158 protein-coding genes, 3 tRNA genes and 2 pseudogenes (2 of these 163 only partly in view) are annotated in these 230686 nt (G+C 42.6%); 72 read left to right on the top strand and 91 right to left on the bottom strand.

Going from position 1 to position 230686, the window contains the following annotated elements:
• From BacF7301_RS08220 to prmC, 18 genes are all read right to left on the bottom strand, one after another.
• Positions 1–715, bottom strand: partial view of a glycoside hydrolase family 18 gene (locus BacF7301_RS08220; RefSeq protein WP_167961857.1) — the 5' portion only. Its footprint begins 299 nt before the window's first position; 715 of the gene's 1014 nt are visible here — the first part of the coding sequence; its start codon is at positions 713–715; its stop codon lies off the left edge, out of view.
• A 42-nt stretch (positions 716–757) separates the two neighbouring features.
• Positions 758–2359, bottom strand: a complete 1602-nt coding sequence (locus tag BacF7301_RS08215; protein ID WP_167961855.1) for a SusD/RagB family nutrient-binding outer membrane lipoprotein — start codon at positions 2357–2359, stop codon at positions 758–760.
• Between the two features lie 12 nt (positions 2360–2371).
• Positions 2372–5734, bottom strand: a complete 3363-nt coding sequence (locus BacF7301_RS08210) for a SusC/RagA family TonB-linked outer membrane protein (RefSeq protein ID WP_167961853.1) — start codon at positions 5732–5734, stop codon at positions 2372–2374.
• A 184-nt stretch (positions 5735–5918) separates the two neighbouring features.
• A complete protein-coding gene (locus tag BacF7301_RS08205) occupies positions 5919–6890 on the bottom strand; it encodes a FecR family protein (protein WP_167961851.1) in 972 nt (323 codons plus the stop codon).
• A 149-nt stretch (positions 6891–7039) separates the two neighbouring features.
• Positions 7040–7582, bottom strand: a complete 543-nt coding sequence (locus tag BacF7301_RS08200) for an RNA polymerase sigma-70 factor (protein WP_167961849.1) — start codon at positions 7580–7582, stop codon at positions 7040–7042.
• A gap of 261 nt (positions 7583–7843) precedes the next feature.
• Positions 7844–8986, bottom strand: coding sequence for a DUF1735 and LamG domain-containing protein (locus tag BacF7301_RS08195; protein WP_245208464.1), 1143 nt, complete (start codon positions 8984–8986; stop codon positions 7844–7846).
• A 29-nt stretch (positions 8987–9015) separates the two neighbouring features.
• Complete coding sequence (locus BacF7301_RS08190; RefSeq protein ID WP_167961845.1) at positions 9016–10128, bottom strand: glycoside hydrolase family 18; 1113 nt, start codon at positions 10126–10128, stop codon at positions 9016–9018.
• A 34-nt stretch (positions 10129–10162) separates the two neighbouring features.
• Positions 10163–11803 (bottom strand): SusD/RagB family nutrient-binding outer membrane lipoprotein, encoded by a 1641-nt coding sequence (locus tag BacF7301_RS08185; RefSeq protein ID WP_167961843.1) that lies wholly within the window; start codon positions 11801–11803, stop codon positions 10163–10165.
• 15 nt (positions 11804–11818) lie between these two features.
• A complete protein-coding gene (locus BacF7301_RS08180) occupies positions 11819–15151 on the bottom strand; it encodes a TonB-dependent receptor (protein WP_167961841.1) in 3333 nt (1110 codons plus the stop codon).
• 162 nt (positions 15152–15313) lie between these two features.
• Positions 15314–16297 (bottom strand): FecR family protein, encoded by a 984-nt coding sequence (locus BacF7301_RS08175; RefSeq protein ID WP_167961839.1) that lies wholly within the window; start codon positions 16295–16297, stop codon positions 15314–15316.
• Between the two features lie 60 nt (positions 16298–16357).
• A complete protein-coding gene (locus BacF7301_RS08170) occupies positions 16358–16909 on the bottom strand; it encodes an RNA polymerase sigma-70 factor (protein ID WP_167961837.1) in 552 nt (183 codons plus the stop codon).
• Between the two features lie 277 nt (positions 16910–17186).
• A tRNA-Leu gene (locus BacF7301_RS08165) sits at positions 17187–17270 on the bottom strand.
• Positions 17271–17286: 16 nt separating this feature from the next.
• Positions 17287–17359 (bottom strand) — tRNA-Gly (locus tag BacF7301_RS08160).
• 93 nt (positions 17360–17452) lie between these two features.
• Positions 17453–18793 carry an argininosuccinate lyase gene (gene argH, locus BacF7301_RS08155; RefSeq protein WP_167961835.1) on the bottom strand — a complete coding sequence of 447 codons (1341 nt, stop codon included), beginning with the start codon at positions 18791–18793 and terminating at the stop codon, positions 17453–17455.
• Positions 18794–18897: 104 nt separating this feature from the next.
• Positions 18898–19308, bottom strand: coding sequence for an SRPBCC family protein (locus BacF7301_RS08150; protein WP_167961833.1), 411 nt, complete (start codon positions 19306–19308; stop codon positions 18898–18900).
• A 94-nt stretch (positions 19309–19402) separates the two neighbouring features.
• Positions 19403–20041 (bottom strand): orotate phosphoribosyltransferase, encoded by a 639-nt coding sequence (pyrE, locus tag BacF7301_RS08145; protein WP_004299787.1) that lies wholly within the window; start codon positions 20039–20041, stop codon positions 19403–19405.
• Between the two features lie 78 nt (positions 20042–20119).
• Complete coding sequence (locus BacF7301_RS08140; RefSeq protein ID WP_167961831.1) at positions 20120–20602, bottom strand: regulatory protein RecX; 483 nt, start codon at positions 20600–20602, stop codon at positions 20120–20122.
• On the bottom strand, positions 20599–21435 hold the full coding sequence (gene prmC, locus BacF7301_RS08135; RefSeq protein WP_167961829.1) for a peptide chain release factor N(5)-glutamine methyltransferase: 837 nt from the start codon (positions 21433–21435) through the stop codon (positions 20599–20601). Before prmC ends, BacF7301_RS08140 begins: the two co-directional genes overlap by 4 nt.
• Positions 21436–21489: 54 nt before the next feature.
• On the opposite strand from prmC, the gene ribD reads away from it, so the two are divergent.
• The 8 genes from ribD (at position 21490) to BacF7301_RS08095 (ending at position 29978) form a co-directional block, all read left to right on the top strand.
• Positions 21490–22527, top strand: a complete 1038-nt coding sequence (gene ribD, locus BacF7301_RS08130) for a bifunctional diaminohydroxyphosphoribosylaminopyrimidine deaminase/5-amino-6-(5-phosphoribosylamino)uracil reductase RibD (protein ID WP_167961827.1) — start codon at positions 21490–21492, stop codon at positions 22525–22527.
• Between the two features lie 142 nt (positions 22528–22669).
• The gene (gene bamI / locus BacF7301_RS08125; protein ID WP_167961825.1) at positions 22670–24163 is read left to right on the top strand and encodes a BamI family beta-barrel-assembly machinery protein; all 1494 of its coding nucleotides are present in this window, start codon (positions 22670–22672) and stop codon (positions 24161–24163) included.
• A 26-nt stretch (positions 24164–24189) separates the two neighbouring features.
• Positions 24190–24924 (top strand): isoprenyl transferase, encoded by a 735-nt coding sequence (locus BacF7301_RS08120; RefSeq protein WP_167961823.1) that lies wholly within the window; start codon positions 24190–24192, stop codon positions 24922–24924.
• A gap of 30 nt (positions 24925–24954) precedes the next feature.
• A complete protein-coding gene (locus tag BacF7301_RS08115; RefSeq protein WP_167961821.1) occupies positions 24955–27603 on the top strand; it encodes a BamA/OMP85 family outer membrane protein in 2649 nt (882 codons plus the stop codon).
• A 23-nt stretch (positions 27604–27626) separates the two neighbouring features.
• The gene (locus BacF7301_RS08110) at positions 27627–28142 is read left to right on the top strand and encodes an OmpH/Skp family outer membrane protein (protein ID WP_167961820.1); all 516 of its coding nucleotides are present in this window, start codon (positions 27627–27629) and stop codon (positions 28140–28142) included.
• A 58-nt stretch (positions 28143–28200) separates the two neighbouring features.
• Positions 28201–28716 carry an OmpH/Skp family outer membrane protein gene (locus BacF7301_RS08105; RefSeq protein ID WP_167961819.1) on the top strand — a complete coding sequence of 172 codons (516 nt, stop codon included), beginning with the start codon at positions 28201–28203 and terminating at the stop codon, positions 28714–28716.
• A gap of 109 nt (positions 28717–28825) precedes the next feature.
• Positions 28826–29668 (top strand): glutamate racemase, encoded by an 843-nt coding sequence (gene murI / locus BacF7301_RS08100; RefSeq protein ID WP_167961818.1) that lies wholly within the window; start codon positions 28826–28828, stop codon positions 29666–29668.
• 76 nt (positions 29669–29744) lie between these two features.
• Entirely contained in the window at positions 29745–29978 is a 234-nt protein-coding gene (locus tag BacF7301_RS08095; protein WP_167961817.1) for a DUF2007-related protein, read from the top strand.
• On the opposite strand, the pseudogene BacF7301_RS08090 reads toward BacF7301_RS08095, so the two are convergent.
• Positions 29947–30339, bottom strand: a pseudogene (locus BacF7301_RS08090) (aminotransferase class I/II-fold pyridoxal phosphate-dependent enzyme); the annotation flags it as partial. The gene BacF7301_RS08095 and the pseudogene BacF7301_RS08090 overlap by 32 nt on opposite strands.
• A 77-nt stretch (positions 30340–30416) precedes the next feature.
• Between BacF7301_RS08090 and proB the strand changes: the two are divergent.
• From proB to BacF7301_RS08065, 5 genes are all read left to right on the top strand, one after another.
• Entirely contained in the window at positions 30417–31499 is a 1083-nt protein-coding gene (gene proB / locus BacF7301_RS08085) for a glutamate 5-kinase (protein ID WP_167961816.1), read from the top strand.
• Between the two features lie 116 nt (positions 31500–31615).
• Positions 31616–32644 carry a hypothetical protein gene (locus BacF7301_RS08080; RefSeq protein WP_167961815.1) on the top strand — a complete coding sequence of 343 codons (1029 nt, stop codon included), beginning with the start codon at positions 31616–31618 and terminating at the stop codon, positions 32642–32644.
• A gap of 41 nt (positions 32645–32685) precedes the next feature.
• On the top strand, positions 32686–33744 hold the full coding sequence (locus BacF7301_RS08075; protein ID WP_167961814.1) for a hypothetical protein: 1059 nt from the start codon (positions 32686–32688) through the stop codon (positions 33742–33744).
• 1017 nt (positions 33745–34761) lie between these two features.
• Positions 34762–36018, top strand: coding sequence for a glutamate-5-semialdehyde dehydrogenase (locus tag BacF7301_RS08070; protein ID WP_167961813.1), 1257 nt, complete (start codon positions 34762–34764; stop codon positions 36016–36018).
• Positions 36019–36044: 26 nt separating this feature from the next.
• Positions 36045–37001 carry a Rossmann-fold NAD(P)-binding domain-containing protein gene (locus tag BacF7301_RS08065; RefSeq protein WP_167961812.1) on the top strand — a complete coding sequence of 319 codons (957 nt, stop codon included), beginning with the start codon at positions 36045–36047 and terminating at the stop codon, positions 36999–37001.
• 96 nt (positions 37002–37097) lie between these two features.
• Here BacF7301_RS08065 and BacF7301_RS08060 read toward each other — a convergent pair whose 3' ends face one another.
• The 7 genes from BacF7301_RS08060 to rpmH all read right to left on the bottom strand — a co-directional run bounded on the left by BacF7301_RS08060 (position 37098) and on the right by rpmH (position 42604).
• The gene (locus BacF7301_RS08060) at positions 37098–37490 is read right to left on the bottom strand and encodes a rhodanese-like domain-containing protein (protein ID WP_167961810.1); all 393 of its coding nucleotides are present in this window, start codon (positions 37488–37490) and stop codon (positions 37098–37100) included.
• 14 nt (positions 37491–37504) lie between these two features.
• Positions 37505–38200: a NigD1/NigD2 family lipoprotein gene (locus BacF7301_RS08055; RefSeq protein WP_167961808.1), complete on the bottom strand. Its 696-nt coding sequence runs from the start codon at positions 38198–38200 to the stop codon at positions 37505–37507.
• On the bottom strand, positions 38197–39345 hold the full coding sequence (locus BacF7301_RS08050; protein WP_167961806.1) for a 1-acyl-sn-glycerol-3-phosphate acyltransferase: 1149 nt from the start codon (positions 39343–39345) through the stop codon (positions 38197–38199). Before BacF7301_RS08050 ends, BacF7301_RS08055 begins: the two co-directional genes overlap by 4 nt.
• A 7-nt stretch (positions 39346–39352) precedes the next feature.
• Positions 39353–40327: a D-alanine--D-alanine ligase gene (locus tag BacF7301_RS08045; RefSeq protein WP_167961804.1), complete on the bottom strand. Its 975-nt coding sequence runs from the start codon at positions 40325–40327 to the stop codon at positions 39353–39355.
• A complete protein-coding gene (locus BacF7301_RS08040) occupies positions 40324–41397 on the bottom strand; it encodes an RluA family pseudouridine synthase (protein ID WP_209319514.1) in 1074 nt (357 codons plus the stop codon). Before BacF7301_RS08040 ends, BacF7301_RS08045 begins: the two co-directional genes overlap by 4 nt.
• A 27-nt stretch (positions 41398–41424) precedes the next feature.
• Positions 41425–42075, bottom strand: a complete 651-nt coding sequence (locus tag BacF7301_RS08035; protein WP_167961802.1) for a PASTA domain-containing protein — start codon at positions 42073–42075, stop codon at positions 41425–41427.
• 370 nt (positions 42076–42445) lie between these two features.
• Positions 42446–42604 carry a 50S ribosomal protein L34 gene (gene rpmH / locus BacF7301_RS08030; RefSeq protein ID WP_004299762.1) on the bottom strand — a complete coding sequence of 53 codons (159 nt, stop codon included), beginning with the start codon at positions 42602–42604 and terminating at the stop codon, positions 42446–42448.
• A 192-nt stretch (positions 42605–42796) separates the two neighbouring features.
• Between rpmH and efp the strand changes: the two genes are divergently transcribed.
• On the top strand, positions 42797–43363 hold the full coding sequence (gene efp / locus BacF7301_RS08025) for an elongation factor P (protein ID WP_167961800.1): 567 nt from the start codon (positions 42797–42799) through the stop codon (positions 43361–43363).
• A 79-nt stretch (positions 43364–43442) separates the two neighbouring features.
• On the opposite strand, the gene BacF7301_RS08020 is transcribed toward efp, so the two are convergent.
• Positions 43443–44843, bottom strand: coding sequence for an alkaline phosphatase (locus tag BacF7301_RS08020; RefSeq protein WP_167961798.1), 1401 nt, complete (start codon positions 44841–44843; stop codon positions 43443–43445).
• 167 nt (positions 44844–45010) lie between these two features.
• A complete protein-coding gene (gene susR, locus BacF7301_RS08015) occupies positions 45011–46606 on the bottom strand; it encodes a SusR family glycan utilization regulator (RefSeq protein WP_167961796.1) in 1596 nt (531 codons plus the stop codon).
• Positions 46607–46849: 243 nt separating this feature from the next.
• On the opposite strand from susR, the gene BacF7301_RS08010 reads away from it, so the two are divergent.
• The 7 genes from BacF7301_RS08010 to BacF7301_RS07980 all read left to right on the top strand — a co-directional run bounded on the left by BacF7301_RS08010 (position 46850) and on the right by BacF7301_RS07980 (position 60866).
• Positions 46850–48703: a glycoside hydrolase family 13 protein gene (locus BacF7301_RS08010; protein WP_167961794.1), complete on the top strand. Its 1854-nt coding sequence runs from the start codon at positions 46850–46852 to the stop codon at positions 48701–48703.
• A gap of 199 nt (positions 48704–48902) precedes the next feature.
• Positions 48903–51113, top strand: coding sequence for a glycoside hydrolase family 97 protein (locus BacF7301_RS08005; protein ID WP_128859430.1), 2211 nt, complete (start codon positions 48903–48905; stop codon positions 51111–51113).
• Positions 51114–51201: 88 nt separating this feature from the next.
• Positions 51202–54225: a SusC/RagA family TonB-linked outer membrane protein gene (locus tag BacF7301_RS08000; RefSeq protein WP_167961793.1), complete on the top strand. Its 3024-nt coding sequence runs from the start codon at positions 51202–51204 to the stop codon at positions 54223–54225.
• Between the two features lie 20 nt (positions 54226–54245).
• Positions 54246–55844, top strand: coding sequence for a RagB/SusD family nutrient uptake outer membrane protein (locus BacF7301_RS07995; protein WP_167961792.1), 1599 nt, complete (start codon positions 54246–54248; stop codon positions 55842–55844).
• Between the two features lie 38 nt (positions 55845–55882).
• Positions 55883–57031, top strand: coding sequence for a SusE domain-containing protein (locus tag BacF7301_RS07990; RefSeq protein WP_167961791.1), 1149 nt, complete (start codon positions 55883–55885; stop codon positions 57029–57031).
• Between the two features lie 23 nt (positions 57032–57054).
• Positions 57055–58422 (top strand): Outer membrane protein SusF domain-containing protein, encoded by a 1368-nt coding sequence (locus tag BacF7301_RS07985; protein WP_245208416.1) that lies wholly within the window; start codon positions 57055–57057, stop codon positions 58420–58422.
• 62 nt (positions 58423–58484) lie between these two features.
• A complete protein-coding gene (locus BacF7301_RS07980; RefSeq protein WP_167961789.1) occupies positions 58485–60866 on the top strand; it encodes an alpha-amylase family glycosyl hydrolase in 2382 nt (793 codons plus the stop codon).
• Between the two features lie 308 nt (positions 60867–61174).
• Here the strand turns inward: BacF7301_RS07980 and BacF7301_RS07975 are convergent, their stop codons facing one another.
• From BacF7301_RS07975 to BacF7301_RS07940, 8 genes are all read right to left on the bottom strand, one after another.
• Complete coding sequence (locus tag BacF7301_RS07975) at positions 61175–61939, bottom strand: UDP-2,3-diacylglucosamine diphosphatase (RefSeq protein WP_167961788.1); 765 nt, start codon at positions 61937–61939, stop codon at positions 61175–61177.
• Positions 61940–62007: 68 nt separating this feature from the next.
• Positions 62008–62319 (bottom strand): metal-sulfur cluster assembly factor, encoded by a 312-nt coding sequence (locus tag BacF7301_RS07970; RefSeq protein WP_022139307.1) that lies wholly within the window; start codon positions 62317–62319, stop codon positions 62008–62010.
• Positions 62320–62479: 160 nt separating this feature from the next.
• A complete protein-coding gene (locus BacF7301_RS07965) occupies positions 62480–65119 on the bottom strand; it encodes a glycoside hydrolase family 2 protein (protein ID WP_167961787.1) in 2640 nt (879 codons plus the stop codon).
• A gap of 205 nt (positions 65120–65324) precedes the next feature.
• Complete coding sequence (locus BacF7301_RS07960) at positions 65325–67391, bottom strand: fimbrillin family protein (protein WP_167961786.1); 2067 nt, start codon at positions 67389–67391, stop codon at positions 65325–65327.
• 28 nt (positions 67392–67419) lie between these two features.
• Positions 67420–69582, bottom strand: coding sequence for a peptidase M26 (locus tag BacF7301_RS07955; RefSeq protein WP_167961785.1), 2163 nt, complete (start codon positions 69580–69582; stop codon positions 67420–67422).
• A gap of 46 nt (positions 69583–69628) precedes the next feature.
• Positions 69629–71584 carry a DUF5006 domain-containing protein gene (locus BacF7301_RS07950; RefSeq protein WP_167961784.1) on the bottom strand — a complete coding sequence of 652 codons (1956 nt, stop codon included), beginning with the start codon at positions 71582–71584 and terminating at the stop codon, positions 69629–69631.
• Positions 71585–71613: 29 nt separating this feature from the next.
• Complete coding sequence (locus BacF7301_RS07945) at positions 71614–73401, bottom strand: RagB/SusD family nutrient uptake outer membrane protein (protein ID WP_167961782.1); 1788 nt, start codon at positions 73399–73401, stop codon at positions 71614–71616.
• Positions 73402–73414: 13 nt separating this feature from the next.
• Positions 73415–76741, bottom strand: coding sequence for a SusC/RagA family TonB-linked outer membrane protein (locus BacF7301_RS07940; protein ID WP_167961781.1), 3327 nt, complete (start codon positions 76739–76741; stop codon positions 73415–73417).
• Positions 76742–77083: 342 nt separating this feature from the next.
• On the opposite strand from BacF7301_RS07940, the gene BacF7301_RS07935 reads away from it, so the two are divergent.
• Positions 77084–81016: an ATP-binding protein gene (locus BacF7301_RS07935; RefSeq protein ID WP_167961780.1), complete on the top strand. Its 3933-nt coding sequence runs from the start codon at positions 77084–77086 to the stop codon at positions 81014–81016.
• Between the two features lie 30 nt (positions 81017–81046).
• Here the strand turns inward: BacF7301_RS07935 and radC are convergent, their stop codons facing one another.
• Both radC and BacF7301_RS07925 read right to left on the bottom strand, forming a co-directional pair.
• On the bottom strand, positions 81047–81742 hold the full coding sequence (gene radC / locus BacF7301_RS07930; RefSeq protein ID WP_167961779.1) for a RadC family protein: 696 nt from the start codon (positions 81740–81742) through the stop codon (positions 81047–81049).
• Positions 81743–81944: 202 nt separating this feature from the next.
• Positions 81945–82934 (bottom strand): glycosyltransferase family 2 protein, encoded by a 990-nt coding sequence (locus BacF7301_RS07925; RefSeq protein ID WP_167961778.1) that lies wholly within the window; start codon positions 82932–82934, stop codon positions 81945–81947.
• Positions 82935–83195: 261 nt separating this feature from the next.
• Here BacF7301_RS07925 and BacF7301_RS07920 point away from each other — a divergent pair, with 261 nt between their 5' ends.
• The 3 genes from BacF7301_RS07920 to BacF7301_RS07910 all read left to right on the top strand — a co-directional run bounded on the left by BacF7301_RS07920 (position 83196) and on the right by BacF7301_RS07910 (position 89982).
• Entirely contained in the window at positions 83196–84263 is a 1068-nt protein-coding gene (locus BacF7301_RS07920; RefSeq protein ID WP_167961777.1) for a toxin-antitoxin system YwqK family antitoxin, read from the top strand.
• A 588-nt stretch (positions 84264–84851) separates the two neighbouring features.
• Positions 84852–88079 carry a SusC/RagA family TonB-linked outer membrane protein gene (locus BacF7301_RS07915; RefSeq protein ID WP_256380258.1) on the top strand — a complete coding sequence of 1076 codons (3228 nt, stop codon included), beginning with the start codon at positions 84852–84854 and terminating at the stop codon, positions 88077–88079.
• A 13-nt stretch (positions 88080–88092) separates the two neighbouring features.
• Positions 88093–89982 carry a RagB/SusD family nutrient uptake outer membrane protein gene (locus BacF7301_RS07910; RefSeq protein ID WP_167961775.1) on the top strand — a complete coding sequence of 630 codons (1890 nt, stop codon included), beginning with the start codon at positions 88093–88095 and terminating at the stop codon, positions 89980–89982.
• Between the two features lie 175 nt (positions 89983–90157).
• On the opposite strand, the gene BacF7301_RS07905 is transcribed toward BacF7301_RS07910, so the two are convergent.
• Positions 90158–91357: an acetate kinase gene (locus tag BacF7301_RS07905; protein WP_167961774.1), complete on the bottom strand. Its 1200-nt coding sequence runs from the start codon at positions 91355–91357 to the stop codon at positions 90158–90160.
• 46 nt (positions 91358–91403) lie between these two features.
• A complete protein-coding gene (gene pta / locus BacF7301_RS07900; protein ID WP_167961773.1) occupies positions 91404–92423 on the bottom strand; it encodes a phosphate acetyltransferase in 1020 nt (339 codons plus the stop codon).
• A 198-nt stretch (positions 92424–92621) separates the two neighbouring features.
• Between pta and BacF7301_RS07895 the strand changes: the two are divergent.
• The 4 genes and pseudogenes from BacF7301_RS07895 to BacF7301_RS07880 all read left to right on the top strand — a co-directional run.
• A pseudogene (locus tag BacF7301_RS07895) lies at positions 92622–92957 on the top strand (CidA/LrgA family protein); the annotation flags it as partial.
• 103 nt (positions 92958–93060) lie between these two features.
• Positions 93061–93756, top strand: a complete 696-nt coding sequence (locus BacF7301_RS07890; RefSeq protein WP_167961770.1) for an LrgB family protein — start codon at positions 93061–93063, stop codon at positions 93754–93756.
• Positions 93757–93812: 56 nt separating this feature from the next.
• The gene (locus BacF7301_RS07885) at positions 93813–94730 is read left to right on the top strand and encodes a DUF2156 domain-containing protein (protein ID WP_167961769.1); all 918 of its coding nucleotides are present in this window, start codon (positions 93813–93815) and stop codon (positions 94728–94730) included.
• 17 nt (positions 94731–94747) lie between these two features.
• On the top strand, positions 94748–95764 hold the full coding sequence (locus BacF7301_RS07880; RefSeq protein WP_167961768.1) for a GNAT family N-acetyltransferase: 1017 nt from the start codon (positions 94748–94750) through the stop codon (positions 95762–95764).
• Between the two features lie 8 nt (positions 95765–95772).
• Here BacF7301_RS07880 and BacF7301_RS07875 read toward each other — a convergent pair whose 3' ends face one another.
• The 10 genes from BacF7301_RS07875 to folP form a co-directional block, all read right to left on the bottom strand.
• The gene (locus tag BacF7301_RS07875) at positions 95773–96906 is read right to left on the bottom strand and encodes a glycoside hydrolase family 88/105 protein (RefSeq protein WP_167961767.1); all 1134 of its coding nucleotides are present in this window, start codon (positions 96904–96906) and stop codon (positions 95773–95775) included.
• A gap of 4 nt (positions 96907–96910) precedes the next feature.
• Positions 96911–98206 carry an alpha-l-rhamnosidase gene (locus BacF7301_RS07870; RefSeq protein WP_167961766.1) on the bottom strand — a complete coding sequence of 432 codons (1296 nt, stop codon included), beginning with the start codon at positions 98204–98206 and terminating at the stop codon, positions 96911–96913.
• A gap of 14 nt (positions 98207–98220) precedes the next feature.
• Entirely contained in the window at positions 98221–99243 is a 1023-nt protein-coding gene (locus BacF7301_RS07865) for a glycoside hydrolase family 43 protein (RefSeq protein WP_167961765.1), read from the bottom strand.
• Between the two features lie 28 nt (positions 99244–99271).
• A complete protein-coding gene (locus BacF7301_RS07860; RefSeq protein WP_167961764.1) occupies positions 99272–100528 on the bottom strand; it encodes a DUF2264 domain-containing protein in 1257 nt (418 codons plus the stop codon).
• Positions 100529–101311: 783 nt separating this feature from the next.
• Positions 101312–103258, bottom strand: coding sequence for a glycoside hydrolase family 97 protein (locus BacF7301_RS07855; RefSeq protein WP_167961763.1), 1947 nt, complete (start codon positions 103256–103258; stop codon positions 101312–101314).
• Positions 103259–103262: 4 nt separating this feature from the next.
• Positions 103263–105722, bottom strand: a complete 2460-nt coding sequence (locus BacF7301_RS07850) for an alpha-L-arabinofuranosidase family protein (protein WP_167961762.1) — start codon at positions 105720–105722, stop codon at positions 103263–103265.
• Between the two features lie 192 nt (positions 105723–105914).
• Positions 105915–106886, bottom strand: a complete 972-nt coding sequence (locus BacF7301_RS07845) for a glycoside hydrolase family 43 protein (RefSeq protein ID WP_167961761.1) — start codon at positions 106884–106886, stop codon at positions 105915–105917.
• Between the two features lie 60 nt (positions 106887–106946).
• Positions 106947–109283, bottom strand: coding sequence for a beta-galactosidase (locus BacF7301_RS07840; RefSeq protein WP_167961759.1), 2337 nt, complete (start codon positions 109281–109283; stop codon positions 106947–106949).
• A gap of 199 nt (positions 109284–109482) precedes the next feature.
• Complete coding sequence (cdaA, locus tag BacF7301_RS07835; RefSeq protein WP_167961757.1) at positions 109483–110247, bottom strand: diadenylate cyclase CdaA; 765 nt, start codon at positions 110245–110247, stop codon at positions 109483–109485.
• Positions 110248–110258: 11 nt separating this feature from the next.
• On the bottom strand, positions 110259–111125 hold the full coding sequence (folP, locus tag BacF7301_RS07830; protein WP_209319513.1) for a dihydropteroate synthase: 867 nt from the start codon (positions 111123–111125) through the stop codon (positions 110259–110261).
• Between the two features lie 116 nt (positions 111126–111241).
• Here folP and BacF7301_RS07825 point away from each other — a divergent pair, with 116 nt between their 5' ends.
• Together BacF7301_RS07825 and BacF7301_RS07820 are read left to right on the top strand one after the other, a co-directional pair.
• Positions 111242–113257, top strand: coding sequence for a tetratricopeptide repeat-containing sensor histidine kinase (locus tag BacF7301_RS07825; protein WP_167961755.1), 2016 nt, complete (start codon positions 111242–111244; stop codon positions 113255–113257).
• A 77-nt stretch (positions 113258–113334) separates the two neighbouring features.
• Complete coding sequence (locus tag BacF7301_RS07820; protein WP_167961753.1) at positions 113335–114633, top strand: UDP-N-acetylmuramoyl-tripeptide--D-alanyl-D-alanine ligase; 1299 nt, start codon at positions 113335–113337, stop codon at positions 114631–114633.
• Positions 114634–114716: 83 nt separating this feature from the next.
• On the opposite strand, the gene BacF7301_RS07815 is transcribed toward BacF7301_RS07820, so the two are convergent.
• Complete coding sequence (locus tag BacF7301_RS07815) at positions 114717–115103, bottom strand: VanZ family protein (protein ID WP_167961751.1); 387 nt, start codon at positions 115101–115103, stop codon at positions 114717–114719.
• Positions 115104–115205: 102 nt separating this feature from the next.
• Here BacF7301_RS07815 and BacF7301_RS07810 point away from each other — a divergent pair, with 102 nt between their 5' ends.
• Positions 115206–116576: a sodium-dependent transporter gene (locus BacF7301_RS07810; protein WP_167961750.1), complete on the top strand. Its 1371-nt coding sequence runs from the start codon at positions 115206–115208 to the stop codon at positions 116574–116576.
• The gene (locus BacF7301_RS07805) at positions 116576–117502 is read left to right on the top strand and encodes a ComEA family DNA-binding protein (RefSeq protein ID WP_167961749.1); all 927 of its coding nucleotides are present in this window, start codon (positions 116576–116578) and stop codon (positions 117500–117502) included. The genes BacF7301_RS07810 and BacF7301_RS07805 overlap by 1 nt, the downstream gene beginning before the upstream one ends.
• A 178-nt stretch (positions 117503–117680) precedes the next feature.
• Here BacF7301_RS07805 and BacF7301_RS07800 read toward each other — a convergent pair whose 3' ends face one another.
• The 3 genes from BacF7301_RS07800 to BacF7301_RS07790 are packed head-to-tail and all read right to left on the bottom strand — an operon-like array spanning position 117681 to position 121198.
• On the bottom strand, positions 117681–118337 hold the full coding sequence (locus BacF7301_RS07800; protein WP_167961748.1) for an ABC transporter ATP-binding protein: 657 nt from the start codon (positions 118335–118337) through the stop codon (positions 117681–117683).
• A gap of 9 nt (positions 118338–118346) precedes the next feature.
• The gene (locus BacF7301_RS07795) at positions 118347–119081 is read right to left on the bottom strand and encodes a tRNA threonylcarbamoyladenosine dehydratase (RefSeq protein WP_167961747.1); all 735 of its coding nucleotides are present in this window, start codon (positions 119079–119081) and stop codon (positions 118347–118349) included.
• Complete coding sequence (locus BacF7301_RS07790) at positions 119063–121198, bottom strand: cation:proton antiporter domain-containing protein (protein WP_167961746.1); 2136 nt, start codon at positions 121196–121198, stop codon at positions 119063–119065. The genes BacF7301_RS07795 and BacF7301_RS07790 overlap by 19 nt, the downstream gene beginning before the upstream one ends.
• A gap of 503 nt (positions 121199–121701) precedes the next feature.
• On the opposite strand from BacF7301_RS07790, the gene BacF7301_RS07785 reads away from it, so the two are divergent.
• From BacF7301_RS07785 to BacF7301_RS07720, 14 genes are all read left to right on the top strand, one after another.
• On the top strand, positions 121702–122709 hold the full coding sequence (locus BacF7301_RS07785) for an aspartate-semialdehyde dehydrogenase (RefSeq protein ID WP_167961745.1): 1008 nt from the start codon (positions 121702–121704) through the stop codon (positions 122707–122709).
• A gap of 251 nt (positions 122710–122960) precedes the next feature.
• The gene (locus BacF7301_RS07780) at positions 122961–125804 is read left to right on the top strand and encodes a TonB-dependent receptor (protein ID WP_167961744.1); all 2844 of its coding nucleotides are present in this window, start codon (positions 122961–122963) and stop codon (positions 125802–125804) included.
• A 4-nt stretch (positions 125805–125808) separates the two neighbouring features.
• Positions 125809–127044, top strand: coding sequence for a DUF4876 domain-containing protein (locus tag BacF7301_RS07775; protein ID WP_167961743.1), 1236 nt, complete (start codon positions 125809–125811; stop codon positions 127042–127044).
• A complete protein-coding gene (locus BacF7301_RS07770) occupies positions 127037–128548 on the top strand; it encodes a DUF6850 family outer membrane beta-barrel protein (RefSeq protein WP_167961742.1) in 1512 nt (503 codons plus the stop codon). The genes BacF7301_RS07775 and BacF7301_RS07770 overlap by 8 nt, the downstream gene beginning before the upstream one ends.
• Before the next feature lie 34 nt (positions 128549–128582).
• Positions 128583–130193 (top strand): fimbrillin family protein, encoded by a 1611-nt coding sequence (locus BacF7301_RS07765; protein WP_167961741.1) that lies wholly within the window; start codon positions 128583–128585, stop codon positions 130191–130193.
• 217 nt (positions 130194–130410) lie between these two features.
• A complete protein-coding gene (locus BacF7301_RS07760; RefSeq protein ID WP_167961740.1) occupies positions 130411–130998 on the top strand; it encodes a hypothetical protein in 588 nt (195 codons plus the stop codon).
• Entirely contained in the window at positions 130985–131551 is a 567-nt protein-coding gene (locus BacF7301_RS07755) for a PepSY-associated TM helix domain-containing protein (RefSeq protein ID WP_167961739.1), read from the top strand. Before BacF7301_RS07760 ends, BacF7301_RS07755 begins: the two co-directional genes overlap by 14 nt.
• 22 nt (positions 131552–131573) lie before the next feature.
• Complete coding sequence (locus BacF7301_RS07750; RefSeq protein ID WP_167961738.1) at positions 131574–132461, top strand: ABC transporter ATP-binding protein; 888 nt, start codon at positions 131574–131576, stop codon at positions 132459–132461.
• Positions 132462–132474: 13 nt separating this feature from the next.
• A complete protein-coding gene (locus BacF7301_RS07745) occupies positions 132475–133143 on the top strand; it encodes a hypothetical protein (RefSeq protein WP_167961737.1) in 669 nt (222 codons plus the stop codon).
• A gap of 40 nt (positions 133144–133183) precedes the next feature.
• A complete protein-coding gene (locus BacF7301_RS07740; RefSeq protein WP_167961736.1) occupies positions 133184–134218 on the top strand; it encodes a DUF4857 domain-containing protein in 1035 nt (344 codons plus the stop codon).
• A 226-nt stretch (positions 134219–134444) separates the two neighbouring features.
• Positions 134445–135737, top strand: coding sequence for a lamin tail domain-containing protein (locus tag BacF7301_RS07735; protein ID WP_167961735.1), 1293 nt, complete (start codon positions 134445–134447; stop codon positions 135735–135737).
• A 149-nt stretch (positions 135738–135886) separates the two neighbouring features.
• The gene (locus BacF7301_RS07730; RefSeq protein ID WP_167967142.1) at positions 135887–137269 is read left to right on the top strand and encodes an alpha-L-fucosidase; all 1383 of its coding nucleotides are present in this window, start codon (positions 135887–135889) and stop codon (positions 137267–137269) included.
• A 61-nt stretch (positions 137270–137330) separates the two neighbouring features.
• Positions 137331–138899: a sulfatase gene (locus BacF7301_RS07725; RefSeq protein ID WP_167961734.1), complete on the top strand. Its 1569-nt coding sequence runs from the start codon at positions 137331–137333 to the stop codon at positions 138897–138899.
• Between the two features lie 281 nt (positions 138900–139180).
• On the top strand, positions 139181–139447 hold the full coding sequence (locus BacF7301_RS07720) for a hypothetical protein (protein ID WP_167961733.1): 267 nt from the start codon (positions 139181–139183) through the stop codon (positions 139445–139447).
• Between the two features lie 112 nt (positions 139448–139559).
• Here the strand turns inward: BacF7301_RS07720 and BacF7301_RS07715 are convergent, their stop codons facing one another.
• The 9 genes from BacF7301_RS07715 to BacF7301_RS07675 all read right to left on the bottom strand — a co-directional run bounded on the left by BacF7301_RS07715 (position 139560) and on the right by BacF7301_RS07675 (position 157219).
• Positions 139560–142619, bottom strand: a complete 3060-nt coding sequence (locus tag BacF7301_RS07715) for an alginate lyase family protein (RefSeq protein WP_167961732.1) — start codon at positions 142617–142619, stop codon at positions 139560–139562.
• A gap of 13 nt (positions 142620–142632) precedes the next feature.
• A complete protein-coding gene (locus tag BacF7301_RS07710) occupies positions 142633–144516 on the bottom strand; it encodes an FAD-dependent oxidoreductase (RefSeq protein ID WP_167961730.1) in 1884 nt (627 codons plus the stop codon).
• A complete protein-coding gene (locus tag BacF7301_RS07705; protein ID WP_167961728.1) occupies positions 144494–145894 on the bottom strand; it encodes an FAD-dependent oxidoreductase in 1401 nt (466 codons plus the stop codon). Before BacF7301_RS07705 ends, BacF7301_RS07710 begins: the two co-directional genes overlap by 23 nt.
• A gap of 10 nt (positions 145895–145904) precedes the next feature.
• Complete coding sequence (locus BacF7301_RS07700; RefSeq protein WP_167961726.1) at positions 145905–146480, bottom strand: fasciclin domain-containing protein; 576 nt, start codon at positions 146478–146480, stop codon at positions 145905–145907.
• Positions 146481–146514: 34 nt separating this feature from the next.
• The gene (locus BacF7301_RS07695) at positions 146515–147996 is read right to left on the bottom strand and encodes a RagB/SusD family nutrient uptake outer membrane protein (protein ID WP_245208414.1); all 1482 of its coding nucleotides are present in this window, start codon (positions 147994–147996) and stop codon (positions 146515–146517) included.
• Positions 147997–148000: 4 nt separating this feature from the next.
• Complete coding sequence (locus tag BacF7301_RS07690; RefSeq protein WP_167961724.1) at positions 148001–151057, bottom strand: SusC/RagA family TonB-linked outer membrane protein; 3057 nt, start codon at positions 151055–151057, stop codon at positions 148001–148003.
• 20 nt (positions 151058–151077) lie between these two features.
• Complete coding sequence (locus BacF7301_RS07685; protein WP_167961722.1) at positions 151078–151773, bottom strand: SGBP N-terminal domain-containing protein; 696 nt, start codon at positions 151771–151773, stop codon at positions 151078–151080.
• A 47-nt stretch (positions 151774–151820) separates the two neighbouring features.
• The gene (locus tag BacF7301_RS07680; protein WP_167961720.1) at positions 151821–152870 is read right to left on the bottom strand and encodes a glycoside hydrolase family 88/105 protein; all 1050 of its coding nucleotides are present in this window, start codon (positions 152868–152870) and stop codon (positions 151821–151823) included.
• Positions 152871–153145: 275 nt separating this feature from the next.
• Entirely contained in the window at positions 153146–157219 is a 4074-nt protein-coding gene (locus tag BacF7301_RS07675) for a hybrid sensor histidine kinase/response regulator transcription factor (RefSeq protein ID WP_167961718.1), read from the bottom strand.
• A 407-nt stretch (positions 157220–157626) separates the two neighbouring features.
• On the opposite strand from BacF7301_RS07675, the gene BacF7301_RS07670 reads away from it, so the two are divergent.
• The gene (locus tag BacF7301_RS07670; RefSeq protein WP_167961716.1) at positions 157627–159966 is read left to right on the top strand and encodes a beta-glucosidase; all 2340 of its coding nucleotides are present in this window, start codon (positions 157627–157629) and stop codon (positions 159964–159966) included.
• An 89-nt stretch (positions 159967–160055) separates the two neighbouring features.
• Here BacF7301_RS07670 and BacF7301_RS07665 read toward each other — a convergent pair whose 3' ends face one another.
• The 7 genes from BacF7301_RS07665 to BacF7301_RS07635 form a co-directional block, all read right to left on the bottom strand.
• The gene (locus BacF7301_RS07665; protein WP_167961714.1) at positions 160056–161609 is read right to left on the bottom strand and encodes a LamG domain-containing protein; all 1554 of its coding nucleotides are present in this window, start codon (positions 161607–161609) and stop codon (positions 160056–160058) included.
• 37 nt (positions 161610–161646) lie between these two features.
• On the bottom strand, positions 161647–163575 hold the full coding sequence (locus BacF7301_RS07660) for a RagB/SusD family nutrient uptake outer membrane protein (protein ID WP_167961712.1): 1929 nt from the start codon (positions 163573–163575) through the stop codon (positions 161647–161649).
• 15 nt (positions 163576–163590) lie between these two features.
• A complete protein-coding gene (locus tag BacF7301_RS07655; RefSeq protein WP_167961710.1) occupies positions 163591–166839 on the bottom strand; it encodes a SusC/RagA family TonB-linked outer membrane protein in 3249 nt (1082 codons plus the stop codon).
• Positions 166840–166875: 36 nt separating this feature from the next.
• A complete protein-coding gene (locus BacF7301_RS07650; protein WP_167961708.1) occupies positions 166876–168267 on the bottom strand; it encodes a glycoside hydrolase family 76 protein in 1392 nt (463 codons plus the stop codon).
• A 13-nt stretch (positions 168268–168280) separates the two neighbouring features.
• The gene (locus BacF7301_RS07645) at positions 168281–169528 is read right to left on the bottom strand and encodes a SusE domain-containing protein (protein WP_167961706.1); all 1248 of its coding nucleotides are present in this window, start codon (positions 169526–169528) and stop codon (positions 168281–168283) included.
• Between the two features lie 18 nt (positions 169529–169546).
• The gene (locus tag BacF7301_RS07640; protein WP_167961704.1) at positions 169547–171502 is read right to left on the bottom strand and encodes a LamG-like jellyroll fold domain-containing protein; all 1956 of its coding nucleotides are present in this window, start codon (positions 171500–171502) and stop codon (positions 169547–169549) included.
• Between the two features lie 262 nt (positions 171503–171764).
• Positions 171765–175802 carry a response regulator gene (locus BacF7301_RS07635; RefSeq protein WP_167961702.1) on the bottom strand — a complete coding sequence of 1346 codons (4038 nt, stop codon included), beginning with the start codon at positions 175800–175802 and terminating at the stop codon, positions 171765–171767.
• Between the two features lie 210 nt (positions 175803–176012).
• On the opposite strand from BacF7301_RS07635, the gene BacF7301_RS07630 reads away from it, so the two are divergent.
• From BacF7301_RS07630 to BacF7301_RS07610, 5 genes are all read left to right on the top strand, one after another.
• The gene (locus BacF7301_RS07630) at positions 176013–178295 is read left to right on the top strand and encodes a GH92 family glycosyl hydrolase (protein WP_167961700.1); all 2283 of its coding nucleotides are present in this window, start codon (positions 176013–176015) and stop codon (positions 178293–178295) included.
• Positions 178296–178347: 52 nt separating this feature from the next.
• Positions 178348–179298 (top strand): endonuclease/exonuclease/phosphatase family protein, encoded by a 951-nt coding sequence (locus BacF7301_RS07625; RefSeq protein ID WP_167961698.1) that lies wholly within the window; start codon positions 178348–178350, stop codon positions 179296–179298.
• A gap of 90 nt (positions 179299–179388) precedes the next feature.
• Entirely contained in the window at positions 179389–180549 is a 1161-nt protein-coding gene (locus BacF7301_RS07620; protein ID WP_167961696.1) for a glycoside hydrolase family 76 protein, read from the top strand.
• A 112-nt stretch (positions 180550–180661) separates the two neighbouring features.
• Positions 180662–182107 carry a glycoside hydrolase family 125 protein gene (locus tag BacF7301_RS07615; protein WP_167961694.1) on the top strand — a complete coding sequence of 482 codons (1446 nt, stop codon included), beginning with the start codon at positions 180662–180664 and terminating at the stop codon, positions 182105–182107.
• A 439-nt stretch (positions 182108–182546) separates the two neighbouring features.
• Positions 182547–183698 (top strand): beta-1,2-mannosidase, encoded by a 1152-nt coding sequence (locus tag BacF7301_RS07610; RefSeq protein WP_167961692.1) that lies wholly within the window; start codon positions 182547–182549, stop codon positions 183696–183698.
• Between the two features lie 15 nt (positions 183699–183713).
• Here BacF7301_RS07610 and BacF7301_RS07605 read toward each other — a convergent pair whose 3' ends face one another.
• The 7 genes from BacF7301_RS07605 to BacF7301_RS07575 form a co-directional block, all read right to left on the bottom strand.
• Positions 183714–184901: an ATP-binding protein gene (locus tag BacF7301_RS07605; RefSeq protein ID WP_167961690.1), complete on the bottom strand. Its 1188-nt coding sequence runs from the start codon at positions 184899–184901 to the stop codon at positions 183714–183716.
• 228 nt (positions 184902–185129) lie between these two features.
• Complete coding sequence (locus BacF7301_RS07600; RefSeq protein WP_167961688.1) at positions 185130–185441, bottom strand: helix-turn-helix domain-containing protein; 312 nt, start codon at positions 185439–185441, stop codon at positions 185130–185132.
• Positions 185438–185803, bottom strand: a complete 366-nt coding sequence (locus BacF7301_RS07595) for a type II toxin-antitoxin system RelE/ParE family toxin (protein ID WP_167961686.1) — start codon at positions 185801–185803, stop codon at positions 185438–185440. Before BacF7301_RS07595 ends, BacF7301_RS07600 begins: the two co-directional genes overlap by 4 nt.
• A gap of 203 nt (positions 185804–186006) precedes the next feature.
• Complete coding sequence (locus BacF7301_RS07590; protein WP_167961684.1) at positions 186007–188277, bottom strand: GH92 family glycosyl hydrolase; 2271 nt, start codon at positions 188275–188277, stop codon at positions 186007–186009.
• Between the two features lie 152 nt (positions 188278–188429).
• Positions 188430–189101: an RluA family pseudouridine synthase gene (locus BacF7301_RS07585; protein ID WP_167961682.1), complete on the bottom strand. Its 672-nt coding sequence runs from the start codon at positions 189099–189101 to the stop codon at positions 188430–188432.
• Positions 189102–189110: 9 nt separating this feature from the next.
• A complete protein-coding gene (gene fabG / locus BacF7301_RS07580) occupies positions 189111–189857 on the bottom strand; it encodes a 3-oxoacyl-[acyl-carrier-protein] reductase (protein ID WP_004299904.1) in 747 nt (248 codons plus the stop codon).
• Between the two features lie 16 nt (positions 189858–189873).
• On the bottom strand, positions 189874–190464 hold the full coding sequence (locus tag BacF7301_RS07575) for a TetR/AcrR family transcriptional regulator (protein ID WP_167961680.1): 591 nt from the start codon (positions 190462–190464) through the stop codon (positions 189874–189876).
• A gap of 237 nt (positions 190465–190701) precedes the next feature.
• On the opposite strand from BacF7301_RS07575, the gene BacF7301_RS07570 reads away from it, so the two are divergent.
• Positions 190702–190774 (top strand) — tRNA-Met (locus BacF7301_RS07570).
• A 181-nt stretch (positions 190775–190955) separates the two neighbouring features.
• On the opposite strand, the gene BacF7301_RS07565 is transcribed toward BacF7301_RS07570, so the two are convergent.
• The 14 genes from BacF7301_RS07565 to rhaB all read right to left on the bottom strand — a co-directional run bounded on the left by BacF7301_RS07565 (position 190956) and on the right by rhaB (position 212441).
• Positions 190956–192227 carry a glycoside hydrolase family 88 protein gene (locus tag BacF7301_RS07565; RefSeq protein WP_167961678.1) on the bottom strand — a complete coding sequence of 424 codons (1272 nt, stop codon included), beginning with the start codon at positions 192225–192227 and terminating at the stop codon, positions 190956–190958.
• Positions 192228–192239: 12 nt separating this feature from the next.
• The gene (locus BacF7301_RS07560; protein ID WP_245208461.1) at positions 192240–194657 is read right to left on the bottom strand and encodes an alginate lyase family protein; all 2418 of its coding nucleotides are present in this window, start codon (positions 194655–194657) and stop codon (positions 192240–192242) included.
• A 2-nt stretch (positions 194658–194659) separates the two neighbouring features.
• A complete protein-coding gene (locus tag BacF7301_RS07555) occupies positions 194660–195919 on the bottom strand; it encodes an alginate lyase family protein (RefSeq protein WP_167961674.1) in 1260 nt (419 codons plus the stop codon).
• A gap of 8 nt (positions 195920–195927) precedes the next feature.
• On the bottom strand, positions 195928–198399 hold the full coding sequence (locus BacF7301_RS07550; protein WP_167961672.1) for a hypothetical protein: 2472 nt from the start codon (positions 198397–198399) through the stop codon (positions 195928–195930).
• Positions 198400–198440: 41 nt separating this feature from the next.
• A complete protein-coding gene (locus BacF7301_RS07545; RefSeq protein WP_167961670.1) occupies positions 198441–200126 on the bottom strand; it encodes a RagB/SusD family nutrient uptake outer membrane protein in 1686 nt (561 codons plus the stop codon).
• A 13-nt stretch (positions 200127–200139) separates the two neighbouring features.
• Positions 200140–203445, bottom strand: coding sequence for a SusC/RagA family TonB-linked outer membrane protein (locus BacF7301_RS07540; protein WP_209319512.1), 3306 nt, complete (start codon positions 203443–203445; stop codon positions 200140–200142).
• Between the two features lie 225 nt (positions 203446–203670).
• Positions 203671–204648 carry a FecR family protein gene (locus BacF7301_RS07535; RefSeq protein WP_167961668.1) on the bottom strand — a complete coding sequence of 326 codons (978 nt, stop codon included), beginning with the start codon at positions 204646–204648 and terminating at the stop codon, positions 203671–203673.
• An 80-nt stretch (positions 204649–204728) separates the two neighbouring features.
• A complete protein-coding gene (locus BacF7301_RS07530; RefSeq protein ID WP_167961666.1) occupies positions 204729–205292 on the bottom strand; it encodes an RNA polymerase sigma-70 factor in 564 nt (187 codons plus the stop codon).
• Between the two features lie 160 nt (positions 205293–205452).
• Positions 205453–206352: an AraC family transcriptional regulator gene (locus tag BacF7301_RS07525; RefSeq protein ID WP_167961664.1), complete on the bottom strand. Its 900-nt coding sequence runs from the start codon at positions 206350–206352 to the stop codon at positions 205453–205455.
• A 141-nt stretch (positions 206353–206493) separates the two neighbouring features.
• Entirely contained in the window at positions 206494–207648 is a 1155-nt protein-coding gene (gene fucO / locus BacF7301_RS07520; protein ID WP_167961662.1) for a lactaldehyde reductase, read from the bottom strand.
• A 97-nt stretch (positions 207649–207745) separates the two neighbouring features.
• Positions 207746–208555, bottom strand: coding sequence for a rhamnulose-1-phosphate aldolase (gene rhaD / locus BacF7301_RS07515; protein ID WP_167961660.1), 810 nt, complete (start codon positions 208553–208555; stop codon positions 207746–207748).
• A 102-nt stretch (positions 208556–208657) separates the two neighbouring features.
• Positions 208658–209677 carry an L-rhamnose/proton symporter RhaT gene (gene rhaT / locus BacF7301_RS07510; RefSeq protein WP_167961658.1) on the bottom strand — a complete coding sequence of 340 codons (1020 nt, stop codon included), beginning with the start codon at positions 209675–209677 and terminating at the stop codon, positions 208658–208660.
• A 3-nt stretch (positions 209678–209680) separates the two neighbouring features.
• Positions 209681–210937, bottom strand: a complete 1257-nt coding sequence (locus BacF7301_RS07505; RefSeq protein WP_008018351.1) for an L-rhamnose isomerase — start codon at positions 210935–210937, stop codon at positions 209681–209683.
• Positions 210938–210983: 46 nt separating this feature from the next.
• Positions 210984–212441 carry a rhamnulokinase gene (rhaB, locus tag BacF7301_RS07500; protein WP_167961656.1) on the bottom strand — a complete coding sequence of 486 codons (1458 nt, stop codon included), beginning with the start codon at positions 212439–212441 and terminating at the stop codon, positions 210984–210986.
• Between the two features lie 579 nt (positions 212442–213020).
• Here rhaB and BacF7301_RS07495 point away from each other — a divergent pair.
• From BacF7301_RS07495 to BacF7301_RS07415, 18 genes are all read left to right on the top strand, one after another.
• Positions 213021–214931, top strand: coding sequence for a hypothetical protein (locus BacF7301_RS07495; RefSeq protein ID WP_167961654.1), 1911 nt, complete (start codon positions 213021–213023; stop codon positions 214929–214931).
• A 133-nt stretch (positions 214932–215064) separates the two neighbouring features.
• Positions 215065–215445: a DUF3244 domain-containing protein gene (locus BacF7301_RS07490; protein WP_167961652.1), complete on the top strand. Its 381-nt coding sequence runs from the start codon at positions 215065–215067 to the stop codon at positions 215443–215445.
• A 179-nt stretch (positions 215446–215624) separates the two neighbouring features.
• Positions 215625–217541 carry a transglutaminase-like domain-containing protein gene (locus BacF7301_RS07485; protein ID WP_167961650.1) on the top strand — a complete coding sequence of 639 codons (1917 nt, stop codon included), beginning with the start codon at positions 215625–215627 and terminating at the stop codon, positions 217539–217541.
• Positions 217542–217567: 26 nt separating this feature from the next.
• Positions 217568–218968, top strand: a complete 1401-nt coding sequence (locus BacF7301_RS07480) for a radical SAM/SPASM domain-containing protein (protein WP_167961648.1) — start codon at positions 217568–217570, stop codon at positions 218966–218968.
• Positions 218965–219180 (top strand): hypothetical protein, encoded by a 216-nt coding sequence (locus BacF7301_RS07475; protein ID WP_167961646.1) that lies wholly within the window; start codon positions 218965–218967, stop codon positions 219178–219180. Before BacF7301_RS07480 ends, BacF7301_RS07475 begins: the two co-directional genes overlap by 4 nt.
• A gap of 123 nt (positions 219181–219303) precedes the next feature.
• Positions 219304–221601 carry a TonB-dependent receptor gene (locus tag BacF7301_RS07470; RefSeq protein WP_167961644.1) on the top strand — a complete coding sequence of 766 codons (2298 nt, stop codon included), beginning with the start codon at positions 219304–219306 and terminating at the stop codon, positions 221599–221601.
• 3 nt (positions 221602–221604) lie between these two features.
• Positions 221605–222807 (top strand): M50 family metallopeptidase, encoded by a 1203-nt coding sequence (locus tag BacF7301_RS07465; RefSeq protein ID WP_167961642.1) that lies wholly within the window; start codon positions 221605–221607, stop codon positions 222805–222807.
• Entirely contained in the window at positions 222791–224788 is a 1998-nt protein-coding gene (locus tag BacF7301_RS07460) for an O-antigen ligase family protein (RefSeq protein WP_167961640.1), read from the top strand. Before BacF7301_RS07465 ends, BacF7301_RS07460 begins: the two co-directional genes overlap by 17 nt.
• 84 nt (positions 224789–224872) lie before the next feature.
• A complete protein-coding gene (locus BacF7301_RS25910; RefSeq protein WP_369805644.1) occupies positions 224873–225001 on the top strand; it encodes a hypothetical protein in 129 nt (42 codons plus the stop codon).
• Between the two features lie 390 nt (positions 225002–225391).
• Positions 225392–225739, top strand: a complete 348-nt coding sequence (locus BacF7301_RS07455; protein ID WP_167961638.1) for a hypothetical protein — start codon at positions 225392–225394, stop codon at positions 225737–225739.
• Positions 225740–225801: 62 nt separating this feature from the next.
• Positions 225802–226119 carry a hypothetical protein gene (locus BacF7301_RS07450; protein ID WP_167961636.1) on the top strand — a complete coding sequence of 106 codons (318 nt, stop codon included), beginning with the start codon at positions 225802–225804 and terminating at the stop codon, positions 226117–226119.
• A gap of 50 nt (positions 226120–226169) precedes the next feature.
• Entirely contained in the window at positions 226170–226841 is a 672-nt protein-coding gene (locus BacF7301_RS07445; protein ID WP_167961634.1) for a hypothetical protein, read from the top strand.
• A 29-nt stretch (positions 226842–226870) separates the two neighbouring features.
• Positions 226871–227245, top strand: coding sequence for a hypothetical protein (locus tag BacF7301_RS07440; RefSeq protein WP_167961633.1), 375 nt, complete (start codon positions 226871–226873; stop codon positions 227243–227245).
• A 162-nt stretch (positions 227246–227407) separates the two neighbouring features.
• Positions 227408–227881, top strand: coding sequence for an arginine repressor (locus tag BacF7301_RS07435; RefSeq protein WP_044654752.1), 474 nt, complete (start codon positions 227408–227410; stop codon positions 227879–227881).
• Between the two features lie 25 nt (positions 227882–227906).
• Positions 227907–228485 carry a GNAT family N-acetyltransferase gene (locus BacF7301_RS07430; RefSeq protein WP_167961631.1) on the top strand — a complete coding sequence of 193 codons (579 nt, stop codon included), beginning with the start codon at positions 227907–227909 and terminating at the stop codon, positions 228483–228485.
• 13 nt (positions 228486–228498) lie between these two features.
• A complete protein-coding gene (locus tag BacF7301_RS07425; RefSeq protein ID WP_167961629.1) occupies positions 228499–229707 on the top strand; it encodes an argininosuccinate synthase in 1209 nt (402 codons plus the stop codon).
• The gene (gene argC / locus BacF7301_RS07420; RefSeq protein ID WP_073346751.1) at positions 229704–230672 is read left to right on the top strand and encodes an N-acetyl-gamma-glutamyl-phosphate reductase; all 969 of its coding nucleotides are present in this window, start codon (positions 229704–229706) and stop codon (positions 230670–230672) included. The genes BacF7301_RS07425 and argC overlap by 4 nt, the downstream gene beginning before the upstream one ends.
• A 13-nt stretch (positions 230673–230685) precedes the next feature.
• On the top strand, position 230686 holds a 1-nt sliver of the coding sequence (locus BacF7301_RS07415; RefSeq protein WP_167961627.1) for an aspartate aminotransferase family protein. The gene runs 1121 nt beyond the window's last position; only 1 of the gene's 1122 nt is visible here; the start codon is cut by the window's right edge — 1 of its three bases falls inside, at position 230686; its stop codon lies off the right edge, out of view.

Here is a 230686-nt window from a genome sequence, read left to right as displayed (position 1 = left end):
TGGTACTGGTCTGGTCGATATTGAGCATTTTATCACAGATACCTTCCTGTGAAGCAATCTCCTTACCATAACGTTCTTCGATGAGCTGTAAACGTTCTTCTCTGGTAATGTCCGGATTCGGTCCCATGTATTTTGCCATGTGTTTGTAGAAATATTCAAAATTAGAGCCACTCAAGAAGTCACCTTCCGGCTCATAGTCCGCATCAAAACCATCAAGGTCGTTCAGAAATACCTGATCGAGAAAATATTCGGCATACATTTCAAAAGAACGATTGAGTGCGGCAGTACGTTCTTCGCCATTCGGCATTGCCTTCGCTTCATTGTAAGCCTGCTTGAAAGCATGGTCATCTGTTTCCGCATCGATACGGGTGATTGCCACACAAAGCATCTTGGTTCCTTTCACTTTCTGTACAAAGCGGATTTCTTCCCATATTTCTGTATTTTCTGTTGCCGGAATGCCACCCCACATAGAGCAAATATCGAGACTGTCGGGCAATCCCATAAAGCGTACAGCGGCAGAGTTCTGCGCTCCATACTGTGCAAACCATCCGAAAGCAATTTCGTGTTCGCTCGCTTTGTAGTCGCGTAAGTTCTGGTAGTACTGGTCGTCGTAAGTCAGCGGCCGCTGAATAGTCAACGACTCAATGTCTGTATTACATGAGGCCATCATACCGCCTACAGTCAGTGCGGCCAATATGTATTTCATTGTTTTCATATTCTGATTACTTAGTTAGATTGTTCTACATTATATATCTGATTACCTTTTCACATCCCACCAAAGACGTGTTCCGGCAATGTCCGTACCGTTCAACAGGGAAACAGCAGCTTGTGTGTTCTCACCATTGTCTGAATATTCCTTTGTAGGGAACTTCAAACGACTGATGAGTTCTCCAGTGGCAACTTCTCCACCGGAAGCGTTTGTACTGATAGTCACAATACCGGGATAGCCGGTACGCCGCATCTCACTCCATGCTTCCTGTCCGTCCGGGAAAAGGGCAATCCATTTCTGCACCATAATGCGCTCGAGTTTCTTATCATCAGAAACCGATTCATCCCACTTCACTGTCAAATTAGAAACCATACGACTCACATCGGTATTACGTCCGTTTGTCGGATCAATGAATGAAGTTGATGGTACATTTACATCATTATCAAGATAACTCTCCGCACCTAAAGCACCTTTGGAAGAAAAAGAGGTCTTCACACCTTCTTCGTAATATTCCTTCACAGTCTTATCCCCCAAGTTCAAACGCAGTTTTGCTTCAGCCAAAAGGAAATATGTTTCAGCTGCATCCATCCACAGGATAGAAGTAGCCTGTCCTACGTTCATGCTAGACGCCGCTTCAGATAAAGTGCCCTGACTACGGCTGGTTTGTCCGTTACGGACTCCGTGATATTCGCCATCTTTCTTAGCAACTTTGAAGTAAGAGGACAAACGTGGATCCTGTAAGCCTTTTAAATAGCAATCCATAGTAGCGCTCATTCGAAAATCATTGAAACTTTCATATGCTTCCCACCATTCATTGATGAAAGAGAACGATACAGACTGTTTCAAAACAGCATTATCACTAACGGAAGTCATCAACCCAATAGTATGGTCTATTGCTGCTTTAGCTTCCGTCTCGGCTTTGGTCTGATCCACATAAGAAATACGCATTGCCAGGCGAAGGCGGAGAGAATTGGCGAACTTAATCCAATTCCCCACATTACCATTATAAATATAGTCATAGTCTTCCAAGTAGGGTTCGGAAGTACGACTGTTGTAGCTGGTGAGCACCTCAATGGCATTTTCCAATTCTTCAAAGAAACGATAATACACATCTTTTTGGCTATCGTAGGCCACTTGAATACCGGTACCAAACTTTGAATAAGGGATAGGACCATACTTGTCCGTAATACGACTCATACCGAACACCTTGACAATAGTGGCCATAGCACGTGCGGGTGATGTCCCACTGGTACAGTCCACGACTTTCCGCCATGGCTGCATCACCTCTGTGTAAGCGGTGCTAAACGGAGAGTTATACCACTGCGGATAGAGCTTGTAACAATCGTTGTCTTGCTCTCCGGCATAGTTCCATGTCTTAATAGGAGCACAATAACTGGCAAAAATATCACCGGTCAGCATCTGGGTCTCCTCAAACAAACCACCCTTATCTTTACCTACTACGAACACCCCTCTTTCCATCTGCGTAAAGTAGGCTCCTGTCAGGAGATTATCACGTTCCATTTGCTCGGGAGTTACTTCATTCGGATTGATATTCCAACTTTCATAATGGTCGGTACAAGCGGTAAACAACAAGCCTCCGGCAAGCAACACACCATTGAACACTTTCATGCATTTTAATATATGTTTCATCTTATCGATTCTTTAGAAATTGAGTTTAACAGAGAAACCTAAATTGCGCAAGCTCGGCAACATAAAGTAGTCCATTCCGCTGAAATGCGTGCCTGTACTTGCCGTCAGTTCCGGGTCGAAAGGAGCTTTGCAATAGAACATAAGCAGGTTACGTCCCGTGAAGGCTACATTCATACCTTGTATCCAAGGAACCCACTTCTGAACAGGGATGTTGTAACCGAGAGACAACTCTGCAAGACGGACATTCGTAGCATTATAAACATACATGGAGCCGACACCGCTTCCCACAGTGCTATAATACTTTTGCACAGCGGGTACTTTATGACCATCAATCAACACATATCCCAAGTCGCGGGCTTCAGCGGTGGCTGTGGAAACGCCGTAAGCATCCATCATCGCTTGTGTCTGTGAAACAACGATGCCGCCAATACGTGCATTAATCAGACAGCTCAAAGTCAGTCCCTTCCATGAGAATGAGTTGCGCCATCCCATCATGTACTTGGCTTGCGAGTTACCAGCATAAATCCATCCGTCATTGCGTTCGCCAGCCTTGTTATCTATAGCTACTGTATTGTTCACATAATCTACGTCGATATATCCATGAGAGTCGGTACGAAGTGCGGTCACGTACAGGTCGCCAATAGAACCACCTTCAAAGAGACGTGAATTCACAATTTCCAATCCGCCCAAATCCATCATATCCTGGCTGACCACCTCACCACTCGATAAAGTAGTCGGTTTCAACAGTTTTTTAATCTTATTGCGGTTGATTGTATAAGTAAACGTAGAGTTCCACTGTACCGGTCCGAGCGGCTGGTTTAATGTCAGGCTTGCTTCGATACCTTTGTTATCCACTTGTCCGCCATTGATATAAATAGAAGAATAACCGGAAGAAGCTGAAATCGATGGGTTGAACAACTGGTTGTAGGTAGATGTCTTATAGAGAGAAACGTTCAGTTCCAACTTATTATTCCAAAGATGAGACTGCAGTCCGACTTCCCAAGCTTTGGTACGCTCCGGTTTGATATCCGTATTGGGATATGTGGTAGCTGTGACGGGAGAAGCCGACTCGTACGGATAAGTCTGATAAGCGATGTAGCGTGTAGGAGCATTACCCACCTCACTATAAGAAGCGCGTACCTTCAAGAAGGTAAGTATGTCGTTCTTGATGGGTAGCAACTCCGTCAAAATAGCCGATAGACCTACTGACGGATAAGCGACTGACTTCGTATCGGTCCATGCCAAAGCAGACGACCAGTCGACACGCCCCGTTACGTCCAAATAGAGTTTGCTCTTCCAACCCAGTTGTGCTGTAGCGAAGATAGATTGCGTTTGATCGTGATAACCATCCTGCTGGAATTTTACGGCAGACTGCATCAAATTGAGCATTGTAAATCCGTCGGCTACAGAATTCAAGCTACCTCCTACATCGTAATACTGGTAGTTGACATCCTGAATACTAGTACCCAGCGTAGCGGCCAGTGAGAAGTCGCCGAAATATTTGTCGATATTCAGCATCACATCACCATAAAGCTGACGAGTGGACGCATCACCTTTATAATATCCACCAAATTTCTGACAGAAAATATTATCGGTAGATGCAGCATATTTCTTTTCGTACAGAGCCGATGTATAATCCATCTTGGCACGTGCACCTAATGTAATGCCTTTCATAATTTCGAAACTCAAGCCCCCACTCATAAGGAAACGGTTCTTATGATTGATAAAATTGTCGCGATTGACAATCCAATAGGGGTTCTGCATGGCGATACCCTGATTGCCCCAAGGCCAGTATTGTGTTTTGAAGTTACGGGCTTCGTTGTACATTTCAAACTGTTGAAGCATTTCCAAACTATAGCTCGGTGACATCAGATAGACAGGAACAATTGGATTGAAATATTGTCCTTGAGATACCATATTCTGTTCACGCACATTCATATAACTTGCGCTTAGATCGAGACGCAAACGTTCATTGAGCATGCTAGTCGTATTGCGGATGGTAAAATTATAACGATCCAACGTGTTGTTCGGAACAATACCTGCCGCATTGGTAGCAGCCATAGAAAGGAATATCTGGTTCTTCTCATTGCCGTTGCTGATGGTCAGAGAGTTGGTTTCATTCCAGCCGGTCTGATAGAAATCCAATGGATCGTAACTGCTGGGCTGTCCCAATTTTTGTCCCCAGCTTCTTATTTCTCCTGTAGTCGCACCATAAGTGTTTTGAAATTCCGGAGTTACAAACGGATTGAAGAAGGAGGTATTATTGGCATAGTTGACGCGGAGTTTGTCTTTCGAGCCTTTCTTCGTGGTAATCATGATAACACCGTTTGCGGCATCACTACCATAGAGTGCTGAAGCGGCAGCGCCACTCAACACAGACATGGTTTCAATATCTTCGGGATTAATCATGGAAGCACCGTCACCGGATTGCCCCATACCGGTCATGAAATCGTCCGGTTGCGTTGTTTCCAGCGAAGGCATTGGAATACCATCGATTACATACAGGGCGTTATTATTTCCGGAAAGAGATTTCGCACCACGCATTACGACCTTAGCTCCACCACCGATGCCGGATGAGCTGGAATTGATGACAACACCTGCTATCTTACCGGACAAGCTATTTACGAAATTGGCATCCTTGACACCGACAATTTCACTGGCAGATACTTCTTGCACATTGTAAGAAAGTGCTTTCGCCTCTTTACGGATACCGAGAGCGGTAACCACCACTTCGTTCAACACTTGCGAATCGTCTTCCAAAGTGACATTCAATACAGGACCGGAGACAGGCAATTCCTTTTTCTGATAACCCACATACGAGAATAGCAATACCGGGCTTGCAGTCTGTGTGGTCAATGTATAGTTTCCGTCAAGATCGGTCACTGTACCGTTAGTGGTTCCTTTCTCCATAATGGAGACACCGATTAGCGGTTCGCCATGCCTATCTTTTACCGTACCTGCAACGGGTTTTGTTTTTTGTTGAGTGACTTTCAGTTCTTTAGCCGTCAGTACAATCTTATTATCCAATATTTTATATTCGACATTTGTACCTGCAAAGACCTGTTCCAACACCTGAAAAATATTCTTCTCGGAAGCTGAAACCGATACCCGGCGATTAAGGTTAAGATTCTTGCTATTTATAAAAAAGCTGAATCCGGATTCACGTTCAATCTTGTGCAGCACTTCTTCTATAGTACAATCAGTAACTCGTAAAGTAATAGAAGTTTTTTGTGCATATCCATCTGATGCATATGCTAGTCCGGCTGAACAAATTAGGAGTATAAATAGTAATTTCATAGCCAATGATATTTCCTTTAAGGTTCGTCTAAGAGACTTTAATCCTCCAAGAAATTGGACGATACAATAATTTTGCATAAATTTGTAACGAGTTTAATTAGAAAATTGGTAGTTATACTTGTCGGGAAACAAGTAGGTTCACAATTACTGAAGCTCATACGGGAGGATACGGCCAATATCATCCCGTATTTTTTTGGTTGCTAGGGATCTTTGTTTTTCATGGCAATAAGTTTTTGGGAATTAAGGTTTTTATCTTTTAGTACTAAATAAATATCTCTATCTTTATTTTCTCTTTACCGGCATCTGCGTTATTATTCAGATAACGCCAACGAACTTTCGAAGAAACACTGATAAAGTTAAGCACCTGTTCCAGATTCCGATTGGTAAATGTTCCGGAGAATGAGTCGTCATGCGGTACATTCTCCTGTATGACAAATTCGGCATTATACCTATCTGCCAATATATCCAGTGCATCCCGTAATGACGTTTGCCGGAAAATGATTTTACCATCTTTCCATGAAAGTTCTCTCTCACCGGAAGTTGTACAGAGTTGCGTCTTTCCGTTTTGAGAATAATAAACTAACTTTTGTCCGGGAGCCATTATAATATATTGCGACTGTTGCCCGGCATTGTTAAATTCAAAGTTGACTTTCCCCTCAACCAAAGTAGTTATCACTTCATCTGCTTCTTTATATGCCTTTACATTGAATTTGGTACCCAATACTTTTATAGCAGACTGATGGGCAGTGGAAACAATAAAATGTCTCTTTGGATCTTTCCAAACCTCAAAATAAGCTTCTCCGTCAAGCTCAACTTTGCGTGTATGGGAAGAAAAACGATTCGGAAAAGTCAATGTACTTTTTCCGTTCACCCATACCGTGGTTCCATCAGCAAGTGTTACTTGAGTACGCTGTCCAGCAGGCACGTAAACAGTCTGCATCTCTACATTTTCTTTTTGGAAGGCCTGTATCATTATATAGCTCAAGCCGAAAGCCACCGCAAACACAGCTGCAACCTGCCACACCCGCCGTGCAACGGGACGCAACGAAAAAGTCTTTTTCGTTTTCCGAGAGAGACTTTCCGTATCCTGCCATAGGAATGCATCGTAACTTTTACGAAGTGAAATGAACTCCTTGAGATTGGCAGCATCTGCATCAATCCAAGTGGCAACCTCTTCTTTCTCTTGTTGGGATGCCTTGCCTGAAATATATTTCAATAGTAATTCTTTATTCATAATAACGTATAGTTTATAAACAGGAATAAGCAAGGTTACTTGCCCCCTTCATTAAGAATACCACCCACCAAGCATATTCCCTAGTAAGAAATGCGATTTTTTTTGTTATTACCCCCAAAAAGTAGAAATAACAGCCCTATACTGTCGCTTTAAATGAAGAAAAATAAAAATGGTGCATAGTCTTTGAGATTGTCTCGTAGCATTTTAACCGCCCTAGTGATATGATATTCTACCCCTTTCACACTTATCCCTAATTCTTCGGCTATCTCTTTATGAGATTTACCATCCAACCGGTCGCGTACGAAAGCAATGCGGGTTTTCTCAGGCATACTAGCCAATAGCGTCTTTACTTTTGCCCGTAATTCTTCTGATAGTATTTCATTAGGATCGCAGGCTTCCAATGTAGATATGCGAATCTCCAGTTCGCGCTGTCCCTTATCAAGCAGAGTTTGATAAACATTTTCCTGTGCCTGTATATGTTTCAGATAATTTAGTGATTTACTGCGGATATAAGTGATCAATATAGCTTCAATACTCGGAATCTCCCGCTCTTTGCTCAATTCCCATAGATGAATGATTGCCTCCGAAACGATATCCTCTGCAACTTGGTCGTTGTGGACATACGACAAGGTAAACAGGAAAGCTTTCCTGTAATAAGCTGTATATATCGAATTGAAGTTGATTTGAGCCATTCAAGCAGTTCCATAAGTATTAAACAGCTGCAAAGAAATATATTTTATATGTGAAACAAAAACTTTTTAGAGAAAATTTAAATATGACTAAAATTCCTTTTGTTAAAAGATAAGAAAACCTGCGAACAAACATTTGCTTAATTCGCAGGTTTCCTTCTTTCTTTTATCTAAAAAACAGCCTAAGTTTATTCAATTTCATTTCTTTTATACGCCAATTAACTGATCTAAACTTATTGGTATTTTAAAAACATATGTTTGCCACTACTCAATAGCCACAGGAGTATCCAGTGTGGCAATTCTTATACCATTAGTTGTTCCGTTTATGCGGCCGGTAGCATCTTTAATGACTCCACCTTCTTCAACTTCCGTTCCGTTCAGCTTATAATAGAGTGCTAACCCTTCCGATTTCGGATCAACGCCCAGCACATTCTGTTTAAGCTGATTTTCCGTACGAGCTACGCTCCAAACACGAAGTTCACACATTTTACCATACAACGGACGTTCCCCCCATTGGAACCCCGGAATCTTGCCAATGTTGAAACCAACATCTGAATTCGGGTCAAAACCTGGAATACCCCAATCTGAGCCGGCCCATTTAGCTCCATTGACATAAATAGCCGTTTTTCCCAAAGGTTGGTCATAAGTCAAAGCGATATGATACCAACGTTTCGCCTGTAATGCCTCCTTAACTTTATATCCCTGTGTTCCTGCGACTTCCAGGATATCCCTAGGAGTTACCCCGCCTCCAGCGTCACCGATACGAAGAATCATTTTGCCTTCAGTCCCCATAATCGTATTGTTATCGCCAAATCTGTCGATATAAACCAATGCTTCATAAGTGAACGATGAGAAATAAGTTCCAACCGGGAATTTTACAGAAATGTAATTGCTATTGAATGTACCGACTTTGGTTATCTTTAGAGGTTTAGAGAGAATGAAATAAGCAATGCTTGTTCCGGGAAGAGTCGATATAGAAGTCGACTGTACACGCACTGGCAAGGCATATGTTTTTCCCTCTTCAAGCGTCTCCAGATTAGAGAGTTCCAGTTGCACGTTTTCCGCATACAACTTTCCACTTGGAATAGTAGAAGTCGCACTGCTTAATTTTACATTTGACGCATCAAACATCTCATAAGCTGTCCCATACTGCGTATTGTATTCGTCCAGCACACTTTTATCAGCGATGACATACGACACATCCACCTGCGAAGAAACCATGGAAGAAAGTCTTGAAGATAAATCAAAACTCTTTACCTCACTTTCATCTTCCAACGAGAATACATATTCCCTATTTTCAAAATAAAGTTTAGGTTCCAATAAGTCACTCTCGCTGTTATTGCAAGCGCTCATCAGCAAGGCCATACCTCCTAACACCAAATAATTGAATCTATGTTTATTCATAATTCTTTCGTTTTATTGATTTACCAACCTGTCTATTCTGACTTGTTCTCTTCTTTACTTTGATTTGCTTTCCATTCATTGAAAACCTTCTGATTTATTTGAATGGCTTGACGCATCCACTTGTAGTCGGGAGTATTGTCATAATCGTTATCGAAACGATAAGCCCCTATTCCACCTTTATAACTTTTTGACGGCATATGAGCAGCTTGTTTAAGCAACTGACCACCATTAACAGCATACTTTTCGAAATTTTCCGTACAAATTATTTTCTTGGGATCTACACCATATCCTTCTAGACTAGGTCTGGAAGAACCATAACTTTGTATAATCCAATAATCGACATACTCATCCAACTCTCTGGTAAGACCATAAATTTGACCATCAATACAAATCATCTTATGTCCTTTGCCTTCCGGGTCGCTTTTCGGACCAATATAGTTATTCATCTCCTTTATTAAATGAATTAAGTGCCTATTCTCACTTAACGTTCCATCCATGTCAAACACACCACTTCCGATTTCCCAGTCAACATCATAACCATCCCAGTCGTTTGCATCCAAAGAGTCACAAAGAGCTTTAGCGAACTTTGCCAAACATTCATAATGGTTTTCACTGTTGAATTCGCCTTCAAATCCCCAAAATTCCCAACGAGCTTTCTTCTTCGCATCTTCCAGCTTGGAATCACTCCAGCCTTCTTCCTCCGCCAATTTTTCCACAGGAGTATATACCGAATTTGGAGTTGCCCCTTTGCCAATATAAGAAAGCAGGCTCACCTGTAATAATTTTGTCCCTTTCACTTTTTGCACAAACTCTTTATCCGCTTTCTGTTCGGGAGTGATATCAAAACGTCCGGGAGCACCACTCCACATGGAAACAAAGTCCATACTGTCCGGCATAGAGGTCAGATATCCTTTTCTGTAAGCTCCGGCAGGAGACCAATTGGAGTACCATCCGAAAGCAACAGGGCGCCCATAGTTCCAAGCGGTTGCCTTGTAAGCACGCAGATTGGCATAATATTCACTATCGCCCATCGTATTATTACCTCCGATATGCTCCATTTCTATATTTTCCACTTCAGTGCAGGAAGTTGTTACCATTAAGCCTGTCAAAGAAAGGAGATATAATAAATTTCTTAATGTTTTCATATTCTTCATTTTGTATCAAAATAGTGATTATAGGTTATCGTTTACAGTCCCACCACAAGCGGGTTGATGATTTATCCTCGCCACCTTGACCGTTATTAAGTAACAGCAAAGCAGCATTGTAAATAGCCTGTCCATCCTCAGTTTGATAAAAACTTGTAGGATAAATCATACGTCGTACACCAGTCTCTTTAGTAGCACCTTGACTCGAACCATTATTTACCATTACAGGATTCAATTTCGGATATCCGGTTCTTCTCCACTCTGTCCAAGCCTCCTGACCATTAGGGAAAAGAGCAATCCATTTCTGAATCATGATCTTCTCCAACTTCTGTTCTGTGCTGCCATCAAATTTAGCAGTAGCAGTAGAAGGTGCTGGGAAGCTACAAGCATAGGAACCTGTGAATTCATGCTTCATCGGTGCTTTATTAGAATTCATATAAGCATCTACAGAAGTTGTTACACCATTTTCCTGAAACGACATTTCAATACCTTGTTTGTAAAGCGCTTCGGCACTGCCGAAGTCGGCAGGCCATACTAAAGCTGCTTCAGCCCGCAAGAAATAAACTTCGGAGGCACGCAACCAATAAGTCGGAGTATTACTTTCAATCTTCGGTTTAGAGAACAATTTATAAACATCATTCGGTGCAAAAGTATGTCCGGCAGGTACTGCTTGATATTTCTTACTGTCATAAGCCAGTTGCCCTACTGTACTTGCCGCGTCTACAGGCTTAAAATAAGCACCTAGACGAGGGTCAGCATATCCCATTAAATATGAGAACATAGATGATCCCATACGTGATTCCTCATACGTTTCAGATAACCATTCAATGTTATTACGGAAAGTAATACCAGCTCCCACACTCATTTGCGCTTCATCATCCCTTGCAGTCATTACGCCTATAGAATGTCCGACAGCCTGAATCGCATACTTCTTTGCCATTTCCTCATCAGCAAAGCGAACGCGAATCGCCAGACGAAGCATCAATGAGTTAGCGTATTTCACCCATTTCCTGGTATCACCTGCATAAACCGCATCATATTCTTCCATCACTTTAATACCGTTCACAGCTTTTTCAGTCAGTACGTCAATAGCATCAGTCAAGTCTTGAAACATAGCAGTATATACCGCCTTTTCCGAATCGAAAGGTATATTCATTGTCGGATCGGCAGCATGTGTATAGGGCATCGGTCCAAAACACTCCAACGTTTTGTGCCAAGCCGAAATTTTCAAAATTTGTGCCAATGCATAGATTTCAGGGGCATCATTCTTTTCTGAAAATACTTTTAATTTTTTCCAAGAATTAAATGCGTTGGTATACGAACGCGTATAAGTGCCCGCAATCCAACCGTCAATTAAAAAATAGGTTGTATTGTTACGACCCGAATTCCAACCGGTAGAGTTATTCTGCCCGAAGAAACCACTCCAACAATCGGCCGAAAGATGATAATCAGTCTGATATTGATTAATAATGTCTGTATCATCGGCTTGAGTACCCACCGGAAAAACCGTTTGCTCCATGGCCGTAACCAAACCGCCTACAGCAAAACCATCCATTAGCCCTTCTTCTTCAGTCATTTCAAACGGGTTGGTATTGATTCTTTCATAATCACATGCCGTCAAAAATGACAAGAGACATATACTTGCTAAAAGTTTATATTGATTTATCTTTTTCATAATAAAGTTGGTTTATTATAGTTTAAATTTAATGCCAAAACCAAAGCTACGTACACTTGGTTGCATAAAGTAATCGTTACCTTGTCCATAAGTACTTGTAGAAGGTGTAAGTTCAGGGTCAAACGGAGCTTCACAATATAACATCCAAGGATTATTTGCGATAAACGAAACCGTAACATCTCTCAGTATATTTCCAAACCATTTATTAGGCATAGTGTAGCTGAGTGACAACTCTTGTAAACGAATATTAGTAGCACTGTACACATAATAACCAGAGGTTTCATAGTTTCCTGTGCCAATCATTTGATAATAGGCCTTCGCGTCTACTCTACCTTGATTTTTTATCAAAGCACCTCCAGCATCCCGTGCCTCAGCCGAACGTTTGGAAACCCCAAAACGGTCAAGCAAAGCTTCTGTGGAAGAAGTTACTACGCCACCAAAGCGTCCGTTAACCAGAAAGTTTAGACCAAAACCTTTGTATGACAATGCATTGCTCCAACCGAGATTGAAATCCGGTGAGGTTTTGCCCAAGTAAACAGGTTCACCTCTTTCCATACCAAATTTACCATCACTCTCTACTGCCACAAATCCTTGACTGTCTTTCTTAAAAAATGTATTGGCATAAATATCATGGATACTGCCGCCCACTTTCAAAATCGTACGACCTTTGTCTTTCACTACTTCGGGAATATTAATCGGCGAAGTTCCCTCCAAACCTGTCACATAATTAGTTACCATTTCTTTGATTTCGTTGACGTTACGTGAAAAAATCAAAGTAGAAGAGAAAGATAATCCGTTTTTAAACTTATCGCTATATCCCAATGAAGCTTCCCAGCCACGGTTCTCGACATCACCTGCTTGCAAATAAATTTGTTTGTATCCAGTATACTCGGGAAGTTCACCCAAGAATGTTTGGTTCTCTGTATTGGAATGATAGTAAGTAACTTCTGCACTCAATTTATTCCACAAACGAAAAGTCAAACCAAATTCATAAGATTTGGTACGTTCTGCCTTAAAATCAGTGAAAGGATAGATATAGGTAGGATTCAAAAGGCCACCCACAAGCGGATCAGTCACCGTACCGGGAGTCAAACCTGCACGAGATACCGGAGCACCTACTCCAGTAACAGAACCACGTACTTTTAAGTAAGATATAAATTCAGGTAGTTTTACCATTTCAGATACAATGGCCGACAGACCAACAGAAGGATAAAAGAAAGATTCCTCATTGGTATTTACCAAACGAGAATTCCATTCGTTACGTCCGGTCAAAGTCAGATAGAGCATACTTTTCCACCCCAATTCCACGTTAGCAAAAATGGCATGATTACGCATACTGTCACCACCTCCTTTTTCGGAGATACGTCCATTTTTTGTATCGATGTTAGTAGTGGTAAATTTATTGGGAAGCTTGAGTAAAGCACCTTTATATCCCCTTTCCAAAGCCCAATAATTAGAATAACTCCAACCAAGGTTGGCAGCAAGACTGAAATCCTGAATGCGTTTATTGATATTCAGCATAAAGTCAGCATACTCCTGACGATCATTGTAATTACTGTATCCGTAATGCCCCTTAGTACCTTCTGCAAACTTCTGATCGGAAGAAGCGTAAATTTTACGTTCAAAACTCACATAGGTATCATCCATTCTGAAACGACCAGCAACATTCAGCCAATCGGTGATTTTATAGGTCAATCCCACATTGAACATGTAACGGCTCTTTTCATTGGTAGCTACATTACGATAAGCTGTCCAATAAGGATTTTGAGAAGCATAAGTAGACTCACCTACAGGCCAGTATTGCACAGGCAAATTACGGCTCTCATTGTAGCGTTCAAAATTCTTTATGTCCTCAAAATTCTCACCGCGTGGGAACAAATAAGCAGCCATCACCGGATTCCAATACTGACCCTGCGAAACCATATTTTTATCTTTTTGCTTCACATACGATGCTCCTAAGTCCAGTTGTAACTTATCATTAAGAAATGTAGAAGTGTTACGAATGGTGAAGTTTAAACGATCGTATGTGTTATTGGGCACGATACCTTTAGAATTAGTAGATGAGATAGAAGCAAAAGTCTGATTCTGCTTAGTTCCTGTGGTCAAAGTAAGTGAGTTTATGAAATTCGTACCAGTATTAAAGAAATCATGCTTAGGATCGTAACTTGACGGAGTTGGCAATTTCTCTCCCCAGCTTTCATACATATCTTTCTTGTTTCCATATGTATTTTGAAATTCTGGAGTCATGTACGCTTTGCTAAACTCAGTAGAAGATGAGAACTGAATAGCCAGTTTCCCTTCTTTACCTTTTTTGGTTGTTACCAAGATGACACCGTTTGCCGCACTACTACCATACAATGCAGCAGCTGAAGGACCGCTCAACACTGAGAGGCTCTCAATATCTTCAGGATTAAAGTCAGCAATACCTTCTGTTCCAGCCTTTCCTTCACCCATAATACCACTGTCTGTATTTCCCATATTGGTATTAAACAAAGGAATACCGTCTACCACATATAAGGCATTATTATCCCCTTCGATGGACTTTGCACCACGCATCACAACGCGAGTTGCACCACCGACACCAGCCGCACTCTTGTTTATGGTTACACCGGCTATCTTACCGTTTAATGAGTTCACAAAGTTTGGGTCTTTCACAGTAGTCAATTCATTACCTTTTATCTGCTGCACATTATAAGACAAAGCTTTCTCCGCACGTTTGATACCCAATGCTGTAACAACAACCTCATCCAGCACCTCCGTATCCTGTTTCATAGTAATCGGATAAAAATCTTTTTTAGAAACAGTCACCATTTGAGTGGCATATCCTATATAAGATACTTTCAATGTAGAGTTGTCTGAAGCCTTTATTGCAAAGTTTCCATCAAAATCGGTAATTGTACCGGTCGAATTGCCATCCACTGAAATGTTAACTCCAATTAGTGGTTCACCGCTCTCATCAACAACTTTTCCTTTGATATCCTTCACTGTTTGTGTTGCAACTACAGGTTTCTTTTCAGTAATTATAATATAATTACCTTGAATTTGATAAGCGAAACCTGTTTCTTTCAAAATTACATCAAGTGCCGCCGACACAGCGACATTTTGCAAATTAAGATTTGCTATTTCTTTTCCTTTTAATTCGGAATCACTATAGTTTATAGACATTTTCGACTGTTTTTCTACAGTTTTCAGAGCATCAACAACAGTGATATTCTTCTGCTGAATAGTAATTTTATTACCACTTTGAGCAAAAGCAAGGGTAGATGTTAGTAACAATAGACTTAAAAAAGTGAGAAAGCCTCGCTTTTGAGCTATTTGTTCTGCTATTTTTTCGTAAATTTGTAGCATCTTTAGTATTAGTTAATTGGTTATTATTCTAGGATCATTCAGAATAGCGTCAATACACGCTAATATTAAGGAGAACTTGATTTCACATCCGGAAGGAACGGGCATTCCTTCCGGATACTTTTTCACATAGTATTTTCAATTTAAATAGGTTCTACAACAGGTTTATTTCTTATTGGTTACATAGCATTTATTTCCTTTAATAACATAGTTTACATCTCCCACTACCTGTGATATAATGCCCATAATCTCTTCCAGATTTGCTTGTTTTTGGAAGCGGAAACTATAGGTATTCTTCTTCATACTATGAAGACTATAAACAAAGGCATAAGGGAATTTACGTTCCAGGCTTGTGAAAATGTCTTCCAGATGCATATTACTAAAGACCAGTTCTCCGCGCTGCCACGCTGTCACATCGTCTATTTCCGGCAATCGCAGGTTATGTTCTTTTGTATGCTTGTTATATATTAATTGCTCATTAGGCTTTAGAATAACATTAGATATCAGATTATTGAATTCTACTTTTACACTTCCTTCCAGCAAAGTGGCAATCAATTCATTACTTTCCGGATAAGCGTTCACATTGAATTCCGTACCTAAAGCGGTGACTTGATAATCATTCGCTTTCACAATAAAAGGATGCTCTTTATCCGGCTTCACTTTAAAATTAGCTTCACCTATCAAATATACACTCCGCGTCTTTCCGTTGAACTGCTCCGGATATAATAAGGTACTTTTTGAATTCAACATGACATGCGTGCCGTCAGGCAAGGTAAGTTCGTGGATCTCTGCTGTTGGTATATAACACTCCACCAAATCTTTTACAGGTCGGTCTTTTTCCAACATCAGATAAATAGAGACAGATGATACAGCCAGTAAGAGAATAGCCGCCGCTCTCCATACAAGTAGCTGATAATTTTTATGAGAAACAGGTCGTGTTCCTATATTCTGCTGCATTTGCCGTATTGATTGTTGCATTCCATTGGGAACTTCCCGTTCCCCTGCCTGTTTCCAAAGCATACGGAGTGCTTCATCCTTTTCGTCAACATGCTCTTCATCAGCCAGCCATCGTTGTACTTTCTTTCGTGTATCGGCTGAATAATCATTGTTTCCGAATAATTCTACGAGTTGTTGAATATAGTTTTTCATAAACCTTTTCTTTCTTTTTTGGGCTTTATATACTAAATACAACTACTCCGCACAGACTACTTAAAAATATTTGAGAAAAAAAATAAATAAGATAAGTATCTTCTTCAATTCTATTAATGCCAGATAAACCTGATGCTCTATTGTACGGATAGAAACATCGAGTTTATCAGCAATTTCTTTATGACTCAGCCCCCTGAAACGGCTAAGTTCGAATATCAGCCTCCGACGCTTCGGCATTTTCTCCAAGGTCAGCTGAATAATCATCAGCATTTCCTTATAATATACATTATTCAAAACCTCTTCTTTTTCTGTCAACTCATAAAGAAAAGTCTTTTCGATAACTTCATCTTGATATTCCTGTTCTATTTGCTGATGTTTGAAGATGTTCAAAACAATATTCCTGGTCATTATAAAAATGTAATTATCCAAATCTCTGTCAGTATCCAACCATATTTCAGGCTGCAACCAGAGTTTACAGAAAACATCCTGAGCCACATCTTCTGCCTCTGCTTCCGATTTTAGAAGCATCTGAGCAAAGTTTTTTACTTTAGGAAAGTTAGCAGTAAAAAACTTCTGAAATTTTAATTCGATCTGCCTGTCGTTATTTTCCATCTCTCTAGTATTTCCAGTGTTAACAATAAAATCAAATATCCTAATATATAAAGGAATAGCTCAGGTAATATTAAATTGCAATTATAATCTAAAAGCAAAATAAAAGATTAATAACACAATAAAAAAATAATGCCACTTAAATTTGATTTATTTATTTATTTTCCCAAGCAACCATAATGTAGATTCCCATAGAGGAATCAAATGTATATAGTACACCCATAAAAAATAAAAAAGGCTTCATGAATCAATGATTCATAAAGCCTCTAAAGAATACTCGTACTCGAAGCGGGACTTGAACCCGCACAGCCGCAATGGCCAAAGGATTTTAAGTCCTTCGTGTCTACCATTCCACCATTCGAGCATCCTTTCAAAGAAAGAGCGGAAAACGAGACTCGAACTCGCGACCCTAACCTTGGCAAGGTTATGCTCTACCAACTGAGCTATTTCCGCGTTTTTTCAACGGGTGCAAAGATAAGTAGTTTACTTGTTTCTGCCAAATCTTTTCGAAGGAAAGTTTAAAAAACTATCCTTCGAAAGTTCATTTTATCTTCCAAGTAGTGTTTTTTCCGCCTTCTCCATTTCACAGAAATTGAATCCGTCAACTACTTGTTGCATCAGGGCGGAAATCTCTGCATTGCAAAGGTTGCCGATACTTCCTTCATGGGTATGATGAACTTCCTTACTATGAGAGAATTCACCAGCTTCAATATCCAAACCCACTTTTTTATATGCATCACGGAAAGGCATACCTTCACGCGCCAAACGATTCACCTCTTCTACACTAAAAATAAGCAGATATTTATCATCATCGAGAATATGTTCATTTACTTTAATCTCATTCATGATATAGGTTGTCATCTGCAAACAATCTTTTAACTCTTGGAAAGCCGGTAGGAAAACTTCTTTGATAATCTGCAAATCACGGAAATAACCGGAAGGTAGATTATTGGCAATCATCATAATTTGTTGAGGAAGTGATTGCAGTTTGTTGCATTTTGCACGTGTGAGTTCAAATACATCCGGATTCTTCTTATGAGGCATGATACTAGACCCCGTAGTACAATCGTCCGGCAATTTCACGAAACCAAAGTTCTGGCTATTGAACATACAGGCATCGAAAGCCAGTTTGGAAATAGTTCCGGCAATCGTAGCCAATGCAAAGGCAACATTGCGTTCTAGCTTTCCGCGTCCCATTTGCGCATACACTACATTGTAGTTCATAGAATCGAAGCCGAGTAATTCTGTCGTCATCGTACGGTTCAACGGGAATGATGAACCATAGCCGGCAGCAGATCCCAACGGATTACGATTACACATTTTAAATGCAGCCTGCAGAAACAGCATATCATCTACTAGACTCTCGGCGTAGGCACCAAACCATAATCCAAAAGAAGAAGGCATAGCAATCTGCAAATGGGTATACCCCGGCATCAATACATTTTTATATCGCTCACTTTGGCGAGCCAACACATGGAAGAGCTGTTCAACAGCTTCAGCTATTTCCTTAATTTGTGTACGAGTAAAGAGTTTCAAGTCCAGTAATACCTGATCATTTCGTGAACGACCGCTATGTATTTTCTTTCCTATATCTCCCAAACGACGGGTCAACATCAATTCCACTTGAGAATGTACGTCTTCCACCCCGTCTTCTATCACAAATTCACCCTTTTCCGCCGAAGCATAAATATTCTTCAATTCAGCCAGCAACTGTTCCAGTTCTTCCTTTGTCAACAAGCCAATGCTTTCGAGCATGGTAATGTGAGCCATAGAACCAAGCACATCATGCTTAGCCAGATAAAGATCCATCTCGCGGTCACGACCAACCGTGAAACGTTCAATATCTTTATTCACCTGTACGGATTTCTCCCAAAGTTTCTGCGCCATAAAAAAATAAGTATTAGGTATTAAGTATTAGGCATTAAGTATGACAACAAGAGCCAATACGACTACGGTTAATACTTTATATCTAATATTTAATACTTGTTTTTTTAATAATTAATAACCGCCAACATTTCAACCATCTTTTCCAAACCTTCCTGAAGTGGCTTTTGAACCATCGCTTTCATGAACGGATTAATATCCATTCCGATGGTTACCTTCACTTTACATTCTTCTTCTCCCGTTGCGACCAACTGAATCCACATATTAAAAGGGACCGGAGAGTTAGTTGTTGCCAACTTTATACATTTAGATGGTTCACGTTCAACAATTTGCAGTGTCAGTTGCCCAATAGGTGAAACACTAAAGCTCAATGTATCCGAATCAAAGCTCAAATCCTGTACCTTATCTTGCGGCAGGCGATCTTTGATTGCTTCCAGATTACTCAAATCTGAAAGTTTATTGTATACGCGTTCCTGGCTATAAGGTATTACCTTAACACTGCTCTCAAAATTACTCATAATTTTCTTTTAGTATAAAACAAAAAAAGAACAACCCGGCCAATTCATGTCCGAATAGTTCTTTTTACAAATATGTCTGATTAAAACAAAGTCCTTATTTTCCAGCATCCCAATGAGCGGGGTCTTTACGCCATTCGTTCAAAGTTTGTATGTCTTCTTCTTCAATGTAACCTGTACGAAGAGCCACATCAAGCACAGCTTCGTAATTAGTCAATGTCACCAAAGTTACTTTGGCATTCTTGAATGCCTCTTCAGCAACCGGGAATCCATAAGTATAAGCCGCAACCATACCAATCACTTCGCAACCATCACGACGAATTGCCTCTACAGCCTTCAAGCTACTACCACCCGTAGAAATCAAATCTTCTACAACAACAACTTTCATACCCGGACGAAGCTCACCTTCAATCAGGTTTTCCAATCCATGGTCTTTCGGGGTAGAACGAACATACACGAACGGTAAATTCAATGCATCAGCTACCAAAGCTCCCTGCGGGATAGCACCAGTCGCCACACCTGCAATCGCATCCACCTGTCCGAATCGTTCCAATATCAGACGTGTAATTTCAATCTTCACAAAATTACGAAGAGAAGGATAGGACAGAGTTTTACGGTTATCACAGTAAAAGGGGGATTTCCATCCAGAAGCCCATGTGAAAGGGTTAGCGGGTTGAAGTTTAATAGCCTTAATCTTCAACAGTTTCTCCGCAAATAGTCTCTCTAAGTTTTTCATAACTAAACTAACTATTAATTATTTGCCGCAAAAGTACAGAATTTGAACGAGAATAAAAAGAAGAATCCGTTTATTTTTTCAGTCAATTTGTTCCTCTTCATCGGGAATGTCGATACAACGCTTGATATCTTTCAGTTCAAATCCGCGGCTCATGGCAAATCGCATCAGTTTTCCGTTTAGTTCATACTCATCCTGTGCATGAATACTTTTCCGCTTGGAAGCCAGAAGTTCACGCAGAATGGAGAGATATTCTTCATCATCAATCTCATTCAGATAACGCCATGCTACATCAGAAGGAATCCGCTTCATATAAAGCCCTTGAGCTATTTTCATCTTCCCCCACTTGGCAAAACGGAACTTATCTTTCACGAAAGCCCTGCAGAAACGTTCATCATCGATAAACTTTTCCGTTTCCAGTCGGTCAAGAATACGCGCAATGGTATCATAGGCAATTCCCCAACGTTGTAACTTCTCATTTATTTCTGCCCGGCAATGCTCGGCAGTGGAGCAGTAAGAGGCTACGCGATTTAAAGCCTCTTCATCTGTTAATTGTGCACTCATCGGTTAGCTGTAACTATTCTATCTTTTCCAAATATGTCTCTTATAACACGAACATCATGATATTGGTTCATTTCAAGTATGTGTGCTGTTTCCCGGCCATAAGCCTGGTTTATTTCAAAATAAAGTTTGCCACCCGGCAAAAGTAATTCACGTCCTAAATCAGCAATCCTGCGATAGAACCGCAACGGATCATCATCAGGAACAAATAAAGCAAGCTCCGGTTCCCAATCAAGTACGTTGGCATCCATTTCCTTTTTTTCCGCTTCGGTGACATAAGGCGGGTTACTGACGATTACATCAAAAGAAGGCGTTTTTCCCCAATCGTTGGATAAAACATTTCTTTGCAGAAACGTGACGTCTGCTGCCAATTCCTTATTATTCTCACGGGCAATTGCCAACGCATCTTCCGAAATATCCCAAGCTTCCACTTTTGCATCCGGTAATTTCTTATCCAAAGAAATTGCAATGCATCCGCTTCCCGTACCTATATCTAATAAGCGACAGGCATTCGCATTCTCCCGAGCCACCAAATCGACCAGTTCCATCGTTTCAGGACGTGGAATCAGTACACCGGGAGCTACTTTGAATCTTCTTCCATCAAACTCCGCAAAACCACGAATGTACTGTATCGGTTCATTTTTCTGTAAACGGAATATAATGTTTTCTAATTCACGCTCTTTGCATTCGGATAAAATCATATCTTTGCCGAGGTAAATATCAAGCGCATCCAAACATAACATGTCGCAACAGATCAACATAGTAAGAGCTTTGACCTCTTCCGGCGGATAAATATCCTGCAAGGACTGGCGGATGTAATTGGTGATACGATTCATATATTTACAATTTCGGAGTGCAAAAGTAAGAATAATATAGCGAAGAGCATCAAAATGGAAGAAGAAAAATACATGAGACGCTGCATTGAGCTCGCTGGGAACGGGTTATGCAATGTTGCTCCCAATCCGATGGTAGGGGCTGTTATCGTATGTGATGGGCGTATTATCGGTGAAGGTTACCACATTCGTTGTGGAGAGGCACATGCCGAAGTCAATGCCATTCGTTCCGTTAAAGATGAATCTTTATTGAAACGTTCCACGATCTATGTAAGCCTGGAGCCTTGCTCACATTATGGAAAAACTCCACCTTGTGCCGATTTGATTATTGAGAAACAGATTCCTCGGATTGTCATTGGCTGTCAGGACCCTTTTTCAAAGGTAGCCGGACGAGGTATTCAAAAGCTACGGGATGCCGGACGAGAAGTGATAATTGGCGTATTGGAAAAAGAATGCCAGCATTTGATTCGTCGCTTTATTATTTTCAATACACTCCATCGCCCTTTCATTACTTTGAAATGGGCAGAATCAGCCGATCATTTCATTGACATAGAACGTACTGACGGAAAACCAGTGATACTTTCCTCTCCTCTCTCGTCCATGTTAGTACATAAGAAAAGAGCAGAAGCCGATGCTATCATGGTAGGTCGGCGGACAGCCTTACTGGACAATCCATCACTAACAGTACGCAATTGGTATGGACATAATCCGATACGTATCGTTTTAGACCGTACCTTATCCCTTCCGAAGGATTTACAAATATTCGACGGAGATATTCCGACATTAATCTTTACAGAGAAGGAGTATCCTGCAGAAAGAAACATCACCTACATTACTATTGATTTCAGCCATAATCCACTGATGCAGATTATGGAAGAACTATATCAGCGAAAGATACAATCATTGTTGGTCGAAGGCGGGAGTCAGTTGCTGCAATCTTTCATTGATAACGACCTATGGGATGAAGTATTTATCGAGAAGTGCCCCAGCAAGTTATATTCCGGTGTTAAAGCACCTGAAATAAGCGATAATTTTAGTTACTCGATAAAAGAACACTTCGAAAGACAGATTTGGCATTACGTTCATCAAGATTAGCTAAAATAGTCCTGTTCAGGGAGTTTTACGTCGATAAAATCAGTGTTATTATCTATAATTTTATATAAAACTTGCCGGTATTGTTCTTTATCGGAAAAAATGTTTCTATTTTTGCAACTTGTAAATAAACACAATCTTTCAAATGAGAATAAAGTTTTTATCATTCATTGCGAGTTTTTTCATGGTGTCATTTGTTATAACGTCATGTCTTGATGACGATAATAACATCGAATATAGCCCGGATGCGACTATACATGCATTTGCACTTGACACAACAGGCCTTGGGAGCTATAAATTTACTATTGATCAACAACAAGGTCTTATTTATAATGAGGATTCTCTCCCCGTTCATGCTGATACCATTATTGATAAGATTCTAATCAAAACATTAACGACAGCATCAGGTGTTGTTACAATGAAGGATCAAAACGATCAAGATTCCATTATCAACTTGAGTGATTCTATAGATCTTCGTAATCCTTTAGAAGTTAAAGTATGGTCAACAGAAGCCTTAGCAGGTATATCCCCTGACCAAGTTAAGAAATATACTATTACTGTACGAGTACATAGGCATGATCCGGATTCGTTGAGATGGAATTATGTAGGAACTATGCAGAATGAAATCGTAAATGAACAAAAAACGATTGAATTTGACAGTAAATTCCTCACCTATTCAAAAGTAGGCGACCACTTGAAAGTATATCAAAACAGTGGCTTTTCCAATTGGACAGCGGCAGGAGTGAATACAGAAGGCGACCTGAATGTATTACCCAACTCCATACTGCCCTTAGATGAGGTTATATTGGCTACTGCTAATAATAAAGTATACGAATCAACAGATGGTATTAGCTGGGCAACTTCAACTAAGTTTTCAGGTGAAGTGAACACATTCGTCTCTAAATTAAAGGTAGAGAATGAAACAAAAATCACTTATATCAAAACAGAAGAGGGAAAACGATATTTCTATTCCATACTGGAATCACAATTATTAGACCAGCCGATAGAAACTCAAATCGAAGAGGTCAGCGAAAGATTCCCCATAGACAATATCTCTTATACAACCTTCAGCAAAGGTAAAAACAACCAGAATATCATCGTAGGAAAACATGAACCTGCAATAGAAATTGACATCAACAATAAAAAGGTTCCTGTTACCATTTCATGGGGATATGATGGCAAGACTTGGGTTGAATTGGGAGCAGCTACCGCGGTAGCTTATTGTCCGGCATTCGACAATCCGACTATTATTTACTATAATAACCTTTTCTACATTTTCGGAGATAAATTAGAATCTCTTTATGTATCGATTAATGAAGGAGTTGCCTGGAAAAAAGCGAGTAAAAAATTCTCTTTTCCAAACCATGATTGGAGCGAATCTAATATCACTGAATCAACCGAAGAAAAAACCGAATTCAGAGGTAGAGAGAAGTTTTCAGTAGTACAAGATACAGGAGAAGAATTCATCTATATCTTATTCAGTAAAGAGGAAAATCTTACTTTTACTGAAGAAGTAGAAAAAGAAGAAGATACTCGGGCTACAACGCCTAAAGATAGAGGTCCATACAAGCATGATTCTGAAGTATGGCGTGCCCGTCTGAATCAGCTATGGTTTGACTTAGCAAACTCCGGCAAATAACAAACGTATACGTTTAAAATAAGAAGATGTCCTATATAGAACAAATAGACAAAACTCGGATACCCCAACACGTAGCCATCATTATGGATGGCAACGGACGATGGGCAAAGCAACGAGGGGAAGAACGTACTTACGGTCACCGTGCAGGCGCAGAAACGGTACAGAAAATTATCGAAGACGCAGCCCGCTTGGGAGTGAAGTATCTGACTTTATACACCTTCTCTACCGAGAACTGGAGTCGGCCACAAGACGAAATAGCGGCTCTGATGAATCTATTGCTAGATTCTATTGAAGAAGAGACACTGATGAAAAATGATATTCGCTTCAAGATTATCGGTGATTTCAAGAAATTACCAGACGAAGTTCAGAAAAGTTTATCATCATGCATAGAACGTACGGCTGGGAATACAGGTATGTGCCTGGTATTGGCTCTTAGTTACTCTTCCCGTTGGGAAATAACTGAAGCCGTCCGCCAAATAGCGACACAGATTAAAAAGGGAGAATTATCTCCCGAACAAATAACAGATGAATGCATCGCATCTCATTTGGAAACAAAATTTATGCCCGACCCTGATTTATTAATCCGTACGGGAGGAGAAATCCGACTAAGTAACTACCTGCTATGGCAATGTGCTTATTCGGAGCTTTATTTTTGTGATACCTTTTGGCCGGACTTCGATAAAGAAGAATTCTACAAAGCCATTTACGAATATCAGCAACGGGAACGCCGTTTCGGCAAAACCAGTGAACAAATCAGCTAACATAACTCGAAACATCAAATTATAACATAAATGCATTATCGTATTTCCTATCTATTCATAACGTTTATCTGCCTGTGTTGCTTTGCGACAACAGGTATTGCGCAAAATGCCAATACTGATGAAGACTCGAAACCTGTCATCTTATACTCCGGAACACCCAAAAAGTATGAGATAGCGGACATTAAGGTCGAAGGCGTGAAGAATTACGAAGACTATGTATTGATTGGACTATCAGGACTATCGGTAGGACAAACAATCACTGTGCCGGGTGACGAAATCACCGGAGCAATCAAACGTTATTGGCGTCATGGTTTGTTCTCAAACGTACAAATCACAGCTGAGAAAGTGGAAGGTAACAAAATCTGGTTAAAGATCAGTCTGACGCAGCGTCCACGTATCTCTGACGTACGTTATCATGGTGTCAAGAAGTCCGAACGTACTGATTTGGAAGGCAAATTAGGTATGGTAAAAGGTATGCAGATTACCCCGAATACCGTAGACCGCGCGAAGACATTGATTAAACGTTACTTCGACGATAAAGGGTTTAAGAATGCAGAAGTTATCATCTCACAAAAAGATGATCCTTCCAGCGAAAATCAAGTAATTGTCGACATTGACATTGACAAGAAAGAAAAAATCAAAGTTCACGCCATCGAAATCGTAGGTAACACCGCTATCAAAACTTCCAAGCTGAAACGAGTGATGAAGAAAACCAATGAGAAAGGTAAACTTCTCAACCTCTTCCGCACAAAGAAATTCGTGCCGGAAAACTACGAAGCGGATAAACAACTTATCATCGACAAATATAATGAGCTGGGATACCGTGATGCTATGATTGCCAAAGATAGTATCTCACAGCATGATGAAAAGACAGTTAATGTATACTTGAACATAGATGAAGGTCAGAAATATTATCTCCGAAATGTAACTTGGGTGGGTAACACACTTTATCCTTCCGAACAGTTGAACTACCTGCTTCGTATGAAAAAAGGAGATGTATACAACCAGAAGTTATTGAACGAACGTATCTCCACAGATGATGACGCTATCGGCAACTTATATTATAACAACGGTTACTTGTTCTACAACCTCGATCCGGTGGAAGTAAACATTGTCGGCGACTCTATCGACCTCGAAATGAGAATTTATGAAGGCCGCCAAGCTACTATCAACAAAATTAACATCAGCGGTAATGACCGTTTGTATGAAAATGTAGTTCGTCGTGAACTTCGTATTCGTCCGGGACAGCTATTCAGCAAGGAAGACTTGATGCGTTCTTTGCGTGAAATCCAGCAGATGGGACACTTTGACCCGGAAAAACTGCAACCGGACATTCAACCGGATCCGATGAACGGAACTGTTGACATAGGTTTACCATTGACATCCAAAGCAAACGACCAGGTGGAATTCTCAGCCGGTTGGGGACAAACCGGTATTATCGGTAAGTTGAGCTTGAAGTTCACCAACTTCTCTGTAGCCAACTTGCTCCATCCGGGTGAAAACTACCGTGGTATCCTGCCGCAAGGTGACGGACAGACATTGACTATCAGTGGACAAACGAATGCTAAATACTACCAGTCATACAGTATTTCATTCTTCGACCCCTGGTTTGGCGGAAAGCGTCCGAACTCATTTTCCGTTTCGGCTTTCTTCTCTGTACAGACAGATATCAGTAGCCGTTACTATAACTCCAGCTACTTCAACAACTACTACAATAGCATGTATAGCGGTTATGGGGGGTATGGTATGTACAACTACGGTAACTACAATAACTACGAAAACTACTACGACCCTGACAAGTCTATCAAGATGTGGGGACTTTCCGTAGGCTGGGGTAAACGTTTGAGATGGCCGGATGACTATTTCACACTCTCTGCAGAGTTGGCTTATCAACGCTACAACTTGAGCGACTGGCAGTATTTCCCGGTAACCAACGGTAAATGCAATGACCTCAGCATCTCATTGACTTTGGCACGTAACTCAATTGACAATCCTATCTTCCCGCGTACGGGTTCCGATTTCTCATTGTCAGTTCAGTTCACTCCTCCATATTCGTTGATGGATGGCAAAGACTATAAAGGATATTACAAATCAGACGGTAGCATTACCCAGGATAAGATGAATAAGCTTCACAGATGGGTAGAATACCACAAATGGAAATTCAAAGGAAAAACATATACTCCGTTGATGGATCCGGTTGCTCATCCTAAGTGTCTTGTATTGATGACACGTACAGAGTTCGGTTTGCTGGGTCACTATAACGAATACAAGAAATCACCGTTCGGTACATTCGACGTAGGTGGTGATGGTATGACCGGTTATTCAACCTATGCTACAGAGAGTATCGCTCTGCGTGGTTACGAAAATAGCTCATTGACCCCATATGGTTCCGAAGGTTATGCTTACGCACGTCTCGGCATCGAATTAAGATATCCGTTGATGCTGGAAACAAGTACTAACATTTATGTGTTAGGTTTCCTTGAAGCAGGTAACGCATGGCATGATATCAAGAAATTCAATCCGTTTGAGTTGAAACGTTCTGCCGGTGTCGGTGTTCGTATCTTCTTGCCGATGATTGGTATGATGGGTATTGACTGGGGTTACGGTTTCGATAAAGTATTTGGTTCTAAACAATATGGCGGAAGTCAATTCCACTTTATCTTAGGACAAGAATTCTAATGTATCACAAAAAACTAAACGTCATGAGAAAGTCTGTTCTATTAATCATGTTGCTATTTGCTGTCGGTATGGCGGCAAACGCACAAAAATTTGCACTGATCGATACGGAATATATTATGAAAAATATTCCGGCTGCTCAAAGCGCTAATGAGCAAATGCAAGAAGCTACGAAGAAATATCAGGGTGAAGTAGAAGTTCTGGCAAAGGAAGCACAAAAGATGTTCCAGGATTACCAGACAAAATCTGCCACTCTATCTGCTGCCCAAAAGACAAAGAAAGAGGATGAAATCGTAGCCAAAGAAAGAGAAGCGGCCGAACTGAAACGCAATTATTTCGGCCCTGAAGGTGAATTAGCCAAGATGAGAGACAAGTTGATGTCGCCGATTCAGGATGATATCTATGAAGCAGTGAAAGCTGTATCACAACAGCATGGATATGACATGGTAGTCGACAGAGCCTCTGCTGCAGGTATAATTTTTGCAAATCCACGTATAGATATTAGTGATGAAATCCTAAGAAGATTAGGATATTCAAATTAATTTCATACATTTGCAACTGGAAATAACTAAAAAAAACATTCAAATAAATTATAGAACTATGCTAAAAAAAATTGCACTTGTAATGTTGCTTGCACTCCCAATGGGTGTATTTGCACAGAACCTGAAATTCGGTCATATCAATGCACAGGAGATTATCTCTGTGATGCCTGAATTTACTAAGGCACAAAACGACATCCAAACATTGGAAAAACAACTCACTGCCGAACTTCAAAGAACTCAGGAAGAATTCAATAAAAAATATCAGGAATTCCAGCAAGCTATCGCTAAGGATTCGCTTCCGGCCAACATCGCAGAAAGAAGACAGAAAGAGTTGCAGGACATGATGCAGAGACAAGAACAATTCCAACAGGATGCACAGCAGCAAATGGCGAAAGCTCAGAATGACGCAATGGCTCCTATCTATCAGAAATTGGACAATGCTATCAAAGCTGTAGGTGCTGCTGAAGGTGTTGTTTATATCTTCGACCTTGCAAGAACTCCGATTCCTTACGTTAACGAAGCACAAAGCATTAACCTGACCAATAAGGTTAAAGCAAATCTGGGTATCAAATAAGAATTCTCGCCAAGAGAAAGAAATACTAAAAGCGAAAGCGAAAGAAGTTTAAACTTCTTTCGCTTTCGCTTTTTTTGGTGTACATTTGCGTATATAAATCCTGTTCGTCATGAATCAACATTTATCAAATATACCCGGCCCTATCGGAGTGTTCGACTCCGGTTATGGTGGCCTGACTATCTTAGACAAGATAAGAGAAGCATTGCCTGAATATGACTATATCTACTTGGGGGACAATGCCCGTGCTCCTTACGGGACACGCTCTTTTGAAGTCGTGTACGAGTTCACCCGGCAAGCTGTCAACAAACTATTCGACATGGGCTGTCATTTGGTCATATTGGCCTGCAACACAGCTTCCGCCAAGGCTCTGCGCAGCATTCAGATGAATGATTTACCCCAAATTGACCCGGCACGCCGTGTGCTCGGCGTGATTCGTCCCACCGTAGAATGTATCGGAGATATTAGTAAGAACCAGCATATCGGTGTACTGGCAACAGCAGGTACTATCAAATCCGAATCTTACCCTTTGGAAATACATAAACTATTCCCGGATATTCAGGTTAGTGGAGTGGCCTGTCCGATGTGGGTGTCATTAGTAGAAAACAATGAATCGCAAAACGATGGAGCCGATTACTTCATCCGCAAATATATAGACCAACTACTTTCAAAAGATCCGCAAATAGACACCGTCATTCTGGGATGCACCCACTTCCCTCTCCTTCTTCCTAAAATCCGGCAATATATCGCCAATGACATTAGCGTAATCTCACAAGGAGAATATGTAGCGGAAAGCCTGAAAGATTATTTGAGAAGACACCCGGAAATGGACGCAAAGTGCACAAAGAACGGGAATTGCCAGTTTTACACCACAGAGGCGGAAGAGAAATTCTCCGAATCAGCGTCTACATTTCTAAACCAGCAAATTAGTGTAAAACACATCACACTTGAATAAATTTTAAGCGAAGAATAACCTTTTGTCTCTCTTTTTTGTTATATTTGTAGAAAACAACCCCTAATACCATACAGTCATGAAAGAAGAAGATTATAGCAAGTCAATAGAAGTATTCTCCGGTTCTCCATGGGAAGCCGAAATCATCAAAGGGTTATTAGAGAGTAATAATATCCGTTGCGTCATCAAAGATGGGATTATGGGAACACTAGCTCCCTACATCGCTCCTTCCGTTTCTGTCCTTGTCATTGAGGAAGAATACGAGGCAGCCACCGAGCTTATCAGAAACCGGGCCGAGAAAGATAGCGACTGATGCGATCCAAGCCTTCTTTGATGTTCTCCAATGAATTTGCATAGGAGAAGCGTACATATCCTTCATCTCCCGTACCAAAATCCACACCGGGAGTAATACTGACATGCGCATGTTCGAGTACATCGAACGCAAAGCGATAAGAGTCGGTCGCAAATTTATGTGCATTGGCAAAAACATAAAACGCTCCCTGCGGCTCTACCTTAATTTCGAATCCAATTTCCCGTAGACGAGTAATCATAAACTTCCGCCGTTCATCATAGTTTTGTCTCATACGTTCCACATCCGAATCTGCCTGTCGCAAAGCGGTAATGCCAGCCTGTTGGGCAACGCTAGGTGCACAGATAAATAAGTTATGTTGCAAAGATAATTCTTTTTAGCCTGTTTTGGTAACATATCGACAAAAAGCTCTATATTTGTGCTTTCAAATCGTTAGTAAAAATGAAACAGGAATTTACACGAATCGCAGTAAAAGTAGGAAGTAATGTATTGGCACGTCGTGACGGAACGCTGGACGTCACCCGTATGTCAGCACTTGTCGACCAAATAGCGGAATTACATAAATCCGGCGTAGAAATCATTATGGTTTCTTCGGGAGCCGTTGCTTCCGGACGCAGTGAGATACACCCGCAAAAGAAGCTCGACAGTGTAGATCAGCGCCAACTGTTTTCTGCCGTCGGCCAGGCAAAACTAATCAACCGCTACTACGAACTTTTCCGTGAACATGGCATCGCCGTAGGTCAGGTGCTGACTACCAAAGAGAATTTTGGTACTCGTCGCCATTATCTGAATCAGAAAAACTGTATGACGGTAATGCTCGAAAACAACGTTATTCCTATTGTCAATGAAAACGATACGATTTCAGTCAGCGAACTGATGTTCACAGACAACGATGAACTATCCGGGCTTATCGCTTCCATGATGGATGCACAAGCACTTATCATTTTAAGCAATATCGACGGCATTTATAATGGTTCTCCTGCCGACCCCAATTCTTCCGTTATTCAGGAAATCGGTCATGGCAAAGATTTATCCAACTATATCCAAGCAACCAAGTCCAGTTTCGGACGAGGCGGTATGTTGACAAAAACAAACATTGCCCGCAAGGTAGCCGACGAAGGAATCACAGTAATCATTGCCAATGGAAAACGTGATAATATTTTAGTCAACTTGCTGCAACATCCCGAAGATACACTTTGTACCCGTTTCATTCCTTCAAAAGAACCGGTATCCAGTGTCAAGAAATGGATTGCACATAGTGAAGGCTTCGCCAAAGGGGAAATTCATATCAATGAGTGTGCAACGGAAGTATTAAACTCTGAAAAGGCAGTCAGTATACTTCCGATTGGAATCACTCATATCGAAGGAGAATTCGAAAAGGACGACATTGTACGTATCATAGATTTCCGGGGAAACCAAGTGGGTGTAGGAAAAGCGAACTGTGATTCAAGCCAGGCACAGGAAGCTATTGGCAAACACGGTAAGAAGCCGGTGGTACATTATGATTATTTGTATATCGAATAAAAACAGTATCAACAGAACGGTATAAAATAAGCTGCCAATAGAAATACAAAACTCTTTATTTGCAATAAATTATTAATAGCAGTATATTTGTTCCCTAGAACAAACAATATAATTCCATGCTATTAAAACATTGGCATTTTGTACTTATAACCTTCATCGTCTTAACCACTTCCTGCGGAAGTGACAAGGATGAGCCAGCAGTAGACTCAACTCCGCTTTTTCCTGTCGGTAAAGAGTTTAATGTAAGTCTAAACATCGCCCCTTTTCTTGAAGTAGACGAGCAACCATTAGGACGTTCGGTTACTTCCAGTCTACCCGGCGGATTATACGCAGTCAACGTATTTTGGAGAGGAAAAAGCCTAACCTCTTTCCAACCTTATGCATCCGGTCTTTTCGACGATCCTTACAGAGTGGAAATAGGGTTAATCGAAGGATATACCTACCGGTTCGATTGTAGTTTCTTAGATTATAAAGACTCCCCATACGGCAAAGTGGAAAATGACATTTCCCTTTATGGTCTTCCTTTCTCATGTTCCCCCTCAAAAGGAATGGATGGACATATCACCAATGACTTATTGATTTCAATTAATCCTCTAAATATCAATCAGTCATTCTACCAACATATATACAAAGGTGAAATGCTAATGAAACAGGACAGTACAAGCATTCATCCCACCGTTAAGCGATTCTTCGGCAGCCAGCAGCTAGAGTTCTTGACTCCGGGCACAAACACTTCCGTTTCCATCTCATTAAAACGCGCCTATTATTCGTTACAATTCACCACAAACGAGTTAAATCCCGGTGATTCTATCAAAATTACAGCGACAGATATTTCACCGCTTTATCTATTATACTCTCCCGACGGAATATCAAAATCTGAAGAACGAATCATTTCAATGTACGACATATCAGATTATTATACAGCAAGGCTAAAGGAAGAAGAGACAATTGGCTTCACCATTACCTACCGACCGGCCGACGAAGAGGAATGGCATACCATATACGCCGACCAAAGTATTAAAATGAAAAGAAACAAAAAGAACATAGTCAAAATAACCAAGATAGACAAATATATAAATGATGCTACCATCTCTTTCGACGAAGATGCCGAGATGGAAGAAGTAGAACAGGAAATTGGGGAATAATCAATCATATCAAAGTTGAACAACTACTAAAAAACATTCATATGAAAATCAAACATCTTATGATTACAGGCTGCCTATTCACAGCTTTCACCTTACAGTCATGTATTGAAGAAAAAAATCTGTATCAGGAGCCGCCCACTACTTATTCGGATCTCAACTTAAAACTGGACGGAGATTACCTTTTCACCGAACTACCCATGGCACGTTCTACTAAGCCGACTGTAATAGATGAGAGCAAAACAATAGTAGGAATCGCCATATCCATGACACCTAAAGAAGGACCAAATCCGACTTCAAAGCCATATGCCTATGGAATATTTCAATTAGACAAAGCCAAGAACCCTGAGAATCTAAAAATAAGAGTCATCGACGGATATACATATCGCATATCCTGCTCTATGATAGCCAATGCAAAGGATTCTATACTAATGGAAGATGGCGGCTTTGCTGCTCCATTCGATTTAGAGCGCAACGGAAAAATCAAAGGGGAATGTTTGAATAAGTTCCTTACTGCCGAGCAAGTAGATGGAGTTAAATTCTTATATAATATTGAAAACCCTAAAATACAAACAAAGAGCGTAGGACAAGACAAGTGCGGTCGCCCATTTATCGAACGTTATCATGGACTAATAGACAAGTTGAACGTTACAGATGGAATGGAAAATCCGATTACACTCTATCGCCGTTTTTTCGGAGTCAAGTTCAAACAAACAGGTTTGGAAAGCGGGCAGCTCAGAATACAACTGGACGATGCACCAAGTATTTATCTGGATGCGAGTGGGGATATTCATAACACTGTTGAAACCGGATTGAAAATGGTCAGCATGAAAAATCTGACAGCAAATATACCTACTGGCGTCAACCAGCACTTGACCGAGAACATTAAAGTAACAGTCTATTGGAAAAAGAACCCGGGAGAGGATGAGAAACAAATAATCAACAGTACCATTACTTTTAAAAGGAACTATATACACAGTATTGCATTAACCAATATTGACCATATAGGAACACCAGGTAATGTAGGAATCGAAATAGAAGAAGGAGAAATGGGGGAAGATCCTGAACAAGATCTTCCATGGCAAGGGGATAATTTCCAGTAATAGCCTTGCCAAAACCCTCTTATTGAATTTTCACGCTATTATCCGGTTTCAGTCGTTTCAGTTTTGTCTGCAAACGCCTTGATAGAAGGAGATAGCGGCTGAAAGCAAATAAAAATACCCCTTGCAGGAATATGCTGTAAGCAAGGGGTAGCGCATTCAGCGCTTTCAGGCTTGCCGGTATGTCTATTATATGCAGCTTGGTGGGCATATATACTCACCATGCTGAATCTATATGCCCACCAAGCGGGGTATACAGATTCAGCACGTGGGCAAAAGTGACAGTCATATGGGCTCAGGGTTGCTCACCTGTGGACTGAAAGTCATCCGTACGTGGGGTGAGCAGAACAGAGCCTCTATCTTGGTGAAACAGAGGCTCTGTTTCACGGAAATGCAGGCTCCGTTTCACTAAAGCAGAGCTTGTATTTCAACTAGATATAGTATCAAAAAAGGAACTAAAATTATACACTTCTGCATTCAGGTTCGCTTTCAGCCAAAACCTTCGATGAAGAGGGGCTTTTTGGAAGAACTGAAAGCTGAAAGCAGTTTTTTACTTTTACTATTTAGTAGTAGAATTGACCGGAACAAGTACTACACTCAATGAAATGATGTAGGAAACTTGAATAAGTCCAGTACATGGTTCGGCTTACTTCAGTACTGGTTTCAACAAGTTCATCCACACATAGTTTTATTCCTTACTACACTAGAATAAATGAAACGGGCAGAAATGAAATATATTAAGGAAGCACCACTATCTAATAATAACATTTTTTTCAATCGGGGAGGGCATATAAATTATACATTGATGTATAATACATTGATGTATAATTTACATATTTGCAGCAATTATGCCACTTCGTCTGGTCGGGCACCGCTGATAAGGTCACAAACGAGACTATTGAAGTGAGAACACGCCAACTGATAGCTACCAACATTTATTTTGTTTTTCAACAGGTTTTATTCACATCATTCACTATATTTGCATAGTTTATCTTTCCATTTAATGCAAAAAAGGAGCAAATGACTACAGATTTAAACGAAACTTTTGCTGCCGTAAAGGCAGCAAGTCGGGAATTAGCCTTGCTGAGCGATGATACCATCAATCAGATTTTAAACGCAGTGGCTGACGCGACAGTTGCAGAAACGTCTTTCATTCTTGCTGAGAATGAAAAAGACCTCGCACGAATGGACAAAAATGATCCAAAGTACGATCGGTTGAAATTAACGGAAGAACGTTTGAAGGGTATTGCAGCGGATACATGTAATGTAGCTACCCTGCCTTCTCCTTTGGGTAAAGTACTGAAAGAAACGGTTCGTCCCAATGGGATGAGACTGACGAAGATCAGTGTTCCTTTTGGGGTGATAGGAATTATCTATGAAGCACGTCCTAATGTAAGTTTCGATGTATTCTCTCTGTGCTTGAAGAGCGGGAACGCTTGCATATTGAAAGGTGGAAGTGACGCAGACTGTTCCAACCGCGCTATTATCAGTGTGATTCACGAAGTTTTGAAAAGATTCAATGTCAATCCACATATTGTAGAGCTGCTTCCGGCTGACAGAGAAGCTACGACGGCATTACTAAATGCTGTAGGCTATGTCGATTTGATTATTCCCAGGGGAAGTAGCGGGCTTATCAATTTTGTACGCGAAAATGCCAGGATTCCCGTTATTGAGACGGGCGCTGGTATTTGCCATACTTACTTTGACGAGTTTGGAGATGTAAATAAGGGGGCAGATATTATCCATAATGCCAAAACTCGCAGAGTGAGTGTATGTAATGCGTTGGACTGTACTATCGTGCATGAGAAAAGACTGGCCGAACTACCCGTGCTTTGCCAGAAGTTGAAAGATAGTAATGTGATTATTTATGCTGACCTGCAAGCTTATCAGGCATTGGAAGGACATTATCCTGCCGAACTTCTACAACCTGCAACGGAAGAAAGTTTCGGTACGGAGTTCTTAGACTATAAAATGGCAGTCAAGACTGTGAAGAGCTTTGAAGATGCTTTGGGACATATTCAGGAAAACAGTTCGAAGCATAGTGAATGCATCGTCACGGAAAACAAGGAGCGTGCGACATTGTTTATAAAGATAGTAGATGCTGCTTGTGTATATACCAATGTATCTACCGCTTTCACCGACGGAGCACAATTCGGTTTGGGAGCCGAAATAGGCATCAGCACGCAAAAACTGCATGCACGGGGTCCGATGGGACTGGAAGAAATCACTTCTTACAAATGGATTATTGAAGGAGATGGGCAGACTAGAAGAAATTAAGAATTGAGAATTAACAAATAAAGGATATGAAGAAATTTACTTGTGTACAGGACATTGGCGATTTAAAATCAGCCATCGAAGAATCGTTCGTTATTAAAAAAGATCGTTTCAAATATGTAGAATTGGGTAGGAATAAGACATTGATGATGATCTTCTTCAACTCCAGTCTGCGTACCCGCCTCAGCACACAGAAAGCGGCGCTGAATCTGGGAATGAACGTTATGGTGTTGGATATCAACCAAGGAGCCTGGAAATTGGAAACTGAACGGGGCGTTATCATGGATGGTGATAAGCCGGAACATTTATTAGAAGCTATCCCTGTGATGGGATGCTATTGCGATATCATCGGAGTACGTTCTTTTGCCCGTTTTGAGAATCGTGATTTTGACTATCAGGAAACTATTCTGAATCAATTTATCCAATATTCCGGACGTCCGGTATTCTCCATGGAAGCGGCAACACGCCATCCGTTACAGAGTTTTGCTGACTTAATTACAATTGAAGAATATAAGAAAACGGCACGCCCCAAAGTGGTTATGACCTGGGCTCCGCATCCGCGTCCATTGCCGCAGGCTGTCCCCAATTCTTTTGCGGAGTGGATGAACGCCACCGATTATGATTTTGTCATCACTCACCCGGAAGGATACGAACTGGCTCCTGAATTTGTAGGAAATGCTAAAGTAGAGTATGACCAAATGAAGGCCTTTGAAGGAGCCGACTTTGTATATGCCAAAAACTGGGCTGCCTATGCAGGCGACAATTACGGACAGATATTGAGCAAAGACCGTGAATGGACAGTAAGCGACCGTCAAATGGCCGTAACCAACAATGCTTATTTCATGCACTGCCTTCCGGTTCGTAGAAATATGATCGTTACGGATGAGGTCATTGAAAGCCCGCAATCAATCGTCATCCCGGAAGCTGCAAACCGTGAAATCTCGGCTACAGTGGTTCTAAAAAGATTACTAGAAGGACTGGAATAACAGAACGGCAAACAGGAACAAGTTATAAAAAAATAAACGGTGAACACAGGATGCGTCTCGTATTCTGTGTTCACCGTCATCGTTTATGATTCTCTGTCACTTCTCTATCTCTTTACCTGCTTCCTGCCAGGAATTGAATCCCTTATCAAGATCAAAAACTTTATAGCCTTTCGCACTCAAGATGGCAGCAGCCTTCTTACTTCGTTTGCCACTACGGCAATATACAGCTACCGGTCTGTCTTTTTGCAATAACGAGTCTGCCATTGCAGCAAAAGAATCATCCATCACATTGATATTAATAGTTTTTGCTATATGCCCTTCCGAATATTCGGCCAATGTACGGACATCCAGGCGTTGTATATCCTCATTCTGAATAAGAGTATCGAAATCCTCTACATTCATTGACTGAAAATTCCCTTTCTGCTGACAGGAGAAAAGGGAAGAAAGAAATAAAAATATTCCCACGACTAGTTGATTCATTTTAAACATATATACTCAATTCTTCAATTCAGTTCCGGGATATAATCAAATCCGGGATCACAATACTTATCTGATACTTCACCAGTTCCGTCCTCACCGTATTTGTAATATTTAAATTTAATCTTTATTACTCGGTCAGGTTTCTCTGCATTTACATATTTCTCCAAAGGAACAGAGATATAAGCGCGTCGATTGTAATACTCCGCATCACTGTTCGCATCATGATATAATAACATATTTACAATGCCTTTTGTTTCCAGTTCAGACGTATCTTCCACAATACCGAAAACATGTCCCTTGCCCGTGCTGACCTTCAGATTCAGAATCATATTCAGATAATTTCGTCCTAGCCAGATACTGACCATCTCAACAGGATCAGTCTTTATACCGTCTTTATAAACCGGATCATCTTCCGGCTTGGGATCCGGCGTTATAAGCGACTGCAAAGAATAAATACGGACACCATCCGTCAACACTTCATAATTACTCATTACACGTCTGGAAGTATTCGGAGAAATAGCAGCCCCTGTACGGTCTTCCAATACAGGCAACGACGCCCCCTTATCAGGGATAAGCGTCTGTATGCTACCATCTTCGCCGGCTACTACTGTAACAAATTCCAGTTGCACCGAAGGATAATAATAGTCGTCATCTCCACAAGCAGTCATCAGGAAAAGTAATCCTAACAACCAGACTCTATGTAACTTTCTTTTTCTCATTGGCAAGCAGCTAAATGATTTACTAACGGATTGGAATACATCAATAACAACTTCTCACGCAAAAACTCCTCATCCTTATTCGGAATCTTTATCTTGCCTAATTGTTGCTCAATATAGTTTATAAACTGTTGTTTCTCTTCTTCGGTATAGTTAGACGCAAACTTCGTCGTACCGTTCAGCAAATCGTAAGCCACATAATTGCCCGGATAAATACGGTAGTTACGATGGATTCTACGGTCGAGATAAGAAGAAATACGGGCAAACAGTTCCGGTTTCGGTAATGAAGGATCCAAATGTTGCAACTCATCATTCAGACAGGGGGCAACCTGGAAATGAACTTTACCCTTATATCCGAACAGACCGGTCTGCATATTAATCAAATCGTCCTGCGTAGTCTTTTTATATCCTTCTACGTCTCTTTTCAATTGAAATTCCTGCGCTTTCAGAAAATCACAAGGGTCATATTCATATGAAATGGCAAGCGGAGCAATATTCATTTCCATCAGACGTTCTACCAAATCACCTTCACCACCCATTGCCAGCATCTTCAAGACGCTGTCTTGCGTACGGTCATTGGAGTCTTTCGCACGCCCTTCACGCTGCGCAACCCAGATAGACTGGTTTTTCTGCGAAATGGTGTAATGCATATAGCGTGACATTCGTGCCGAGGATTCAAGCATCTGGCGCATGGTCAATGCCCGCTGCACAATAAAGGATTTATTGACACGAACCAATTTCTTGATCCAGGGGTAAATCAACAGATTATCTCCAATCGCTATTTCTACGGTATCCATTCCCTGGTCGATCAGCAAAATGGAAAGGAATCCCGAATCAAGGATAATATCCCTATGATTCGATATATAAGTATAGGCTTTGCTTTTATCCGGTATAGCGGTATGGTCCAAGGTCAATCCGGCTGTATGGTCGGCCGCAATCTTCCACAAAATGCCATAGCAGAATGCTTCCTGGAAATCCAGTTTAGTCTTACAAGCACGCATTTTCTGCGCCAGAAGTTCGAATGGGACGTTCGGTATAGCTCCTGTGGCGGCTTTCTGAAAAGCCGGATCGGCAATCAGTTCCTCAAATATTTGAGGAAGCTCCTCATCATTATAAGGGCGAATATCATTAAACTCTGTCAGATCCATAACGCGATTAAAATTTGTTTTCAATAATATCGGTCATCACATCCTTTATCTCCAGTCCGGCAGCACGCACTTGCTGGGGAATAAAGCTGGTAGCAGTCATTCCCGGAGTTGTATTCACTTCGAGAAGGTTAAGCTTTTCACCGGCAGTCACTATATAATCCACGCGGATAATGCCGGAGCAACCTAATATATCATAGATAGCCGAAGTCAGCATCTGCACACGTCCGGTCATTTCGTCCGAGATACGTGCAGGCGTGATTTCATCTACCTGACCATTGTATTTTGCATCGTAATCAAAAAACTCATTGTGCGTCACCACTTCCGTAGGCGGGAATACCACCGATTTCTCTTTGGTCTTGTAGCAACCGCAAGTCAACTCTGTTCCTTCCATAAATGCTTCGACAAGCACTTCTTCCGCTTCTCCGAAAGCCTTAACAATGGCCGGTTGGATTTGTTCTTTCGTTTTTACTTTCGTAACGCCGAAACTCGAACCACCCAAACTGGGCTTAATGAAGCAGGGCAAACCTATTTTTTCAATCACGTCTTCGTCAGAAACCGATTGTCCCTGACGTAGCAGCAGTGATTCGGCAATGCGCACCCCAAAAGCTTTCAGATACTGGTTGCAGGTAAATTTGTCATAGGTAATGGCGGCAGCCAGTACCCCACAGCAGGAATACGGAATACGCATCATGTCAAAATAGCCTTGCAGGCGACCATCCTCACCCGGTGTGCCATGAATGGTGATGTAGGCAAAATCGAACACAACCTTTTCCGTTCCGTTCGTAAAACTAAAATCATTTCTGTCCACCGGGATTCGTTTTCCGTCCGGCAATTGTACTTCCCAGCGACGGCCTTCCATCTCCACAATGTACAAATTATACTTTTCCTTATCTATAAAGGAATAAATGCCCTGTGCACTACGCAGGGAAACTACGATTTCAGAGGTATCCCCCCCTGCTACGATAGCAATGTTGCGTTTCATTCTAATTCTCTATTACTGATATAGCCTCTCCACTTCTCGATAAGCCGGGTCATGTCATCCGGAAGTTCGGAAGTAAAATGCATCTCTTCACCTGTGACGGGATGCACGAATCCCAACGTCATAGCATGCAAAGCCTGCCGGGGACAAGTGTCAAAGCAATTATTTACAAACTGTTTATATTTACTAAAATGGGTTCCTTTCAGTATCTCATGGCCGCCATAGCGTTCATCATTGAACAGCACATGGCCGATATGTTTCATATGAACACGAATCTGATGTGTACGCCCTGTTTCCAGAATACATTCCACGAGAGTGACGTATCCCAACCGTTCCAATACGCGATAATGGGTTACGGCATGCTTACCCACCGCCGGGTCGGACATCACCGCCATTTGCATCCTGTCTCTCGGGTTGCGGGCAATATTGCCGATGATGGTTCCTTCATCCTGTTCTACAATTCCCCATACCAAGGCACGATACTTACGTTTGGTCGTTTTATTAAAGAATTGAAGTCCCAGGTTTGTTTTAGCGTCCGGCGTCTTGGCAATCACCAACAAGCCCGAAGTGTCTTTGTCAATCCGGTGAACAAGTCCTACATGCGGGTCGTTCGCGTCATAATCGGGATTATCCTTCATATGCCAGGCAAGCGCATTGACCAGTGTACCGTGATAATTTCCGTGTCCCGGATGTACCACCAGTCCTGCCGGCTTATTCACAACCATCAGGTACGGGTCTTCATAAACGATAGTAAGGGGAATATCTTCAGGGATAATTTCATTTTCGTAGCGCGGACGATCCATCATCACCGTGATGACGTCCAACGGCTTCACTTTATAGCTGCTTTTCACCGGTTTGTCGTTAGCCATAACGAATCCGCCTTCGGCAGCTTTCTGGATACGGTTGCGCGAAGCATTGACAATACGTTCGAACAGATATTTGTCGACTCTGACCATCGCCTGCCCTTTATCTACAACCACGCGGAAGTGTTCGTAAAGCTGGGATTCGTCACCGACAGGTTCTATATCCTCCAAATCATTTTCCAGTTCGTCCGGAAGTTCTTCCTCTATCATGTGAGTCTTGTTTCTGTTATTTATCAATTAAAACCAGCTATCATCTTGAGCAGGTGATGTTTCCGATGCCACAGGCTTTTCCGTATCGGTATCGATATCTATGGAGTCTTCTTCGGTCATATCGCCAGCTCCGTTTCCTACCATCAGCGTCAGGGAAGCACCCACAGGAACTTTTTCTCCTGTCGCCAACTGCCGTCCCTGGTACTTCACACCATATACCCAGTCTTTCTCACCATGTACCAACTGAATTTCAGTCAGCTTGAAACCGGCACTCTGCAACTTGGCCTCCGCCTGCCGGAGAGAACTATTATCAGCGACATCAGGAATGACGCGCAAAGGAATATCCAATGTATTGACCGTCAGATATACGGTACGGCCTTCTTTCACTTTATCTCCGGCGCCCGGTTTCAGGTCAAGAATAATACCTGCCGCCTTATCCTTTACATATTTGGTGTCGGAAATCACACATATCAGTCCATGATTACGGAACATTTTGGTAGCTTCTTCCACCGTCATCCCTTTCACATCGGGCACCATGACAGTTTCACCATGATGTGTATGTATGTCGAGCCATTTCAACACACCGAATACCATCACTACCACCACCACAATCATGGCGATAATATTCAACCAGAAAAATTTATTTGTTTTAAAAGAAAAGAATTCTTTAATAGTCATATGCATTGCTGTTAATATGCGCCAAAGATACTACAAAATAGTTGAAATTATGAAAAGTAGGCGATGAAAAATGTCCTCATTTACGATGCAAGGACACTTATCATCGCCAGAATTGCTGCAACTATAATCCCCACTCCTATAGATTTCAACAACCTTATTATGATTATACGGGTTTTCAAGTCCCGGATATATTCTTTCACCGTGTATGTTTGCTTATGGTTTTCTACATTCGGCTACAAAGAAAAGCAAAAATAATAAACAAAAGTCCATAGCAGGACTTTTTAACATTCTCTTTTTCAGAAAACAGGGAAACAAAAAAGGCAGAGATTAAATTCTCCGCCTTTTTTGTTTCCCTGATGACAGGTGATTATCACTTCTGTCCGTTGTACTCATCAGAAACAGTTAGTTTCTTTCTGCCTTTTGCACGGCGAGCTGCTAACACTCTACGACCGTTAGCCGATGCCATTCTCTCACGGAAACCGTGTTTGTTCTTTCTCTTTCTGTTAGAGGGTTGAAATGTTCTTTTCATTACTGTATCTTGTTTTTATGTTATTATTCTACGTAATCGGGCTGCAAAAATAGGCACTTTTTTTAAATTAACCAAGAGATAACTCATTTTTGCTCAAAAGTTTTTGTGTTTTTTACCGATTTAGATTACTTTTGCACTCGATTTCCAACGAAAACAATTAAATAACAAGATTATAAAAAGAAAAACAGCAGTATGATTAATGCTCAAGACATCAAAAACGGAACTTGTATCCGTATGGACGGAAAGCTCTATTTCTGTGTAGAATTCCTGCATGTAAAACCAGGTAAAGGTAACACTTTCATGCGTACTAAACTGAAAGATGTAGTTAGCGGATACGTTCTCGAACGTCGTTTCAACATCGGTGAAAAGCTGGAAGATGTACGTGTTGAACGTCGTCCCTATCAGTTCTTATATAAAGAAGGAGACGATTTTATCTTCATGAATCAGGAAACTTTTGACCAGCATCCTATCGCTCATGACCTGATCAACGGTGTTGACTTCCTGCTCGAAGGTGCGGTACTTGAGGTTGTTTCTGACGCTTCTACCGAAACGGTACTTTACGCTGACATGCCAATCAAGGTTCAGATGAAAGTGACTTATACAGAACCGGGTATGAAAGGTGATACAGCTACCAACACATTGAAACCTGCTACTGTGGAATCAGGCGCAACAGTTCGTGTTCCTTTGTTCATCAGTGAAGGTGAAACAATCGAAATCGACACTCGTGACGGTTCTTATGTAGGACGTGTGAAAGCATAATTTACATAGTACATTATATAAAGAAAGCCGGAAGCTCATTGAACTTCCGGCTTTCTTTATATGCTTTGTGCCGATATTATTATTTATATCCTCCCGCTTTGGCAATTCTCTTCGGGATTTCAGTATTATCAATCTTTTCACCGAATAGATGAGAGCCTGCTCCGATAGCGAATACTGGAACAAAACCTGCAGAGTGTCCGCCGCTTACCCAGCCGACCATAGCAATTTCATTCATTACGCGTTTTGCGCATGCAGCCATCGGTTCGCTCTTTGAGTACATGCTTTCAGCAAACACCACTTTGTTCTTCACAAATGATTTCTCAAATTCGTCATGCAATGCCCTTTCCTGCTCCCAAGAGATAGGCAGTTCTTTCCAGAAACCCATTTCTTTACCAAGGAATTCTTTCATATCTTCCCAGGTCACTTTGTTGCCTTTTGCTTTTCTCAATTCGCTGATACGTTGAGAAAGTCCGTCAGCAGAATGGTTCTGATATTGCAGTGCTTTCAGGTTCAATTCATATTTACCCGTACCAAGAACGATTCCACCGGTTTCGTGGTCTGCGGTAACGACGATTAATGTTTCTTTCGGATGTTTCTTGTAGAATTCATAAGCTACTTTTATAGCGTTGTCCATGTCTTTCACTTCATTGAATACAGTAGCAACATCGTTTGAATGGCAAGCCCAGTCGATCTTTCCACCTTCTACCATCAGGAAGAAGCCTTTGTTCTTACCTTTAGTCAGGAAGTCGATAGCGCTTTCAGTAATCTGTGCTAATGTCAGATCACCTTCTTTACGGTCAATTGCATAAGGCAGGCAAGACGGGTTAGCACCTTCTTCCTGGATAAGAATCATTTTGTCTGCTTTTCCGGCTTTAGCTTTATAGTCGTTGTAACCACGTGCAACTGTATATCCGGCTTCTTCAAAGATAGGAAAAATACTCGGAGCATCTTTCTTGTCAAAAGAGGTAGTCGGTTTCAGGAAGCCACCGCCTGCGTAAAAGTCAAAATTAGCTTTCGGTAAGTCTAGAGCTATTTCATAATACATATTACGATCCGGCTGGTGTGCATAAAATGCGGCAGGAGTAGCATGGTCTACACTGACAGAAGTAGTTACACCTACCTTTTTGCCGGCTTTCTTAGCTTGTTCCGCTACCGTCTGAATCGCATTTTTATCTTCTCCTACAGAGATAGCGTGATTATAAGTTTTCTTTCCCGTAGCCAGTGCGGTACCTGCGGCGGCAGAGTCGGTTACAGAATTAGTTGCAGAGAAAGTAGTGGCCATGGTAGCGACCGGAAATTGAGTGAATAACAAAGGCTCGACGCCGATACGTCCGTTTTGAAGTTCTGCCTGATACATTTCCGTACCATTTACCTGGTTCACTCCCATTCCATCCCCGATGAAATAGAATATGTACTTTGCCTGACCGTTTGCTGCAACGGAAATGAGGACAAAGAACAACGAATAGATTAACTTTTTCATTCTTTTAGCAAATTAATTATTAGATTAGTTGCCTACAAAGATAGAAAAAATTAGGGGATACGCAGTGGATATTCGCATACTAATAGTGGATATTACCTTCATTTATAGGCATTATTCACCTTAATATGTTACAAAGTTGTAATACAATAACTATCTTCCAAATCAGATTATAGATTCATCACATCCTGTTCGAACCGGTCTTTATCACCGGCAGCCTTGTTACGCATGCGGCTACGATAATTATAGATAGTCGCCAAAGAGTAGCCCAAGAAATGGGCTATCTTGTTACTATCTACCACTCCCAAGCGAATAAGGGCAAAAATGCGGAGTTCCGTTGTCAGCAGTTCGTCGGATTTCGGATATATGCGCCCCTCTTCTACCAGCAGTTCATTAAAGGCGGTAATAAAGTTCGGGAACAGTTTCAAGAAAGACTTATCAAACTCATTATAGAATTCATTCCGCTCGTCACGGATGAACTGCTCGGACTTGATGGCTTTGAACAGGTCCTCGATACGTGACGCCATAGCCAGCTTCGCCAGTGAACGACGGTAAGTTTCCAACTTATCCAGATAGTTGACACATCTATCAAGATAGCGGGCGATATACACTTCTTTAATTTTCCCCGTCTGTTCCAGTTCTTTGTTTACTACCTGCATCTGTTTGTTCGCCAAGCTTAAGTCACGCCGCATGGCAGACAGTTTCTTCATCCAACGATACAAATAGAAAACAGCAATAAGGAGAAAGAAAGACAGCAGACTGACGCTGACAAGCATTGCCTGTGAAACCGCACGTTCTTTTTCTTCCTTTAGTTTATAAGCCTTGTCGATAATAGGAAAGAATTCCGTCACCTCAATAAAACGCAGGCGGGCATTGCAAGCTACGGCGTCTTCCATCGAACAGCTCAGATATTTGTAAGCGCGGTCTATATCGCCCAGTTCATACATCAGATGTGCCAGTTTCTGCAATGAAGCATACTCCCTGACCGAAGATTCCAAATCGGCAATAGCTGTCAATATCAGATAATAAACTTCCTTTTCCGTATCGCCCTTCATGCCGTACGCTTCGGACATTGTATAGTAGATATAGACTTTCTGACGTTCGTCAACCGCGTCCTTCAACGCATCACTGAGCATCACCAAAGCCGTATCAGCCTTGCCCGTAACGATACATTTTTCAGCCAGCACAATCGTACGGTTTGTTTCGGGCGGCATTATACCAATGATAGAGTCCCGGTATAAATCGGTCTTTTTCAGATATTTCTTTTTTTCCTCTTTATTGGTGGTATAATCCGCAAGCCAGCCATAACAGGCACGATAAGTCTGATAATAGGATAGCAAGGTTTGTTTGTCGAGCTTCTCCGGATTTATTTTCTCCAGTTCTTCCATGGATTCAATATACATTCCCATCACTCCCAATGCGGTCGCACGGTCAATAATTATCTCATTTGCCAGCTCCGGGCGGTTCAGTTGGGGGAGAATCTGCTGTCTCCTATTTATATAATGGAGCGCAGAATCTGCCTGATAATGAAGATAGGCATCGAATAAAGAGCCATACAACTGATATTTATCAGCAGGAGCAACCGAATGAGCGAGCTGCATTTTCAGCGCATCAATAGCTTTCTCCTTCTGAACCAGAAAAGTCTCTTTCTTATTTATAATATCATCCAGTCTTTTAAGGACTGCCGCATTATCATCCGTCTGTGTCGCAAACAGTAAAGTCGGACAAACTAAAAGAAAAGCTAAGATATAGGCTACATTTCTCATAGGTTACTTTTTAAAGATGTCACAAATATAATGAATATAGTAATGATTATGAAACAGACGGTCAAAATTATTTTAATTCCTACTTGTATTTTCGCATAGTCCCCCAACAAGTAATACGCTCATTTTCAACAAAATGAGTATTACAAGTATTTATATTTATATTCTAGTCCCCAAATGCTTTCCCCTATCCCCCTACATTTGCAACATCGGTTCGCCGAGCAAACATTTAAAATCTATGTTACCATGAAAAAGAATTTTCTATTTGTAATCTTACTTGTACTACTATTTGGTTGCAGCCCGGTATATGCCGCAACTGTCATAAAAAAAGTAGCCCCTGCTTTTTGGTGGGCAGGCATGAAAAATCCGGAGTTGCAGATTTTGTTATATGGAGAACATATAGCGTCTGCTGAAGTCAGCATCTCTTCCGAAGACATCACCTTGCAAGAGGTTGTCAAGCAGGAAAATCCAAACTACCTGATTGTCTATCTGAATATCTCGGAAGCAGCCCCGCAGACATTCAACATGATTCTGAAACAGGGTAAAAAACAGACTGTAATCCCTTATGAGCTTAAAGAAAGAAAACCGGATTCTTCTCAGATAGAAGGATTCAACTCCAGCGATGTGCTTTATCTCATTATGCCGGACCGTTTCGCAAACGGTGATTCTTCTAATGACATAGTTCCCGGAATGTTAGAAGCCAGGGTAGACCGCAACGACTCTTTCGCCCGCCATGGCGGTGACTTCAAAGGGATAGAAAAACACTTGGACTATATTGCAGACTTAGGTGTGACGAGTATATGGCTGAACCCGATTCAGGAAAATGACATGAAGGAAGGCTCTTACCACGGCTATGCTATCACTGATTATTATCAGGCAGACCGCCGCTTCGGGAATAATGAAGAATTCCGGAATCTTGTAGACCAGGCACATGCCAAAGGGATGAAAGTAGTAATGGATATGATTTTCAACCACTGCGGTAGTGAGAACTATCTATATAAGGATATGCCTTCCAAAGACTGGTTCAACTTCAAAGGCAACTATGTGCAGACAAGTTTTAAAACCGCTACCCAGCTAGACCCGTATGCTTCCGATTATGAGAAGAAAATAGCAGTCGACGGCTGGTTCAGCCAGGTTATGCCGGATTTCAACCAACGGAACCGCCATGTAGCTACTTATCTGATTCAGAGTAGTATCTGGTGGATAGAGTATGCCGGTATTAACGGAATCCGCCAGGATACGCACCCTTATGCGAACTTTGACATGATGGCTCATTGGTGCAAGGCAGTAAACGAAGAGTATCCCAAATTCAATATTGTAGGCGAAACTTGGTTAGGCAGCAATGTACTTATCTCTTATTGGCAGAAAGACAGCAAACTGACCTATCCTAAAAACACCTACCTGCCCACTGTTATGGACTTCCCATTGATGGAACATATGAACAAAGCTTTCGATGAGGAAACAACCGACTGGAACGGCGGACTGTGCCGACTTTACGAATACCTGTCGCAAGATATCGTCTTTGCCGACCCGATGAATCTATTGACTTTCCTGGATAATCACGACACTTCCCGTTTTTATCGTTCGGAAGCGGATACTAAAAACCTGAACCGATACAAACAAGCATTAGTGTTCCTTCTGACAACACGCGGAATTCCACAAATATACTACGGAACAGAAATCCTGATGGCTGCCGATAAAACCAACGGTGACGGAGCACTTCGCTGTGACTTCCCGGGCGGCTGGCAAAATGATACTCATAATTACTTCGATGCGGCAAACCGCACTCCGCTACAAAATGAAGCTTTCTCTTATTTACAGAAGCTGCTCCAATGGAGAAAAGGAAACGAAGTCATAGCCAAAGGAAAACTGAAACACTTCGCACCGAGTAAAGGTATCTATGCGTATGAAAGAAAACAAGGTGATAAATCGGTCGTTGTTTTCCTGAATGGAACAGACCGGGAACAGACTATCAGCTTGGATACTTACCGGGAAATACTGCCTGATACTTCTGCATACAATGTATTGGAAGATAAAAAAGTAGAACTAGGAAAGGATTTAACACTTCCGGGTCGTGGAATATACCTTTTATCCTTTTAAAGAAGTTCACTACGACTTATATTTATCCGAAGTATCCAAGCAGTTATTTAGCTATAAATCAAAACAATAAAGTTTATACTAACTTGTATTTTTATTCTAATCGAAGAACTTTGTTCAGACGGTCGCTACATTTGCAATATCCGAAACAACAAGGAATAAAATTATCAGTTAGCTCACAATTTAATACCATAAGAATAAAATGAAAAAGAATCTTTTGCTCATCGCATTTCTCTGTATCTCGTTTATAGCGAATGCACAACAGAAACTGACTTCACCGGATGGAAATCTGGTAATGACCTTCCAAGTTAACAAAGAAGGTGCTCCAACGTACGACTTGATTTATAAAGGCAAAACAGTTATCAAACCAAGTACCCTGGGACTGGAATTAAAGAAAGAAGATAATACCCGCACAGATTTCGACTGGGTAGACCGCCGGGATCTGACAAAACTTGATTCAAAGACTAATCTTTATAACGGATTCGAAGTGAAAGACGTCAAGACTTCCACATTCAACGAAACCTGGCAACCGGTATGGGGAGAAGAAAAAGAAATCCACAATCATTATAACGAACTGGCAGCCACGCTGTATCAGCCCATGAACGACCGTTCTATCCTTATCCGTTTCCGGTTGTTCAACGATGGTTTAGGATTCCGCTACGAATTCCCGCAGCAGAAATCTTTGAACTACTTCATCATCAAAGAAGAACATTCCCAGTTTGCAATGGCAGGCGACCACATCGCTTACTGGATACCGGGCGACTATGACACTCAGGAATATGATTATACTATCTCCCGCCTGTCAGAAATCAGAGGTTTGATGAAAGAAGCCATTACTCCGAACTCTTCTCAGACTCCTTTCTCACAGACAGGCGTACAGACTGCACTGATGATGAAAACGGATGACGGTTTATATATCAATCTTCACGAAGCAGCTCTTATCGATTACTCTTGCATGCACCTGAACCTGGACGACAAGAATATGGTATTCGAATCCTGGCTGACTCCGGATGCTAAAGGAGACAAAGGTTATCTGCAAACTCCCTGCAATACTCCGTGGCGTACCGTTATCGTCAGCGATGATGCCCGCAATATTCTTGCATCCCGCATCACTCTGAACCTGAATGAGCCATGCAAAATCGCAGATGCCGCTTCATGGGTGAAGCCTGTGAAATATATCGGCGTATGGTGGGATATGATTACCGGAAAAGGTTCATGGGCTTATACCGACGAACTGACCAGCGTAAAACTGGGAGAAACGGATTACTCTAAAACCAAACCGAACGGCAAACATTCTGCCAACACTGCCAACGTGAAACGCTATATTGACTTCGCCGCAGCAAACGGATTCGACGCTGTACTGGTAGAAGGCTGGAATGAAGGTTGGGAAGACTGGTTCGGCAACAGTAAGGATTATGTATTCGACTTCGTCACTCCGTATCCGGATTTCGATGTAAAAGAAGTACATCGTTACGCAGCGAGCAAAGGTATCAAGATGATGATGCACCACGAAACTTCCGCATCTGTCCGCAACTACGAACGCCATATGGACAAGGCTTACCAGTTTATGGTAGACAACGGTTACAATTCTGTAAAGAGCGGTTATGTAGGCAATATCATTCCTCGCGGCGAACACCACTACGGACAATGGATGAACAACCACTACCTGTATGCAGTGACGAAAGCAGCCGACTACAAAATCATGGTAAATGCTCACGAAGCAACCCGCCCGACAGGTATCTGCCGCACGTATCCTAACTTAATCGGCAACGAATCCGCACGCGGAACCGAATACGAATCATTCGGTGGAAATAAAGTATATCACACGACTATACTTCCTTTCACCCGTCTGGTCGGCGGCCCGATGGATTACACTCCGGGTATCTTCGAAACTCATTGCAACAAGATGAATCCTGCAAACAATTCACAGGTACGTTCTACCATCGCCCGCCAGTTAGCCTTGTACGTGACCATGTACAGCCCGCTGCAAATGGCTGCCGATATTCCTGAAAACTACGAACGTTTCATGGATGCTTTCCAATTTATCAAAGACGTGGCAATCGACTGGGACGAGACAAACTATCTGGAAGCAGAACCGGGAGAATATATCACTATCGCCCGTAAGGCAAAAGGTACAGGCGACTGGTATGTAGGTTGTACAGCCGGTGAGAACGGTCATACTTCCAAACTGGTATTCGACTTCCTCACACCGGGAAAACAATACATTGCCACTGTTTATGCGGATGCTAAAGATGCTGACTGGAAAGAAAATCCGCAAGCTTATACCATCAAAAAAGGTATCCTGACAAACAAAAGCAAACTGAACTTGCGCGCTGCCAACGGTGGCGGTTATGCCATCAGTATCAAGGAAGTAAAGGATAAAGCGGAAGTAAAAGGACTAAAGAAATTTTAGGGAATAAGATTGAAGAGAATATAGTTTTCAGTAGGTATTTTTTAGAGAGATATATTTGATTTTGATAAAATAACTTTAAATTAGAGACATGAAAAAGAGCTTAAGACTAAAAGCCCTGCTCACATTATTGGTGGGACTCTTCCTTTCCATTGGAGCATTTGCTCAGCAAATAGCTGTCAAGGGGCATGTGAAAGACACAACGGGTGAGCCTGTCATCGGTGCTAACGTACTGGTGAAAGGTACAACCAATGGAACAATAACTGATTTCGATGGTAACTTTATGTTGAATGTACCGAAAGATGCTATTCTTTCCGTTTCATTCGTCGGCTATAAATCAGCAGAAGTGAAAGCGGCTTCTACTGTAATGGTTACATTGGAAGATGATTCTCAAGTACTGGACGCAGTAGTCGTTATCGGCTACGGCTCGGTGAAAAAGAACGATATGACCGGTTCGGTTACGGCCATCAAACCGGACAAACTAAATAAAGGTTTGATTACCAACGCACAGGACATGATGACCGGAAAGATTGCCGGTGTAAGCGTTATCAGCAAAGGCGGAGCTCCGGGCGAGGGAGCAACGATTCGTATTCGTGGCGGTTCTTCACTGACTGCGGAAAACGACCCGCTGATTGTAATCGACGGTCTGGCAATGGATAATAAGGGGGTGAAAGGTTTGGCCAATCCTCTGTCTATGGTCAATCCGAATGATATTGAAAGCTTTACCGTATTGAAAGATGCTTCGGCTACCGCCATCTACGGTTCGCGTGCTTCCAATGGCGTTATCATCATCACAACGAAGAAAGGTCAGGCAGGCGCACGTCCTACAATTTCTTATGACGGCAATGTATCTGTCAGCACTGTGAAATCTACCGTCGACGTAATGGACGGAGACCAGTTCCGTTCTTTCATCAAAGACATCTGGGGAGAAGACAGCGAAGCTTATAGCAAATTAGGAAATGCCAACACCGACTGGCAGAAAGAAATATTCCGCGCAGCCGTAAGTACAGACCATAACCTCACCATTTCCGGTGGATTAAAGAATATGCCTTACCGTGTATCGTTCGGTTATACCAACCAGAACGGTATTGTGAAAACATCCAAGTTCGAACGTTATACGGCTTCTGTCAGCTTGGCTCCTTCTTTCTTTGAAGACCATCTGAAAGTAAATGCCAACCTGAAAGGTATGATTGCCAAGAACCGCTACGCTGACGGTAACGCGGTAGGTTCCGCGGTCAGCTTTGACCCTACACAGTCCGTCCGCTCCGACGATCCTTACCATCAATATTATTTCGACGGATATTTCCAATGGAATACGGACGCTTCTTCTTTGAATGACGACACATGGAAACGTACTTTCAACGGCAATGCTCCGGGTAATCCGGTTGCCTTGTTGGAAGAAAAGGACGACCGCGCCATCTCCAAATCTTTAATCGGTAATCTGGAACTGGATTATAAGTTTCATTTCTTGCCGGACTTGCACGCACACGTGAACGGTGGCATGGACCTCTCTACGGGTAAGCAATATACGGACGTCTCTCCCTATTCTTCGACCAACAACTATTATGGCAGCTATGGCTGGGAACAGAAAGACAAGTACAACCTCTCTTTGAATGCTTACTTGCAATACAGCAAAGATTTTACTGACAAACATCGTTTCGATGTAATGGCAGGCTATGAATGGCAGCACTTCCATGATACGTCCGACCAGGAATATTGGGGACTCTATCCGCTGTCGAACAACGTGGTAGAGAACAGAGGTCAGCGTTACAACAATACCTCAAGTGGTTCGGCTACGGAAAGTTATCTGGTATCTTTCTTCGGTCGTGTCAATTACACACTGCTGGACCGTTACCTGTTTACGGCAACCGTACGCCAGGATGGTTCTTCCCGTTTCCACAAAAACAACCGTTGGGGATTGTTCCCGTCTTTTGCCTTGGGATGGAAGTTGAAAGAGGAAGCTTTCCTGAAAGACGTTGATGTACTTTCGGATTTAAAACTTCGTCTTGGCTATGGTATTACCGGTCAGCAGAATATCAATTCGGGCGACTATCCGTATCTGGCTGTTTATGAGACAAACAAAGACGGGGCTTACTATCCTATTCTGGGAGAGGGAATCACTTACCGCCCGAATGCATACAACCCGGACTTGAAATGGGAAAAGACGACCACTTATAATGTAGGTCTGGACTTCGGATTCCTGAACAACCGCATCAATGGTGCTGTGGATTATTACTATCGCAAGACCACCGATTTGCTGAACAGCGTATTCGTTTCTGCCGGAACGAACTTCAAAAACAAGGTATTGTCCAACGTCGGTTCATTAGAAAATTCAGGTATCGAATTCTCCATTAATTCAAAACCGGTTGTAACTACCGACTGGACATGGGATCTTGGCTTCAATATCACTTACAACAAAAACGAAATCACCAAATTAACTACCGGAGATAGCAAAAATTATTATGTTGCTGCCGGAGACAATATCGGTGGCGGACGTGATATGAAAGCAATGGCGCATGCCGTAGGACATCCGGCTTCTTCCTTCTATGTTTACCAGCAAGTGTATGACGAGAATGGAAAGCCTATAGAGAACGAATTTGTAGACCGCAACGGAGACGGAACGATTAACGGTGATGACCGCTACTTCTACAAAAAGCCGACAGCCGACGTACTTATGGGACTTACTTCCCGTCTTTCATACAAGTCATGGGATTTCAGTTTCTCACTGCGCGCCAGCCTGAACAACTATGTGTATAACTCTGTCGAAGCAGGTGGTTCCGACTGCAACCCGACCTCTGTCTATTCATTCGGCGCACTCAACAACCGCCCGTTGATGGGAGTGGCAAATAATATCCAGAACCTGAAAGACAACACCTTACTGTCCGATTACTTCGTACAGAATGCTTCCTTCATGAAATGTGACAACATCACTTTGGGATACTCGTTCAAAAAAATGTTCGGCGCTCCAATTGGCGGACGCGTATATGCAGCCGTACAGAACGTATTCACTATCACCAAATACAAAGGACTTGACCCTGAAGTAGAAAAGGGATTGGATAACAATATTTATCCGCGTCCTCTGACTACATTAATCGGTTTGAGCCTTAATTTCTAAACCTACTAAAAATACCAATTATGAAATTCAGATATATAAAATCAATCCTATCGGCTGCCTCACTATTACTGGCAGTCAGCGTGACTTCATGTATCGGTGACCTGGATGCGACTCCTATCGACCCGAATATAGTGATGACATTCGACCAGGCAAGCGTTTTTAACAAGATATATGGAACCCTCGGACTGACAGGTCAGAAAGGCCCCGACGGAAGCGGTGACTTGGACGACATCGACGAAGGTACTTCCTCTTTCTACCGTATGACTTGGTGTGCCAACCAATTGATGACAGATGAAGCGATTGTCAATTCATGGAACGATGCCGGTGTCGCTACTATTGCCGATTGCAGTTGGAGTTCTTCCAATGAAATCGTGACAGGACTCTATTACCGTCTGACATTCGACATCACTTTGTGCAACTACTTCCTGGAACAAACGGAAGGACTGACAGATGATGAAACGACACGCCAACGTGCAGAAGTACGTTTTATCCGTGCTTTGAATAACTATTACCTGATGGATATGTTCGGCAATCCGCCGTATTGCGACAAAGTATCGACAGAGAAGCCTCAGCAAATACAACGTGCGGATCTTTTCGCGAAGATTGAAGAAGAGTTGAAAGAAATCGGTGACGACGCTACCGCCACACTGGCACAGCCGCTTCAAACGACTTACGGCCGTGTAGACCGTGTTGCCGCCTGGTTATTGCTGGCACGTATGTATCTCAACGCAGAAGTCTATACCGGCACGCCGCAATGGGGAAAAGCCAAGGAATATGCCCAGAAGGTGATTGGCTCCGGCTATAAGCTGGCTCCTGTCTACAAACACCTGTTCATGGCAGATAATGATGGCAGCAATGTCAACAAAGCAAGACAGGAAGTGATACTTCCGATTTTGCAGGATGGTGTGAGAACCAAGAGTTGGGGTGGTTCGCTGTTCTTGATTGCAGGTACGCACAAAAGTGACACAGGCATGAATCCATGGGGAAGCAAGCAAGGATGGGGCGGCCCGCATTGTCGTCAGGCAATGGTAGCCAAATTCTTCCCGAACGTAAATGATGCTCCTTCCGTATTGGAAGACCAGATGGTAGTGGCAGCAAAAGATGACCGTGCCTTGATGTGCGGAGTACAGAGAAGTACATCGACAGGAGACAATATGAGCTTTACGGACGGATTCGCATGTGCCAAATTCTCGAACATCCGTGCAGACAACGGACTGACAAGCGATACGGACAATCCCGATATGGATATACCTCTTCTTCGTATGGCAGAAGCTTATCTGATTGTAGCAGAAGCCAGCATCCGTGCAAACAATGGTGTTTCTACTCAGGAGACAATAGACGCTATGCATGAAATCCGTAAGCGTGCGAACGCCGCCGAATCTGCTTCATATACATTGACGGACATCCGTGACGAATGGGCGCGTGAGTTCTGGTTTGAAGGTCGCCGCCGCATTGACTTGATTCGTTTTGGCGATTTCGGTGGAAAATCCGACTACAACTGGGATTGGAAAGGTGGAGAAAAACAAGGTACTGAAATAAAAGAGTTCCGCAACATTTATCCTATTCCTGCCAATGATATCAATGCGAATACGAATCTGAAGCAAAACCCTGAATATTAAACCAGACCGAAGTTATACTTTTATAAAAACAGAGTAATATGAAAAAAATAAATATACTGACGTCCATACTAGTAGCAACAGCCCTGCTGACTGCCTGCGAGGATGACAGGGACTCAAATCCTACCATACAGGAACCTACTACTTTTGTATTGAACACTCCTGCCAATGCAACGTCCAACGTCTATGACCTGAATCAATCCAAGAATATCGAGTTGACTTGTACGCAACCGGACTATGGCTATCCTGCCGTAGTGACTTACACCGTGCAAGCGGATTTAACAGACAAATGGACTGATGAAACGGAAACGGCAGATGCTTCTTATCTGACACTAGCTTCCATATCTACATCAGCCAAAGTGGATGCGAACACACAGGAATTGAATAAGGCAATCGTAAAACTTGCCGGCTGGACATCGGAGAATGATTATGACGGCGAACCGATGAGTGTATTTGTACGTTTGTACGCACATATCGGAGATAAAGGGTATCCTATACATTCCAATTCGATTGAATTGAAAGTTATACCTTATTATATGGATATATCTGATGCCGTTCCTGCCACTTATTATTTACTGGGCGATTTCATCGGTGAAGTTCCCTGGGGAAATCCGACAATGGCAGCAGGTACCGCTTATTTCCCGATGTCACTGGTAAAAGGATATGCGTATGATGCCAATACAGGTAAAGGAGAATTTACCTACACAGGATATATCCCGGCAGATAAAGGATTTAAGGTAGTAGCTGTTCCCGGTACATGGGATGACCAATGGGGAAATGCTGACAGCGAAGGATTCACCAATTTGGTAAATGACAAGAATTCTCAAAATATTAAAGTGAATGCAGCCGGTTGGTACACGCTTCATCTCAATACGATTGAGAATAAACTGACAATGAAAGCTACTACTTTTGAAACTCAACCGACAGAATATGATGCCGTCACATTGACTTATGGTTCGGAATCTGTAGACATGACCAAAGTTACCATGGAGCACTCACATGTATGGTATGCCGACATAACAATCGCGGCAAGCTGCAAAGCCAAATTCACTTCCGGCGACAAGACTTGGGGTGGAGAGGTATTCCCATTCGGCTCATTTGTTGATGGAGCTACCATCAGTTGCAAACCGGGTGATTATACCGTACTGTTCAACGAACTGGACGAGTGCTATTACTTCAAAGCAAAATAGATTAATCTTAAATGCAGATAGATATGAAAAAATTATCAATATATATAACCGTGTTACTGGCTGCCGCACTAACAGCCTGCAACGAAGATTTTAATGAAGGGGTAGCTTCCCCACAGTCTTACGGACAGGAAGAAGCTGCCGGCAAGATTACTTTTACAGCTACAGGTGTAGACCCGATTAATCTTGGAAATGTCGAGGAAGAATCCGTAGCGGTTGCTGTATTTACAGCTCCTGTCGTTGAAGAAGAAGCCACCTTATCCTATAAAATGAAGTTGGATAATAAAGTGACTTTAACTGTAGACGACAAAGGATACGTAGCAACGGAAGATTTGCAGAATGCAGTGGCGCAAATATATGGTATCCGTCCGGTAGAACGTACCATGAATGCAGTATTAACGGCATACGTGGCTGTCGGAAAGACAGTATATGCGGCACCGGCTGAAAGTTATGAGTTGAAAGTTACTCCGGAAGCACCGGTGATTGAGGGGGCCTATTATTTAACGGGTTCATTAACTTTCGACAAAGCGGTTGCCTTTAGTAATAAAAGCGGCGATGTATATGCTAATCCGATTTTTACAGTAACCGTACCTGCTTTAACTAATAGCGATGGAGTTGTTCAAGACTCCGAATTCACTATTCAATCTGTTTCAGGAAAGAAATATGGTACACTTCAGGCAGAAGCATTAGAGGGCAATTTGGTTCAAAAGGATGATGCCAATGCTATCCAAATACCTGCCGGAAATGACTATAAGAGCATTAAGATAACCATTGACATGATAAACGGAACATACGAAGTAGAGAAATTGCCGTATGCAAACTTCTTGTGGGTACCTGTGTCTTCCTCTTGGTCACCTTACAATTCTGCTACATTATCGGGAGTAGACGCGAAACTTCAATTTGGAATGGTATCCATCGAAAAAGAATTTAAGCTAACAGCCAGTTCGTCATGGAATGGTGGCGATTATGGATATTCATATTTTACCACAAGAAAGGGAGTATTGCCAGTTGAGGGAAACGATAATATGCAAGTATCCGAAGCAGGAATCTACTTCTTGAAGGTGAATTTATACGATGACAAGAAAGAAATCAGTGCCGTTAAAATAAACTCAATAGGCCTTATTGGAGATGCTACTGTTGGCGGATGGGATACAGATGCAGAAACAAATATGCCTTATGATGATACAGAGAAATGCTGGAGCACGACAACTACATTGTCTGCCAATCACTTCAAGGTTCGCATAAATAAGGATTGGAACACAGCTATCGGTGGAAGTCTGGATGCACTCAACGCCGATGGTGGTGCAGACAATATAAAATTAGATACTCCGGGAGAATATACTGTTAAGTTATACCTTAACGGACGTCTCATTCTGATAAAAAACAACAATTAGCCAATGGCAGAGAACCATCATCTTGCATGATGGTGGTTCTTGTCTTCTTAAATATAACAATTATGAAAAAAGATATAAGACATATATTCTGGATGCTGCTCTGTCTATTCACGATAGTAGCATGTTCCGACGAAAACCATGAGATGTTAATCACCGGTCCGGAAATTCCCGAACTGGATCACGAGCCGTCTATCGAAGAATTGGTAGAAGGAATCAATAATTATCCTACTAAATTCAAGGGCGACAAGCAAGGTAAAATCTGGTATAAAGCAGCCGCTGGTGACGACCTGTACGGATATGAAGGCGATGTATATGTTCACATCGGTATCAATGACTGGATGTATGTTCCTACGGAATGGGGGGTAAATGAAGATAAATACAAGGCAGAAAAAGTGGCGGATAATATTTGGTGCTTTACACTTGCCCCGACAGTACGTGAATGGTTTGGCGCGGAAAATGCAGCAAACATTCAAAATGTCTGCATCCTCTTCCGCAATGAGGAAGTACTGACTGACGAAAAGAAAACCAAAGACTTTTTTATCACAGTAACAGGAGACAAGACTTTCACACCAGCTCCGGTAGAGATAGCTGCCTGCCCGGTAGAAGAAGCGGGTATCCATCCATCGGCTGACGGAACGTCTGTGACTTTCGCACTATACGATTTGGATACGGATAACAATTATAAGGATTATGCTTGTCTCATTGGCGACTTCAATGACTGGGAACTTAGCACAGAATATCAGATGAAGCGTGATAACGACAAACACTTCTGGTGGTACACCGTTACGGGCATCGACCCCGCCAAAGAGTATGGCTTCCAATATTATATGGGCAGCGAAGAAGACGGCAACGTTCGTATTGGCGACCCCTATTGTGAAAAGGTACTGGATGGCTCGAACGATAAATATCTTGTAGAACTGGGAGTTTATCCATCTAGTGCCATACAATATCCGAACGGAAAGACGACAGGCATTGTCTCCGTATTCCAGACGAAACCGGCATCCTACAACTGGCAAGTATCCAATTTCAAGATTGATAATCCTGACAATATGGTAATTTATGAGTTACTGTTCCGTGACTTCACACAAGCAGGCACCGAACTTGCCACCGGTACCATCAAAGAAGCTACAAAGCATCTGGATTACATCAAAAGCTTGGGAGTGAATGCGATTGAACTTATGCCTATACAAGAATTCGACGGGAATAATAGCTGGGGATACAATCCATGTTATTATTTTGCAATGGACAAAGCATATGGAACGAAAGAAGAATATAAGCGATTCATTGATGAATGTCATCAACAAGGCATCGCAGTATTGCTGGATGTAGTCTACAACCATGCTACTGGCAGTCATCCATTTGCTAAACTTTATTGGAATTCGAAAGAAAGCAAGACAGCCAAGAATAATCCGTGGTTCAATGTCGATGCTCCGCATCCATTCAGTGTATTCCATGACTTCAATCACGAATCACCGCTTGTACGTGAATTTGTAAAACGTAACTTGAAGTTCTTGTTGGAAGAGTATAAGTTTGACGGTTTCCGTTTCGACTTAACCAAAGGATTTACTCAAAAGACTAGTGATTCCGGTTCATCCAGCAATTACGACCAGTCCCGTATTGATATTTTAACAGACTACCATGAAACTGTAAACACTACAAATCCGGATGCAGTAATGATTCTAGAACACTTCTGTGATATATCAGAAGAAAAAGTTCTAGCAGAAAAAGGAATGAAACTATGGCATAATATGAATGAAAGCTATTGCCAGTCCGGAATGGGAGAATCAAGTAAATCAGATTTCTCATACATGAGAAATAGCGAAATGCCTGCCGATGGATGGATTAATTTCATGGAAAGCCATGATGAAGAAAGAGTCGCATACAAGCAAACGGCTTTTGGTAATCTTAAAGACGCACCTCTTGCTACCCGTATGAAACAACTGGAGACAAATGCAGCCTTCTTCTTGACTGTCCCAGGACCGAAAATGATTTGGCAGTTTGGCGAACTGGGTTATGATTATTCCATAATGTATAAGTACGATGGAACAATGGGAACTGACAAGAATACGGATGCCAAGCCAGTGAAATGGGATTATCTTGATGACCAATATCGAAAAGGATTATACGACACTTATAGCACTTTGCTGAAATTACGCAATGATAATCCAGACTTATTCAGCGACAACGCATTCAAAGACTGGAAAGTAGGTGTTTCCGATTGGGATAAAGGTCGTTATCTAAGATTGGAATCCACTACAAAGAAACTGGTTGTAGTAGGCAATTTCAAGAATGAACAGATTAATGCAAGTGTGTACTTTGGTAACACGGGAGATTGGTATGAATTGAATGGTGAAACATTGAATGTGACTAACAGTTCTGAACAGCCTGTTGTTATACCTGCTAATAGCTTCAAGTTATACACCAACTTTCCAGTAAACAATTAATTGAACGGTTGTAATCAGAGTTATCATAGAAAACAACCCATAATAATGTAATAAATCCCTGTTCCACAATGTTGGAGCAGGGATTTATTGCTTTAATTATTTCTTATCGGTAGAGATTTTTCTCTTCAAGCATGAGTTCTTTTTCAGTCCTTTTAAGCAAGTTAGTTGTTTCATGCCTTGAAACTGTTTGTTTCTCACCGAGAAACGAAGTGTTTCACACCGAGAAACCATTAGTTTCACACCGGGAAACTTTTTGTTTCAAACCGGGTTGGAACATTTTGTTTCAAACGGGGATGAAACTTTCCGCCTCAGACCTGCGTCTCGCCTTCTATATATTCTTCAAGAAAAAGATTCTCGCCGTCGAATACGGCATAAGAAAAGAAATTAATCCAGTCTCCAAGTATCAGCACACGTGAAGTGGCACTTAGCATCAAATCAAGTTCAATGTGGCGATGTCCGTAAATAAAGAAGTTGATATTGGGATGACTTTTCAAATACTCTTTTGTATATAATACCAGATGCTCCTGATTTTCTCCCATATAGTCCGGCTCCTTTCCGTCAGCCCGTTTTTGCCTGCTGCGTTTCGCCCATGACAAGCCAAGTTCCACGCTCCAACGGGGATGAATAGCGGAAAACAACGTTTGTAATGTTTTACTGTGAAACATGGAACGAAGCAGTTTGAACTTCTTGTCCGGGTCGCCCAGTCCGTCACCATGAGCAAGATAGAACTCTTTTCCGTAGATTTCGGTAGTCAGCGGTTCACGGTGCATAATGACACCACATTCTTTGGTGAGATAATCCCCACACCATATATCATGGTTGCCAATAAAGAAATGCACTTCCACTCCCATATCCGTCAGTTCGGAGATTTTTCCCAAGAAACGGGTGTACCCTTTGGGGACGACCAGCCGGAATTCATACCAGAAATCAAACATATCTCCCAACAGATAAACAGCAGAAGCCTTGTGTTTTATACTATCAAGGAAGTTCACCAAGCGTCTTTCTTGAGTACGTCCGTGTTCAATGGCACGGGAACCAAGATGCGCGTCGGAAAGGAAATAAACGTTCTTCATGAGTTTTCTAGTTGTTAGTTATAAGTAGTGGGTTATGAGTTGTCAGTGTGTATTCTGTTCACTCATAATTAAAGGAAACCCAGTTCGAGTTTCGCTTCTTCACTCATCATATCCTTATCCCATTCCGGTTCAAACACCAGGTTAATGGTAGCCGAGTTCACTCCTTCCACTGATTCCACTTTCTGACGAATATCTTCCATGATAAAATCAGCAGCCGGACAATTCGGTGCTGTCAGAGTCATGTCAAGCACCACTTCCCCATTATCGGAGACATCAATCTTATAAATCAGTCCGAGGTCATATACGTTTACCGGAATCTCCGGGTCGTACACCGTCTTTAGCATGGCTACAATCTTCTCTTCTATTTCAAACTTTTCCATACGTTCTTATTTGTTATGTATCGCAAAGATAGAGATAAAATACGAAAGACAAAAAAATAGGCACGGAATGCGTATCCCGTGCCTAAAGAATATTATACGACTCTCTATCTCCGGTTAATTTAAAAACGTACCGGAACGGCAAATTGTTGCAAAAGGAGTATTAATTCCTCTTTTCACCAAAGTCTGTCTGTTGTCGTTCCACCTCTTTCAGTTTCAGTTCATTCAACTCACGGCGCAGACGTTCCAATTCCAATTCTGCGTCATTCTTTTTGTCTGCCGAAGAAGATTCCACCTGTTTGGTTAAACGCTCTTCCGCAGCATCAAACACCAACGGATACATGGGGGCAGAAGAGGTGAGTTCCAGTTCTCCGCTTACAGGCATTTGTGAACCTTCGAACAAAACACTGGCCATGACCTTAATCTTGCCCGACTTTGTGGTAGACTGAATCAGTACCGGAGCACTTCCCCATTTCACAGGAGCAGGATTCGCCATCACACCGGCATCCCCAAGAATACGCCCTTCACCTTCCACAAAGAACTTGATATAATAGTTGTTCAGATGTTTCACATTACTGTTCTTATCAGTAACTTCGGCTATAACAGTTACAAAGTCGGAACCGTCAGCGCGTAAGTTCATACCTTCGTTATCTACTCTCAAGCGAATTTGTTCGGCACGGCGAGCCGGAAGTACTTTGTGAGTAGCCACGACTTTACCGTCCATAAGCCCTTCCGCCAGCATATAAACATCTTCCTCATGCTTCTCACGGGTCAACTTCTTGTCTGTCATAAAATCGAATACACCCGGAAAAGTAATAACCGGCGAAGGCATTCCTTTCCGTGTCTTATCTTTCTTATGTGTATATACCTTTCCACCTTTATTAACCGTCAGGCGCACTTCGTCACAATTTGAATAGACTGTTACGTCTCTACTAGAGAACGGTGTCATCTCATGAGCAATATATACCATCGGCCCACTTTCCGCCAAGCCGTCGGAAGCCTCAACAGGACGTTGCGCCTTAAACATATAATAAGAATATTTCGGTTGGCGGAACACGTCCATCACTCCCCCATAGAAAGGATCGGGATGATAACCGCGCTGATGGTCGAACGAATGCCACAGACAACCGCCTACGTGCCACGGAGATTCCTTGTACAAGGCATCATAACAGGTATATTCATAAGATGGGGAAGCATAATGCGCAGCTTGTACCAGCATAGGTTGCTCGCCCCAGTTGCGGGCTGTACGGCTGGGAGAGTTGTGGGAACTCCAGTTATCCACATTATCGCCCCATTCACGTGTAAAGTAAGTGATTTTAGGGTCACGCTTCGACACTTCCATCGGATGACAAAACTGAACCGGGAAATATTGCGCCCCTTTGGCTTGCGTATCACAGCCCGAATAACAAGACGGATAAGGATACTCTTCATCAACAAGACCTTTCACATGCCCGGCAAAATCCTCCGGATACCATGTCTCGTTCAGAATAGGTTCCCATAGCCATACACAAGGATGATTACGGTCACGGCGAACCAAATTACGAATATCATTATAAACCCGTTTGGCAAAAATCGGTTCATCATTCCAGAACTGCCATCCCGGAGTATTCACTATAACAAACAAACCAAGTTCATCGCAAGCATCCATAAATGCCGGGTCTTGCGGACAATGTGCGTTACGAATCACTTCCAGTCCCAAATCTTTCAGCTTCTTCGCATCACGCCAGTGAACACTGTTAGCTACGGCATTTCCTACTACCGCGAAGTCCTGATGGCGATTAGCACCCATCAATGGCTTTCCATACGGTTTTCCGTTCAGCCAGAAACCGTCTTTTCCTTTGAATTCAATGCTGCGGATGCCGATACGACGGCGATAACCGTCTACGACCTTTCCATTCTTATCATAAATACGGATATACAGGTTATACAGATAGGGTGATGAAGGAGTCCACAAATGAGGTTGTTCCACTTTCATCTTTCCATTACGGCTTATCGCAGTACCTTTGCGAATACTTAGCTTCATATCTGATGATGCCACTTCCTTACCGTCACGGTCGACTAACGAACAGGTGATATTCCCGGCAAAATTCTGTGTATTATCATTGCGTACATGCGCTTTCAGAAGAATATCCGCCGATTGTTCCGAAACATTGTCAAAAGCGACAAATAATCCGCCGCCGGCTGTTTCATTCTCGTAATTCGGGTCGGTGATAAACACTGGATTGTGCGCAATCAGCCAGCAATCACGATAGATACCGCCAAAGTATGTGTAATCCAATACGTCCTGCGGTTTTCCCGGAGCATAAGTAGGGTCATCGCTATTGTCAGCCCATACGGCTATTACGTTGTCTTTCCCCCATTCCAACGCATCTGTCACATCAACCGATACAGGAAGGTAGCCGCCAAAATGCTCTGCAAGTAAATTGCCATTCACGTAAATTTTGCTTTTGCCCATGATGGCTTCGAAATGAAAAAACAACTTCTTCCCTTTTAAGGTGTCTGCCGGAGTAAAATGCTTCCGATACCAAACTTCCCCCTGGTAGTTGATACAACCGCTGGCTTCAGTCGGAAGATATTCGATGCCATTCGGTAAGGAGACTACCTGCCAAGTTTTGTCATTAAACTCTTTCGCTTCGGCACCGACAGTGCTTCCTTTATGAAAACGCCAGGCGGGATTCATCGAATATACATCACGTCCCGTATCCGGCAATCGGAAAAAGCCGGCAGTCGAGAATTCGGGTTCGTAGGCATAAGCCATGAGAACCAACAATAAAAACATTAAACTGACTGAGATTCGTTTCATAATATTATATCATCTATTTTATGTTTCAAAGATAAGGCATTTACTAAACTTATAGCTTCCAATAATCGCTAAAACATTTTCAATTATATCTACTTTTTATCAGATTCGTTACCTAAAGAAAAGAGTAAGTCTAAAAATCCCCCTATCTATCCTTTTGTTACATACATAATAAAGATAAATAGGGGGAGGGGAATTCAAAGATTAATTACTTCTTCTTTTGTACGAGTAAGGGGACAACATCTTTATTTGAGCCCCCATTTACTACAAATTCATAACCGGAAGCGGCAACTTGAGCATTTGAGTTCAATATTGAAAGTTTGTCTACCAATTCTGAATTAGCAGCCAATTTATCCACACCTGCCAACGCACTACCAGCCATAGGAGAAATGGCGGCATCAGTACTTACATAGAAACAATTTGTCGTATTTATACCTCCTGCACTTTTCCCGGCAATGCCACCAGTATTAGGATTACCTGTAAGATTATCGAATACAGGAATCGAATAGCAGCCATTAATCGTACCGCCTTGATTAACCAGCCCACCTCTTGCCGCATTAACACCAGTAGGAGCGGTAATACTACCCACTGCAAATGAGGCAATTACATTCGTCCAATTACATCCACCGGCTAACAAGCCTGAATTCACAGAACCGGTCAAAACAATATTTGCCAAAGAATAACATCCTACAATCTTCGCATTGCCACTGTTATTCCAACCGACTAATCCACCAATAGTTCCCGCTTTACATGTCAACGTTACATTATCCGCATAACTGCCTTCAAGAGTCCCCATATTTTTACCTATTATACCTCCTACATTAGTCCCTGTACTTTTACAAGTAAAGTTAGAAACATTCATAATATGGCAATCACTAACAGTTCCGTTGTTTTGTCCAACGAATCCGCCATACAAACAATTGGCAGGAACAATAAAAGATCCACCCTCAATGGCGCAACCTTCTATTTTACCAGTGTTCGTTCCGGCAAATGCTCCTACAGGTACATTGCTCCCGGAAGACATCGTTCCAGTCAAAGAGGCATCCTTAATTTTCAGATTCTTAATTGTACCGGAATTGGCAACAATAAATCCGGTAGTAGCATTCTCAATATTGATTTTCAAACCGGTAATTGTTTTGCCATTACCATCCAATGTTCCGGCAAATGTACCTATCGGCATCCAAGTTTCTTCCGCAGTCCAGTCCAAATCAGTATCCAATGTAATCACAGTTTCAGCATTAGACATAATTGTCGGATCACTAGCTAAGTTTATCAGTCCCATATTCTTTTTGACCAGATAATTATTAGGTGCCGTCACTTCATATCCCAACTCTGCAATCAAAGAGAATGATACGCCATATCGTTTTCCTGCAACATATTTATACCCATCTTTGGCAACAGCAGAAGCCTCATTGTAAAGTTCACCGATTGTCTTTATGTCTTTTACAATATCTTCCGTATCTGCTCCCCCCTCGTTCCGTACTGTGAGAGTAAAAGTCAATTTTGTATCTTTTGTCATATCCGGCATCGGGAAAAAACTTAGATAACCGTAAGAAGTCCCATTTTTATCCACATTCATGTCAGATAAATTTAAGGTCAAGCTATTAACCTTGTCACTATACGTTTTTTCTTCTCCCGAGACTGTCAGTATCTTAGGGAAAATAGCCTCATCACATGCTACAGAGACTTTGACTACCTTATAGCTATCCGGTCGCAGATTCTTTATATTGAACTGAAAGAGGGAGGTCAAATGCTCAAAGTTAAGATTGGTAACCGTATTTCCATTCACAGTACCTTTCGCAAGCATATGCATCGTATTCTGTAATTCCGGCTTATCCAAGTTCTGCGTCATATTGTCTCCTAATGTGAAAGTAAAAACATTCTCCATAGTAGGCGATTCCTTTTTAGGGTAAATCCCCCATACGGTTGCTCCATCTGTCAAAGAACCATTTCCCGAAAACTCTACATTCCAAGAGGGCTCATTATCATCATATCCCACAGTTGTGAAATCGTAACCGTTCGTTCCGTTCCAAACCGTAACCTTGTCATCCGTATTCCACATGAAAGAGCGACCGTTTTCCTGTACGTTGGCACGCGTAGAAGAGGATTCTTCCGTAGCCTCATATTTTTGAATAGAAGCAATTGTGGTATAAGCTTGTTCTTTTCCTTGCTGCAGCACCTGATTAGTTTCTTCTACAACAGCATCCTCTCCACAAGAGCTTAGGGTGGCTGCGCTCAGCAGCCCAATCCCTAATAAAGAATATATCTTATTCATGGTTTAATCTTTTTCCGTTATCCATTAATTAAATATCACCGCCCTCTCCGAAGTCTGAGCCTCCAAAACCCGGTACAGGCACGGCAGGTTGCAAGATTAGCGGTTGCTCCGTACTTGTTGCGGCATCTTCATTGACTTTGAAGTTGAATCCGAATCCGTTTTCCGTTTCTTCTATTGCCAGATTCATGTAACGTACTTTGCTTTTGAGCTTATCCGCCGTCACTTGAATGATTCCATTCGACGAATTATTACCGGTAGCATTATTTACTGTCGTATTCATAAAATAGGATTCTTTGGCATTACCATTGTTTGTACCGATGAAAGCACCGAACTTATTGGCAGCCGTAGTAGCCGCTGATAGCTGAGTAGTCACATAGCAAGCTGTAACTATCGTGTTACCACCATTATTAAAGCCTAACAAACCTCCCGTATTGTTCACAATCTTTCCACTTATAGAACCTGCTACATAAGAAGCCAAAACAGTACCGTTAGCATTCACACCTACAAGTCCTCCCGTCTGTGCAGAACAGTTTATCTCCAGGCTTGCCAAAGAATAACATCCTTTGATTTTTCCTACATTATTCCATCCGACCAAACCGCCGACATTTGAAGCATTCACTGAATTAGTAGGATGATTGATGGTAACCGCGCCTACATACGAATTAATAACGACTCCGGCTCCACCATAATTCTGTCCGACCAGACCACCCAGACTTGCGCTACCGGAATCTGTTCCATTCAAATTCAGATGAATCGTCCCACTTGCTACCCTACAATTCTCAACCTTTCCGGGCTGTGTATTCGTTCCTACCAAACCGCCAAAGTTTACAGGTTTCGTCACCGTAGCATTTATATTCCCTACAGCACAATTGACTATATTTCCGTTATTCTCCGCAACCAATGTTCCTGAGGAAGCTGTTACATCGGTAGCAAAACTAACATTCCCGAGAACTAAGTTCCGAATTGTACCATTATTCGTAGTCACAAACCCTTCTTTTCCGATAACCAGATTATCAATAACGACTCCATTGCCCTCTAATTCACCTTCAAAAGACTTTATGGATTCCCATACTTCACCTGTCAAATCTATCACTCCATCCGGCTTGATATATTCTTTTTCTAAAGTCACGACAGCCTTCCGATGCTCATTCATAATCTGTTTCCATCCCAACAGTCCCTTCTTGTTATAGATATGTATATCACCATCTTCATCAATCAAATAACCTTCTTCGGGTATCTGGAAACGATAATCGACATTGAAATTCATTTCATAATGCCTTCCGGCAGCAAACTGCCAAGCTGTAGCGTTCATATCAAGACCAACTTTTGTCTCCATATTCTGCACTTGAACTTCCTTCAATACAATAACATCCTGCTCCGTTTCGCCATTCCAAATATTCACTGTCACACTCAGCACTGTTTTGTCTTTCATCAGCCGAGTGTCATCATAAGTGGTAGGCAATATGTTTAGGTAGCCATTCAACGTTTCATTGACAGCAAGCACTTGTTCACCCAACTCCAGTGTAATCTTATTACGCATACCCGAAAGACTTTGCACCGTTCCGTTATCATCAATCTTCAACTCTGCCGGAAATACATTGTCATCACTCCCTACTGTGATGCGACGAATCTTCAGTTCGCGGTCTGAAGTATTCTTCAGGTTGAACTGGATAAGCGCCGTCAACGGTGAAAATGTCAACGCGGGAATTTTATTCTCTGCAACGTCACCGGTAGCTACCATAAAAGTAGTATTTGTCAACTCTGCTGTTTTGCCGGTCTGCACACAAACATCCGGCATGGAAAATGTAGACAGTTCATTAAACGTTTGCGCTTCTTTTTGGGGGAAGACAGCGACCAACTTGTGTCTATCCCCCATAGCAGCCTTTCCCGAGAATTCCGCATTATGACCGGTCACGATAGATGCGACAGTAAAATTATAGCCGGTTCCGAGATTCCGGTTCCATACGGTAACGGCATCTCCACTGTCCCATGTATATACATCGTTCTGCAAATTGGCACGAGCCAAAGGTTCGGCCTGTTTGATAGAGGCAGAAAACGTATAATCAGCCAAATTCTTGTCGGCATCGTTTTCCCCACCTGTATTTTCATTCACTATTTTATCCTCTTCACAAGAGGTCAGCGCTATTGTACCCAGCAGTGCAATGCCCAGCAAGTGATAAACCTTCTTCATACTATATAAAAGTTTATTCGGTTAAACATCTTTATTCCAACAACCGTTAATACATCGGTTTGTTACGAGAGGGAGTGCCGTTTCCATAATAACTGTAATTTGGCTTCTTATAGAAACGTATCCAGTCAATCTCCATACGCGGCGTGTCTTCACTCGTCTTACTCTCCTGATAAGATATATGCTTGAAGTCATTAGCCCAACTACCATCTTTCGCAGCCTGTTCCGCAACACTCTGTCCCAATGACCATTCATTACAACCCGCAAATGTAAGCAACAAATGCAAACCTTCCGGATTGTATTGGTCTGTAAACGGCCAGTGCGTAGAGCTGTTCCATGTATCGCCACCATTCAATGAACCTGTATATGTCCCATCTGTTTTGACACGCACATTCTCCTTGCCATTGACACCTAAAGCTATTTCACCGTTATCTCTCCATTCCATCCAATAAATATCAAACACATCCATATCGTTGATTACCATCTGACCGGAAGTGGGCTTGTATTTATCACCGGAGGTAGTAGATTTGTCATTCCAGTGGAAAGTCTGCCAGGCCCCATTCATAACTCCATTTTTATTAGACGGGTTCTCCAAAAGGTCGACCTCACCGTAAGTAGACCATTGTACGCCTCTTATGTTTCCCTGGAACCAAACAGCAGAATTAAAGGAATGCTTCTTTCCACGTACACGGATTCTTACTTCTACACGGGTTCCCGGCAGAATACGCACGTTATTGGCCTCCCAACCATCAGCCCCGCTCGGATTGCCGTCGAACTTACTGGCATAAATAGCGGAAACACCATAATCTTTTTTACCTGTCACTCCACCAGTACAATCCAGTCCCGGATCATATGCACACCACATTCTCAAATATCCGTCCTGTGTCATCGTCGAATATTTCTCGTTCACAACCGCCTGAACCTTTTGCGTATTGGCGACATTCTGTGCTGCCATATAACGTGGAGGACGATTTCCATACACATTAACGCCTGCCCCTTTCTCCGTCAAAGCGTCAATCGGATGAAACTCGAACGAATTCAGGAAAGTCCAACCCTGAGCAGCCAATGATTCATTCGGATGCGGATCTCCTTCTTTTATTTCCAATGCAGACGCTACCCTAACTTCATCCCACTTCTCAACAGCCTTTTTATTAGCGGCAGAAACAAATATCTGATCCGGATCAGTATAAACCCATTGCTCATTAGTCAATTCAGTTCCCGGCACCAAACCTGCATCTATATCCGTCACCTTAATCTCCATCTTATCCCCATACACCGGATGTTCTTCCGAACCTGTGGAAAATGACATGGAAACAGAAGTAAAATCATTCGGCCCAGTCTGACCTTTCACCCGTACCAAAGCTGATTCCGCTGTTTTATATCCTGCCCTGACAACCAACTCCGCGGGCAGATTCTCAAATTTGCCCGCATCCTCACCGGCATCTATACGAACGCTCACATCTTCCTTCGCCGGAGCTCCGACAGTAGCTACCAGAATAAACGAGCCGTACTCCTTCACCGTATTATCCGAATTATTCTTCAAGGACATTATCGTGTAATGTTTGTCGGACACAACAATCGGACGTTCGGCCGCATTGACCTTATACCCCCGGACATAAGCGGTTATCGTACCGGAAACAGGATAATTACGCAAATCCTCTTTTACCGTAAATTCTGCAAAACCTTGCTTTTCTCCTTTCTTCAGGGCAATATGTCCGCCGAAATCCTTGAAAACATCCGCCGCGGAAACATCTTTCTGATTCTTATCCTTTCCCGCGAAAGTCAACGCGACATCAATATCCTCTTCCAGAGACAAGCGGTTGTCCTGCTGGTCTATCTTAACCGAATATGTTATCTTATCTCCAATCGCCGCACTTTGAGTGCTTATCTCGGCTATCAGGTTCCGGGTTTCCCCGATGGAAATGATAGTTTCATTATCGTCACAGCCCGTCATTGACAAAACCAACAGGCAAGCGGGCAATAACCCGTAGAAAATCTTCTTCATAATGTATTCTATTATATCATTATTTGTATTTACCATTTCGGATTCTGAACTAAAGTCTTGTTCAGTTCCAGTTCAGAAGGCGGGACAGGCAATAAATAATCCCTATCGGCATGGAACTGATAACCGCCGGGCAATGTACCGGACAACGGATCCGCCCAACCATTATCGTCCAACGTCAGGCGTTCTCTAATTTTCACCTGATTCTCTGGCTTGAAAGACTGGAATAAAATAGAGTCGTCCCCCACATAAGCACCTTTTCCGCGCTGCCCTACAATCAACTTCTCTCCTTTCCAACGCATCAGGTCGTCAAGGCGGAACCCCTGCAAGGCAAGTTCAGAGCGACGTTCCCGACGGATTTCCTGCAAGACCGGAGTCAACTCATAGCCAAAATCCGGGAAGTTGGCATCCTTCGCAGGAGCCACATACGTCACTTCTACACGTCCGCGAAGTTCTTTCAACGTCTTTTCCGCAACTCCCTCATTCCATTGTCCTAGTTCTGCAGCCGCTTCAGCATAAGCCAGCAGTGCTTCCGCATAACGTATAACAGGCAAGGCTGTCTCACAATTACCGTTCACATAAGTAGTGTCAATGCCCAAACGGATATGGTAGCCAGTCAAAGACCGCGCACTGCCGTCCGCTTCCAGTTTCGGGGCACTGATTGTCTTGTCACGACTTTCGCTCCACACCTCCAGATGCATGGGGCGGGCGGTGGTGGCAGAAGCATATTTGGCACCTTCGTTCATCACTGTCTGGATCAAGCGGGGATCACGCCCTCTAAATGTCTCTTTAAAATCCTTGAACTTCTCATTCTTAGGATTGATAAAACTTCCATCCGCGTTCAGGTAATTGTCAACCAGGCTCTGCGTGATTCCGGCAGCCCCTTCCGTATCAACTATTCCACCTTTCAGATTAGCATTGACAGCATGGAAAGCTCCCTCGGCATTGGAGTATTTTCGCCACAACAAGACTTCATCCATAGCCGACAAGTCCTTACTATTAAATAAAGCGGCAAAGGCATCGCCCGGATATATCCCTGTTTTATATAAGCCAATACCACTTTTAAATAATTCATCTCCCCATTTAATGACTTCACCCAAGAAATAGCCGAACTCATTTACCGGTGCGGCAAATCCGTCCGACGCATGATATTTCTCCCAAGTACCTTCATACAAGGCGACATTCATAGCCAAGACCATAGCCGCCTCCTTGTTGACACGGATACCGGAATATTTGCTGCGGGAATGCAGCAGCAGTTTGGCCTCATTCAAGTCTTGCAGGATGAACTTTGCCACCTCATTGCGCGACCTTGCCGGAATTTGCAACCCCGCCACCGTAGCGTTCTCATCCCAAAAAGAATCCATCACCGGAATAGAGCCAAACTTCTTCAACAGGTTGAAATGCCAGTAAGCACGGAAAAAGTAAGCCTCTCCCTTCAACGAAAGCACATCTTCGTTTTCCAGATCTCGGGGGACATTATAATAGTGAAAGAAATAATTCACTTTACGCAAATTCTGATAACCGGTCTGCCAGTCGGAAGCGCCGCTGAACTGATTATATTGCCCATGCAGGCGCTGGTCATATTTCTCGGCTACGATATTATCACTGTTTTTCTCTTCACTGCGAACTCCCAGCCCGAATTTAGGGAAAGACGGCAATGTCATATAAAGCCCGTTAATATAGTTTTCGACCTGTATCGCGCCGGTCAGGAATGTGCCGGCCTCAGGCTTGGTTATAGGTTCCCTGTCCAGAAAATCAGAACAGGATGAAAACGGCAATACGGATGCGGCTGCAAGAGCCAATATATATATCTTTTTCATGATTTTCTATCGTTTAAAAAGTAAACTCAACGCCAAACACATAGTTCTTATTCAACGGATATACTTTTCCGTTACCATTCTGCTTCATCGGAGAAGTCAATCCCGGAGCAGTCTCGTTGCTACCCCCTGCCCACGTATTTACCTGATTCAATGTTTCCGGATCAAAGACATCCGGCAGATTGTCAATCGTGAACAAGTTATCACAAGTGAAATAAACTTTCAGATTCTCCAGACCTATCTTCCTGATAAGTTTCGGCTGGAAGTTGTAAGAAACCATCAAGTTCTTCAGACGCATATAGGCAGCGTTCAGCATATAGCGTGTCGTATTGTAACCGGCATTGGCATTATACTCCGGGCTGTCCGGCTTCGACAGGCGAGGCAGATAAGCTCCCGGGTTATAGACATTATAATAATCCAGATGTTCCTTAAAGAAATTAGAATCCCCACTGAACAGATAGGTACTTGCAGCCATCGGAAAGTCGCGTTTCATCACGCCTTGAAACAGGGCGGAAACTTCAAACCCTTTATATCCGGCATGCAGATTCACACCGAATGAGTAACGGGGAGTCGTATTGCCAATCACTTTCAGGTCACCATGATCTTTCAAAGTACCAGCACCCGGATTTATTTTACCGTCACCGTTGGAATCGATATATTTCAAATCACCCCGTTGCCAGTCCTGGTTGGGTTTGAAGAAAGACATATCTACCCCTTTCAAATAAGCGTCTACTTCCTGATTGGTCAGGAACAAGTCATTTGCCTCATACCCCCAGATTTCACCCAAGTCCATTCCTTCGTAGTAACCTTTATTACGGACCAACCCGGTATGATTGTTGTAAATCAGCCCTTCAGGGTTATTGTATTTGGTAACAACCGCCTTATAATCAAAGATATTAAATCCGACACCATAACTGAAACCATTCTTCAACTGATCTGCCCAGTTGATAGACAACTCCCATCCACGGTTGCGCAACGTTGCATTATTCACTTTTGCCCGCTGGTCAATGGCAATACCGCCAATATCAGGAATCGCTTCTGCCGGCCCGATCATATCTTTTGTCATGCGCTGGTAAATATCCGCGGTTATTGTCAGGCGATTATCAAACAAGCTCAAGTCAATACCCAAGTTGGCATTATCCACTTTTTCCCAAGTGATGTAAGGACTCACCATAGAAGGCGTCAAGGCAACCGTGCCACGAACAGGAGTGGCGGAAGTAATTCCCGAAAGCAACCAGGCATTCGGTTCATTGGGTTTCAGGGTCATAAAATTCAGATAGTCATAAAGTCCTGCTCCATTCTGATTGCCCAAGCGTCCATAAGAGAGACGCACTTTCAACTGTGAAACCGGCAAGTCCAACGCTTTGAAATAATCGGTGCGTGCAATATCATAGCCGGCGGAGAATGAAGGGAAAAATCCCCAACGATTGCCCGGAGCAAAACGTGAAGAACCGTCATAGCGTCCGCTGAACTCCAGAAAATAGATATTTTGGTAGTTCCAGTTCAAGCGCGCGAAAAATCCCATAGTAGCCCAATGGTCACGTGCCTCGGAATTATAGGACGTCCCGTTAGCATTATCGAAAGAAAAAGTCTCATCGCTCATCACTCCGTCTTTATAGGCATACATGCTCGAGTTGTTCTGCACTTCCATCTGAAAACCTGCCATCGCCTTAAAAAAATGGTCGCCCCACTGGTTGGTGTATGAAGAGGAAACACTGGGGGACAAATAATAATTGAATTTATTGCCGCGTGTCAATGAGCCCCACAGGGAATTGGAATATTGAATCCCGGGATAAGAATAACCTTGTTTGGGAGAAGTCACGTCTTCAATCGTACCGTCGGGACGCATCGTACGGGGTTGTTTCTGCATAAATTCATCATTCTCAACATCAAAGCGTACCTTCATCTCTCCAATTATATCCCAGCCCTTCAGAGGAGTGACTGTAGCCGAGAAAGTCATTGCATCCGAAATGCGGTTCTGCGAATAATTCACGTTATCCAAATATAAACCCTCATTCCATGACGGCAGATTATATTGACCAGACACCGGCACTTGCGTAACCCTATTGGGCTGTGCACGTGAAATCTCATGATATAATATCGACATACTGGGAAGCGGACGCGAAATCAGGTTCAACGTGATATTATTATTGAAATTGAACTTCAGCCAGTCGTTCGGCTTGATCTGGAATTTAGTATTCACATTGTACTTATCCAGGGAATCTTCCACCCGGTCGAGCAAACCACCTTGATAAGTATATCCCATACCTACGTAATAAGTCACCTTGTCGGAGCCGCCGGAAATGCTCAGGTTGTGCGAATGACGCAAAGAGCTGTTCTTGTAGAAGTAATCGAACCAGTCGGTATTAGCATACTGCGACTCGGCCCCTCCCCATCCTGTATTGTCGGAATTGGCCGTAATTCCGGGCAAGCCTTCACCATAAGGATTCTTCATAAACAGTTCCATCAGCCCCATCGTTTCCTGCGAAAAGAAGGGAGACTCACCGATAGCCGCCCGATATGAATTCTTATAATTGGCATACTCCAATGAGTTCATCATTTCTGGCATATTGATAGGGGAACTGACACCGACAGAACCACGATAAGTAACCCTCGCCTTGTCCTTCTTACCGCTCTTTGTGGTAACCAGAACCACACCATAAGCAGCACGCGCACCGTAAACGGCAGCTGCAGAGGCATCTTTCAGAACACTGATGCTTTCAATATCGGCGGGATTTACATTCTGCAAACTCTGTTCCACGCCGTCTACCAACACGTAAGGCTCGCCGCCATTGATCGAACCTATACCACGAATATTAAATTTGATTTCTCCGCCGACTTCACCGCCCGTTCCGCCTTCGGAAGCATCGGAAGCGAAGTTCAGACCGGCCACGTTACCCTGCAGAGCACTGGTAGCATCGGTTACCGGACGGTTGGCAATAGCGTCTGAACTGACCGTGGCAACGGCTGCCGTAATCGTATTACGTTTCTGCGTACCCATGCCGACTACCACCACTTCATCCAATGCCTTGGCATCTTCCTTCATCACATAACGGTTGCCGGACAACTTGGTCACCTTCACTTCCAGAGGAGAATAGCCTACATAAGTAATTGTAAGAGTACTACCCACCTTACCTTTTATCGTGAAGTTTCCGTCCAAATCGGTAATAGCACCATCGGTAGAACCTTTCACCATAACGGTTGCTCCGATAACAGACTCTCCACGTTCATCCACCACCTGACCGGTGACAGTCCCCTGTTGAGCAAAAGCTCCTAAAGGGAAGAACAGCAAAAGCATCGAAAAGAGACACACGAATTGCATCCTAATCTGCATTTTCTTCATAACATTATATTAAAGTTAATACTAAAAGTTTGTAAAGTTCTGAGGATAAACTGCAACTATTATGCCTCAAAACATGCTCCAAAAATAGACCTTTTATCAGACTGGCAGTTTCACGAAATCGCCAAAATGTTTCCAAAAAACATCTATTTTCCATTTTTGAACATACTTCGGGCTATTACGGGAAATTGGCACGGCACTAGAAGAAATCTTCACTAAAAGAGTGGCAAGAATTGCTAAGGTATAAAAAGAATCATTCAAATGTTATTTTTAGAAATATTCCTTTTGATTTAGCGGAAATAGTCATACTTTTGCTTCACTAACATACCTTAAAATTTCCGATTCATGAGAAAGACCAGTCAAACACAACGTTTCTGTTCCTTGCTAATTTTTCTGATAACAAGCATACTCCCGGCAATTGGCAATCATTACGACTTCAAACAGATTGGCGCTAAAAGAGGTATGCCTTCCATTATCAACTGCATCTACACCGAACAAAAAGGATTTATCTGGATAGGCACCCCGCAGGGACTTATAAGGTTTGACGGAGAAGAACTGAAAAAATACACCTCACAACCGGACAACTCCCAATCCCTACCCGGAGACAGTATTCTACGGATTATCGAAGACAACCAACAAAACACCTGGATATTAACGACAAAAGGTATCGCACGCTATTCGCTCACCCACGACAACTTCTTTATTCCGAAACTGGACAACCGACCGATCGTGGCATACTCAGTCTGCAAAACCAAAGACGGACTTCTATTCGGTGGGATTAACCATATATATAAGTACTCTTATGATACCGACGAAATCTCTTCCATACACAAATTTAAAACAGACATTCCGTTTATCATACGAGCCGTACAAGTATGGAAAGCAGGCATTGTCCTTTGTCTGAACTGGCAAAAAGGAATATTCAAAATGAACCCGGATACACGGGAAATAACTCCTTTTCCCATCAAGTTCGGAAATTGCAATGTGGATATGCTGGTCGACTCCCGACAAAGGATATGGCTGGCGACCTATAACAATGGCATCCAATGTTTCTCGGAAGAAGGTAAAGAGATTGCCAGCTACTCCACAAGTAATTCCAAGCTAAGCAGTGATATCGTACTATGCATGACAGAGCTGAACGGTAAAATCTGGCTAGGAACAGACGGCGGGGGCATCAATGTCCTCAATCCGGATAACGGGGAAATTACCATATTGGAACATATTTCGGGGGATATACATTCACTTCCTACAAACACGATACTCTGCCTGCACGGTGATTCTGCCAATAATATATGGGCGGGAAGCAAGCGTGAAGGACTTATCAATATCCGTGAAGTGTCTATGAAAACCTATACAAGCGTCGTATTGGGATATAACAAAGGACTGAGTCAGAACACCGTGTTGCAACTCTATCAAGAGCCCTCTTCCGAAGAACTTTGGATAGCAACGGACGGTGGAGGGATTAACAAGTTCATTCCCGATGAGGAGACTTTCGTACACTATCCGGACACATGGGGAGACAAAATTGTCTCTATCACCAGCCTCACTCCCGATGCATTGCTGGCATCCGCATTTTCAAAAGGCATCTTTATGTTTGACAAGCGCTCGGGGCGTAAACGTCCATTTCCTATCAATAATTCCGCTTTGGAGAAAAGCATACGTTATAGCGGACAACCGATCAATTTGTATCAGGACTACCCCAATTCTATCCTATTATTGAGCTCACTCCCATATCGATACAACATTGCTACCCGAAAACTGGAGCCAGTATCACGCTCAAAGGATATAAAAATAAAAGGAATGTTATGCGCCATTTCACATGACTCGACCACGACATACCTGAATGACCCTTATAACATATACAAATTGCACCATGCAACCAACAAACTGGAAATCCTCGCAACCGCTCCTCAGGGCATTTATCTCAACGCAGTATCGCAAGACAATGAAGGAGTGTTCTGGATTGCAAGCAACCGAGGACTTTATACCTATCATCCGGACAGGCGGAAATTTGAACAGATATCCACTTCCCTGTTTAACGAAGCAAATACCGTCCTCTGTGACAATAAAGGAAAAGTATGGATAGGAGCCGAACAAAAACTGTTTGTCTGGCTCACAGAAGCCAAACGTTTTGTCCTGTTCGGGGAAACAGACGGAATCACCCAAAATGAATATCTTGCCAAACCCCGCTTGATTTCACCTAAGGGGAATATCTATATGGGAGGCGTCAAAGGCTTACTATGTATCAACGCGGATATAAAAATAGCCAAAAGTGCCGAGGCGCCTGAAATACGCCTTTCCGAATTTACCATCAACGGAGAGAACAAAATGCATAAACTGCATCAGGATAAGATTTCCATCCCTTGGAACAGTAAGAATATCAAAATACGCGTGATGACCTATGGCGGAGACATACTCCGCCTGAAAGTCTATCATTACCAAATGGGAGATTTCGATGCGGAAAGCTACAACCCAGAACTGGCAATTCCTTCTCTTGTACCAGGAACTTACCCAATCCTAGTAAGTTGCAACACCCAGGAAGGCAACCAGACCGATCCTCAACTTCTGTTCACACTGACCGTATTGCCGCCCTGGTATAGAACGTGGTGGTTCATCTCTCTTTGCATTATCTGCTGTATAGCCATAGTAGTGCAAATTGTTTTCGTTCTGCTCCGCCGGAAAGAAAACAAAATGAAATGGATTGTCAAGGAACACGAACAGAAAGTATATGAAGAAAAAGTGCGTTTTCTTATCAACATCAGCCATGAATTGAGAACTCCACTGACGCTTATATATGCTCCGTTGAGCCGTATCCTGAAAACGTTAAACCCATCGGACAGTAACTATCCGTCGCTAAAGAATATCCACAAGCAGACACAGCGTATGAAAGACCTTATTAATATGGTGCTGGACGTGCGCAAAATGGAAGTTGGCGAAACCAAGCTCAAACTCCAGGCGCACCCGCTCAACGAGTGGATAAAAGAAGTGGGAGCCGATTTTACGGACGAGGGAACAGCCCATCAGGTACAGATTGCCTATCAACTTGATAATAGTATAGAAGAAGTTGTATTTGATAAAGACATGTGTACAATTGTAGCAACCAACTTGTTGACAAATGCCTTAAAACATAGTCCAGAACATACTACCGTCACAATTCGCACCCACAAAGAGGAACAATATGTCCGCATTTCAGTGACTGACGAAGGGGAAGGTTTAAAAGAATCGGACATGAATAAAGTATTTATCCGTTTTTACCAAGGTGACCGGGAAATTGGCGGAAGCGGTATCGGACTTTCGTATGCCAAGATGTTGGTAGAACTGCATAAAGGTAAAATTGGGGTGGTAAATAACGAAGTAAAAGGAGCCACTTTCTTCTTCGAACTGCCATTGATACAAGAATCCGGAGAGGTAACCTGTCTGCCGAAACCTTATATCAACGAATTAATCAGCCCGAGTGTAGCCAATGAAATATACACTCCTGAAGTGGGCGATTTTCCTACCTGCAACTATACATTATTATTGGTAGACGATAACCGCAACCTGACCGATTTCTTTCTAAAAGAGTTGAAAGAACTGTTCAAAACCATTTATATAGCTTATGACGGTGAAGAAGCTTTGCAGGTAGCTAGAAAACAAATTCCGGACATTATCGTAAGTGACGTTATGATGCCACGGATGAACGGTTATGATTTGTGCAAAGCCGTAAAAGAAGATATTAGCATCAGCCATATCCCCGTCATACTGCTTACAGCACGCACCGACGAACAAAGCCGTCAGTATGGTTACAAAATTGGCGCTGACTCCTATCTGGGAAAACCTTTTGAAATCGATACGCTAATCAAGATTATACAAAACCGTTTATACAACCGAAGGCAAATCAAAGAACATTATCAATCCGTAGGGGTCTTTCCTCAGCCACTGGAAAGTACCTTCAGCCAGGCAGACGAAGCTTTCCTACTAAAATTCAACAAACTTATCCAAGAGAATATCAGCAATCCCGCATTGGACATACCCTTTATTTGCAAAGAAATCGGAATGAGCAAAACTTCACTCTATAACAAGCTGAAAGCCATTACGGACATGGGGGCAAATGACTATATCAACAAATTCAGATTGGAGCAAGCTATCGTTCTGGTCAAGACAACCGAGCTCACATTTACTGAAATATCCGATCAGGTAGGTTTCACCACTTTACGTTATTTCAGCACTGCATTCAAGCAATATACCGGCATGACACCGACTCAATATAAGAACAAATGTAAAAAAGTGTCAGAATGAAGGATTGGCTTGAAAATACGCTACTGAAAATCAAAGCAACCCTTCATCAGCAAAACTATAAAACTCATTTTCACAGACTATGACATGGTCTATCAGGTGTATATTCATTGTATCCGCTGCTTTACGGATATGCTCTGTCAGTGTACGATCCGGCTGACTGGGATGATTGTTCCCAGAAGGATGATTATGAACCAAGGCGATTTGTGTAGCCCGTTGTAACAATGCTTCCCGGAGAATAGTGCGTACATCGGTATATGTCCCGTCTATACCACCGGTACTGATACGTACCTTATCAATCAGCTTCGTTGCCTGATTGAGCAAAAGAACCCAGAATTCTTCCTGCTCCAAATCACACATCAAAGGTTGAAAAATCTCGTAGATATCTTTTGAGCAGGTAATCCGGCACCTTTCCTTTATGCTTTGCAATTTCCGCCGCTTGCCAAGTTCCAACGCTGCCATCACTGTAATACTCTTTGCAGGTCCCATTCCTTTAAAACGGGAATAGTCGGTGACCTCCCACTTTGCCAAAGAATTAAGATTGTTATCACAAGACAAGAGCAAGCGTCTCATCAGTTCAACAGCACTTTCTTCCGTATTTCCGGAGCCGATTAATATAGCGAGTAGTTCGGCATCACTCAATGCGGCTGCTCCCTTCTCCATCATTTTCTCCCGTGGGCGGTCTTCCAGTGCCCACTGGTTGATGGATAACTTGTGTTTGTTTTCCATTATCTATATTTTGGGAGTGCAAAGTTAGGCTTATTTTATTTAATGATAGAGGTAATAAGAAAGATTTTAGCTATTAGCACATATTTCTTTTATGCAAGTATAAGTTGTCTGACACCCGGGTGTCAAGCATACCAGAACCCGGGTGTCATACAACTATTCTTTTAAGCAGAAAAATCAAAGTAACAAGCAAACGATTTAGAATCTATTTATAAAAATTCTTTTGGAAAGCTTCAAACTCATCCTTCCCTCTTACACAACGCTGCCACCATGCACGCCAAAAGCCTGTTCCATAGCCGATAAGTTGGATAAATGCGGCTGCAATGGAGTAAATGCCAATAGGTAAGCTCTTATTCTGAATAGTAGAATCAATGCATACCAATAGTGCATAGAGAATTATCGGTGTAAAACTGAAAAGGCAGAACGGAGTTCCTAACAATAGAAACACTACTCCCAACGTAAATACGGCAGGCAACAAATGAACCAGTTTCAGAGAATCCGGGTACTTCTTATAAAGATTGATACGGGCAATGCCGGAGTTGTGTACCTGCTTGAAGAACTTTTTCAAATCTGTCCGGCGCTTATGATACACCCAGGCATCCGGAAAAAGACGGCAGGTATAGCCGTTCTTAAAGATACGGATACTAAAATCAATATCCTCTCCAAAACGCATCTTGGAAAATCCTCCCAAAGCTTCGTACACTTTGCGACGCACTCCCATATTAAAGCTACGGGGATAGAATTTATCCATTTTCTTTTTCCCGCCACGGATACCTCCCGTTGTGAAGAAAGAAGTCATGGAATAGTTAATCGCTTTCTGAATATCCGTAAAGGAATCGTGTGCACGGTCGGGACCGCCAAAAGCATCGGCAGGAGAAGCGAGAAGTTCTGTCTCTACGGCATCGAAATATCCTTCGGGCAGAATCACATCAGAATCGAGTATAATAAGATATTCCCCCTCACTGCGTTCGGCTCCGTAATTACGGGTCTGTCCCGGTCCTGAATTGGGTTTAGCAAAGTATTTGATGTCCAGCCGGTTTGTATATCGGTCTGTTACTTCTTTACAGGGAATGGAAGAACCATCTTCCACTACAACGACTTCAAAATCTTTAAAGTGCTGCAGAGTGAGGCTTTGCAATAATTCGTCCACTTCGTCGGGACGATTGTAAACGGGGATTATGACGGAGTAACGCATACGGAAGTTCTTGATTTACGCATGCAAATTAAAAGAAAAAAAAGAAGAAAAGAGGAAAAGAAGAAAAGAAAAAGAGGGCGACTTATAAAAATCAAGGATATTCATAATATTCTGCCAGCAGGAAGACAACAAAGCATAGATATTTAGTTATAAGTCCGATATTTTTATAACTTTGTCCCGAAGTTATGCATAAAGTAAAGTATAGTCCGAAGGTCTATTTTATTAAAATGAGAACAACTAAATAATCAATATGACACTATTATGAGAAAAATAATTTTAGCGCTCCTATGCGGAATGATTGCCCTGAATGTGGTAGCCCAAGAGAAAGTATATCAAATAGAAGAGGTATCAGTCATCAACTATGGCGACGGACGGTTGCTGTTCCGCCAACAGAATGATGACAAGACTCCCCTGCAAGGAGAGCACCGCATCATCGATGGTTACCATTCGGAATATCTGATTGCCAACTTCAAAGATGGAATGTACGACGGACTATACCGCCATTTTAAACGGAATGTACTTGCCGAGGAGAGTACCTACAAGAATGGTAATCTGGATGGTTATCGCAAAGTGTATTTCGGCGACGGAAAAACGTTGCAACGGGAATCGACGTTCATAGAAGGAAAACTGAACGGCGTTATCAAATCTTACTCGCGAAACGGAAAGGTGGAGACGGAAGCTGTCTACAAGATGGGAGTACAGGATGGATACGACCGTCGCTACGACTATGAAAGCGGCGAACTTCTGCTCGATACCTATTACAAAGACGGCAAGAGGACCGGTAACTGGGTGGAACATATCACAAGTAATGTGGGGGATTATACACGTCGCAGCAGTTATAAAGACGGGGTGCAGACAGGAGAATATTCGGAAACATGGAAGAACGGAAATCTCCGCAAGAAGGGGACGTACAAAGATGGCAAAAAGGATGGTATATGGACAGAATACGGTACTGACGGAACACCGGCCATCTCGACTACTTACAAAGCCAATGAGAAAACAGGCGAAGAGATTCGTTATTTCACCAACGGTAAACCCGAAACATCTACCAACTTCCTGAACGGTAAGCGTGACGGTGTCCGCCGCGAATACTACTATAGCAATAACAAACTAAAATCTGAACGTACTTACAAAGCTAACAAAGAAGAAGGACCCTACAAACGCTTCTATGAAAACGGGAAACTCCGTGAAGAAGGCGAATGTAAAAACGATATGGAAGTTTACCGCAAGGAATATTACGACAACGGCAAACTGAAAGCTGTTGCCGAACGCCAAAACGGTTCGTGGAACACGCTTGAACGTTATGACTATAATGGAAACAAGCAATAATGCAGTAAGTCCGGAAGGATAAAATTAAGTTAAGCCTTTCCGTAATCATAACTTAAAAAGGGATAGATTCGAGTTTTAGTAACTCCTATCTATCCTACAACAAATAAAAGCAAAGTCCACAAGCAGAAATAGAAGATGAAGTTTGCAAAAAAAACAAAAAAATAGAGACTCCTGGTATACCATACACGAAAATATAACAAAAATTAATCAAGAATCATTTACCGAATAGTCTATTCAAGAAAAATATATAAGTCCCATAAGAACTTTCCGAAAAACATCGGAAGCTAGAATAGTACTGTTTCTCATAAGATTAAATTATTAAAAAGGTTTATTACGTATAAAATGTCGCTCTATAACTAAAAAATAATATTTTATTCTTCTACCCGAATAAATGTATTAAGGTTTGGAACAAAGGTAGAATTATTTTTCATTAAAACAACATATTATAACGAAAAACATAAAATAACTTATCGAAATACTTATCAAAAGGGACCTAAATACTCTTTTTTATACAGATTCCAAGAAAAACCTATTGTCTGCCTGAGAAGATTCTGCTAAAAAATGTATAAGGATATATACTTAGTTCTTATGGGACTTAGTTTATCAGCATGTCTGCTTCCTGCAACTGCAATTTATGCAAGTCGCACAGAAGTAACCCCAAAGCTGATAACAGAAGCCGTCCAGCAGGTGAAAAAAGTAAACGGTACAGTAATTGACCCAACGGGAATGCCTATAATAGGTGCCACAGTACTTGAAAAGAACAACCCTTCTAATGGAACCATCACAGACATTGATGGCAAATTTAACCTTTCAGTAAAGCCGGATGCTATTATCAGCATTTCTTACATTGGATATACCACGCAAGATATCCGTGTAGGCAACCAGACTTATTTCAAAATCATACTCAAAGAGGATAGCAAAACACTGGATGAAGTGGTCGTGATAGGCTTCGGGGCACAAAAGAAAGAAAGCCTCACAGGAGCCGTCTCACAAGTAAAGATGGATGATGTGCTGGGAAGCCGCCCTGTTGTGAACGCCATGACTGCCCTGCAAGGAACAATGCCGGGTCTGCAAATTACTCCCAACGGTGATGCATCCGGACCGGGACAAACCAAATCGTTCAATATTCGCGGCACAACTTCAATCAACGGTGGCGGCCCGCTTGTATTGATAGACAATGTTCCCGGAGACATCGACATGCTGAATCCCGAAGATATAGAGAGCGTTTCCGTACTGAAAGACGCTTCCTCTTCAGCTATCTACGGAGCACGTGCCGCTTTCGGAGTTATCCTCGTCACTACAAAGAAAGGAAAAAAAGGAGAGAAATTCCATTTGAACTATAACAATAATTTCGGTTTCCAGAAGTCTGTCAACCGTCCCGAACAAGCCGATGGATTACAATGGATGCAGGCTTACCTGGACGGAGAATTCAATGCCGGAAAATACTTCACCGGACAGGATATGCACAAATGGATGGAATATCTTACCGAATATAGGAAGAATCCGGACAGCTTCCAGACAACTGGTGACGGAATATATGTAGACCCGGAATCCGGACTAAATTACTACCTGAACGAAAAGAACATATACACGAACATATTCGATGACTTCGGATTCCTCCAGACACATAATGCCTCATTAAGCGGTGGAACAGAGCTACTGACTTACCGCATGTCGGTAGGATACAGTGATGAACAAGGCATTCTCGTCACCGACAAAGACCGCTACAAACGTCTGTCCGGAAGTGCATATATCTCTGCCGAAGTGACGCCTTGGCTGACGCAGTCGGTAGATATACGCTATGCCCAAAGCAATAAGAACATGCCTGTCACCTCCGATCATACCGGATTGTATGACATGAGGTTACCAGTTGTTTACCCCGAAGGAAACCTGACTCTACCGGACGGCACCGTATTGCCAACCAATACACCATACAACATTCTGCAACTGGCTACGGACAATAACACAATCACCGATAATGCCCGTATCCTGTCAAAGACAACCCTCAAGCCGCTGAAGGGACTTGAAATAAATTTCGAATATACGTTTGACAAGAAAATCAAGGACAATAACACCAATAAAGCGGTCATTCCTTATACTTCCGTAGAACTTGCCAAAATAAATACTGCCGACAACTCCTCACTGGGCACGACCAAAGAGAGCACAGACTATAATGCCATCAACCTTTACGGCTCTTATGAACATACCTGGCTGGACGCACACCATCTGACACTGACCGCAGGATTCAATCAGGAATCAAGCGATTACAAGAAACTGTATGCCTATTCCTATGACATGATTAACGATGATAAACCATCCCACAACACAGCCATCGGAGAAAGCAAAACCATCACGGAAGACCACCGGGTATTCACCGTCCGGGGAGCATTCTACCGAATCAACTATGACTATCAAGGAAAATACTTGTTCTCGACCAGCGGACGTTACGACGGCTCCTCCAAATTTCCGAAAAAGAACCGGTTCGGCTTCTTTCCCACCGTTTCCCTCGGATGGAACATAGCCCGCGAAGCATTCATGCAACCTGTCGCCAAAAACTGGTTGAGTGAATTTAAGCTGCGCGCCTCTTGGGGCCAAATCGGCAATCAGGCTATCGACCCTTATAAATATACCCCTTCCATGTCCACTTATGAAAAGAAAGATATTCCGTGGTTAGTGAACGGGCTCAAGCCGACGACTATCTGGGCACCGGGACTGGTTAGCGATAATTTCACTTGGGAAACCGTAGAAACTCTCGATTTCGGATTCGACCTGTCAGCTTTTAACGGACGCCTGCAAGGTACTTTTGACTGGTACAGGCGAGATACCAAAGATATGCTTGCCCCAGGGCTCGAACTTCCCAAATTGGTGGGAGCCAGCGCACCATTACAAAACACAGCCGACTTGCGGACAAAAGGCTGGGAAGTAAACGTCAGCTGGAGAGACAAAATCGGAGATTGGGGATATACGGTAGGATTCAACATCTACAACTCCAAAACCATAGTCAACAAATATAATAACGAGTCTAAAATCCTGTTCAAGAGTGACGGGAACAACAATTATTACGAAGGATATGAAATCGGTTCTATCTGGGGATACGTCACCGACGGATACTACAGCGTAGATGATTTCACAGATACCAATTCCTGGAAACTGAAAGACGGAGTCGTATCAGTAGACGGTATCAGCCCACGTCCCGGAGACATCAAGTTCAAGAACCTGCGCGACGATGAAAACAGCACCAACCGCATTGATGAAGGTGACGGTACGCTTGCCAACCCCGGCGACCGCAAAATTATCGGCAATAATGCGTTAAGATTACAATATGGCATCAATCTGGGAGCCAGTTACAAAGGTTTCAATCTGGATGTACTACTTCAAGGCATCGGTAAAAGAGACGTATGGATCAGTGACGCACGCCGCTGGCCATTTCACTCCGGACAATTCGGACAGATATTCAGTGACCAGCTAGACTACTGGAAACCGGTTGACGCAGCAAACGGAAATTGGACAGCCATGAACCCGGATGCCGAATTTTTCAGAATTTACGGACAACGGAACAATTCCGGCTACAATACACGCAAGCAGACAAAGTATCTGTTGAACGGTGCATACCTCCGCATCAAAAATGTCACTCTCAGTTATAGTTTTCCGCAAAAACTGATTTCTCCTATTTACCTAAGCGGTCTGAAAGCATTCGTCAGTTGCGAAAACTTGCATACATTCAGCCACCTTCCCAAAGGATACGACCCGGAACGCCTCTCATGGGGTTACCCCTTCTATCGCACCATATCGTTCGGCATTAATGTAACCCTTTAAAACAGCTATTGATATGAAAAAAATAATATTTACCTTCCTAGCACTCACTACGATAGCATTCTCTTCTTGCAACGACAATTTCATGGAACGCTATCCAACGACCTCACTGACCGAAACAACCGTTTTCGGCAGTTATAATACGTTTAAAACATACTCATGGGGACTCTATTCTGTCTTCACCAACGGGAACCTGCTCCGCCGCCCGGGAACGGGAGGAAGTTATGCCAGTGCACTCTCTTATCAAGGAGACATCAACGCAGGTTATCTGATGCGCAGAGAGGGAGGAGGAAATTCTTACGCCTTCCAGAACATATCGAGCGCTTCATCAGGCAATGGATGGAATTTTGACTATATCCGCAGCGTAAATGTAATGCTTAATAATATAGACAACTCCACAATGACAGACACGGAAAAAGAACATTGGCGGTCGGTCGGTTACTTCTTCCGGGGTTACTACTATGCAGAACTGATAGCCCGGTTTGGTGATGTGCCCTGGGTAAACAAAGTCATTGGCGACACAGATAAAGAAATAGCATATGGACCGCGTACCCCCCGTAAAACAGTGGCGGACAACGTACTAAACGACCTGATATACGCCGAAGAGCATATCAAGGAAAAAGGAGACGGCGAGAATACAATCAATGTACATGCCGTTCGCGCATTATTGTCGCGCTTCTGCCTGTTTGAAGGAAGTTGGAGAAAATATCATAACTTAGGTGATTATGATAATTATTTTGATGCCTGCATCACCTATTCTGAAAAGTTGATGAAGTCTTTCCCTACACTACACGGTGATTTCGGCGAAATGCTGACGTCAGACCTTAAAGGTGTGGAAGGAGTGATTCTCTATAAAGAATATGTAGCTAAAGAGATGACAAACTACGTGTTGACACATGTAGAAAGAACCTCTACACACAATGTTGAAATGCCGCAGCACATCGTCGACCTCTATCTATGCAAAGATGGGAAGCCGATCTCTACCAGTTCGCAATACGAATGGGGGAAAACGGACAAGACTATGAACTCCACTTTCCGCAACCGTGACTTCCGCCTGCTTGAAACAGTAGCGCCTCCCTACAAAGTAATTCCCAGCACAGACAATACTAGTTGGAAGTATACTGAAGACGAAGCAGACAAGGAGTTTATGGACATCATGGGCATTACACGCTACACCGGATACGGAGGAGGTGTTGGTGAAGCAGGAAAACACAAGGTATTCCCACTTATGAACTGGTCGGCAGCAATTCTGAAACAAGTGCCGCACTTCTTCACCAACAACGGTGGTCAAGGATTTATTGTGGCCAAAAGCGGAAATTATGTATATAGATACTATAATGTGTGGGATGACTCAAAGGAAAATCAAGGCACTTCCGATGTTCCTATTTTCAAGATGGATGAAATTCTGCTGAACGAAGCCGAAGCCAAATTCGAGAAGGGAGCATTCAATCAGGAAGTGGCGGATGCCACCATCAACAAGCTGCGCAAACGTGCCAAAATAGCAGATATGCAAGTAAGTGACATCAATGCTAATTTTGACCCGGAACGTCTGGACAAAGCTATTGATCCGGTGTTGTGGGAAATCCGCAGGGAACGCATCATCGAACTGATGGGTGAAGGTTTCGGTTTCTACGATGTACGCCGTTGGAAAAAAGCAGATTTGTTCGTAAACCATGTGCAATACGGGCAATGGGCTACTAAAACACAGATAGGAACAGGTACATTCGTCGACCTGCAAACCGGCTATGCGGATGCTACCGGAAAAACGGAAGGATATATCTATATGTACAACGACCCAGTAAAAGCCGGCAAGGGATGGCTTGACAAGTATTATCTTTATCAGGTTCCGACAAATGAAATCGCTTTAAATCCAAACCTGGCACCTAATAATCCGGGATGGGAATAGCCCCCACCATCCTGCCTTAATCAGGAAGAGGTTGTGTTCCCCTCTTTTTCACAACCTCTTTTTTACCTTTTCCGAGAGGAGATGTTAACTTCACAACACAGTTTTATAAAAAAGAGTAAACAGAAAGAGGATGTCCGAAAAGACACCCTCTTTCTATATTCAACTATGAACTTTATTACTTATTCAGAATATCCATCGTATCCGAAGCAATCAACAGCTCTTCGTCTGTCGGAATCACTACTACTTTCACTTTAGAAGCAGGAGTAGAAATGATAGCTTCTTCACCGCGAACCTTTGCATTCACATCGTTATCAAGCTCGATGCCCATGAATTCCATATCCTTACAAACTTCACGGCGGCATTCGAACTGGTTTTCACCAACACCACCTGTGAACAAAACGATATCTACACCACCCAACGCAGCAGCATAAGCACCGATGTATTTCTTGATACGGTAGTAGTACATCTTCTCAGCCAGGATAGCTTTTTCATTGCCGGCAGCACAAGCAGCCAGCAGTTCGCGCATATCGCTTGATACACCGGAGATACCGAGTACACCGCTCTTCTTGTTCAACAGGTTGGAAACACCAGTTGTATTCAAACCTTCTTTTTCCATGATGAATGTTACTGCACCGGCGTCGATGTCACCACTACGAGTACCCATCATCAAACCTTCCAGCGGAGTCAAACCCATAGTAGTATCCATGCACTTGCCATCTTTGATAGCAGCGATAGAACCACCATTACCGATGTGGCAGGTAATGATTTTCTTTCCTTCAGGATTTACACCCAAGAATTCACATACGCGTTTTGAAACGTAACGATGAGAAGTTCCGTGAAAGCCGTAACGGCGTACACCATATTTCTCGTACAATTCGTAAGGAATAGCATACATATATGCGTAATCCGGCATAGTCTGGTGGAAAGCCGTATCAAATACGCCTATCTGCGGAATGTTAGGAAGAATAGCAGAAACTGCATTCACACCTTTCAGATTGGCAGGGTTGTGAAGCGGAGCCAGGTCATTACAAGCTGCAAAAGCTTCCAAAACTTCCTTGTTCAACAATACAGACTCGCTGAAACGTTCGCCGCCGTGTACCATACGGTGACCTACCGCATTGATTTCATCCAAAGACTTGATAGCACCATATTCAGGGTTAATCAATGTATTCAGGATAAATTCCACACCTACCGTATGTTCAGGAATGTCTTTTTCCAGGATTTTCTTCTCGCCATTCGGCAAAGTCAATTTCAGGAATGAGCCTTTCAGACCGATTTTTTCGATACCACCTTGAGCAATAACCTCTTTAGTGGTCATATCGAACAATTTATATTTGATAGATGAACTTCCGCAGTTCAAAACTAAAATTTTCATATTGTTGTCGATTTTATACTTAATACTTTATATCTGATACTTGTACTTATTTGTTTGCTTTTGCAGCAATAGCCTGATTGGCTGTGATAGCAATCATGCGATATACATCTTCGATAGAGCAGCCGCGAGACAAGTCGTTGACCGGACAAGCGATACCTTGAAGAATCGGGCCGATAGCGTCAGCGTGTCCCAAGCGTTGAACTAATTTATAAGAGATGTTACCAACTTCCAGACTAGGAACAATCAGTACGTTTGCCTGTCCGGCTACGTCCGAACCCGGAGCTTTACTTGCACCCACTTCAGGAACAAGAGCGGCATCTGCCTGCATTTCACCATCCAAATCGAGAGTCGGAGCCATTTCCTTGGCAATCTTGGTTGCTTCTACCACTTTGTCTACTACTTCGTGCTTGGCAGAACCTTTCGTAGAGAAGCTCAACAAAGCTACTTTCGGATTTTCGATACCAGCAACAGCCTTTGCAGTCTGAGCAGTACAAACAGCAATCTGCGCTAACTGGTTAGCATCAGGAACCGGAGTTACAGCCACGTCACCCATCACCAGAATCCCATTCTTTCCATACTCAGGAGCGTGAGTGAGCAACAACATAGCACCTGACACACAAGTGATGCCCGGAGCTGTCTTGATAATCTGCAAAGCAGGACGCAATACATTACCCGTAGTATTGCGGGCACCAGCCAACTGACCGTCAGCATCGCCGTTCTTAATCATTAAACAACCATAGAACAAAGGGTCATTCGTCAAATTACGGGCTTCTTCGATAGTCATTCCTTTCTTCTTGCGAAGTTCACACAACAACTGTGCATACTCTTCGTGTTTCGGAGAAGTTTCAGGATCAATGATAGTAGCTTTACCGATGTTTCCCAATCCCCATTTTACAGCGAGTTCGATGATTTCAGCCGGTTTACCTAATAAAATAAGGTCGGCAACTTCGTCTGTCAAAATCTGATTGGCAGCTTTTAATGTGCGTTCTTCAGTTCCTTCGGGAAGAACAATACGTTGGCGGTTTGCTTTCGCGCGTTCAACGATTTGGTTGATTAAATTGAGCATAAGATATATTGAATAATATTATAAAACCTACTTACGATTTGTAATTTGCGGTGCAAAAGTACTCAATTTTGCAATATCCACATTACAATTTCGTCCATATTTTAGTTCCAAGTCTAAAATATTATAATATTTAACACTGTACTCCTATTTTTCATACCTTTGCAGCGTTTTCAAACAAAATCAATAGGTAATTAGTATATGATACGTCAGTGCGCCATTTTATTTGGCTGTTTGGCTTTGGGTGAATTGATAGTTTATCTTACGGGCATCAAGCTCCCCTCCAGCATCATCGGTATGCTGCTGCTCACCCTCTTTCTGAAATTAGGTTGGATTAAACTGCATTGGGTGCAGGGCTTGTCCGACTTTCTGGTAGCTAACTTAGGTTTCTTTTTCATCCCGCCCGGAGTGGCGCTTATGTTATACTTCGATGTTATTGCGGCAGAATTCTGGCCGATAGTGATAGCGACGATTGTTAGTACCGCCCTTGTGCTGGTTGTCACGGGATGGGTCCACCAGATTGTCCGCAAGTTCAGATTGGCGCATCAAATCAAGCTGGCACGCAAACTGCACTTGACAGATTTTCATCTGCCGGAAAAACTTCACCGTAAAGAAAAAACAACTTAACTGATAAAGACAAATGAGTTTCCTAGAAAATAACTTCTTCCTGTTGGCCATTACCTTCGGGGTTTTCTTCTTTGCCAAGTTGCTTCAGAAGAAAACGGGATTAGTATTGCTAAACCCGATATTGTTGACTATCGCCGTTCTTATTATCTTCCTTAAAATGACCGGTATCTCTTATGAGACTTATAATAAAGGGGGACATCTTATCGAATTCTGGCTGCGTCCGGCTGTGGTTGCTTTGGGCGTACCTTTATATCTTCAGTTGGAAATGATCAAGAAGCAGTTATTGCCGATTCTCCTGTCTCAATTGGCAGGATGCATCGTCGGAGTTATTTCGGTGGTGCTGATTGCGAAATTTATGGGAGCTTCACAAGAAGTAATCCTGTCTCTTGCTCCGAAATCGGTGACTACCCCGATTGCAATGGAAGTGACGAAAGCCATTGGTGGTATTCCATCGCTGACGGCGGCAGTTGTAGTAGCAGTCGGGTTATTAGGAGCTATCTGCGGCTTTAAGACGATGCAGATAATGCGTGTAGGAAGTCCGATTGCCCAAGGGCTTTCTATGGGAACAGCCGCCCATGCGGTCGGTACCTCGACTGCAATGGATGTCAGCAGCAAATACGGAGCATACGCCAGCCTGGGATTGACACTGAACGGAATATTCACAGCATTGCTGACACCTACCATTCTTCGATTATTAGGTATTCTGTAAAAACAAAATCGCCTGATTTTCCGTTATATAAAGAGTTAAACGCAAAACGCAATTTTATGATTCCATTTAAAGATATCACATTAGCAGATAAAGACACGATTACCTCATTTACAATGAAAAGTGAGAGACGTAACTGTGATCTGTCATTCTCCAATCTTTGTAGCTGGAGATTCTTATATGATACCCAATTTGCAGTAGTCGACAACTTTTTAGTATTCAAATTCTGGGCAGGAGAACGGCTGGCCTACATGATGCCTGTGGGAACCGGTGACCTGAAAGCCGTGTTGAAAGAGTTGATAGAAGATGCCGCTAAAGAGAACCAGCCATTCTGCATGCTGGGAGTATGCAGCTGTATGCGTGCCGAACTCGAAGCTATCCTTCCCGAACAATTTACTTTCACGGAAGATCGTGATTATGCGGATTACATTTACCTGAGAAGTGACCTTTCAACTTTAAAAGGAAAGAAATTCCAAGCAAAAAGAAATCATATCAACCGATTCCGCAATACATATCCGGATTATGAATATACTCCGATTACTCCCGACCGTATCCGGGAATGTCTGGATCTGGAAGCGGAATGGTGCAAAGTGAATAATTGTGACCAACAAGAAGGAACGGGTAATGAACGCCGTGCCTTGATTTATGCCCTTCATAACTTTGAAGCCCTCGGATTGACCGGTGGTATTCTCCATGTGAACGGAAAAATTGTTGCTTTCACCTTCGGCATGCCTATCAACCATGAGACATTCGGCGTACATGTAGAAAAGGCAGATACTTCCATCGACGGTGCTTATGCCATGATTAATTATGAATTTGCGAACCGGATTCCCGAACAGTATATTTATATCAACCGGGAAGAGGATTTAGGGATCGAGGGGTTACGGAAAGCCAAACTGTCTTATCAGCCAGTGACGATTCTTGAAAAGTATATGGCTTGTCTCAAGACTCATCCGATGGATATGGTTAAATGGTAAATTCCCGACGAACGAATATGATAATAAAGGAACAAGTAAAAGCATTATGGAAATTGTGCTTCAACGATAGCGAAGATTTTATTGAAATGTACTTCAGACTGCGCTATAAGAACGAAGTGAATGTCGCCATCCAAAGTGGTGACGAAGTTATTTCTGCGCTTCAGATGCTTCCTTATCCGATGACTTTCTGCGGAGAGACAGTACAGACTTCGTATATTTCAGGAGCCTGCACGCATCCTGATTTTCGAAGTAAGGGAGTGATGCGCGAACTCTTATCCCAGTCTTTTGCCCGGATGCTGCGGAATGGGTTACAGTTCAGCACACTGATACCGGCAGAGCCTTGGCTATTCGATTATTATAAACGTATGGGATATGCTTCTGTCTTTCAGTATTCGGTCAAGGAGATTACTTTACCAGAGTTTATCCCTTCCAAAGAGATTACTGTCGATGTAGTTTCCGAACCTCAGGATGAAGTCTATTCATATCTGAATAAGAAGTTATCTGAGCGTTCCTGTTGCATTCAACACACCGTAGAGGATTTTCAGGTTATTATGGCAGACTTACCTATCAGTGGGGGAAATTTATTTGTTGCAAGACAAGCTAATGAAATACGGGGAGTAGCCATTATATATAAAGGAGAAAAACGTATCATTATCAATGAACTTCTAGCAGAGGATAAAGATACGGAGTACAGTTTATTATTTGCCATTAAACAAGATACCGGCTGTAACCATATAATCCAATTGCTACCACCCGATAAAGAATTGCCTCAACATTCACTAGGAATGGCACGAATTATCAATGCTAAAGAAGTATTGCAGATTTATGCGTCCGCCTTTCCTGAAGATGAAATGCAACTGGAAGTATCAGACAAGCAGTTATCGGTGAATAATGGTTATTACTATCTGTCCAACGGAAAATGCAGATATAGCACCGAACGGCTGCCCGGTGCACATATACAAATGAATATAAGTGAATTAACAGAGAGAATACTCAAGAAGTTAAATCCCTATATGAGTTTGATGCTGAATTAAGGTACGGACTATTTATCCAGATAACGTACCCGCTCACAAGCTGCCAACAAGAAAGCCCCGACTCCAAAGTTTGAAGTAGAGTTTGCATCCACTACCTGACCCGGTATCGCTTTCTCACCAATCGGCTGCACATAGCCAATCTTTCCATCGGGTTGCAAAGCAACTGTTGACAGGTATTTCCATGCTTTTTCAACTACCGGCTGATATTCATCGGAATTAAGGAAGCCATTGTTTATCCCCCACTGCAAACCATAAGTAAAGAAAGCTGTTCCGCTGGTTTCCGGTCCCGGCGCATGTTCAGGGTCAAGCATGCTGCGTGTCCAATAACCTTCCGGTTGCTGGCAGGCAGCAATAGATTTGGCAAGTGTACGGAAACGGTCTATATATTCCTGACGGTATTTATCTGTTTCGGGCAAGTCTTTCAGTACTTTTGCCAGTCCTGCCAATACCCAGCCGTCTCCACGTGCCCAAAAATCTTTTTTACCGTTCATACTTTTATGCTTGGGGTATACGTATTTACCGTCCCGATAGTAAAGTCCGGCTTCTTCATCATACATGATACTGTCGGCATAAGCAAGATATTCGTGCAGTTTCTCCAGGTAAAGCGGATTCTTCGTGATGTTGTACATCTTTGTCATAACAGGCATTACCATATACAGACCATCCGCCCACCACCAATAATCATGGTTAGAAGTACTCATCTGATATTCCATCACTTCGCGGGCACGGGCTATCTTCTGTGTATCCGGTTCCAGATTGTATAAATCAGCATAGGTCTGGAAACAAATCTGATAATCCCCGAAAAGTACATAGTCGTCACTTTCTCCATAACTATACTTCCAACAAGTTTTATCATCCGATTTAGCACCTTTCCATTCGTTATGTTCAGCCCAACCTTTCGAAAACTCTAAATATTCCGGCTTCTTTGTCAGGAAATAGGCTTCCATATTTCCGGTATGATAAGCTGCGTTATCCCAAAAGGAACGGCCATGTTCCGGGTGGTTCGCCTGCCAATACCCATTCACCTTATGGATAATCTCTATCACCTCTTCCGAAGAATCGGTTTTCTTATCCGTACAACCAGCACAGACCATGCTTCCTAAAAAGAAAGCGGAGAAAAGAGTTACGTATAAATTCTTCATATCTTTATTTATTTGTATTCATGTTCATTTCCAACACATATACCATCTGAGGTTCAATCTCTGCGGTACGTTCACCGTCTCCCTGGCGGGTATGTTGTACAAAGAGATGCAATTTCCGTTGTTGCTTCCAAAGTTCCGTGTCGTGTGACGGTTCCCAGGCATCTACCGGAAAGTCGGTTAAATCCGTTATCGTCCATTTGCTGGTACCGGCATCGGCAGCATGAGCTATAGAAACACAGCTTCCCCGTTCTTCGTCGCGGAAGATATAAAATACTTCTCCATCCTCTACGACAATACGCGGACGAGCGATAGGAATCATCTTCGTGCCACCGCCTTTCAGGGTAAAAGGCATTTTACGTTCTGTCACCTGCCGGTGATGCCATACTTTCCCGTCATTCCACACTATGCGATATTGCGGTACGTCACTGTCGGGTTCTCTCCAGTAAGTAGCTATATAGGGATTTCCGTCTGCATCGGCACTCATGCTTGTCTGGTTTATCAATTCACAGTTTTGAGGCAGGCGACAAGCATATTCCGCGTTCGATAATTTAATCGGAAGTTTATATTGCTCGCCATTCGATTTATACCAGGTTACACCATTATCAAACGAACGGGCATAACAAATATCGTGGTTTGTCTCTACATGCCAGGTTTCACGCCACACCCATGAAAGATGGATAGTTCCCTGTTCATCAACGTATAACTGCCAATAGGCGTTTCGTTGATTCTCGCCGTCAATCAATACATCCTGCACACGAGTCCACTTGCGTTCTTTCAATGAGTAACGGTTCATCACCAGATTACCACGCCCGGAAGAACCGGAACGGTAGGCAAACAATAAATCTCCGCCCGATAAAGGATAAAATTCGGGATAAGTAACATTACCTTCATCTACTCCGGTCATTGGCATTTTATCTCCCAACTCCAAAGAACCGGGAGCAATGCTCCGGCAGTAATTCAATTTATGACCATGATGGTCAAAAGATACGTGCACATACCCCTCTCCGTCCACCATCATACTGATGATATTATGGGCGTCCTTCACATTTCCCTGATATTGGGTACGATGCAGCGTCCATTGTCTGGAGTTCAGTCTGCGTTTTCCCAGTGTCAGATAACCGTCAGCATCATAATAGCTGATGTACTGCTCATCTCCATGAGTAACCAGAGAATTATTACGGAACACCGCAGTGTTGACTGAAGTACAGCTATACCCCTTCCCCACTTCCACCAAATGTTGGGAGTAACATAACACAGGAACCAGCATAATTCCGCAAAGCAGTAGCAATATCCGTTTCATGCTTGTTTTCTTTTTTATTTATCAAAGAAGGAAAGATTCCATTTCGCCTGCCAGGGGATAGTAATTTTTCCGTCTTTTATCAATACAGGCAACCATACATAGCGGGAGTCTTCCAAATCTTTCTTTTTCCAACGGTCGAAAAGGGCGATATATGCATCCTTCTTTCCTACGACAGGTTGCACATAAGTACTCTGTGCATAAAATGTCTTATCCGCATCCGGCCCGGTACATGGGTCTCCGATAGTTTTCCATGTACCCATAATAGAATCAGCCACTGCCATCTCAGCCACATTCGGGTCCCAGCCCGTACAACCGGAACTGAGCATATAATACTTACCCTTATATTTGAATACAGCCGGAGCTTCACGGGATTCTTTCACGAAATTACGTGTAAAGCGTCCGCTCGGCTTCAGATAGTCGTCAGTCAGCAGGCTGATATACATGGTTTCATTGTTCTCGGAAGAATAGAATTGATAGGCACGACCGTCATCGTCCACAAAAACGGTCTGGTCACGACTCATTGCATTGTTAGGGCGGAAACTTCCCTGATAAATGAACGGCCCAACGGGAGAATCGGCAACGGCAACTCCGGCACAAGCCTTACTGTAATCGGCACTTTCCACATGCGCCCACATTACGAACTTGCCCGTTTTCTTATTATAAACCACTTTCGGACGTTCCAAGACTTTGGACGGATGCAAGTCGTGATTCGGGTCATCTTTTACGGCCGGAAGCACAATGCCTTCAAATTTCCAGTTCAGCAAGTCTTTGGAAGAGTAGCAACCTACTCCGGTCACATCCGTACGGTAACATTCCCAGGTAGCCCATTCGGGCAAAATGGTTTTTCCTTTTTTGTACTCACCATACCAATAATATGTGCCATCGTGATAAAGAAGTCCGCCGCCATGAGCGTTAATCGGATTTCCATCGGTATCTTTCCACACTTCTCCGGGAATAAAGTTCGTATTCTTCTGAGCCTGTACGGATATTGGAAGCAAGCCTACGCAAGCCACAAACAGTAATAATAGTCTAGTCATATATCAATATTTGTTGGTTAATTCATTATTAATGAAAAGCATGGTCTTTCGGGAAGTCATTCCCTTCCCAGGCTTTTTTACTTGTCCAGTCTTCAGCAGGAGATGTCCAGAAGGGATGGTCAGCCGGAAGTCCGAGCGGCAGGAAAGCAAGTGATGCCATATATAAGCTACCATTATTTGTGTACCAGTCGGATATATCCGGTTGCTTGCCATTGAATCCCAACGTCAGGAATCCTTTTTCATTGAAATTACGGTCATCGCCAAACATTCGCTTAATAACAGCCGTCATGGCTGCACGCACTTGTCCGTTCGGCAATTCCTTGGGTAACCATTCTCTCCATGCCAGCAATGCTAAAGGCTGCAAAGTTCCTGTACGATAGGTAATAGAACGACCGAAAACAGGGAGCGTCCCTTCGGGAGAGATGAACCGTTCCAAAATCATTCCGAAACGTTGCATCCGTTTTACCGCACGGTTGTAATCACAGTCCGGCATATTCCAGACTTTATTCTTTCCGCCGTTGGTCATTATTTCCAGCGGTTCTATATACATGGGATGCAATACAAAACTATTGTAATAGTCGAAAGCAAAATCCTTTCCATCCGAATACCAGCCGTCACCGACGTACCATTCTTCCACTTTGCGCAGCGCCGAAGCTATGCGGTAAGTATCACTTGGCGCACCCGCTTTCCGTAGAAAGGCTTCTACGGTAGCAGAGAACAATAACCAATTCGTATAAGGCGGGTCTACCCGGTGAAGCTGTGTAAACTCGGTAATATAACGTTGTTTCGTCACGCTGTCCAACGGAACCCATAAAACATCATATCCTCTTATGAAACTTTCCGCGATATAAGCGGCATCCACCAGGGTTTGACCTTCCTTTCTCCACAACAAATAATCGGGACTTTCCGGGGCGACAGCCTGCGCATAACTCTTGAGCGCCCATTCACGCAGTTGTTTGCGTTGACCACCTTCAACCGTGTCATCATCCGGCAATGAAATCCAGGGAGCCAGTCCTGCCATCAAACGTCCGAAACATTCCATATAAGTAACCTTTTTATTTCTTCCGTCCCATGTCGGGCTTAACTCTACCAACATATTTTCCTGTAGCTTGCCTTCACTCATATTACTAAGCACCGGTGCAGCCATACGATACATCACTCCCGCCCATAACTCACGGTCAGTCGGTTCTTTCACTTGTTTCTTCTTTTTTGCCGACAGGTCTTGTGACGGAATCATCAAGATTGCCATAAGCAATAGTAATACGCAATGTCTATTCAAGTTCATGATATTATTTAGGTTTTTCGTTTACAAAGATAGTTCATACTCATAATAATAACGTCTAAATTTGTGTCAAAAAAGGGATACAAAGAGACCATTTTTCATACATATGCACTTATTACATACGAAATCAGTAAGGTTTCCACCTATCAACCCACTTCTATAATTTGTAAGCAGAATGGGTGGATAACGGGTTCTTCAAAAATTAAGGCTTAACCACTGATTACAACAATGAAAAATCAACCCAAAGGACAGAATATGAAAAAATGAATATTTTATCAATTTGTAATTAGAAATATGCGGGGGCTTTAAGCCCTATGCTAAAAAAGAGAAGAATTTTGATTTAAACAGATTCTCCAATTTTCCAATAAGCATCATTTTCTATCAAAACGAGTACAAAAGACACTAGTATGAGATGAAATATAAAGAACATGTACTCATTTTATTCTCAGATTGACATATTTCAAGTTTCACAATTTCAGTGATAACTAGAGCAAAATAGCCGTCTAAAAGGCTGGTTACTCCCTTGCTTTATATGAAACGATGTGTTCCCCGGTGAGCGTCGTTCCGTTCCTCACCGAGGAACACATCGTTTCTCGGTGAGGAACAAACCTTAGAAAGCTTCATTACTACGCATATCCATGCATCTTTTCTTCAAAAAGGTAGAGTAATATACCATATTTATGCATTATTTTATGCACTATCATTTCTAATTGGTCGAATTTCTCCAACCGTATTCAATGTTAATTCTTAAAAATGGAACATTTTATCGGGTAAACTTTTTGTGTTTCAGTCGTTCATCAACACAGCACCCCCTTGAGAATAAACGTCCAATTGTACTTTACCATTCTCCTTCACCTTTAACGGCACAAGTTGCGGTTCTCCTTTTTTATCATCCTTATAAAGAGAAATCGTTTTTCCAACAAACATTTCCAAATCCAGTTTCAGTTTCAACGGTTCTTTTCCGGCATTCACGGCAGCAACATACCAAGTGTCACCGTGTCGGCGTGCCAAAACTACGTATTGCCCGGGATACCCGTCAATGAAACGTGTTTCATCCCAAGTGGTGGGAACTGCTTTCATAAAGTCCATGCAAACCGGAGAAACATCATTCAGATTATTCGGGGCAAGGGCAAAGTTCTGAACAGGGTTCTGGAACAATACGGTGGTAGCCAATTGGAATATATCAGTAGTGCGACGAGTCGTACCGCCGTCATTGTTACGGTTCAGACGTTTGTTCAGGAAGCAGCCGCCAAATTCCATACTGCCTACCGTATTGCGGATAAACGGATGCAGGCAAGTATTGAATGCTTCTTCATCGCAGAAGTGCTGGTTAAACACCATATTTTCGGATGCCAGTACGGCTTCGCTACCTACGTAGTTCGGATACATACGCTCCCAACCGCGAGGGATGGTACAGCCGTGGAAGATGACCATCAGCCCGTGGTCGTCGGCATCACTGAGGATGTCTTCATACAGACGCATTGTCTCCTGTTTGTCGCCACCAAAGAAATCGACTTTGATTCCTTTCACACCCAGACTTTGCAGCCATTTCATTTCACGCTTGCGGATGATGGCATTATCCATATGGTTGACAGGTCCTTGTTCTATATCATTCCAATAGCCGGAAGAACTATACCATAAAAACAGTTCCACACCTTTGTTGCGGGCATATTCCATCAAAGATTTCATCCGGTCGCGTCCGATGCGTGTATCCCACCAGTTATCAATTAGTGCATATTCATACCCCATAGCGGCGGCAAAATCTATATAGCGAATCTGGTCGTCATAATTGATGCTGTCATCCTGCCAAAGAATCCAGCTCCATGTGCCGCGTCCGAAACGATAATCATGTTTCGTTTCGTAGAGGGGAGTTACCACATCCCAGGCAACCGTAGTCTCGACTATCGGTTTCAGGTTCTCGCCAACGGTAATAGTACGCCAGGGAGTAGCGCCGGGAAGTGCGAATGCCGGGGAAACTGTTCCGTTCCCATTGTTTTCTTCCGCCATCGGGAACGAGACAGTATATAGATTGCCTTCACTGACATCGCTCAAACGGGAACCGCAATAGCGGCTGTCCACGCCTGTCTCACTAACCAATACCCAGCCGTCATCACCTATACGGAACAAACAAGGGAAGGTATATCCATGTCCGTACTGCGAGCGTTCGCTCATCGGCGCATCCGCTTTATATTCTTCTTCATAGCTCGGCTTCGTGCGTTTCCAGCCAATCATGGCGTCGCTTTGCGGACACAGGAAAGTAGTAGTCTGTTGCGGGAAACGGAAGCCGGTCTGTTCATTATTGACGGTAACACTCCCTTTCCCGTCTTGTCTCGGCAAAGTATAGCGGAAAGCAATATCATTATCACTCACACGAAAAACAATGCCTATCTTTTGACCTTGTGCATTCTCGAGATTACAAGTCAGTTCATTGGCGCGATAATGTATTTGGGACGTTTTAATGCACGTCTGTTGATATACCGTATCTATCACTTCAACAGCATGTCCGGTCAGTTTCAAGCCTTTTGTAAAATCTCCTATATTGGTATTGATACCTAAAGGGGATTTCTCCAGCATTGTTTTTCCGTTATAGGTAACAGAATAACAGGGCTTTTCTTCATTCTGTACAAATACTACTAATTGCAGTTTCTCATCCGGTCCCTTTACCACTACATCTTGTGCAGCAAGAGTGTTCAGACCTAGAAACGTTATTAAGATACATAGCAATTTCTTCATAATATTACTTTGTTTTTAGACGAATCACTGTAAATGAATAAGCAGGTAATTGTTGCTTGAAGTTTGTTCCTATTTCGATTGTATCGGTTATAGGAAGCGGAGTTGATTCCGGGGCACCTGCCAATACCGTTCTTGTAGCAGAAGACTGAATACCGTCAATTCCCGGTAATTGCACTTCTGTTTCCACACTGACTGGCAATAAGTTCACCAACTTCACAATTACATCTCCGGTCTTGCTGTCACGGACAATGGAAGAACCTACACGAAGTTTCACACGGTTGTCTTGATTATCCAGGCTTATCTGTGAAGGGATATAGTGGTCCCCTGCATTCTGTCCATATAGCTTCTGGACATAATATCCGGTGGTCGGTTTCACTTCACGGTTATTGAAGTAAATCAAATCCGGGCTCCATTGGGTATGCTTTTCTTTCGCCAGCAAAGGAGCATAAGAAGTCATACTTACAACATCACCATTGCGTTCCAAAGCTGTGAGGTAAAGGGCTTCGGTCAATGCAGTTTCCATATTGGCCTTTCGTCCGGGGATATGGGTGGCATATTCACCCAGATAAACTTTTGTTTTTTTACTGCGGTCGTATTTATCGTAGAAATCCTGGTTATGCAGGAACCAGCCCGGAGACTGATAATAATGTTCGTCTACCATAGGAATACCCAGTTTATCCGCCAGTTTCCAACCTTCGACGTAATCCGTGCCCTCATTGAAAGGACCGACAGTACCTACAACGGTTATTTCGGGATATTTCTCTTTTATCGCATTGAAAATCATAGTGAAACGTTCTTCAAAGATATCAGTGATAAGGTCTTCGTTACCAATACCGATATATTTCAGATTGAAAGGTTTCGGATGCCCGGCTTCGGCACGCACCTTTCCCCATTTTGTCTTTTTCGCGTCACCGTTCGCCCATTCTATCAAATCCAGAATGTCCTGAATATAAGCCGGCATTTCACTCATCGGAATCCCGCCTTGCTGTCCGCCTCTCAAATCACCGTGACAAGCGGAATTCTGACAAGGGACACCGGCAGCAAGTACCGGCAGCGGTTCGGCACCTATGTCTTCACAGAACTGGAAATATTCATAATACCCCAGTCCCATGCTCTGATGATATCCCCAGAGATTGCGGGCGGGTTTACGGGCTTCCAGCGAGCCAATCGTATTTTTCCATTGATAGATATTCTTCAGACCATCGCCATGAGCCACACAGCCACCGGGGAAACGGACAAAGCGGGGATGCATATCAGCAAGCGTCTGAGCCAAATCGGCACGCAGTCCGTTCTTTCTGCCTTTGAATGTATTCTGCGGGAATAAAGAAATCATATCCAGTTCGACTTCACCTATTGATTGCGGTTGGAGTTCCAAATGTGTATCTGCAGATGCTTTTGCGGTCAATACCGCTTTATATTTCTTCCATGAACGGGAAGAAACTGTAATTGAGGTTTCTCCCTGTACTGTGCCATTGGCATCTACCAGACGTATGAGTAGTTTATTGGACTTATACCCTGCCGGGATACGGCCAAACAAAGAGATATTATACTTTTCGGCAGCTTTAAGAGCTATACCGTCAAAACCTGTATTTATCAACACAGCTCCCGGCTGCTTTATATCCAATACAGCATAATGAGGGTTGTTCGGATGGATAGGGTTCGTTGTGTTTATTGTAAATGCCGCATTCTCCCCTTTCAAATTCCAGGAATGGGTACTATTCCAATTCTTATCCCCCTCACGGTCGGACGGGTCATATTCGAAATCCCTGTTTTGAACCAATTCTGCGTATAAGCCACCATCGGCAGAGTAGTTAATATCCTCAAAGAAGATACCCAACAGTAAATCACTGATTTCCTTTGTTTCTTCCGGTTGCGCCGTGATGGTAGCCTTTACAGGTTTCAGTCCGGCGAAACGTTCTTTGTCCTGTACGGGACGTTCCGCATGCAAAGCATTTCGATATTGGTTCCTTTCATAATTCTTCGTCAGTTCGTCCACTATTGCCCAAGACACACGGTTGATATTTCCTGTCTGTTCTTGTCCGGCAATAATTGCCTTAGTTCTTGTGCCTTCAAAATCAGAAGTTGTCCGGGGATACCTCTGGCTTTCCCAATAAACCAAGTCTTTTGATTTTGCCTGTCCGTATCCGTCATGGGCATTCAGTTTCCAAGTACAGAGCCATTCTCCACCGGGAAGCTGTTTCAAGAATGGGTCGAGCATCTTTTTCTGTGAACCCCAACGACTATAATCACAACGGAGATAGCCTGTTCCCTGACCTACTTCGAACCAGTGTTTCCCGTCCATGCTCCATGCAAAACGAAGTCCGCTCCGCCCGTCGTCGCTGCGGGTGGCGTAGGAGAAAAGAGATACAGAATCCGGTACGCTCGCCGTTTCTTTGATTGCAGCTAAAGTGACCTGTTGAAACGACAAAAACAAGACAACTGACAGCAGGAATAATTTTCTCATGGCATAAGTATCATTAAGATTATCAATCGCAAAGATAAGAGTTTCACTGTTACAGCGAATACCTTTTAAGTGTAAAATTACCAATTATTATTCAAAAGCATAGCAAGCAGCAAATTAACAAGAATAATTTGTACACCTTTCCAGTAGTATGTATGATTATCCAGTAGTAAAGCCGTGATTTACTTCGGCTTGTTATAGGCCTTCCGGTTTTCCATAGGCCTTGTACAGGCGGTTCAGTTCCTTTCCGGTGATAGGTATCACGGTGCCGTGACGGGGATGGAAATCCATGCTGACGGCATGGTCTATCACTTTAAAGTTTTCCAGGTCGGTACTTTCCGTAAACTGGTATTTGCCTTTCATATATACGTCGTACATCAAGATATATTTGTCCGAGCCTATCAGCGGGAAGATGCCTGCACCTTCCACAGCTTCTTTCGTCTGTTGTTTATAATCATCCGATTCCGTCCATTGTCCGGAAGTCAGAGAGGTGGTAGTCGCTTTTTTGATTCCATTGCCATCCCCTTCCGTCTTATAGAACAGGTGATAAAGCCCGTCTTTGTAGATAATGTCTCCGTCGATACATGATTTTCCGTTCTTCGGCAGAAACAAGGGTTTCGGTTCGCCTTCGAGGTCGGTAAAATCCTTATTGGCATACGCATAATAAATAATATCTGCGCCATTGCCATGTTTCATTGACCAATATACCATATATTTTCCGGCTTCCTTGTCATAGACGGTTTGGGGAGCCCATACACGTTTCAGATTTTCCTGATTGGGATATTTCTTCTGAATATTCACTATGTTGGAAGTCCAGTGCACCAGGTCTTTCGATTTCAACAGTACCATGGCACGATTGGAATCCCATCCGTTCCCGGATACCATGTCGGTAACCACCATATAGAATGTTTTGCCATCCTCACAACGCAGGATATGGGGGTCGCGTACTCCACCCGTAGAGCTTATCACACGGGAATCAAGTATCGGTTGGTTGTCATTCAGGGCTTTATAATTATATCCGTCAAGGCTGACAGCCATTCGAATGGCTTCTTCGCTCATCTTATTTCCGGTGAAGTAAACAAACAGGTAGGCGGATTGCTGGCAATAGCCGGTTAGCACTCCTGTAAAAAGGAGTGCCAAGAGGGTGGTATATTTCTTCATATTCATTTTACATTCAATGCTTGGTGTATGGTGATAATTGGTGTATGATTATTGATATACGATAATTTAATATTTGAAATCCGCAGGTTTCACATATACACGATATTCGCGAATCATGCCCGGATAATTCTTTTCGGCACGGGGAAGATAACGGAAGCCTGTCACCGTTTCCACTTTACTCAAGTCAATCACCAAGTGATGAGGATAAGCCACATTATCCACTGTCATCCAGAAAGTGGATTCCTGCAAGTCGAATATCTTATCGGCGGTACGGTTGCCGCTGCGGGTTTCTTCGCTGTCGGCGTAACGAATCTTCCAATGTTCGCGGGATACCGGTTTGCCGTCCGCACCTAATACTTCAAATTCTGCAATGGCGACAATGTTATCGTTTGCTTGCGGAGACAATGCTTCGAGACAGAAGAAACGTCCTTTCACCGGAGCGGTGAAGCGTACTTCCTGCCAGCCGTTGCCCGGGGTAAAGGCGCCTTCATATACGGCTTTCTCTGTTGACAAATTCAGTTTTTCGCCTTCTTTGCGATGTGTTTCCGGTGCTTTTTCACGAAGTACATCGAGGATAGGTTTCTTCAAGCCTTTGATGGTGGCTTTTGCCGGACCTTTCAAGTCCAGGACAAGGATTTCATTCTCTCCTTCTTTCAGCCAGCAGCCTGGCATGAAGAGGGTTTGCTGTGGACCGATTTCCCAAAAACGTCCCATTGCATGACCGTTCACCCAAACCATGCCTTTGCCCCATGTGCTCATGTCGAGGAAGGTATCTCCGACTTTATCCAGTTTAAAGCTGCTCTTGTAGTAGGCAGGCATGGTCGGCAGGATTTTGGTGTCGCTATACTTTTTGTTTTTGATGAAAGAGTAGTCTACCGGGAAGTTATATACTGTCCAGTTTTTCAGGTCTTTCGTCTGATTGCCGGAGATTAGTTCCACCTTTTCGGTGATACCTTTCCGGTCATGGATGGATTTGTCAAAGTTGACACGTCCCATCGCTTCAACAAGAATATCCAGTTGCGTACCTTTCTTCAGTGCGGGAAGCGTAGTTGTAAATTCACCCTTGCGACGGTCTAAACGAGCCAGGAGCTTGCCGTCGGCATATATCTGTGCCCAGTCGTGCACTTCTGTTATCTTCAAGGTTGTGCCTGCGGCAGTAGTTTCAGGCAGAGTTGTGCGATACAAGATTGTTCCCCACCCCTGGTTGAACTGTTCCATCGGTTGAATATCCACCGAGTGTTTCGCTTCCGGCAGGTTAGAGAAAAGCGGAGCTATTTTAGTGAAGTGAAATTCGGGAATCTCTATTACAGGCAATGCAGCGGGAGCTTCCGGCAATGTCTCGCCAGCCGGGAGATAGTTTTTCAACAAATCACGCAATAAGAAGTATTTCTCTGTCGTCCAACCGGGTTCACTGATTGGCGCATCATAATCATAAGAACTGCACATGGCAGAATAAGCCGGATTGTTAGCGCCGCCCCAATGACCGAAGGTTGTTCCACCGTGAGTCATATAGAGACTGAAAGAGATATTGCGGTCGAGCATATCCTTGATACCTTGCACCATATCTTTGGCAGGGCGTGTCTCATGCTTGCGTCCCCAATGGTCGAACCAGCCACTCCAAAATTCACTGCACATCAGCGGAGTTTCGGGGCGAAGCTCTTTCAGTTTCTTGAATTGCTGGTCGATATTGGCTCCTGTTCCGAAGTTTACCGTCCAAATCAGGTCGTCAAGCGCGTTGTTGGTAAAGTTACTGCTCCAGTCACATTGGAACAAAGGAACATCGGTGAAACCCGATTCACGGACTAAATCACGTACGGCAGATACATAAGGTTTGTCTGTCCCATAAGAACCATACTCGTTTTCCACCTGCACCATGATGATATTACCGCCTTTATTTACTTGCAGCGGAGCCAGTTGCTTGCCGACTTCTTTCATAAAGATGCCGACACGTTCCATATAATAAGGGTCGAGCGTGCGCAATGCCACGTCTTTTTTCTTCAGCAGCCACCAGGGAAGTCCACCCATCTCCCACTCCGCACATACATACGGGCCGGGACGGACAATGACATACATGCCATGTTTCTGTGCGGTACGGCAGAAAGCGGCAATATCATTCTGACCGGAGAAGTCGAACTTTCCTTCTTCCTGTTCATGGATATTCCAAAAGATATAAATACAAATCGTATTCATCCCCAACGCTTTGCACATTTCAATGCGATGGTCCCAATATGCCTGTGGAATGCGGGTGTAATGCAGTTCGGCCGCTTTCACCACAAATGGTTTACCGTCGAGCAAGAATGTATTCTTGCCAGCCTCAAATTTACGGGCAGTAGTTTGTGCCTGTGCACTACTAAAGATAATGACTGTAAAAAGTACCAGTAAAGCAATCAATCTGTTTTTCATGGTTTATTCAAAATAGAATTTTAATAGTATACGGCAAAGGTAGGCGATTCACCTAAATGAGAGGGCATAATTATCATTCAAAAAGGGTTGGAAATAAAGCAAAATTGCTTTTACAGGCAGAAAAACGACAATGGTCAAAAGATGATGGTCATAAAATGACCATCATCTTTTGACCATTACTACATTACTATAACTAAAATCAGTTTTCTTTTGTCAGCAGGCTTTCCAGTTCTTCCGCATTCAGACGGAGATAGAATTGTCCGCGATAAGCTACGGAAATAGCGCCCGTTTCTTCAGAGACAATGATGGCATGGGCGTCCGATTGCTGTGAGATTCCCATAGCTGCGCGGTGACGCAATCCTAATTCTTTGGGAATATTCAAGTCATGGGATACAGGAAGGATACATCCGGCCGCTTTGATACGTTTCTTACTGATTACCATTGCGCCGTCATGCAAAGGACTGTTCTTGAAAAAGATGTTTTCAATCAGGCGTTGGTTGATTGCCGCGTCGATTACTTCACCTGTACGAACGATTTCATCTAAGGGGACATTATGTTCAATGACAATCAACGCGCCGACTTTTTGTTTGCCCATACTCAAACAAGCCATAACTACCGGCATGATGTCGTCGTGCTTCAGAGCTTCTTTCTTCGAGCCGTTGAAAAGACGTGCTAATGCGCTGACATGGCGATGAGAACCCAAGGTTAATAAAAAACGGCGTATCTCATCCTGGAAAAGGACAATCAAGGCTATCACACCCACATTCATCAATGTGTCGAAAATAGAACCCAACAGTTTCATTTCCAGCACTTGCGTCACTACGAGCCAAATCAGGATAAAAACAAGGATGCCGGTGAAAACCTTGATGGAGCCGGACGCTTTCATCAGTTTGTAGGTATAGTACAACAGCAAAGCTACCAGCAGAATATCAATAAAATCTTTTATGCCAAATTCAAAAAACATGCTATCTTCTTTTATTTGCTATATGAACTTTCTTTTTTTATCTTTTCCGTGATTTGGACGGCTTCTACTGCTTCGCGTACATCATGCACCCGGAGAATATGCGCGCCTTTCATTAACGCAACAGTATCCAGGATAGTTGTCCCGTTCAGCGAATCTTGCGGAGTTCCGCCCAATAATTTATAAATCATTGATTTCCGGGATACTCCGACCAATACCGGAAGCTCGAAAATACTGAATTCTTCGAGGTGTGCCATCAGTTCATAATTATGCTCCAATGTCTTGCCGAAGCCGAAGCCCGGGTCGAGGATAATATCTTTTGCACCCAAATCACGGAGTTGCTGCACTTTACGGGCGAAATACAGGAAGACTTCTTTTATCAGATTATCGTAATGAGGTTCTTTCTGCATACTTTGCGGCGTTCCCTGCATATGCATCATGATATAGGGCACGCCCAGTTCGGCTACTGTATGGAACATCCGGTCGTCCATCTCACCGGCAGCTATGTCATTGATAATGGCTACTCCGTATTCCTTCACACATTGTTCCGCCACATCGGCGCGGAAAGTGTCTACGGAAACGATAGCGTCCGGGTGGTTACGGTTCAGGATTTCCAGTCCGGTGCGAAGCCTGCGCATTTCTTCTTCGGCAGAGATATGTTCGGCGTTGGGACGGGAAGAGTAAGCCCCTATATCAATAATGGAAGCACCTTCGTCAATGATTTGCCGGGCACGGGCGGCAATTTCCTCTTCGGTCTGCATCCGGCTGCCGGAATAAAAAGAATCGGGAGTTACATTCAAAATACCCATCACTTGCGGAGTAGCAAGGTCGAGCAACCGCCCTTTTACATTTATATAAATAGGAGATACAGGTTTCATCATTGATACTATTCCTTTTAGATTGCCTACAAATGTAGATAAAAAAAGCAAGTATTGCACTAAAAATAATAAATAAACGTATATTTGCAATCAATAGAAGAAACCGAAAAATTCATACCATGTGCCGATTACCCCTCATTCGCGTAGGATTTATTTTTTTCCTTTTGTTCTTAACAGCTTCTGCCAAAGCTCAAAAAGAGGCCGAAACATTTAACGTTGATTCTACTCTGTATGAATATTATCAGCGTTGCCAGGAATACTTGTTAGAACCTGTTGTGCTCGGCATGTCTGACACCTTGTTCAATATGGCTGCCGAACAGCATGACACACGCATGCAGGCAGTAGCCATTGCTACCCAACTGGACTATTATTATTTTCAGGGGACGCAGGAAGACAGTGTTATCTTCTACACCGACAAGGTGAAGAATTTCGCCCGGACTACCCGCCAACCCAAATATTATTATTTCGCGTGGGCCAACAGGCTCATCACCTACTACCTGAAAACAGGCAGACCCAACCTGGCATTCTACGAAGCACAAAAAATGCTGAAAGAAGCGCAGGAAGAGGATGACAAGACAGGGTTGTCCCGTTGCTATAACATCATGTCGCAAATCTACACCGTCAAAGGACTGGATGGCATGGCCTGCGAATGGCGTCTGAAAGAAATCGAACTGACCGAAAAATATAAGCTCGAGAACTATAATATTTCTCAGACTTATACTCAAATAGCCAATTACTATATCAATCAGAATAAGCCCAAAGAGGCATTGGAAGCGCTGGAAAAGTCCATCGAAACCGCCAACTCTCCTATTCAAAAGATTACCGCGAAACTGGAATATATCAACTATTACAGCAAATACGAAAATTTCCCGGCTGCCGAGAATATACTACAGGAATGTAAACAGGAGTTTGACCAGGACAAGAGACTGGAATCTATCAAGAAAAGGCTCTACAACATGGAATGCCTTTACTACAAACAGACCAAACAGTATCAGAAAGCTCTGGAAGCCTCCGACAGGCAGGAAATGGAAGAGCAACGCCTTAGCGAAAGTGCGCTTAACAGCAGCCACTACCGCACGAAAGGGGAAATATACAGCGACATGGGCAACATGAACCAGGCTGTCAAATACCTGCAAATGTATATCAAGACCGAAGACTCATTGAAAATAACCAATGAGCAGATGGCCAGCAGCGAGTTCGCCACTTTGCTCAATGTGGAAAAGCTTAATGCCGAAAAGAAGGAGCTTATGCTTCAGGCACAGGAAAAAGAGATACATAATAAAACAACGCTGATTATCTCATTGATTATTGTATTGGGTATTGTATTCATGTTCCTGTACAGGGAGAACTTCCTGAACAGGAAACTGAAAGTTTCGGAAGCGGAACTAAAGATAAGTAACGAAGAGTTAACGGTATCACGGGAAGAATTGCGCAAAGCCAGGGATATAGCGGAAGCCAACAGCCGGATGAAAACAACATTCATTCAAAGTATGACGCACGAAATCCGCACGCCGCTCAATTCTATCATAGGCTTCTCGCAGGTTTTGAGCGACCATTACAGCAACAGTCCGGAAACCCGGGAGTTTGTCAATATCATCAAGAGTAACAGCAATGACTTGCTTCGACTGGTCACTGATGTACTTACCTTATCCGAGTTAGACCAGTATGACGAGCTTCCTGTAAATACCGAAACGGATATAAATACTGTCTGTCAGCTTGCATACGAAGTAGCCAAGGATAACAGGCAGCAGGATGTAGAAGTGATACTCGAACCGGAAAGAGAGTATTTGTTTATCCTTAGTAATCCACAACGCGTTTCACAAGCCTTGAATAACCTGGCACATAATGCTGCCAAATTCACGACTAACGGCAGTATCCGTATTGCTTACTCTGTATTGGAAGCAGAAAAGAAGTTGGAAATCACTGTGACCGACACGGGAATCGGTATCCCGGAAGAACAGCAGGATGTGGTATTCTCCCGTTTCTACAAAGCGAACTCTTTCACACAGGGAACAGGGCTAGGACTTCCCATCAGCCGGGGGATTGTTGAGAAACTGGGTGGTAGTCTGCGAATAGACTCTTCGTATACAGGTGGATGCCGGATGGTACTGACTTTACCTTTGGTTTATGCCTAAGTAAAAAACAGTGCGAACTCCTGCCAAATCCGAAAGAATAGCCTATCTTTGCAACGTTTTAAATTAAAGTTCAGGTTATGAAACTTTCTGCCCTTTACCAAATTTTTCAGGAGTGCCAATCAGTCACTACTGATAGCCGGAACTGCCCGGACGGTTCTTTGTTTATCGCCTTGAAAGGCGAGTCGTTCAACGGTAATGCATTTGCCAAGTTAGCGTTGGATTCAGGATGTGCATACGCCATTGTCGATGAAGCTGAATATGCCGTAGAAGGCGACCGGCGATATATACTTGTAGACGACTGTCTGCAAACCATGCAACAACTTGCCAACTACCATCGCCGCCAACTCGGTACACGTGTGATTGGTATTACCGGAACAAACGGGAAAACGACTACCAAGGAATTAATTTCCTCGGTTCTTTGCAAAGCACATAACGTTCTTTATACATTAGGTAATCTCAACAATCACATCGGCGTGCCCACGACTTTGCTCCGGTTGAAACCGGAACATGACCTCGCCGTCATTGAAATGGGAGCCAACCACCAAGGAGAAATCAAGTTCCTTAGTGAAATAGCCGAACCTGATTATGGTATTATCACCAATGTAGGCAAAGCCCATCTGGAAGGATTCGGCTCTTTCGAGGGGGTTATCAAGACGAAAGGAGAACTCTATGACTTCCTTCGTCCCAAAAGTGATTCCACCGTTTTCATCCATCACGACAATTCCTATTTAATGAATATAGCCGGCGGACTGAACCTGGTTTCTTATGGCACGGAAGACGGATTGTATGTCAACGGACATATTACGGATAATTCCCCTTATCTTGCTTTCGAATGGAAGGCGGGAAAAGACGGAGAGATTCACCAAGTACGCACGCAGTTAATCGGAGAATATAATTTCCCGAATGCCCTGGCTGCCATTACTATCGGGCGTTTCTTCGGAGTAGAAGCACAAAAGATTGATGAAGCCCTGGCGGAATATACACCGCAGAACAACCGCTCCCAACTCAAGAAGACAGAAGACAATACGTTGATTATTGACGCATACAATGCAAACCCGACCAGCATGATGGCTGCCTTACAAAACTTCCGCAACATGACGGTTCCTCATAAGATGCTTATATTGGGAGACATGAGGGAGCTTGGCGCTGAAAGTGCCGTTGAGCATCAGAAGATTGTAGATTATATCAAAGAGAGCGATTTTGAGAAAGTATGGCTTGTAGGAGAACAGTTCGCAGCCGCACAACACTCTTTCAAGACTTATGCCAATGTGCAGAAAGTCATCAAAGAGTTGGAAGCAAACAAACCGAAAGGGTATACCATTCTCATCAAAGGTTCTAACGGTATCAAACTAAGTTCGACAGTAGAACACTTATAAATATGTTTCAGGCACGGATTACGCGGATTACGCGGTTTTGATTAATCAATCTCTTGAAACCGTGAACTCCGCGTAATCCGTGCCTATTTTTTAATCTTGAACTTAACAATAATCAGTGCAGTCAGGCTCGCCAAAATCGCTCCCGTAGAATTGGCAGCAAAGTCCATCCAATCCCCCCCACGATAACTCGTGCAGTATTCCTGCATCAGTTCTACACAACCACTGAAAAGTACAGGGCAAAGAAATGCACCCACCCAAGCGTGCCACATCGGGGCATTATCCCTGCGGTGAGCCCGCAAGAACTCGAGCCACAACACTCCCGACATACCGAAATACATACAAAAATGAACCAACTTGTCTATATTGGGAATTTCATTCAAATCCGTCTTGGGCGGCTTGAAGAACGACAGGTAAATCACAGTCAGTATGATAAAAAGCGAAACAGGATATTTCTTAATATAAGATAGCATATCTAAATAAAATTACAGATTCGGTGCAAATATACGTATCATTTTCTATATTTGCACTTTCATACGTGTATTTATAACGATTTGTAAGACAAAACAAGATTTATGGCGAAAAATGATAGAGCGAACTTCGGAAGTAAGTTAGGCGTAATACTTGCTTCCGCAGGTTCGGCAGTAGGATTGGGCAATATATGGAGATTCCCTTATGAGACAGGAAATCATGGGGGCGCGGCTTTTATATTGATTTATCTGGGTTGCGTGCTTATTTTAGGATTACCCATTCTGATTGCCGAGTTCCTGATAGGACGTCGTTCGAGAGCAAATACGGCAGGAGCCTATCAAAAGCTTGCTCCCGGAACACACTGGCGTTGGGTCGGTCGGATGGGAGTATTGGCGGCATTTCTGATTCTCAGCTACTATTCCGTAGTGGCAGGATGGACGCTTGAATATATTTATGAAGCTGTCACAAATGGCTTTGCCGGAAAGACTTCCGGAGAATTCATCTCTTCTTTTCAAGAATTCTCCAGCAATCCCTGGCGTCCGGTGCTATGGCTGGTAGCCTTCCTGCTGATTACCCATTTTATCATCGTAAAAGGAGTAGAAAAGGGGATCGAGAAATCTTCCAAGATTATGATGCCTACCTTATTTATTATTATACTTATATTGGTAGTCTGTTCAGTTACCCTGCCGGGAGCCGGTGCGGGTATCGAGTTTCTGCTGAAACCGGATTTCAGCAAAGTGGACGGGAATGTATTCCTTAGCGCGATGGGACAAGCCTTCTTCTCCCTTAGTCTGGGGATGGGTTGCCTTTGTACTTATGCTTCCTATTTCAGTAAAGAAACTAATCTGACAAAAACCGCATTCAGCGTAGGTATCATTGACACTTTTGTGGCAATACTGGCAGGCTTTATCATCTTTCCGGCAGCTTTCTCCGTAGGTATCCAGCCCGGTTCAGGCCCGAGCCTTATCTTTATCACACTGCCTAATGTATTCCAACAGGCATTTAGCGGAGTACCCGTATTAGCATACATATTCTCTGTGATGTTCTATACCTTGCTGGCAATGGCTGCATTGACTTCCACCATTTCCTTGCACGAAGTGGTGACGGCTTATTTGCACGAAGAGTTCAAATTCTCCCGGGGAAAAGCGGCAAGGCTGGTCACCGGAGGATGTATATTCCTAGGAATATTCTGTTCCTTGTCATTGGGAGTCACAAAAGGATTCACGGTCCTTGGACTGGGAACGTTCGACCTCTTCGACTTTGTTACGGCTAAAATCATGTTGCCGCTCGGCGGATTGTGTATCTCCCTCTTCACGGGATGGTATCTCGACAAGAAAGTAGTATGGTCGGAGATTACGAATGACGGTTCATTGAGAGTTCCTGTATACAAACTCATCATCTTTATATTAAAGTATATTGCACCAATCGCCATCACATTGATATTTATCAATGAACTGGGATTCATCAAACTATAATGTGGAAAGACTTCTTTTATTTCACTAAAACCGAACGACAAGGCATTATCGTCCTTGTCGTTCTTATTTTAGGGGTATTCTCCATTCCCCAACTATTCTCGCTTTTCAACCATCCCCAAAAAGTGGATGCCGCAGAACAAGAGAAGTTCGAAAAAGAATTAAATGAATTTATCTCTTCCCTTGAAGAGATAAAACCACATAGAAAACCGAACGACAGCTCCTTTCGGTCATCTTCCAAAAGAGAAATAAGGCTTACCGCCTTTGACCCGAATACGGCCGACTCCATGACTTTCCTGTCTCTTGGACTACCGTCATGGATGGCTAAGAACATCCTGCATTATCGTAGCAAGCAGGGACGATTCCACCACCCGGAAGACTTCCGGAAAATATACGGACTGACGGAAGAACAGTATCAAACGCTGCTTCCTTATATTCAGATTGCGAAAAGTTCCGAGCCAAGAGAACCAAGAGATACAGTACAGCTATTAACCGCACAAAACATACAACGGGATACGATATTCAAATACCAGCCCGGAACTATTATCAGCCTTAACTCTGCCGATACAACCGAACTAAAGAAGATTCCCGGAATCGGAAGCGCTATTGCCCGTAAGATTGTAAATTACCGTAAGCGACTGGGAGCTTTCTGCCGTATAGAGCAATTGAAGGAGATTCAGTTAAAAGCAGAGAAGCTCCGTCCCTGGTTTTCCATTGACGCCGGACAGATACACCGTATCAACTTGAATAAAGCAAGCCTGACACGAATGTCGCATCATCCGTATATCAACTTCCATCAAGCGAAAGTCATCGTAGAATACCGGAAAAAGAAAGGAAGCATAAAAAGCCTGAAACAGCTATCGCTCTATGAAGAGTTCACTCCGGCGGATTTGGAAAGGCTCGAGCCTTACGTTTGTTGTGATTTATAAAAAAAGATGCATTCCTATCACACCAGACAAGAATGCATCACACACAAACAAAACAAACACTCTACTATCATCTTCACAGACTTCCGTAGAGAAGCGACTATAAATATATAGCTAAAAGATAGAATTCCTGCAAAGTTCTACCTTTTTGGTATGCATTTTTAGAAATAAGGTTTCCTAATTAATCTTTTTTAATCATGCCATCGACCATATGTACCGTCCGGTCGGTGATTTTGGCCAGTCCCTCGTCATGGGTGACGATGACAAATGTCTGCCCCAACCTATCCCTCAAATCGAAGAATAGTTGATGTAAATCTTCTTTATTATGCGTATCCAGACTACCTGATGGTTCGTCCGCCAGAATAACAGCCGGGTCGTTGATTAAGGCACGCGCCACAGCTACCCGTTGTTTCTCTCCGCCCGACAGTTCGTTCGGCTTGTGGGAAGCACGGTCGGCAAGCCCCATAAACTCCAGAATCTTCACCGCACGGTCATTTGCCTCTTTCGAAGACACGCCTGCAATAAATGCAGGAATCATCACATTCTCCAATGCCGTAAACTCCGGCAGAAGTTGATGAAACTGGAACACGAAACCAATATTCTTATTACGGAAAGCAGACAATGCCTTCTCTTTCATCCGGCTGACCACGGTTCCGTCAATCTCGACCATACCTGCATCCGGCTCGTCCAAAGTACCCATAATCTGCAACAGCGTAGTCTTACCTGCCCCGCTCGGGCCTACAATACTGACAATCTCGCTCTTATTGATTTCCAAATCAATCCCTTTCAGCACTTGCAACGCACCGAAACTCTTCGTTATTCCTTCTAGTTTTATCATAACAGCCTTTTAGATTCGTTTAATGACATATTCCGCCAAGTAGCATCCGAACACTGCCGGCATATAACTGACCGTTCCACAGGTCGATTTTTTATTCTGTTCATCATCGGTCAGCAATACAGCTTTCGGGTCGGCCTGCTCGGTACTGAATACCACCGGGAGTTTCCGTTTCATTCCCATCTTCTGCAAGCGCTTCCGAACTGCTTTGCTCAGTCCGCAATGATAGGTATCCCAAAGGTCAGCAAAACGAACCTGTGTGATATCGCTTTTCGCTCCTGCCCCCATACTGGAAACAATCTTGATACGACGCTTCATCGCTTCAAAAATCAGATAGCATTTCGGGCTGATTGTGTCAATAGCATCCACTATAAAGTCATACCTATCAGCATCCAGCAACTCCGGTATATTTTCATCTTTCAGATAGACAGGAAGAACCCTCAGTTCAATATTCGGATTTATATCTTTATACCGGGCAGCCAGCACTTCTGCTTTTGTCTTTCCTAATGTGGAATGCATGGCAGGCAACTGGCGGTTTATATTGGTAGGTTGTACCGTGTCGGCATCTACAATCGTCATCCGACCGACTCCCGCACGACAAATCATCTCGGCTGCATAAGCCCCTACTCCACCCAAACCTACGACTAACACATGGGAATTACGGATGCGATTCATCTTTTCCTCTCCCAAAAGGAGTTCTGTCCTTTGCTGCCAGTTATTTTCTTCCATCAATTTTTCTTTAGCCATTTATAGAACCATTTACCAACCTTTTCATAATGCTGCGACTCATTATGTCCGCGAGGGTCAGAGAAAGAAACAATTTCCTGCGGCTCGCCGAACTGGTCGGGATACAAAATAATCAAACTATTATTAGAGAAATACTTTCCGAGTTGTGCCGGCAGACGATCGAAAGAAGGGTCGTAAGAGATAGAACCCCGACGGGCTGAAATAACAACCAGCAGATGGTCGAAATTCACTTGTCCTGTCAACAGAAGAAGGTCTTCCCATTCGTCCAACGTAGAAAACTCGGTCGGTGTCCCTGCATATTTCTTCTTTACAAGATGCTGAAGCCGCATCAAAGTCCGTTCGTTTGCGAAGAAATGTACACGGCATCCCAGGATACTTCCCATCCGGCAGAAGTGTTCCACCCATTTTGCAAAACCCGTTTCATATTCGGCTTTCGGCGGAACGGCTATATTGATTCGCCGCAAGGTATTCACCGGCATCAGGAATTTGGCAATCATTACTTCACGATGCGTACCTTTCAGCAAACTCTCGGCCAGATGCCCGAAGAAGGAATCCACGATATTGGCTTTCCGGTGCAAGCCGATGACAACGTCCGTAGCTTCATATTCCTTTATCGTATGAATAATGCCCGAAGCAATATTCAAATCATAACGGCTCACCATCGTGACAGGTACATCGGCAGCAGCGGCAATCATCGCCGCTTTCTCCAGATTACGTTTTCCCTGCAACTCTTTCTTTTCCGAACTATTATTATCATTAATAACATTCAATGCGATTAATGCATTCTTCTGTTTGGCATCCTTTATTACCAGTGCCAGGTTGATAAGGTCTTCAATCGTATCCGGGTTGGCAACCGGAATCAATATCTGCTCCTTGTTCTTCTTTGTTCCCTCTTCTTCCGACTGCACTGTTTCATCCAAGGCAAAACGACGGGCAGCGCGTTCCGTCACCAAAGAACTGATGACACAAGTAAAAAGAATCATCACGACCGTACCGTTCAGTACATCGTCATTCAATAACCGTTCGCCATTCTCCATGATAATTTCGTGTCCGATTAATACCGCTGCCAACGTAGCCGCTGCCTGCGCATTACTCAAACCGAATATCATGTTCCGTTCATTCGGTTTCATACCATAAATCTTTTGCGTAATCCATGCAGCCAGCCATTTACTAAAGGTAGCAACCACGGTCATCACAACCGCCACTTTCAATGCTTCCCCACCGGTAAACAAGCTTCTTACATCAATAATCATTCCGACACCAATCAGGAAATAAGGTATGAACAACGCATTTCCTACAAACTCCAACCGGTTCATCAAGGGAGATACATGTGGAATCAAGCGGTTCAGAACCAACCCGGCAAGGAAAGCTCCCAAGATTCCTTCCATTCCCACAAACTCCATCAATCCGCCGCCTAGGAAAACCATCGCCAGCACGAATACGAATTGCATCACACTGTCGTCATACTTCCGGAAAAACCAACGCCCGATACGGGGGAAAAAGAAAACAATCAGAAATCCGAGGAAAGCGACTTTTGCCACAAGGAATCCCCAGAACCAGCCATCGACAGTTCCTTTGAACATACCGCCTATGACAGCAAGGATTATCAAGGCAAGAGTCACGGTTACTGCCGTACCACCGATAGTTATATTAACACTACGCAGACGAGACAATCCATACCTACTTATAATAGGATAAGCAATCAAAGTATGGGAAGCGTACATACTCGCTAACAATACAGCCGTGAGAAAACCATATCCCAGCATACTCATGCTGCTCCATATTCCCAGTCCCATCGGAATAAGAAAAGTAAGCCAGCCGAACACAATACTTTTCGTCCGGTTCTTCTTGAAGTCTTCCATATCCATTTCGAGTCCGGCAAGAAACATGATATAGTACAGTCCCACTTTACCGAAAAGTTCGAAGCTACTGTCGCGGTCGAGCACGTGAAAGCCATGTTCGCCAATCACTACTCCTGCCAGAATCATGCCAATAATATGAGGTATATGCAGACGTCCGAGAATCATCGGGGCAAAAAGAATAATAATCAATACCAGGAAGAATACCCAAGTAGGGTCGGTTATCGGTAAGGTAAAATTAAAATCAAACAGGTTCATAGGCTGTGGCTTTAGGAATTCAATGCAAAGGAACAAAAAAGTTCGCAGAATCACAATGAATGTCCAAACTGTATTAATGTAAGCTACAGGCATTTCTTTTTCACCGCTTACCTATCAGGATATATTTCGTCAGGCACTTTTATTTCGTTACACTATAGTCTCCCTTGCGGATAACTATAGTGTAACGCAAGGAAGACTATAGTTATCCTTGCGGAACACTATAGTGTAACGAAGTAATAATAGGCAATAAAGAAAGTCTAATCAGGCAACAAAACCAATCCGATTAGTATCGTGACGGGAAATGGTTCACTTTTGGTGCGTTTATCCTGTCCGGCAACTACACCTGACTATACGTAAGGTTTAAGTAATCCACCGAAAAACTGAAATATTTCTCTCAAAAGCGATGTTTATATGCTAAATTGTTATAATTTTGCAGCCAAATCTCTTCTATTCGATAGCGGATGGAGAGAAATTCAATATTCACAATTTAACAAAAGAAAAAGATGAAAGTAGCTATTGTTGGCGTAAGCGGAGCCGTGGGACAGGAATTCCTGCGCGTGCTCGATGAGAGAAACTTCCCGATGAACGAGTTAGTTTTGTTCGGTTCTAAACGTAGTGCCGGAACAACCTATACTTTCCGCGGTAAACAGATCGAGGTGAAACTCTTACAACACAACGATGACTTTAAAGGGGTAGACATTGCTTTCACTTCTGCCGGAGCAGGAACATCCAAGGAGTTCGAGAAAACCATCACTAAATATGGTGCTGTGATGATTGACAACTCCAGCGCATTCCGTATGGATGCCGATGTTCCTTTGGTGGTGCCTGAAGTAAATGCCGAAGACGCATTGGAGCGTCCTCGCGGTGTCATTGCCAACCCTAACTGTACAACTATCCAGATGGTAGTTGCACTGAAAGCCATCGAAAAGCTTTCTCATATAAAAACCGTGCACGTGTCTACCTATCAGGCAGCAAGCGGTGCGGGTGCCGCTGCTATGGACGAATTGTACGAACAATATCGCCAGGTATTGGCTAACGAACCTGTGACTGTAGAGAAGTTTGCGTATCAGTTGGCTTTCAACCTGATTCCGCAGGTGGACGTATTCACAGAAAACGGTTACACGAAGGAAGAGATGAAGATGTTCAATGAGACACGTAAAATCATGCACTCTGACATCAAGGTTAGTGCTACTTGCGTACGTGTTCCTGCATTGCGTGCTCACTCTGAAAGTATTTGGCTGGAAACAGAACGCCCTATCTCTATTGAAGAAGCCCGTGAAGCATTCGCCAAGGGTGAAGGTCTGGTTCTTCAGGACAATCCTGCTGAGAAAGAATATCCGATGCCGTTGTTCCTGGCAGGTAAAGACCCGGTTTACGTAGGACGTATCCGCAAAGACCTGACGAACGAGAACGGACTGACTTTCTGGATTGTAGGTGACCAGATTAAGAAAGGTGCCGCACTGAACGCCGTTCAGATTGCCGAGTATCTGATTAAAGTAAAAAATGTATAATAGATTAGTCCGGAGATAAAATCCGGACATGTACAAAGATAAGCCTAGTTAATGAACCGGCTTGCAACGCGATAATATTCGCAATGCAAGCCGGTTTTCTTTTTTATATACCATAATTCTCCCCATCAACCCCCAAAAGGATATTTTCGCAAAATCCATCACTGATTATAGGTATTCCTTTTCTTAAAAATAACTATTTATAGCGATTGCCTCACCTCCCGTTTTTAACGAATTTTGCGCAAAACTTATCTATGAAGTATTGTCATTTTAATATAGCATTGTGGGGGCTATTATTTTGTAATCTATTTGAAGCTGCTGCTAATTCAAACATCTATACAATCTCCGGTCGCGTGACCGAAGCAAAAACGAATATCCCCTTGCCAGGTGCATCTATTGTTGTCAAAGGCACCTACTTATGGGCTGTATCCAATCAGAAAGGAGAGTTTACGATACCGGGAGTACAAAGCGGGAAATATAATGTAGAAGTGTCCTTTCTAGGTTATGTGCCGACAACTCTTCCCGTAGATGTACACAAAGACATCAAGAATCTGACTATCCAACTCAAAGAAAACACCCTCGCATTGGAAGGAGTGGTTGTCACCGCACAAGCCCCGAAAAACGAGTTGAATACTACGCTGACTATTGGCAGCAATGCCTTGGAGCATCTCCAAGTGTCCAATGTCAGTGATATTTCCGCCTTACTCCCCGGGGGAAAGACGAAAGTACCCGACCTTACCGCCAATAACATTTTCTCATTGCGCAACGGTGGCTCGACAGCGGGCAATATCGCTTTCGGAACAGCCGTAGAAGTAGACGGTGTACGTATCGGCAACAATGGCTCGTTCGGTGACATGAACGGTGCGGATACCCGGAGCATTGCCGTGGCAGATATTGAATCGGTGGAAGTTATCACGGGCGTACCGTCAGCCGAATATGGAGATTTAAACAGCGGTATGGTTAAAATCAACACCAGAAAAGGAAAGACGCCCTGGAACATATTACTATCCATCAATCCCCGCACGGAACAGGTTTCATTTTCAAAGGGACTTGATTTAGGGAACGACAAAGGCGTTATCAACATAAACGGGGAATGGACAAAGGCTACCCAAAAGCTGATTTCTCCTTATACCTCTTATACAAGAAGAAGTTTCTCCGCCGGATACAGCAATACTTTCCACAAAGTATTCCGGTTCGATATCGGTGTCACGGGTAATATCGGCGGGATGAATACCAAAGACGACCCAGACGCATATTCAGGCGAATATACCAAAGTGAGGGATAACGTATTCCGTGCCAATACTTCACTGGCGTGGTTGCTCAATAAACCGTGGATAACCAACCTCAAATTTGACGCATCGGTGTATTATAATGATAATAACTCGCACGCGCACACTTTCTATTCTTCCGCATCCGAGCAACCGGCGGTGCACGCCACTCAAGAAGGGTATTTCCTGGCAAGCAAACTGCCATACTCTTATTTTGCCGACCAGGTGGTCGATTCCAAAGAACTGGATTACGCTGCATCCTTGAAGTATGAATGGAACCGTCGGTTCGGGACTGTAAACAGTAATCTGAAAGCAGGTGTCCAATGGAAAGCAACGGGGAATGTGGGTGAAGGCGAATATTACAAAGACCCCGCATTGGCTCCGAACGGTTACCGCCCGCGTCCTTATAGCGCATATCCGTATATGCATAACGTTTCGTTTTATGCAGAGGAAAGCCTGTCGCTGCCTGTCGGGAATACAATGCTCAGGCTGATGGCAGGTGTACGCTGGGAAAATCTATTTATCAAAGGGACGGAATATAACAGTCTGAACAGTCTTTCGCCACGCTTCAATGCCCGGTGGCAGTTGAACGAACATATCGCTACTCGCGGTGGATGGGGAATTTCGGAGAAATTACCTTCTTTCTATATGCTGTATCCCAAGCAGGAATACCGGGACATACAGACTTTCGGATTCTCTTATAACAACAATGAGTCATCTTATGTGTATTATAGCCAGCCCTACACCCTGCTACACAATAAGAATCTCCGCTGGCAAAAGAACCAAAACTCAGAAATAGGTATCGACCTCAATGTTGCCCGTACCCGAATTTCACTAGTCGGATACTTCAACCGCACGAAACTGCCGTATAAATACACAAGTGCTTATACCCCGTTCGCATACGATATACTCCAATTACCCGATGGATTCACCATGCCGACTAACCCGCAAATCAATGTAGACAGCCAGACGGGAATGGTTTATATACGTGAAAACGAATCGGACTACTGGACTCCGATGGACGTAAAGGTGACCGACCGGACCTTTGTCAAATCAACCTCTCCCGACAATGGCATGGACGTAATACGCCGGGGAGCGGAATTGATTGTCGACTTCCCGGAGATAACCCCTATCCGTACACAATTCCGGATAGACGCCGCCTATACTTACACGAAATATATAGATAACTCATTATCCTATTATTATCAGAACGGATGGTCGCACACTGACACCAGCCTGCCCAACCGTTCCTACCAATATGTAGGTATCTATGCCAACGGCGACAATTCATCCATAACCGCCAACGGAAAGCGTACCCACTCGTTGGATGCCAATATCACCGCTATCACCCGTATCCCGAAAGCCCGGCTGATTATATCCTGCCGGCTGGAAGCCTCACTAGTGAAGCGTTCGCAGAACATCTCCGAATACAAGGGTAAGGAATACGCCTTCAAAGTCAGCGAAAGCAGTAATGCCCGAACCGAAGGAAGCATCTACGACGGAGATTCCTACACAGCCATCTGGCCCGTAGCCTATCTCGACCTGAATAACGAAATGCATCCTTTCACTTCCGCCGAAGCCGAAAATCCGGAGTTCTCTTATCTGATACGTAAATCGGGCAATGCTTATACGTTCGCAGCCGACGGGTACGACCCGTATTTCTCTGCCAACATCAACATAACTAAAGAGATTGGCGACCACATATCCCTGTCTCTCAACGCTATCAACTTTACCAATTCACGCCCTTATGTGAAATCCCGTGCAACCGGTGTAAGCGCGCTCTTCACCCCCGATTTCTATTACGGGCTCACTTGCCGCATTAAATTTTAAACTTATGAAGCAATCCATCTACATAGTATTACTGACAGCCGCCATCGGCATCGCAACAGGATGCACGGACATCGACAAAGAGAATCCGTACGGCGACCGGTTGCATACCCTGCAAGTCACTGCCGTCTACCCGGAAGGTTACACAGAATATCTCCGGGAAGGAATAACCGTGAAAATTGAAGACGTAGACCGTGGCAACTCCTACAAGGCAAAAACCGATAAGGACGGAACGGTACAGTTCTCACTGACACAAGGAATCTACCGTGTGCAAATCAGTGACAAGAGCGAGCAGGATATCTTCAACGGACTCGCCGACAATGTAAAACTGACGGACGGGGATATGGCTTTCAATCTGCCATTGCTCCACTCCAGAGCAGGAACTATCATCATCAAGGAAATCTACTGCGGCGGTTGTACCAAACTGCCGTTGGAAGGGAATTACCAGTCCGATAAATATATCATCCTGCATAATAACGATTCGGAAGTACAATACCTCGACAGTTTGTGCTTCGGCACGCTCGACCCTTACAATGCGCAAGCCACCAACGTATGGGTGAAGCAGGACTCGGAAACAGGAGCAACCATCTTCCCCGACTTCGCTCCCATCGCCCAATGCGTCTGGCAGTTTGGCGGCACAGGCAAGACGTTCCCGTTGCAACCGGGAGAAGACGCGGTGATTGCCCTCAACGGAGCCATCGACCATGCGGCACAATACCCGCAGTCCGTCAACTTGAACAAACCCGGATACTTTGTCTGCTACAACAATGTCTACTTCCCGAATACGCAATACCACCCGGCTCCGGGCGACCAAATCACGCCGGAGCATCACTTGAACGTTGTCGTGAAGACGGGACAGGCTAATGCCTATACCTACTCATTATCCTCTCCCGCCACAATCATTTTCAAGGCTGAGGGCATTACCATACAGGACTTCGTTGCCAAAGAAGGCAGCATCCTACAAAAACCCGGAAGCACAGTCGACCGGGTGATAGCCGTCCCGCTTGAGTGGGTTATCGACGGCACGGAGATATACTACGGCGGTTCCTCTAACAATAAGAAGCGTATCTCTCCTTCCATCGACGCCGGATACGTCACCCAAAGCGCCACTTACAACGGGCGCAGCCTGCACCGCCAGGTAGACGAAGTAGCCACGCAGGAAGCCGGTTATGAGATACTGGTAGATACCAACAACTCCTCTGCCGATTTTTACGAACGAGAAAAACCATCTTTGCATGAGTGATATGAGAAAAATAGATATAACCTGTCTTTTGCTATTATGCATGGTGTCCGCTGCTTCGGCACAGACCTATGACATTATAGAACGGCGTAACTCATGGAACGCCGGAGCCAATGTCACGGGCATCATGACAGATAGCATCACTACCTCTTACGCCGAACTGTACGGAAACAACCGCCACGGCGACTTCCGTAACTCGTACGAAGCGGCAAAGTCGTGGAGTGCCGGGGCGATAGCAAAGTCCATCACCCACTTGAAAGGCTACTCCCTGACCGGTTCATTCTCCTTCGACCATACTTCCGGCAAGAATATGAGCGGTTCGATGTTTATCCATCCGGGATTTTATCCGGTAGACATCCTCGAATTCACCCCCGGACGCAAAGACCTGCAAACCTATGCGTTCATGGGCGGTATAGCAACCGACATCGCCCCCAACTGGCGACTGGGCGGAAAGATAGATTTTTCCGCAGCCAATTACTCCAAACGGAAAGACTTGCGGCATACCAACTACAGGCTCGACCTGACGGTAGCCCCCAGTGTCATGTATCATTCCGGTGAACTGGCAATCGGCTTCTCTTATCTCTTCAACAAAAACAGCGAATCTGTCAAAGCGGAAGTTATCGGTACGGCAGAGACGTCCTACAACGCCTTTCTGGACAAAGGGCTGATGTACGGAGCCTACGAAGCATGGAACGGCAGCGGAATCCACTTGAGTGAATCGGGAATCAACGGTTTCCCAGTCAAAGAACTCTCTCACGGAGCAGCCTTGCAACTGCAATGGAAAGGCTTCTACGGAGATATTGAATATACACACTCTGCCGGCTCTGCCGGCGAACGGGAAGCTATCTGGTTCAAATTCCCGACGCACCGGATTACCTCTCATTTGAGTTACCGCTTCAAACAGGGAAATAAGGAACATTTTCTGCGGCTGAACCTGCAATGGTCGCACTTAACCAATAATGAAAACGTAATCAGCAAGGAAACAGTCAACGGAATAACAACCACTCATGTACACGGCTCCAACCGTATCTTCGAGCAAGACGCTTTCTTCGCCAATCCCGAATATGAACTTATAAGCCCGCGCGGTGAACTTCGCCTGGGAACGGAATTATCGACATTCAAACGTCTCACAACTCAGATGTACCCTTATGTCGCTTCGGAAAAGATGCTTTGCAGCCGGACGTATATCTCCGGGATACTCCACACCGGAAGATTCGACTTGAAAGCCGTCGCATCCTTTTCTACGGGAGACTTCACCGAGAAAAGCAGAACCGTCGAGACAGCAACGGAACCGGGCAATCCGCCTTATCGACTGACTGATTATTATAATCTGCAGAATGAGTATGCAACCGCCACGCACGCCACTCTACGTCTCGGATTACGTTATCATTTCAACCGGGGAATTTATGCGGAAGTACAGGGAAGCTATACGCACGGTTTCAACCTCAACTACATAGAGGGTTCGAGCCGGTGGAGCGAAACCATAAAGCTAGGATATACTTTTTAGAAACCAATATTAATACAAACTAAATTATTAAAGAATGAAGAAGATTTTGACGTTTATGTTTGCAGCAGCGCTTCTGGCATCCTGCCAGCAAGAAGAGAAGGAAGTGACGACTCCCGATAATAGCCGCATCACCCTCTCCCCCATCATCACACGTGCCACAGAAACAAGCTTTGAGAATACAGACCAAATCGGCGTAACAATTACCCAAAGCAATGATTTCGTATATGCAGCAAATAAGCTGATGACTTATAATAACGGAGTATTCACCAGTGACTTGACTTGGTATCCGGAAGGAAATGACGAATCGCAGATAGTAGCTTATTATCCTTACAATGCAGCCGGAGCCCCGACTACATTCACCGTAGAAAATGACCAGACAACCGGCTACACAGCATCCGACCTTATGGCCGCCAGCAAATCAGGCGTACGTCCTTCCACCGATGCTATCAGTATGACATTCAAGCATCTGCTTACCAAATTAATTATTAATGTAGAGAATGCTACCCAATCCGGCATATCGTCCGTGGTATTGAAAGGCTCTATTCCGACTGCGACTCTCGACTTGGCAGCCCTTTCGGTTACGGCAGACGAGAATGCAGCAGCAACAGACATTACAGCGCAAACTGTTACAGCCGATAAAACTTACCGTGCCATTGTAATTCCCCAAACGGTTGCTTTCACTCTTGAAGTAACAACTGCCGACGGCAATACTTTATCACAGAGACTCACATCTACCACCTTAGTTCAAGGCGGACAGTATAATGTAGATATCCGTGTATTGCCCGATGACATCATTGTTACACTCAGCCATGAAATTACAGACTGGACGAATGAAGGTTCAATCGGCGCAGACAATGAAGTTCCTTTCGAAGAACATCTTGACGAGAACTATTTCCTGTATGACGGAGTGAAATACAATACCGTAACCTTCGCGAACGGAGCAACATGGATGGCTGAACCGCTTATCTATCTCCCGAAAGGATTTACTCCTTCCACCGACCCGACCGCAGATTCACATATCTGGTATCCGTATGAAATTGTAGACGGTGCAACCGTAGCTACAACTGAAGAAAGTGCCATAAAAGAATTGGGCTATCTCTATGACCTGCAAGCTGCCTTGGGCGGTAAGGAAATCACCGATACTAACTTGAACAGCTTTGAAGGAGCACAAGGTATCTGTCCGAAAGGATGGCACATACCGACACGCCTGGAGTACTTTAACCTGGTAGGAAAATCAACGAACGACGTTGACGGTAAAGTCCCGGCCGACGGTGATAAAGCTCTTTTCTATGATGCAACTTATGACGGTGGCAAAATAACATCACTTAATAATGCAGGGTTCAATTACCGGTTCTCCGGTGTCCGTATGGCAACAAGCCTTACAGGCACAGGCAGTTATCAAAAGACTGCAATAGCCAGCGAAGACAACATTCAAGCCGCATGGCATGGGAAACCGGCAATGAATTACCATATGACTTCGACTGCCTACAAACCCATATACAACAGCACTTCCGGATTATTAACCAACATACAGTTCTTTGGATTGATGAGTACAATCAATACAAGCAAGTATCCGGAAGGCAGATTATCACTATCTTATGTCAGCGTCAAAGCCGGCATGCAACTCCGTTGCGTAAGGGACTAATCCGCCAGCCCAAGGGGCAATATTTGTTTCATGCCTTGAAACTTTTTGTTTCTCGGTGTGAAACGAATGGTTTCTCGGTGTGAAACAAAGTGTTTCTCGGTGTGAAACTAAAAGTTTCAAGTAGGGTTGAAACTAATCTCTTATAGGAGCAACTATCAGATGCTATAAGCAAAACAATAAACTATTTACAAACTATATAAAAAACGAAGCAGTAACAATGAAAACAAGAAAGCTAACTATCGTCCTTGCTTTAGCAGCAATGACTTTTATCGGAACTTCATGTGGCAACAAACAACAGAAAAGCGCAGCAGAAGCAACTACGGAACAAACCGCCTCTTCCGCTCTGGAAATCGACTCTCTACTGGCAAACGCTGAAAGCCTTGCCGGAAAAGAAGTGACCATCGAAGGCGTTTGTACGCACACCTGCAAACATGGAGCCAAGAAAATCTTCCTCATGGGCAGTGACGACACGCAAGTTATCCGCGTGGAAGCCGGAACGCTGGGCGCATTCGACCCTAAATGTGTGAACTCTATCGTCCGCGTCACCGGCACACTGAAAGAGCAACGCATCGACGAAGCCTATCTCCAGAACTGGGAAGCGCAACTCAAAGCGCAAGCTGCCGAGAAGCATGGTACAGGCGAAGCCGGATGCGACACCGAAAAGAAAGCGCGCGGCGAAACTGCCAACACACCCGAAGCCCGCATCGCCGACTTCCGTGCCAAGATAGCCGACCGCAAGGCTAACTCGGGAAAAGAGTATTTATCATTCTATTTTATGGAAGCTAATTCGTATGAAGTGGAGTAACAGCATCCGTAAATGGAGCCGGATTATACACCGCGACTTATCATTTTTCTTTGCCGGAATGGTCTTGATATATGCCATTTCCGGCATTGTGATGAATCATCGCGATACGATTAATCCGAACTTCTCCATCACGCGGAAAGAATATAAGATAGCCGAAAACCTGCCGGACAAGGCGGGAATGAATAAAGAAAAAGTACTTACCCTGCTGGAACCACTGGGAGAGACTGCCAACTATACCAAACATTACTTCCCTCAAGCGGACGTGATGAAAGTATTCCTGAAAGGCGGCTCCAACCTCTTGGTGAATGTAAAGACGGGAACAGCGGTTTACGAATCCGTCACCCGTCGTCCGCTTATCGGGGCGATGTCCCGTCTGCATTATAATCCGGGACAGTGGTGGACATGCTTTGCCGACATTTTCGCTGTCGGTCTTATCATAATCACCCTTTCCGGCATCATCATGCTGAAAGGGAATAAAGGTATTATCGGCAGAGGGGGAATAGAACTCATTGCAGGAATCTTGATTCCCATATTTTTCCTCTTTTTCTTTTGAACAGAATAACAGATAAAATCGAATGGAACAAATTATCGAATGTAACAATCTGACGCATTATTACGGCAAAAGGTTGATTTACGAAAACCTCAGTTTCACAGTACCCAAAGGACGTATCCTGGGACTGTTGGGCAAAAACGGTACGGGCAAGACCACTACTATAAATATCCTGAGCGGTTACCTCAAGCCGCGCTCGGGAGAATGCCGCATCTTCGGACAGGAGATACAAACCATGCCACCGTCCCTGCGCCGCAACATCGGACTGCTGATTGAGGGTCATGTGCAATACCAGTTTATGACTATCACCGAGATAGAGAAATTCTACGCAGCTTTTTATCCCGACCAGTGGAAAAAGGAAGCGTATTATGAACTGATGAATAAACTGAAAGTCGCTCAAGGACAACGCATCTCGCGCATGTCCTGCGGACAACGCTCGCAAGTAGCCCTCGGACTGATTCTCGCACAGAATCCTGAACTTCTGGTATTGGACGACTTCTCCCTCGGACTCGACCCGGGTTACCGCCGCCTGTTTGTTGATTATCTCCGCGACTATGCCCGTTCCGAAGGTAAAACCGTCTTTCTGACTTCACATATCATTCAGGATATGGAACGTCTTGTGGACGATTGCATTATCATGGATTACGGAAAGATACTGATTCAGAAGCCGATTTCCGAATTATTGGAAAAGGGACGCCGCTATACATTTACAGTTCCCGAAGGTTATGAATTTCCCGCATCCGGGGATTTCTATCATCCTTCCGTCATGCGGAATACGTTGGAGACATTCTCCTTCCTGCCGCCTGCGGCAGCAGAGGAAGAACTGAAATCAATGTCAGTTCCTTATGCAGACTTGCATAGTGAACAGGTGAACCTGGAAGACGCTTTCATCGGTCTGACGGGAAAATATTAAATACTCAACAACAATGTACGCTATATTTTATAAAGAATGGATAAAGACACGGTGGTATTTCCTGCTTGCCGTGCTCGCCACACTCGGTTTTACAGGCTACTGTATGCTCCGCATCAACCGGGTGGTAGATATGAAAGGGGCTGCGCATGTATGGGAAGTCATGCTACAACGGGATGTCATATTCATTGATATGTTGCAATACATTCCCCTGATTGCCGGAATACTGATGGCTATCGTGCAGTTCGTCCCCGAGATGCAGCGCAAATGCTTGAAACTGACGCTTCACCTGCCTTACCCGGAACTGAAGATGACAGGCAATATGCTGTTATCCGGTCTGGTACTGCTCCTTGCCTGCTTTGCCACCAACTTCCTGCTGATGGAGATATACTTGAACGGAGTACTTGCCCATGAGTTGAAAAACCATATACTGCTCACTGCCTTGACGTGGTATCTGGCGGGAATCTCCGGTTATCTGCTTGTCGCATGGATTTGTCTCGAACCGGCATGGAAACGCCGTATCCTGAATCTCGTCATCGCCGTGCTTTTACTGCGAATCTTCTTTTTGTCGCCCACACCGGAAGCCTACAACAAATTCCTGCCTTATCTGCTGGTCTATACGCTGCTGACGGCTTCTTTCTCGTGGCTTTCCATCGTACGGTTCAAAGCAGGTAAACAGGACTAAAAGAAATGAAGAATGAAAAATTAATAATGAAGAATTAAAGATGAGACGTTTCAGTACCATATTATTATATGTCACCATTGCTTTTCTGCTTCTATGGCAGTTGCCCTGGTGCTACAATTTCTTTGTCGTAAAGCCGGAGAAGTCCCCTTTTACATTATATAGTTTCGTGATTGGCGACTTCACCCTGATGGGACAAGAGGACGGAAAAGGAACCGTGCGCCGCGACCTTGCCGGCAATGTATACTCGGAAGCTGCTTTCGACAGTATTCTCCCGATGTTTTATTTCCGCCAGTTGATGTCCGACGAGCGTTTTCCGGATACTCTCAACGGAGTAGCCGTTACTCCCAAGATAGTGCAGACGGAGAACTTCAATTTCCGCAGTGTCCCTTCGGACATTAACGCACCCGTCATCGGGCTTTATCCCCTGTTGGAATCCATGTCCGGACGTGTAGACCTAAAGATGCCGGATGATGTGTTCCGCATTACTTCCAAAGGGATTGATTTTATCGACATGGCTACCAACAGTGTGAAAGCGGACAAAAGCCTTCTGTTCACGGAAGCTATGGCGAAAAAAGGATTCCGTTTCCCCGCTACGGAGATAGCAGGTAATCCGACTGTGAAGAAGGAATATGACGAAGGGTATCTTCTATTGGATGCCGACCGCCGTCTGTTCCATCTGAAACAGGTGAAAGGACGTCCTTATGTCCGTGCCATAACGCTGCCCGAAGGACTGGCATTGGAACATTTATATCTGACAGAGTTCAGAAATAAAAAGACGCTAGCCTTTATGACGGATACCAACAACAAGTTTTATGTCTTGAATAATCGTACCTATGAGGTAGTGAAAACAGGTATCCCGATGTTCAATCCCGAAACGGACGCACTGACGATTATAGGCAATATGTTCGACTGGACGGTTCGGGTAACTACTCCGGCTTCTGACAATTACTATGCATTGAATGCCAATGATTATTCACTGATTAAAGCATTAGAAAATAAGTCGAATGTTCATTCTATGCCGGGGATTACTTTTACTTCCTATACGGATAAATACGTGATGCCGCGCTTCAAATAATATTTTTGATATAGTATATAAGAAAGCGGGTGTGTCAAAGGTCGGTAATCTTATCTTTGGCACACTTTTTTGTTCTTTACTCAAAACAAAAAGGAATACTTCTCATTTATTCAACAGGAATACATACCTTTGCAACCATAGAAAGTACTTCAAGCCGCAATTGCCTCTGCGTTATACACAAACAAATACGGTTAAAGATATTATAATAATCTAAGAATCAAACCGTATGAGAATTTACAAAGCACTTCTCTTCTTAAGTCTTTTTATAACTACAATCCATAGTTGTTCACTCCCTGCCGATGACGAAGAAAAGGAAACCTACCTAGAAGAGGAAGATAATGCCACCGCTGAACTCCCCTGGGAAGGAGAAACGGATAAATTCACTATTAATGCTAAAGAAGGAGTGCGCCTGGATGCTCCACAGGAAGATGGTGGGACAGCATTTATTACCATCCCGTCCACCACCGTAAGAAATACCCGTTGGGAATTTGGAGTTCATCTCACCTTCAATCCATCTTCTAATAATTACGCACGGTTTTATTTAGCATCCTCTTCCAATATACTGTCCGGCAATCTAAACGGCTACTTTATCCAAATAGGTGGAGCAAAAGATAATGTAGCACTTTATCGTCAGAATGGTGAGCAACCGAAACTACTAGCTTCGGGAAGAGAACTGATGAAAGGAAACAATTCACCAAGGCTATACATAAAAGTAGAATGTGACAACAACGGTTACTGGACTTTTTGGACACGATTGGAATCAGAGGATGAGTACATCAAAGAGAAGCTGGTAAAAGACACCAGTATACAAAATCCAGCCTATTCAGGTATATATTGTGTTTATACAAAAACTCGCTGTAATGGATTCACATTCCATCATGTACAGCTAACGAGCAATATAGAAACGACTCCCAGCCCCGACGACACACCGGACAAGCCTGAAACTCCCGCAGACCCGGTTCTGCCCGATTACCCGGAAGAAGTAAGAGGTATATTATCATTCAATGAAGTGATGTATGACAATGCAACGGACGGTGCAGAGTACATAGAACTCTATAACCCGTCCGGCACCACCGTCTCTGTCCCGGCATTAAAACTCATAAGATATGTCGATACAGGTTCTAATTCCACAGAAACAAAAACGTCAGTCATCCTGCAACAGTCGGATGGTAATCAAATTATTAACGTTCCCCCTTATGGTTATATATGTCTTACTAAATCTCCCGCTACACTTATCAGAAAACACAAAGCTAACGAAGAAACAATCATAGAAATATCCAACTTTCCCAAGTTGACTAATGAGGACAGCTATCTGGCAATTATGACCAATGAAGAAAAGTCACGGCTTATCGACAAGTGCAGCTATTTTGAATCCATGCACAGTTCTAATACCAAAAGACATCAAGGCATCTCCCTCGAAAAGGCTTCACCGGAATTACCATCTTCAACTAGAAAGAACTGGTCTTCTTCCAAAGATTCTACTGGTGGGACGCCGGGGAGAATAAACTCACATAAATAGACTTTCCCACACCGGATACTTGGATTTATTTCATTTTCGTACGGTAATGAATGAAACACACCTATTAAATGAAAGAAATTATATATCCCCAAAAACTTTATTTGCGTACATTTGCAATCCAATGTAATAACCTTAATTATATCAATGCAATGCAAAGAAGCTACCTTATTCTTATTATTATCTGTTGTTCTATCTACGGAGTTGCACAAGCACAGGGCATCCCTGTCCCCAAACATCATCAATTGAAATGGCACGAAGCAGAGATGGGTGCTGTGTTTCATTACGATTTACACGTATTCGACGGTATCCGCTACGGACAAGGTAACAACCGTATCAATCCCATTGAAGACTACAACATTTTCAACCCGACGGAATTAAACACCGACCAATGGATAGAAGCCGCCAAAGCTGCCGGATGTAAATTCGCCGTACTGACAGCAACTCACGAAACGGGCTTCGGACTTTGGCAAAGTGATGTCAATCCTTACTGCTTAAAGGCAGTCAAGTGGCGCGACGGTAAAGGAGATATTGTACGCGACTTCGTTAATTCTTGCCGTAAATATGGTTTGCAGCCGGGCATTTATGTAGGTATCCGGTGGAACTCTCTATTAGGTATCCATAACTTCAAAGCAGAAGGGGAAGGAGATTTTGCCCGTAACCGTCAAGCATGGTACAAGCGGCTTTGTGAAAAGATGGTCACAGAACTTTGTACCCGGTATGGCGACCTTTATATGATATGGTTTGATGGCGGAGCCGATGACCCACGCGGAGATGGCCCCGACGTAGAACCTATCGTAAACAAATATCAGCCGAACTGCCTTTTCTATCACAATATTGACCGTGCCGACTTCCGTTGGGGCGGTTCGGAAACGGGCACGGTAGAATATCCCTGTTGGTCTACTTTCCCCGTTCCCTGTTCGCACCATAAACGCATTGAGAGCAATATCGACCAACTGGAACTGCTGAAACATGGAGATAAGAACGGAAAATACTGGGTTCCCGCTATGGCAGACACACCCTTGCGAGGAGCAAACGGTCGCCACGAATGGTTTTGGGAACCGGATGACGAGAATAATATTTACTCCTTGGACGTACTGATGGATAAATATGAAAAGTCGGTAGGACGGAATGCAACGCTTATCCTCGGATTAACGCCCGACCCGACCGGATTGATTCCTGCCGGAGATGCACAGCGACTGAAAGAAATGGGTCATGAAATAAACCGCCGCTTCTCTTCCCCGATAGCTGCCACTTCGGGAAATAAGAAAAGCCTGACACTGAAACTGGACAATAAGCAACGTGTGAATTACTGTATTATCCAAGAAAATATCAAAAACGGAGAACGTATCCGGCAGTATAAAATAGAAGCCAAAGTAAACGGAAAGTGGCAAACGATTTGCAACGGAGAATCCGTAGGGCATAAACGTATTGAAAAGTTCACCCCCGTAGAAACGGATATATTACGGTTGATTGTAAACGAATCTGTCGCGCTACCGGACATTATCAATTTCAGTGCATATTCCATAGAATAAAAGAAACATCCAGAAAAGCCCGGCATTATTAAAATAAAGAAATAACACAAAACTTTCCCCCATGAATAAAAAGACATTATTTCCCCTCGCACTCGTGCCCTTTGCAGCAACCAGTCTGCAAGCACAAAGCAATGTACAAAGCAACGTACAAACCGAACGTACAGACAAACGCCCGAATATCATTCTCTTTATGGTGGATGATATGGGATGGCAGGACACGTCACTTCCTTTTTGGACACAAAAGACGCATTACAACGAACTGTACGAGACTCCGAACATGGAAAGGTTGGCTCGTCAGGGAATGATGTTTACCCAAGCGTATGCCAGCAGTATCAGTTCTCCTACGCGATGCAGCCTCATCACCGGAACAAATGCAGCACGCCACCGTGTAACCAACTGGACACTGCAAAAGAATACGATGACAGACCGCAAGGACAGTCTGCTGGCTATTCCCGACTGGAATTATAACGGTGTCAGCCAAGTGCCCGGCACTAACAATACCTTTGTAGGAACTTCTTTCGTACAAATCCTAAAGGACAGCGGTTATCATACCATCCATTGCGGAAAAGCCCATTTCGGTTCTATTGACACTCCGGGAGAAGACCCGCACCATTGGGGATTCGAGGTAAACATAGCCGGACATGCTGCAGGCGGACTTGCCAGCTATCTCGGAGAAGAGAACTACGGACATACCAAAGACGGAAAGCCGGTTTCACCTATGGCTGTTCCCGGACTTGAGAAATACTGGGGCACGGAAACGTTCGTTACCGAAGCATTAACCTTGGAAGCTATCAAAGCACTAGACAAAGCTAAAAAATACAACCAGCCTTTCTACCTGTATATGGCTCAATATGCCATCCATGTGCCTCTCAATAAAGACATGCGCTTCTACGATAAGTACAAGAAAAAAGGTATGACCGACCACGAAGCCGCTTATGCCACTCTTATCGAAGGAATGGATAAGAGTTTAGGCGATTTGATGGACTGGCTGGAAAAGAATGGAGAAGCTGACAACACTATCATCATCTTTATGAGTGATAACGGCGGACTTGCTTCGGAATCGTACTGGCGTGACGGAAAGTTGCACACACAAAACCATCCGCTAAACAGTGGGAAAGGTTCGACTTATGAAGGTGGTATCCGCGAACCAATGATTGTCAGTTGGCCGGGAGTAGTAGCTCCGGGCAGTAAATGCGGCAACTATTTACTGATTGAAGACTTCTATCCCACTATTCTCGAAATGGCAGGAATCAAGAAATACAAAACGGTTCAACCGATAGACGGAGTCAGCTTTATTCCTCTATTGAAGCAAACGGGTAATCCTTCCAAAGGACGCAGCCTTTTCTGGAATATGCCCAACAACTGGGGAAATGACGGGCCGGGCATTAACTTCAACTGTGCAGTCCGCAACGGAGACTGGAAATTGATTTATTATTATGGCAGCGGGAGAAAAGAATTATTCAATATCCCGGATGATATAGGCGAAAGTAATGACCTCAGCGCACAACACCCGGACATTGTGAAGAAACTATCCAAAGAGCTAGGTAACTACCTGAGGAAAGTAGACGCACAGCGTCCAACCGTCAAAGCAACCGGAAAGCCCTGTCCGTGGCCGGATGAAATCAATTAGTTCATTCTGTAAAAAAGCGTTCTAAACATAAAGTGTGGCGGGGAGTGTGGATTTATTCCACACTCCCCGCCACACTTTCCACATATTCCCCACTGCTTTCCACACCTATGTATTATCCGATTTCTTTATTATCCCATTACTTATCAGCGTTTTACAAGCATCTTATTTTCTTTGGCACGTACTTTGACCTTTATTAGGAGTTAATGTAAAAGCAATAACCGATTCCTTAACACAAAAAAGAATTGAAAACATATGTCTAATTATCATTAAAGCAAACGATTATGAAGAAATTAGTATTAGTAGTAGCAATGTTTATGTTTGTTTGTGGTGGTTCATTCCTTGTAAAGGCTCAGAACTCTGCCGAAGCTGTGACAGCCCAGGCAGGAGTTAATGCCTCACTTATCGTTAATGATACAGTAGTGAAAGATACTGTAACCAAAGACGAGCCTGTGAAAACGGAACTGAGTGCACCAACCGCTTTTGTCAATGATACAGTCGTGAAAGACACTGCATCCAAAGACAAACCGGCTGAGCCTGTCAAGGAATAACCTTGCCAATAACAAGCAGGACATAGTCTGCCGAACAATAGTAAGCACACTACAAAAAAGCCATCCCTACTTCGTCTATTCCGGGGATGGCTTTTTTGCGTTTATATCAAGTCTAATAAAGTAATAAATTTATGTGTCCGGGCTTCTCAATCCAATATTTACGGAAAAGTTCTTCGTAATTCTTGGAAGGGTCAAAATGTCTTGCCCTGTATAGTAACCAGCAAACTTGTTGCTGTGAATTATCCCAGCCGCTAATCTGCCTGTAAGGAGCAAACTCTTTCTCTGTTTTACCTTGATAAGTAGCTATAAAATCGAGCGCCTTACCAATGCATCTTCCATCATCCGACGTACGATGATAAAGAGCAGGAAGCAAAGGTTTTGCCATTTCGCAAATCTCCAGCATATGAATAAGATTATATTCCGAATACGAGTGTCCTAAAGAGCGTGCCAATTCCAAAGGCATTTTGCCGTCAGGTTCTATCTGTTTATACAACCGATTGGAATGAAGTCCGTCAATCAATTTGAAAGCAGTATCATTGTCACGCAAAAACAAAGATATAGAAATAAGCAGTTCATCATATGCAACGGCATGGTTATTCTTGGTTCGGCTTTCCTCTTTACCTACTTTACTTGTCGTAAGCCAGGTATTAAATTTACGGAACCATACTTTCAAATCATTATCCACCCGCTCCGTATAACAGGATGAAGATTCCAGCAACCCTATCGAACTCAGTACGTCAACAAAAATACGCCCTTCGATTATTCCGGCTGCATGTCCCATGTCACCGTCATTACCAGGAATAACTTGTGCATACAGCAAATGAGGAGTCATCTTTGAATTCGCATTGATAAACCAGACCTTTAAGTGTTCGACCGCCTTCTTCGCAAACCGCTCATCGTCACTGAAGAAATAAGCGGCACTCAGCCTAACCACATTCTTGCACATCTGTACCTGATACGTAGCATCATACTTTTTATAATTAGGATTACGAACGCCATCCTTTTGAAACCAGGGTTTTCCATCAGGAGTATCCGGATTCGGCCAACTGTATTTTCCTACTGTAATAAAATCGTGTTTGTTGCCGCTAATCGCCACACACTCGTCCGGCTTATTCATTACCGAAGGAGCTTTGCACTTCAACAAAGCCGTAGCTTCCTTTATCAGTTGTTTGTAGGGCAACTCATAAGTTTTGTCTCCCGCTTTCAAACCTTTCTTTATACGAAGCATATTCTCATAATTCCAAAGCATTGCCGCAGGACGTTCCTTTTCCAAAACTCTATAAGTAACTTTTATCTTACCCTCAGCCCTTTTATCTCTCAACACAATTCCTAAACGAGTATAAGGCTTCCCTTTTTCACTTATCACTTCTTCTTTTATATCAAAAGTACATCTATCTGCATCAATGTCAACCTGTACTCTTTCTTTTCCACGCATCAATAAGAGTGTGTTTTCTCCACTCTTCTGCCATTTGGCACGAGTAATAAGGGCTGTCTCAAAAGCCTCGGGTTTCGAGAAAGAATAATTATCCACTACCTCCAAAGCAGGTTGTTCACTGGCACGGTGGAAAACAAATGTACGAGTCAGCTTCTTTAAAGAAGGTACCGGATAGGCTGAAGTGAAATCAAATGCAAAGATATCCGTACCTTCTGAAAAGTCAGTCTTTATTATCTTTGCTTCCGCCTTTTTACCATCAATCTGTTCTGTACCGGCTACATAAGGTACAGGATGTCCATAAGAAGCCAAGGTTTTAAATGCCGTATAGCGTTCCGGGCTGAACGTACGGCTATCGTAAGGAACCAGACCGGGGTCTTCAATCATCGTTTCTTTCCCGACTACCATTGTATATGAGCCTATATCATTGTGATTGTGATGTTCATTGTTATTTCCGCCCTTTAAAGCAACTCCCATCTTGCAAGTCGAATCCTGGTCAGTACGTACTATCAACAAACCACCATAAGGAAAATAAGAACGTAAAGTTTCTTTTTCCTTATTCATTGCTGTTTGTTTACCCAATTTCGTTGCACGTGGAAATACATTAATAATGCAATCGCTCATATTGAATGTCAGTCCCTCATTGTAATATTTATCAGAAGGTAACTGTAGCCCCACTGTTCTATTCAAATAACGCATTATATTCCGGGAAGGAGAACTTCCTGTTTTACAATCCGCAATAGCCGGATATATCTCATTGATAATTTCCAGATTAGAAGGAAAGCAGGCTATTTTATAGATTTTTTCCGGAGACTGCTGAAACAAGTCCAGCTTCCCTCCCGTATCCAACCATAATTTCTCACGAAGCGTAATATAATGCATCATTCCAAAGTTGTAGTAGCCTAATCCTTCTGTACAATAACCATCGTCCAAGAAACCTGCTATAAAGTTTTGAATATACCGTTCGGCGATAGCGGCATATTTAGCCCGCTCCAGCTTATCCGGTATTAATGTCAATGCCGCACAAGTTACCCCGTCCAGGCAAGCGGCATTCCAGTTATTAGTACCGGTTAACCACCAGTGGTCTTTATTTTTACCGTTGATAGTTCCCATCAAAGGATGAAAAGCACGAGTATAAAGTTCTGCCAGCAAATCGGTACGTAACTTGGCAGGCAATTTGTCATCAAGCAAATAAACCGCCTGAGAAAGATGGACTGCATTGAGTGCAGTAGCCAGTTCAACGAATCCTTTATAATTGTGTTTATAATAATGTTTCGGATTCACCCAGGTTTTCTGCTTCATTATATCATAGATAGCATCCTTTACCATTTTGGTGAAGCGCCCCTTATTCTCCAGACACTCTGCCCACACTAAAATGGATAAACATTTTAAACGGTTATTTATCATGTCCTTTCCCGATTGTGTGTCTCCGTCGGTAAATACCCGGTCGTATAATTTCTGATCCCAAACTGGAAATCCTTCACGAAGCATCTTCTCCGCTTCATTCATTGTTTTTTTATATTTGCCCGTAGCATATAGTTTATCCCAAGCCACGCGGTTCTTATAAGTGTCGCCCAATCCGAACGGAGCATCCGGCAACATATCTGCAATCTCTTTTACCCGTTGCATATCAATTGCCTGCAACTTTACTTTGGGCGTACTTTCGGCTTGTGCCCATAAATCATCGGACATTCCAAACAGGAACAAAAAGAAAAATAGAAGATAAGTATTATGTTTCATATTAGTTGATAGTTTACAAATGGTCTACTGGATTAAACTCTCTCTGGTTCTTTGAAGGAATACCTTTTATCAAAGCTTTCTTCAGTTCTGGCAAATATTGCTCATAAATGTCCTTAGGCTGGCATTTTTTCTCTTTACACAGAAGCACGCCGATAGCTACGACTTCCCCCATCATCCCTATTGTACCCTGTACTCGTGTGGAAGCCAATGCTATACGAGTGACACTAATATTCCGTCCCGCCATAAACATATTAGAAATATTCCGGGAGTAAAGACACCGGAAAGGAATTAAATAGGGTTTGTTCACATTCTTGCCAGCTACCATATTCTCTACTTTCCCGATAGGATTATCATTATGTTTTTGTACGGAAAGAAACTCCTCCCGGGGAAAATAAACAGAGTTTTCCGGATGAGGAAAATGTTGGTCAATACTATATGTAGCCACTACTGCACCATCTGTATATCCGGTGTTCTGTTCTAAAATATCGCGTTGAGTGAGAATATAATCCCCCATCAGGCGTCTTGATTCTCTCTTCCCCAAAATAAACGATACGTCGTTCAATACAGATTTAGTGTATTCACTTTTAAAGGAAGCGTTATTCTTCAGGTATGACCAGTTGCCATAAATAACCCGGAACCAATAATCTCTTATCTGTTCGGCATCCGTAATCTGATTCTTGTAGAATCCCGTTTCCCAGTACCAGACAAAGCCCATAACTTTCTGACAGGTTCTCTCCGTAAACTTCACTGCCCAAGGCAGTGTGGGAAAAGATGATAACGTATCGGTTTGCTGTGCCTGCCATTTTACCGTAGCTCCCAATGTCAGGCTGTCATTTACCTCAGGCGCCATGTCTTCATTGAATTCACTACGCAGTTCACGTCCCATCCTATAATCCGCACCGGCTAAATACCCCAAGTTTCCATCTCCCGTACAGTCAGAGAAGAAACTTCCTGCATATTCATATTCTTTACCGGTTGTTATATCCTTGGCTATTACTGTATGGATTTGCGTTCCCCGCTTAGTCACGGCAAAAACATGCTGATTATAAACTACTGTAAGATTCTTTTCCTCAGATATTATTTTCTCCGTAAGAGCATAGTTCTTATATATATTACCTAACTCAGCCAATACATTCCCAATTTCCGGATAAGGCTCCTTACGAATCCCTCCCAATGTACCGATAGATACTTCCGGGCTATTATTGCCGCCAACTACGGGACGGTTTTGTATCATCAACGTTTTCAGCCCCAGTCTGGCTGCTGCAATGGAAGTACATAATCCGCCAACACCACCACCGACTACAACAAGGTCATATTTTTCTTCAGAGACTATTTTTTGTACTCCCGAAAATTGTCGCCGCAGGACAGATAACTTTTCCCCCGACGCAGGAAGGTTGAGCGCCGCATCCGTTGACAGCACTATCGCATCACAACGCCCGGCGAAACCTGTAAGGTCGTGAAGCTTTATCTGAACCTTTCCTTTCTGAAGACGGCTCTTTCCGGCATATTGCCATCCCCACTGCGATGTTGTTCCAAGAACATCACCGACCTGCCTGTTATCAATAAAGAGCTTGAATATTCCGGGATACTGCTTGTCATTCCATGGTGCGTTCCAGTTATAAGTTCTTACCCATACATGATAATCATCCGCCTTATCAATCTGTAAAGAAGTGGTGGCATCTTCAACCGGACGCCCGTTCCCATGTGCCATCAGATAAGGTGAACCCATCTGGTCCATAAACTGTGCATCAACCACCCATCCGCCTTTATGTTCGAATTGTTCCGCTTCCACCCACAATGTCTGAGCGAAAAGCGGCAAAGTAAAAGTCTGTAAAAGCAGAAATATCCCAATGCTCGTTATCAAGTAAGGAAGCTTATAAAAAATATTGCCCTTCATCTTTAAGTCTTTTTCTGAGTTTTTGAACATCTACATCATGCACATCGGGCCGGGTCATTAATACAGCGTGAGCCGCTGCCATCCCTGCCGCTTCGCCTGTCACTAACGAAGCAGGCATTATACGTACACTTCCGTAGATTAAGTGGTCGGCAGAGATACACCGTCCCGCTGTTAATAAGTTCTTCATCCCTTTCGGAGTAAGAACACGATAAGGAATACCGTGCGACTCTCCTTTTTTATAACGGGGGATAGAGACCTTTTTACTATGAACATCAATATAATAGCAATTGCGCCCTATTTCATCCTCAAAGGTACGTCTATCCTTCCAGTCATCAATTGTCAATGTATAATCACCTAGAATTCTCCGGCCTTCACGAATACCGACTAGAGAAGCAGTATTGGTCAGGCTGCTCTGTCCAAAAGTATCCGGATAAGTTTCACGTAATGCCCTCAAAGCCTCTTCAGCTATTTTTCTTCCTTTAATAGCTCCGGCTGAAAGTTTCTCTGCATCCGTTCCATCCATATTATGAATATGCCCTGCGTTAAACTGCACCGAATTCTGGGTTACAAACACATTATTGAAATGAGTATCCAGTAAAGGATATTTTTTAGTTGCAATCATTGCTGTCAATGACTTCTTCATTTCCTCGTAAGTAGGCTTGAACGTATTCTGATAAGTCTCCTTATTTACATTATCCAGCATAAAGCAAAGCGTAGCCGACTGCATCTTTCCCTTTTCATCTCCCTTTTGAAAAGACGCCCCTGCCCATGCTGAGATGTCACCATCACCGGTACAGTCTACATAGACTTTAGCCTTATAAGCTGTCAATCCATTTTTATTGGCAACAATAATAGCATCAATTTCATCATCAGCATTTTTTATAACATCTGCCACACGAGTATAAAACAAGACTTTTGCGCCGGAAGCCAAAACCATATCATCATATACCTTCTTCAGATACTCTGCATGAATCGGCACCCAATCCAGTTGTTTCTTAGAAATATGAGGAACGCCTTTCTTCGATTCCATCAATACCCGTTCGGCAATGCCGCGATAAATAATTTTCTCCTTGTCTGTAAACGGACACCAAGCTGGTATCAGTCCTAATGTCCCCATGCCTCCCAATGCTCCCATTGCCTCTATCAGAAGAGTCCGGGCGCCTTCGCGTGCAGCGGCTATCGCCGCTGCGCATCCGGAAGGTCCACCACCAACAATTATCACATCCCACGATTTATCATATTTGATATTTTTCGGTGTGAACTGATAACTATTTTTTCTTGTATTTTCTACTGAAGAGCCTTGTACTGAAGAGAAACCGCTTAAAGCTATTCCTCCTCCCAACAAAGCCATTCTTTGGATAAATTTTCTTCTTTCCATGAGTTTTCTATTAATTCAAAGGAAACTTGTCGACTACATGTATAACTCCATTTGTCGGACGGATATTACTCGTCACAACCGGGGTTCCGGCAGTAGCCACCGCAGCGTAATGAATCCTCATATTATAACCTGTTACCGTATTAATCCACATATACATTTTCTTATCCCTATTTATCGGTTTCATCGCTACCGGATTTATTGTCAATTCCAAACTGGATATCGGTTCTTCCAACATCAGAGAATTCAATAAATCCTTTATATCCTTATCAGACATATTATCCAGTCCTGCATATTTTTTAGTCTGAAAGTAAGCTACAAAAGCAACATCATTCATCACAATATAAGTACGGTCTGATGCTTCATACTCATCTTTGAATCCTACCCGGTCGACAGCCTGACATAAAATTCCCATATCAATCTCCTTGCGGCTTTGTATAAACTCATAGGCTGTTTGGTCCAAATAAGCATTTCCCGGAGTATATTCATAGTCATAATCTTCCTGCAAATCATATCCGAACAAGCTGCAAGAAGAAAAGCTGCATGTCACAATCAATACCAAAAGCGAATTTAATAATCTATTTTTCATAATCATATTTTATTTATAAAGAGTTTGCTAACAATCAATATTCTCCAAACTGCTTCAAATTAGCATTATCTAAAATATTATCATAGAGTACCGGACTATACAACTGCCAGTCATGTTCAAACGTCTTATAGGTGATGGTTGCGTCATATAATTTCAGATAGTTCTCAAAATAATCATTCATCACCTGTTTGGCACGTCCCGTACGAATCAAATCGAACCAGCGATGCCCCTCGCCAATCAGTTCCATCTGCCTTTCCTGGAGAATATCACTTTCAATAGCGTATATCAAATCATTCCCGGATAATCCCTCATAATCAGCAAGCTTCTTTTCCGTCAATCCGGCACGTTTGCGTATATCAGTCAAGAGTTTCAAAGCGTCATCCGGTCTTTTTAATTGGTTCAGTGCTTCCGCACGCAGCAGCATAATTTCTCCCAAACGATAAACAGGGATATATTTTTCATTGGTTTCCGCCACTCCCACTCCCGGTTCCCATTTCCAGATAGCGGCTCCTTTGGGAAAATCAGTGATATGTGAATCCGTATATACCAATGCCTTGTTTAAAGTCTGGCTTCCTCGAAGGTCGTCGGCATAATCTCCCGATTGCCATGCTTCCCGTATTCCTTTAGAAGGTATCATTTGCGGAGAATTCATTCCATTCATTTTATAAATGGCATTATTTTTCCCATTATTCTCAAACAGCCATTTTAATGTCCATATATTTTCTGATGTAGTAGCCTTAGAACATACGGTAGCAAACTCGGCTCCGGAAACTAAAGAATATTTTTCCGCCAATACCAAACCGGTATATTTTTCTGCCGTCACATAATCATGAGTCCACATCGCATAATGAGCATACAGACAATACAAGGCTGCCGGACTGAATGTGTAAAGTTCTGTACTCAGACCTACATAGTTTATCAAACCGACCGCTGCTTCCAAATCATCCTTAATCTGTCCCAGGATTACTTCTTGGGATGATTGCGTTGGTTTATCAACTTCTTCCAATGATAGAGTGGGCTTGGTAATCAAAGGAACATCACTCCATATACGCACCATGTTGAAATAGCAGAATGCACGCAAGAAATAAGCCTCAGCCATATAATTGTTCTTTTCCTGTTCCGGCAGATTCTTGATTTGTGGTATAAAATGTATAGCATAATTAGCCGTCGATACAGATTTATACCAGGTATTCCAATTGGTAGACGGATGCACTGAATTCAAGTTATTGGTGTTCACCAGTTTCATAGGCATACCGTCACTGGAAGTTGAGGCTCCGACAAAATTATCCGAGCGTCCCTCAAACCAAGACATATAGTTACCACCGGAGTTCCGATTAAAATTTAACAGAAAGTCTGCATAAATAGAGTTTAACCCAGCACGGGCATCTTCTCCCGTTTTCCAGAATATAGATGTAGAAATATCACTGACAGGCTCTACATCCAGGAAATTATTGAGACAGGATGTGCAAAGTAGAGCAATACACATTACCGCAAATATCTTTTTCATCATTTTCATATATTTAGAAGTTAACATTTAAGCCGAATAATAATTCTTTGCTGCGAGGATACGAACGTGAGTCATTGCCAATAGCGAAACCGGTGCCTGGAACTTCCGGGTCAAATCCGGAATAATTTGTCCAGGTGAAGAAATTCTGCATCATCGCCGACACGCTGACACTTTCCATCTTTATTTTTTTCGCCCACTTCTTAGGTAAAGTATAAGCCAGACGGATATTCTTTAAACGAATGTAAGAACCGTCTTCCACCCATAAGCTGCTTTCTGCACGTGTGTTATCCTGTGCCAAAGTTCCTATCGGACGGGGAAACTTGGCAATATCCCCCGGTGCTTTCCACGAATTTGCTATATTAATCGGATTACCCCGGTTAAGAGAAGACCAGCGATGTTCCGAACGAATCTGTTCATATGCATTATAAACATCACCGCCAAAGGCAAATGTGAAGAAGAACGATAGAGTAAGACCTTTGTAAGTAAACTCATTATTAAAGCCTCCTGTCACTTTAGGCTGACCGCATCCCAAGACCTGACGGTCTTCCGCGTCAATCACACCATCTTTGTTTACGTCATCCCACATCACATCACCACCTTCAAGTACGGCATTATTGGCTGTCATCTTCTTTATGTCTCCCGTATATTCTTTTCCATCCAACTCGTAACGGACGAAATGGTCTTTCTCATCAAAAACAGGAGTCAGTTGCTTCCACTCCGGCGTAAATGCATTCGATTCCGTATATGGAAAAATACCTTTTGCTTTCCAGCCATAAATAGTTCCTACCGCATAACCCTGGTCTATCAAAAATACATTGTTTACAATCTGGCGTCCACCTTCAGGAATGGAAACAATCATATTTTTATTGAATGAAAGGCTGAGATTTGTAGACCATGAGAAATTCTTCGTTTGAATATTATCGGAAGAGACTGCAATTTCCCATCCCTTATTCTCCACGTCCCCCACATTCTTGAAAGAAGAACTGAAACCGCAAGTCTGCGGCAATGGTACTTTATATAAGACATCATTTGTCTTTTTATTGTAATAATCAACGTTCAAAGAGATACGTCCATCCAGAAACATGATATCAAGACCGATATTGGTTTGTTTCGTTTCTTCCCAACCCAAATTTACATTGGATAGCTGGTTGGGATAAATACCGGGAGAATCTGCATAATAATTAGTAGTGTAAAGTCCCAGTGAGGCAAAGTCGCCTGCTGCCTGATTTCCGGTAACTCCATAGCTGACACGCAGCTTGCCATCATGTAATACAGGTTGCGCCCATTTCAAAAACTTCTCGTCCGAAAAGCGCCATCCTAAAGATACCGACGGGAAGAAAGCCCAACGATTATCACGTCCGAAACGGGAAGAACCGTCATAACGCAAATTGGAATTAAACAAATAACGGCTTTTATAACTATACGATGCCCGTCCGAAGAAAGAAGACATACGGTTACGGCTCCAGGTTGCCTTAGTATCATTCATATTGACTCCCTCAAAAGTATTGCTTATTTCAAGGGCATCCGTTATATTATCCGTTACAGACAGTCCCGTTACATCAACGTTCGACTCACGTAAGCTGAAGCCCCCCATCAGAGTCATGTTATGTCCCGATTTGAACTTCTTACTGTAAGTCAGTACATCTTCATGCGTCCAGCCGGAATACAGGGTTTCTTTATTTATAGCCGACCTGCGTTTGTCAGTAGTCAGTATCTCCGGACGGAAACGGGCATATTTCTCCAGGTTGAAATTAGCCGCAATACTGGATTTCAACACTAAATTCTTAGTAAATGAGTACTGGATATATTCATAAATATTAGCTGTATATTTACGGTAATCATTTTTCCCCATCACACTTTCGGCAACCGGATTACTGATATTCCCTATATTCTCCAGAAACGAACCATCCGGTGCATAGATCGGATAATTAGCCGGACGCTGGAATATACGGTTACGAGATTCTGACGTGGCCTTCCTCTGATTAGTTAGTGCCAAATAAATACGGCTTCCGATAGAAAGACGGGGAGTGGCATCATAAGTCACGTTTATACGTGAAGACAATCTCTTGTTATAGGTATTGATTTGAATACCTTCGGCGCCCAAGTAACCCAGGCTCAGATAATACTTCACTTTCTTTTCGGCTCCCGCTATACTGGCATCCAACTGATGAGTATAAGCCGTACGGAAAATCAAATCCTGATAATTATGGTCTTCTATTTTCATCGGATTCAATGAATCACGAGAAATAGATGTAGCTTTTCCACCGGACATATAGCTGCGTAATGCTTCATACTCAAGCCCCTGCATACGGTTCATTTGCGGCAATGTTTTAGATATGCTCGACTGAGTCAGTGCATAATTGACACTGATTCTCGGCTTAGACGATTCACCTTGTTTCGTAGTAATAATAACGACTCCATTAGCCGACCTTGAACCGTAAATCGCTGTAGAAGCCGCGTCTTTCAGTACTTCAACAGAAGCAATGTCACGAGGATTCAGGTCATCAATATTGTCCACTTCCATTCCATCAACTACAAATAAGGGATTAGAACCGCCTTCACTCAAGGTAGATGTACCACGGATACGGAAAGTAGAACTACTTCCCGGTTCTGAAGAAGTCATAATATCAAGTCCTGAGATTTTGCCTTGCAAAGCCGTACTCAAATCTATAGGCTGTGAAGATTCTATATCCTTGGCACTGACAGACACGATTGCGCCTGTTATATCCCTTTTCTTCATGGAACCGTATCCTACTACCACCACTTCATCAAGATTCTGCGTCATTTCATGCAGGGTCACTTCCTTATGCCGGGAACCTTTCACGTCGATTGTTACCGGTTTATATCCCATACAGGAAATTACAAGTTGTGCATTGGGAGCGACTGTTATAGAGAAGCGCCCCTCAAGGTCAGTAGTCAGTCCGGTCTTAGTGCCTTTCACCACAATACTGGCCCCGGGAACAGGTCCCAGCTTATCCGAAACCACACCGGTTATTGTTATATTTTGGGCTATAACAGTTTCTCCGAGCAAAAGAAAAAGCAAGAATAAGATTGTGTTAACTCTTTTCATGTTTATAGATTTATAGGGTATTACATAGATTCACTGACAACAACCGTAACAGCATGCCATTTAGCACTACCAGTTTGAGATATTACCTGGAATTTCACTTTGTTATCAGCCGGAGTTGCAAAATTCCAATCCGTTTCCGGGTCTTTTGAAAAAGTCGCGTTCTTTGAGTCAACCGCCAACTCCATCAACGGACGTAACTTACTGATATCCGTACCGGCAGGCACTGTGACAGTAGCATTATTATTAGCAAAAGAACCACGGGGAACCGTACCGTCAGCAAAAGGAACATCAGGAAAAGAAATAGCATACAATGTATTTCCTTTATACTTATACGTATTCTTCACAATGAGTGAATATACCGCCACTTTCCCGCTTTGCGCAATAGCTGTATATTCCAAATCCGGTTGTGAAAAGTCTACCGGTTCAATATTCCCCGGAGTCACCGTCGTATAAGGAGACAATACAATTTCAGGCCGTATCTTTGTCATATCAATATTGTCCGGCAGTTCAATGGTGATTGTCTTATTGCTTTGGTCAATAACTCCTTGATGATTCACAAATATATTACCGGCATTATATCCAGGCTTTACTGTAAAACCAATAATACTTCTCATATTAGACTTCGGCGCATCGCCTGCATCTTGCTTATCACAAGCTATCACAACTCCCAGAATGAGTAGCAATATACTTAGCTTACCAATCAACAGTTTTTTCATGTTTACATATAATTTATAGGTTTAACAATAGCGTTTTTCGTTTTATTTCACTTTACTCTTTCTTCTTTTTCCAGCTTCAGCATTTCAGAAGCAGCCATCAGAAATGCCCCACTTCCATATTCCTGATTATGCCCTATCTCTACCTTCTCCGGTTTAGCACCTATCAACTGGACATAACCGAGCTTACCTTCATGGTTGACAGATTCCACCAATCCTTGCCACCCCTTTTTCACCTGGGGCAAGAAAATCTCCTTATCAAGCAAACCATTGTTCACTCCCCACGCAAGAGCATACGTAAAGAACGTACTGCCACTTGTTTCCTTTACAGGAATATCGTCCGGGTCCAGAAGGCTGGGACGCCACAAACCATCCGCCTGCTGAAGAGGTGCTATCTTATGTATCATCTGCAAATACAACTCTTCATACTTAGGATAATCAGGATGCTTCTTATTCATCATAGCGAGTATTTGCGCCAAACCACCGAGTACCCATGCATTCCCACGTGACCAGAAGGATTTTTTGCCATTGGCTGTCATTGCATTGAAATAGTTCTTGTCCCGATAAAAAAGGCTATCGGGCTTACTATACAGGAAGTCTGTCGTATCCCAGTACATATCATGCAGATAAGAGTAATACTTTTCATCCCCCGTGAGTTTCCCTAATCTAACCAATACCGGTGGCTCCATAAACAGGGCATCGCACCACCACCAGTCTACCCGTCCCGGTTTAGGGTCGGCAATAAGACTGTCAATCGACATTTTTATCCCATTCAGCATTTCTTCCCTGCGAACCACAGCATATGCGTCAAGATAAGCCTGTCCACAAGCCAAATCGTCAGCATGGCGAAATTTCGGACCTCTTTTCCACCCCCAGCCTTCACCCCAACGCAAAGCCTGATTCAGAAAAGTAGTATCCTGCGTAGCATTGTATGCATACATCACTCCCGAATAAAAAACAGACCTGGCCCATTGCTCCTGCCAGTCATTCAAAGAATCGGGATGAGCGACTTGCCATCGTGCCACTTTAAGCATGATGTCTTTTATAAAGGTCTCATTGTAGATTTCTCCCGTTGCCTTCTCCTTTTTCTGTGTAATCATGTTACATCCTGTAAAAAAGAGCAACAGCAAACATGTAGAGAACAGAATAACGTAGTTTCTCATGATAAAATAGATATATTGAATTTAATTATACTTTCCTCAGCTTACATTATCAAGTCTGATTCTGACGCAAAAGTATGCCCGGCAAGTATAAATCATTTGCCCATTTCCGCTAAAATTTAGTCTGAATTGCCTTTTTACCGCTATTTGAGAAAGAGAGCAAAGAGTTTCGAAAAAAAGAATACCGGCATTGGTCACCCTATCCAATTACAGTGTTATTTCTTTCTATTATTTTGAATAAAGATTGTTGGAGTCATCCCGAATTCCGCCTTAAAAGCACGGGTGAAATATGAATTACTTTCAATGCCGACCTGTGCCATCACATCGCTGACTGACAGATTTTCATCAATCAACAGACGGGCGGCCTTATGCAAGCGGTAAGAACGAATAAACTCCACAATAGATTTATCCGTCATTGTCTTAATCTTACTGTACAGTTTACTCCGGCTCATGGATAACTGTGAAGCAATGTAATTCACATCCACATCCGACTGTTCCATACAAGAGTCAATGACAGCAGTCAATTGCTTCATAAATTCATTATCCTGCTTGTTGGAAACCAGCTCCGGGCTATCGGCAAAAAAGAATCTGGCGTAGTGTTCCTTCAAATGCTGCTGTCTCACAAATATGTTCTGTATGGACTGTAACAGCAACCGCATATCTATCGGTTTCTCAAAATAGGCATCCGCTCCCGACTCAGTCCCTTCCAGCCTGTTCTCCATTCCTCCTCTTGCCGTCAGCATGACAAATGGAATATGCGAAGTATCTACGTTACTTTTCACTTCCCGGCACAAAGTTATCCCATCCTTCAATGGCATCATCACATCACTGAGAATCAAATCAATCTCCATCTTCGATAAAAGTTCTGAGGCTTCTAAGCCATTGCCGGCCTCGGTAATATCATAGAATTCAGAAAGTACTTCCCGAATCACCGAACGTACACTTTCATTATCCTCAACCAAAAGAATTCTCTTTGACTGACGGAACCGGGGAATAACCGTATCTATTGTAATTCTCTGTGCCTGTTCTTCCGGTTCTGTCGTATCAGCAAGCATCTCACAAGTATTCATCACAACCGCCCTTTCAGTATCATATCCCTCAGAAGCAAAATCAGCTTTATCATATACATCCGCAGAACGATTCAAAGCTACCATAAAATCCGCTCCTTTATTCCGCTCGCTATAAATACTTATACTTCCTTTATGCAGCAGTACAATACTTTTCACCAATGCAAGCCCGATACCGGAACCGATATGCGTTTGGCTATCAGATGTATCTATCTTATAGAAACGGGTAAAAACATTCCCGATAGATTCCGGTGAGATACCAATACCCGAATCAGAGACGACAATACCGAACAAGCTATCCGACACATCCCCACCCTCTTGATAATGATACTTAAAGTCGGATTTAAACACTGTAACGTCATAGTAAGTCTGAATGGAAATTACCCCTCCTTTCGGAGTAAACTTAAATGCATTATTTAATAAATTCAGCACGATTTTCTCCATGCATTTCACATCGACAGCGAAAGGGGATTCAAGTCGCGGGTCAAACACTGTCTCAAAACTAATCTCTTTCGAAACTGCGTAGTCCTTAAAATCCTCAACCAAACCACGTATCAAAGCATTTACAGACATAAAAGACAAGTGCAACTTCATTTTCCCATTCTCAACCGTCCTGAAGTCCATGAGTTCATCAACTAGATTTAGCAGGCGCCTGGTATTGCCATTAAGCAAATTATAATGCCTTCCTCCTATTCCTTCTTCTTTTAACTTGTCAAGTGAAGACATCATCAGAAACAAAGGAGTACGGAACTCATGGGATATATTAGTAAAAAAGCGCAACTGAGCCTGATGCATATCTTCCCTACGCTCCATTTCCAGATTATCCATATAACGCTCCAAACGTTGTTTCTTACGGTTGTAATAATAGTAAACAATCCAAAAAAGAATACCGGAAATCCCCATCGTATAAATAAGATATGCCCACCAGCTCAACCAGGGAGCAGGCAAACATTTTATTTTTATAGAGACAGGCGAAGTTCCCCACACGCCATCATTGTTGGCCGCCAGCACTTCGAATGAATAATCTCCCGGCGGTACCTTGGTATAAGAAGCCATACGGCTGAAGGCATCCGCCTCAATCCAGTCGTTATCATACCCTTTCAACCTGTATTTAAACATATTCTTCTCAGGTATAAGATAATTATCCGATGAGAAACGGAAGCCGAAAGTAGTATTCTCATGAGTCAGAACAACTTCTTTTGTAAGATTAACCGGTCGGGATAACGGTGTATTTTCCGTAGAGGTTGTTGCTAATTGATTATTGATATAAAAATCCGTAATCCTTGCCGACGGAATGAAATCATTAACCTTTACTTTATCGGGATAAACTATCGTAAAACCATTTCCACCACCAAAATACAATTCTCCGTTCTGCCCTTTCATGCAAGCTTTCGGATTAAAAACAGCCCCTTGTATTCCATCCCGCTTATCAAAACGATAAAAGATTCCACCGGACTTATCATATTTGAACAGTCCGTTGTCTGTTCCCATCCATGGATTTCCGGAATCATCAATACAAATGCTATAAATAGCAGAAATATTATATTTAAGAATCTCATCATATACTTCTGTCCGGTTTTCCTCTTCATTGTACCTCATCAGTCCCGCCCCGATAGTACCCATCCACACATCTCCCTGTTCATCAACGCAAATCGTTTCAAGTTGGCTGTGTCCCAATCGTGGAGAGACGATTTGTTTTGTCTTTTTAGTATGGATATCCATTTTTAAAAGCTGGTCTTCTTTGGCAATCCACAAGTTACCATCCTTACTCTTGCATATATCAGATATACGGCTGGTGTATAGGGCATCTATGTCATAATTGTAGAAACGGTTCTGGGCGAAAGAATAAAAAGAAATATCAGCATTTGCCTGATTGGCAATCCATAACCCGGAATCTCCTTCCAGCACAAGTTTCCTGACATCATTACTAAGATGGGGATTGGCAAAGTTTCTAAACCGGCTTCTATTTACATCCAGTTTATCAACTCCTGCCATAAACATGCCAATCCACAAATTACCCTGCGAATCGAATACAAGTGACTTTACGTTGTCATAAGAAAGAGTATTCCCACCGTGCCCATGCTTTAAGTGCATGAACTTTCCCGTTTTCTTATCCATCCTGTTCAATCCTCCCCCTTCCGTACCAATCCATATAAAATCCTGTTCTTCGGCAAAAGCACTCACTACATTGTGATTCAGTTGCTGTTCTTCCGAGAAATAATTCTTAAAACGGGAGTTCTCATGAAAGTTCAAATAACATAAACCACCGGAATAAGTACCTATCCATAAATTCTGCTGGTTATCTTCGTAAATAGTCCAAATGGAAGAATTAGGCAAGCTGAACTCCCGCTTCTCGGATTTTGTATAATGCGAATACTCATCCGTTATTATGTTCATCACATATAAACCACGCTGAGTGCCTATCCATATATATCCTTCCCGGTCCAAATAAAGTGTTTTAGCCGGCACATATTGATTATCCTGTGTGCAGAACCAACGATATTCATTTTCTATTTTTCCGGTTTTAATCTCCACTTTATATAATCCGGAAGTTTGGGTCAGAATCCACATTCTGCCATCATTGGTTTTAATATCCACAATCCGGTAATCACCGGGAAGTTTCAAGAAACAGGCAAGCGCTTTCGTTTCCAGGTCATAACTATATATTTCCCCATTGACTGTACCGATATAAGCTATGTCTTCGTCTACAGAAATAACCTGTGTACGTAATTTAGGATGACTGTCAGGAACCACAGAGGTATATGTCCAATATTCCCTGTTAAGGATACCTACAAGGTTAGCACCATAAATCCACAGATTCTTTTTCCGGTCTTCCTTTATCTTATAGAGGTGCTGTGGAAAGATTAGTTTAAAAGTATCGGAATTCCAATCATAGAGGAACAGTCCATTATTAGAAGCAACAAAAACATTTCCGTCGGAATCCGTATTTACCGATTCAAAATATAACTTGCCTATATTCTGGGGAATCTCAAATTGTGAATAATAACGTTTATAATTATACCCGTCGAAACGATACACTTCATTAGCCATCACTACCCAGATATAGCCCAGTTTATCTTGTACGATAGAACTCACTCCATCATAGTAAAACCCATCTTCCGGAGAAATCGTTCTGAAATGAAAATCTCTTATACCATTATTTATTCCCCCGATACAGAATAATGGTATAGACAATAAAAGAAAAAATATCCTAGTTCTCATAAATATACAGTTTAAGGAAAAACCGTGTTTTTTATCGTATTAAACCAAAACAAATATAGTATTAATAGCAATTACAAACACGAAAACCGCATACTATAACAGTTGTTAAACCGCAGTTTCCGTGTCTTGACAATCTATTTACCTAATCTATTTACTACAACCTCTTTCTATATTTATTCATTTTGCACTTTTATATCACGAAGATAGGCGTCCTGTATCCTTTTTCTGTTTTCCTAATTGTTATTTGTTTTGCTCATATTGCCAAAATGCCTTTTTCAGAGTGTTAATACCCCGATTCTATCAGATTGAGCTAAAATGAAACCAAAACAAACAAAGAGTCTGCTTTCCTATATCGTAACTTTGCCAATGCAACATAACCGGAAAAGATATACTATAATAAAAAGAATATGAAAAGAAAAATTATCACTCTGTTGGCATTATCCACAACACTGGCATTATCCGCCCAGATAAAATTAGAAGCCGGTAATATCGATGACATAATTGCAGCAATGACTCTAAAAGAGAAAGTCTATTTCGTTTTGGGAGTGGGCGACGAAGGCGTATGGCGGCATTATAAGACCAAACCGGCTCTTATTCTCCGGGGACAAGCCTGTGCCACTTACGGTATTCCGAGACTAGGCATTCCTAATACTGTGTTGACGGACGGTCCCGCCGGATTACGTATAGATACCATTCAAACGGGTGTCAACCACCGTACCTACTGTACTGCCTTTCCAACAGCCACCGCACTTGCCTCGACCTGGAACAAAGAACTGGTATATCAGGTAGGAGATGCTATCGGAGAAGAAACCTTCCGATATGGAAGTGATATGTTACTTGGTCCCGCAATGAACATACAACGCAATCCGTTAACCGGCCGCAATTTCGAATATTATTCAGAAGACCCCTATATTTCCGGAATGATGGCCGCGTCAATGGTCAATGGCATTCAAAAATGGAATGTAGGCGCCTGTATCAAGCACTTTGCTGCAAACAATATAGAGACCAACCGCCGGACTATTAACGCAGTAATCAGCCAACGGGCATTACGGGAAATCTATTTGCGCGGCTTTCAAATCGCAATAGAGCAATCCAATCCCTGGATGATAATGACATCTTATAATAAAATCAACGGATACTATACAGCAGAAAATAAAGTCCTGCTACAAGATATTGTAAGAAAGGAATGGAAATATGACGGTCTGTTTGTCTCCGACTGGGTTAGCGGAGAGGATTTTGTAGCACAAATGCGAGCCGGAAACGAACTTCTTATGCCGGGAAATTATCAAGCGGAGCTGTTTATGAAAGCAATCAAAAACGGAACATTAGACGAAAAGACACTGGATAAGAATATTAAAAATATACTCAAATATATCATTAAGACTTCAACATTCAAAAACCTTCACCGGGATTATCAACCGGATTTAGACAAACATGCCGATGTGTCCCGCCAAGCTGCTGAAGAAGCAATGGTGCTTCTTCAAAATAAGGACAACACTCTTCCTTTGAGAAATACAAAGTCTTATGCACTTTTCGGGAAGTCCTCTTACAACTTTATAGCCGGTGGAACCGGAAGCGGGCGGGTTAATTACCGGCATGCCACATCTATCACCGAAGGACTGGAAAATATGCATGCCAAAGTTCTTCAGAATCTATCTTCTTTTTATCAATACTACATAGACTCAGTACGCAGCAATACTACACCGACACTAAAGATTCCAACTAAAAACCTCGTCGACTTTGCTCCCGAACCTGTCTTGCCACAATCCTATATCAACGATGCCGCGCAAAAAGCCGATATTGCAATCATCACTTTGGGAAGAAATGCCGGGGAACTTTGGGACAGGGAAGCAAAGGATTACTATTATTTATCCAATACCGAAACAACACTCCTTAAAAGAGTATGCGACACTTTTCACGCCCTAAACAAAAAGGTAGTTGTCGTACTCAACATCGGTGGTCCCATAGACGTAGCCAGTTGGCGTCATATGCCTGATGCCATACTCTTGGCATGGCAGACAGGACAAGAAGGCGGGCACGCACTTGCCAATATACTGAGCGGGAAAGTAAATCCTTCCGGAAAACTGGCTGTCTCATTTCCTGTCAAATACTCTGACGTTCCTTCCGCCAACTCATTTCCCGGTGTCCCGGCAGAGAATCCGGTCAATGCTTTTTATGAGGAAGGTATTTATGTAGGCTACAGGTACTATCAGACATTCAACGTAAAAACGGCTTATGAATTCGGCTATGGACTCTCATATACAGATTTCAGTTACTCACCACTGAAAATAAGCAATGGAAAGTTTAAAGATAAACTGACTGTTTCAGTTACAGTTACAAATACAGGAAAAATAAGCGGAAAAGAAGTCGTACAGTTGTACCTTAAAGCTCCTGTCACCACTGTAGAGAAACCATTTCAAGAACTAAAAAGATATGCTAAAACCCAATTATTAAAATCTGGTGAAAGCGAAACGATAGAATTTACGGTCAATCCTATGGACCTCGCCTCTTTCTGGACAGGGAAAAGTCAATGGATTGCCGAAAAAGGTATGTATGAAATCAGAATAGGAGCCTCATCCGAAGACATCCGTTCAAAGGCTATTTTTGAATTAGATAATACAATCGTAGTTTCTGAAGTAAACGACGTATTATATCCTAATATAAAACTGCATGAACTCTCAACCCATGGCATTATCAAAGGTCCTAAAACGAATGATATTATATTAGGAGACAGTGATTATGAATAATATATAAAAATAAAAAGCCATCCCCAGTTCATCTATTCCAGGAATGGCTTTTTTTATTGTTCTTATCCTAATATTGTTCTTATCCGTTCTTATTCCACAGTCAGTATCGGGTCTGCTTTCCAAGTAGAAACCACACTTCCCGCCTCAGCTTCAAAGCTCTTTTCAGCCAAAGAAACAAAAGACTTCGTATTACCATTTCCATTATTAAACAACCAGTTGGCAATCATACCTTCCGCTTCCTCATTCAGAATCTTGCCGCTTTGGTCCGCTATCTGCTGTTCCGTCAATGCTTTCGTCCAGATACGGGCATAACTGATAGCACCATTCAAACGACGTTTGCTGTCGGACTGACCGATGTAGAAGTTGGAAGTCAGGTTAATATTCTTCAAATCGTCCGGCGTTCCGCTTGAATACTGGAGCGTTTCCTTCACACCATTCACATACAAGGCAATCCGGTCACTGCCACTCTTACTATCATCCAGAACCACGGCGACATCATACCACTTGTTCGTTTCTATTTTAGTAGAGCCTTCATAGCGGATTTTACCCTTATCGTCTGCTGCCAACTGAAGATAACGCGATTCCGTATCACTGTCGTCCTTATGGACATCCACACGCAACAAGAAGTTCTTCTCGATTCCCATCACCGTATTAATCCGTGCATCACCGCTTCCGTTCAACGACTCCATATTGAAACGAGCCTCAAATGTGATTGTACTCACACTCTTCAACGATTCGTCCGCTACCCCATTATACATAAACGGTACATGGAAATAATTGCTGCTACCCAAGTTCGCCACTTTATCCGCCAGTACAACAGTCACTGTCAAAGACAATTCCTGGCCTGCCTGGTCGCGGACATATACCGTAGTAACGCCGGCTTTCTTACCAATCAGGTTGAACCGGGTATCATCCACCTGCTGAATACCGACTATTTCATCATTTTCCGCAGTAAGGGCATAGCCACCGTTTCCTTTTTCCACAGTAATCATCACCTTATTGTTTACTCCGACTCTCGGCGTCAAATTGGAGACATCAATAGAAATCGGATTCACAGTCACCGAGACAACCGCCTGTTTCCCTTTATGGTCTGTAAAAGTAATGGTAGAATGTCCGCTTTTCAATCCGGTCAGCTTATAGAAAGGACGGAACTGGTCGGTATTGACCATGCCGACCACTGTTTCGTCTTCCACAGAAAAAGAAAGTTCATCATTGCTGGAAAAGTTTCCCATGCTGACAATCAAGTCTTTCTCATCCCCTACTTCCAATGTAACCTGCGGCTCATTTACTTCCAGTTCAAAAACTCCCACATTCACAGAAATATCGGCCACCACTCCTTCACCGTCCATTACTTCCACGGTAGTGGCTCCATTCAGAGAGCCACTCTTTATAGTAATCTGTTCACCGGAGACGGAAGCCGTTGCAATGGCAGTATTAAAACTTTTCACCGAATAGTTTCCGTTTCCTACCACAACATTCACTTTCACCTCTTCGTTCTGCCCGATACGTACCACCGGCTTGTTCACTATCACTTCAATCAGGTCTTTTGCGCCCTCATTATCATCATCGTCGCCACAACTGATTAGAGTGAATGACAATACCGACAAGAGCAACAGCCCCATATATGTATAGATTCGTTTCATCTGATTTTTCTTTTTAAAGTTATACATTCCAGTCCGCTTACCAGCCCGGGTTCTGTTCAAGAGACGGTGTGTTCTGCATCTCACTCTGTCGAATCGGGAACAGATAATGCTGGATAGAGAACGTGCGCTCTTCCACACAGAAACGTTCCATCCGGTATTTCACACCGTCGACAGTAATTGCCCCGTTCTCGTCCTGTACCGGACGCATCCCGTTAATCATTCGCTGGCAACGGGGCAATGCTCCATTATTGGCTGCCCAATATTTCTGCGTACGCTTTGAATTATCACTTCCGCTGGACTTCCAAAGACTCTCTTTTGCCAGTTCTTCCTTGCTCGTAGGTTCAAGATACAAACGGCAAGTCCAGGGACGTTTTCCCTCATAGAAAAGTTCGACGCGGCGTTCACGCTGGATATATTCGCGCATCAACTGCTGGTTGGTCTTCACTTCCGGCGGCATCGGTTTCATAAACGAACGTTCGCGAACCGTATTCACCAGTTTATAAGCCTCATCTATCTCCTCTCCCAACTCATTGCAAGCCTCTGCATAAATGTAGATAAACTCAGGAAGACGCCAGATGGCAGGAGCATTGATACTGAAATTACCGGATTTATTCCATGACTCCTGCTGGAACTTACGCAGATAATATCCGGTAGTAGTCGCGTTGGTCGCTCCAATCTTATCAGAACCGCTGGCTGTATTCACCGTCTTCGATTCATTCTTGTTATTACGATAAGGAGCGCCATGATAAAGGATATCGCGATAGAAACGCGGGTCGCGGGTTCCCTTCACATACGGATTGGCATCATCATAACCACCTTTACGGGCTTCCGCCGAATAAACCGGATAACCGTAATCGCCTACAATAAACTCATATTCGTCCACCTGTTCCTGCACGGGTTGCTGGCGGGAGCTGCCTTCACGGCTCGGCGGATAAATATCCCCCTGCCATGCCTGGTCTTTACTCTTCGTCATAAAGAACACATACTCATTGGCAAACGCATCCATATCATAGAACATATCCCACAGGCGGGCATATACACGACTGTCATTCAGATTACCGTCGGCGGGGTCTTTAAAATCATTCGCATCATGCTTTTCATAAAGGTAATAACGCTTCGTGCCCCCTACCTCAAAATCCAGTACGGCTTTAGCCGCTTCTTTCGCTCTCCGCCAACGATTCGCATCATACACATATTCATTCTCAAACACACGGCGTTGATTATAACCATATTGAGAAGCACCATTCCACAACGGGGTAGCTGCCATCCAACGGACAAAGGCAACCAATCCTAAACAAGCACCTTTATCCACCCGGCCGAAATTCTCCGAAGTCTTCACATACTTGTTAGGCACCATCTCATACGCAGTCCGGGCGTCCGCCACTATTTTCTCCACCATCGAATGTACAGACTCTTTTTTGAAGTCCATATTATCACCGGCATTTATGACACGGTCGATATAAGGAGCCTCTCCATACATACGTACCAACAACATATGGAAATAGCCGCGCATAAAATACATTTCACCGATACGATTGCGAAGGTCACCGTCCTGCTGAGGATTGTCGGGCGTATTATATTTCGCCACATTTTCTATAATCAGGTTGGCCTTGCGAATGCCTTCATAAATGCTTTCCCAATATTGACCGCAGCTTCCCGGCAAGGAGTTGGGGTTCCATGCGCCGTTGTTGAAGTTGTTCGTGATATTCCCTTCCACGTTCGTACCTTCGCATTCGTCGGTAATGGCACTGTTACTAAAGTGCTCAAAGAATACCAAAGGGCGGTCCGCCTTTTTTGCTTTTGCATACACATCCGACACCAGGCCGTTCACCTTTTCGTAACGGGCGAACACGTCCGCTTCCGTAATGTTGTCATCATCGTCACGGTCCAGATAATCACTGCACGAAGTAAATAACAACGGCAGAACCGATAAGGCGATGGCTGAAAATCTATATAATTTATTCATGGTTCTATACTGTTTTTAGAATGTAATGTCAATACCGAAGTTGAATACCTTTTGAATCGGATACCAGGAAGCGCCGTCTCCGGATTTCGTTTCCGGGTCAATATCCACATCTCCCAATTTATCGAAAGTCAGAAGATTCAGACCTTGTACGTAGATACGCGCCTGTTGTACCTGAAATTTGCGTAACCATTTCGGAGATACATTATAACCGATTTCCACATTCTTCAGACGAAGATAAGAAGCATCGTACAAGAACAAGCTGCTGTTACCGTTTTTGTTGTTATCGTGCGTCCCGTAGTGCAAAGCCGGATATTTTGCGGTAGCGGCCGTTTCCGGTGTCCAGCGTTCCAAATGCATCTTCTTGACACGCCCTATCTTATCCTGCTCGAACTGCGGGAAGTCGAACACAGCAGCCCCATTCAATAAAATAGAAGTCTTGGTAGCTCCTTGAAGCAAGACACTGAAATCGAAATTCTTATATTGGAAACCAAAAGGAATACCGAACATCAGTTCCGGACTACGCGGATTTCCCATCGTCGTGCGGTCTTCATCGTCAATAACGCCATTACGGTCCAAATCTTTATAGACGGCATCTCCTGGAATTAACTGTCCCCAGGGCTGATAACCGATTTTGTTCAGGCGGTCGGCTTCTTCCTGGTCGGCCACAAAATGGTCGAACACATAGACAAAGTTTTCATAAAGGCGTTTGCCCGTTTCCTTACGCCATGAGTTCTTGCGTGCCACTTCGGCTTTATACTCCAGGCGATTGCGGGAGAAAGTCAGGTTCGGACGAATATAGTATCTGAAATTCTTGCCAATTTTGTCATTCCAGCTTAATTCGATATCGACACCCCGGTTGCTCACTTCACCCAGATTCTGCAAAGCCGCATCTTTACCTACCACGTCCGGATAACTCATAATACCGCCATCATTCATATTCGTGATAATATCAAAACGATATTCATAGAAAGCATCGACAGTCAGGGCCAGGCGCTGGTTGAATGTCGTAAAATCAAGACCGACATTCAATTTACGGGCTTTCTCCCAAGTCAGTTTCTCGTTAGCCAGATTACCTTCGGACGTACCGCCTACGTTTGTGCCGAAGTTATTACCAAAATCGTAACCGCTGCCACCACCATAGAACGCCAGATAAGGGAAACGGCTACTGACATTATCACTACCAACCAGACCGTAGGAAGCTCTCACTTTCAGGAAATCAATCCACGACGCTTTCTTCATAAAAGACTCTTCCGAAATGACCCAACCGATAGACCCTGCGGGGAAGAATCCGTAACGTTTGCCCGGAGCAAAGTTCTCGGAACCATTATATCCGAAGTTAAACTCCATCAGATATTTCTGAGACAGGTAGTAGGCAAGACGTCCCGTAACGCCCTGGCTATGATAAGCCAGTTCATTATTGACAGTACGGTTTCCACGATTTGCCAACAACATGGCAGTTACCTCATGGCGCTTATTAAACGTACGGTTATAGTCCAGACGGGCCTGTATATAAGTACGGCTGTCGGAAGCATGGTGCTCGAGTCCATTGCCGATAGTCTGGTCTATATCATATTTATTACCGGTCTTATAAGCACCGGTATAGCGTCCGCCTGCCATATAAGCATCCGCTCCTTCAATCGGCATGAAAGTGGCATACATCGGATATTCACGATAACCATCCTTATACGTATTCAGTTTACGGTTGATACGGCGACCTTCGGAAGCGTCATACGAAAACATGACTTCCGCTTTCAATCCTTCGGTGAGGAATCCCATGTCCAGATTCATGGCATAGCTACCATTCAAATACGTATATTTATCATTCAGATATCCGGTGCGGCTCAATTCGCCGAGGATATTATAACGATAGATATTGTCCCCATAAAGCATTCCGTTAGGGTTCTGCTGGATATACTCTTCATTCTGCGGATGCGAGTTCTCTTCTACCAGGATAGGGAGATAAGGGGGTTGCGTCGCACAAATAGTCATCAAGCGGGAAGCGGTAGTACCGGCTGCATTACGGTCGGTGATACGGGCTCCCAAATCCAGGCGTGTGCTCAGATAACGGTTAATGCTGATATCAATATTTGAACGGAAGTTATAACGGGTAAAACGGGTTTGTGAATCATATTCACCGACATCCGAATATTTATAGTTACCGCCTTGCGAGAAGTAATTGGCCAATACATAGTAGCGCACTTTGTCCGTACCGCCACGGATAGAGAGACTGACATCTTCCTGCAATCCCGGTTTAAAGGCAAAATCATAATAATCCCAGTCGTATCCCAGTCCGTCGGAGTTGTCACCTTTCGCACGGCGGAAGTTATCAATAGCCTGCTGGGAGAAGAGGTTCAGCGTACTGACATCCGCTCCCGTCATTTTAGCATCATTCAGTCTTGCTTCATTATATAAGGTGGCATAATCGGCGGAACCCAGATATTCGGGGAAACCAATCGGCTGGTTGATACCGATAGACGCTTTCAGGTTCACCGTTGCTTTTTCGGCAGCTTTACCACGCTTGGTAGTGATGACGATAACGCCATTCGCTCCGCGGATACCATAGGCGGCAGTGGCGGAAGCATCTTTCAGGATGGTAAACGTCTCGATTTCATCCGGTGCAAGATAACTCATATCCCGTTCGATACCGTCCACAATCACGATAGCGCTCTGATTGCCATACGTAGACTTACCGCGGATAAACAGTTCACTCTGGTCAACGCCCGGCTCACCGCCCGCATACTGGTTGACAATCAAACCCGGCAGACGTCCGGCAAGCGCATTATTGATATTGGCAGTAGGGCTTTGTGTCAAGTCCTTGGTGGTAATCGTAGCTACCGAACCAATCATCGTTTCCTTGCGCTGCTTGGTATAACCTACGACAACGACTTCCTGCAAGGCTTTCGTATCTTCCTGCAACAGGATAGAAAGGTCTTTCCTTGCGCCCGGAATAACTTCCTGCGGCTGATACCCCAGATAAGAGAATACCAGCGGAGCTTCCGCATAAGGCAGTTTAAGCGTAAACTTACCATCTATATCCGTAATCGTACCCGTATTGGCAACTCCTTTCACCACAACAGACACACCTATCAACGGGTCGCCGGTGGTCTTGTCCATTACCGTACCCGTCACCGTTATTTTATTGCTTTGCGAAGCTTGTGTCTTCGCCGTTCTGCCCGCCTGCGCCATACTTTTCTGGACAGGAATACCTGCCAGCAGGGCACAAGAAACAGCCATCAGACAAATATTTCTTTTTATATGTATCATTTTTCTTTTCGATTTTCTATGTACAACGAATCTATCTTACTCTTCCGTGCTCTTGCCAAAGTCAGGTCCAATCCAGTTGGGTTCTTCCGTAGCTTTGCCCTGCACCCAGTCTTCATAGCGGGCACGTATCTCAATCAGAGTCGCACCGGGAACTTCCGCATTCAACGAAATCGTCAGGCGGTCTTCCCTGTTGTCACGGTTGCCGAATTCAGGAGCTTTACTCCAGCTATATTCCCATACATAGTAACCGTCCGGGTGAGCCAGCGTCCAAAGTACATCGGAACAGCTACGCAATGCGGCAATAAACTTATTCTTCGTCTTTTCCGGGTAAACACTACTTACCGGCTGCTTCAACATATCCAGAAAGTAGCGCACAAAGATGCCACGGAACAGAAGGTTATCACCGGAATTACCTTCGCCACTGAATACCGGATAATTGGAATCCATTTTCTTATTTACCTGATAGGCAGCGAAAGCAACGGCATTGCGAAGATATTCCTCTTCACCGGTAGCGTTATACAATTCCAGGGCAGATGCCATAAATGTCCCCTGATTATAGGAAAGCGCCACTTTATCGGGGTCGCCCGGAGTACCGTCATCCCTGATGCCCAGGTTATCATACACCTGTCCGGTGGAAGTATCACACAGGTAAGCAGTCATCCAGTTGTACACTTCCTTGGCGAAGTTCAGATAGTAGGCAGCCTTGTCTTCCCAGCCTTCCTTGGCTTCAACCACTGTCAACTTATACAGTTTCATCGCCAGCAGGCATCCGGGACCATTTGAACAAGCCATGCGGGAAGCCGGTGAATCCGTTTTCCATGCCATACCGCCTGCTCCTTTATAATCATTCTTCGCACCCTTGATATGGTCCCACATTTTCATCAAGGCACTGTAATAATCCTCATCGCCCGTCAGTTCGTACACCCGCAGGCAGGCCAGTGCCATCCATTCCATATCATCGTAGAAGTTATTCCAGAAGTCCTTGCCGCCATAACCGCAATGCTCGTTCCAGTCGTCGAAAGCGGGAAGGAACGGTTTCATTATGTTCTCGTACAAGTCAGCCTGATATTGAGGGTCATTCGCGCTACGTACATAAGCGTCAATCACAATATCCAAAGCATGCCCCTGCGACCATCCGCCGCTGCCACCCGTACTGACAGGTTCTCCCGTCTGTGGAGTATTCGGCTTTTCCCAATAGATGCTTCCACAGAAAGTATCGCGTCCGCCCGCATTTTCAAAGAAATACTTGATGTATGTTCCCGTACTTAAATTGGCTGCATCCGTCCAGTTTACGTCCGACACGTATTCGCCGGATGAGTCGCCCTTATAAATGTCTCCCAGGTCACCGTTGTCACAAGCGGCAAACATAACAAACGCGCCGCCCAGCAACAAGGTCTTTTTTGATAATGATAGTATATCGTTTTTCATCTGATTCTATTTTTTAATCTTCATTGGTTTCCGAAGCCACCCAACGGTGGGTATATGCTCCAAACTCCGCGTTGAAATAAAGGGTAACGTCAGTTTTCACCGTAGCATAATAGATATTGTTCTGCACAGCTCCCCACTGAAGAAGTTCGTCGCAGAAACGGAAACTGTAATCCCAAGGGTCTGTTCCCAATGCCAGTTGATATAAGTTATAATAGCCGGCATCCGTTGTCAGGGTAGGCTGTCCCTTATCCTTGTCCTTATGTCCCCAGCGATAAGTAGTTCCGTTAATCTCCATCTTGAAACTGTGACGGGTTTCTCCGCTTCCTGCCCAACTTTCGACTTTCTTCTGTGCCGTGTAATCCTTCACGCCCCATTTACCATAACCCAGGTAATTGAAGACTTTCGTATATCCGCCGGAATGGTTGTAAAGAGAAACCGTTCCGATTTCATCATACGAGATAGTCTGTTCACCCATATTGATAGTAATACGATAAATACCGGACTTCGGAACAGTCACCGTATATTCTTCACCGTCATTGCGTTCACGCAACACGCCATTGTTGTCTACATAGTAATAGCATTTGCGTCCCTCTACCGTCGACATAAAGATAAACGGCTGGTCGGCTTTCAACTGTACGAAAGTCTGGTAGATTCCCTCGTTCTGCCGGAGCATCTGCAACGCTTCCGCTTCGTCACCGTCATCTTCCGTACCGATACCTGTGATATAAACCGGTTCGTTCTCCGATGGCATATCGTCGATGCCGTCCATCATAAATATCACGAAGTAACCTTCCAGACTACTGATTGCCTGGTCAAGCCCGCAATAAGCACGTACTTTCCAACGCAGCGTTCCGTTCGTGTTGCAACGGAACTTGGCAAGTTTGCCAATCGTATTCGCCTGATAATGCGTCAATGTCAGTTGAGGCTCCAGTCCGTTATTGTCGGAGAATACGGTTTCTACCGGTTCGGTAAAGTCTCCGCCAATCGTATCAATCAGCACTTCGTAACGATATACTGTATTACCGTGTTTCTCGGTAGGCGTCCATTTCAGAATGATGTCCGTCAGCGAAGCCCCCGAAAGCACTACACGTTCACCACTAGCCATTGCATCCATGGTACGGACAGGTTCAGGCGGAACAATCGCTTCATAATCGTCCGGATTAAATCCCGGATTTAAGGTATTGTCACAAGCTGCCAGTCCAATAAGGAAAAACAGCAAGGCAAATTTGATTAGTTTCTTTGTTATCATATTGTTTCTCATATTATTATACTCCTTGTTTTAGTATGAATGAGGACATTCTACCTTTTTGTAACGGTCGGGGAAAGTCACAGCCTTGATGCTCTCATCATTATTATAAACCACCGCATCCAGTCCTTCGCCTGCCGAACCATAGTTCGGGAAAACACTAATATCACCAACACCGTTAGAAGGCACCCAGTAGCCTAATAAATCCGGATTTGCCTGTGCTTCTTCCCGACTGTAATATTTGCACATATCCGCTTTTATCTGTTCTTCGGTACGAGCAGTTTTCCACATACGCGCCTGGGCAACACCACAATAGCCCAAACGATATCTATTATTACCGGAACGGCCAATCATTAATGCGTTATCGCCGGATACGGAAGAGAGAACCAAATACGGGTCAGGTCTTACATCGGCATAATCATTGCTCGCCGGGGTAAGTTCTTCACGCACTCCATTGATATACATCTTATACGCTTCCTTTGTACTGCTTTGAGTACCGTCGAACACAATAGTAAGATGATACCACTTCCCATTTCCCTGGCGGTCATTGCCCATTTTCTGCTGACTGCGGAAACGAGGGTCGTTATATCTGTCACCATTCAGATTATTAGGGTCTTTGTGTATCTTGGTAGCTATCTCAAAACGCAGGTCTGTATCGCCGGCTGATTCGCAACGGAGCAGGAACACTCCTTCCAAACCGATAAATGATTGTAAAGCACGTGAGTAGGTAGGATAGAATACCATCTCGAAAGTAAGCTGTTGCATATTGTCCAAAGACTGATTTGTTTCCAGGAACTTCTTTATGTCAATCTTGAAACAACGGTCTGATTCAAGCAATGCAGCCATCGGCATGACAGTAACCGGCAAGTCCAGTTCTTTTCCGGCAGCGTCCGTAATGGTAAGCGTAGTAGTTCCCAGCCAGTTGCCCTCAACTCTCAGACGACCGTTTTCGTCTATTTCCGCCGATTTCAAGTACTTCTTATTATCATCCGTCAATGGCGCCAGTTGATAGTCACCGTTACCGCGGGAGATAGCCACTTCTTTTGAATTATCAAATCCGTTGACAGTCAACGAAGTCGCATTGTCTTCCAACTTAATTTCGTACGGATTGACTTTCACTGCAATCTCTTCCACCGAACCTTTCTGGTCGGTCACAATCACTTTTACATCTCCTCTTGCTTTCGGCTTCAATGTAATCAGATTCTCTTTTTCGGTAGCCTCTACAATGGTAACATCGGTAGTCGGCTCGCCGTCTCCCACCTGATAAGTAAAGCTATAACCGCCATTCCCTTTCTCAATAGTTATATACTGAGACTCGGCATCCGGCTCGGAGAAAGTAGCTTCATTGGTTTTCAACACCAAATCGACGATATTCACCACCACCGGAATAATCGTTGTTTTCCCTTTCTTGTCGGTAATCGTGATTTCTACGGGGCCTGTTCCTGTTTCAAATTTGGCGGTTACGGGGAATACCTGACCGGAAAGCTCGCCCACTTCGATATATTTATCAGCACCTTCGGGAATGGAAATCTCATAATCACCGTTACCCGTCAGGATTTTCACCATTCGTTTTTCACCGATAAACAAGTCGAATCCTTCTTCCGGCACATCTGCCGTCAAGTCCCAGAGTTTGGCAACCTGCACCTGGATTCTAGCCACTTTCTTGCGTCCGTCTACTACTAATACTGTTGTTTCGATGCGGTTATTTTCTTCAAGATGGCTATTCTCCGTTGCTTTAATTGTTACTTTATTACCATTGATGACAGCCGTCGCTACACTTTCATCAAATGGTTTCACATAATAATCTCCATTACCGGAAGTAATACCTACCGTAATTTCATCTCCTTGCAGTAGCGTCACCGAATTATTATCGACCACCAAATCAGTCGCCGGCTTCACTTCCTGTTCTTCTTTATCATCACTACACGAAACCATAAAAAATGGAAGGGTCAATGCTGATAGGAATAAAAAACTAAGTTTCCTTTTCATTAGATTAAAGATTAATAAATTAATACTTTCAAGTTCATCTACTTAAAAATTTCGATGAAGCAAAGATAAAATCGCTGAACTCTACCAGAAGAAATCCAACTGTTCTTTTTTACCTTTTGGCACGGATACTTACTACATTAACACGGAAATTTACTTCTTCTATTTCTAGCTTAAACATACGTCAGAATACATTACAGAGCCGTTTATCTTCCTTTCGGGCAGAAGAAAACAAAAGTAGGGGCAAGCACCTTGCCACAGACTGCTACAACACCTCTTCCAAATGTTTCATCCGAAACTCTTTTGGCGTGCACCCGTACTTTTCGCGGAACACTTTGAAGAAAGTTACTTTATTGGAGAAACCGGAATCGAATACAATTTCATCAATTGTCTTTTTAGTCGTCAACAGTAAATCTTTGGCGATATGCAGACGACATTCCTTTATCAAATCCGTCGGACTATCTTCACCGATTTCTTCCATTTTCCGGTAAAGGCTGCGCGGGCTGATTGCCAGCCGGTCGGCAATATAACGGGGAGTCAGTTCCTTGTTCGTTATATTGTCATTGATAATCTTCAAGACGGACTGAAGGAATTTCTTCGATTCCTTATGCGTCAGTTTGCCGTCCGACTTTTCAAAAGAGCTGATGGGCGAACTGAAATAGTTCTTCAGAACTTCTTTCCGTTCCATCACCTGCCCCACCGAAATACGGAGATATTCCGCATTAAACGGTTTCGTGATATACATCTCCGCACCTGCCGAGAGAGCCGCCATCTGCTCTTCCATCTCATGCCGTCCGGATACTATGATGATAGGAATATGCGCCGTCTCTTTCACCGCTTTAATCCGTTTCGTGAGCTCAATGCCGCTGATTCCCGGCATCATGACATCACAGATTATCACATTCGGATACACTTCGTTCATCACCTGTTCCACCCGTTCGGGGTCTTGCAGGGTTACTACATTAAAGTCACCGGAGAAGATTTCACCGATAAACCACAGCATTTCTATTTCATCATCGACCACCAGCAAAGTAGGGCGCATCTTGTCAAACTCATAATGAGGGAGCTTCAAGATAGGCTGCGTGTCTATCTTCGGAATATATTCCGCGGTAATCCGTTTCGTTGCCACTACTCCGGCAGTCGTTTCCATGACAGGCAAAGACAATGTAAACATCACCCATCCGTCAGGAGTATTCTCCACTTTCAACGTGCCGTTCAGTAACTTTGCCATATTGTATGAGATGGCAAGCCCCAATCCGTTCCGGGAAAAGTTCTTCTCATCCTGATTCTCAAAATTATCCAAGATGGAATAGCGGTTGAAGATATGCTGGAAGTCCTTTTCCTTGATGGTACTTCCTTCATTGGCTACGCGAAGAACCAATATGCCCTCTCCGGTGGTATCCACCTCAATCTTGATGCTTTGCCCGTCGGGAGTATATTTGAAAGCGTTCGAAATCAGATTGATAATGATTGTATTCAGGAAACCCTTGTCCGAGTTCCACATCACTTGTTCGGGAATCTTGCTCAGGAAGGTGATATTTCTGGACTTCGCCATTTCGACAAAGGTTTTGGCTATTCCTTTTACGATGGACGATACATTTAATGCTTCAATGCGCACTTCCCTGTTGCCCGTTTCGATACGACGGAATTCAATCAGTTCATGAATCAGGTTATTCAGACGTTCGGCATTGGTCTGAATCATCTGTACGTAGTCCACTACAAATTTGCTCAGTCCGTTGGATGAAAGGATTCGCCCGCAAGGGCCGTAAATCAAGGTCAGCGGAGTGCAAAATTCATGGGCAATATTGGTAAAGAAACGGAGTTTGGATTCAAAGACATTCTTTTGGTGGCGTTTCTCTATTTCGTTCAGCAATTCCTGCTTCTTGCGTTTGGAGCGCAGGATAAAGGAACGTATCAACAAGGCTGCCAACAAAAGCAGGCACAAGGCATAAATCAGATAAGCCCACCAGGAAGCATACCACGGGTCGCCGATACGGATAACTAAAGAGTAGACATCACTTTCTTTATCAAAGACACTATTATAGTATTTCACCAGTAGCGTATATTCTCCGGGAGCCATATTCGTAAAAGAGACTCCGCTCTCCGAACCGTTGTTCACCCATTGGTCGCTCAAGCCTTTCAGCTTATAGAAATAGGTGCAGTTGTTGCCATTCAGATAGTCCACAGAAGCAAAGGAGACTGAGAAGAAGTTCTGGTCGTACTGCAAGTTGAGGACTTCCGTACCCTTTTTCCGGGTGAGGAATTCGCCCAGGTTATATTGCTCTCCGAAAATGGACAGTTTGTCGAAATAGACTGGCGGTGTATAAAGTTGTTCGGGACGACCGTCCGCACGGATGGCAACAAAGCCGTTGATGCCGCCGAAGAACAATGTGCCTGTTTGAGAGTCACGATAGGCTGCTCCGTCGCTGAACTCTACCACTTTCAGCCCGTCACCGAAGCCGTACGAACGGAAAATATTCCGCCGGGTATCGAAATTGATTAATCCCAGGTTGGTGCTTAACCAAAAGTTATCGGGCGAGTTTTTGAGAATGGCATGAATGGTGTTGTTCAAGAAGCCATTCTTAGCGTTAAAGAGTTGATAAGAAGTCTCCGAAGTATATTTTATCAGTCCGTAGCTCGTGCCAAAAAGATAATTGTTGCTGCTGTCTTTGCTGATAGCCAATATATTATTCAGTGTCATGTTCTCATATTTATGAGTAGACATAGGCTCCAATCCGTTCGTCGTCTTGTTGAAGCGGAACACTCCGTATCCTCTATTGCCAAAGAGCAGGCGGGATTCGTCTTCGGCATAGATAGTAAAGAAGTAGTTCGAGCCCAGTTCGCCATCGTTGATGACATAACGCTGGGCATCTACAATGACCGGATTGTCCGGTGTTCCGGCGATACGGGCTTTCAGCACACCCATTCCCACACTTGCCAGCCACAGTTCGGAGTCCGACGTTTCGTAAATATCGTGTATGTATTTGAAGTCTTCGCCTGCTACCCGGATAGGAATGTTTTTAATGCGCTTTTCCTTATACGAGTAATAGCTCAACCCTTCTTCATCGCCTATCCAGAGGAGATTCCGGTGGCTTTTGGCAAAACAATAGATGGCGTTGCTACCCAATGCGCTGTTAGAGCTAGTCAGAGTTTCCGCCCGGCAGTCGGAGATGTTCCTGTCGACCTCATAATCATAGATTTTCAAGATTCCGTTTCCCTTTGTGCCCACCCAGAAAGTACGGTCTTCGTCAAGATAAAGCGCACGCACGGGGCGTTCTATCTTCTCGCTGTAATTGCTGAGTACCGTCGACTTGATAGAATAGAGAGGGGTAGAATACAGATAAACGCCCTGTCCGTCCGTACCTATCCACACAATATCCTGGAAACGGTCTTTCTTGAGACAGAACACGCCACTATTGACAGGCAACGGCTGAATCTGGTAGGTATTCGTCTCCTTCTGCTTCTCTAATAACAGGATGCCGTCCATCAGGAAACCGACGAAGAAACTGTCGTGATAATGGACGATGGAAGAGATTTTGCCACGCGCCTGTATCTCTTTGCCCAAGTTAGCAATGAACTCATTCTTTTTGGTCGGGATATGGAAAGCGTAGAAGTTATAGTCCTTGTCGATATAATAAAGGGACTGTTCGTCGTTGAAGCAGTAAATCAGTGAAGTCTGATAAATGAGGCTGGTTTTCTGTGGCATCAGGGTGATATCTCCCGAGGCGGGTTCCTGCTGTATGTCATAACAACGGTTGTACCCCTTCATCACTACCCACATACGGTTGTTGCCGTCGATGAAAAAGTCTACGATGTCCGAGATGGGAATCCCCGTGATATTGATTTTCTTGAAAGCGTCCTCTTTCTTATGATAATAATAGATACAGTTGCTGTCCTGGATAATGAACAGATTGCCGTTGGTATCCTTATTCATAAAGAAGAGTTTCTGGAACTCATTGTAGTGCGTGATTGTGTTTGTTCTCCTGTCCAGGCGGTTCAGTCCGTAGTATGTCTGAATCCAGTAAATCTCGTCACCGGTATATACGATATTGTCAATCAGGTTACCGGATAAGTAATCGTCCTTGTCACGCGTTTTAAATTCTTCAATCTCCTGTCCATCGTAAATATTCAGTCCGTCACAAGTGCCTATCCACATCAGTCCTCGTTCGTCCTGGCACAGAGATGTAATCGAACTGTTGGACATATATTCCTTATCTGCAATCTGCTTCAGATTGTAGGCAGATGCCGTATGTATCAACAGGTTAAGGATGGAAGCAAGGATAAAAAACAGTTGTCTATTCATGGCGTGTCATTCTTAGATTTGATATATGACAAAGGTAAATAAAAAAAGATTCCGCACTTTTTTTTGGCAGGAATATAGGTAAGCCTTAGTGCCATAGTGGTTAACATTAGCGCCATCGGGTATTTTTACCTGTCCATTCATGGAAGCACATTCCTTTTCTCCCTATTTTCGTCGTAGAAATTATTTTCAAATCAATAAATTCATTTGTTCATGAAAACACATTTTTCATTTAAACACTTGTTATTTCTTGGAAGTGCCGTGTTGTACACCCTGCAATCTTCTGCTGTAAAGAATCCGGTGGACTATGTCAGCACGCTGGTAGGCACACAATCCAAGTACGAACTGTCCACCGGAAATACGTATCCGGCTACGGCACTGCCGTGGGGAATGAACTTCTGGACACCACAAACCGGTAAGATGGGCGACGGTTGGGCATACACGTACGATGCCGACAAAATCCGAGGGTTCAAACAGACACATCAACCCAGTCCATGGAACAATGATTATGGCCAGTTCGCCATCATGCCAATCACCGGCGGACTGGTATTCGACCAAGACCGGCGCGCCAGTTGGTTCTCTCACAAAGCGGAAGTTGCCAAGCCTTATTATTATAAGGTATATCTTGCCGACCATGACGTGACTACCGAACTCGTCCCCACCGAGCGTGCCGTCATGTTCCGCTTTACGTATCCCGAAACAAAAAATGCCTATGTCATTCTGGATGCTTTCGACAAGGGTTCTTACGTCAAAGTGATTCCCGAAGAAAACAAGATTATCGGCTATTCGACCAAGAACAGCGGCGGTGTGCCCGATAACTTCAAAAACTACTTCGTCATGCAGTTCGACAAGCCGTTTACTTTCGTTTCCGCCGTTTCGGAGAACAATATTCTTCCGAATGAAACGGAAGCGAAGGGAAACCACACCGGAGCTGTCATCGGATTCGCAACGAAGAAAGGAGAAATCGTCTATGCCCGTGTCGCTTCTTCTTTTATCAGCCCCGAACAGGCGGAACTGAATCTGAAGGAACTCGACAACAAGAGTTTCGACCAACTGGTTGCCAATGGCAGAGATATCTGGAACCGTGAAATGGGCAAGATAGAGATAGAGGACGATAACATCGACAACCTGCGTACATTCTACTCGTGCCTGTATCGTTCCATGCTTTTCCCGCGCAGTTTCTACGAGATAGACGCCAAGGGACAAGTGATGCATTACAGCCCTTACAACGGTAAAGTGCTTCCGGGTTATATGTTTACCGATACCGGATTTTGGGATACATTCCGTTGCTTGTTCCCTTTCCTCAACCTGATGTATCCGTCGATGAATCTGAAGATGCAGGAAGGACTGGTCAATGCTTATAAAGAAAGCGGATTCCTGCCCGAATGGGCAAGTCCCGGACATCGTGACTCCATGGTGGGCAACAACTCGGCTTCCGTAGTAGCGGACGCTTATATCAAAGGACTGCGCGGATATGATATCGAAACGCTTTGGGAAGCACTGAAACACGGAACAAACGCGCATCTCCGCGGAACGGCTTCCGGTCGTCTCGGTCACGAATCCTACAACCAACTGGGATATGTGGCCAATAATATAGGAATCGGACAAAACGTAGCCCGCACACTGGAATATGCTTACAACGACTGGACTATCTACGCATTAGGAAAGAAGCTGGGCAAGCCGGCAAGCGAAATCGACATTTTCAAGAAACGTGCGCTGAACTACAAGAATGTCTATCATCCGGAACGCAAACTGATGGTGGGCAAGGACGACAAAGGCGTATTCAACCCGAACTTCGACGCGGTAGACTGGAGCGGCGAGTTCTGCGAAGGGAACAGTTGGCACTGGAGTTTCTGTGTATTCCACGACCCGCAGGGGCTTATCAACCTGATGGGTGGTAGAAAAGAATTCAATACCATGATGGATTCCGTATTCGTGATTCCCGGCAAGCTGGGCATGGAAAGTCGCGGCATGATTCACGAAATGCGTGAAATGCAGGTGATGAACATGGGACAGTACGCACACGGCAACCAGCCGATTCAGCACATGGTTTACCTTTACAACTATTCCGGCGAGCCCTGGAAAACCCAGTATTGGGTGCGCGAAATCATGGATAAGTTGTACACCGCCGCACCGGACGGTTATTGCGGTGACGAAGACAACGGCCAGACTTCCGCCTGGTATGTATTCTCCGCCTTGGGGTTCTACACCGTTTGTCCGGGAACCGACGAGTATATCGTAGGCTCTCCCCTCTTCAAATCCGCCAAGCTGCATTTGGAGAACGGAAAGACCATCACCATCAAGTCGGACAACAACCGGCCCGACTACCGCTACATCAAGGATATGAAAGTGAACGGCAAGTCCTGTTCACGCAATTATCTTACACACGAGCAGTTGACACGAGGTGCGAATATTCAATTCCAAATGAGCCCTGTGCCCAACAAACAACGGGGAACCACAGAAAAAGATGTTCCCTACTCTCTTTCAATTGAATAAAATATCGTACTTTTGAAGTCAGAGAATTATCTATCAAACAAACTATAAAAACATGAAACTTAAAAGCCTTTTATTTATCGTCCTTGTTGCGGTAGTCTTTTGCGGTTGCCAAAGTAACTATCAGCCTACTTCCATCACTGTTGCTTCCTACAATCTGAGAAACGCCAACGGCGGTGATTCTGTCCGCGGCAACGGTTGGGGACAACGTTACCCGGTCATTGCCCAAATGGTGCAATACCACGATTTCGATATTTTCGGAACACAGGAGTGTTTTATTCATCAACTGAAAGACATGAAAGAGGCATTGCCCGGTTATGATTATATCGGTGTAGGACGTGACGACGGCAAAGAGAAAGGCGAACATTCCGCTATTTTCTATCGTACGGATAAGTTTGACGTGATAGAAAAGGGTGATTTTTGGTTGTCAGAAACGCCCGACGTGCCTAGCAAGGGTTGGGATGCCGTATTGCCGCGTATTTGCAGTTGGGGACATTTCAAATGCAAGGACACTGGTTTCGAATTCCTTTTCTTCAACCTGCACATGGATCATATCGGCAAAAAAGCCCGTGTGGAAAGTGCATTCCTCGTACAGGACAAGATGAAGGAACTCGGCAAAGGCAAAGAGCTTCCGGCTATCTTGACGGGAGACTTCAATGTCGACCAGACTCACCAGTCATATGACGCTTTTGTGAGCAAAGGGGTATTGTGCGACTCTTACGAGAAGGCCGGTTTCCGCTATGCCATCAACGGTACGTTCAATGACTTCGACCCGAACAGCTTTACGGAAAGCCGCATCGACCATGTGTTCGTGTCTCCGTCTTTCCATGTGAAAAGGTATGGCGTACTGACGGATACGTATCGCAGCATCGTAGGAAACGGTGAGAAAAAGCAGGCGAATGATTGTCCGGAAGAAATCGACATCAAAGTTTACCAGGCGCGCACGCCTTCCGACCATTTCCCTGTAAAGGTGGAACTGGAGTTTGACGAGCGGCAACAGAAATAGTCTTTGTCAGCCGTGTGTCGTCTATCCGTCATTCGGCTGACGCTTTTCACTAATAACCTGAAAGTTTCAATTTCCAACCCCGATACTCCTATGAGAAATATATGTTTTGCAGCCTGTATGCTATTTTGCCTTACTTCCGCAGTAGGAAAGACTCCGGGAAATGCCCGTTACCTTTCTATTGCCGACTCGATTCTGTACAATATACTAAATCTGTATCAGACGAATGACGGACTACTGACAGAAACATATCCTGTCAACCCCGACCAGAAAATCACTTATCTGGCAGGTGGCACGCAACAGAACGGAACGCTGAAAGCGTCTTTTCTATGGCCATACTCCGGGATGATGTCGGGCTGTGTGGCGTTGTACAAAGCTACCGGAGATAAAAAGTACAAGAAGATACTCGACAAAAAGATTCTTCCGGGAATGGAGCAGTATTGGGACGAGAGCCGACTGCCCGCCTGTTACCAGTCGTATCCTGTAAAGTACGGGCAGCACGGGCGTTATTACGACGATAACATCTGGATTGCACTGGACTACTGCGACTACTACCAACTGACGCGCAAGCCTGCATCTCTGGCGAAAGCTGTCGCACTGTATCAGTATATTTACAGTGGATGGAGTGACGAAATGGGTGGCGGCATCTTTTGGTGCGAACAGAAGAAAGAAGCGAAGCACACTTGTTCCAACGCCCCGTCGACAGTGCTCGGTGTCAAATTGTACCGTCTGACGAAAGACGCTAAGTATCTGGAAAAAGCGAAAGAGACTTACGCCTGGACGAAAAAGCATCTGTGCGACCCTGAAGACCACCTTTACTGGGACAATATCAACTTGAAAGGAAGTGTCTCCAAAGAGAAATATGCCTACAACAGCGGACAAATGATTCAGGCAGGCGTATTGCTCTACGAGGAGACGGGAGACGAACAGTACTTGCACGACGCACAACTAACCGCCGCAGGAACAGATGCCTTTTTCCGTACAAAAGCCGACAAGAAAGACCCGGCAATCAAAGTGCATAAAGACATGGCGTGGTTCAACGTGATTTTATTCAGAGGGTTGAAAGCTCTGTATCAGATTGACAAGAACCCGGCATATGTTGACGCTATGACGGCCAATGCGATTCACGCCTGGGAAAACTACCGGGACAAAAACGGACTATTAGGCAGGGATTGGTCGGGACACAATGAAGAGCAGTATAAATGGCTGCTAGACAATGCCTGTCTTATCGAATTCTTTGCTGAAATTAATTAACTCCATTTCACCACAGATTACACAGATTGACACAGATTATTTATTTCTCGGAAATTTAATCTTTATCTGTGTTAATCTGTGTAATCTGTGGTGAGAATTAAAAACTATTACCATGAATATAACTAAAGCTTTTTGCTTATCCATGGCATTCTTTGGCGCTGCCAACATACAGGCTATGGAAAACAGTGATTTTATCATCCAACAAGATAATACCAAAGTCAACAACTATCAGACGAACCGCCCGGAAGCGGCGAAGCGCCTGTTCGTATCGCAAGCCGTAGAGCAACAGATTGCGCACATCAAGCAACTGCTGACAAACGCCCGCCTGGCGTGGATGTTCGAGAACTGTTTCCCGAACACGCTGGATACGACCGTTCATTTCGACGGCAAGGATGATACGTTTGTTTACACAGGCGACATTCACGCCATGTGGCTTCGCGACTCCGGCGCACAAGTATGGCCTTATGTGCAACTCGCCAACAAAGACCCGGAACTGAAAAAGATGCTTGCCGGCGTCATCAACCGCCAGTTCAAGTGTATCAACATCGACCCGTACGCCAATGCTTTCAATATGAACTCCGAAGGCGGCGAATGGATGAGCGACCTCACCGCCATGAAGCCCGAACTGCATGAACGCAAATGGGAAATCGACTCGCTCTGCTATCCTATCCGTCTGGCTTATCATTACTGGAAAACGACGGGAGATGCCAGTGTATTTTCCGACGAATGGCTTGCAGCCATTGCCAACGTCCTGAAAACGTTTAAAGAACAGCAACGCAAGGACGACGCCAAAGGCCCTTACCGTTTCCAACGCAAAACGGAACGTGCACTCGACACCATGACTAACGACGGCTGGGGCAACCCGGTGAAACCTGTCGGACTGATTGCTTCCGCTTTCCGTCCTTCCGACGATGCCACTACTTTCCAGTTCCTTGTTCCGTCCAACTTTTTCGCTGTCACTTCGCTTCGCAAAGCTGCCGAGATTCTGACTACGGTCAATAAGAAGCCGGATTTAGCGAAGCAATGCACCGTACTTGCGGACGAAGTGGAAAAAGCCTTGAAGAAATATGCTGTTTACAACCACCCGAAGTATGGTAAAATCTATGCTTTCGAAGTGGATGGTTTCGGCAATCAACTGTTAATGGATGATGCCAATGTGCCGAGCCTTATCGCCCTGCCTTATCTGGGAGATGTGAAAGTAACCGACCCGATTTATCAGAATACCCGCAAATTTGTATGGAGTGAGGATAATCCTTATTTCTTCAAAGGTACTGCCGGAGAAGGTATCGGCGGACCGCATATCGGATATGACATGATTTGGCCGATGAGCATTATGATGAAAGCATTCACCAGCCAAAACGACGCGGAAATCAAGACTTGCATCAAAATGCTGATGGATACGGATGCCGGAACAGGCTTCATGCACGAATCTTTCCACAAGAACGACCCGAAAAACTTCACCCGCTCCTGGTTTGCATGGCAAAATACACTGTTCGGTGAGTTAATCCTAAAGCTTGTCAACGAGGGAAAGGTGGATTTGTTGAACAGTATCCGGTAGTTCCTACCCCACTCTTGCCTATAAGATAATTGCTTCATACGGTGAAACCAATGGTTCCATGCCTTGAAACTTTTGGTTTCACCGTATGAAACCAGTAGTTTCATGCTGCTGAAACAAGAGTTTCAAGCAATAGAAACCAAAGTTTCTAACTGATGGAACTAAAGTTTCAAGCCTTTGAAACTAAAGTTTCCCACCGATGAAACTAAAGTTTCTCGCCGTTGAAACTATGGTTTCAAATAAGGAAACAATTCTTTTCCGGCAAGCATACTCATGGTGACAGCAAGAGTTGTCGTCACACTGCTATCACATCATGCTGTCACACTATAACTCATGTATTATCAAACACTTGCATCTAATTATGTGACAGATGACAGCATTTTATTATTTTTCAATTCATATGTAGAGGAATAATTGTCCTCATAAATCCAATTAATAAATTATGAAATCAACCTTTTTATTTCTACTTGCTACAACAATAATGGTCTGTACCGCCTACGGACAGTCTTCCAATAACAAAGAGAACAAATTACCCGATTGGGCTTTCGGTGGTTTCGAACGTCCGAAGAGCGTCAATCCTGTAATATCTCCCATAGAAAACACCAAGTTTTATTGTCCGTTGGCAAAAGATTCCATTGCCTGGGAGTCGAATGACACTTTCAATCCGGCAGCCACGCTCTACAATGGAGAGATTGTCGTATTGTATCGTGCGGAAGATAAATCCGGTGTGGGCATCGGTCACCGCACTTCCCGTCTCGGCTATGCTACTTCTACCGATGGCATACATTTCCAACGCGAAAAATCGCCGGTGTTCTACCCGGACAATGATTCGCAAAAGGAACTGGAATGGCCGGGCGGTTGCGAAGACCCGCGAGTTGCCGTGACAGAGGACGGACTGTATGTGATGATGTACACGCAATGGAATCGCCATGTGCCCCGCCTGGCAGTAGCCACCTCGCGTAATCTGAAAGACTGGACAAAATACGGCCCCGCCTTTGCCAAAGCATACAACGGAAAATTCTTCAACCTGGGATGCAAATCCGGCTCTATCCTGACGGAAATAGTGAAAGGGCAACAGCTTATCAAAAAAATCAACGGGCAATACTTTATGTACTGGGGTGAAGAACATGTATTTGCCGCCACATCCGATGATTTAATCAACTGGACTCCCGTTGTCAACATTGACGGCTCTTTAAAGAAACTATTCTCTCCCCGCGACGGATATTTCGACAGCCATCTCACCGAATGTGGCCCGCCCGCTATCTACACCCCGAAAGGCATCGTCCTTCTCTACAACGGCAAGAACCATTCGGGAAGAGGAGACAAACGCTACACTGCCAATGTCTATGCCGCCGGTCAAGCCCTCTTCGACGCCAACGAACCGACCCGTTTCATCACCCGTCTTGACGAACCGTTCTTCCGTCCGATGGACAGCTTCGAGAAAAGCGGGCAATATGTAGATGGCACTGTCTTTATAGAAGGAATGGTTTACTTCAAAAACAAGTGGTATTTGTATTACGGCTGTGCGGATTCCAAGGTAGGCGTAGCCGTTTATGACCCGAAACGTCCTGCAAAGGCTGACCCGCTGCCATAAAATAGAATCCAGGAACTATTGGAATAAAAGATTAATATCCGCTTTGAGAAATTCGTCTATTGCTATTCCATTAGTTCCTATAACAAATGTCCTATAAGGCCTGAATAATTCTCTGAAAACAGACAATCCGTTATTCATTCCCCGCCTACCGCTTTTAACTTCCAGTCCTACCAAACGATTATTTTTCTCTATAACAAAATCGACTTCATCTCGTCCGTCACGCCAATAATACAACTTAAATCCTATGACTTCCGCTTGATTAATCAAATAAGAGCCAACGGCAGATTCCACTTCTCTCCCCCACTGTTTAGGGTCTCCCCGACTTTGTAGAAACGTAGCACTGTTATAAACGTTCTTCAGCGCATTGTTATACACCTGATACTTAGGAATGGAATTATATTTCCGGGCACTATCCGAAGCATACTTTTGCAATCCTGCCAATAAACTGGACTGATCCAAAATTTGAAGATAATTGGATAAGGTAGTCACGTTTCCAGCATCTTGAAGCTGCCCCAACATTTTATTCAGTGATAACAATTCACCGGAATAACTACACCCCAACTCAAACAATTGCCTCATAAGAGCCGGCTTATAAATGTTGGAAGTCAACAATACATCTTTAGATATGGCAGTTTCGACAAGTGCGTCCTTCACATAATTCCTCCATCGGACTTCATCTTTCACCAAAGAGGCAGCTCCCGGATACCCTCCATAATAAATATAAGTATCTGTATCCCATCCGAAAGCATCTTGCATTTCCAAAAGAGACCAATGGGTCATTCTTATTAATTCAAAACGCCCTGCCAATGATTCTGTCAGTCCTTTCTTGAGTAAAAGCCGGGAAGAGCCCAATAACACAACTTTCAGACTCCTTCCTTCACGTGTATCCCGATCCCACTCTTTCTTTACGACTTCACTCCAATTATCAAGCTTCTGAACTTCGTCTATAACCAACAAATGCTCCTTTTCCGCCTGAATAACCATCTGCGCACGGACAGATTCCCAGACATCACTAATCCATGAAGAAGATACCCCCGGAACATCATCAGCCGAATAACTACTGAATGGAATTGACAAATCATCTACTACCTGTCCTATCAAAGTCGATTTCCCAACTTGCCTTGGACCCGCCAATACTTGAATAAAGCGTCTCGGCTCTTCAAGTCGGCTTTTAACTTCCTGATATTGAACTCTTTTATACATAATCTATCTAAATTCTCAATTCAATGAACAAAAATTCTCAATTCTAACAACAAAAATACTCAAAAGTTCCGGAAAGCCTAATGATTGTAGGGAAATAGTTGTTGTAATTGTTTGCCACTTCCGACGATTTGATCAAAAAAATAAATCCTGCTTTCATCCCTATTCACAAGAAAGAATAGAATTTGAAAACAGGATTTACTTTTTGATTCTCAAACAGGAATCGGTCAATCACAAAAATGTAGGAGTAAACTCAATGCCCAAAGCACGAGCAATGCGGAAAAAGCTTGAAATCTGAATATCAGTTTCTCCTTTTTCCACACGGGCAATATAGCTTCTTGCCGTACCGACTTTCTCTGCCAATTCCTGTTGGGTAATCTTTAGCTGTTTCCGACGGTCACGTAATATCTCACCGTAATACCATGTCACAGACTTCTCATGAAAAGCTGTACGGGATTCTGTTCCAACTTCTCCATATTTCTCATCCAATAGTTCACCTGCTGTTTGCAGCTTTGCTAATTTCTTTTCATCTAATTTTCTCATAATTCAAAGTCTTCTAATATCCGTTTCGCAATCTTTATTTGTTTACTATAATCTTTCGTGGATTTCTTTAGAAAGCCATTCAAAAGCAGTATTTTCTTTGAAAGAATAATATTATCATTGTCAACAGCAAAGAGAATTGTTCGATACTCATTGGTACTAACCGATACTCGCATCTCGTATAAATCTGTCCCCTCTAAATGTTTCACAAACTTCGTACTAAGTATGTATTCTGTTCTAATAATATCCATTGTGTGCTCAAACTTAGTCTTTATTTTGTCTTGCAGACTATTGTAAAACTCCAGAAATTCTTCAGAGAAATACAGTTCACGTATATCGCTATCCTTTTTGCTTGTTACTTCCATTCTACAAATGTAACTAATTAGAGACATTCAAGCAAGTTATGTACAAACTCTTTGCACATATTTAACGCTATTCACTATTCTATTGTTTCCATTAATAACATTCAGCCCCCTTCTATAAAACCTGTTAGTCTTATGGAAGAGGGCTGAAAACTACGTTCAAACAACTATCTGAATCCTATTACCTATTGAAAACTATTTTCTTCTTATTCATTTATCTTATTCAAAACAACCGGTCTGTTTGCCGGAGCCTTGCCGAAATTCTTATTCGGTTTCTTTCCCATCACAAACTTCAAAGTACTGCCATTGATAATATCATCGTATGTGATATAACTCTTATTATAAGGCTTATCGTTCAAATAAACTTTCTGGATATAAATATTCTCTTTATTATTATCAGGAGCTTCTACTATAAATGTCTTGCCACCACGTACCTTCATTTCGACTTTCTTAAAACATGGGCTGCCGAAAACAAATACACCGTCCGACGGATTCACTTGGTAAAGTCCCATAGATGAAAGAAGATACCAGGCGGACATTTGACCGCAGTCTTCATTGCCTATGATTCCATCCGGTTGGTCTGTATAAAATTCATCCATGATGAAACGAACTTTCTCCGCCGTTTTCCATTGTTCACCGGCATATGCATACAAGTAGGCGACGTGATGGCTCGGTTCATTGCCATGTGCGTACTGCCCGATAAGTCCGGTAATATCACTGGATGCGCCTTCGCCCATGCTGTCATTGTTGGTGAAGAAGTTATCAAGTTTTGCGACAAACGGTTTGTCACCGCCGAATAAACCGATTAGTCCATATGGGTCTTGCGGAGCAAAGAATGTATATTGCCAGCCGTTGCCTTCGCAGAAATCTCCGATGGTATGGATGGAACGTGCCGGGTCATAAGGAGTGCGCCAAGAACCGTCTTCCAACTTCGGACGAATGAAGTGGATAGAAGAGTCGAAGTAATTCTTATAGTAATGTGCACGTTTTGCGTAAGTTGCCGCATCTCCGGTCTTTCCCATTTTGCGCGCCATAGCGGCAATGCCCCAGTCATCTACTGCATATTCCATGGCTATCGAGGTAGCTTCATGAACTTTGTCGGCAGGGATATATTCTTTTTCCAATACATAAGGGATGCCTTTCTGTTTCTCATAGGTGGCAGTCGCTTTCATTGCCTGCAATGCTTCTTCCGCATCGAATCCGGTAAATCCTTTCAGATAGGCATCAGCAATCACCGGAACAGAGCTGTAACCCGGCATACAATTTGTTTCGCCACTCATTAAAGGCCAGATAGGAAGTTTGTCCTGCTGACGGTAGATGGAAAGCATGGAGTTGACTACGTCGTCCACCATTTCAGGCTGGATGATAGTCATCAAGGGATGCAAGGCACGGTAGGTATCCCATAAAGAAAGGGTGGTATAGTTGGCTTTCTTCGGGTCAGTGTAAATCATATCATTCATACCTCTGTATTCTCCGTTTACGTCGCAATAGAGCGTAGGAGCAATCATGGTATGATAATGTGCGGTATAGAAAATACGTTTGGCAGATTCGTTGTCCGTTTCGACGCTCATTCTTGCAAGTTCTTTATTCCATCGGTCGGCACTCATCCTTACTATTTTATCAAAGTCCCAGTGGAAAAGTTCTTCTTGCAGGTTCATGGCGGCGTTGGCACAGCTAACGGAAGAAATAGCTACTTTAACCTTTACTTCTTTTACATTGCCGAAAGTGAGAACGCTTTTCACGGATGCTACTTTCAGTTGGTCCCAAGGTTTCGGGGTGTTGTCATCGTAGGCAGTAAACTGCTCTATTTTCTTGTCACTCTTCAGTACAAAATAAACTTTTCGAGAAGGGCTCCAGCCTCTTACGTAGCGGTAACCTTCTACTGTGTAGTCGTCTATTTTACGGATATAACTATCGTAGGCGTTCGAGCCGTTCCCTTCACGCAAGTCAATCAATATAGAAGCAGGTTTGCCTTCGGGATAGGTATAACGATGAAAGCCTACCCGGTCTGTCGCTGTCAGTTCCGCCTTGATATTGTAGCGGTCGAGAAGTAAAGAGTAATATTCGGGACGGGCTATCTCGTTGTCGTGCGAATAACGGGAAGCATAACCGTCGCGTATATCATCCTGATTGCCTCTGGGAGTGCGGATTTCATTCAACGGCATAATGAGAATATCGCCCAAATCGGTACATCCCGTACCGCTCAGATGGGTATGGGAGAAACCTATCAGAATGCTGTCGGAGTAATGATAACCAGAGCACCAGTCCCAGCCTTTATGGATATTGTTAGGGCCAAGCTGCACCATGCCGTAAGGAACACTCGTCCCTACAAATACATGACCATGATAGCCGGAGCCGATATAAGGGTCGACATACTGAAGCAGTCCTTCACTCTTTGAATAATCCCGTTGTGCAACTCCGTTTCCCGCCGCAAGCAAAAAGCAGGAAGTAAGTGCGAGTAGTTTAAATGCCTTCATTCGTATTTTTCTTTGGTAGATTTGAATATAGTAATTAGCGAATGATGCAAATATAATATGTATAATGGAATTTACCGGCTGTCGCTAGAATTAACAGGAAGAATGGCAGGCAGATTTACCCTTTTGGCAAAAAGAAAAAGGATTTGCACTGATTAAAACAGTTCAAATCCTTTCCATAAGTTTCCATCGGGAAGAGGAGCTTCAAGCTCTATCAGCTCTTTCGAGACGGGATGTACGAACCGTACTCGCCGGGCATGCAGACAAATGCTTCCATCAGGATTGGAGCGTGGAGAGCCATATTTCAAGTCTCCCTTGATGGGGCATCCCATCTTTGCCAGTTGGCAGCGAATCTGATGATGGCGTCCGGTTTTCAAGTCAACTTCGAGCAGGAAATAATTCTCTGAACGGCCTATTAAACGGTAGTCTAAAATCGCCTTCTTGCTATTCGGGACTTCTTTATCGTACGCATAGCTCTTGTTCTGCTTTTCATTACGCACAAGGAAATGTACCAGTTCGCCTTCCGGTTCTTTCGGAGCGTTCTTCACCACTGCCCAGTAGGTCTTCTTCACCTCACTGGTGCGGAACATTTCATTGAGACGCGTAAGCGCCTTGCTCGTTTTGGCGAATATAACAAGACCGCTTACGGGGCGGTCCAGCCGGTGTGTTACACCGATGAAAACATTGCCGGGTTTCTGATACTTCTCTTTCAAGTACTGTTTCACAGTCTCCGAAAGCGGCGTATCGCCCGTCTTGTCTGCCTGGACAATCTCGGAAGCGGTCTTGTTGACTACAATGATATGGTTGTCTTCGTATACAACAGTCATTCTGTTCGATTACATATTCATACCACCATCTACCTGAATCACCTGTCCTGATACGTAAGAAGACATATCGGAAGCGAGGAAGGTAGCGATGTTTGCCACATCTTCAGGAGTACCGCCACGACGCAAAGGAATTTTCTTTGCCCATTCAGCTCTAACTTCGTCAGAGAGAGCGGCAGTCATGTCTGTCAGGATGAATCCCGGAGCGATAGCGTTGGCACGGATGCCACGAGAGCCGAGTTCCTGAGCGATAGACTTCGCCAATGCAATCATACCGGCTTTGGAAGCTGCGTAGTTAGCTTGTCCCGCATTACCGTGAACACCTACCACGGATGCCATATTGATAATGCTACCTGCTTTCTGACGCATCATGATAGGCGTGCAAGCGTGGATGAAGTTGAATGCAGACTTCAGGTTCACGTTGATTACCATATCCCACTGCTGTTCGCTCATACGCATCATCAAACCGTCACGAGTGATACCGGCATTGTTTACCAGAATATCAATGCGTCCGAAGTCCTTATGGATTTCTTCTACGACTTTTGCTGTATCTTCAAAGTTAGCCGCGTTGGAAGCGTAACCTTTGGCTTTCACACCCATTGCTTCAAGTTCTTTGGCTGTATTTTCTGCATTTTCGTCAATGACAAGGTCAGTAAATGCGATGTTTGCGCCTTCGGCAGCAAACTTCAGAGCGATAGCCTTACCAATACCGCGGGCAGCACCGGTTACAATGGCTGTTTTTCCGTCTAATAATCCCATACTAAAAGTTATTTAATTAAATTTCTGTTCTATGCAGTGCGCCAAACACAATGTTGGACACATATCTGTTTCTCGTATCTTCATCCAGATGCGCGCCTATATGACCACGGATATAAGGTACTTCAATTCCCTTCACGCAATAATGTATCAAATCGGCAGTCATCTCTACATCGTCAATGTGGAAAACTCCTTTAGCCTGTCCTTCCAGAAGAACCGCCTTAAAGAGCTGCATCTCCTTTGCATCGAATTTCTTACGCACCTTCTCTACCCGCCATATGTCACGGAAGAAGTTGGCACGCAACGTCCCGTTCCGGTAGACGACTTCTTTTACCGCATCCAGCCGGGTATATATCAGTTCCAACAGTTTTTCATCCGGAGAGATATTCTTTTCCGACACCCGCTTCATCATATCCGACAGGATATCCAGTTCCGATTCTACAACAGCCAGATAAATTTCATCCTTACTTTTAAAATAGGTATATAGAGTTCTTCTACCCTTTTTAGAAGCAAGAGCGATATCGTTCATAGTCGTGTTCTCTACTCCCATCTTCGCAAAAAGCTGACGGGCAACATCTACTAATTTGGCTTTTGTCTTGGATACGGTCATAGGTTACAAATTGCACATTGCTGAATATTTTGAGCAAAAGTAATTCTTTTCTTTAGACCATACAAGAAAACAGAGAGAATATTAACATTTGTATATTAATAGGTACTAAAAAAAAGTTCCAATATTACCCTACTCATTTTCAGTCATATAAGAGAAAAAGGGAAATTTATTAGAAAAATATTCTGCAAATAATTTGTGTATTCCAAATAAAGCCGTACCTTTGCACCCGTTAAACATCGCGGAGTGGAGCAGTTGGTAGCTCGTTGGGCTCATAACCCAAAGGTCATTCGTTCGAGTCGGATCTCCGCAACTAAGATAAGAAGAATCGCAGAAATGCGGTTCTTCTTTTTTATGGCGACTCTTCTTTACTAGCGTTATTCACAAGCTATTTCAATTATCAACAAGGATATCAACAAAGTTATTAACAAGTTAATTTATTAGTAATAAGCATATTAATCATATTCGATCATTTTCTATCAACAAGGCATGGTTTAGTTATTCACAGCTCCTGTTCTCGTTGAAAACAAATCCGAAGAGAGCATTCTAGTATTATACCTGATCAATGCTTCCAAGAAATAATAATCAGCATATATTAATGGCACATCCACTTCGTTATTCCCAGGAAGATTACCAACACTATGTTTTAAAATAAAATTGTGGTTCTCATTTTCTTTCGCTCTATAATAATCTGTACTTAGGTTATTTAATATTTTTATGGCTGCACTGTAATAAGTTTGTTTCTTATCTACATCAGAAACATAACCACACAATTCAAATAAAGCAGAAGCTACAATACATGCTGCCGAAACATCACGGGGAATCATACTATAATCACGGGGATTGTATTCAAAATCAGGATTAAATCCTTCCTCACCGACATTAAAATCCCAATATGGGATACCATCATCGGGAAGACTTTTATGATTCAGAAAAAAGTCAGCCATATTTATAGCAGTCCGTAGAAAACGTTCATCTCTAGTATATCTATAAACCATAGTAAACGAATAAACTCCCCATGCCTGTCCACGAGCCCAAGTAGAATTATCTGCAAACCCTTGAGCTGTCTGTCGGTGTAATACATCTCCAGTGTCGGGATCATAGTTTACTACATGATAACAACTAAAGTCCGCCCGAATCTGATTCTTCATCGTTTTCTCGGCATGACTTACCGCTATATTCCAATATATAGAATCGTTGGTAGCCTGAGTGGCCCAAAATAATAATTCCAAATTCATCATATTATCAATTATCACAGGGTATTTCCAAGTATTTTTTCCCCCAACCGACATTCTTGCATTCCACGATTGGATGCACCCTACATTATATGAGTACCGCTTACATAACGACTTGGCAGATTGAACAAGTATAGGAATATATTCAGGATTAGCAGTCAGACGAAAACCATTGCCATAGCTGCAATACATCATAAATCCGACATCATGATGCCCTACAAAATACTGAATATCCTTCAGACTATCAGTCCATTTCATTGCTTCATCTTTCCAACTATTATTCTTTGTATACTCATACAAATACCATAATGCACCCGGCCAAAAACCAGACGTCCAGTCTTCAGCCGGCACGCACCACAATCTATCTTGTTTCACCGTACGAGGAAAACAATTTATATCCATAGCTTTATTTAGCATATTCCAGTATTGACTTTCTGCCAGTTCAAAATTCTTTTTTACCATAACCTGGCATTTACCTTCCCATATAATGGCAAAAAAAGCCAAAAATATAATCGTCAGTTTTATTTTCATACATTCTGTTTTTTACTTTCGTTCATTAAACAATGGAAACATCAAAGGTTGCACAGTTTTTTCTTCTTTCTTCTCCGAGATCCTGATCCATTCCCCAGGTTTTATTACAAATTCTTTTGGGAACGGTTTACGAATTATAATCCCAAATTCTTCTTTTCCTGCATTCAATACAATAATAGAATCACCAGTTTGTTGCAACACAACATCTGCCGGGCTAGAGAAATGAAAAGCAAATATCTTATCATGATAGTCTGAAGCTCCCCATATTCCTACATTTACAGAATTAACATACACCTGGCTCTGCCTTATGACTATCCCTTTAGCATTTACACTAACATCACCCACCAGAGCTGATTGATAACCGAACACTGACTGATTATTCTTTTTATCCAATACTACCTCTGCAATCTCTTCATCTGTAAAAATTCTCCGTCCCCAAATTAGACGTTCTGAACTAATATCTATATTTTCCGTATCAAACCTTGGTTTTTTATTCTTATACGGATATAAGAATGTAGAAAAAGCTGCCGGAACCTCCTGCTTTTTACGAAAACGCACCGTTGGAATAGGCCGGTGTTCTATGGGATACCAACCTAATAAAGGATTCTTCTGCCCTTGTATTATTTCCGTTTGCAAGTTTTCTTTGTCTATTGCATATATACCGATTTGTATGCTATCGTTGCGTTCACTATGCACAGAATGACCGTCCGGATTCAATATGGCCGCCGGAGCATCAAGATGAAAATGCGCATCGAATACATGTTCTCCGTTACCCTCCAGTTGATCAATAATCAAAGCGTAATAAGGTTTAAGATACAATACGTTCCGGATATGAGTCACTGTTGTATCCCGATCATCCAACCACATTTGGGGCTGGTAACTTTTCTTCGGATTATATACGTTAGTCACATATCCGTCAGTATAGCTAGAGGAAACATAATCAAATAAAGGTGTTGTGCAAAAAAAATTGTCTACCGGAGAATAGATTTCAGGAATTACCTTCTTTCGATATTGCCATTTCCCATCTACTATAATAGTATTGTGTGAAGGAGTATTAATTGAAAAGCGTCTCCAATCAGACTGATCATAAGGATATTTCCCCGGATCAAACAATAAGTTTTTTCCCCATGCCTTTAGCACAATCTGTAACTTCTCCTGTTCAGCGTGACCAATCCCCTGCGGTCCTCCTCTAAAGAATAAAAACATACCATTATCCTTCCAGCCACTCCGCATCATATAAAATCCTGCATGATTCAGATATGTTGTAGCAGGCAGCTCTTCACCTTCCTCCCCATCTGAGACGATCCATGCCAATACCGGATCATATCCAATCTTCAAACCTTCTTTTGATATTTCTTTAATATTTTTCAGACTGGAGTCATTGGTCCTCACATGATCTCCCCATTGATCCATAAGTAAAACCGGTGCCCGATACATATCCAGTAATCTGGATGTAAATGCCTCAGGCAGTCTGATGTCGTTTATTTTAGCAATATCATATAATTGCTTATAGGTAGCAACCACCCCATAATGATAACTAGGCGATAGTTCAGCCTGCAAACCATCAGGGGGCACTACTCTTTTAATTTCATTCATATAGCGGCCAATCGCGATTACACGCCATTCTTCTGATTTTTCAAATTCCTGAAATACACAGCCAATAGTATATAATGCAGCACACTCTGTCGTCACATGGTTTCCCGTACGAGCAGCATCTTTTAATAGTGTATTTTTAAGATGCTCTGCATGTTCATAAATCAACTTCAAATAAAGTACATTGTCTTCTGCTGTAAACAGTACAGAATTTCGAAATGTCAGATATGCATTAAGCCATGTTCGTATTCTTATTGCTGTATCCAGACTTCTCCAGACAGGCTTCACGGACAAAGGATTATCCTTGGCAAAGTCATACATAAACCAAATCCACTTCTTCAAATACTTTTCGTTACCCGTCTTTTGATATGCTACTACAAGTTTATTCAAAAAGTTGATACGAGACACGCAAGCATGAGTCCATTCAATTGCATAATTGGGATCACTACTCTTTCTCGGATTAAACAACCAGTCGAAATGTTCTCCCATATATACCTGCCCTTGTACATAAGGCCGTTTGACGTTTATATCATCACAAATATAATGCATACAAACACTGTCAGCCGATATATCTGTTTCGTTTGACACCCGCCCTGCAACAAACGGCTCTTTGAACCATTTACCTGTATCAGCCAACCTTTTATATTGCAACAAAAAAACTTTAGCGGAAGAATAATCCTTTTTTTCCACACCGCCTCTCACATTCTCCAGCCCCGGCATATCAAGTCTGAGCGAACTAAAGAACAGAGAATCGGAGCACAGCCAATCATGACCAGATATTTTGCAAGGGAGAAAACCTCCCATGCAAAATATCAGAACCAACATTTTTTTTCTCATTTTCACAAGTTAGGATATTTAGACATCTTACGATCGGTCACTCTCATTAACGTTGCAAAACTCCATCCATGATGAGACACCCTGTTCCCTTTATATCCTCCAAGTACAGGTTGAAAACTACCGACAAATGATTTATATTCATCGTTAAAATAATCATTCATAGCCTCATACAAATCTGTAGGAGCATCTTTACTTCTTACCTTATCTGTTGCAAAAGTCCAATGCGGCCACTCCGTACGATGCAACTCATAATAAAGCAAATAATCCAATGCCTTTTTTAACGATTTCTCTCCAGACTGCCATGCAAACAAGTTCACTCCAATCGTGTTATATGCCAATTGAGCTGATAATGTAATAGGCGTCAGTGCATAATAAGTATACCATAATCCATTCGCTTCTCTTCTTGTTTCATTGGGCATCGCTCCGTCTGCCGATATACATTTCGGAAGACGTGCCGGTATTCTATCAAGTTCCTCCTTTACTTTATCGTTCACTTCTAATATATGATAGGCCATAGCAGTGGCAAAAAGCCCCCAGTCTCCCCAATTATTAGATTTGGTTCTGATTAGTCGGAATGATTGCGGCAAAGCCACCGTTTGTATCCATGTCTTGAACGCGGTCTTTTCTGCAACAGTCCAAATCTCCTGTCCCAGCAACAAATCGGCGGCAATCATCATCTGTGAAATCAGATTTGCAGCAGTGAGTGCTGTTCCGGTAGCATTTCCGTCTTTATCATTTTCTGTTATCGTCGTATTTATCGTAGCCCATGCATTCAGGAAATAGATAGCCTTATTTCCATATTTCTCCTTGCCGGTCAATGCGTATGCCAAAGCATTGGCATACGCCGCATGACTATCAAGCGCCAGTCCCTGTTTGGCATCAATATTCTCATCCTGACCATCATAAAAAGCAGGAGTATGAAAATCTGCCACAGCTTCATGTTCTCTGTCCTGATAAGAATCGGCCAACTCGATAAGCTTATTATAAGCACTTTTCCAAGGTTCCTCTTTTTTATTGATTTGTCCGGCAACAAACTCGATCTGAGCCTGTGTATGGAATCTGGGAAATTGCGAACTTTGGGAGACTGGTACCACCAAATCACCCTCTTCCGGCTCTCCGGGCTGTTCCGGTTCATCCGGTTCGGGTTCTTTAGCATTTGCATACTCTTCTATCACAGGAACCTGAAATTCAGTACAAGATTCGAAACTAAACGATAACGCTACAACGAGTAGTATATTAATATAAAAATAGATTGCTTTCATATGCCGTATTATTTATAAGTTAAAAATGTAGTTGCTTTACAGCTTTTATTTACAGAAAAACGTATCCAACGTGCCTGGAAACTATCCGGAAAATTAAAGTTCAACGATTCGCCTGCCTTCACATTTATCTTTTTATAGGTGATCCATTCTCCGTGTCCGATAGGATTTACTTCTAAAGTAAACGTCACATCATCACTCTGATCATGCGAAAGAACCAATTCTTTTTTATCATAGAATCCGATTAAATAAGGATCAGAAAACTCCTCCGCACTCACTTGTGTATTTTTCCATGGTCCACCATGTCCAACCGGTTTGCCCAGTGTCCAAAGATCATCTATCGTTCCGGCCCATAACATTGCCTTACCATCAGACGAACGTATGATATGAGAATTATGTTGAATTTCATCCGGATTTAATCCGGTCATAACCAATAACCCTCGGTATGATGCATAATCATGAATACGGAAATTATGAGAAGATACAGGACGTATTTTAGCAAATCCATCTGCATTCTCTGCCGGCAATTCAAAAAACGTTCCCATACAGTTAAACAGATCACGTTCTGTTGCCACCTCACGACAAATACGCAAAGTTCCAGCATCAGTCAACGGTTTATAAGCCTCATTACCCAAAGGCAGACGCCAACGTCGATTATTATCATCCACAATGAGTACGGACGTTTCTTCAATAGAAATCACATTTTGAGGTATAGCAAAACGGGTACGGATAAATACCTCGGTTTTCACATCCTCTTTCTTTTCTAAACTCATATTACCGTCCAGCTCATAATATCCCGATTCCACAAATTTATCCCCATGAAACGTTCCGGCTAATACACCTAATGCCCTACGATCATCCCCTAAACCATATAAAAGAGCTCCGGCAGACGTCTTATCATTTACACCTGAAATCCCCTTGAAAGTTTCGATATTTTCTATACTCCGTTCATTATCTGTATATGCAAATTCCAAACTCAATATTGCTGATTTATCAGGAGTGGCACGTATCCACTCTCCCTTTTCCGAATCTGCAAATTCAATAAAAACAGACTGTCCGGCAGATACATGAACCGTTTTTAGCCTCTGCCATTGATTATTTCCGTTCTCATCTACTTCTAATAATATATTTACAGAAGCTTTTCCCGAGTTTCTAAGCCATGCGCAACGTTTTCCCCAACCTGCAAATAAAAAAGGCTCTGAAGCTTCGCCACTCTTCACTGAATCATCAATCCAGACCGCACCTATTGCGGTTGTACTACCCAGATTATCAGGTTTATCTACATCAGTAAACCATAGATTAGAATTTGACTGCCCGGGACCTTCAACATCTCCTTTCACTTTACGTTTATTTAGAAATTCCTTATGTGCAGAATCATCACAACCAAATACAAGCCGATCGTTCCAACGCGTAAAATCTCCAACAACTTTCAAATAAGCCGACCGAGGGCGTATACCTGCTGTTTGATCCGCAGAAAATGTTTTAGGAAAACGCCAGAACATACCATGCATAGTCATTAAATAATCGGGGTTATCACCAGTTCCTACATTTCTTATTCTTGGCCATTCAGTATTCCAACCATGTGCGCCATCATAACTATTGCTTGCCTTTGGCAAACGATAAAATGACCATGCACCTTTATCTCTCACTCCAACCAATATAGAACGAGCATCCCAGCCTGTCACCCAAATCGGATCAGTCTCCGGATTGGTATTACCATAAATACCTCCAGGGCCGCTTACTTCAGTAAACTGATTACGACGAACCAGCTTCCAGTTTTCTCCATTCCATTCAGATAATGCCCCGGAAGTAAGATTGAAATCAGTTAATGCTCTTTCATCCGCTTCTCCATTATTTGAATAAACCACTACTCCTTGTCCCGAATAGAATCCTTTTCCATGCGCTCCCGGTAATAATGGATTAGGTTTATTGGCTTTTGTATCATCTTCATGCGCATTCATCACATTTCCATCCACATATAAGGTTTTCATCGCCAAGGTGTTTACATCGACTTCATAAAACCCCTCCTCCATTGTAGCGATATACAGTTTATTAGCCGGGTCTGACAAATGACGGGCAATTCCCGTATAGCGTCCCGGATATTCAGTCAGAGGAATTACTTTTACGTTACGCTCTTTATCTATGACATACGGACCTATAAACAATTGGTTGCTCTCTTTATGAATAAATCTGTTGGCGGGTGTACCGCCAATGCTTTCCTTCCTTGTAATTTGCTGCAAATCAGGAGTTATCTCATACAGTTTATCTGAAGATCCATAGGGCAAATGGGGGCCATAAGTTATTACCCATAAACGGTCTGCCCAATTTACAACAGCTCCCGTTCCACATTCTCCCTCATTATTATAATATGCCAAGTGAGGATAAATGCCACTGTAGCTGGAGAGCATAGGCTCATTCTGCTTACCGCTTCGACATCCGGTCAAAAGGTAAACTAAAAAAAATAAATAGATTATTCGTTTCATATCATTCACATAACTTTAATTGGAGAAAGACACTTTATCTGTTAATAATTAGGATTTTGACTTAAATTTGAGTTTATGAGAAGCTCACTACTGGGGATCGGCCATAAATACTGCCGTTCTTTGTTGAAACTTCTCGCTCCTAATATCTTGCAGTCATTAAGCATCGGAGTATAATCGGGAATACCATTTTCATCAATAGAAGGAATCCCCGGGAAGGGCCATTTCTTTCTATCCTGATTTACCGCATCAGGAATACCCAACACAGGCTTGGTCAATGCATCCTCTGCAATTCTCCAACGGATCAAATCCATATATCTCAAACCCTCCTTTACAAACTCAACCCTCCGTTCTCTTTTTATTATTGTACGAAGCTGATCCGCATTGGTCGTTACTACTTTGGGATAATCAGTAGCTTCTACAGTTGTCTTGTAAGCTCTAGCCCGAACTTTATTTATAGCTTCCAGAACTGATGAATCTATTTCTCCCAGCTCTATCTTAGCCTCAGCATATATTAACAGTATTTCGGCATAACGTACAATTATCAGATCAATATCATCCACCTTTCTGTCAGCCATCGTCTGATCATATCCTTTTTTCCAAACAAAGCCCGTATAGCTTGCATAAGAGTCTTTTCCTCTCGAGTCTTTATTATCAACTAGTTTATTGTCTTTATAGCTCCTCACTTGGAGAGTGTCCGGGTGGGGTTGATATCTGAATTGCAGCCAATCAGAACCATGTTTCACAACAGTCTCTACCAATCTCGGATCTCTGTTATCAAATGGTTTTTGAGGATTGTAAAGAGGAGATTTATCTATAGGCAATCCATCGGCACATTCGTAAGAATCTATAAGCTCCCGGGTAGGCATCACCGAACACGTAAATCCGGCTGTACGTGTGAGATAACGTCCCAATACCGTAGCTCCTGCATTCACTACCCCGTATGTTTCCGAGCGAGGATTACTCATTATTATTTCTTTATTATTTTGTCCTTCCGACAGAAACAACGTCCTGTAATCAGGATGTAATTGATAAATTCCTTTTTTCTCCAATTCCATAACTGCGCTCGCTGCATTCTTGGCTATTTCCCATTCGCCTGCATATAACGCGGTCCGTGCTTTTATTGCTAATGCAGCTCCTCTAGTAAACCGCTGCTGCTGATTAGCCGCATACGATTCCGGGAGATTGTCTGCTGCCCAACCTAACTCATCATATACAAAATCCAAGATTTCATCTTTTTTGGTTCTTCCCATTTTATACGAATCTTCCAGACTGGTATATTTGTCAAGAAAAGGTAAATCGCCAAAATGATTAACTAGCACAGCATATTGATATGCTCTTATAAAGCGAGCCTCAGCTTCAAGCCGGAGCATGATATCAGGATCAGTCTTGTCCTTAGCCTGATCTTTATAAAGCATAAAACTATTTACTCTCGCTATGGCTTTATAACTATTAGTCCACAAATCGGCAGAGCCTGTCCAATCACTGTTTATAGTCCCCGTCACCACAGCATTACTAATGGTTCGGGTAGTCATATTATCGGTCATCAATTCATCATCTACCGAATAAAAAGGAGAGCGGTATAAATCATTGATTGCCATCTCCAATTCTTGTTGATTAGAATAGAAGTTGCCGGTAGAAGACTCGGACAGTGGATTCAAATCCAAATTATTACATGACGCCAGAATCAATGCCATCATCCATACTGAAAATATTCTTATCTTTTCCATATTCATGTGTGTTTTAAAAATTAAGATTGAAGCCTCCCATAAAAGTAGTAACAATAGGATAACCAGTCGCAGACGATTCCGGGTCCCAACCCTTCGGATACTTATCTATGGATAATAAATCATTTACACTCACATAAACTCTTATATTTTTAATATATCGTTCTAACGTTTTTCCAACCGGTATTCTATATCCCACAGTTATGTTTTTTAATCGAAAATAGGAGCCATTTATCAACCAGAAATCTGACATCGTATAATTATTGGAAGCACCGGATGTCGACAAACGAGGATATCGGGCTGCAATATTCTGTTCTGCGGTATTATTGCGACTCCAGAACTTCCCATCAATAATTTTAGGAACATTGCCAATTCCTGACTCCATAAATGGCTGAACCTGAACATTGGATAGCCGGGACTTCATCTTTCCTACGCCTTGAAATGCCAGCGATATATCTAAATCTTTATATCCTAAAGAGATATTACCTCCATAAGTGTATCGAGGAAGAGAACCACCTAGCAACACCTTATCATAGTCTGATATTATCCCATCAGGAACCCCGTCAGGACCACTAATGTCTTCATAGCATATATCACCTATCTGAACTGATGAATTCATCTTCGGAAGATTATCCACTTGTTGCTGATTCTGATAAATTCCTTTTGCCCGATATCCATACCATTCGTCAAACTCTCCCCCCTCTATCTTTGCAAGGTTTCCTTTCTGTTGAGTACCTTTCAGATCATCAATTACGGTTTTGGCATCTGATATATTAAAAGCAACCGAATAGTTAAAATCTCCAACCTGTTCTCTCCATGATGCTTCCAATTCCCAACCTTTGGTACTTATTTCCCCAGCATTCTGATTAGGATTGGCATATCCCAAATAACTCGGAATATCCAATTGAAGAAGAATGTTTTTAGTTCGCTTTTTATAGTAGTCTGCTGTTATTTTTAATTTCTCATTAAAAAACATCATATCTACTCCGATATCATAAGATTCTGTCGTTTCCCATGTAATATCCTGAATAGCATACACCATCTGAGCCCCTGTTTTACTTGATACAATTTCACCATTTTGCCAGAAAAGGGCATCATTATGTGTTATTGCTGCCTGATACGGATAATCTCCTATTCTCTCATTCCCTACTTGTCCCCACGATCCTCTTAATTTAAGATAAGACAAAACAGGAATATTCTTCATAAACTTTTCTTCAGAGATAATCCACCCTGCAGAAAAAGAAGGAAAAAACGCCCATCTTGAATTTTTATGAAAACGGGAAGAACCATCGTACCGGGCATTTGCCTGGAGATAATATTTATTCTTATAATTATAATTGACACGTCCAAAATAAGATCGTAATGCCGACTCCGAAGCAGAACCACTATTATCTCTTAAATCTTCCGCCCCTAAATCAAGATATGGGAATTCTGTAATCAAAAAGCCTTCGCGTGACGCTTTCAATGATTCAGACTTTATCGTATTTTCTTCGTATCCCAACAAGAAATCAAAATTGTGCACTTTGGCAAATGTTTTTTTATAATTGGCTAAGAACTGCCCATTAAAAACAGTACCATCCGCTCTGGTTTCGTTTAGAACCGTTTTGGGACGACTAGTATACAGCACTCTGGAAGGATCACTCTTATCTGTGTATTCAACAACTTTGGCAAACGCCTTGAATTTATTGAAATTCAATGTAGGGGCAAGAACAGCTTTCAGTGACAATCCTTCCAATGGTTTGAAATCCAAAACAAAACGACCTACTAACTGATTGTATATTTTTTCATTTACTCCTCCTTCATTCACCTCTGCCAATATATTCGAACCATCTTTTCCGGGGGCATAACGACCATCATCATACTTGTCATCGTATATCCCCGGCATTACGCGAGCCATATAAGCCACACTTCTTGAAGAGATATAGCTATCTGCCGGAGATTTGTTGTTTGATCTTTTAAATGATACATCCAAATTTGCAGAAAGCATCTTATGTAAACGAATATCATTATTCACCCGGAACATATATCGTTTATAACCGCTATTAGCATACAATCCATCTATATCGACATATCCCAACGAAGCTTTCGTTTTCACTTTATCTGTTCCCATAGTCATCGTGAACTCATGCCGATGTCTGGGAGCCTGCTTTTTATAAATAACATCTTGCCAATCTGTAGCAGGATAAGTATCCGGATCCAGCAAATGGTTATTCCAATAACTGTTGATAAAGTCTGTTCCATAAATAGCAGACCCTCCATCATTCATCTGCCTTTCATCCACCAGTTGCATATATCGTACAACATCCACATATTCAGGCATCTCCGTAGGCTTTTCAATTCCAAACTCGTAGTTATAGTTGAAAGTAGCCTGACCGGATTTTGCCCGTTTTGTTGTGACCAATATAACCCCTGCTGCAGCACGGGAACCATATATAGAACTGGCAGCTGCATCTTTAAGAACTGAAATATTCTCTATATCATTGGGATTTATATTATTAATATCATCGGTTGGTATGCCATCAACTATAATCAGAGCATCATTATTGCCGATAGTCGTATTTCCACGTACTCGAATCGTACCACCACTACCCGGAGCTCCCGAACTACGAGTCACACTCAATCCGGCAACCGCTCCTTGTAATGCATTTGAAATCTGTACAGACTGTCGGTTCTCTATTAGTTCACCAGTAACAATTCCAACAGCACCGGTAAGGTCTTTCTTTGTACTTGTTCCATAACCAACGACCACCACCTCATTAAGAGTCATCGTATCATCAATCAGTTTTATATTCAAATGGCTCTTGTTCACAGTTATTATTTGTGATTTGAACCCGATGAAGGATACCTGAATAGAACTTCCTTGAGGAGCGTTAATAGTAAATCTCCCGTTTATATCTGTTATTGTACCTATTGATTGACCAATTACACTAACATTAGCGCCAATAACAGGTTCTCCGTTTTCATCGTTTACCATGCCTGTTATTTTCTGAGCTTGCTGCTGTACCTTATTTTTATCAGCCTTATCAACAGACAGCATTATATAATCATTCTTAAATTGATAGTTTATGTCCGTCTTTGCAAAAGCCGCATCCAGAAAACTAGAAACCTTTCCCGATATCTTTTGCATCACCACTGTACGATCTACATCTATTTCATGATTACTATATACCACCAGATAGTCCGTTTGTCTTTCTATTTCTGTTATCAACTGTCCAATAGACAAAGACTTGGAAGGAACTTTAATTATAGCATTTTGAGCTTCTGCATTTACCGCCATTAATTGGAAGGTATACACAAACAGGAAAAATAGTGAGATTTTCATAATTCTAAAATAATCTTTAATGCATTGATTTTGGACAATAAAGAGTAATAACAAAGGATTTATTTTCATATCTTTGTATAATGTAAAGTGAATACTAAATTGACTCTTGTGTTTACTTTTCATCCGGCGACAAATGGTGGTACATTTGTCGCTTTCATTTTTCTATAAGGCTAATATATTTATGTTTCCATGGTATGTATGATTTTAAAGATTAGACAATCGTTATTAGTTTAATGTAAAAGTATTCTTCTCTTTATCTTTGTTTATCTTAAAATGGTGAATCTGCTGTATAACTTTCAGTATCTCATCAATGCCATCTCTCTGCCTGAATTTACAAGTATATCTGATATTTCTCAACTGTTGACTAGAAACAACTATCTTTACATCATAATACAATTCGAGCTTCTTGGTTATATCAATCAGACGTTCATTATTAAAACTATATATTCCCTCCTTCCAAAGTAAAGCATCAGGAAATTCTATCAGATCAACAGTCATTTGTCCATTTCTTACTGTTACCTGTTCATTAGGTTTCAAAATTACTTTTTCTCTACCATCGTCACAGCTCACCTGTACCGCTCCTTCAATCAAACTCGTTCGGGTTAATCCCGTTTCAGGATAGCTATATACATTAAATTTAGTACCCAGCACTCGCATCTCTACATTTTGAGCAACTACATAGAATGGTTTCTTTTCATTCTTAGCTATCTCAAAAAAGGCTTCTCCTATAATCTGAACCTTGCGCTCCGTTCCCCAGAAATGTGAAGGGTAAATTAAAGTAGACTGTGCGTTAAGCCAAACGACACTTCCGTCTTGAAGAGTGATACAGGCACGTTGTCCTGCCGGTACATACAGTGTATTTGTTTCTGCTATAAGATTATCATTACTCAATCTTGAAGAGGTCCATAATGTCAGCCAACATGTAGAAACAATCAATAATACAACTGCTGCTGCATATTTCATTAACTTAAACAGGTATTGATGACGTTTTCTGTTTAAAACCCATTGTGTAAAATGACTGTATTTAACCTTCCCCTCTTCAACATTCTCCATGTACGAAGACAAGTTCATCAAAGCACGTATGTTTTGATACTCACTAAATTGTTTTTTTAAAATATCATCTTTCTCTATTTCTCGCAGAAGTTTTAATCTTTCAGCGATATCCAACTCGTTTTGAAAATATTTTAATATCCGTTCGTCCATCTTTTTTTTCTTCTAAGTTCATTATGTAAACGAGCCAAAAGAAAAAATCCGCCAAAAGAAAATCATTTTTTTTATTTCAATCACAAATAAAGTAGAAAAAGGAAGAGAGGAAAATAGTCTTTCAGTTCAGTTTTAAGTTTCTTGTAAGCGATACCCATTTGGGTTTCAACTGTATTAACAGATATGTTTAATTCCGCAGCAATTTCTTTTTGCTTTTTACCTTCAATTTTATTTTTTATAAAAATCTCCCTACATTTTTCGGGTAGTGCATCAATAGCCTTAGATAAAATTTGTTCTATACTTTTTTCCTCCAGAATATCCAAATCAAAATGCTCCAGCGAGTAGTACTTCACTTGTAAAGTAAGACGGTATTCTTCTTGTAGTTTATCTTCAATATCTCTTATTAATATTTTCCGGCGTAAGAAATCAATGCACCGATTCTTTATAGCAGTGAAAAGGTAAGCAATAATATTAATCGGCAGTTCCAGCATTTCTTTTCGCTCCCAAAGTTCAAGGAAAACATCTTGCACTATGTTTTCAGCGTCTTCATCCGAAAGAACATACTCTTGGGCAAAGTATTTCATTCTGGAAAAATAAGCAATATAAATCTGCTCAAAGTCAACATGTTGTTTTTCTGGTATCATTTCCATTTAATCTGTTACACGCTGCCAAATATAATGGAATAAAAGATTCAAAGCAACCAAAATAAATATATTTTTTAATATTGGTCTATAACCCTTTAATGCTATCCAAATCCTCTGTTTCATATTTTATCCCCTACTAAGGCGACTCTCAAACGCTATTTTATTCCTCCCTTCCAAACGAACGATACTCCAACGGAGTAAGTCCTGTCCGCTTCTTAAAGAAAGAAAAGAAATATTCGGTAGACTGAAAACCAAGGAAAAAAGAAATCTCTTTCACCGATTGAGAAGTACCCACCAGCATTTGCTTGGCCTTACGGAGTTTCAATTCCTGGAAATATTTAGCGGGAGCATAACCCGTATATTCTTTAAAGACACGGCGGAACCATGAATAACTGATATTGAGCCGCATCGCCAGTTCTTCCGGGTCTACATTACCGGATACATTCTCGTTCATTATAATCTTTGCCTGCTCTATCTTCTGGTCGACGTCACTCATTTCAAAAACCTTATTTTTAGAGACAGAGAGAATCATGCCAATCATGTGAAGCACAATACCGGATAGATATTGCTGTGCCGAAATCTTGTCCGCCTCGGCTACTGCAAGGGCACGGGAAAACAATGAAACCAGCTCTTCATTGATACCCACCTCTAATATCTGCTGTTCAGGTGATAAAAAAGAAGTATCCACAATGGCATCTATTGCCGGCCCCTCAAAACCGATATAATACTCCGTCCAGCCTGTCTGCCGCAACGGACGATAAGTATGCCACTGACCGGGAAACAATACCATCAGCCTGCCTTTACAAACCTGTTTTTCGGAAGTGGAATCGGATGAAAACAAACCGCGACCCTTGGTGATATAAACCAACTGGTATTCACGGAGTACCCGTCCTTTTTCCGCATTGAAGAAGTAACCGGAAGGATGCTCTTTCAACGGGTAAGGCGAATCGGGCGGGATAGACTGATAGCCGACAGTATTGACCCATAAACCGAACTTACGGTCCATGTCATTTACAATCAGATATTTGAATTCAAGTCCTAAGCTATTGTCCTCAGTCATATCAACGTGTTTTCATGCAATTGGATTGGACAAAAATAGGAATTATTTTCAGAAAACACACGCTAAGAAACAAAAAACATCCGGAGCGTACCTTCAGGCAGCCCCGGATGTCTATTTAAAATAAATCTAATAGAATCAGATTTAGAAAGCTTTATGATACAGAGCCTCGATGTCTTCTACCGAAGTAGGACGAGGATTACCACCCGTACAAACATCATTGAAAGCTGCTACTGCCAATGCAGGAATATCTTCTTCCTTCACATTGATTTCATGCAGTTTCTGAGGGATACCGATGCTGAGAGAAAGGGCTTTTACAGCTTCAATAGCCGCCTTCACACCTTCCGCCTCACTCATTTCGGCAGTGTCTACGCCCATCGCTTTCGCAATATTGATATACTTAGGAGCAGCCGGAGATTCAGCGTTATATTCCATCACGTAAGGCAACAGCAAAGCATTTGCCACACCGTGAGGAGTATCATAGAAAGCACCCAGCGGGTGAGCCATCGAGTGAACGATTCCCAAACCGACGTTAGAGAATCCCATTCCGGCAATGTATTGTGCCTGAGACATGGCTTCGCGGGCAACTACATCTTTGCCGTTATCCACAGCCGCTTTCAAGTTCTGTGCAATCATTTCGATAGCTTTCAGTTCGAACATATCGCTCATAGCCCAGGCACCCGGAGTAATATAACTTTCGATAGCGTGCGTCAAAGCGTCCATACCCGTAGCGGCGGTCAGCCCTTTCGGCATAGAATACATCAGTTCGGGGTCTACGATAGCCACGGCAGGAATATCGTTCGGGTCTACGCAAACCATCTTTTTACGTGCGTCCTCGTCAATAATCACGTAATTGATAGTCACTTCGGCAGCCGTTCCGGCAGTAGTAGGCAATGCGAAGGTAGGCACGGCCTTGTGTTTGGTATCCGCTACACCTTCCAGAGATTTCACGTCAGCAAAATCCGGGTTGTTCACAACGATACCGATACCTTTGGCTGTATCAATAGAAGAACCGCCACCCAAAGCAACGATAAAATCAGCACCGGAAGCCTTGTAGGCAGCCACACCGTTTTGTACATTGGCGATAGTAGGATTGGCTTTTACATCACTGTAAAGTTCGTAAGGAATTTTATTTTCATCAAAGACTTTAATGATTTCGGCAGCCACACCAAACTTGATAAGGTCCTTATCCGTTACAAAAAAGGCTTTCTTAAAGCCACGTCTTGCTGCTTCCACAGCAATTACACTCCGGCATCCGGCACCGAAATAAGAAGTCTCATTTAAAATAATGCGATTCATGGTTGTGTTATTTGTTTAAAGGGTTAACCGCAACATCTCCCATGACAGAAAATATTGCGGTTGCTAAAGTAGATAAATTCAACGACTAGTACAAATATTATTTAGGAAGATTGAAAGCAACTGACATTTCTTTCATCTGCTCCTGGCTCATGCCATCCGGTTCGAAGCCCATATTCTTGGCTGCGATATAGATTAAAGCGGATTTATTCAACACATCAATCTGGTCGAATGCCTGCATCACGTCACAGTCTACTGCGAATACGCCGTGTTTCTCCCACATCACGACATCATAGTCCTGCAATTCCTTGATAGTAGCTTCCGCCAGTTCTACCGAACTAGGCAATTTATAAGGAATGATACCCAGACCACGCGGGCAGAATGCCTTTGTTTCGGGAATCATGCTCCACAATAGATTGGTAGCCACATCTTTTTCCAGGAATTTCGGGCAATGCGTCATAGCAATCAACTCAATCGGGTGAGTATGCACGGATGCTTTATAAGGAGAGTTCTTACTCAACAGGTCATTATGTACGCTCAGGTGAGACGGCAATTCCGATGTCGGAGCCACCGCTTCATCAGCAATAATTACGTAGCTGGCACAGTCATCCAAAATTCGGATTACCGAACCATTCTCCATCGGCCAGCGGGCTAAATCACGCATACGTTTGTTGGTTCCCTTGCAGTAAAAGTAGCATCCTTTCAGGTAAGGCAATGTGACACCAATCTGTTTTACTTCGCTAATCGGCTGCATCTGACGGATTTCATCGTCTACAAACTCTGTGATATTAACAGTGATATTACCACCGTTACGTTCAGCCCATCCTTTCTGCCACAAGTATCCGGCAACTTCCGCTACCTTGTTTACTTCCCTGGCCAGTGCCGGACGATTTTCTAAAATTGATTTCATTATAATATGTATTTTAATTAGGCACGGATTACACGGATTACACGGATTTTGTCGCAATTTATAAAAAAACTGCGTAATCCGTGTAATCCGTGCCTGAAATTTTTAAAACAAATTCGGGAACACCAGCGAGAAAATCAACACTACCAATCCGCAGATTAGTACAGTGATAGTCTTGGTAGATACTCCCTTCCATTCTTTCAGGATAATTCCCCAAACATTACTGAAGGTCACATTCAATGCCATCAGGATACACCAGGAGAAAGCCAGCAATACGGGACTTTCCGTAAGGAAGCTCTTGCCCATTTCCAGTCCGAAGAACTGCATATACCACAGTACGCCTGCCAATGCGCAGAACACCAGATTATTGCCCCATACTTTTCCTTTAGCATAGTCACCCATAGACTTATTAGCCACATTCTGTTGCAGACAGTACACTGCATTCGTCAGGAATCCACCGAACGTAACCAGGAAGATAACAGGAAGACCTGCATAAAGTCCTTCAACGCCACCTGCCAAAGCTGCTTCCTTGATAGGCGTTCCGGCATCCAGTCCTAAAGCGAAACAGGCGCTCATCACACCCGCCAACAATGCTACAAGCAAACCTTTTGTTAAAGCAAAGTCTTTCACGGCAGCACGCTTTTCCTCTTCACTCATGTTTTGCGCACGCAGGCTGCCGGCATAACCGATAACGGCAATACCTGCCAGCGTAATGCAAACACCCAATAGAAGAATCAGTCCGTTGCCTGCCAACAAATTCGTTCCTGCGAAAAGAGCCGGAAGAAGTGTTCCGAAACCGGCACAAGTACCCAGTGAGATACTCTGTCCCAGCGCAACACCCAGATAGCGCATGGAAAGCCCGAAGGTCAAACCGCCTACTCCCCACAATACACCATAAAAGATGCTCATTCCAGCACCACCCGCTCCCCACAAGTCGAGCAGACTGCCCCCTTGGGGTACACCCAGCAGTGAACCCAGAAACGGGAACACTAACCAGGCAAATACACCTTGTATCAACCAGAAGCTTTCCCAGCTCCATTCCTTTACCTTTTTAATAGGTACATAGGAACTGGACTGGCAAAAGCTACCGATGGCTATAATCAACAAGCCGATTAAAATCTCCATAACTTATCGTTTAGAAGTTACTTCGGCTTCGTACTTTTCGATTTCCGCAATGAAATCTTCGCCTACCGGAACATTGTTCTTCAAGCAGAACATATCCCATACAGCATTCCAAGGAAGCGCTTTTTCTTCTTCGAGCAGAGCCAGACGCTGGAATCCCTGTCCGTTGGCTTCGTATTCACGCAATTTGGCAATCGGTTCAAGCAGGGCGCGAGTCATACATTTCTGTGCGGCACGGCTACCGATTACGTAAGCGCCGATACGGTTGATAGAAGCGTCGAAATAGTCAAGACCATAGTGTACGCGGTCTAATGCGCCACAACGAACGATTTCGCTGAACAGTTCCATAGTCGGATCGTCCATGATAGTAACGTGGTCGGAATCCCAACGAACCGGACGGCTTACGTGCAACATCAGTTCGGGAACATAAAGCAACAGTGAAGATACTTTGTCAGCCACACTTTCCGTCGGGTGGAAGTGACCGGTATCCAGCGTAATCATCTTGTTGCGTGAAGCGCCATAACCGATATAGAAGTCATTAGAACCTACCGTGTAGCTTTCCAGACCGATACCGAACACTTTAGATTCGATACAGTCCTTCATATTCTTATATTCGGTAGCGAAAATCTGGTCCAGAGAATCTTTCAACAATGCACGATATTTCATGCGGTTCACTGTGATATCTTTGCTTCCGTCGTGTACCCAAAGATTCATGATACACGGGTCGCCCTGTGCCTTACCCATTTCTTCGGCAACTGCACGGCAACGTTTTGTATGCTCAATCCAGAACTGGCGGATACCTTCGTCCGGATTAGAAAGAGACAAATCACCTGACTTCGGATGCGAGAAAGAAGTGGAGTTGAAATCAAGTTTCATGTTATGCTCTTTACCCCATTCTATCCAGCTCTTGAAATGCTCCGGTTCTACCTGGTCACGGTCTACTACTTTGCCCTGGAAATCACCATAGATTTCATGCAGATTCAGACGGTGAGTACCCGGGATATAAGAAGCGGCTTTCAAGATGTCGGCACGCAGTTCGTCGATGTTGCGGGCTTTGCCCGGATAGTTGCCGGTAGCCTGGATACCGCCAGTCAATGAGCCGGCCTGCACTTCGAATCCTGCTACGTCGTCAGCCTGCCAGCAGTGGAGTGACAGATGAAAATCCTGCATAGTCTTCAATACTTGTTCGGTGTCCACACCTACTGCTGCATAACGTTCCACAGCAATCTCATACGCTTTCTGAATCAGTTCTTCTTTTTTCATGATATTCTATTGTTTAAAATGATTATTCTGTCGGTTAATTTATTAATTATCGGATACAGTTTTTAAAGTGGATATAAGCCGCGTCCCACGCTTCCGTATCTTGTGGCTGATACGTTTTCAACGGGATGGAACTGTTTATCAACCGGCGCATACCTGCCACATCCGTCGCTTCACCTGCCGCCATTGCCTGAATCATCACATTACCGATAGCGGTAGCTTCGGACGGTCCCGCAACCACCGGAATACCGATAGCATTGGCAGTAAACTGGTTCAGCAAATCGTTCCGGCTGCCACCGCCAATCACGTGCAAGGTATCAATCGGACGGGGAGAAAGTGAACGCAAGTTCTCCAATACTTGACGGTAACGCAAAGCCAGACTCTCGAAGATACAGCGCACCACCTGCCCGCGCTGTCCGGGAACAGGCTGTCCGGTAGCATGACAATATTCTGCAATAGCCTTTTCCATATCCGCAGGATTCGCGAAGCAGTCATCATCGGGATTAATCAAGCTGCGGAACGGCTCGCAAGCATCTGCCTCGCTGATAAGTTCGGGATAACTTGTATCCCCCCAATTCAAGCGACAGCGTTCCAGCAACCACATTCCGCAGATATTCTTCAGCAGGCGGATAGTTCCTTCCACACCGCCTTCATTGGTAAAGTTCAGTGCTTCCGTTTCGGCATTGATTACCGGAGCATCCGTTTCAACGCCCATCAGTGACCATGTCCCACTGCTCAGGTAAGCAAAGTTACGGTCTAATGCCGGAACGGCAGCAACGGCAGAACCCGTATCATGTCCGGCTACGGCAATCACAGGGATAGCTCCCAGTCCGGTAATCTTCTGTACTTCTTCTGTCAGTACTCCTACCTTTTCACCCGGGAATACAAAACGCCCGAAGTTCTTTTCGCTCAATCCGACTGCTTTCAGCAATTCCGGTTCGAGACTGCGGGTTTGTGCATTCACCAGTTGGGCTGTCGAAGCAATCGTATATTCCGTCACCATTTCCCCGGTCAGCATATAACTCAATGCATCCGGCATAAACAGAATCTTATCTGCTGCCGCCAACGCACTGTCATTATTACGGCGTAAAGTATCCAACTGGAAAAGTGAATTAAAATTCATTATCTGAATACCCGTCTTACCATATACTTCACTACGCGAAATGCGGGAGAAAAGAGCTTCCGGCGCTCCTACCGTATGCGGGTCACGATACGCATAAGGCTGACGAAGCAGGTTTCCGTCCTTTCCGACGCATACAAAATCCACTCCCCATGTGTCAATACCGATAGAAGCGATAGATTCACCACGGTGAGCCACCAGCTTCAAGCCGTCAATGATATGACGGTATAATGCATAAATATCCCAATAGAAATGACCACCGACTTCAATCAGATGATTAGGGAAACGGTTAATCTCTTCGAGGTTTAATCCGCCTTCAATGAAAGTTCCCAAGATTGTACGGCCGCTCGTTGCGCCCAGGTCGACTGCAAAAAAGTTTTGTTTCATGGTATTCTGTCTATATATTTAAGGTATCCATTTACCTACATTGCAAAGATAGGCGATTCCCGCCTCGTGTTCCTTACGCATTTTGATTGAAAGGATATACATTTTGACACAAAACAGAAAAAGGATTCTTCAAGCACAGCTTCCGTAAAGCTATTTCGCAATTTGTTTCAACCCCGTTTGAAACTAAAAGTTTCACACCGAGAAACAAAGCGTTTCAAGCAGTGAAACGAAGTGTTTCACACCGAGAAACGAACAGTTTCACTAGGAGATACAAATATTGAAACTAATCGCTGACAGGTGATAAGGCGAAAAAGTCAATAGTCCAGTCTGCAAACCCTTTGTTCATCGAAGATACAGAGAAAAGATAAAAGGAGAGATAGAAATATGAAAAAGAAATAGCCAGCGGAAAGTCTTATTCGGTTCTATAACAATTTTGTACTGTTCTACCAAAGAGCTAATTCCTTTCAGTGCAAAACAAACGAAAAACTTCTCCCAACAAGTGTTTTAAATAAACATAAATTAGCAACGATAAGATAAGCAATGTAGAATCCACAATTGTACTATATATAAAGCCGAATTATGAAAAGCATCAAGCACCAAACAAAAGAACATAACAGACTAATATATTACCTCTGTTTATTTAATCTGATATTCGTAACCTTTGCCTGCCAACAAAAAGGAAGTGGAGATTTACTTTTATCTACTGCAGATTCATTGATGTCCACCCGTCCGGACAGCGCATTGTATCTACTGGAGAATATCTGCCTGTCAGAGATAAAAACACCTGCCCAAAATGCTAAATATGCCTTATTACTAACCCAAGCACAAGACAAAAACTACATTACACCAACCACAGATTCTTTAATTCGTATAGCCACCGAGTATTATGATTCGATAGATAATGATATAGCAATGCAGGCAAAAGCCCATTATTATCTCGGAAGAGTGTATCAGGAATCTAGAAATAATCCTGCCACCATACGCGAATTTCTCAGAGCAATGCCATTAGTGAAACAAGCCAAAGACCATAAACTATTGTGTATGCTATATGGAAACCTTGGGTATGTATACTTCCAACAAGATCTACTGGACAAAGCGGACTCTCTTTATGTATGCGAAGAAGAACTTCTTAAACAAGAGGCTGACTCTGCCCATTTAGCAACGTTACTTGCACAACGAGCGGATATATGTATTATGAAAGGAGCAGCATTTCATGGCAAAGCCGAAGAGTTACTAAACCGCGCCCTACCCATTGCTGAAAAACTAAATAATCCACATGTAAAGATAGAAGTTCTTAGCTCCCTAAGAATTCTTTATAACGAAATGGGAGAACCGGAAAAGGCTATTTCATATATCAGACGTGAACTAATGCTGCAAAAAGACACCGCTCAACTATATGGTATATACCTAAGTCTAGGTGATGCTTATAGCAGAAGCAATCAAAAAGATTCGGCTGTTTACTATGCTTACAAAAGCCTATTTTCTCCCAGTTTTTACACTAAAGCTGGTGCTTGCATCATACTAGAAGATGTAGCGCGGAAAAAAGGAGACTTTACCGAAGCATTGCATTTCAAAGATAACTATGAAGCATATATGGATAGTACAAAACACATTGAACGTACAAAGGAAATTTTAGTAGTTGAGGAAGTAACCCTTCTTCAACAGAGTGAACAAAAACACAGGAGTAACCTATCATTATACTTGTATTACATCTACGCCGGGAGTAGTTTCATAGTAATACTCATTGTTCTTTTTGTATACAAACGAATCAAATATCGTCAGAAAGCACAACAACTAAAACTGAAACAGGAGTCTCTATTACAAACTATCTCCACACAATCCATCCAAATGAGAAAAGATATGGAGAATAAAGATGCAGAAATAGCGGAGTTAAAACAAAAATGTAGTGAGTATAATGAAGATAAACAATATTTAGATCAACTGAATAGCTGTCTCAATGAATTATTAAAAGAAAAAGACAAGATATACACAGATATAAAAAAAGCTATTGCAGATAAAGAGAAAGAAATAGAACAACTTATGAAACAAATACAATTACCAGATGACGCGAAATATAATATCCATTTAACAGAGCAACTGACTAACATCAAAAAAGAAAAAAGTTACTTGTTCGACAGTTTATTAACAAGTCAGTCTGTCGCCTACAAGACCTTATTAACCATAAAACAACACAATTATGAAAATCCGGATGCAAACGAAAAAGTACCGAATGAAATATGGGAAACATTGATTTCGGAAATAGACCAATTAACACATGGGTTTATCAGTCGATTGACGGGGAAGCATGAACGACTATTGAAAGAAGATGTCTATTTCTGCTGTTTGGTTAAAATTGGCATGAAATATGCAGATATTGCGAATGTATTTGGCTGCACGTCCAATGCTGCATACAAAAGAAGAGATGCTATTATGAAGAGGATGAATGTAGAGACGCCTGTAAAATTTGATATTCTGATAGAAGAGATTTAGATGTAATGTATTGATTTTCAAGAAACATCAAATTGTTAATTAAACTTTAACAAAATACTACACAAACCAAATCAGCTCTAAGCCCTATGTTTGCAACATCAAAAATGAAAAACCGAATTTATATTTTACAGACATGAAAAAAGAACTACTTATTTTCGTACTATGCAGCATGCTATTTACACAATTACCGGGTTTTGCCAATAGTGGGATTGATACTTATTCAACACGCCAAACTGTTATAATACGTGGCTCAGAACAACATTCTGCACAACGTAACCTATTTCCGGCACAAGTATTTCTCATGGGTCATTTATTAACGGCCGAGTCATTAGACTTCGAATCCGATTTTAAAATAACCATAACGAATATGTCAACAGGTGAAGTAGTGTATGAGCAAACTTATAATGCTAGTACTAAGTACACAACTATTGATTTAGGTACAGAAGAAACGGGAGAATACAAAATAGAATTGTCGTCAGCAAACTGGCAATTATATGGAGATTTTAGTTTATGAAAACATTACATAACTCATCATATACTAAGAGATTGCCATCTAAGTTTAATTGTACATTTTAGAGCTATTGATAATACATTATTTCATTGGCTCAAGCGTAATAATTGGCATTAGTAAAAATACTATCAATAAAAGATATTTATTTGACATTACAACAAATTCAAATAATGTTAACCTATATGAGACACAGTCATATATTATTAATTATTCTTTATCTCTTTTCGACATCTTGTTCTTCGAGAGATACTAAAAAATTGGCACTTGCATTAGAAAAAGCCAAAGAGAATACAAGTGAACTCTTAAAAGTAATAGAATATTACAAATGCGATTCTGATACATTAAAGTATGCTGCTGCATTATTTTTAATAGAAAATATGTCTTATCACTATGGAGGATATAGCAAAAATATTTCTTTAATTGAGTTAGCTAAAAAAGAATTTGTAATTAATGGAACTGTTCGTTCAGAAATCTTAGATAGCATAAATAGAAATGTCAATTTTGAACAAGTTGCAGATGCAGAATGTATTAAAGCAGACTTTTTAATACATAATATAGATCATGCTTTCGATGCTTGGCGTAAAAGACCATGGGGTAAGTATTATTCTTTTTCAGAATTTTGTGAATATTTACTGCCATATCGGGTTGATAATGAGCCATTGGAAGATTGGAGAGAAATATATGCTGAACGTTATGGTTATCTTTTAGATTCGGTTTACACGGGTTCTGATATCGTAGAAGCAGCAACTACAATTTGTCAGCGCTTACGTGAAGAAGGTTTCCATCATACACATATATTTAACAATATAACTGTTTGTGCATCTCCCTCTTTTCTTCTCGATTATCGCACAGGTGGATGTACAGAAGAAAGTAATTTTACTATCCATGTATTACGTTCTTTAGGTATTCCTGTCCAAAACGATTTCTATGCTTATTCACCGGAAACTTATAGTTCTCATAGTTGGTGTGTATTGTTAGATACAAACAAACAAAATATACCCTTTTGTTATATGGAATATTATCCAATAAGAAATAAAATGAGAACAGACGAACGAAAAAAATGTAAGATTTATAGGAAAACGTTCCAAATACAGGATGATATATTAGCCTCTTGGACTGATGTGACAATTCCTCCTACATTGAAGAAAATTTTTCAGAAAGATGTCTCAAATGAGTACTTTCAAAGCAGATTAAGTCTGCCAGTGAAAGATATAAATAAAAGGTATTATTTAGGAACATTTAATAAAGAACGGATAATTCCTATTTGTAAAGGAGAAATACATGAAGATAGTGTTTCTTTTGGAGCAGTTGAGGATCGTAACATTTATCTACTACTATCTGGAATATCCGAAAAGTTAGAATTAGAGTCTGAACCTTTTGTTTTCATTGATGGCCAACTCCATTATCTTAAAGCAGATTTAAGCAAAATAAAGACTGAAACACTTTACCGCAAATTTCCTCTTTTTAGTTGGAATCAGGAACGAATGTATCGAATTGTTAAAGCACAATTCTACGGAGGAAATCATCGGAATAGGATTAACAAGAAATTATATGAAGTATGTGACACGCCTTATGTATGCTTTAATACATATCCTATGGATACCTTATATCAAAAGAACAGGTATCTTAAATATATAGCTCGAAATGATGTTTTACTTGAATTAGCAGAGTTACATTTTTTTAATGATCGGGAAGAATTAATACCACAAAACATTATTTCAGGAGAATCATATAATAACAAAGATCCAGAAATGCAATTGAAAAATTGCTTTGATAATGATCCACTTACATACTTTTTATCAAAGAACAAAGGCGATTCAATAATTTTCGATTTCGGCAAAGAGGTTAATATCACATATGCGATCTGCGTACCGCGAAATGACGATAACTTTATCCGCATAGGAGATGAATATGAGTTATTCTATTTTGATAAAAGAAAAGGATGGATTTCTTTATTAAGAAAAGTAGCGAATAAAAATACGATAGAATGCAAAGTGCCTGATAATGCTCTTTTGATGCTAAGAGACTGGACACGAGGTAAAGAAGAACAAGTATTCTTTTTTTCTAACCATAAACAGATGTATATCTGTAATATTTAAATGTAAAACTTATTAGAATAAAAAAAATGGAAAAGTTGAGATTATCATATTACACAATTCCAGTCAAGTTAGAAATTGAAGATGATAAATATCTGTTAACTCATGGCTATACTGGTGCTATTGATATTTTAGATAAAGACATTTGGAAGGAAATAGAAGATTTTTCCAAAACAAGTTCATTACCAGAACAAACTATAGCATATTTACAGAAAAGAGGATATCTAACAACGCATACTCAAGAAGAGGAAATTGAGTATGTAAAGAAATTAGCACAACTTCTACATAAAACTCAAAGTAAATTGTACAAAACATTTGGATTCATTATTAGCTATGACTGTAACTTCAGATGTTCTTATTGCTTTGAGAATGGAATATCTAATCATGGGAATCAATGGTCTAAATGGACATTTACAAAAGAGATGGTAGATAAAGCCTATAAAATCATGATGAAAATTGAGCCTAGAAAAGAATTACATTATAAAAATATACTTCTTTATGGGGGTGAACCTTTCTTGCGCCAAAACAAAGAAGTAATAGAATATATTGTTCTGAAAGGTCATCAATTAGGATATACATTCAAAGTAATCAGCAATGGATATGACATTGACTATTTTGAGAACATCCTATCTCCGGAATATTTTACTTTCTTCCAAATTACACTTGATGGGGATAAAGAAAATCATAATTCTCGTAGATTTCATTATGAAGAAGGAGCCAGTTTTGATAAAATAGTTAATAACATTGGTATCTTATTAAGAAAAAATATTGATGTATCGGTAAGAGTTAATACAGATAGTAACAATTTTCAAGATTTCAAATCGCTAAATGAATTATTTAAAAAACTGGGATTCACATCAAATCCTCATTTCAAAACATACTCTTCCATATTAAGAAAATATAATGAGAATGATAACTGCGATGTTGATATCAATTATTTATCAATGGATACATTTAATAAGCAACATCAAAAGACATACAATGGAGAAATATATTATCAAGACTTTGGCATTTATAGACATTATCTATCATATTTAGAAAATGGTTCTCGTTGCCGTTTATATTCTGCTAGTTGTTCTGCTCAATATGGAAGCTATCTTCTAGATCCCGTAGGAGATATATTTACATGCCTTGAAACAGTCGGAAAACCAGACCAAGTTATTGGGCATTACACAAACGAAGAACCTGAATGGACAGAAGTACGTAAGCATTGGTTTGAAAGAAATACCGGAAATGCTCTTAATTGTCAATCTTGTAAATATGCACTATTATGTGGAGGAGGATGTTTAGCTCGTTCTGTTCATACAAAAGATGGTTTTAAGGCATCTGCTTGTTTCAAATTTAAATCTGTATATCCTCTGTCTGTAAACAGAGCATATTCAGCATATAAACAATCACTATTATTAACCACTAATTCAAAAATCAAATGAAAGAATTAAAGAAAAATGCAGTGGCTGGCATTCAGCCTGTTAATGAAGAACTGTGCGACGAGATGTTCGTTCATGAACTGGAAAAACGTTTGGAAACTGATCCATTATTAGCTAATGGATTATTAGACTTGGTCACAACAGTGGATGCTTCGTCAGGAGATGTTGACCTCCTTTGTTGGAAATGTGATGTCGAATCCACCAATTGGGGCTAGGCTATTGGAAATGAATATATCTTAAAAAGATACATTCATCCAAGACGATAGAGAATGCTCCTCAATGGAGAATTCTCTATTTTACAGTTAATTTGATTCCTATGATACAATAAATTGAGATATATGAAATATACCGTCGTTTTTCTTGTTTATTTATTGACCATTTTTCTATTTCCACAAATTCTTTGTGCCCAATGCAGCATTGCTGGTAAAGTAACAGATTTGGAAGGTCAATCATTATCATATATTTCAGTACAACTATTCCGTGTCGATTCAAGCTTTGTGACCGGTACAACCACTGACACATTAGGCTATTATCAATTTACAAAGGTTTCCCCTTCACCTTATTTTATAGTTTTTTCCTCAATGGGATATAAAAAGCAAATAGTTAACGCCAATACAACAGAGAAGAAAAACGAACTACCACCAGTGATAATGGAAACAGATAACATAGAGTTGAACGAAGTGGTGGTAAAAGGAGCTTCTGTTATCCGGCAAAAGGATAGGCTACTCATTTTGCCTGACAAGCAACAGGTAAAACAAGCAGGTACAGGGTATGATTTATTATATAATTTGATGATTCCTGGAATGGAAGTGGACAGGATAAAGGGAAAAGTAAAAACATTTGGTGGGGAAGCCACTTTATATATCGATGGGAGGAAAGCTGATTATCGAGAAGTGCAGAGTTTAAGACCACGAGATATAGAGAAAGTAGAGTATTTCGACACACCATCAGGGAGGTATGCCGACGATGTTGCTGCGATCAATTATATTACCCGTCAGTACAAGTCAGGGGGATACGTGGCAATTGATGGACGGCAAGCTATGGGATACCTCAATGGAGACTATAACATAGTGAGCAAACTGTCACATGGTAACATGAATTATACGCTTTTTGCGGGATATAGCATGAACAAATATAAGGGGGATGTAAATGATAATCACGAATATTTTATCTTTCCTAAATATGCTGTAGATAGAAAAACTAATACACTGGATAATAAGGTTAAGAGCGACAACCAATATGTACAGTTAAACATAGCTAACCAGAATAAAAAACGTAATTTATTAGCGAAAATATCATTCGTGCGTAATGATGCACCAGACAACTTTAGCCGGGAATTACTTGAGTATGGTGGCGGACACACAATGAACAAAGAGTCGAGCAAAACAACTAATCAGTCCGGCAATATGCCTACTATAGATTTATATGGATATTTTAACTTGAAAAACAATCAGTATATTGAGTCGTCATTGGCAGGTACCTATGCTAATAATTCTTATTCTTACAATTACCTGGAAGATAAATATACCACTTTAACTCATACAAAAGAAGATATCTATACAGTTCGAGCAGAAATTAAGTATGGGATACGATGGAAAGAACGCAATGCTTTATCTCTCCGAATAGGGCACTATCATACCATTAGTTCTTCCCATTATGATGGAAACAATTCATCTTGGCAGCATTTATGGACAGGACAAACCTTGTTTTATGCAGAATACAATCGAATGTTTAAAAAGAATCTAACATTCAGTGTATCCCCCGGATTATCGTCACTGCAATATCGCTTACATAACGAGAAGCGTATTAGCCAAATCTCACCACGCTTGAAAACAAATTTAACTTATCGAATCTCCAGCCTACATCAAATCGTTTTCAATGGAGTTTTAGGTAACACACAACCTCAAATTTCCCAATTAAGTAATGCTGTACAAGAAATTGATTCATTAATCATTAAAAGAGGAAATCCTAACTTGGATAATACTATTTTTGGAGAGGTCAACTTCAACTATAGCGGACAGTTTAAAAACTTCAATCTATATGCGGCACTTCATTACGAAAGAGTTGAACATGTTAATACTGATGAGTTTTTTATTAAAGACGGTAGACTCATAAACACCTTTCGTAGTGATGTAAGTGCCCATCATCACGAAGGCATGCTATCCGCCACATGGAAAGTGTCGGGAAATTTTCGTTTAAAAATGGACGGATATTGGTCAATTACTTCTCTCTTTAAAGGGATTTCCGACAAATCGAGCAGTCTTTCCGGATTGATTCAAATGGACTATTACTGGAAAAATTTATCATGCAGTCTTTATGGCAAAACAAGTTCGAAAAGTTTTAGTGCAGATTTGATCCATAGATATGAACCGGCTAAATACGGATTAACGGCACGCTGGAGTTGTGGAAACTGGTTGGTGGAAGCAGGAGCGGAAAGCCCTTTTACCAAACACCGCCAGTGGAAACAATCAGTGACATTAGATGCTTACAATTACACAAATTATGTGACAGGGCGCATATATCAACAGACAGGCTTTCTAAAAGTGATTTATACACATAATTTCGGAAAGAAAACCGCACGAGACGACAATAACATAAACAGAAAGATTAACAGTGCCATCCTAAAAGCTTATTAAAAGATGAATAAATACAACACTATCAGCATTTCTCCGTTCTCTTCTTCCACAGAAAAGGAGCATTATCTACTTTCTTGCAACGGGAGATATTTTGAGGTTAACCAGCCATTAGCAGAATTATTAACTGACCTACAACAGAATGAGACTCAAGAAGCAGCTATACAAACTTATATTAATAAGAAAGAGGGAAAATATACCTTTGAACAGACAGAAAGTCTCATTAAAAAGCATATTGACCCTCTTCTTACAATTCCAAAAGAGAAAAAATGTACATTCCTTTACGAAAAGGAACTTCTAACAGCCGCCACAGTTGAGCGTTTTTCAAAAAGATTTTCTTTTCTATTCAATAGGAAATTTATGTGGAGCTTGCTATCTATAGCAACAGTTATGGACATATTCTTTTTTATCAATGTTCCCGACTTATTAGTTTTCAATAACAGAGCAAATGCTTTTGGTATGGCAGGACTGCTGATATTTATGTTAGTATCTTCATTCTTTCACGAATTAGGACATGCCTCAGCTTGTAAATATTGTGGGGTAAAACACGGAAGTATCGGTTTTGGGCTCTACTTAAATTTTCCCGTCCTATATACAGATGTAACGGAAATATGGAAATTAAATAGAAAGCAACGATTTATGGTAAATATCGCAGGGGTCTATTTCCAATGTTTCTTTCTTATAGTTTTACTGGTCGGTTTCTGGATGACCGGTGACGATATGCTGCGATATATGATATTAATTCTCAATTTAGGCTTTTTGATGACTCTCAATCCGTTCTTTAAATTCGATGGTTACTGGATTGTATCCGACCTCCTAGGAGTGCCAAGTTTACGTAAACGTTCTATTGAAATAATCAAATATTACTGGAATCGAATTATGAGACGCCGCATCCAACAAATGCCCTATTTATTGCGGATAGGTCTCGCGGAGAGATGGGGACTGGCGATATACGCGGCGATAGTGAATTTCTTCATGGGATACTATTTCATATACATTATTCCACGTTTCCTATATAATTTTCTGCTTTCATTTCCAGGAGAGATGCAGGAACTCATTCTCTATTTGTCTAATAACCTAACACCTCCTTTTGCTTTAATGCGCAACATCGGAATGCAACTGTTATTCCTCGCACTATTGGGATACCTATTTACGAAAATGATTCGTAGTCTGAAAAAACAGAATAGCAAGAATGGAGAACAAGCTTAATACCAGTTTTTATGTGGCTACAATATTGCTACTGGCAGTGTTGACAATAGAGATATTCCAATTCAAAGACCATTACCGGATTGGAATGCTATTGTCAATTGTAGCTCTAGCATTTGTCCGCCCGCTTCCTATCCAGCAATGGACATTTATAGACTGGACGTTGAGTATCATAGTAGCCTATGATTTAGTATTATGCTTTTATGCCAGTTGTGCTGTACCAGCTGTGTACAACATGATATTTTCATTCTATGGATTCACCGTTTACTTGATTGTGAGGAAGCTTTTGGCTGCCGGCAAATCTCTGAATCTATTTCAGGTAGGAAGTTATTTACCTATTGGGGCAGCTCTGATACTGACTGTCTGTTCGTTTATTATATTCCGCAATTCCGTATTAGAGGCAGGCTTCACAGACACCTATCATTTTCGTTTTTTATTCCGCCCATTAGGATATGTAACCAATGTATGGGCAGAAATACTATTAGTGCTTTTAGGGTGGATTTGTCTTATACGCCGCTATTCCAGTATATTCATATTTCTAACAATAGTAACGATTTTGCTCTCTTTCTCCAGAGGGGCTTATGTTGCGCTAGGCATTTACTTGGTGATATGGATCGCTGCAACTAAAAGTGCCAAGCACTGGAAACCGCTGCTCGCCGTTTTTGCAGCCATTGCTATAATAGCTATACTTTTCCCTACCGAAATGAAAACTACCCTGCGCATGAATGCCACTGTTTCACAACAACGGAGTAGCGAATGGAGAATAAATTCGACTTATGCCGCTTGGGAGATTTTTGAGAAGCATCCCATTCTCGGATATGGAAACGGAAGCTATACCCTTGTTATAGATGAATCACTAAATCAAGACAGTACTGTTCCTTTTACAACTTTTGCACCAAACATTATTATCAAATTACTAATTGAAAAGGGCATCATTGGAATAATACCTTATCTACTGTTGCTAGTAGAGATAATCGGAATTGCATTAAGCCGTAGAAAAGATGAAAATACTTGGATAATCATTGCTACTTTAATCGCATTGTCGACCAAAGAAATGGCACAATCAACAATGTTCGACATTCCTTTTGTATGGCTTATGTTTTTTATATTGTTAGCTTTTCTACAAAGACAAGCGCCCGAACCAGAAATTTGTGAGCTGGCAAAAGATAGAAAATCATATTTAATACCAGGGTTGTTATTAACCGTTTATGGAGGTGGAATCTTATTCATCAACCTCGACTCGCAACGATATAATATTCCAGGAAATAGAATTCCTTATTTAGTGAATCAGGGAATGGAATGTGCTAAAAACTACCAAGAGATAAAACAGGATATTTATGCAGAGAAAGCAATATCTTTTTTGAAAAAAGCTCAAAAATATAGCCCGAGAGATGTTCAACTCACTTATTTATTGTCTCAGTTGTATTTGCAAACAGATAAAATGGATCAAGGATATTGCCTTTTAGAAAACCTAGCATACGATTATCCCAATAATTCTCTTTACTCTTGGGCATTTGGAAATGTATGTTACCAAAAAGGGTTATTAAAGAAATCTATTAATCCTCTTGTAAAAGCAATTTTTAACAATCCTCGTTTATTAACAATGCAGCAAGTTAAGGAATGGAAAAATAATGATTCAGCATTTTATCATGAGTTAAAAAAAGAAATCTACAGATATTCTACTCAACACTTACAAAGTCCATCAGATTTGGCACGATATGGATATATAATGCATTGGTTTGGAGATTATGCATCAGCAACAAAGGCTTTAAGAAAAGCGGTAGAAGCTTTGCCAAGTCTAACAACATCCTGGCGTTTGCTGGGAGAAGAAAAGAAATATCGGTTATTAAAATTTGGAGCTTTAAAAAAAGACATATTTTCAACCGATGCCATTAAAGAGCCAGAAATAACAAACCAACTATTGCTTGATATGGTTTATAAGACGAAATTTTATAAATGGTACGGGGTAGAGTTTGAATACTAAAAATAATCGAATCTGAAAACTTTATGGGAGTTAGTTGCTTCACTCTGCTTTTAACCTTCCCAAACAGAAAAAGCCGCATTGCTAATGGTATGCTTCGACACAATCTACGACGGCACCCGTACTAAAACCATCGACACTATTAACACAAAGGCGAAAGAAGACTTTGAAAAAGAAAGGCTGAAGGTTGACATACGAATGCAGGGCTGGGAGTAGGGAACTAAACATTAATGATTATGATGGAAATTATGTTTACAAATTAAAATTTGCAATATGGTATTCAAGTCGATTATTAAATGTAAAAATATAAGCTATGAAGACATTTCTCAGTTGATTCATTATCAATGCATTATCAACATTATCGGTATTAGCCCAAATTTCAGGTCGTATAATAGACGAAGGCGATCAACCTTTGTCATTTGTAAATGTGCAACTATTATCTTTGCCTGATTCCACATTTATTACCGGTGCTATTAGCGATAAAAACGGAGCGTTTCATCTATCAGTATCTGATTTCAAAGAAAAGGTAGTATTAATACTGGAATAAAGAAAACGAAATTCTTTTCTTTTGAAGAAAGAGTAAAACTCAATTATCGTCATAAAAATTTGGATCTATTTACGTCTGTAAACTATGAAAACACGAAAGAATTGGATGATGAGACAGAAGATGTGACAATCTTCTCCGACCCGATTTGGAAGCTTAATGCCAAACTGAAAAGTAACATGCATAATGAAAATATAGATTCTAAAGTAGGAGCAAATTATAGGTGCAATGGAAACAATTTCATAGGAGCCATTTATGAATATTCGCATTCGCCCAAATCTCCTGCAAGGAATATAGAGGCTACTTACAAGACATTCGTCACTGATATCTTATATGATGAAGTAACTTCACGCGACTGGCAAAAAATACGGGAAGTTTTCATCGTATTAATTCGTATTACAATGGATTAATTGCGAAAAAAATACATGTAGATTTTAATTTCGATTTTTTATATGGAACAAATGACAATAAAATGAGGAATAATGAGGAGAGTGAAAAAGAAAATAATCGCATAATCACTTCCCTGGGAAATACCAAAAATGGATTATATTCAGGCAAACTAATATTGGGCTATTCTATTGGTAAGGGGATGCTTCAGTTCGGGGGAGAATATACAAATATTAGAAGAAAAGACCTCTATCAAAATAATGAATCTATCATTGACGATGCGGTAATAAAAACGAATGAACAGAAACATGAACAAAAACAGTCTGCGAATATCTTAAAATGGAGGATTTTCACCATACACACATATTCAATACCGCAAGTGCCGGTCCCCGATTCGCACTAAACTACCGGATAGGAAAATGTGCTGATGAGCTTGATCTTACCATGTATGTAATGAGAGCTTTAGGAATACCTGTGAGCATCGACTACTATCCGTTTTCTCCCGAATCGCTCAATAACCACTCATGGTGCGTGGTGCGGGATACTACCCAAGAGAATGTAACATTTTACTATTCAGAATATGTTCCCAAGCGCGGAGTCAGGGAAGGAGAATTTCGTAAAATGTGCATAATGTATCGGAGAACGTATGCTAAACAGCCGGATGGCACATACCAAAAAGATGTAAGTGACGAATATTTCAAAGACACCCTAACGATACAAGTTTCTGATGCCGAAAAAAATGCTGATTTATATTTGGGAGTGTTCAATCGGGATAAAGTTATCCCGTTGGCCAAGTCCACCGTCAATGGAAATAATGTGTCATTCGGCTATGTAGAAGATAATTGCATCTATATCATTTTATCAAAAGTGGGGAAAAATACATCCCTTTCACCGATCCATTTATATTTGATGGGAAACAGTTCAATTATTTTTCAACAGATAATAAAGGAAGCAAATCGGAAGATATTAAGATTTACCGAAAGTTCCCGTTTTTTTGCATGGAATAAGGATAGGATGTACAGAATTGTAGATTCTAATTTGAGGGAAGTAATACGATTGATTTCAGCCATCCTGAAATGCTATACCATATATGTGATACGCCTAAAGTTTGCTATAATGAATTGATGGTGCAGAATAAACAAAAATACCGCTATGTGCGATACAAAGTCAGGGAGGATTCTTTTCTCGAATTAGCAGAACTACACTTTTATCAAGACCGGCAAGAGGTGAAACCTGTAAATATAGTCGCATGCGAACCATATTATGCTAATGACGATGAATTTAAACTGGCGAATTGCTTCGATTATGACCCACTCACCTATTTTCTGTCTAAGACAGAAGGACAGGAACTTATTTTTGACTTTGGTTCAGAAGTCTTGATTAATAAGATTTTATGTATTCCACGCAACGACGACAATTTTATCCGTCCGGGAGATACCTATGAACTCTTTTATTGGGGAAAAGAGGAAGAAGTATTTTTCTTGAGAGATGGAGAACAATTTTTTGTTAATAGTTTGCCAATAGACTAACCTTTAGCATCACATAAATCAAATAGCAATACTGGCATACAAGCTATCTTCCACAAAATAATATCCTGTTTTTTTTGCGCTTTTATGCAAAAAAATAGGATATTATGCATATTTTCTCCCAAATAATGCATACTTTTGCAGCGTTATTAGAATAATTATGCAATGAAGAAGAAAGCAAATCGGTTAGACGCCATCAAAATGATTATCTCAAGCAAAGAGGTCGGCTCGCAGGAAGAACTGCTGCAAGAGTTGAACCGCGAAGGCTTCGAACTGACTCAGGCCACCCTCTCCCGCGACTTGAAACAACTGAAAGTAGCCAAAGCTGCCAGTATGAACGGAAAGTATGTATATGTACTGCCGAACAACATTATGTATAAACGTTCTACCGACCAAAGTGCCGGCGACATGTTACGCAATAACGGATTTATCTCTTTGCAGTTCTCCGGCAACATCGCCGTTATCCGCACCCGTCCCGGTTATGCCAGTAGCATGGCTTATGACATCGACAACAATGAGTTCACCGAAATTCTCGGAACCATTGCCGGAGACGATACGATCATGTTAGTGCTTCGTGAAGGAGTTGCCACAAGCAAGATACGCCAGCTTTTGTCACTCATCATCCCGAATATCGAATAATTATACCTATATTATATATAAAGAAATGGACACTCAACAAATAGATGTTATGGTAGCCGACGCCTCACATGAGGTTTACGTTGACACTATTTTGGAAACTATCAGAAATGCTGCCGCCGTACGAGGAACAGGAATCGCGGAACGCACACACGAATACGTAGCGACAAAAATGAGAGAAGGAAAAGCTATTATTGCACTCCGTGGAGAAGAATTCGCAGGATTCACCTACATCGAGTCATGGGGAAACAAGCAATATGTAGCCACTTCCGGTCTGATTGTTCATCCCGATTTCCGTGGTTTAGGGTTGGCAAAGCGTATCAAACAGGCTTCTTTCCAACTGGCACGTCTCCGATGGCCGAAGGCGAAAATATTCAGTCTGACTTCCGGTGCAGCCGTGATGAAGATGAATACGGAACTGGGCTACGTTCCTGTCACTTTCAACGAATTGACAGACGACGAATCTTTCTGGAAAGGATGCGAAGGATGCACCAATCATGACATCCTGGTAGCCAAAAATCGTAAGTTCTGCATCTGCACAGCCATGCTGTACGACCCGACAGACCCGAAGAACATTAAAAAAGAACAAGAAAGAAATAACATTTAAAATATACAGCACTATGGAAGAGAAGAAGAAAAAAGTAGTGGTGGCATTCAGCGGCGGACTGGACACATCGTTCACCGTTATGTACCTCGCCAAAGAAAAAGGTTACGAAGTATATGCAGCTTGTGCCAATACGGGCGGTTTCAGCGAAGAACAGTTGAAAACGAACGAAGAAAACGCCTACAAACTGGGAGCAGTAAAATACGTAACACTGGACGTTACTCAGGAATACTACGAAAAGAGTCTGAAATATATGGTTTTCGGTAATGTGCTGCGCAACGGTACTTATCCGATTTCGGTTAGCTCCGAACGTATCTTCCAGGGACTTGCCATTGCCCGCTATGCCAACGAAATAGGCGCGGACGCTGTCGCCCACGGTTCTACCGGAGCAGGTAACGACCAGATTCGTTTTGACATGACTTTCCTCGTGCTGGCCCCGAATGTGGAAATCATCACACTGACCCGTGATATGGCATTGAGCCGTCAGGAAGAAATCGACTACCTGAACAAACACGGTTTCAGCGCTGACTTCACCAAACTGAAATATTCGTATAACGTAGGTCTGTGGGGAACCTCCATCTGTGGTGGCGAAATACTCGACTCCGCACAAGGACTGCCTGAAACGGCTTACCTGAAACACGTTGAAAAAGAAGGCAGCGAACAGCTCCGCCTGACTTTCGAAAAAGGTGAATTGAAAGCTGTCAACGACGAGACATTCGACGACCCGATCAAAGCGATTCAGAAAGTGGAAGAAATTGGTGCCGCATACGGTATCGGTCGCGATATGCACGTAGGCGATACCATCATCGGTATCAAAGGCCGTGTAGGTTTCGAAGCCGCTGCTCCGATGTTGATTATCGGTGCTCACCGCTTCCTCGAAAAATACACATTGAGCAAATGGCAACAGTATTGGAAAGACCAGGTAGCCAACTGGTACGGTATGTTCCTGCACGAAAGCCAGTATCTGGAACCGGTTATGCGCGACATCGAAGCAATGTTGCAGGAAAGTCAGCGTAACGTGAACGGTACGGCTATCCTCGAACTCCGTCCGCTTTCTTTCTCTACCGTAGGCGTGGAATCGGAAGACGACCTTGTGAAAACTAAATTCGGAGAATACGGTGAGATGCAGAAAGGCTGGACAGCCGAAGACGCGAAAGGCTTTATCAAAGTGACCTCTACTCCGCTGCGTGTTTACTATAACAACCATAAAGACGAAGAGATATGATTAAAGCAGGAATCATTGGTGGCGCAGGATATACGGCAGGCGAATTAATCCGCCTGCTGCTCAACCATCCGGAGACTGAAATCGTATTTATCAACAGCAGCAGTAATGCCGGAAACAGAATCACCGACGTACACGAAGGCTTGTACGGGGAAACAGACTTGAGATTCACCGACCAGTTACCTCTGGACGAAATCGACGTTCTTTTCTTCTGCACAGCCCACGGCGACACGAAGAAATTCATGGAAAGCCACAACATACCGGAAGACTTGAAGATTATCGACCTCTCCATGGACTACCGTATCAAGAGTGACGACCACGACTTCATCTACGGCCTGCCGGAACTGAACCGCCGCGCCACCTGTACGGCAAAGCATGTAGCCAACCCCGGTTGTTTTGCCACTTGCATCCAACTCGGTCTGCTCCCGCTAGCCAAGAACCTGATGTTGACAGACGATATTTCTGTAAATGCCATTACAGGAAGTACCGGAGCCGGAGTGAAACCGGGAGCTACCAGTCATTTCAGTTGGAGAAACAATAACATGAGTGTGTACAAAGCATTCGACCACCAGCACGTGCCGGAAATCAAACAATCGCTGCAACAGTTGCAGAACAGTTTTGATTCCGACATAGACTTTATTCCGTACCGTGGAGATTTCCCGCGCGGCATCTTCGCCACCCTCGTGGTAAAGACGAAAGTATCACTGGAAGAAATCGTCCGCATGTATGAAGAGTATTATGCGAAGGATTCATTTGTACATATCGTAGACAAGAATATAGACCTCAAACAAGTAGTCAACACCAACAAGTGTCTGATACATCTTGAGAAGCATGGCGACAAGCTATTGATTATCTCCTGTATCGACAACCTGCTGAAAGGTGCCAGCGGACAGGCGGTTCACAACATGAACCTGATGTTCAACCTGGAAGAGACGGTAGGACTGCGTTTAAAACCTTCAGCTTTTTAAAAACAGAAGAATTA

Origin of the sequence: Bacteroides faecium, from assembly GCF_012113595.1 — a bacterium.
GTDB classification, from domain to species: Bacteria; Bacteroidota; Bacteroidia; order Bacteroidales; family Bacteroidaceae; genus Bacteroides; species Bacteroides faecium.
This window is presented reverse-complemented; position numbering and strand designations above follow the sequence as displayed.

Bases quoted from the DNA above. Each gene is read 5' to 3' on its own strand.
- BacF7301_RS08215 (WP_167961855.1), bottom strand. From the start codon at position 2,359: ATGAAACATATATTAAAATGCATGAAAGTGTTCAATGGTGTGTTGCTT.
- BacF7301_RS08210 (WP_167961853.1), bottom strand. From the start codon at position 5,734: ATGCAAAATTATTGTATCGTCCAATTTCTTGGAGGATTAAAGTCTCTT.
- BacF7301_RS08205 (WP_167961851.1), bottom strand. From the start codon at position 6,890: ATGAATAAAGAATTACTATTGAAATATATTTCAGGCAAGGCATCCCAA.
- BacF7301_RS08200 (WP_167961849.1), bottom strand. From the start codon at position 7,582: ATGGCTCAAATCAACTTCAATTCGATATATACAGCTTATTACAGGAAA.
- BacF7301_RS08190 (WP_167961845.1), bottom strand. From the start codon at position 10,128: ATGAAAACATTAAGAAATTTATTATATCTCCTTTCTTTGACAGGCTTA.
- BacF7301_RS08185 (WP_167961843.1), bottom strand. From the start codon at position 11,803: ATGAAAAAGATAAATCAATATAAACTTTTAGCAAGTATATGTCTCTTG.
- BacF7301_RS08180 (WP_167961841.1), bottom strand. From the start codon at position 15,151: ATGCTACAAATTTACGAAAAAATAGCAGAACAAATAGCTCAAAAGCGA.
- BacF7301_RS08175 (WP_167961839.1), bottom strand. From the start codon at position 16,297: ATGAAAAACTATATTCAACAACTCGTAGAATTATTCGGAAACAATGAT.
- BacF7301_RS08170 (WP_167961837.1), bottom strand. From the start codon at position 16,909: ATGGAAAATAACGACAGGCAGATCGAATTAAAATTTCAGAAGTTTTTT.
- argH (WP_167961835.1), bottom strand. From the start codon at position 18,793: ATGGCGCAGAAACTTTGGGAGAAATCCGTACAGGTGAATAAAGATATT.
- BacF7301_RS08150 (WP_167961833.1), bottom strand. From the start codon at position 19,308: ATGAGTAATTTTGAGAGCAGTGTTAAGGTAATACCTTATAGCCAGGAA.
- pyrE (WP_004299787.1), bottom strand. From the start codon at position 20,041: ATGAAAAACTTAGAGAGACTATTTGCGGAGAAACTGTTGAAGATTAAG.
- BacF7301_RS08140 (WP_167961831.1), bottom strand. From the start codon at position 20,602: ATGAGTGCACAATTAACAGATGAAGAGGCTTTAAATCGCGTAGCCTCT.
- prmC (WP_167961829.1), bottom strand. From the start codon at position 21,435: ATGAATCGTATCACCAATTACATCCGCCAGTCCTTGCAGGATATTTAT.
- ribD (WP_167961827.1), top strand. From the start codon at position 21,490: ATGGAAGAAGAAAAATACATGAGACGCTGCATTGAGCTCGCTGGGAAC.
- bamI (WP_167961825.1), top strand. From the start codon at position 22,670: ATGAGAATAAAGTTTTTATCATTCATTGCGAGTTTTTTCATGGTGTCA.
- BacF7301_RS08120 (WP_167961823.1), top strand. From the start codon at position 24,190: ATGTCCTATATAGAACAAATAGACAAAACTCGGATACCCCAACACGTA.
- BacF7301_RS08115 (WP_167961821.1), top strand. From the start codon at position 24,955: ATGCATTATCGTATTTCCTATCTATTCATAACGTTTATCTGCCTGTGT.
- BacF7301_RS08110 (WP_167961820.1), top strand. From the start codon at position 27,627: ATGAGAAAGTCTGTTCTATTAATCATGTTGCTATTTGCTGTCGGTATG.
- BacF7301_RS08105 (WP_167961819.1), top strand. From the start codon at position 28,201: ATGCTAAAAAAAATTGCACTTGTAATGTTGCTTGCACTCCCAATGGGT.
- murI (WP_167961818.1), top strand. From the start codon at position 28,826: ATGAATCAACATTTATCAAATATACCCGGCCCTATCGGAGTGTTCGAC.
- BacF7301_RS08095 (WP_167961817.1), top strand. From the start codon at position 29,745: ATGAAAGAAGAAGATTATAGCAAGTCAATAGAAGTATTCTCCGGTTCT.
- proB (WP_167961816.1), top strand. From the start codon at position 30,417: ATGAAACAGGAATTTACACGAATCGCAGTAAAAGTAGGAAGTAATGTA.
- BacF7301_RS08080 (WP_167961815.1), top strand. From the start codon at position 31,616: ATGCTATTAAAACATTGGCATTTTGTACTTATAACCTTCATCGTCTTA.
- BacF7301_RS08075 (WP_167961814.1), top strand. From the start codon at position 32,686: ATGAAAATCAAACATCTTATGATTACAGGCTGCCTATTCACAGCTTTC.
- BacF7301_RS08070 (WP_167961813.1), top strand. From the start codon at position 34,762: ATGACTACAGATTTAAACGAAACTTTTGCTGCCGTAAAGGCAGCAAGT.
- BacF7301_RS08065 (WP_167961812.1), top strand. From the start codon at position 36,045: ATGAAGAAATTTACTTGTGTACAGGACATTGGCGATTTAAAATCAGCC.
- BacF7301_RS08060 (WP_167961810.1), bottom strand. From the start codon at position 37,490: ATGTTTAAAATGAATCAACTAGTCGTGGGAATATTTTTATTTCTTTCT.
- BacF7301_RS08055 (WP_167961808.1), bottom strand. From the start codon at position 38,200: ATGAGAAAAAGAAAGTTACATAGAGTCTGGTTGTTAGGATTACTTTTC.
- BacF7301_RS08050 (WP_167961806.1), bottom strand. From the start codon at position 39,345: ATGGATCTGACAGAGTTTAATGATATTCGCCCTTATAATGATGAGGAG.
- BacF7301_RS08045 (WP_167961804.1), bottom strand. From the start codon at position 40,327: ATGAAACGCAACATTGCTATCGTAGCAGGGGGGGATACCTCTGAAATC.
- BacF7301_RS08040 (WP_209319514.1), bottom strand. From the start codon at position 41,397: ATGATAGAGGAAGAACTTCCGGACGAACTGGAAAATGATTTGGAGGAT.
- BacF7301_RS08035 (WP_167961802.1), bottom strand. From the start codon at position 42,075: ATGACTATTAAAGAATTCTTTTCTTTTAAAACAAATAAATTTTTCTGG.
- rpmH (WP_004299762.1), bottom strand. From the start codon at position 42,604: ATGAAAAGAACATTTCAACCCTCTAACAGAAAGAGAAAGAACAAACAC.
- efp (WP_167961800.1), top strand. From the start codon at position 42,797: ATGATTAATGCTCAAGACATCAAAAACGGAACTTGTATCCGTATGGAC.
- BacF7301_RS08020 (WP_167961798.1), bottom strand. From the start codon at position 44,843: ATGAAAAAGTTAATCTATTCGTTGTTCTTTGTCCTCATTTCCGTTGCA.
- susR (WP_167961796.1), bottom strand. From the start codon at position 46,606: ATGAGAAATGTAGCCTATATCTTAGCTTTTCTTTTAGTTTGTCCGACT.
- BacF7301_RS08010 (WP_167961794.1), top strand. From the start codon at position 46,850: ATGAAAAAGAATTTTCTATTTGTAATCTTACTTGTACTACTATTTGGT.
- BacF7301_RS08005 (WP_128859430.1), top strand. From the start codon at position 48,903: ATGAAAAAGAATCTTTTGCTCATCGCATTTCTCTGTATCTCGTTTATA.
- BacF7301_RS08000 (WP_167961793.1), top strand. From the start codon at position 51,202: ATGAAAAAGAGCTTAAGACTAAAAGCCCTGCTCACATTATTGGTGGGA.
- BacF7301_RS07995 (WP_167961792.1), top strand. From the start codon at position 54,246: ATGAAATTCAGATATATAAAATCAATCCTATCGGCTGCCTCACTATTA.
- BacF7301_RS07990 (WP_167961791.1), top strand. From the start codon at position 55,883: ATGAAAAAAATAAATATACTGACGTCCATACTAGTAGCAACAGCCCTG.
- BacF7301_RS07985 (WP_245208416.1), top strand. From the start codon at position 57,055: ATGAAAAAATTATCAATATATATAACCGTGTTACTGGCTGCCGCACTA.
- BacF7301_RS07980 (WP_167961789.1), top strand. From the start codon at position 58,485: ATGAAAAAAGATATAAGACATATATTCTGGATGCTGCTCTGTCTATTC.
- BacF7301_RS07975 (WP_167961788.1), bottom strand. From the start codon at position 61,939: ATGAAGAACGTTTATTTCCTTTCCGACGCGCATCTTGGTTCCCGTGCC.
- BacF7301_RS07970 (WP_022139307.1), bottom strand. From the start codon at position 62,319: ATGGAAAAGTTTGAAATAGAAGAGAAGATTGTAGCCATGCTAAAGACG.
- BacF7301_RS07965 (WP_167961787.1), bottom strand. From the start codon at position 65,119: ATGAAACGAATCTCAGTCAGTTTAATGTTTTTATTGTTGGTTCTCATG.
- BacF7301_RS07960 (WP_167961786.1), bottom strand. From the start codon at position 67,391: ATGAATAAGATATATTCTTTATTAGGGATTGGGCTGCTGAGCGCAGCC.
- BacF7301_RS07955 (WP_167961785.1), bottom strand. From the start codon at position 69,582: ATGAAGAAGGTTTATCACTTGCTGGGCATTGCACTGCTGGGTACAATA.
- BacF7301_RS07950 (WP_167961784.1), bottom strand. From the start codon at position 71,584: ATGAAGAAGATTTTCTACGGGTTATTGCCCGCTTGCCTGTTGGTTTTG.
- BacF7301_RS07945 (WP_167961782.1), bottom strand. From the start codon at position 73,401: ATGAAAAAGATATATATATTGGCTCTTGCAGCCGCATCCGTATTGCCG.
- BacF7301_RS07940 (WP_167961781.1), bottom strand. From the start codon at position 76,741: ATGAAGAAAATGCAGATTAGGATGCAATTCGTGTGTCTCTTTTCGATG.
- BacF7301_RS07935 (WP_167961780.1), top strand. From the start codon at position 77,084: ATGAGAAAGACCAGTCAAACACAACGTTTCTGTTCCTTGCTAATTTTT.
- radC (WP_167961779.1), bottom strand. From the start codon at position 81,742: ATGGAAAACAAACACAAGTTATCCATCAACCAGTGGGCACTGGAAGAC.
- BacF7301_RS07925 (WP_167961778.1), bottom strand. From the start codon at position 82,934: ATGCGTTACTCCGTCATAATCCCCGTTTACAATCGTCCCGACGAAGTG.
- BacF7301_RS07920 (WP_167961777.1), top strand. From the start codon at position 83,196: ATGAGAAAAATAATTTTAGCGCTCCTATGCGGAATGATTGCCCTGAAT.
- BacF7301_RS07915 (WP_256380258.1), top strand. From the start codon at position 84,852: ATGGGACTTAGTTTATCAGCATGTCTGCTTCCTGCAACTGCAATTTAT.
- BacF7301_RS07910 (WP_167961775.1), top strand. From the start codon at position 88,093: ATGAAAAAAATAATATTTACCTTCCTAGCACTCACTACGATAGCATTC.
- BacF7301_RS07905 (WP_167961774.1), bottom strand. From the start codon at position 91,357: ATGAAAATTTTAGTTTTGAACTGCGGAAGTTCATCTATCAAATATAAA.
- pta (WP_167961773.1), bottom strand. From the start codon at position 92,423: ATGCTCAATTTAATCAACCAAATCGTTGAACGCGCGAAAGCAAACCGC.
- BacF7301_RS07890 (WP_167961770.1), top strand. From the start codon at position 93,061: ATGAGTTTCCTAGAAAATAACTTCTTCCTGTTGGCCATTACCTTCGGG.
- BacF7301_RS07885 (WP_167961769.1), top strand. From the start codon at position 93,813: ATGATTCCATTTAAAGATATCACATTAGCAGATAAAGACACGATTACC.
- BacF7301_RS07880 (WP_167961768.1), top strand. From the start codon at position 94,748: ATGATAATAAAGGAACAAGTAAAAGCATTATGGAAATTGTGCTTCAAC.
- BacF7301_RS07875 (WP_167961767.1), bottom strand. From the start codon at position 96,906: ATGAAGAATTTATACGTAACTCTTTTCTCCGCTTTCTTTTTAGGAAGC.
- BacF7301_RS07870 (WP_167961766.1), bottom strand. From the start codon at position 98,206: ATGAAACGGATATTGCTACTGCTTTGCGGAATTATGCTGGTTCCTGTG.
- BacF7301_RS07865 (WP_167961765.1), bottom strand. From the start codon at position 99,243: ATGACTAGACTATTATTACTGTTTGTGGCTTGCGTAGGCTTGCTTCCA.
- BacF7301_RS07860 (WP_167961764.1), bottom strand. From the start codon at position 100,528: ATGAACTTGAATAGACATTGCGTATTACTATTGCTTATGGCAATCTTG.
- BacF7301_RS07855 (WP_167961763.1), bottom strand. From the start codon at position 103,258: ATGAAGAAATTGCTATGTATCTTAATAACGTTTCTAGGTCTGAACACT.
- BacF7301_RS07850 (WP_167961762.1), bottom strand. From the start codon at position 105,722: ATGAGAAAATTATTCCTGCTGTCAGTTGTCTTGTTTTTGTCGTTTCAA.
- BacF7301_RS07845 (WP_167961761.1), bottom strand. From the start codon at position 106,886: ATGAATATGAAGAAATATACCACCCTCTTGGCACTCCTTTTTACAGGA.
- BacF7301_RS07840 (WP_167961759.1), bottom strand. From the start codon at position 109,283: ATGAAAAACAGATTGATTGCTTTACTGGTACTTTTTACAGTCATTATC.
- cdaA (WP_167961757.1), bottom strand. From the start codon at position 110,247: ATGTTTTTTGAATTTGGCATAAAAGATTTTATTGATATTCTGCTGGTA.
- folP (WP_209319513.1), bottom strand. From the start codon at position 111,125: ATGATGAAACCTGTATCTCCTATTTATATAAATGTAAAAGGGCGGTTG.
- BacF7301_RS07825 (WP_167961755.1), top strand. From the start codon at position 111,242: ATGTGCCGATTACCCCTCATTCGCGTAGGATTTATTTTTTTCCTTTTG.
- BacF7301_RS07820 (WP_167961753.1), top strand. From the start codon at position 113,335: ATGAAACTTTCTGCCCTTTACCAAATTTTTCAGGAGTGCCAATCAGTC.
- BacF7301_RS07815 (WP_167961751.1), bottom strand. From the start codon at position 115,103: ATGCTATCTTATATTAAGAAATATCCTGTTTCGCTTTTTATCATACTG.
- BacF7301_RS07810 (WP_167961750.1), top strand. From the start codon at position 115,206: ATGGCGAAAAATGATAGAGCGAACTTCGGAAGTAAGTTAGGCGTAATA.
- BacF7301_RS07805 (WP_167961749.1), top strand. From the start codon at position 116,576: ATGTGGAAAGACTTCTTTTATTTCACTAAAACCGAACGACAAGGCATT.
- BacF7301_RS07800 (WP_167961748.1), bottom strand. From the start codon at position 118,337: ATGATAAAACTAGAAGGAATAACGAAGAGTTTCGGTGCGTTGCAAGTG.
- BacF7301_RS07795 (WP_167961747.1), bottom strand. From the start codon at position 119,081: ATGGCTAAAGAAAAATTGATGGAAGAAAATAACTGGCAGCAAAGGACA.
- BacF7301_RS07790 (WP_167961746.1), bottom strand. From the start codon at position 121,198: ATGAACCTGTTTGATTTTAATTTTACCTTACCGATAACCGACCCTACT.
- BacF7301_RS07785 (WP_167961745.1), top strand. From the start codon at position 121,702: ATGAAAGTAGCTATTGTTGGCGTAAGCGGAGCCGTGGGACAGGAATTC.
- BacF7301_RS07780 (WP_167961744.1), top strand. From the start codon at position 122,961: ATGAAGTATTGTCATTTTAATATAGCATTGTGGGGGCTATTATTTTGT.
- BacF7301_RS07775 (WP_167961743.1), top strand. From the start codon at position 125,809: ATGAAGCAATCCATCTACATAGTATTACTGACAGCCGCCATCGGCATC.
- BacF7301_RS07770 (WP_167961742.1), top strand. From the start codon at position 127,037: ATGAGTGATATGAGAAAAATAGATATAACCTGTCTTTTGCTATTATGC.
- BacF7301_RS07765 (WP_167961741.1), top strand. From the start codon at position 128,583: ATGAAGAAGATTTTGACGTTTATGTTTGCAGCAGCGCTTCTGGCATCC.
- BacF7301_RS07760 (WP_167961740.1), top strand. From the start codon at position 130,411: ATGAAAACAAGAAAGCTAACTATCGTCCTTGCTTTAGCAGCAATGACT.
- BacF7301_RS07755 (WP_167961739.1), top strand. From the start codon at position 130,985: ATGAAGTGGAGTAACAGCATCCGTAAATGGAGCCGGATTATACACCGC.
- BacF7301_RS07750 (WP_167961738.1), top strand. From the start codon at position 131,574: ATGGAACAAATTATCGAATGTAACAATCTGACGCATTATTACGGCAAA.
- BacF7301_RS07745 (WP_167961737.1), top strand. From the start codon at position 132,475: ATGTACGCTATATTTTATAAAGAATGGATAAAGACACGGTGGTATTTC.
- BacF7301_RS07740 (WP_167961736.1), top strand. From the start codon at position 133,184: ATGAGACGTTTCAGTACCATATTATTATATGTCACCATTGCTTTTCTG.
- BacF7301_RS07735 (WP_167961735.1), top strand. From the start codon at position 134,445: ATGAGAATTTACAAAGCACTTCTCTTCTTAAGTCTTTTTATAACTACA.
- BacF7301_RS07730 (WP_167967142.1), top strand. From the start codon at position 135,887: ATGCAAAGAAGCTACCTTATTCTTATTATTATCTGTTGTTCTATCTAC.
- BacF7301_RS07725 (WP_167961734.1), top strand. From the start codon at position 137,331: ATGAATAAAAAGACATTATTTCCCCTCGCACTCGTGCCCTTTGCAGCA.
- BacF7301_RS07720 (WP_167961733.1), top strand. From the start codon at position 139,181: ATGAAGAAATTAGTATTAGTAGTAGCAATGTTTATGTTTGTTTGTGGT.
- BacF7301_RS07715 (WP_167961732.1), bottom strand. From the start codon at position 142,619: ATGAAACATAATACTTATCTTCTATTTTTCTTTTTGTTCCTGTTTGGA.
- BacF7301_RS07710 (WP_167961730.1), bottom strand. From the start codon at position 144,516: ATGAAGGGCAATATTTTTTATAAGCTTCCTTACTTGATAACGAGCATT.
- BacF7301_RS07705 (WP_167961728.1), bottom strand. From the start codon at position 145,894: ATGGAAAGAAGAAAATTTATCCAAAGAATGGCTTTGTTGGGAGGAGGA.
- BacF7301_RS07700 (WP_167961726.1), bottom strand. From the start codon at position 146,480: ATGAAAAATAGATTATTAAATTCGCTTTTGGTATTGATTGTGACATGC.
- BacF7301_RS07695 (WP_245208414.1), bottom strand. From the start codon at position 147,996: ATGAAAATGATGAAAAAGATATTTGCGGTAATGTGTATTGCTCTACTT.
- BacF7301_RS07690 (WP_167961724.1), bottom strand. From the start codon at position 151,057: ATGAAAAGAGTTAACACAATCTTATTCTTGCTTTTTCTTTTGCTCGGA.
- BacF7301_RS07685 (WP_167961722.1), bottom strand. From the start codon at position 151,773: ATGAAAAAACTGTTGATTGGTAAGCTAAGTATATTGCTACTCATTCTG.
- BacF7301_RS07680 (WP_167961720.1), bottom strand. From the start codon at position 152,870: ATGATTACACAGAAAAAGGAGAAGGCAACGGGAGAAATCTACAATGAG.
- BacF7301_RS07675 (WP_167961718.1), bottom strand. From the start codon at position 157,219: ATGAGAACTAGGATATTTTTTCTTTTATTGTCTATACCATTATTCTGT.
- BacF7301_RS07670 (WP_167961716.1), top strand. From the start codon at position 157,627: ATGAAAAGAAAAATTATCACTCTGTTGGCATTATCCACAACACTGGCA.
- BacF7301_RS07665 (WP_167961714.1), bottom strand. From the start codon at position 161,609: ATGAAACGAATCTATACATATATGGGGCTGTTGCTCTTGTCGGTATTG.
- BacF7301_RS07660 (WP_167961712.1), bottom strand. From the start codon at position 163,575: ATGAATAAATTATATAGATTTTCAGCCATCGCCTTATCGGTTCTGCCG.
- BacF7301_RS07655 (WP_167961710.1), bottom strand. From the start codon at position 166,839: ATGATACATATAAAAAGAAATATTTGTCTGATGGCTGTTTCTTGTGCC.
- BacF7301_RS07650 (WP_167961708.1), bottom strand. From the start codon at position 168,267: ATGAAAAACGATATACTATCATTATCAAAAAAGACCTTGTTGCTGGGC.
- BacF7301_RS07645 (WP_167961706.1), bottom strand. From the start codon at position 169,528: ATGAGAAACAATATGATAACAAAGAAACTAATCAAATTTGCCTTGCTG.
- BacF7301_RS07640 (WP_167961704.1), bottom strand. From the start codon at position 171,502: ATGAAAAGGAAACTTAGTTTTTTATTCCTATCAGCATTGACCCTTCCA.
- BacF7301_RS07635 (WP_167961702.1), bottom strand. From the start codon at position 175,802: ATGAATAGACAACTGTTTTTTATCCTTGCTTCCATCCTTAACCTGTTG.
- BacF7301_RS07630 (WP_167961700.1), top strand. From the start codon at position 176,013: ATGAAAACACATTTTTCATTTAAACACTTGTTATTTCTTGGAAGTGCC.
- BacF7301_RS07625 (WP_167961698.1), top strand. From the start codon at position 178,348: ATGAAACTTAAAAGCCTTTTATTTATCGTCCTTGTTGCGGTAGTCTTT.
- BacF7301_RS07620 (WP_167961696.1), top strand. From the start codon at position 179,389: ATGAGAAATATATGTTTTGCAGCCTGTATGCTATTTTGCCTTACTTCC.
- BacF7301_RS07615 (WP_167961694.1), top strand. From the start codon at position 180,662: ATGAATATAACTAAAGCTTTTTGCTTATCCATGGCATTCTTTGGCGCT.
- BacF7301_RS07610 (WP_167961692.1), top strand. From the start codon at position 182,547: ATGAAATCAACCTTTTTATTTCTACTTGCTACAACAATAATGGTCTGT.
- BacF7301_RS07605 (WP_167961690.1), bottom strand. From the start codon at position 184,901: ATGTATAAAAGAGTTCAATATCAGGAAGTTAAAAGCCGACTTGAAGAG.
- BacF7301_RS07600 (WP_167961688.1), bottom strand. From the start codon at position 185,441: ATGAGAAAATTAGATGAAAAGAAATTAGCAAAGCTGCAAACAGCAGGT.
- BacF7301_RS07595 (WP_167961686.1), bottom strand. From the start codon at position 185,803: ATGGAAGTAACAAGCAAAAAGGATAGCGATATACGTGAACTGTATTTC.
- BacF7301_RS07590 (WP_167961684.1), bottom strand. From the start codon at position 188,277: ATGAAGGCATTTAAACTACTCGCACTTACTTCCTGCTTTTTGCTTGCG.
- BacF7301_RS07585 (WP_167961682.1), bottom strand. From the start codon at position 189,101: ATGACTGTTGTATACGAAGACAACCATATCATTGTAGTCAACAAGACC.
- fabG (WP_004299904.1), bottom strand. From the start codon at position 189,857: ATGGGATTATTAGACGGAAAAACAGCCATTGTAACCGGTGCTGCCCGC.
- BacF7301_RS07575 (WP_167961680.1), bottom strand. From the start codon at position 190,464: ATGACCGTATCCAAGACAAAAGCCAAATTAGTAGATGTTGCCCGTCAG.
- BacF7301_RS07565 (WP_167961678.1), bottom strand. From the start codon at position 192,227: ATGAAAATAAAACTGACGATTATATTTTTGGCTTTTTTTGCCATTATA.
- BacF7301_RS07560 (WP_245208461.1), bottom strand. From the start codon at position 194,657: ATGAGAAAAAAAATGTTGGTTCTGATATTTTGCATGGGAGGTTTTCTC.
- BacF7301_RS07555 (WP_167961674.1), bottom strand. From the start codon at position 195,919: ATGAAAGCAATCTATTTTTATATTAATATACTACTCGTTGTAGCGTTA.
- BacF7301_RS07550 (WP_167961672.1), bottom strand. From the start codon at position 198,399: ATGAAACGAATAATCTATTTATTTTTTTTAGTTTACCTTTTGACCGGA.
- BacF7301_RS07545 (WP_167961670.1), bottom strand. From the start codon at position 200,126: ATGGAAAAGATAAGAATATTTTCAGTATGGATGATGGCATTGATTCTG.
- BacF7301_RS07540 (WP_209319512.1), bottom strand. From the start codon at position 203,445: ATGAAAATCTCACTATTTTTCCTGTTTGTGTATACCTTCCAATTAATG.
- BacF7301_RS07535 (WP_167961668.1), bottom strand. From the start codon at position 204,648: ATGGACGAACGGATATTAAAATATTTTCAAAACGAGTTGGATATCGCT.
- BacF7301_RS07530 (WP_167961666.1), bottom strand. From the start codon at position 205,292: ATGATACCAGAAAAACAACATGTTGACTTTGAGCAGATTTATATTGCT.
- BacF7301_RS07525 (WP_167961664.1), bottom strand. From the start codon at position 206,352: ATGACTGAGGACAATAGCTTAGGACTTGAATTCAAATATCTGATTGTA.
- fucO (WP_167961662.1), bottom strand. From the start codon at position 207,648: ATGAATCGCATTATTTTAAATGAGACTTCTTATTTCGGTGCCGGATGC.
- rhaD (WP_167961660.1), bottom strand. From the start codon at position 208,555: ATGAAATCAATTTTAGAAAATCGTCCGGCACTGGCCAGGGAAGTAAAC.
- rhaT (WP_167961658.1), bottom strand. From the start codon at position 209,677: ATGGAGATTTTAATCGGCTTGTTGATTATAGCCATCGGTAGCTTTTGC.
- BacF7301_RS07505 (WP_008018351.1), bottom strand. From the start codon at position 210,937: ATGAAAAAAGAAGAACTGATTCAGAAAGCGTATGAGATTGCTGTGGAA.
- rhaB (WP_167961656.1), bottom strand. From the start codon at position 212,441: ATGAAACAAAACTTTTTTGCAGTCGACCTGGGCGCAACGAGCGGCCGT.
- BacF7301_RS07495 (WP_167961654.1), top strand. From the start codon at position 213,021: ATGAAAAGCATCAAGCACCAAACAAAAGAACATAACAGACTAATATAT.
- BacF7301_RS07490 (WP_167961652.1), top strand. From the start codon at position 215,065: ATGAAAAAAGAACTACTTATTTTCGTACTATGCAGCATGCTATTTACA.
- BacF7301_RS07485 (WP_167961650.1), top strand. From the start codon at position 215,625: ATGAGACACAGTCATATATTATTAATTATTCTTTATCTCTTTTCGACA.
- BacF7301_RS07480 (WP_167961648.1), top strand. From the start codon at position 217,568: ATGGAAAAGTTGAGATTATCATATTACACAATTCCAGTCAAGTTAGAA.
- BacF7301_RS07475 (WP_167961646.1), top strand. From the start codon at position 218,965: ATGAAAGAATTAAAGAAAAATGCAGTGGCTGGCATTCAGCCTGTTAAT.
- BacF7301_RS07470 (WP_167961644.1), top strand. From the start codon at position 219,304: ATGAAATATACCGTCGTTTTTCTTGTTTATTTATTGACCATTTTTCTA.
- BacF7301_RS07465 (WP_167961642.1), top strand. From the start codon at position 221,605: ATGAATAAATACAACACTATCAGCATTTCTCCGTTCTCTTCTTCCACA.
- BacF7301_RS07460 (WP_167961640.1), top strand. From the start codon at position 222,791: ATGGAGAACAAGCTTAATACCAGTTTTTATGTGGCTACAATATTGCTA.
- BacF7301_RS25910 (WP_369805644.1), top strand. From the start codon at position 224,873: ATGGTATGCTTCGACACAATCTACGACGGCACCCGTACTAAAACCATC.
- BacF7301_RS07450 (WP_167961636.1), top strand. From the start codon at position 225,802: ATGAGGAATAATGAGGAGAGTGAAAAAGAAAATAATCGCATAATCACT.
- BacF7301_RS07445 (WP_167961634.1), top strand. From the start codon at position 226,170: ATGAGAGCTTTAGGAATACCTGTGAGCATCGACTACTATCCGTTTTCT.
- BacF7301_RS07435 (WP_044654752.1), top strand. From the start codon at position 227,408: ATGAAGAAGAAAGCAAATCGGTTAGACGCCATCAAAATGATTATCTCA.
- BacF7301_RS07430 (WP_167961631.1), top strand. From the start codon at position 227,907: ATGGACACTCAACAAATAGATGTTATGGTAGCCGACGCCTCACATGAG.
- BacF7301_RS07425 (WP_167961629.1), top strand. From the start codon at position 228,499: ATGGAAGAGAAGAAGAAAAAAGTAGTGGTGGCATTCAGCGGCGGACTG.
- argC (WP_073346751.1), top strand. From the start codon at position 229,704: ATGATTAAAGCAGGAATCATTGGTGGCGCAGGATATACGGCAGGCGAA.